Here is a 171,732-nt window from a genome sequence, read left to right on the forward strand (position 1 = left end):
CCTCCTCGCCTTGCTTGATCGCGCCCATGACCACGACATAGGCATCGGCGATGGGTTCGGGTGAGGAGACCGAAAACGTGAGCTCCATGACGTCGGCGCCTTCGCCTTCCTCCACGCCCTGCATCCGATCCAGCATCGTGGGGTCGGCGGTGCGGGAGGCGACGTCGAGCAGGGCATCGGCCATATCATCGGTGGCTTCAATCACATCGGCATTGGCTCCGCGGAGGTCGGCACCGACGTCGCTCATGAAGCCATCCGCCACCGGATTATTGAAGTCCATGCCGCCGCGGCCGCCGGCGACATAACCCGCGGGCGGAGCGCCTCCAAATGGACCACCATCGAGACCGGCTCGGGATACCTTGTCGTTCTCCTGATCCACATAGACTGCGCGGGCGATTTGTTGGGAAAACCGGGCTTCGCTGGCCTCCAGACGAGCGGCGTCGGCCTTCTCCTGCTGATAAATGGCCATGTTGTTCTGCGTCGACATGTAGTGCATCTTCTTGTCGTTGCGCAGGGTGTAGGCGCGGTGCTGCTCGAAGTCTGTGATCGTGATCGGCGCGCGGCTGATCTTGGTCAGGTGTTTCCAACTGAAACTGCCTGTGTCGCGCAGCGGAATGGCGGGGCGCCCGGGTTCGTCGATGATCGCTTGGTTGGATGTGATCGCATCGACGCGGCGATAGGTTTTCGCGTCGGAATCGTCCTTGAGCAGGAGGTCGACGCCAACAAAGAGTCGGTAGGGTTTCGCTTCCTGGGCGCAAAGCAGGGCGGCCGAGGCCCCGAAGGCGGAGAGAATCAGGCGGAGAAAAGCAAGCATGGTGCAGAGTTCCGGACGGCCGTGCCGGAAGGTCGAAGACCGGAGTTGCTTGGTTGGTTTTCAGTAAGTGGCGCCCCGACCGGAAACGGGGCCTCCTTGGCGAACGCTTGGTCGGGGAAACAGACTGCGGGTGGTTTCGACGCGGAGATGGTTGGGGGCAATTGGCCGGACCGGGCAGGGAGGGGACCCAGCGAGATCAAGTTCAGCAGGGAAAGCAGGATCTTCATGGGGACAGGGGACGGCAGGTAAGGACCCCGGGCGGCGAATAATCCCTTCACCGCGAACTCGTGCAACCGGACATGGCGACGGCGGGCCACTCGTTCCTGGCCGAAGCCTTCGACAACATGGGGCGCAGCGGCCGCATGGGCTAAATCATTGGCGGTCCGACCCTACCTTAAACTTCAACTTCCAACTTAACCTCGGCCGCGGCTACGGCAGGGGCAAAAAACCGAGGTCGTTGGTCAGGGCGCCGTCGACCCCGCCATCTTGCCAAACCGGATCGGGGCCGGCGGAAAGGTCGGTGAAGACGATGCCCTCCTCGAAGGTGCCGGTCCAGAGGCGACCGGGTTTTGCGGGATCGAAGGCGAGGGTGAGGACATTGGGACTGGGCAAACTGCGGTCGAGCTGGGACCAAGTCACGCCGCCGTCGCGCGAGACCCAAACGCCGACGTCCCAACCGCCGACGGCGAGGGTGCGCGCGTCGGCCGGATCGACCGCCACCGCATAGGTGTTGGCCGTCGCGATGGCGGGTGCGGTTTGGGTCCAGGTGCGACCGTCATCGGTGGAGAGCCACGCCCCGTCACCCTCGGTGCCGACCAACCAGACGCCGCTGCCGGGGGCGCCGTGCCGCACGCGCAGGATGTTGCGGTCGGGCACCGCGGGGACGCGTTGCCAGGAATCCGCGCCATCGGTCGAAACAAAGAGACCGGCGGCGTTGCCGAGGAAAAGGCGCGATGGATCTTGCGGATCGAGCGCGAAGGACCGGGTGAAGTGTTCGGGCAGGCCGGCGTCAACAAAGGTCCAGGTTTCGCCGCCGTCGATGGAGCGCCACGGACCCCAACCGGTGGCGGCGTAGACGCGTTCGGGCGCGGTGGGATCGATGGCGATCTCGTAGACGTCGCTGATGCGCCAGCCGGTGACCATGCGCCAGGTCTGGCCGCGGTCGAGCGAGCGCACGATGCCGTTGCCGCAAGCGAGGAAGATGCGCGCCGGGTTGGTGGGATCGACGGTCGCGCTGTTGACGGCCTGGATCTTGGGACCGAAGGACGACCACACCCCGGCCTCATCCCGCACGAAGATGCCGGCGTCGGTGGGGATGGAGGAATTCTGCTGAGCCTTCGTAAAGGCGGCCGCGGTGAAGAGCTTGGTGGCGGGCGCGGCGGCCAAGCTGAGGTCGGCGCAGACGGAGCCGAAGACCAGCGCGAAACGGGCGAAGGTGGAGAATTTCATGGGGCCGACGGGACGATGCGGGTGGTGGTGGCGGAGGCCTCGAAATCGAGTTCGCGGCGCTCGGCGCCGAATCGCATTTCGAGCTGATGGCTTTCACGGGCGGCTTGGGCGAAGGGACCTTCAAAGAGCGGCCAGTCTTCGTAGGGCAGGGGGGCGCCGTTAATGGTCGGGCGCTGGCCGTAGGTGCCGGAGAGCACGGTGCCGTCGAGGCTGGTGAAGGTCGCGGACGGCGGACCGTCGACCGAGAAGGTCAGCGGCAGGGCTTTGACCGCGGCCTGGAAGGCGGCGTAGGACGGGAAATCGGCCGCGGCGGCGACCTGCACGACGTAACCATTGCGCGGATACTCACTCACCCGCACGCGGTGGCCGGCGCCCCATTCGTCGTGATTGGAGCTGATCCAGGCCCCGGCGCCGCCGGCCAGCAGACCGGTCCAGTCGGATGGACGCCATTCGCCGGGTTGGAAGGGGCGGTAGGCGAGGTAGCTGGGTCCGCCGATGGCGAAGATCCAACCCGACTCGTCCTCGACCACGTTCTTCAGGTCGCGGGAGAAGAAGGTGTTGATGTGTTGGAAAGGCGCGTCGGGCGCGATGTCGTAGAGGCCGATGAGGGCGGACTTGGATTGAAAGACCTGCTCGTAGGGCGAGCCGCTCATGAGTTTGTCGGGCGAGGTGTAGTCGACTTTGGAACGCGCGATGAGGTCGACCACGTCGTCCCATTCGGCCCCGAAATACATCGTGCCTTCGCGCGCCGAGTAGTGCGGGTGGAGGGCGAAGAAGGTGTTGGAGATGCCGAGGGGTTTCGCTTCGAACCAGTTGAGGCTCCACGTCTGCTGTTGGATGGGCTGGAGCAGGCCGCCTTGGCTGGAGCCGAGCAGGTAGTCGGCGGTGACGTAGCTGGTCTTGTAGACCGGAACGGTCATGTGGTCCCCGACTTCGAAGGCGTCGGATCCGGCGTGACGCATGCGCCAGCGGGTGCGTTTCAGTTCGCGGTGTTCGTAGGGCACATCGCGGTAGGTGGCGATGCGTTGCAGGATGGGGGGAGGGGTCCACCCGCTGAGCGCGACGATGAGGGCGGCGCTGTTGAGGGTGGGCTCGTGTTGGCCCCACAGCAGCCAGGCCAACGCACTGGAGGCGCCGAGGGCGGGTTGCATGGCGTGTTTCGGATAGATGCGACTGTGGGCGCCACCGTAGACGCCACCGAGGTCTTCGACGGCAAAGTCGAGCAACTCATATTCGAGCATCATCGTGGCCTGTTGCCGGAGCTCGGGCTCCTCGCACCAGCCAGCGAGCAGGCCGAGGGCGGACACGTAGGGATCGATGTAGTTGGGCGAGTCGTATTCGCCGCGACCGTAGGCGGTGGTGATGCGGATCCAGTCGAGGATGTAGGCCTTGGCCTCGGCGCGGTTCTCGGCGGAAGACTTGCCGTTATACCAAGCCGAGGGCGGCAGGTTCGGCCAGGTTTCGGCGGCGAGGTAGAGGCTGGCGTAATACATCAGCCAATGGTTCTCGGTGTCGCCGCGGAACGGGAAGTAGGTGCGCCAGGCTTCGCGGATGACGGCCCAGTCCGCGGAGTTGAGGTGAGGTTCACCGGCCTTCATCACCAGCACCATGGGATACATCCAGAACATCGCGCCGGTGGGTTGCTTGGTGAGTTCGCGCAGGCGATGCCGCGCCCAGTCGAGGTTCGTGCCTTGGGCGAAGTTCACCGCGATCCAAGGCAAGCTGCCCCACTCGGGGTTGTCGGCCTGTGTGCGTTCGAGGTAGCGCCCGATGAGCTCGGTCCGGCGCGCTTGGAACGCGGCGGAAATTTCACCGTCGCTGGGCGACGTGGGGGGCGTGGCCCGGGCGATGGCGCCGCTGAGCACGGCGAAGGTCAGTGCGAGCGCGAGACCGATCCGGGGGACGTGGGGCTTTCCGGTCATGGTGCGGGCAACTTGAAATCTTCCGGCGACCGGGGGAAGTGAAAGGGGAATGAAAGTTTCCGGCGCTTCGGTGGCGACGCACTGGTGGGGTCGATTGACCAGCGCGCCAGGCCAGCTATGGTCCATCCATGCCGAAAGCCAAAGCTCCCGCGAAGGTTAAAGTGCGTCGTGCCACGCTGCGCGACATCCCCGCCCTCATTAAACTCAACATTGCCGCTTACCCGGTGCTCGCCGACGACAATATCGTCTGGGGCGCGTCCCACCTGAGCAATCACCTGCGCGTCTTCCCGCAGGGGCAGTTTGTGGCCGAGGTGAAGGGCAAGATTGTGGGCGCGGCCTCCACCTTGGTCGTCAACCTTGGCCCCGACCCACTGCGTGATCACACGTGGTCGGGCATCACGGACAGCGGTTACTTCAACAACCATGATCTCAACGGCGACACGCTTTACGGCGCCGATGTCTATGTGCACCCGAAGGCGCGCGGCCTCGGAGTCGGCGCCGCGCTATACGATGCGCGCCGGAAGCTCTGCCGGAAACTCAACAAACGCCGCATCCTCGCGGGCGGCCGGCTTTGGAACTACAAGGACCACGCCGACAAATTCTCGCCGCAGGAATACGCCGAGCGGGTCGTGGCCGGTGAGTTCCGGGACCTCGTGCTCAGTTTCCAACTTCGGGAGGGATTCCAACTGCGCGGCGTCATGCCGAACTACCTCAAGGACCCCAACAGCCACAACCACGCCAGCCTGATCGAGTGGTTGAACCCCGATTACCGTCCGACCAAGACCGGCGCGCGAAAGGTGCGGGTCGCGTGCGTGCAGTATCAGATGCGCAAGATCACGTCCTTCGCCGACTTTGCGCGCCAAGTGACCTACTTCACCGACGTCGCGGCCGACAGCGATGCCGACTACGTGCTCTTCCCCGAGCTGTTCACCGTCGAACTGCTTTCCACCACGCACACCAAGTCGCCGCAGGAAGGCATGAAGCGCTTGTCGAAACTCACACCCAAGGTGGTCGGCTTGTTGCAGAGCCTCGCGGTCAAATACGGTGTCACGATCATCGGCGGCAGTCATCCGACCAAGGTCGGCAAGGAGCTGCAGAACATCTGCACGGTGTGCCTGCCCGACGGCAGCATCCATGAACAGCCGAAGCTCCACATCACCCCGAACGAGCGGCACTGGTGGGGCATCAACGGCGGCAACTCGCTGCAAGTCATCGAAACGCCCGGCGCGAAGATCGGCGTGCTCATTTGCTACGACTCTGAGTTTCCCGAAGCGGCGCGTCATCTCGCTGATCACGGCGTGGAGATTATCTTTGTGCCGTTCTGCACCAACGACCGCAAAGGCTACCTGCGGGTGCGCTATTGCTGCCAGGCGCGGGCGGTCGAGAACCAGGTCTACGTCGCCCTGGCGGGCAATGTGGGCAACCTGCCGGATGTGGAGAACATGGACGTGAACTACGCGCAGGCCGCCGTCTTCACGCCGTCCGACTACGCCTTCGCGCGTGACGGCATCGCGGCCGAAGCGGACTCCAACGAAGAGACCGTGTTGATCTGTGACCTCGATCTCGACGACCTGCATGAAGCGCGCGAACTCGGCACCGTCACGCCGCGACTCGATCGCCGCGAGGATCTCTTCAAAATGACGTCGCACGTTACGCCGCCGGCGGCGCGCGTGATCGATCCGGTCGGGCCGCTCGGCACCCAGCGCGACTGGAGCCGCGAAGCGAATCCGGAAGGCGGTTGAGCGAAGCCGACCACCGGTGGTGCCGGCCCGATTCTGCGGCATTGCCAAAAGCGGTCCGGCGCTTTCGGTTGGTGCGCTATGGTCAAAGGTCAACGCGTCGTCTGCATCAACGACACCTTCTCCGATATGATTCGGGCGCTTTACAAGCAGCTCCCGACGAAGGGGGAGACCTACACCATTCGCGAGGTGTTTCTGGGGCGGGAAAAGGTCGTGAAGGGTGGCGACTCCGCGACCGTGGGTCTGCTGCTGGAAGAGCTGCACAACCCCTCAGATCCCTTCCATGCCGAGCAACAGGAACTGGGATTTACCTCGGAACGATTCGCTCCCTTGGAAGAGTTGCCACCGGAGGAAGCCTACGGTGTCGGCGAAGAAGAGTTTGAGCTCGTGGGACCGGGCAATGGCGCGGGTGGTTCGCCGGACAAGGCGCCGCTCAAGTGGGATCTGAACTGAGCGCAGGCGGGGTGGGGTTTCGCGGCTCGTGATGCAAGGGCTGGAAGCCTCTGCCACGGTGGCCGCGACTTCCAGCCACGCTACGCATCGAGGTCAACGACCTCGGCTACAGCTATCGTTCCGTGTTTTCGTTTCGTGGCCGCTGGTGACGCAGCGTGCACAAAAAAGCAGCCGCCCGTTTCCGGGCGGCTGCTTAGGATGTTTAGTCTGGTGAAGCAGCTTACTTCTTCTTGGCGGCGGCCTTCTTGGCCGGAGCCTTCTTCGCAGCAGCCTTCTTGGCCGGGGCCTTCTTGGCAGCAGCTTTCTTAGCCGGGGCCTTCTTCTTGGCCGGGGCCTTCTTAGCAGCGGCCTTCTTGGCCGGAGCTTTCTTAGCGGCGGCCTTCTTGGCCGGGGCCTTCTTAGCCGGCGCTTTCTTAGCAGCGGCCTTCTTCACCGTCTTTTTGGCTTTAGCCATAGCAGTCTCCTTTTGGGGATCGTTGTGTTGGTTCTGATCATTTGTTCCGCCGACGTTTTGGTCGTTGGAACACTTGGCGCACCATGCGCCGCGTGGCCTGAGCATCAAACACTTGGAATCAATTGCAAGTATCCAGTGATACTTGCTTGCAGAATTCTTGCTGGTCGTTCAGGCGCCCCAAAACCGCGTTTATCCAAAATATGGATACGGCTTGACCAGCATGGTGCAGGCTTGCGCCGGCGCTTGGATTTGTCATCAGCAAGAGACATGAATCTGAGCGACGCCCGCACCCTCATCACCCGTTGTGCCGAAAGAATGGATACCCTCGGGGGCGGAGTGGTCTTCGACGAATGGGCCGTCATCACCCTCGGTGGCGGTGGAGCCAGACTCGCCGCTTATCAGGGGCCGCGGGTCGAGTCGTTCCGCCAGCGCTTCAACGCCGACATTCGTCCTCTGCAGACGGAACTCGAGGGGCGCCGTCTCGAGGTCGGTGAGTTTGCCTTTGTCGCCGACGCTCCCGGCACCGCCTACGATGCCTGCGTGCGGGCGGGTCCGGCGGTCTACCTTTGGTGGAACAACACCAAGGCGACCTTGGAGGATATTCGCGCGCGGGGCTCCTGGTTGCCGGCGCAAAAAGTTTTCGCCGATTTGTGCGAAGTGTTTCGACGCGATCCGGTCGAGGCTTGAGGGGCCCGGTTGCTACGCGATCAAACCCGCGTAGACGAACCACGCGTAGGCGCCGACGAGCACCCCGGCGATCGGGCGGGGCAGGCGACCGATGCTCAGCAGACACGCGGCGTGCACGATCACGGCGCCGGCGAGGATGAACATGGCGGTCTGAAAAAACGCCGGCAGCGGCACCGGCCGCAGCACCGCGAAAAGTCCTAGGCAAAGCGGAATGCAGATGTGCCCGTCGCCGACCTGCGAGGTGTAGACGATGTCCGCGCGCCGCCGCCACGCGTAGTAGAAGGCGAGCAGGGCGTTGGGCAGGACGAGCAGCCAGCCGGTGATCCATCCCAGGCGCTCGGCGGAAAAGAAACCCTCCTCGGCCGCCGTGAGGTAGGCGACGAGTCCGTCGAGACTCTCGTAGATCACCCAGCCGCCGAGCGCGATGAGCAGGAGATCCAAATAGAAGAGCACACCGAAGCGCAGGTCCCGGCGCACGTTGTCCTTGAGCACGTCGTAGACCTGAAAACATTGCCAAAACAGGAACACACCGATGAGCGCGAAGCCGTCCCCCCGATCCAGTTGACCGTCGCGCCCGAGTGCCCAGGTCAGTCCGGTGAAGAACAACACGGCGGCGAGGGTGAGAAGCAGGGCCAGTCGGCTGAGGCGTTGTTCGCGCTGTTGGTTCTTGGCGGCCCCGCGGCCGCGGGACGCGACGATGTGCAAGGGCCAGATGAGGGCGGGCAGGCCGAGCAGCAACGTGAGGTTGGTCGTGTTGTTGACGAGGCTGTTGACCATGATCTCCACCGGTGCGCCGTTGTCGCGCCACAACAGGAATACAAAAACCAGGTTGCCGAGGCCGGAGCAGTAAGGAACCACGAGGGTGCCGAGCGCGGTGCCGGCCAGCCCGTGGTTGAGCATGGCTTCGAGCCGCCAAATCATCAGCCACGACGCCAACAGAAAGAGCGTCGTGAAGGTCACCGGGTGAGCGATGTCGAGCTGGACGATGAGATCGTGAAGCGGATGCACGCGGGGTTGGCTTTACAGCAGGAAACGAAGGGAGCGAAGGACCGGGAGGCAGGTGCCTTGTTTTACAGGAGGAAGCAGAGGAAAACAGAGAAAGGCGGCTTTTCGTAGGAGTGGGGTCGTGGCACCACGACGGCGGATCGAGCGAAGGCGCGTGAGCTCATGCAGCCCTCCGTTGCTCCTTTGTTTCCTCGGTGTAAAACCGCGGTGGAGTGGTGCATTCGCGTCGCCCTCAACGTCGCTCGATCCATTCAGGGGTGGTGTAGGATTCAGCGAGATCGTCGAGCACGTCGTCCCACGTTTCCGGCCAAGGGGTTTCGCTGATTGGCAGGGCCAGCAACTCGGCGAGCGCGCGGGTGAAATCGGCATGGAACCGCTCCCAATCGATCGCCCCACAAGGGCCGCGGGCGATGGAGCCTTGGAACAACAGACCGTGCTTCGATCGCTTTTGCGCCGCGCCGGCGAGCTTGGCGCCGGTGCTGGTGTGGATGACGTCGTGCAACTCCGGTTTGGTGAAACACACCCCGGGGCCGCGCGCTTCGTCGTCGCCGCAGGGTTCGCAAACGTCTTTGAGCGCGGCGGGCGTGTCCTGTTGCTGCAGGCAGTTGGCCACCGCGCGGTGGATGGTTTCGTAGGCGACCGTGGCGCGGGCGTCGCCGAGATCGTGGCCCCGTGGGATGACCAGCGCATACGTCCAGTCGCCCCGATGGTCGACGATGCCGCCGCCGGTGGGTCGACGACAGAGATCGAAGTTCACCGCGTCGTTGTCGGCGGGCAGGTGCTCGCGCACCCAGGCGATTTTCTGACTCGTGCCGAAGGTCACCGCGGGTCGGCGCCATTCATAGTGGCGAAAACGAGCGTGGTCGCGGCGCGGGTAGTGCTGCAGCAGCAACAGGTCGGCCGCCATGTTGGCGGCGGCGGTGTCGGTGCGGTCGGAGAGAAGGTCGAGGGCCATGGGGGGGAGCGGGCGGGCGACGCTGGAGAAACGAGCCGGTTTCAAAACAGGGTAGCAATTCGCGCATGGCGTCAGGCCTTTTTCGCGGCGGCACATCCTGCAAGCCGTGCAGTTTGCAGTTGGCGTGGGCAGTGAAATTTCGATGTTCTTGCGGACGTGCCGTCTGTTACCCCGCCTGACAGTGATGACCCCAAGGCATTTGCCGGTAGCTTGGCTTTGGTCACGGCCTTGTTGGCGGCGGCGTTTGGGTCCGCCGCGCTGATCGCCGCGAACAGCGCTTCCGTCGCGGCGACGTGGGCGACGATGCTGACGGGTGCGGTCGTCGTGGGGGTCGTGGCCTATCGCTTTGCCTTGGGCCGGGCGCAGTCGGATCGTCGCCACCAACAGCGCTTGCACAGTGAATGGGAGCTGCAGCAGATCGCGGTCGAAAAGGCCCTGAGCGAACTCGACGCGGCGCGGGCCGAATTGAAGCAGGTCGAGGCCTTGCGGGAAACGGCTCGGGAGATCGAACAACGGTGTGTGGACCTGCAGTCGCAGGCCGCGCTCGGGCGCATGGCGGGCGGCGTCGCGCACAGTTTCAACAACATGCTCGTCGGCATCATGGGCTACGCCAGCGCGGTCGAGGAGATCAACCACCTCACCCCCGCCGAGATGCGCCAGTATCTCTCGCAGATCAACGCCGCGAGCCAGCGCGCCTCGGGGCTGTGCAACCAACTCATGGTCGCGGCGGGCCGGCGCACGGCGGAACGCGAGGTGGTTTTCCTGCGGCGCTTCCGCACCGAGATCGAGCCGCTGCTCGCCGCCTGCGTGGGGCGTGGTGCGACGCTCACGCTCGAGCTGGCGCCGCACTTGCCGCGGGTGCGCGCCGATCTGGGCGGCCTGCAGGTCGCGCTGGCTAATCTCACCTTCAACGCGCTCGACGCGATCGCCGGTGGGGGCAACCACCTCACACTCACAATCACGCCGGAGACGATCGAGGCTGCGCAAATCGGAATCACCCCGGAGATGTCCATGATCGAACCTGGTCCTCATGTGCTCTTTGCGTTGGAGGACGACGGGTCGGGCATGAGCGATGAGACGCGGGCGCGGGCCTTCGAACCCTTCTTCACCACCAAACCGGGTCGCATGGGACTGGGCCTCGCGGCGATCGCACGATGGGTGCGGCGGCGGCATGGTGGCATGCTCTTGAAACCGGCTCCGGCGGGTGGCACCCGCGTCGAACTGTTCCTGCCGGCGTTGCCGGGCACGGATGATCCCGACGACAACACCCGACCGATCTTCGAGACCTTGTCCGCGGTGCCGGCGGCGTCCGCGGACGCCTCGAGCGCCGCCAAACCGACGGTGCCGCGTCGCGTCTTGTTCATCGATGATGACCAAACGGTGCGCGATCTCGGTTCGATGTTGATCACCCAACTTGGCCTGGAGGTCGTGTGCGCGGCGGATGGTGAAGCCGGCGAAATCGCCGCGCGGGATCAGGGTCCGTTCGGCCTGGCGCTGGTCGACTACTCGATGCCTGGCCGCGACGGCATCGAAACGATCAAGTCGCTGCGCCAACACCAGCCGGACCTGCGCATCGTGCTCATCTCCGGTTCAATCAAGTCGGACATCGAGGGCCTCGAACAAGTCGAACCGCTCGATGGCTTTTTGCAGAAGCCGTTCAACTATTCCGCGGCGAAGACCCTGCTGGAACAGCTCTTTGGCGCGAGCTAGGGCGGCGGTTGCCGATTCCCGCTTAGATCTCGTGGATCAGACCCGGCGGGATGTGCCAGTCGACGCGCCAGCGCGGGCGATCGCTCGCGCCGTGGGTTTTGTCGGAACGGCGCAGGCAAAGCACGGTGGCCTTTTTGAAATGAAAGAGCGTCGGCGAAGCGCGGTTGCTCACGAGGAGACTTGCGAGGGTGCCGAGATGCGGTTCGTGGCCGACGATGGCCAGGTCGTGCACCGGTGGGTAGGCGGCGAGGCGGTCGGCCATGAACTTCGGGTCATCGAACGGGCTGAGACCGTCGGTTTCGACCAGCGGCGCGTCGAGGTCGAGGCCGGTGGCGAGGCCGGCGGCGGTTTCGTAGGCGCGCAGCAAGGGGCTGTGCCAGATCTGGGCGGCGCGCAGGTGACCGTTGGTGCGAAAAAAGGAGGCGACATGTGCGGTCTGCTGGCGGCCGCGTTCGCTCAAGGGGCGCTGGGCATCATCATCCGCGGCGAGCGCGTGAGCGTGGCGGATGAGGAAGAGGCGCATGGCGGCGAGGCTGAAACGAAAAGGCGCCGGAGGCGAGCGCGCTCATTCCTCCGAATCCAGCAAACGGCGCACGTCGTGGAGCAGCGTGCTGAGCGCAAAAGGTTTGGGCAGGGTGAGCACGCGGCGTTTGTGGATGAAGTCGATCGGCGGTGACTCGCGATGCGGCGTGCACAGCACGCGCAAACCGGTCTGCGCATGATGGAGGGAGCGAATCATGTCGATCGTGTCCGTGGACGGATCGGAGGTGTCGGCGATGACGAGGTGGACGGCCTTGGCGAGGCGCTTGATCTCCACGAGCGCGGCGGCCGGCGAGGCGGTGGCGATGACGTCGTATCCGTCGGCGGTGAGAATGCCCTCGACCATCTTGCGCACGACATTGTCCTCCTCGACCACGAGGAGGGACTCGCGGCCGCGCGTGACGGGCAGGGGTGCGAGGGTGCCGATCGCGGGCGAGGCGTCCTCCTCCACCTCGGGCAGAAAGATTTCAAAGGTGGTGCCGACTTCCGGCGAACTGCGCACGACGATGTGACCGCTGCTTTGCTGCACCACGCCGTAGACGAGCGCGAGGCCGAGGCCGGTGCCCATACCCTCGTCCTTGGTGGTGAAGAACGGTTCGAACAACACGGCCTGCGTCGACTCGTCCATGCCGCAGCCGTTGTCGCTCACCGCGAGGGTGACGTAGGAGCCCGGTTGGAGGTCGGTGATGCGGCGGTTGAGTCCGGCGGTGACCCGGCGGCGATCGGTCGCGATCACGACGCGTCCACCTGGGCCGGTCGCATCGCGGGCGTTGAGCACGAGGTTGAGCAACACCTGTTGGAGCTGCGTGGGGTCGACGCGGATGTTGCCGATGTGATCGGCGAGCGCGAGTTCGAGGGAGCGCTCCGGACCGAGCAGGCGGCTGAGGATGTCGATGTTCTCGCGCACCAGGCGATTCGGGTCGATGACGCGCGGGTCGAGCGCCTGGCGGCGGCCGAACGCGAGCAACTGGCGCACGAGGCCGGAGGCGCGTTGGCCGGCCTGGTGGATCTCCTCGACCTCCTTGCGGGCCTTGTTGTTGTCGCCGATCGAGTGCTGCAGGATTTCGCAGTAGCCGTTGATGACGGAGAGGAGGTTGTTGAAATCGTGGGCCACGCCGCCGGCGAGGCGGCCGACCGCATCCAGTCGCTGCGAGTGCACCAGCGCTTCCTGCAGGTGGCGATGCGAGGTCATGTCGCGGTAGGTGCCGATCACGTGGGTGAGTTGGCCAGCGTCGTCGGTGAGGCCGCGCAGGGACCAGGAGGCGTAGAGGGTGCGGCCGTCCTTGGTCTTGATGTAACCCTCGGAGGCGTAGGGTTCGGACTCGAGGATGTGCTGGAACCAACGCCGCTGGGCCTGCACGTCGGGTCGCGACGGATGCAGACGGGTGTGCCCGCGCCCGATCAGTTCCGCGGCGCTGTATCCAGTGATCTGGCACAGTGTCGGGTTGACGTGCCGCAGGGTGAGGCCGCCGCGCTTGAACTCGCAGTCGGCGATGAAGACGCCCTCGGCGAGGTTGTTGAACACCGCCGCCAGCAGCGACGACGGCGGCGACGGAATCGGGGAGGGCTGGGGTTTGGCGGAACGTGAGGGCACCGGAGGGGAGGGCGCGGGGGTTCAGGGCGCCAGGCGTTCGATGATCCAGCCATCGCCGTGGCGGCGGTAGCGCAGGCGATCGTGCAAGCGGCTGGGACGGCCTTGCCAAAACTCGATGGTCGTGGGGGCGACGCGATAACCGCCCCAATGCGGCGGCGGCGGGATCGCCTGCCCGGCAAAGCGTTCCTCGGCGATGCGCCGGGCGGCTTCCAGTGCGGCGCGATCGGGCACGACCTCGCTTTGCGGCGAGGCCCAGGCGCCGAGTTGGCTGCCGAGCGGACGCGTTTCAAAATAGGCGGCGGTCTCGTCGCGGGAGACGCGGGCGACGGTGCCGCCGATCTTCACTTGGCGTTCAAGCGCGAGCCAGGGGAAGACGAGGCAGGCGCGCGCGTTGGCGGCGAGCTCCTGGCCCTTGCGACTTTCGTAGTTGGTGAAGAACACGAACCCCTGCTCATCGAAGCCCTTCAGCAGAACGGTGCGGGCCGACGGCGCGCCGTCGGGCGTCGCGGTGGCGAGCGTCATCGCGTTGGGCTCAATGACCTCGGCGTCCCGAGCTTCCTGAAACCAACGTTCGAATTGTTGGAAGGGGCTCGGGGCAAGGTCCTGCTCGTTGAGTCCGGCGAGCGTGTAGTCTTTGCGCAGCGAGGCGAGATCGGCCATGTTTGTGGCGACCGTGATTAGGGCGTTTCCCTCTGTCAAAACGCATCTATTGGCGAAAAATCGGATTTGTGACCGCGCGCGGTTCACGCAGGCTGCAGTTCTTCGCCATGAGCACCTCCGCCCCCGCCGCCATCCTCGATTCCAGTGCGCCGCGTCTGACCGCCCTGTTGGGTGAGCTGGTGGGCATCGACACCACCAATCCGCCCGGGCGCGACTACGATGTCATGACGCGCCTGTTGGTGACGAAGTTGCAGGAGACCGGGTTGAGCGCCCGTCGGCTCAACGTGCCGCGCGCCGCGCAGAAGGCCGCGCTGCCACCGGCGCAGTGGGACTTCCCGCGCTACAACGTGCTGGGCAAATGGAAGGTGCCCGGCGCCAAGCGCACGCTGCATTTTAACGCCCACTACGATGTGGTGCCGGTATCCGGAAAATGGCGACACAAGGACCCCTTCAGCGGCGTGGTGGACCGGGACTGGATTTACGGACGCGGCACGGCCGACATGAAGGGTTCGATCGCGGCGCTGCTGCTGGCGCTGCGGGCGCTGCGCGAAGCCGGCGTCGCGCCCCGGCTCAACGTCGAAGTCTCCTTCACCGCCGATGAGGAAACCGATTCCGTGCTCGGCGCCGAGTGGTTGGTGAACCACGCGCCCATTTCGCCCGACTACGCGATCGTGATGGAGGGCGGCGAGGGCGATCACGTCTGCTGCGGCCACAACGGTGTCACCTGGCTCGAGGTCGTGGTGCACGGTAAGGCGGCGCACGGTTCCCAACCGGAGCTCGGCGTGAACGCACTGGAAAAGATGTCCGCGCTCGTCCTCGGACTCGAGGACTACAAAAGACGCCTCGCGGCCAGCACCTTCACCGCGCCCGACGGCAAGGTGATGCGGCCCACAATCAACCTCGGCGGTGTGTTCGCGCAGGGGCCGGGCGGCAAGATCAACACCGTGCCGGCGGAAGGCCGTTTCAGCATCGACCGGCGGGTGATCGCGATCGAGACCGCCGCCGCGGCGGAAAAGGACCTGCGGGCCGAACTCAGGCGCGTCGCGGCCACCATCCCGGGCTGTCGCATCAGCATCGAAAAGGTGTCCGAGAACCACCCGTGTTTTAACGCCCCCGAAGGCCCGTTCTTCAGCCGCGTCGCCGAATGTGTCAGCCAGGTGCGCCGCCGCCCGGCGGTGTTCAGCGTATCGTCGGGCTTCAACGACATGCACTTCTTCTCCGCCAAATGCGGCATCCCGACACTCGGTTACGGTCCGGGCGGCAAGGACATCCACGCCATCGACGAACGCGCCCGGGTGAAGGACCTGATCAACACCGCGAAGATATACGCGCAGTTGCTGACGACGTTTGAGGGCTGAGGGCCCTACCCGCGCCGGCTCTTTCTCTTTCTTCCTTAGCTTTCTCTTTATCCCCACTGGCCGTGCGGCGTGCGGATTCCGGGCAACGCGGAGAAAGAGAACGATAAAGAGGAAAGAATAAAGATTGGTGGGCTGCGCCCTTAACCCCACACCCCGGCTTGCGCCCTGGGCCGGGCTCCTGCTTGTTAGCCGGTCTTGTCCACGCCGCTGTTATACGAGTCCCATTGCCACACTCCCTTGTGCAATCATGCCGAGGGTGAGCCCAACGAATACGCCGAGGCCGCGATTCGCGCCGGGCTGAAGGGCATCATTTTCACCTGCCACTGTCCGTTGCCGGATCGCATGAGCGCCTCCGTGCGCATGAATCCGCTGCAATACGAGCTCTACCACCGTATGATCGCCGAAACACGCGAGTGCTACGCCGATCGCGTCGACGTGCGGGTGGGGTTGGAGAGTGACTACATTCCCGGCCTCGAGCCGTGGCTGGAAAACCTGCACGCCCGCCACCCCTTGCATCACGTGCTCGGCTCGATCCACGCGCAGTTGCCGGAGTTTCGCGAGCGCTTCTACACGGGCGACGCCTTGAGTTTTCAACAGGCCTACTTCGACCAACTCGCGCAGGCCGCCGAGACCGGTCTTTTTGATACGCTCGCACATCCCGACCTGGTCAAGAACATGCCGCCGCAGGCGTGGGACTGGGCCCGCATCCGGCCCGACGTCGAACGCGCGCTCGACCGCATCGCCGCGACGGGCGTTGCGATGGAGTTGAACACCAGCGGACTGCTCAAGGCGCTTCCGGAAATGAACCCGGGCCGCGACATGCTCGCGCTCATGCAGGTGCGCGGCATTCCGGTCGTCATCGGCGCCGATGCGCACGTGCCTCACCGGGTGGGGGATCGCTACCGCGAGGCTTTGGCAACGCTCCGCGGCGTGGGCTACACCGAGGTGAGTTATTTCCTCGAGCGGCAGCGCCAGTCGGTCCCGATCGACGACGCGCTGGCTTCGGCGCTGGTGTAGCGAAACGCGCCGACAATCGCGACCGGGGTCACCGACCCCGGCTACAGCCCGGGCTGAAGTTGGCATTTTAGCCGGGCTCGGTGAGCCCGGTGCGTTGCCTCTCGGCGTTCCCAGAATCGTTCGGGGTTCCCCTTATCTGGGACATTATCCGCGGTTCAAATTGCGCGCCGCCGCGCTGCGGAGCTTCTGCGGCAATGGAATCCGTTTAGGATCGGGCCATGAGACGTGTCCGCCGGTTTGTCTCGGTGGTGGCACTGGCGTCGATCGCGCTGGCGTCGGCGGGACGTTTGACGGCCGACGACGCCGATTGCCTGCGTTGCCATGCGGATCCCGAAGTCGCGCAACGCGATGCGCCGGATCTGGCGACGTTTCTGGTGGACGCGCAACACGTGGCCGATTCGGTGCATGGCTCGTGGGAGTGCTTCGACTGTCACGATGCGATCGACCTCGAAGCGAGTCCCCATCGCGCGGTGGATGAGCGCGCACCGGTCGATTGTTTCAGTTGTCACGATCCGGTGGGGGAGTCGCACCGTTTTCATCCGCGCCTCGCGCTGGAGGAGGTGCCGGAGGGGGAGGACACGCGTTGCACGGCCTGCCACGGCTCGCACGACACGGTGTCGCCGAGCGACGATGCTTTCGCCTTCAACCGCGCGACCCAGGTCGTGGCCTGTGGCGTCTGTCACGAGGAGGAGTCGGCGCACTTTACGCATTCGGCGCACGGGCGCGAATTGTTGGCCGGCACGATCGAGGCGCCGGACTGCCTGAGCTGCCACCGCGAACCGGAAGGCTGGCGCAACGGCGACCACCTCGCGGCGCGCAAGCTGGCGGAGGTGCGCAACTGCGAGGCCTGCCATGTGCAGGACGAGGCGGTGGCGGGCCGCACGGTGCTCGGTTCGCGCTTTGTCGCCACGTTTGCGGAGAGCGTGCACGGCGCGCTGTTGCTGACAGGCCGCGAGGACAGCGCGAGTTGCGTCGATTGTCACGGCGCGCACGAGATGAACCGCGCGACGGTGGCCGACGCGCAGACGGCCAAGGTTCACGTCGCGGCAACCTGCGCGGCGTGCCATGAGGAAATCGGCGCAGCCTTCGGGGAGAGCGTGCACGCCGCCGGACTGGCGCGGGGCAACCTCGATTCGCCGACTTGCACCGACTGCCACGGCGAGCACAACATCACGCCGCACACCGATCCCTTGTCGCCGGTGCACGAGCGCAACGTCGCGCAGCAGGTGTGCGCGAGTTGCCACGACTCACTGCGCCTCACGGCCCGATACGGCCTGGCTTCCAACACCTTCAAGACCTTCTCCGACAGTTATCACGGACTGGCCATGCGGGGCGGCGCGGTCGAGGTGGTGAACTGTGCGAGTTGCCACTCGGTGCACGACATCAAATCGCACCTCGACCCGACCTCGACCGTGCACCGCGACAATCTGTTGCTCACCTGTGGTGAGTGTCACCCCGGCGCCAACGCCCGCTTTACCCAGGGGCGGGTGCATGTGCAGGCCGATGCCGCAGCGGAGGCGGGTGACGGCGGACTGGTCCTCTACTGGGTGTCGACCGTCTACACCTTCCTCATCGTCATCGTGGTCGGCGGCATGCTGCTGCACAACGGTCTCGATTTCACCAAGAAGATCCGCCGCAAGCTCGCCATGCAAAAGGGCCTCGTGGCCGAGCCGGTGGTGGCGCATCGCCTGTATCTGCGCATGACGGTGCACGAGCGGCTGCAGCACGGTGTGCTGGTAGTGAGTTTCATGTTGCTGGTGGTCACCGGCTTCATGCTGCGCTTCCCGGAGGCGTGGTGGGTGGTGGCGATCCGCGGGCTGAGTGAAAATGCCTTTGAGTGGCGCAGTCTGCTGCACCGGGTTTCCGGCGTGGTCCTGATCGCGGCGGGGCTGTGGCACGCGGTTTACCTGGGCGGCACCAAACCCGGCCGCGCGCTGCTGCGCGACCTGTGGCCGCGTTGGCGGGATGTGACGGACCCGTGGAAAGTGTTGCGCTACAACCTCGGTCTTGCGCGCGAGAAGCCGGCGTTTGGTCGCTTCAGTTACATCGAGAAGACCGAATATTGGGCCATGGTTTGGGGCACCCTGCTCATGGCGCTGACCGGTGTCGTGCTGTGGTTCGAGAACACCACCATGGGGCTGTTCACCAAACTGGGTTACGACATCGCGCGCACGGTGCACTTTTATGAGGCGATCCTGGCGACACTCGCGATCGTGGTGTGGCACTTTTACTTCGTGATCTTCAACCCCGATGTCTACCCGATGAACCTGGCGTGGCTGACGGGCCGGATGTCGGAACGCGAGATGTTGGAGGAACATCCGGCCCAACTGGAGCAGCTGCGCCGGGAGCCGCCCGAAGAGCCACCGCGGGACGAGTAAACTTTGGCGTGACGTGGTCCGGCGGACTGTGGCCTAGTGCCGTTTGTGACCGCCGCTGCCAACGCCTCTGCCAAACTGCACCTCCTCGGCCTGACCCGGACCGAGTTGGGGGCGTTGGTGGAGCAATGGGGCTTCAAGCCGGTGCATGCGGGCAAGATCTGGCGGCACCTTTACCTGCATGGCCGCACCGATTGGGAGGCGATCTACGGCCTGCCGGTCGCCTTGCGCGAGCGCTTGGATGCGGAGACAACAGCGGAACTGTTGCCAATTGCGCGCGAAACGCACTCGAGCGACGGCTTCACCCGCAAATACCTGCTGCAACTCCGCGACGGGCACAAAGTCGAGACCGTGCTCATGCGCTACTCGGGCCGCGTGACGGCCTGCATCAGTTCGCAGGTGGGCTGTGCGATGGGCTGCGTGTTCTGTGCGACCGGCCAAATGGGCTATACCCGCCACCTCACCACCGCCGAAATCGTCGCGCAGGCGCTGCATGTCGACCGCGTCCTGCGTGAGACGGCCCCGGACACACCGGCCTTGGCGGAGTCCGACCACGAGTCGCCCCACCACCGTCATGAACGCCTGCGCAACATCGTGCTCATGGGCATGGGCGAACCGCTGCACAACTACGACGCGGTCATCAAAGCCACCCAGATCCTGCGCGAACCGGGCGGTCTGGCGCTGGGCGCGAAGAAGATCACGCTCAGCACCGTCGGTGTCGTGCCGGGCATCCTGCGCCTGGCGAGGGAGCGGCAGCCGATCTACTTGGCGGTGTCCCTGCACGCGGCGACTCAGGAAAAACGCGCGGCCATCGTGCCCGCGGCGCGCAAGTGGCAGCTCGATGCGTTGATGGATGCCTGCCGCACCTACGCGGAGACCATGCAGCGCCGCATCTTCTTTGAGTGGACCCTGATCGAAGGGGAAAACGATCGCCCCGAGGACGCGCACGCGGTGGGGCAGCTCCTGCAGACCGTGCCCGGCCAGGTGAATCTCATCCCCTTGAATCCAACATCCGGATACGGCGGCGCCCCCAGCGACAACGCGGCGGCGAAACGCTTCCAGGAGATCCTCGCCACCTACGGCCTGCCCAGCACGATCCGCCAGCGCCGCGGCATCGACATCGCCGCCGGCTGCGGGCAGCTGGCCTCGGCGGAAGGTTGAGGCGACGGATCGCTCAGCGTTCCTCGATCTCGATTCTGCGGAAGCAGAGCAGGCCCTTTTCGCCTTGGATGCCGATGTGGCCGGTGGGGCGGGAAAGACCTTGGGCGTAGAGGATGAGGGTGCCGTTGAGGTGCGTGGTGACGCGGTCACCTTCGCAGGTGATTTCGAGCGTGTTCCACTCGCCGGCCGGTTTGAGCGCGCCGGCGATGGTGGCGTGATTGAAGAGTTCCTCGAAGGGACCGGCGCCGTATTCAATCAGCGCGCCGATGGGGTTTTCGCCTTCGGCGGTGTCCATGCACTGAACCTGGAAGCCGTTGTCGGGCCAGCCGTTCTCGTCGGCATGGCTGGTCGGCGCGGTGCGGATGAAGATGCCACTGTTGGCGCGGGCTTCGTCGAAGCGAACTTCGAGGGTGAGCGTGAAATCGCCGTAGGTTTTGTCGGAACGCAGCCAGCCGGTGCCGCGATTCACGTGGAGCAGGCCGTCCTGCACGGAGAACTGGCCGTGGTTTTGAATGGACCAGTTGCTCAGGTCTTTGCCGTTGAAGAGCGCGGTGGCTTGGTGGTGGTCGGCCCGGGCACCGGGCAGGGCGGAGAGCGTGAAGAGGGCGAGCAGGACGAGGGGGTAACGGGGGTTCATCGGCTTGGATCGTAGGCGGCAACGGGTCGGCTCGGAAGTGCATTGTCGTTGTCCCGTTCACCGGAGTGGCTTCGTTTTGAGCGGATGATCCCCACGCGTCGACGGCTCGAATATGCCTCCGGTTATCTCGCGCTCGGGATGGCGAAGGAGGCGGCGGCGGAGTTGCGGGCGATCGAGCGGGCTGATGCCAACACGCCGGACGTGCAGTTGCTGTGGATCGCGTTGTTTCATGAGACCAAGCAGTGGTCGCGTTTGGCGACGGTGGCCAAAAAGGCGGCGCGGCTGAATCCGGGGGCGGAGCAAGGCTGGATCTCGTGGGCCTACGCGTTGCGCGAGTTGGAGCGGATCGAGGAAGCGCAGGCCGTGTTGCGGGAGGCGGAGCCGCAACTCGCGGAGCCCTGCGCGGTGCTGCACTACAACCTGGCGTGTTATGCCTGTCTCCTGGGGGACAAGCCGGAAGCGCGGCGGCGCCTGGCGCGCGCGATCGAACTGGATGCCGACTACCGCGACAGCGCGCGGACGGACCCGGACTTCATCGCAATGCGCGATGAGTTGGGCTAGCTGCGATTACTCCGGGGAGATGGATACGGACTAGGCCTGACGCCGGGCCTGCACGGCTGAGGCAAGTTGGCTTAGGACCGGCAGGGTTTGTTCCCAACTGAGGCAGGCGTCGGTGATGCTTTGGCCGTAGGTGAGGGGCGAGGCATCGATCGATTGGGCGCCGCCGATGAGGTGACTTTCGAGCATGACTGAGGCGATGGCGCGGTCACCGGCGGCAATGCGCGCGGCCAAGGCGGCGGCGACTTCGGGTTGGCGGGCCGGATCCTTCCCGCTGTTGGCGTGACTGCAGTCGACCATGACGTGCGGCGGCAGCTGGTGTTTGGCCAGCAGGGTGGTGGCTTCGCGCACGTGGTCGGCGCTGAAATTGGGTCCGGCGGTGCCGCCGCGCAGAACGAGGTGCGTGTCGGTGTTGCCGGAGGTGCCCATGATGGCAGGGGCACCCTCGCGGGTGAGGCTGGAAAACCAGTGGGGTTGGGCGGCGGAGCGGATGGCGTCGACGGCGACCTGGAGGTTGCCGTCGGTGCGGTTTTTGAATCCGACCGGCATGGAGAGGCCGGAGGCGAGCTCGCGGTGGATTTGGCTTTCGACCGTGCGGGCGCCGATGCAGGCCCAGCTGACGGCATCGGCGTAGTATTGGCCGAGAGTGGTATCGAGGAATTCGGTGGCGATGGGCAGGCCGATCGCGCTGATGTCGATGAGCAGTTGGCGGGCGAGGCGCAGGCCTTGGTTGATGCGGTAGGAGCCGTCGCGGTCGGGGTCATTGATGAGCCCCTTCCAGCCGACGACCGTGCGGGGTTTCTCAAAATAAACGCGCATGGCGACGAGCAAGGTGTCGGCATGGCGGTCGGCGGCGGCGCGAAGGTTCTGGGCGTAGTCGAGGGCGGCGGCGGGGTCGTGGATGGAGCAGGGGCCCGTGATGACGAGCAGGCGGTCGTCCTCCCCGCGCATGATGGCCGCGATGTCACGTCGAGCGCGGTTGATTTGGCCGGCGGTGACTTCCGGCAGCGGCATGTCTTCGGCGAGCACGCCGGGGGCGATGAGGGGCTTGGAGGCGCGGATGCGCAGGTCTGCGGTCTGAGGCATGGGAGGGCGCCTATTTCGACCGCCGTCCGTCGGAATGGAAACGCTGAATTGCGCGGACTTTTGGGTGTGTCTGGGAAAGACGAAGGGTCAGCGTGAGTGGGAAAAGCGCCTCGTGCCAGGCAAGACGGAGCCGGCGGCAGGCGGCGTTGTCACCGGACCACTGTGCCCACGGGCACAGTCAGCCCGGTTCCGTCTTGCCTGCCACCGGCTGCGTTTCCAGCGATGGCCCCTCGTCTTTCCCAGACACACCCTAGCCTTCCGAGGATGAGCCGCGGCGCGACTTGCGGTGACGGCGGCGAGCCCGCTCGCGCTCCTTTTCACTGGGCCATCGCAGTTCAGGCGGATATTGGATGCGGCGGATGCGCCAGACGGTGATGATCATGGCGACAACGATGGCCAAGGCGATCACCCCGATTGTGAGCAGCAGGTCGTTCACTTAGCGGAGAAAGGTATGAGGGAAGATTGAAGGGTGCCGGCCAGCGCGGCGGTGTTGAGGCAATTTGCATGCAATTACAACTATTTTGGCAATCAAAATGGGGTGTATACCCTATTAAACAAGGGTGCGAGTTGGTGGGTTAAGCGACGCATCGGCTGTGTCGATGGGAGAAGGCTAATGGCTTCCCAAGATCTCGGCTCGATGACAGCCGGCGCAGCGACTGCTTCGCCGGAGGCTTCCGCTTCTGCGCTGGGAAGTCTGGCGCCGGGGAAGGTTTGGCAGGGGCGATATCTGGTTGAGCAAGAGCTGCCGGCCTCGGGGGGAGGCCGGGTGTTTGCCGGGGTGCGGCAGCAGGACGGGGTGCCGGTGCGTTTGCGGCGGTTGGCGGAATCGGCCGATTCGGAGACGCGGCGCGAGGTATGGGCGGCGTTGAGCGATCCGCCGCTGCCGGGCGGCCCGGTTTTACTCGAATCGGTCATCGAGGACGATGGTCGGGTGGAGGTGTGGCAACCGGTCGAGGGGCCGACCTTGGAGGAACGGCTTTCGACGGCGAAGCTGGTCACCGATGACGTGGCGGAGTTGGTGCGGCCGCTGGCCAAGGCGCTGGCGGCGCTGCACGAGCGCGATTTGGTTTACCTGCAATTGAGCGCCGAGCGCGTGGTGCTCTCCGATTCCGCGATGGGCGATGCCCGGCTTACGCGGGTGGAGTTGTCCACCAAGGTGGCGGCGGATGGGAATCTTGTGCCGGTGCCGACGGATGTGACCCGGGTGCCGCCGGAAGGCTTGGGCCTTTACCGCATGAAAGCGGACGACGGGCTGAAAGCCTGGGATTGGTGGACACTGGGTCGGCTCATCCAGGAACTGTGGTTGGGCCACACCGTGATGGCGCACGCGCTGGGGCGGGACCTGCCGCGGAGCAACGACTATGTGCGGCGGCACGCCGAGCAGATGCTCAAGGAGGAGAACGCCAAAGATCCGCGGGCGGGCGGGGTGGAGCACATGACCGATCTGCCGGTGCAAGTGCGGGTGTTGCTGCGAGGCTTGTTGACCTCGGTGCGGGACGCGCGCTGGGGCGCCAAGGAAGTGATGGCGTGGCTCGAAGGGGACGCGCCGTTTGAGCGCTACGACCTGCCGCGGTCCACGGTCTTGATCAAATTTCACGGTGAGCAGCTCACGGTCGCGGACACCGCGCGGCGCTTGCTGACGCCGGAGCATTGGCGGGAGGGGGTGGCGATGTGGGTGGCGGAAAAGCCCCCGGCGGGCTCCTTGCTGGAGGTGTTGGGCAAGACGCGTTCCGCCCTCCACCATGAGCGCGATTGGCTCGAAGAGGTGCAGGCGCTCGAGACCGCCAACGGCTTCAAGTCACTGCCCGCCGAGTATCGCGATGAGATCCTGAGTGCCTTGGCTTGGACTGGCATCGCGGGTAAAGGCACGCGCTACCGGTGGCGGGGGCAGATCGTGGATGCCGATTTGGCCGCTGCCGTGCTGGCCGAAGACGATGGCGTCGAGCGGCTGGCGGCTCTGCTGGACCGGGCGACGATTGCCGCGGTGAAGCGGGTCGACGCCAACACCTCGTGGCAGCTCGACACCTGGGCGCGCCAGATCGAGGAGGTGAAGGCGCTGGCGACAAAACATGAATGGTTGAAGGACACCCCGGAGACGCGGGCGCGGTTGATCGGACTCGCTCTCACGGACGTCGCGGAGCTGGACCGCCGCTTTGCCGAGGCGCGGATCAAATACAAGATCGCCACCGAAGAGGCGGTGCAGGCGATGTTTGGATCGGTGAATCCGTCCAACGCCATGCTGGCCTTGCTGGCCCTGAGTTTTGAGCACGCGGAGGCCTGCGGCTACCTCACGCATGAGGAGTGGCGGGCGCACGAGTTGGCGCGCTTGCGGGCGCGGGGAGAACGCTTGGCGGAGGCGCTGTTGCTGGTCGACGTGCTGCGTTGGCTGCGAATCGGTCAGCCAGTCTTTGGCCCGCGCTGGGTGTGGGCGTTTTCGTTCGGGCTCGTGCTGGGCGCGACCGCTCTCTTCTGGCCTGGGTGGGAGGGTCTGGAGACGATCGCCGCGCTGGGTGCCGGGCTGCTCGTGCTGCGGCGTTTGTTGCGCGGGGTGGTGCGGGAGAACTGCCGCATGGACCCGGAGGAAGCATGGTCCTGGGACGCGGCTTTTGCGGCCTGCAGCAAACACGCGCGGCTGGCGCTCGATGGCGGTTCCTTGGACAAGGCGCAGCGGCTCCGCAAACGTTTGGCTGGCGTGAATCGTGAGATGTTGAAGCTCGGTGGCGAGCCGGCGCCGGAACTGGTGCAAGAGCAGTCGATGGACGAGCGGATTCGCATGGCCGCGATTGGCAGTTGGGTGCTGGTGATCCTACTGATGACCGGTATTTCCTGGCAGACCACGCGACCCGAATGGAGCGTGAGCTGGGCCGGCGGCGAGTGGGAGCGCGAGATCACGGTGCTGCTGGTGAAGTTTGGCCTGATGGAGGAGCCGGAGCCTGAGATCGAAGTCATTCAAATCGCGTGGCCGCACGGGCAAGCCGATGCGGAAGCTCGCGGAGTGACCTACGAGGAACGCGACGTGCCGACGCCGTCGCAAGTGGCCAAGGCGGAGGCCTTCCTTGCCGAAGTGCAGCGGCTCTACTTGCCGGAGACCTTGTCAGGTATCGTTGCGATCGACGTGTCGGAGGAAGGGGTGGGCGGCGCCGAGTTGATTCTCATCGATGTCGTCGCGGGCAAACTTTTCAACGGACTCATTTACGAGATGAACTACGTCCCGTTGCGCGGCACATGGATGAAGATGGCGAATCGCGACGTGCTGTTCCTCGACCGCCCGTGAGGACGGTCGCCGCCGTTCGGGTCAAAATCCCAGGTGGGCGCGGGCGGCGCTTACGAGCTCGTCGTCGGGCAGGTCGTCCAGCGCCGGAGCCTCCGCGCCGGTGCGGGACGCACGGTCGGCGAGCGTGAGGTGGGCGATGGCGGCGGCGGTGCTGGTAGCGGGCGGCGCGAGTTCGGCGGGGAGGGGCGTGAGCTGCGAGGCGGGCAGCACGGTCTTGTCGGCCAGGAAATGCGACAGGGAGGCACCGAGGGTGTGGACCCAGGCGCTTGGCGCGGCGGGCGGGGCGTAGGGCAGGCCGGAGGTTTCCTGCCATTCGAAGAAATAGCGGATCTGCTCGTGGAGCTTGGCCAGCTCGGCGTCGGCCGTGGCGGGCGTCCAGGAGGCTTCGAAGGTCTTGCGCTCGCGGAAGGATTTGACCTCCCAAAGACGGAGCTGGAGCTGGAAATCACCATCGTGTTCGCGGAGCCCGCCGGTGACCACGTAATCGAGCGGGGAGCCATTGGTGTCGATGAGCTGGCGGAGGTTCGCGGCGGTCCATTCCCCGGGGAAGAGCGCGTAGTGGGCCTGGGTCTTCACGCCCACGGCGGCGATGGCGGTGTATTGGCGGGAAAAATACAGGGTTTCGGCCAGCCAGAGCGGGAAGCCGCGCGAAAAGCGACCGAGCGCGTCTTCGGGTTGCTGTTCTTTTTCCTCGAAGTCCTTGAGGCCGACGAGCGCGAGCTGGGCGAAGGCGACCCGTTTGAGCGCGCCCTCCTTGGGCGGCAGCAGACCGGGCAGGTCTTCGACGCCGTAGGCCCAGATTGGTTTGCTGATGGAGACGAGGTTGATTTCGGTCGCGGCCCCGCCGGCGGGACCGCTGGCGCCGCGGCGGCGGGCGTCCATGAGTTCGCCGATGGCGTTGGAGAAGCCCCAGAGGCGTTCCTCAAGCGCGGGATCCTGCAGGGCGAAAAGCAGATCGAGCACGTGTTGGGCGGACTCGGGATCGCGCTGGGCGAGGTAGGCTTGGAGGAGGTTGATGCCCGTGGCCGGGCCATGGCGCTCGGCGTCGTAGCGCGGGGCGATGAGCTCGATGATGGTGGGGATGTTCCCGGTGGAGCCGAGGTCGCCGGAGATGCGCACAAGCACGTCGGGCCTATCACCGGCGGGGGAGGCGAGGATCTCTTCGTAAATCGCCTTGGCGCCATCGAGGTTGCGCACCTCGAGCTGTTCGAGGGCGGCGGCGAGCTTTGGGGCGACGGGGCCGGGGTCGGCGGCCGGAGCGGGCGCGGAGGCAGGCTCCGGAGCGGCTTGGGCGGGAGCCGGAGCGGAGCCATTGACGGCGGGGCGGGACGGTTTGGCGGATTTGCCGAGCAGGCGGTCGAAAAAACCCATGGCTTGGTTTGAAAGGCGACGAGCGTTCGTGGCGACAGGAAATATCGATATTCCAGATACGTTCACTGCCCCAGGGGTGTGTTGGTAACAGACAGGCCCGCGGGGGAATCTCCCGCGTTGATTGCCGATTTTCCCGCCCTAACAGGGATCGATTCGCGTAAGGTTTTCGCAACGGAGCCAGAGGTTCGGCGTTAGCAAGTCGCTAATTGCGATGTTTTTGGAGCAACTTGTGCTACACTCGCACCCCGTCGTCTCGCTGGCCCCCGTGAGCACTTCTGTTTTTTTACCCCCTCCCGACGCAGCCCCAACCCCCATTGAACGATGGCCAAGCAGTTTCCCCAGCATCTTCCGACGGCTCCCCTCTACATTGATAATTCCAAGGCGGAGGAGCTGCTATCAATTTGGCGGAACCAAAAGAGTCTCAATCCCGGGCGAAGCTTGCCGCCGTCCGATCTGTTGAATCCGGACAGCGAGGCGGCTGTGTTTATGCAAGCTGTGCAGGGCAATGTCCTCCGGCCGCATGGGCGCAACTACGTGCGCTTGGTCTTCATTCGCTTTCACGGTGATGCAGTGGGATGGCGAGCGTATTTAAAGGAGGCGTCCGGTTTGGTGACCACGGCCCACCAACAGTGGGTGGACGCTCGGAAGCGCCACGGTGTTGATGGAGACCCGAATCGCCGTTTTGCGGTGCTGCATGTTTCAAAGGCTGGGGTCGATTTGGCCGGCGAGGGAGGCGATCCCAATAAAGTGATGCACCGTCCGTGGTCGCGGCTTCGCGCCTTTCGCGACGGGATGTGGGCGCAGCGCGGGGCGCTGGGCGACGTCGACGCTCAACACCAGGATCTCGAGTGGGAGGACGAACTGTTTAACCCCGAGCGCTCGACCTTTCATGCAGTTTGGTTGCTGGCGCGACACTCCCTGACTGAGACGGATGTGGGAAAGAAAAACGGGCTGGAGAACCTCGACACGGATATTGCCGCCTTGGGCGGTGGCATGGCGGAAGTGGTGCGTCGGGAAGACGGTTTGCTGCCGCATCGAGCCGGCACGAAGGATCCGGTCGAGCCCTTTGGGTTTAAAGACGGCATTAGCATGCCGACCTTCTTTCAGGGACCCGATGTCAGGGGCGCGCTCGTGAATCGAAACTTGGCCGATGTGATGATCGGTGAACCCGCGCGACACGTGGGCGGGTCGTTCATGGTATTGCGCAAATTGCGGCAGCACGTGCAGGCGTTCCGCGATTTCGAAGAAAAACTTCGGCCACATTTGGACAATCCCACCGATCCAGGTCGATTGGTGATCGGGCGTTTTCGCGACGGACGGCCGCTCAATGCTCCGGGCGGCGACCATGAGCCGAACGACGCAGCGACGACCAACGCCTTCGATTTTTCGCAGGACGAGGCCGGGGCACGCTGCCCTTTTCACGCGCATATCCGGCGGTCCAATCCACGAATTCCCGCGCTCGACAAGGTCCAGATCGTGCGCCGTTCCGCGGTTTACGGACTGCCTTCACTCGACTGGCGGCCGGAGCACTCGAAGCTGGGGGATGTGGGTCTGCTGTTTATGGCCTACATGCAGGATATCGGGTCCCAGTTCGTGAAGATGCAGTCCAGTTGGTATTCCGATCGGCGATTTGGTGAGGCTCCAGATTTTGGCGACAGTGATCGGCTGCGAGAGACCCTGACGTGGCCGCCGGAGAACAATGATGAGTGGCGATGGAAGCTTGGTTTGGGGGCCGCGTCGGTGGGCCCACCGGCCTTCCAGCGCTTTGTGACCGCTCTTGGCGGCGTCTACCTTTACATGCCGCCTCTGGCTTGGCTGCGCAACCCACGGGGCTGACCCGCGCCGTTTGACCTGTTGTCCCGTGGATGTCGTTCTGCAGTTTGCTCAAGGAGTCTCCGCTCGGCAGGACTTTTTTTGGTTCCTGGTGGTGTTGGTGGCGGCGATCAACCTGTCGCTGTGGTGGCGGAGTCCCTCTCGTTCGAATCTGGTCCCGGCGGCGGCTGGCGCGGCCATGGTGCTGTTGGTGGGGCTTTCGGCGTGGCTGGCCTTCCTGACGCCGGCGCGCATGCAGCACATGCTGGATGTGCCGCATCGCTGGGCGGATTTCGTGGCCGGGGGGGCGCTTGCGGCGCTACCGGTGGTCTGGGCTTGGCCGGCTCATGGTGCTCGCTGGTGGCGGGCGCTGCTGGTCGTGGCCGGGAGCGGGTTGATCCTGTCGCGGTGGTGGCTGCCCGAGGCGAGTGCGCTCGTTGTGGCAATTGGCATGTTGCCGGCGATGGCGGTGGTCCTGCGGCAAAATCGCGCGGTGCCAGGCGCGGAGGTCTTTTGGCTGGTGGTGGCCGCATGGGGGGCGCCACCGAGTATTGTGGGCTGGTGGCTGCGGGAGCCGTTTCGATCGATTGACCTCGGCCGCTTTGCGCCCGCCAGTGCGGCCTTGATGCTGGTGGCGGTCGCGTGGGGCGCTGTCCGGCTCGGGCGGGATGAATGGCGAGGTTGGCCGCCGGCCCGGAAATCGTGGTTGGCGCGTCGCTCCCGACAGTTTGCGTATGCTTTGGCCGGCTGGTTGACGCTGGGTATTGTGGCGGCCGGATTCGCCGGGCGGTCCGCCCGGCGTTCGTTTGAAGCCTCGGCCTTGTCGCGTATTCGGGCGTATGCCGAGACGTTCCCGACGGGGGAACTCGCCGCCGTGATGAGGTCCGACTGGGTTCCGGAAGAGCTGGAATCGTTTGAGCAACAGACTGGGGTGATCACGCGCTACGCGTTTGTGGACGCCCTGAAAACGACGGCGCAAACGACCGCGCAATTGATTCGGCTGCGGGAGAGTAACCCGGATTTTTCGATGGTGGAGGTTTCCACTTTGGCCGACGGAATGGAATGGATCGTCGCCATGCCCGGGACGGCGCCCGGCTACGAAGGGGTGGTGATGGTCACCCGGACCGAAACGCCCCTCGCGCGCGAGCATTGGGAGCGCCGCGACCCGTGGCAGGAGGGGCCGGTGCAGCTGAGCGTGGGTGAAGCCTTGATGTTTCGCGCTCCCTTGTTGAGTGACGGCGGCGCGATGCTCGGTTGGTTGCAGGCCAGCGTGCCGGTGGGGGAGTGGGCAGGGATGCAGGCGCAAACCCGGCTGATGGCTTTCGGCTTGCTGACAGCGGGCGCGTTGGTGGGCGTCCTGCTTTTCCTGCGACGCGTGCGGGAAGAGGAGGCGGAGGATGCACTGCGGGAGGCGGATCGCGAGCGAACCGCCAATCAGCTGAAGTCGGCCTTTTTGGCCAACGTGAGTCACGAGCTGCGCACCCCGGTGCAGAGTTTCACCGGTTATACGGAGCTGCTGCTGCATGATGAGTTGAGTGAAATCGCGCGTTCGCGGGTCGAAGCGTTGCAGCGGAACGGAGAATTGATGGCCCGCTTGATCAACGACCTGATCGATATCGGTGCGCTGGATTCCGGCGCGTTCAGGCTGGTGGAAAAGCCGGTGCAGCCGGCGGTGCTCATCAGCCAGACCGTCGAAAGCCTGCGCCCTCGAGCCGAGCAAAAGGGGTTGGAGCTGCGTTGCTCTTTGCCGCGCAACCTGCCGGCGTGGGTGCGATGGGACCCTGAACGATGTCGCCAGATCGTGCTCAACCTGTTGGGCAATGCGGTCAAATACACCGCAAAGGGGGAAGTGGATGTGACCGTGAACGCAGCTGCGATGGAGCCCGGCCATTGGCTGCTTGAAGTCGTGGTCAGCGACACTGGTCCGGGCATTCCGTCCGACCAGCTGACGCAAATCTTCAATCCCTTTTCCCGTCTTGATCGCACCGCCACGGTTGAAGGGGTGGGCTTGGGGCTCGCGCTTTCACAACGGTTGGCCCGACGCATGGGCGGAGACATTCGCGTGCAGAGCGAGCTGGGCAAAGGGGCCGCGTTCACGGTGGAGTTGCCGGCCGAAACGGCTGCGCCCCCAGCGCCGGTGGCGCGACCCGGAGCGGGCCTGCATGGCCAGCGGATCTTGGTGGTGGATGACAACCAACTCGTCCGCGACTTGTTTGTGCAGGGACTGCGGCGATACGGGGCAGTGTGCAGTGAGGAGGGGGATGGACTCGCCGCGCTGCAACGGCTCGAAAACGAGCGCTTTGACGGCATGGTGGTCGACCTGGCCATGCCGGGCTGCGACGGGTGTGAAGTCGTCCGCCGGCTACGGCAAGCGGGCAAGTTGCTGAAGGTCGTTGGAGTGAGCGCACATGCCGGACAGGTGGAGCGGGAGCAGGCGCTGAAGGCGGGGATGGATGCCTTTCTCACCAAGCCGGTCGACCTCGCCCAGCTCGCCCACGCCTTTTCGCAGGGCCCGGCTGTGGTGGAGCCGGACGAGGCCTGGCAACGGCTCGTGGTCTCGTGGCAACAGACTTTTCGCGAGGAACTGCCGGCCCGACTGAGCGATCTCGAAACCGCTCTGGAGGCGTCGGAGTGGGAGTCACTTTTCCGGGCCGCCCACCGGCTGAGCAATAGCGCGATGGTCGTAAGGGATCATGACCTCTATGGCGCCTGCGGCGACTTGCAGGAGGCCTCCCGTATGGCTGACCAAACCATGGCGGCCGCCGCGTGGGAGCGTTGTCGCAGCGCGAGCCAACGTTGGCTCGACCCCTCGACAGAGTCCCCGGCCCAGACCTTCCCGTCGTGATCACGACGGGTTACTCACCGAAACCATAACCTACCCTTCGTTTGCCATGAGCACCCACTATGAATTCGCCGCCAAAGCTGAACGCATCCTGATGGTCGAGGTCTCCTACCAAGGAGCGATTCGACCGATGCATATCACCGATCCCTCGAATCAGACGGACGACCTCAATCTCGATCCCATCGAACTCAAAACGGGAGAGCCGGTTGAGTTTTCTATCGCCGCCAAGACCGATCTCAAAGCGGATTCCTGCGGTCTGCTGGCCATCGAGTTTTGGGGTTGGCGCGTCGGGCAGAACTACCGTCCCGTCGTCCTCCAAACCGTGCTCAACAAGAGCTGGGTGTTTGGGCCGCAGGCCCAACCCGAGTATGAACCGCCGGCGGTTGCTCCTGGTGCGAAGCCGAACACCGTCATGCATTATCGATTTGAGCGCACCGCCGACATGAAGGCGGAACTCTCTTGGTGGAACGAAGTGGATGGTTCGGTCGAACGCGGTTCCGTCGAACTCTCCGCCGAAAACGAATTCGCAAACATCGGGCTTAGGCTGGTGGGCGATAACGAAGGCCAACTGAGTTTCGACGAACTCAAATTTGGTGAGTCATCTGCGTCCAAGTTCACCAGCCCGGCACCGAACGTGGATTGAGTTGGTGTCTCTCCTCCTTCCCGACGACCTGCCCGTGCGGCAGGTCGTCGGACGGGAAACCCTCGCGGAGCGAAACGCAACTTGCAGGACATTTTCCCGCTGCGCTTTCGTTCCCTCCTGTGATTATGCAGATGTAATGCAGTAAGTTTTCTCCATGTCAGACCGCGCCCGCATTGTTTTAATCGAGGATCACACGATGGTTCGCCAAATGTTGGCGCAGCTAGTGGTCGATGTCCTGCAACTTGAATTGGTCGCGGACTGCACGACCGTGGTGGAAGGGACGGACGCGGTGCTGAAGCACAAGCCCGACCTGGTTGTGGTCGACTGGATGCTGCCGGATGGACGCGGGTTCGAAGTCCTGCGTGCCGCTGGAACGAAACTCGCCCGCACCCGTTGGTTGTTCGTCTCCTCCAACGAACAGGGCCACCTCGTGCGCGAAGCGGTGCGCTTGGGGGTGCAGGGTTTTGTGATGAAGCGTTCCGATCTTTCGACCTTGCGCACGGCTATCACCCGCGTGCTGGCAGGAGAGACCTTTTATTGCCCGACCGCCTCGGCTCTGTTGGTCGGCAACATGGTCGGTGAGGGGCAGGCCTCCGCCGCCAATCTTTCACCTCGCGAACAAGTCGTGCTGCGAGGCTTTGCGGTCGGCGAGAATCCCAAGGCGATGGCGGATCGCATCGGGGTCAGCGCCAAGACGGTGCAGAACGTGCTCTCCACCATCAAAGACAAGTTGGGGCTCTACGAACCGGCGCAGTTGGTGCACTACGCCATCAAACACGGTTACATCGAGGCACCCTGAGGGGCGCGGCTGACCGCGCGTCGCCGCCACACCGCAACCGCAAGAACGGCGAAGCCGAACACGGTCGCATAGGTGCTCGGCTCCGGCACCGCGGAGAGGGTGGCGGAGAATGAGGTCACATCACCTGAGATGATCCACAGCTTGTTGTTGTCGCGATCGAAGTCGGTGCGGAAGAAGAGCTCGCCGTCGGTGAAGTTGCCGAAGTTCAGCGCGGTCGGCAGGCCGGTGCCGGAAAACACTTGGCGCGAGCTGTCTTCCAGGGTGACGCGGAACAACTGGTCCCCACTCACCGCGAAGGGTGAAGAGACGCCGGAGGTGAAATCGAAATCGATCCGGTCGTCGAAGCTGCTGCTGTCGTTCCGCATCACAACGGTGGTATCAATGGAGGAAAAGGTGTGGGTCCCGTCGATGGTGACGCTGATGCTCGCGGGGCGGTAAGCCGCGATCAGATTGCCGCCGTCCTGGGTCTTGGTTGCGTCCGGCTCGTAGCTGATCGTGCCGGTAAAGGTGGAGACGTTGCCCACGATGCCGGAGCCGGCGAGGGGTGTTTCGTCGGTGGTATCGGTCACGGCACGCACGGTGCCGGCGAAGGTGCCGATGACGGTCTGGGCGGCGGCGGGCAGGGTCAGCAAGCCGGCGCAGAGCGCCAGGCGGAGGCGAGGAATGATCGAAGTATTCATATTAGTGATACGTTTGAACTCCCGTTAGTATAAGGTGCGCGGCGTCCCCGTGGGTGGGAGCATGGTGTCAGGGGAGCGGGAACTCTTCCCGTGTCTTCACCGAATGTTCCCGGCCGGGAGTCCCGCAGGTCGGCTAGGATGGCAGCCGTGAAAACCACCCCAGCTCAGATCCTCTTCGTCGCGATCGCCGTCCTGCTGGGCGGCGGTTGCGGTGGGGTGCAAACCGCCTCCACCGGCGACCTGCGGCCGGCCGCCGCGCCTGTGGCGACGCCGCCAATTGCGCGGGGGGCTATCGCGATCGCCCCGGTGCGCAACCTCACCGATGACGAGGCGGTCGACGACCTGGGGCACTACCTGCACCTCAAGGCCGCCGAGTGGCTGGAGGAGGCGGGTTACGAGGTGATCAGCGACGATCTGTTGGCCGATGCCGACCTTCCCTTTCTCGCGGACTTGCTGCCGGCGACGACCGCGGACACGCCGACCCTGGAGATCGCGGTGAGCGCGTTTGCCGAGCGGGCCGGCGCGACCGTGTCGCTTGGCTTGTTCTCCAAGCAGTCGCAGCACGCCGAGGCACGCGTGCGGGTGCAGTGGCGCGGCACCGCCGGTCCGGTGATCGAGCGCGAGGGGCGCAACCGCAAGGGCGCCTGGGGCGCGATCGCCAAGGTGAACCGTGAGGCCCTCACCCAAGGCGAGGGCTTCTGGGCTTTTGACCAGAGTCTCGCCGGCGGCGCGGCCGGTGAGGCACTCCGAAACGCTTTGGCCGCGTTGGTGGCCGACGACTCTGCCGGGCAGTGATTGCACGGCGAACCCAACCAGAAACCTAACTGAAATGAAAAACCTACCCTCCCTGCGCGCTCGTATGCGCGCCTGTCTGTTCGCCGTCCTGCTCTTTGCCGGGATCGGCTCGATGGCCTCGGCCCAAGTCGTTCCCGGTTCCTTCCCGCTCAATGAGCAGCGCGGTAGTTTCCTGGCCCTGCAGGAAGTCTGGCGCGCCGATGTTTTCAGTGCCGCGACCGGCTGGACGGCACCCCTGTTGGTCGAGTTCTACCAACGCGCCGGGTTCACCATCAGCCAGCAGGATGCGCAAACCATCATTGATTTCGAAACCGCCGGAGACTTCGACGCCTCCCGGGCCTTTTCCGAAGCTCTGTTTTCAGATGTGATCGCCAGCGGCAGCCACAGTGCGGACTCGGCGGATGCGGCCCAAGTGTCCTTTAACCTCATCCAAAACTCGATCTTCGAAAAGGTCGCTCCACTGGCGGCCAAGAAGAAGAAGGCCGAGGAGGGCGCTCCGGCCGGTCCCAATCAACCGCTCTTCGGTGCCGACATTTTCTACGGGGTGACTGACTACGATTTGTTCGGCGAGGTGGAGACCTACGGCGCCAACCTCTCCCTGGCCTGGGGCGGCGAGACTCAGTTCAAGGCGACCTTGCCGGTTTACCAGTCCGACTTCGGCGGCGGCGACATCACGACCTACGGTCTGGACCTGAACGTGCGGCAACGTCTGGCCAACGGTGCGGCGATCGGCGCGCACGCCAATCTCCTGTCGTCTGATGGCGGCGCGGGCAGTTCCGAGTCGTGGACAGCCGGAGTCTACGGTGCCTACGTCATGCGTCTGAAGGACGACACGGTCTTTTCGCTCGGCGCGCTTTTTGACTACTCCACGCCCGATGCGGGTGACGGCATGCTCATCGGGGCGGTGGCCGCCAACCTCGGTTTCGTGGTCGGGGACAACGTTTCGTTGAATCCCTTTGCGATTTACTACCGCAACTTCGAAACCGACGCGGACTGGATCGATCTCGGCGCCGAGTTGCAGTTCAATGTATCCGAAACCTGGGGACTGAATGTCGGCGCGAAGACCACCCTCGAGGCGGCCGGCGTGGATACGGCCTACCAGGTCTACCTCGGCACCCTGTTCCAATTCTGAGGACCCGATCATGACGAATCCAAGTCTACGGTCGACAGTCCTGGCCGGATTGCTGCTCGCTGCCAGTGCGGCGGCCCAGCCGGCGATCTCCGGCCAGGAGCGTGCCATGATGATCGAAGCCGCGCGCACCGATCTGTATGCGCAGCTAGCCCGCCAAGTGAAGGGGCTGCAGATCGACGACCAAACGTTTGTGGCCAACAACGCTCTCGAAGCCAGCGATCGTGCGGCGCAGACCGCCGCGTGGCTGCGCGGCGTCGAAGTCGGCGAGCCGCAGTTCGACGAAGATATCTGCTTCGTCCCCGGTTCCATCACGCTGGACCAGGTCGTTGAGAACCTGAAATCGTGGCGTCGCACCGACGCTTCCGGTCGCGAGATCTCCTACGAGAACATCAAACGTCGCACGGAATACGTCACCCTGAGCGCGGTCGGCACCGGCTCGCGTGCGACGCCACCCCCGACCACCGAGTCGGCGGGCGCCGGGGCCGGGCCGGTCATGCCCAACGATGGTCTGCGCGAAGCGCTGGCCGCGATGTCGGGTCCCGGTCAGCAAAAACTCGGGGCGCTCGAAGCCGCGCGCATCGACGCGCTCGCCAACCTCGCGCGCCAGATCAAAGGGGTGCAGCTCAACGACGAATCGTTCGTGCAAAACATGGCCCTCGACGCGCGTTGGACCGACACCGCGACCAGCGCGCTCGTCAAAGGCGCCCGGGTCGTGCGCTACAAGGCGATGGGGCCGGATCTGGTTTCCTGTGTGATGGAGATCGATCTGGTGCAGGTCGTCGAGAACGTGCAGCGCTCCGCGACGGAGTTTGCCAGCGGACGCGTCGTCGAACGCGAGCGCATCGAACGCTACAATCCCGGCCTCACCACCATCCGCGCCACCGGCTTCGGGGCCATCGGCGATGGGCGGGCCACCTCGGGCGTGCCGATGGGTCGCGTGATCGGAGAAATCCAATGAATACGGAGAACCCACTCATGCCTCGATCCACGGCTCGTCCGCGCCTCGCACTGGGAGTTCTGCTCTCGATCACGTTGCTGGCGCTCAGCGCCTGTCAAAGTCCGGTCGTGCGAGAATACTCCGAAGATACCACGCGGGTGATTTCATCCGAGCAGGCCGTCGGCGGTGCGCCCGCCCCGTCCTCTCGCTGACCTTTTCGGGCGATGGGTTTTTGTCGTTCGTTACCCTCGTCACCGGAGTCGGAAAACCATGCCCGCCCGTCCTTGCGACGGGCGGGTCTGCGACCGCGACTTTGGCTGGGCTTGCTTTGGCTCCTGGGTGGACTGGCATCGCTGGCCGCGCAGGACGCGGCCACGACGGTCATGGTGGATGGCGCGGCGGCGGAAGGGGTGCCCAATGTCGAGGCGGCCTTGCGCACCGATGCGATGCGGCAGGCGCTCACGCAGGTGGCCGGCACGCAGGTCAACCGCTACGCCATCACGGCGTCGCAACAACTTTTGGCCGACTACACCTTTGCCCAGGTCGATGGTTTCGTGGAGGCGGCCGAGGCGATGGGCACGCCGCGATTGGCCGATGGAGTGTGGACGCAGCGCTTTCGCGTGCGAGTGCGGGCAGGGGACCTGAACCGTGAATTGGTGAGCCGCGAAATCGATGTGCAGTTCCTCTACGAAACGGTCGCGCGACCGCGTATCGCGATCGCGGTAACGGAGTCGTGGCAACCCGAGGTGGACGGCGCGTGGGTGGAGCGACCGGGCCAGTTTTCGGTCGCGCGCATCGGCGAATATTTCAAGAGCCGTCATCCCGATTTTGATCTGCGCGACCTCGACCTGCTGCGGGTGAATCAAGGCCAGGAGGTCGACTACGTGCGCGAGGCGCGAGCGAATCAGTTTGATTACCTGGTGGTGGGGGAAACGCGGCTGAGCCGGCGGGCGATGCCGGCGGCGGGCGACAACCCGTGGACGGCGCGCGCGGGCGATCCGGCGGCGGGAGCGGCCCGGCATGCCTTTGCGGCCGCATTGGAATGGCGCGTCGTGGAGGTGGCGACGGCGCGCACGGTGTTCACCTTGCAGGACAAGGTGGAACCCGATGCGACGGCATTGCGCGGCGTCGCGAGCCGCGAGGCCGCGGCGGATTGGGCGCGCACGACGGCGGTCGATGCGCAGACGCCGGTGTTGTTTCGTCGCCTGTTGGCGCAGTGGAATCGGGAGGCGTTCAATCGCTCCTGGGAAATCGTGCTGCGGGGTGCCGAACTGGACCTGCTGGAACTTGGGTCGCGGTTGCGCGAGCGCTCGGGGTTGGAGGCCAGCAGCGTGACCCTGCGTGGGGCGGCGCGGGGCGAGGCGGTGTTTGCGGCGCGCACGAGTCTGGGCAACGACGAGCAAGTGGCGGCGGTTGGCACGGCGCTGGGCAAGGGCTTTCGCCTGGCGGACCTGCGCACGGGCCGGATGGTGTTTGAACAAGTTGGCGTTGCTGGCGGCGCGGCGACAGCTGGCGTGAGGGTGCGCCTCGAACAGGTGCGGTTTGCCGATGCCCGGGCCATCGCGACTGCGTTGGAGGGGGTGCGTGGGGTCGTGGCGGTGGAGCGAGGCCGCATGAGTGGCGGCGTGAGCGAGTTGCTGGTGCGCGGCACGGCGGAGGCGGAGGAGTTGGCGATCGCCGCGGAGGAAGTCGCCCCCGAGCGCGTGCGCGTCATCGAGCTCGGTGAGGATTTGATCGTGCTGAGTGCGGAGGATTCGAAATGAAGGTGCGGCGCGGATTGATGATGGCGCTAGGCCTGCTCGGCGTCCTGCTGGCTCGGGCCGAGTTGCTCAAGGTGCACGTGTTGCCGTTGGCGTTCAGCGCCGAGTCGCGGCGCAACTACGGCGAATGGATCGAACGCCTGGAGGCGGAGGGCTACGGGCAGGCGGTGTGGCAGGAGTTGGAGGAAATTCTTTACGACGAGCCGCAGATCGAGCTGATCCAAAGCCCGCTCTCGGAGCGCGAGTTCACCGACCTGGTGCGGGCCCACGCCGAACGGGACTTGGCCGAAGGCGAGGCCTTGTTTGAGCTGCCGGAGCAGGTGATCTCGATCAACGCCAACGTGTTTCAGCGGGCCCAGGAGTCCTTGTCGCTCATGCGGTCAAGCAAGACGACGGAGTATGAGGTGACGCTTTACCTGCGGTTCTATGACCTGAAGGGAGGGCGACTCAATCGCGCTGTGCCGGCGCGGGGCTCGGGCGTGGCAACCAGTCCAGTGGAAGCGGCACGGATCGCGGTCCGCGCGGCGGCGGCGACCTTGTTGCAGCGATTGCGGTCCCGCGGTGTGTTGGCAGCGGAACCGGATTGATAACATGGCGGGCGTGCCCCGTTGAACGGGTGCGCGAGGAGAAAGCGTGAGGCCAGCACGCTGGGGTTGCGGGAAAGGGAGTCGAAGGGAATCCCGCAAGGCCGAGGTTCTGCGAACCAGACCTAGGACGGCAGGGGCCGCCCCGTGGTTGTCGCGAGGCGGCGGGTGCGCCGATGCCGCGTCATGCGCGGACGATGCTCGTCGGCGAAGATGACTTCGCGGGCGGCGGACTCGGAGCAGAGGCACCTCACGGATAACCAAAAGGTTTGTATCAGATTTCTCATGATGTCGGGCCCATAGACTGCATGGAGCCTGCCAAGTTCGATGAATTTTGGCTGACGGGACATTTCCTGGCGGTGCGGCCAAATTTCCCGGGTGGTTTCTGATAGTATTTTGGGAGGTTGGGTGCGTTTGACCGGGCTTGCGCAGGGTCCGGCGTCTCGCAGGCTGGGTCGAAGCGATGCGAGAATCCGTCCTGAATGACGTCGTGCCCGAATGGCTGCAAAAGGCGGCGGTGCACCAGGACTACGCCTGGTTTCTGGGACTGGTGGTGTGGGGCTTGTTGTGGCTGGCTTGGTGGCGGCATCCGCAGCGCGGGGAGCGATGGGGGTGGATTCCGTCGGTCGGGGCGGTGGCGGTGGGCACGGTGGCGGTGCAGTTTGTGATTTTTGATCCGACCTTTGACTGGTTTCAGGATCGTTTGGTGCCGGGGACGACCAATGTCTACGCGCCGGCCGTGATCGCGGTGGAATGGCTGGGCGACTACCTGCTCACGGCGGGTTGGGCGGCGGTCGCGGCCTGGTGGTGGTGGCGCGGGGCGACGGCGCGAGCCGTGCGGGGTTGGCGTTGGCTGGGCCTGCCGCTCGCGGCCGGGGCGGCGGGGTGGGAATATGCTTCGCCGGCCGGTGGCACCGTGGCCCTGGCTTTGGTGGTGGCGGGCGGCGCGGCGTGGTGGTGGACGAGTTTCCCGCAAGGGCGGAGCCGGTGGGGTTTGGCGGGCGGGGTGGCGTTGATGGTTGGTTCGACGGTGGGGCCGGTTGCGGCCATGGTGGGAGGCCTGCAACGGGTGGCGGCGGCGACGCCGTGGGGTTTGTTTGCGGCGCTGCTGCAGGTGGCCTTGGGCGCTTTTTTGCTGGTGGTGGTGGGCCGCGAGACACTTTCGGCCGGCCCGGTCGACGCGGAGGAGCGGGAGCGGCGGCGTCGCGAGTGGCGGAAGCTGGCGTTCATCGCGAGCGTTTGGGCGGTGCTGGGCGTCGGCTTTGCGCACCGGGTCGGTTTGGATAACCGCAATGAATTGCAGCGTAACCGGCTGCGCTCGGTCGCGGCCGAGGCGATGGTGTTTCGGACCGAACTGCTGGAGCCGCTGGTGGGGGAGCAGTTGCGCCTCGAGCGGGCGGAGTTGAGTCCGACCGAGCGGGAGCCGCGGGTGTTGCGGGCGGAGGTGCTGGCGTCGCCGGCGGCACATGCGCTGCGGCGGGAGTTGTCGCGGATCGTGATGGAAACTCCGTTTCTGGACAGTGCGCGCATCCTGGTGGATCGGGACGGTCTGCTGATCGCCTTGGCCAGCAGCCGGTTGCCGGAGGTGCCGGACCGGGTCGAGGTGGTGCGCGAGATGACTGCGGCGGATGAAGCGGCGTTTGCGGCGGCGGCGCCCTACATCGAGCGCGACATCGTGGGGGAGATCGATGATCACTATTTTTGTCGGGCGCCGATTGTGACGCGGGATGGTCGGGTGCTCGGGTGGTTGGACTACGTGCGGCGGGAGTTTTTCCAGAGTCTCGAGCGCAAGTGGCGGGTGGGGCCGTTAGCGGTGGTGGCCTTGGGTTTGATCGGTGGGTTCATGGTGGTTTTGCAGCGCCGCAGTGTGCGCGCGCAGGAACGGGCGTGGCGCAAGGCGGCGGCGGAGTCGGAGGCGAATCGGCTCAAGTCGACCTTCATTGCGAAGGTGAGCCACGAGTTGCGCACGCCGCTGCAATCTTTGTTGGGCTACAGCGAGTTGCTGGAGCGGGGGGCGGTTGATGCGGCGCAGCGCGAGCGTTTGGGTCGGTTGCGGGAGCACGGCGACCTGTTGCTGCGTATCGTGAATGACCTGCTGGATCTCACCGCGATGGAGGCCGGTCGCCTGCAGTTGATGCCCGCTCCGGTGGAACTGGACCGCTTGGTCGAGGGGGTGGTGGAGGGCCTGCGCCCGGGGGCCGAGGCCAAGGGTCTTGCGGTCGCCTGCGAGGTGGCGGCCGACCTACGGGGAGAGTGGTTCGAGACCGATGCGGCCCGGGTGCGCCAACTGGTCTACAACCTCGTCGGCAACGCCGTGAAATACACCGTGCGGGGGCGCGTGCAGGTGCGGTTGCGACGAATCGACAAGGGCGGCGGCAACGAGGCGCGCCTGCGGCTGGAGGTGTTGGACACGGGTCCGGGCGTGAAGCCAGCGGAGCGGGACGTTTTGTTCGCGCCGTTTTCGCGTTTGGAGGAAACGGCGGGGCAGGAGGGGACGGGATTGGGGCTGGCGATGGTCGCGGCCTTGGCCCGACTGATGGAAGGCGGTGCCGGGGCGGAGAGCGACGGCCTGAGTGGCTCGACGTTCTGGGTGGAATGGCGCTCCCGGGCGGTGGCGGCGCCGGCTTACGAGCGCGAAAAGGCCGGCGCGGGCCTGACTGCCTCCTTGGCGGGGCGGCGGGTATTGGTCGCGGAGGACAACGCCTTGGTGCGCGAGTTGTTTTTGTCGGTTCTGAGCGAGCAGGGTGCGACTTGTGAGAGCGTGGCGGATGGTGAATCCGCGCTGCAGACGGCGCTCGCCCGCCGCTTCGATGCGATGGTCCTCGACGTGGGTTTGCCCGGCATCAGCGGAATTGAGGTGGCGCGGCGCTTGCGGTCGCCGGGGGTCGCGCCGGGGCGGCTGCGGATGGTGGGCGTGAGCGCGCATGCGGGCCAACAGGATGCCGCCCAGGCGCTCGCGGCGGGCATGGACGTGTTTCTGAGCAAGCCGGTTTCGCTGGCGGCTTTGTGCGCGGCGCTGGCTGGGGAAGCGGACCCGCCGCGAGATTCCGGGACGCCGTTTGCTCCGTCGGGCACGCGCAGCCAGCAGCGTTTGGTGGAGCTGTTCCGCGCGGACGCCGAAAACCAGTGGCAGGCGGTGCACGAGGCGGTGCAGTCGGGCGATGCGGTGCGCATCAAACGGACCACCCACTTCCTGGCCAACAGCGCCATTGTGGTGGACGACCTCGAGTTGATGGAGAGGTGCCGGGAGCTCGAACGAGCGGCGTCGGCGCCGGTGTTGGACTCGCCGGTGATCCGTCAGGCGTGGGCAAAGGTGGACCAAGCGATGCGCGCCTGGCGCAACCACGGTGAATAGCGTGCTAGGCTTTGCCCGGACCGAGGGTCCAGTGGGCGGCGCGAGCGATGAGTTGGGCCGCGTTGGTGATGCCGAGGCGCAGCTTGATATGCTCCTTGTGGGCATCGACGGTCTTGGGACTGATCCCGAGCGCGGCCGAAATTTCCTTGGTGGTGCGACCCAGACCGATGAGGCGAAACACCTGCAGCTCGCGATCCGACAAGCGATTGACCGCCGCTTCGGCAGGCTCGGCGTTGGCGGCATCGGCCTCCAGTGCTTCGCGTGAAACGTGGCGGCTGCCGCGCAGGGCGGCGATGGTCGTTTCAATGCCGTCGGTTTTGTGCACAAAGTCGTCGGCGCCGGCGGCCAGGGCGCGACCTCGATAGGTCTCGGGCTCCAGCATGCTGAGCACCACGATACGCAGCTTGGGCGCGAGTTTGCGCAGTTCGCGAATGAGGGTGAGCCCGTCTTCGTCCCCCAACATCAAATCGAGGGCCACGATGTCGGGTTGCAGACTGACCACCGCCTTTTTCGCCTGGCTGGCGGTGGAGGCTTCGCCGCAGACCACCAAGTCGCCACAAGCCGCGAGCTGGGCGGATATGCCGGCCCGCACCAGCGGATGATCGTCAACAAGCAGGATTCGCGCGACAGACATGGGCAAGCGGCAATCGTATCAACGGACTCCGGAATGCAAGTCGAGTGGCGCGCGAGTGCGTAGTTTACTTTTTCTTTGCCAATTAATTGCGGAATTTACCGGCCTATCCATGAGGGGAGCAGGCCTATTCGGATGTGGTTATTAAGGCTAGGAATTTCCCTTATTTTTACAGCTGATTGAAAAATGCCATAGCGGGTCGATTCATTAACCGGTTCGATGGCAACATGAACCTGTCGTCGACTCTATCGTCGGGAAATCATCTCCCGAGCACGTTTCGTTACGTCCAGAAACCTCGATCCGTATGGTCGGCCCGCTTGCGGCAGGTGGCGGGGGTGCTGGCGCTCGGAGCGGCGACGCTCGCACATGCGACGGATCGCTGGGTGCCGGAAAACTGGTTCACCTCGCCGGTGTTTGAGCGGGCAGTTGTCGCCGATCGGGTGACCGAGGCGCCGAACGGGCAGCTCTATGTGTCGTTCTCAAACGGTGCGGCGATCGACGCGGTCCGCGGGGTAGGGCAGTTCGGCGCGCTCATGCGGCTCAACTCCAACGGTGCGCTGGACGATAGTTTCAGCATTGGCTCCGTGCTGACCGACGTGTGGGCGGTGGCCTTCCAGGACAACGGGCAGATCATCGCGGGTGGTCTTGCCGGAGCTGAAAGCCACCAGACCGGCTTGCCGCTCTACCGCGTTTTCCGTTTCAACACCGACGGCTCGCTGGACGACAGCTTCCAATCGCCGGTTTTCCGCGACATCCCGCGCTTCATTACCGTGCTCGGTGACGACTCCATGCTCGTCGTGCCCTCGAGCGGCAACAGCGGCAATGGCGGCATTGCGATCCTCGCGCACCTCAATGCCGACGGTTCGCCGCGCGATGGGTTCACCGAACCCAACCTTGGTGGTGGCGTCATTTTTGCGCCGCCCGTGGTCGATGGCAGTGGCAAGATTTACATCGGCGGCATCTTCGGCGAGGTGAACGGCCAGGCCCGCCCCGGCGTGGCCCGCCTCAACGGTGACGGTTCGCTCGACACCACCTTTGTCCCGGCCGGTTTCAACCCCGACGGTCCGCCGCAACAGGTCCGCGGCATCGGTCTGCAGACGCAGGGCGCCAATGCCGGCAAGGTGATCATCGCCGGCGGCACGATGGTGGTGCCGTCGTCCAGCGACCCGAGCGCCAACCGCCCGCTCATTCGCCTCAACAACAACGGGTCGCTCGACTCCACCTTCAACCTCACCACGCAGGCCGACGCCGGCATGTATGTCCGCCCCCGTCTCCTCGAGGTGCTGTCCGATGACAGTCTGGTGATCGTCGGCGGCGGCGTGGCCCGCTTCTCGGCCGACGGCGTGCAGTTCGCCCCCGAAGTTTACGCGCGCCCCTACTTTAACCAGGAGTTCTTCTGGATGGAGGCGCTGGCCGACGGCAGCGTGATCGTGGCCTCGCAGTTGAACTCGACCATCAACGATGAGGGTTGGCCTTCGCTGGCCAAGTTCCTGCCCTCGGGCGAGATCGATCCGGATTTTGTGCTGACCGAGTTCACCCAGCGCGTTTACCCCGGCGACTTCCACACTTACGACGACGGCAGTTTCCTCGTCTGGGGCAACTTCGACACCGTGAACGGTGAGGAGCGCGCCGGCATTGTGCGTTTCGACAACGCGGGCAACATCGACACCGGCTTCACCGTCGCCGACCTTGCGGCGCCGAACTACGTGACCAGCGCGGGCGTGTCCGACTCGGGCCGCGTGCTGGCGACCACCTACAACCCCTTCAGCTTCGAATCTTCCGTCCGGGTCCTCGATGGCAGCGGCGCGGATGACACCGGCTTCACCCTCGACGCCGGCTTGGGCGACAACCTCGGTGGCATCGACGCCCACCTCTATCGCGACGACTCGATGCTGCTGATGGGGCTCAATCCGCAGCGACTCATCGACGACGCCCTGCTGCTGGAACGGCTGACCCCCACCGGCGCGCTCAGCGACACCTTTGACTCCTCCAGTCTGGCGACGCCGGGTGCGGTGTATCGGAATCCCGATGACACGGTCGAAACCATCACCATCGGGCACTTCAACGTCCTCGCCGAGGACGACCAGGGACGTCTGATCGTGGCCACCACGACGGGCAGCTACGGCCAGCGCGCATCGACCCTCGATACCACCCTGATCCGGCTCAACGGCAACGGCACGATCGACAACACCTTTGTTGCGCCGGTGCTGGCTTGGACCACCTCCACAGGCTTCCCCTTTGTTTACGACGCAGCGGTCGATGCCGTGCGTCAGATTGAGTCGACCGCGGTCGGCTCGCCCTTCCAAGGCGTCGAGATTCAGGATGACGGCAAACTGCTGATCTACGGTCTCTTCACCGAACTCGCCGGCCAATTCAGTCCGGGGCTCGCCCGCCTCAATGCGGACGGCAGCTTCGATTCCAGCTTCAGTGTCGGGAGCGGCGCCGCTTACAACGCCGTGCCGGATCGCGTCGGCCAAGTGACCGGCGTGCACCGCGGCGGGGACGGTCGCATTTGGGTGGCCGGTTACTTCGATACCTTCAACGGCGTCGCGGCGAGCGGACTTATCCAGCTCGAAGCCGACGGCAGCCCGGTGAACGGGTTCTCCGCCGAGCTGGAGCTGCGCCCCTACAACGGCGGCAACATCGATGTGCAAGATCTCGAATGGGACACCAACGTGCTGGTGGGCGGCACCTTTGCCCGCGGACCGTGGCAGGTCTTCCCCGATGCCTTCCAGCGTCTGGCGCAGGTTCCGTTGGTGAATGTCTATGCGCCGCCGCTCAACACCACCTTGGCAGCCGGAGTCCCCGGGGTGCTGCGCGTGGGTTACACCGATCCGCAGGATGCGGTGACCCTGCAATGGTTCCGCAATGGCGAGGCCATCCTCGGCGCCAACAGTCCCGAGCTTCATTTGGCGGGCGACGCCGAATCGGAGGGCACCTATCAACTGCTCATTTCCGGCAGCAGCGAAACCCAGTGGACCAATGCGGTGGAAGTCCGCCTCGGCCCGGGTGGTTCGACTTGGTATGCCGACCCCGCCTTCACCTCGCCGGGCTTCTTCAGTGATCGCCAGGCCGGTCGCGTCACCGTCGATCCCAATGGCGGTTACTACGGCACCTGGGTCAACGGCAGCTTCCTCTCCGGCGCCGACGGCGTCACCACCGGTCCGATCGTCAAAGTCGACGACAACGGTGCGGTGGTTTCGACCTTCAACACCGGCGATGCCTTGAACGAGGCCTGGGCGGTGGTGCCGCTCGACGACGGCAGCCTCTTGGTGGGCGGCGTGGCTTCGACCGAGAGTTCGCTCAGCGGTCAGAAGCTTTACCGCGTCTTCAAGTTCAGCGCGACCGGCGAGCTCGACCCGTCCTACCGTTCCCCGGTCTTCGGCGGCCTGCCCCGGTTCATGACGCTGCAGCCCGATGGCAAACTCATCGTGGTGCCGACGGGCAACAACGGTGCCAACGGCGGCATCCGTTGGATCGCTCGCCTCAACGCTGACGGTTCCCTCGACAACAGCTTCCACCAGGTGTGGCTCAACCAGGTCATCTTCGCTCCGCCGGTCGTCGATCCGGATACGGGTCAGATCTACATCGGCGGCTCTTTCTGGGAAGTCGACGGGGTATGGCGTCCGGGCATCGCCCGCCTCAACGACGACGGCACCCACGACACGGATTGGGCACCGTCCGGCTACACGCCATCGCCCAACGGCCAGCAGATCCGCGGCCTCGCGTTGCAGACGCAAGGCGCCAACGCCGGCAAACTCCTCGTCGCCGGTGGTCCCTTGCCGGTGCCCGACGGGCAGGGTGGGGAGATCGATACGCCGGTCATGCGCCTCAACGCCGACGGCAGTCTCGACACCTCGTTCACCTACGTGAGCCAAGCCACTGCGGGCATGAACCCCCGCCCGCGCCTGCTGCACCTGCTCGCGAACGATCAGTTCCTTGTGGTCGGCGCGACGGTCACCCGCTTCCTCGCCGATGGCGGGGTCGACCCCGACTACACGCAACCGCCCTTTGACGCCGAAGCCTTCTGGTTCGCGGTGGAAGCCGACGGCACGGTCATCGTTCCGCCCGAGCCCTACACCAACCTCGACGGCAACCCCGTTTGGCGGTGGGTGCGCCTCAACCCCAACGGCACGCACGATACTGGGTTCTCCGGGCCGCAGTTCGAGCTGATCAATTTCCCCTTCCGTTTCCTGCCCTTGGCTGATGGCGACATCCTCACCTTCGGCGGTTTCACCAAGGTCGATGGCAACTACCTGCCTGGCATCGTGCGGATGAACTCCGACGGTTCGGTCGACCCCGGCTTCTCCACCCCGAGCATCACCTTGCCCAACGCGGTGGTCTTCGCCGAACTCACGCCCGACGGCGGCATCCTGGCGACCACCAGCAATAGCGCCACCGGCGAACGCGACACGGTCAAACTCTTCGCCGACGGCACGCTCGACACCTCCTTCACCGTCGATTCCGCCATCGGTCCCGGCAGCTACGAAACCAAGGTGCTCAGCGACAACTCCGTCCTCGTCTGGGGGGTCGACGCCCAGCGCGTGATCGACGGCAGTGACGGCTTCGGCCACCTGACCTCGACCGGTGTGCTCGACGAAAGCTTTGGTCCGGAAGGCAACCGGCCCCCGCTCGGCGCCGTCTACCGCAACGGTGACGGTTCGATCAGCTCGGTCACCGTGGGCAACTTCCGCGTGCTCGCGGTCGACAGTGTCGGTCGCTACCTCGCCCGCAGCACCGTGGGCGAGCACTACCAGGGCACCCAATACCTGCCCAACACCATCATCCGTTACCTGGCGGATGGCACCGTTGATCCCACGTTCAACGCCCCGCTCCTGTGGTGGTCCACCTTCCGGAGCTACCCGACCGTGGTCGACGCTCAGACCAACAATGGCGCCCCCGGTCAGGTGGAAGCGAACATCGCTTACACGCCGTTTGCGGGCGCCGTGCCGCAGGCGGACGGCAAGGTGATCGTCTACGGTTACTTCCAGTTCATCGACGGGATCTACACCCCGGGCATCGCCCGTTTGAATGCGGATGGTTCGCTGGACACCTCCTTCAACGTCGGTTTCGGCGCGACCTTCCTCGCCGAACCGGGCCGCGCGGGTTCCGTCACAGCGGTGAATCCCGCCGGCAACGGCCAGTTCTGGGTCACCGGTTTCTTCGACAGCTTCAACGGTCACGCCAGCCCCGGCATCGCCTTGCTCAATGGTGATGGTTCCGTGGATACACGCTTCGCGACCGACATCGAGTTCCGCCCCTTCTTTGCCAGCGGCATGAACGCGCAGACCGTGGCCGATGGCTCCCTCGTGGTCGCCGGCTCCTACGGGGCCTACGGCGCGGCCACCCAGGCCTTCCACCGCCTGCTGCCGCCGGTCGGCTTCGCGGCCAACCTGCCGCCGGTCACCGAATTTGCCGGCAACACCACGGTGACGCTCGATGGCACGGTGGCGGGCGCCGATGGCGTCACCTACCAGTGGAGCAAGGATGGCGTCGAACTCAACGGCGCCACCGATCCCGTGCTCACTCTCTCCGGCCTGACTGCGGCCGACGCCGGCGTCTACAGCCTGATCGCCAGCTTCGACGGGCAGAGCCTCTTCACGTCCACCACCCTCGCCATGATCGGCGGCGACACCGGGCCCGGCCCGATCCACAACGTCGGCGATCTCGCCGGCGGTGACATCAGCGCGCAGGTCCGTGACGCCGTGCTCATCGACGGGGTGATCCATGCGGTCGGCACGTCCGTCGCGCGGATCCCGGCCGGCTTCGATGCGATTGGTGATACCGGCATCTACTGGCGCTCCGACGAGGGCCTGTATGCCTTGCCCAATATCGAACCCGCTTCGGAGGGCTTCCAATTTGTGGTGGCCAGCGCCATGACGCCCGACGCGGCTTACATCTCCACTCGCAGCCGCGCCGATCTCGGCGAGTTGCGCGTGCCGACCCGCGTCAGCACGGCCGACTTCGGCATCGACGAGCTCTCCCGCGCCACCGACTTCGGTGACTACGGTTCGGGCACATCGATCTCCGACGACGGCAACGTCGTGACCGGTTTCTACCGCAACGACCAAGGCAACTTCCGCGGCTTCTATACCTATGTGGACACCGGCGAAGTCGTGACCATCGAACCGACCAATCCGGCCTTCGACGAAACGATCGCCGCCGGCGGGCGCGGCATCTCGGCCGACGGTTCGGTCATCGTCGGATTTATGACCGACTACGATGGCAACGCCGGCCAACGGGGTTTCCGCTACGTCGTCGGCGTAGGCCTCACCGAACTGCCGCTCCTCCCGGGCGGCACCTGGGCGCAGGCGGTCGGCGTTTCGGCCGATGGCGTGACCACGGTGCTGCGCGGTGACTCCGCCGAATATCCCAATGGTGAGATCTACCTGCATCACGCCGACACCGGCGCGGTGGAATCGCTCGGGTCGCCGGGCGTGAACATGTATACGCTCAACATCTTCAGCCCCGCCGCGGATCTCTCGGTCATCTCGCTGGCCTTCCGCGACGTGGACACCAACCAGGGCGAGGTCTACATCCGCAACGCCAACGGCTGGTTCCCGCTCCGCGAGGCGGTCGAAAGTCTCAATGAGCCACTCGACGGTTGGGAGTTCTGGACCGGCTTCGGCGTGTCGCGTGACGCGCGTCTGGTCTTCGGCAACGGCGCGCAGCACGGCACCCGCGCCGGCTTCGTGGTCGAGTTTCCGGCGGGCTACCTGGCGGACTTCGCCGGGGTCGACGCCGCGCCCAACTTTGCCTGGCGCAACCCGCTGCCGCGCGGCGGCACCCTGCTCAGTGTCATCCACGACGGCACCCAGTTCGTGGCCGGCGGCACCGGCTCCCGCATCACGGAGTCGGCCGATGGTATCAACTGGATTGATACGGCTATCCTGCCGGAAGAGCAGGTCAACGCGCTCGCCTTCAACGGCTCGACCTACGTGGCCGTGGGTGGTGGCGGCGCCATCTACACCTCCACCGATCGCAGCAACTGGACGCTCGCCGCGCGCGACGCCAACTATCGCTGGCTGTTCGGCGTGGCCTTCGGCGGTGACCGCTTTGTCACCGTGGGTGACAGCGGCAGCGCCTATGTTTCCACCGACGGTGGCGCCAATTGGCAAGCCACCTCGACCGGCACGAGCCAGCAACTGCGCTCGATCAGCAGCGACGGCGGCGTGTTTGTCGCCGTGGGCAACGGACTCATTCTGCGCTCCACCGACGGCTTCGCCTGGAGCCCGGTCGCGGTTCCGTCCGGTCTCGAGTTCGAGGCCTTCAACTCGGTCAAATACCTCCAGGGTCAGTTCGTGATCGTGGGCGGCTCCGGCGTGGTGCTCACCTCCAGCGACGGCACGACCTGGACCGAGCACCGCGTGCCGAACTACGATTGGTTGACCGGAGTCACCGTAGTGGACGGTGACATCCTGGTGGTCACTGGCTCGGCTCAGGCCCAACGCACGAGCGACTTCAGCAGCTGGATGCGCTTCGAGACGACCTACTCCAGCCCGATGACCAACTTCAACGACGTGACCAGCGCCGGGGGCGTGACGGTTGCGGTCGGTTCCGGTGGCGTGATCCGCCGCTCGATTGACGGTGGCGCGACCTGGTCCGACACCGGCGCGATCAACACGATCAACGAGTTCAACGACATCGCCTGGATCGATGGTCAGTTCCTGGCTGCCGGTTCCAGCGGCGTGATCTTCGCCTCCGCCGACGGGCGCGATTGGTGGCAGGTCAACAGCAACTCCGCCAGCTGGCTGCAGGCTATCGGCCACGGCAACGGTCGCACGGTCATCGCCGCCGGTTGGGGTCACGTGCTCACCACCGACGAAGCCGGCAACTGGTTTGAAACCAACCTCGATGACGGCATCGATAACCGCGACGTCGTCTTCCACGAAGGCACCTTCTACATGGTCGGCCACAACGGCACCTGGCGCGAGTCGACCGATGGCGTGAACTGGTCCACCAGCCAGATCCCCGGCATCGGCCAAAACCTCGTGTCCGTCGCCTTCGGCGGTGGTGCCGCAGTCGTGGTCGGTGACGGTGGCCTCATCCTGCGCTCGACCGACGGCGTGAACTGGAGCGACGTTTCGACCGGTCAAGGTTGGAACCTCCTCAAGGTGCGCTGGATCGACGGCCAGTTCGTCGCCACCGGCGACAACCGCTCGGTGCTTCTCTCCGCCGACGGCGTGGAATGGCGCCAGGCTCCGGTGCCGAACGATTACTTCAACTTCGGCTGGTCTTATCAGGACGTCGCCAAGGGCAGTGACGCTTACTACGTCGTCAGCAGCCAGGGTCGCGTGCTGCGCACCACCAACTGGACCGATTGGACCCAATACGGCGCGTTCCCGGTGAAGCCCAACCTGAAGGGCCTCGCCTTCGGCGCCGGCCGTATGGTGGTCGTGGGCGAGGGGGGTGCCATCCTCACCACCACCTCCGCACCGACCGCGCCGGAACTCGCCTTCCCGCAGGGCGGCCTGCCGGGTCAAATCGATTTCGCCAACGGCGGTCGCGCCTCGTTGGCCATCTTCGTCACGGGCGAAGGCCCGCTCAGCTTCAGCTGGCAAAAGGACGGGGAAACCATTCCGGGCGCCACCACCTCGGTGCTCAATCTTTCGGATCTCTCGGGGGCCGACGCCGGCGTTTACACCGTCATCGTGACGGGTCCGGGCGGCGCCACGATCGAGAGCTCGACGACCCTCGCGGTGGCCGGTCTCGGTTCCGGCAACGGTCCGATCTTTGCGGTCGGCGATGTGCCGGGTGGTTCCTTCTACTCGCAGATTCGCGACGCGGCACTGGTTGACGGTGTGCTCCACGCGGTCGGCACCTCGTCCGGAGTGGCCGTCGATGCGGGCGACACCAACATCTACTGGCGCTCCGACCTGGGCCTCACGGTGGTGCCGAACCTCGAACCAGCCTCCACCGGCTCGGCCTTTGTGACCGGCAGCGCGCTCTCCGCCGACGCCGCTTACATCGCCACCCGCACGCGGGCCAACCTCGGCAACTACCGCCTCGCTGCCCGCGTCGCGACGGCCGACTTCGCCATCGATGTGTTGCCCGACGGTGACAATTTCGGTGGCTACAGCGCCGCGGTCGCTATCTCGGACGACGGTGGCATCGTGGCCGGCTTCTTCTTCACGGCGACCGGCGGCTACAACACGTTCTATACCGACGTCGCCGCCGGCTCGACCACCACGATCGGTCCGATCAGCGGCGACTTCGACCGAGCCTTTGTGGCTGGCGGCCGCGGTCTCTCGGCCGACGGTTCGGTGTTGGTCGGCGACATGGTCGACACGAGCGGCACGGTGCCGGAGCGCGCCTACCGCCACGTGGTGGGTGAGGGTTCCACGCTCATTCCGCTGCCCACGGGCGGCACTTGGAACTCCGGCATCGCAGTCAGTGGGGATGGCCTCACCACCCTGGTGGCCGGCGACTCCGCGAGTGCGCCGCTCGGCGAGGTTTACCTCCATCACGCCACGACCGATTCACTCGAATCGCTCGGCACGCCGGACGACACGAGGGTGCCCAACAGTATCTTCGGCATGTCCGCCGACGCCGCGGTGGTCGTGGTCGCGTTCTATGACGAAAACTTTGCCGATGGCCGCACTTGGGTGCGCAACCAGCACGGCTGGTTCCCGCTCGATGAGGCGATCGTGGCCCTTTCCGGCAGCCTGGACGGCTGGCACTTCGACAATGGCATGGGCGTGTCCCGCGACGGGACGCTCGTCTTCGGCAGCGGTCTGCGCAACGGCGTCCGTGAGGGCTTCGTGGTGCAGTTCCCGATCGGCTATCTCGCCAGCTTCGCCGGCAACGTGGGTCCGATCTACGGCATCGGCGATCTGTCCGGCGGGGATGTGCTCTCCGAGGTGCGCGACGCGACCTTGGTCGACGGCGTCATCCACGCGGTGGGCACCTCGATTGCCGGCGCTGAACCGGGCTCTGGTTCGGTGGGCGACACGGGCGTTTACTGGAACTCGGTCACGGGTCTGGAAGCGTTCCCCGAACTCTCGCCAGACCATTCGGGTCTCACGTTTGTGACGGCCAGTGCGATCACGCCGGATGCCGCGTTTGTCGCCACCCGCAGTCGCACGCAGTTCTTTAATCAGCGCGTGGCCACGCGCATCGCGACGGCCGACTTCGCGATCGATCGACTGCCGGATGGTGCCGACTTCGGTGGCTACAGTGCGGCGACTTCGATCAGTGACGATGGCAACATTCTGGGCGGATTCTATTACACCTCCGGCCAGAGCTTCCGCGGCTTCGTGACCGATCTCAGCGGTCCGGGCACCTCCAGCATCGAGCCGGTGAGTGCCGACTTTGAGGACGTGTTTGTGGCCGGTGGCCGCGGTCTCTCGGCCGATGGTTCGGTGGTCGTTGGCCAGATGGTCGACTACGACGTCGAGCGCGGTGCGCGCGCCTTCCGCCATGTGGTCGGCGGCAGCACCGAGCTGTTGCCGCTCACGCCGGGTGGCGTCTGGAACGACGCCGTCGCCGTCTCGGCCGATGGTCTCACCACCTTGGTGCGCGGTGACTCCACTGCCTTCCCCTCGGGTGAGCTTTACCTGCACCATGCCGGCACCGGCACCATCGAGTCGCTCGGCTCGCCGGATCCCGACATGTATCCGCTCAACCTCATCGGTATGACCGGCGATGCGTCGGTGGTTGTGGCCTCGTTCTACCAGAACGGCACCAACATCGGCGGCACCTTCGTGCACAACTCGAACGGTTGGTTCTCCCTGCAGGAGGCCGTGCTGGGCCTCGGCGCCGGCCTCGGCGGCTGGAGCTTCGATGGCGGCCTCGGCATCTCGCGTGATGGTCGCGTCGTCTTCGGCGGCGGCACCCGCTTCGGCGGTCCGGAACAAGGCTTCGTGGTCGAGTTCCCGGCTGGCTACCTCGCCGCCTTTGAGCCGCAACCGCCGCTCGAAGGACCGGAAGACGACGACGCCATTGTGGGCGCCTGGACCACCGGTGCGGGCAACGAGGACTTCGTTATCGTCTTCGATCGTGACGGTGGCTACGTCCACATCGAAGTGGTTCCGCAGGGCACCGTCGGCGCTCAGTCTGGCTACGAACGTGGTCACTACGCCTGGGCGGCCGATGGCGGCTTTCGCGTCGCGACCGACGTCGACACCAACGGTGACGTTGGCGTGGCGGACCTCACGGGTCGTCAGGATCTCACGATCGCGGTGGTGGGTGACACCCTCACCTTCACGATCCCGGGCGACGAAGTCGTCGTGCTTCAACGTGTGACCGATGAGACGAATCCGATCGTCGGTGCCTGGAACCTCAACCAGAGCCCCGAGAGCGGCGTCGACGGCGACGCGGTGCTGGTGCTCATGGCCGACGGCAAGTTCCTCTTTGCCGAGGAAAACGAAGCCGACGAAGACGGCCAATCCGGCATCGAGCGCGGTTCCTTCACCTGGAACGGCGAGACCGCCGCGTTCAGCGCGTTCAACTTCGACACGGACACCAACGGCACCTGGGGCCTCTCCCACCCGGATGGTCAGACCTTCGTGAGCATCATCGATTACGGTTGGACGCTGAACTACTCCGATGACTTCGGCGGCGGCACCTTCAACCGCATCGCGCCGGAGCCGGTCGACATCCAAACCGGTCCCACGGGCGGCATCTACACCGCCGGGGACGGTCTCACGCTGAGCGTGCAGGCCGGTGGCGACGGCCCCTTCACCTACCAATGGCGCAAGGACGGCGTGGAGATTGCCGGCGCGACCAGCAGCAGCTTCAGCATCGCTGAACTCACGGAAGATGACGCCGGCGTCTATGACGTCGCGATCACTGGTCCGGACGGCACCAGCCTGAGCGATCCCGCTGTGGTTTCAGTCGACCCAGCCGCGCCGCCCGCACGGGTGCTGAGCTCCGCCAGTGCTAACTTCATCCTCAACGACGGTGAGATGGCGGCCCTGCCATTCCGCATCGAGGGCAACGGTGACAAGCAACTCCTGTTGCGGGTCGTCGGCCCGAGCCTGGGTTCCTTCGGCATCTCCGGCGCCCATCCCGACCCGCGCCTGCGTCTGGTCGATGAGCTCGGCTTCGAGGTCATGGCCAACGACGATTGGGACGCCGCCGGCGGTTCCGCGGTCAGCACCGCGGGCACCGCGGTCGGCGCGCTGCCGCTCGGCACCGGATCGGCTGATGCCGCGGTGGTCGCGCTCCTGCCGCCAGGCAGCTACACCCTGCTCATCGACGGCGTCGGCAGTGGCACGGTGTTTGGCGAGATCTTCGATGTCGACGGACCGGCTGCGACCTCGCGCTTGGTCTATCTCGGCGCGGCGACGCACATGGGTGCGGGTGCCGGGCTGCAGCTGGGCTTCCCGGTCAATGGCACGGATCCGACGGACCTGCTCCTGCGCGTGCTCGGTCCAAGTCTCGGTTTTGCCGCGGCGGTGGCGGATCCCTCGCTGGCGGTGGATCAAGGCGGCACGCCGGTGTTCTCCAATGACAATTGGGGCGGCACCACCGATCTCACCGCCGCCTTCGACGCGGCGGGCGCGACCATGCTCGATCCTGCGTCGTTGGACGCCGCCGTGCTCGAGTCCTTCGCGCCGGGGGTCTATTCCGTGACGGCTGCGGGTGGCTCCGGCCTGCAGTTGACCGAGATCTTCGACGTCAACCGTCGTGAGCCAATCGGTGAACCGGTGCTCCTGCTGCCGCCGCAATCGCAGACGGTGGGCGAGGGTGGCACCGCTCGAATCGAGGCCTACGCGACCAGCTCTTCGACCCTGGCCTACCAGTGGTTCAAGGGTGCGATCGAGTTGACCGGCGAAACCAGCCCGGTGCTGGAGATCACGGGCGTGAGCCCGAGCGATGCCGGCGATTACATCCTTAAGCTCACTGACAGCAGTGGCACCGTCTCCGCCGCGCCGGCCACGCTCACGGTGTTGAGCGGTCCGGCGATCACGACCGGACCGGCTGATACCACGGTCGAGTCGGGTGCGACCGCGACCCTCAGCGTGGTGGCGACCAGCTCTGCCGGCGGTGCGATCAGCTACCAATGGTATACTGGCACCAGCGGCGACACCTCTTCGCCGGTGGCCGACGCGACGGCGGCCAGCTTCACCACGGCGGCCTTGTCCACGACCACCAGCTACTGGGTGCGCGTAACCGACGACATCGGCTCGGCCAACTCCGCGACCGCCACGGTTACGGTGTTGGCGGCGTCGGATGTGGTCGCGTCGCACAACCTCATCGGGTCCGGCTTCCAGCCGGGTGGCACGGTCACGATTGAAACCCACGTGAGCTTCACCGGTCCGGCCTCGACCTACGGTTGGCGCGTGCAGCTGCCGGAAGGTTGGAGTTATGCCTCCACCTCCGGAGAGTTCCGCCCCGACGTTCGTCCGAGCATCGGTGCCACCGGTGAGATCGGTTGGGCCTACACGGAGCTCCCGCCCAGCCCGGTCACGTTCACCTATACCTTGAACGTGCCGGAAAGTGCGAGTGAACCGGTGGCCCTCACTGCCGTGGTGCTCTTCCGCGACGGCATCAATCCCGAGCAGCAAATCGTGGTGACACCCAGCCCGCTCATCATCGAGCAGGCAGCACCGTTCCACTCGGCCGACTCCAATCAGGATGGTGCCTTCGATCTCTCCGAACTCTTGCGGGTGATCGAGCTCTACAACACCCGCAACGGCACCACCCGCACGGGTCACTACAAGGTCCAGGCCGGCACCGAGGACGGCTTCGCCTCCAACCCGGATCTCACCAACAACGAATCCGGCAATCTGTCGGTCTTCCACTCGGCCGACTACGACCAGAATGGACAGCTCGACCTCTCGGAATTGTTGCGCGTGATTGAGCTGTATAACTACCGTTCGGGCACGACCCGCACCGGCGAATACCATCCGGCTTCCGGCACGGAAGACGGTTATGCCCCGGGACCGGAGCCCACCTCCTAACTGGCCCTGAACCTCAGAAACCTGCCTCCTCATGAATCGTATCCGTTCCTTGGTCGCTACGGCCTGTCTCGCCTTGTGTTGCGGTGTGCTGGCCCGCGCCGAATCCGTCATCGCGGTCCCCACGCCCGGCCAACTGGCGCCGTCGGGAGGCGAACTCACCCTCGCGGTTTCGATTGACTACGGCACAACGCCGGGGGCGCTCGGCTTGTCGATCGATCTGCCGGAGGGCTGGAGCTTTGCTGGCGTCGTGCCGAGCGAGTCCGCCCCCGGCATTGTCTCCGGCAAGGGGGCCACCGGTAAGGCCGAGATGGCTTGGACCACCGCCCCGGCCGGCGGCGCCGAGTTTGAGCTCAAGTTGAACTATCCCGCGGGCGCGTCCGCGGAGCCGCTCACCGGCACCGCGCAATTGCGCCGCGCTGGCAAGCGCCTCGACCTCGCGCTCACGGTGCCGCTCGGAGAATAGCCCGGATTCACCGCGCCGTGTGTAAGCCCCGCCGTGCCCGTCGCTTGGGTGCGCGCGGGGCTTTCCCGTTTGACCCCATCGCGTCGCCCTCTAGGCAAACCCGTTCCCGCGTATGAACCGCGTCTTTATCAAAACCTACGGCTGCCAGATGAACGAGCGCGACAGTGAGGCTGTCGCGGCGATGTTGCGCGGTCGGGGCTATCGCATCGTGGGGGCCGAGGACGACTGCGACATCATGCTGCTCAACACCTGCAGCGTGCGCGACGCGGCCGAGCAAAAGGCCCTCGGCAAGGCCACCTACCTGTCGCACCGCAAGAAAAAGAACCCCGACTTCGTGCTCGGGATCCTCGGCTGCATGGCGCAAAACCGCGGCGCCTCGATTCTGGAGCAGTTGCCCGACGTCGACCTCATCGTCGGCACGCAGAAATTTCACCAGGTCCCGGACTACCTCGACAACCTGCGCGCGGCGCGCGAGGCCGGCGTGCCGATCGGCAAATCCATCGTCGACATCGATGAGGAGGCCGGTTCGCAGAACACCATCCGCGACCATTTGGAGCTGGAGGAAGAAAAGAAGGTCAGCGCCTTCGTCTCGATCCAGCAGGGCTGCAACATGTCCTGCCACTTCTGCATCGTCCCCAAAACCCGCGGCGACGAGCGCTCCCGGCCAATGGAGGACATCGTGGCCGAGTGCCGTCAGTTGGCCGCCCGCGGCATCAAGGAAATCACGCTGCTTGGCCAGATCGTGACCAGCTACGGCCGCCGCGACTACACGCACACCGACGGCATTTCGCCCTTTGTTCAGCTCATCGAGAAGGTGCACGCCATCGAGGGCATCGAACGCATTCGCTTCACCTCACCGCACCCGCGCGGTTTCAAGCAGGATCTGGTCGAGGCCTACGGCCGCCTGCCGAAGCTCATGCCCTACGTGCACCTGCCGATGCAGAGCGGCAGCGACCGCATCCTCAAGGCGATGAACCGCCCGTATTCGGCATCCCGTTACAAGGAAATCGTCGACGCGCTGCGCGCCGTGACCCCCGACATGTATTTTTCGACCGACATCATCGTCGGCTTCCCGGGTGAGACCGAGGAGGATTTCCAGGAAACCAAGGCCCTCTTCGAGGCCTGCAACTTCGACATGGCCTACATCTTCAAATACTCCATCCGCACTGGCACGGTGGCGGAAGAGTTGGAAGACCAATTGAGCGACGAGGTGAAGGAACGCCGCAACCAGGAGCTGCTCGACGTGCTGCGCGCCAACTCCGGCCGCCGCAACCAGTCACTCGTCGGCACCACGCAGGACGTGCTCCTGGAGGGGCCCGACAAAACCGGCGCCCACTTCACGGGTCGCACCCCGGGTAACCGCGTCGTCATCGTCGACGCCGACCCCCGCCTCGTGGGCGAAGTGGTGCAGGTGAAGATCAACCGTGCGACGGTGAGCACGCTGTATGGCGACCTGGTGCTGGAAGGGGTGGAGGCGTAAGCGCCCCAAGCCACCCTCTTTCTCCTTATTCTTTATCTTTATCTTTCTCCCCGCTGACCGGAATCCTTCCATCTTCCTCCCCGTCTGTCATGCGCCGCCACTTCGATCACGAGAACCTCAAGGTCTACCAAAACGCCGTGGCGTTTTGTGCCTGGGTTACACCGATCATGGAAGCGCTCCCCAGCCGCTTGGCCGCGCGTGACCAACTTGATCGGGCTTCCACCAGCATCGTGCTCAACCTCGCCGAAGGGAACGGCAAGCGATCCTTCCCGGACCGTTGTCGCTATTTCGACATCGCGCGAGGCTCCGCCGTGGAATGTGCCGCTGCGCTTGATGTGCTGGTGGCGCGTGGAGTGATGGATCTCACCGTGGCGGAGGAAGGAAAGGACCAGCTGATCGAAATCGTTTCGATGCTCGGCGGTTTGCTGGCGCGCTTCTCCGGTGAGGGCCGAGTTGCGGAAGAAGCGCAGTCCTACGGTGGGGATAAAGATAAAGAGAAAGAATAAAGAGAAAGATTTCCCTCCCATGTCGCTCACCGTCGCCACCCTGATCACTGGTTTCCTCCTCCTCGCCCTGGGCGTCGTGTTTCTGTTGCCGGCGCCGGCGGTGGTGTCGTCGCTCAAGCGCTTTCCGCGGTCGCGCTCGATGGCCTTCGTCCTCTTCGGACTCGGCGCGGCGTGGTTTCTCTACCGCATCTGGCACCTGTCGGAGGCCGACTTCGGGCAGTTCCGCAAGCAGCTCTTTGTGTTCTTCACCCTCGTTGCGGTCGGCGCCTTCATTTGGGTGCCGGACTTCCTCGCGGTGCGCGGCGCCTGCGTGCTTGTGCTGCTCGGCGCGACCAACCTGCTCGATCCCGGTTACATGAACTGGAACTACGGCGAACTCACCGATGGCGGGCGCATCTATCTCTACAAGATCGCCGTTTTCGTCGCGGCGGGTTTGGCGGTTTATCTCGGCGCGTCGCCTTTCCGGGCGCGGGATTTTCTCAACTGGCTGTATCGCAAACCTGGCCGCGCGCAGCTCGTCGGCGGGTTGATCGCCGCCTACGGCGCGGCCGTCACGGTCGTGGGCCTGACTTACTGATCGCCATGGCCGTCCCCGTTCTCCTCGTTCTCGCCGGTCCGGCCGGCTCCGGCAAAACCACGCTGTGTGAGCGCATGGTCGCGCAGGCTGAGGGCTTCTCCCGCGTCGTGACGACGACCACGCGCGAGCCGCGTCCCGGTGAAGTCAACGGCGTGCACTACCACTTTTTTTCGGCCGAGGAGTTTGACCAGCGCGTGGCCGAAGGGGCCTTCCTCGAGTGGGCTTGGGTGCACCGGAAGAACCGTTACGGCACCCTCGCGTCCTCGGTGCTCGATCCGCTCGCGCAAGGCCAGAACCTCATCATCAACGTCGACGTGCAGGGGGTGGACAACTTCCGCCGCGCCGCGGCGGCGAATCCGCTGCTCGCTCGCCACATGGGCACGGTCTACATCGATGTGCCGATCAACGAACTGCGCGCCCGCCTCGAAGGTCGCGGCGAAAGCGTCGAGGAGATTGATCGCCGGATGATCACCGCCGAGCGCGAGCAGCAGGAGCGCGAAAAGTTCGACTACGTGATCACGAGCGCCTCCAAGGAGGCCGATTTCACGGCGTTGCTCGATATTTGGCAGCGCCTGCAGGATCGCGTGCGAGCGGCGGGCTGAGGGGGAGGCATGGACCCACCGAGGCGGGAAGCCTCGGACACGCCGGCAGCGGCTTCGAGCCGCGGTGGACACGTTACACCCGGTCGCGTGGATTGTGCTCAAATGCGCCGAAACAAAAATTGCGCAGCAATCGGGTTTGCATTTCAGGACCCCAATATGTTGGGGTGGACGTTGCCGCTCGACACAACCTGTGGGAGCGGGCGGCACTCGTCCTACCCCGTTCAGCTTTACCGTGGAGTCCTGTCGTCATGAATCTTGATCCGTCCTTGTCCGTGCCCTCTTCCTCGTCCGAAACCGCCTCCGATAGAGGGCGATCGCCGGCGCCGGTGCGGCACGACTTGAACGGTTTGCAGGACTACATCGCGGTGTCCCGCTATGCGCGCTACGACGAAACCAAGCGTCGGCGCGAGACCTGGACCGAGGCGGTGGAGCGCGTGCGCAACATGCACCTGGGCCATTACGCCGATCGTTCGCTGCTGGAGGTCGCGGCGGAGGCGCTGCGCAACAACGAGGTCGATGCGCGCTCGCTGGCGCGACTGGGCAACCTCAACTCCTTGCACGACGCGATCACCGATGCATTCGCGGCGGTGGCCGAGAAGCGCGTGCTGCCCTCCATGCGCAGCCTCCAGTTTGGCGGCGAGGCCATCCTCAAGAAGCACACGCGCATCTACAATTGCGCCTTCATGCACATCGATCGCCTGGAGGCCTTTCGCGAAAGCCTCTACCTGTTGCTCTGCGGCTGCGGGGTGGGCTTTTCGGTGCAGCAGCAACACGTTGCCCGCCTGCCCGCGCTGGCCCCGCGGCCCGCGACCGATGCCGGCGCGACGACTTGGGTCGTCGGTGACACCATCGAGGGCTGGGCCGACGCGCTGCATGAACTGGTGACCTCCTATGTCGAAGGTCGTCGGGTGGTCTTTGACTACTCCGACATCCGGCCGGCCGGCGCGCCGCTGCGCACCTCGGGGGGCAAGGCCCCCGGCCCTGAGCCGCTCATGCATGCCTTGCGCAAGATCGAGTCGGTCCTGCAGGGCGCGGCCGGTCGCCAGCTCAAGCCGATCGAGGCCTACGACTGCCTCATGTGGGGCGCCAAGGCGGTGCTCTCCGGCGGTATCCGCCGTTCGGCTACCATCTGTCTTTTTTCGGCTGATGACGCCGAAATGTGCGCGGCCAAGACGGGCAACTGGTTCGACGTGAATCCGCAGCGTTCGGCCTCCAACAACTCCGCCGTGATCGTGCGGTCCGAGGCGACCCGCGAGCAGTTCAACAGGCTCTTCGAAGCGCAGAAGCAGTTTGGTGAGCCGGGCTTCTACTTCGTGGAAGACGCCGACCATGGCGCCAATCCCTGCGTCGAAATCGGGCTGAATCCGAAGCTCACCGTCACGCCCGAGGTGGCGGACCGCTTGCGCGAGCTCGGCTACGAGGGTGAGCTCAACAACGGCGACACGCTGACCGGCGTGCAGTTCTGCAACCTCACCACGCTCTCCTCGGCCGCGGCCGATTCGCCGGCGCGTTTCTATGAGCTCTGTGCGCAGGCCGCGCTCATCGGCACGCTGCAGGCCGGCTACACCGACTTTCACTACCTCTCCCCGGTTTCCCGGCTCATCACCGAACGCGAGGCGCTGCTCGGCGTGTCGATCTGTGGCGTGCTCGACCGCCCCGACGTCCTGCTCGATGCCGAGGTGCTGCGCCAAGGCGCCGAGGTGGTGAAGACAGTCAACCTCATCGTCGCCCGCGCACTGGGCATTCATCCGGCAGCGCGCACGACCTGCGTGAAACCGGAGGGCACCGCCAGCCTGCTGCTCGGCACCTCCAGCGGGGTGCACCCGCATCACGCGGTGCGCTATTTCCGCCGCGTGCAGTCCAACAAGCTCTGCCCGGTCTTCCAGCATTTCAAAAAGCACAATCCCCACATGGTGGAGGAGAGTGTTTACGATCCGCACGGTCGCACCGAGGTCATCACCTTCCCGGTCGAGGGGCCCGAGTTTGGCATCTACCGCGAGGACCTCGACGCCCTTACGCACCTCGACTACATCCGCCACGTGCAGCGCAACTGGGTGCAGGCCGGCCGCCGCCACGAGGAACACTCCAAGGGGCTGCATCACAACGTGTCCTGCACCGTGACGGTGAAGCCGGACGAATGGGATGCGGTGGCCGACGCGATCTGGAATCACCGCGACTCCTTCACCGGCGTGGCCCTGCTGCAGGACTGCGGCGACAAGGCCTACGCCCAGGCACCGCGTGAGGCGGTGATTTCGGCCGCGGACGTCGATCGTTGGAATCGCCTGCAGTATCGAGAAGTTCGTTACACCGAGCTTTGCGAGGACGAGGACATCACCGAGCTCAAGCAGGTGATCGCCTGTGCCGGCGGCGCCTGCGAATTGGCCTGAGACCACGCTGGTTATTGTCGGGCTTTGCGCCCGGCCTGCTCATGTCTCGAGCTGTTTCAGCGCATCCGCCAGTGAGTTCAGGGTGAACGGCTTGGACAGGAAGCTGGTGTGCGCGTCGATCTCAATCAGCTCTTGCACCGACTCCGCCGAGAAACCGGTGGTCAGCACGATGGGCAGCTTGGGCCAGACCTCGCGCAGACGGCGCTGCACCTCGATGCCCGACATCTGGGGCATGGTGAGATCGAGGAAAACGGCCTGCACATCTTCGAGCGCGTTCACTTGCGCGACGATCTCTTGCGGATTGTTGAACACGCGGCAGAGGTAACCGTAGCGTTCGAGCATGTTGCTCAGAGTGCGACTCACCGGCTGCTCATCGTCGACGATGAGCACCTTGCCGGGCTGGCGGGGGCGCCAGTCCGACGAGGCAGAAGGCATGCTTGGGGCCACGCTAACCCCGGTCGGAACCGGCAGATAGATTTCGAAACGCGTGCCGACGTCGGGTGCGGAGATGACTGCGATACCGCCGTTGTGGAGGCGGACCACGTTGTAGACGATGGAGAGGCCCAGGCCGCGACCGGCGAACTTGGTGCTAAAGAATGGATCGAAGATGCGGTCGAGCGTCGCGTTGGTGATGCCGTGCCCTTGGTCTTCGACCGCGATCAACAACCACGCGGTGTCGGCACTGATCTGGTCGGGCGACACCCGCAGGTTGTCCGGCAGCTTTTCGACCTGGCGCCCGATCACTTCAATGGTGCCAGAGCGATCGCCCATGGCTTCGGCGCCGTTGAGCACGAGGTTGGTGAACAGTTGCTGGAGGCGACCGGTGTGACCGAGCACCGGCGGCAGCTCGGGCGGCAGATCCAACCTTACCTCGATGCGATCGGTGAAGGAACGCGGAGCCAGTTTGGCCGAGGTTTGCAGGAGGTCGCTCAGGTTGACGGGCTTGAGTTCGAACTGACCGTTCTCCGCGTAGGTGAGCATCTGCTCGCAAAGGGTGGCCGCGCGCTGACTCGCTCCCCGGATTTCGCGGAGGCAGGTTCGGTCTTCTTCCCGCAAGTGGTCCTGTCCCATCATGAGCTCGGCGTTGCCCATGACAATGGCCAGCAGGTTGTTGAAATCATGGGCGATGCCGGCGGCCAGCACCCCAAGGCTTTCAAGTTTTTGGGCCTCCTGCATGCGTCGTTCCGCCTTTTGCCGGAACTGCTCCAGTTCCCATTTTTCCGAAGCGTCGCGAAAGATGATGATGGCCCCGTTGATGACGCCGTTTTCGTCCCGGATCGGGGCGATGGAGTCGTCGATGCGTCGCCGGTCGCCATCCTTGGTGTCGATTTTGAAAGCGTTGTCGAAGTGCAGGGACTCACCCTGTTGCAGGACGGGGTCGATCGGATCCGACACCCGTTGGTTGTTTTCGTCCCGCAGAACGAACACCTGCTGATACGGCTGGCCCAAGGCGCTTTGGCGGGACCAGCCGGTGATACGTTCGGCGATCGGATTGATGAAGGTGACACGGCCGGCGAGGTCGACGGTGATGACCCCGTCGCCGATGCTGTGCAGGGTGGTGCGCAGCCAGCGCTCCATGCGCCGCAACTGCGAGTCCGACTTGTGCCGATAGATCGCCGTTTCGATCGAGGCGCGCAGCTCCTGGTCTTCGAACGGTTTCACCAGATACCCGTAGGGACTCGTGCGTTTGGCGCGGTCCAGCGTGGCCGGGTCGCTGTGCGCGGTGAGAAAGATCACCGGCAGGTCAACCTCCTCTCGGAGGCGGGCGGCGACTTGGATGCCGTCGTCGCCACCGGCCAGGTGAATATCCATCATCACCAAGTCGGGCTGTTCACTGGCGACTTGCGCGAGGGCATCGGCGGCGTTGTCCACCGTGCCGACCACACGGTAGGCCTGACGCTGGAGGGATTCGCGAATGTCTTCGGCGAGGATAGCCTCGTCTTCGACGACCAAAATACGGACGGGAGAGGTCGTGGGCATAGGAGGAGTCGTGGACATGGAAGGGTGGGTTAGGCCTGGCGGTCGATGCGGCGCGGTTCGTCCCTGACGTCGTAGGCGAATTCCAAGCGATAGTGTGCGGGTTCGCCAGGTTTGGGCGACGTCAAATCGCCGCGGATCTGTTTGCTGAGCAACGAGATCAAACGGTTTCCCAGGGAAGTTGACTGGGTCGGATCGTGATCGGGAGGAATGCCGGGGCCGTTGTCGGCCAAGGTGAGCACGAGGTGACCGCGACCGACCTCGGTGAGCGTAAGCTGAACGCGAAGCTCGTGGCCCGGGCGCGCGCCGTGCTTGTGCGCGTTGGTGAGCATCTCGTTGACGATCAAGCCGAGCGGAATCGACTGGTCGGGGGTCAAAGAAACCGGAGCGAGGTTCAAATCGAGTGCCACCTTGATGTCCTGCGACTGGAAGCTGCGGGTCACGCCCTGCGCCAGTTGGGTGAGGTAGACATCGATCTGGACCCGGGCGAGGGACGTATGCGCGTAGAGCATCTCGTGCACCATCGCCATCGTGCGGACCCGGCGCTGACTTTCCTGGAATTGCTCCAGGGCCAACGGGTCATTGATGCCGGCGGCCTGGAGTTTCAGCAGGCTCACCACCAGTTGCAGGTTGTTCTTCACCCGGTGGTGCACCTCGCGCAGCAACACCTCCTTTTCGGTGAGCGATGCGGCCATGCGTTCGACCGATGCGCGACGCTCGGTGATATCTTCGAGCACCCCGACAAAGCCGACGACATGGTGGTCGCGCCGAATGGGAGTGGCGGAGGAGTGCACCCAACGCACCGCGCCGTCGCGGTGTTGAAACCGGAACTCCAGTTCGAAGTCGCTCAACTGCGCCATCGATTCGCTCCAGGTATCAAAGACGTTTTGACGGTCGTCGGGGTGCAGGGTTTGCCCCCATTCGTCGCCCACGGCTTCCTCGGCGCTCAGCCCGGCAATGCGTTGCCAGGAGGAGTTGGTGTAGGTGCAGCGACCATCGGCGCCGGTTTCGAACACTCCCACGGGGAGCGCGGCGGTGAGCGTGCGGAAACGTTGTTCGCTCGTGACCAGGGCGAGTTGGGCGCGCTTGGTTTCGTCGACATCCTGGAAGGTGCCGAGCAAGCGAAACGGTTTGCTGTTCTGGAACTCGGCCTCCCCGACGGCGCGCACCCACCGTTCCTGGCTGGTGCCGGTGATGATCCGCAGGGTCTCGTCCCAGCCCACCCCGTCGGCGATGGCTCGGTTCACGCAGGTGGAGATGCGCTCGCGGTCGTCGGGGTGATAAAAGTTGATGGCCTCGGAAACCGCGACCGGTGTCCCGGGTTCCACTTCGTGAATGCGGTAAGTCTGCTCACTCCACGTGAGGGTGTTGGTGACCAGGTCCAGTTCCCAGCCGCCGATGGCGGCGATGCGCTGGGTCTTTTCCAGCAGTTCGCTGACGTGTTTGCGGTCGGTGATATCGAGGTTGCCGCCGACATAGCCGACGACCTTGCCGTCCCGGCGTGCGGCGGTGCCGATGGAGTGAACCCAGCGGATTTTGCCGCTCTTGGTTTTGAAGCGGAAGTCGTGGGAAAACAGGGTGTCGGTCGCGACGGCCTGCTCCCAAGCCGCGAACAGGCCTTCGCGATCCTCCGGATGGACCGCTTCGGCGTAGCCGCGTCCCAGACTTTCCTCGAGCGTCATCTCGGCGGTGTCCTGCCAGGCTTGATTGGTGTAGAGGCAATAACCTTCGGCATCGACCTCCCAAAGCCCGACCGGTAGCGTAGACGCCAGCGTGCGGAAGCGAGCCTCCGAGGCAGCCAAGGCGAGTTGGTTGTGTTTGATCTCATCGATGTCCTGCACCGAGCCACTGACCCGATAGATGCCCGAATCGGTCACTTCCCCCCGCCCTGTCACCCGCAGCCAGCGCGTGGGCTCGCCGTCGCCATGCTTGGTCCGTAACTCGAGATCAAAGGAGGAGCCGTCGGCCACGACGCGGTCCAGGTGCTCACGCAGGCGCGCGGCGTCCTCGCTGCGGTAGAAGGCGAGTTTTTGTTCGATCGTGGCGGAGAGGGTGTGGGTCGCCCGATGAATGCGGGCGGCCTCCTGCGTCCACGTTACCCGACCCAGCGGAACGATGTATTCCCAACCGCCGACCCGGGCCAGGTGTTGCGATTCGTTCAGCAGCTCGGTGCTGCGCTTTTGGGCGGTGATGTCGGTGCGAATGGAGATGTAGCGCTGGGGCTTCTGCTCCGGATCGAGCACCGGCACGATGGTCGTCTCGACCCAGTAATAGGTGCCGTCCTTGGCCCGGTTGCGGATCTCGCCGTGCCAGACCCTGCCGCCGGCGATGGTGCGCCAGAGGTTTTGGAAAAACTCCCGGTCATGGGTGCGGGAGTTGATCATCCGGTGGTTCTGGCCGATCAGTTCGCTCCGGCTGTAACCGGAGATGTCGCAGAACTTTTGGTTCACCTCGGTGATGGTGCCTTGGACATCGGTGATCGCCACGATGGCATGGTCGTCGAGCGCGCGGTTGAGGGAACGGACCTCGGCCAAGGTGTCGTTGAGGCGGGTGCGTGCGGCGTGCAGTTCGCTGTTGTCCGTGGCCACCCCGAGGTAGCTCAGGATCGCGCCGTCGGCATCCCGGATCGCCGTGACCGACAGCAGGACGGGGACCGCGGAGCCGTCCTTGCGCACATAGCGCCACTCGTGGGTGTTGGGGAGCCCGAGGTCGGTCTTGGCCACAAACACGCGGAATCCGGGTTCGAGCGTGGCGCCGAGCTCGAGCGAAAATTGCGCGGCGCGCTCGACGACTTCCTCCGGATCGTGGAACACGGCCGGGGTGGCTTTGCCCACCAGTTCGCTGGCGCGATAGCCGAGCAGTGATTCCGCGGCTGGATTGAAGACTTGGATCGTTCCAGAGAGGTCGGTGACAATGATCGCGGCCCCGGAGCTTGCGACCACGGCATCGTGGACCTGCGCAGCCGTGGCCAACTCGGAGGTGGCCGCATCCGCCCGCGCCGCCTGGGACCGATAGTGAGAACCGAGCGTGGCGATGATGATGAAAAGCAGGGTGTCGATGACGACGCCGGTGCCGGCGATGAGGGCGGGCTGTTGGGTCGAGGTGGCGTCGTCAAAGCGGGAGTTGGTGGTGAATTCCAGTGTCCAGGGGTGACCGGAGATCTCGACGCGACGTTGCTCGCGGTAGGTGGGCTCCGTCGCGGGGTCGGTGCCGTCGACGCCGTTGCCGGTGGTGTCGTGCAAAAAGGCATCGGGCCCGGTGTTCGCGCCATCGTAGACCCGCACGTCGACCTCCCGGCGCGTGTGATCGAGGATGCCACGCATAAGATCGCTCATGCGAAAGGGGGCGTAAACGTAACCGAGCAGAGCGGCTCGCCGTTGGGTGACATTGTTGAGCGCGGCGCCGGTCCGATAGAGCGGCAGGTAGGTCAGCACGCCGGGTTGCACGTCCGAATCGATTTCCTGCAGCAGGATGACCTTGGCCGACATCGCGGCCTCGCCGGTGTCGCGGGCGCGCTCCATGGCCGCGCGGCGCACCGGATGAGAGAACATGTCGTAGCCGAAGGCCCGACGATTGCGGGTGTCGAAGGGTTCCAGAAACTCGATCGAGGTGTAGACCTCGCGTTCACCCGCCGGGGTGACCGCGAAGTCCGGGAAACCGTCGGCGCGCACCCGCGCTTCGAAACCGGGCACCTCGTCGGGCTCGAGGACGCGAGCGAAGCCGATGCCTTGGATGCCGGGAAAGTAGTCCTGGACCCGCAGTTGCTCGACGTAGAGGCGCCAGTCGTCGCGGGTCACGCGGTCCGAACTCGCCATCAGACCCACGCCACCACGGAGCACTTGCTCATACTCCAGCATGCGTTTGCGGATGAGGGTCTCGGCCTCCTCGGCCGCGAAATCAAATCGTTCCTTCGCCCGCCGTTCCGCATAGCCGCTCGACACGCGCCAGCCTAGGAAGGTCACGCCGAGAGACGTGAGCAGGATGATCCACGCCGTCGCGCTGTGGTGGAGAATCTTTCGCATGAGTGCGTGGAGGGGGAAGGGGGCGAAAGTGAAGGAGGGATTACGCCTTTAAGGCAAGCGACTTGAATTTGAGGAGAAACGCGCGGAAATCAAAGCGCTTGAGTAGGTTAAACCCTCCTCCATCGGACGCCCGCGGGAACACTTGAGGGCGAGGGCGGGCAAGCCGGTCGGGGGGCGCGGGCCCGGTTTTCTCCGAGGGATGCAAGTCCTGTCCCGCGCGGGCGAATTGCAGGGCGGTCGGCGGCGGTCTTCGTTGGGAGGATGCCGATTACCCCGCTCGCTCGCTTCCGCCCTTGGTTCGCTCTCCTCCTGCTGCTTGGCGGTGGGATGGCGCCGTGGCTGCGGGCGGAGTCCGCGCCGCTGGTCGTGCCGCGTTTCACCCACCCGGGCGCGGGTCAGACCTATTATTTCGTGCTCGCCGACCGTTTCGCCAATGGCGACCCGACCAACGACTCCGGCGGCCTTGAGGGCGGACCCGATGTCACGGGTTTCGATCCGACGCGCATCTCCCATTACCACGGCGGCGACTTCGCCGGGCTCACCGCCCACCTCGATTACCTGCAGGAGCTGGGCGTGACGTCGGTTTGGGTGACGCCGCCGTTCAAGAACAAGCCCATGCAACAGGGCACCGCCGGTTACCACGGTTATTGGATTACTGATTTCCATTCGATCGATCCGCACCTCGGCAGCAACGACGAGTTTCGCGCTTTTGTGGCCGCCGCCCATGCCCGCGGGATGCGCGTCACCATGGACATCATCGTCAACCACACGGCCGACGTCATCCAGCTCGCGGGCGATCATGCGTATCGGGAAATCAAGGACGCGCCCTATCGCGATGCGGCGGGCGAGGTTTTTATGTCTCGGGCGGTGGCGTTCAACGGCCTCAACGATGCCGCCGCCTTTCCGGCGCTCGCGGCCGATGTGAGCTTCCCCTACCGGCCGTGGGTTCCCGCTGGCGAGGAGACCGTGAAGCACCCGGCCTGGCTGAACAATCTCACGCTTTACCACAACCGCGGCAATACGACCTTCGTGGGGGAAAACTCCACCCACGGTGACTTCGCGGGCTTGGATGATCTTTTCACCGAACACCCGCAGGTCGTGCGCGGCTTCATCGACATCTTCACCTGGTGGCAGCGCGAGTTCGGCGTGGACGCCTTTCGCATCGATACGGTGCGGCATGTGAACACCGCCTTTTGGCAGGCCTTTGCGCCGGCGATTCGCGAGCTGGCGCGGCAGCTCGGCCGGCCCGACTTCGTGCAGTTCGCCGAGGTCTACAACGATGCCGGCGACCCCGCGGTGCTGAGTGAGTTTTCCACCAACAGCATGCCGATCGACACCACGCTCGACTTCGGTTTCTTCGTCGCGGCGCGCAAGTTTGTGGCCGAGGGCGGCACGGCCGCAGCGCTGGCGGACTTCTTTGCGCGCGACGATTATTACGTCGACCACGACAGCAACGTGCACACCACCACCACGTTCCTGGGCAACCACGATGCGGGGCGTTTCGCCTACTTCCTCGCCGAGGCCAACCCGGGCGCGTCCCGTGAGCAATTGGCCGACCTGGTGAAACTCGGGCACGGTCTGCTCTACTTTGCCCGCGGCCAGCCCGTCATTTACTACGGTGATGAACAGGGCCTCATCGGCCGCGGCGGCCACGACATGCGCGCCCGCGAAACCCTCTTCGCGGCCCAGGCCCCGCTGTTTCGCGACGCCGACCTGCTCGGCACCGAGCGCACCGGCGCCGACGACAAATACGATCGCAGCCACCCCTTCTACCGCCTCTTCGCCGAGCTCGGCCGCCTGCGCGCCGAGCACGTCGCCCTGCGCACCGGGGCGCTTCTGCCGCGCCTCGGAGATGAACCGGGCCTGGCCGCCTTCTCGCGCCTGGAGCGCGGCGAACGCATCGAATACCTCGCCGCCTTCAACAACTCCCGCAGCGTGACCTTGCGGTCGTCCCTGCCCACCAGCCAGCCTGCCGGGGCCGGTCTCGATCCGCTCTTCGCCAGCGATGGCTCGGCGACGACGTTGGTGACCGATGATGGCGGCCGTGTGACGGTGGAGCTGGCGCCGCTGCAATTCGCGCTGTGGCGGGCGTCACAGCCGCTGCCCGCATCGACCGAGCCGCTGCGCATCGCTTTGGCCAAACCGGCGGGAGCCGCGAAGCTCAAATTCAGCGTGCGGGAGGTTGATGGCTTGTTGTTTCCGAGTCGGCAGGAAATCGCGGCGGAAGTGAGTGGCGACGACGGCTACGCCGAAGTCACCTTTGCGCTCCAGCGCGCGTCGCGTCCCGGCCAAACAGAAATCCTCGGCGTCGACGACACTGCGCCCTACCGCGTCTTTTGGAGTCGGCCGGCCGATCTTGCTCCGGCCGACGAGCTCACGTTCATCGCCACTGTATCCGATTTGCGGGGACGCATGGCGACGTCCAGCGTCGCCGGTCTGCGTGTGGAGGCCTCCGATATCGCGTTCGGTGTCCCGGGATCGTCGGTCCCCACGATAAGCGATTTGACGGATCCGGTCTGGGATACGGCGAAGTGGGACGGCGCGCGCTTGTATGTCGATGCGCAGGGCACGCCGCCGTTGGAATACCAGTGGTTGCGCGACGGGGAGTTGATTCCCGGAGCAGATCGCGATCGCGTGGTCACGTCCTTGCCTGGCACCTACCGGGTATTGGTAAGGAACGTGGCCGGCACCGTCATCAGCGCGCCGATCGAGGTGCGCTGATGGGGATCGCAGATCGGATTTATCTGCCCGGTGGTCGGGTGTGTGCGTCCTCCAATTGCGACAATAGCAGGCCGAGGGCGCCGCCCGAGACCATGATCTCGCGGAGCGAAAGCGCCAGGGAGACGGTCATGAGCATCACGCTGATCACGAAGATGCCGGAGCCGACCGACCCCAGATCGAAGAACAGGCACACCATGGCCAGGGTGCAACCGATGAGGCTGGCGACGCCGCAGATCTGCATCCAGCGAATGAGGGCGAGGCGGCGATGGATGAGCAGAATCTGCTCGCGGGCCAGCGGGTCGCCGCCCGCGCGGAAGTCGGAGTGCAGTTTCCGAATGAGCGCGGCCAGGTGTAGAAAACGGTTCGTGTAAGCGAGGAACAGCAGGCTGATCGCGGGAAAGAGCAGGGCGGGGGTCGAGAGCGAGAGGTCCATGACAACGGGCAACCGGCAGCATGGGCGCTCACCCCACAAAGTCACGCCGTCAGGCCGGCGTGAGCGGCTCGTCCCACCCGAGGTGCGCGCGGCCCGCGGGGCTGAGCATGTCCGCCGTCCAAACCGGATCCCAGACGAGCGTCACCCGGGCCTCGGTGATGCCGGGCACGGTTTCGGCCGCCGCCTTGACCCCGGCCAGGATGATGTCGCCGGCCGGGCAATACATCGATGTGAGTGTCATGACGATTTTAGCGGTGCCGTCAGTCACGCTCAGGTCGTAGATCAGTCCGAGGTCGGCGACGCTGAGGCCGAACTCGGGATCCGGCACCCGGGCTACGGCGGCGTGAACGCGGTCAATGAGTTCGGGCGAGGTCATGTCGGGGGAGGACGGGGGCATGGGTCGGAGCGCCGGCCACCGGTCGCCAGAGGTGGCGGAGCAGGTGGGCGGTATTGAAGAGATAAATACCGAGGGCGGCAGTGAGCAGCAGAGTGGCCGCGCCGATCAGCGCCGGTGTATCGGTCAGCACGCCCGCCGCCAGCAGCGCGATGGCCGCGGTGTGGCCAAGACCCCAGACCGCTTCGCGCGCGGGGCGACCGAGCTGATGGGTTTGGGGCACGGGTTGCCGACCAACTTTCGGGCCGTAGGCTTTCATCCAGATGAGGAAAGGCAGGATCTTGCCGAGCATGCCAAGGATGGTCAGCGGCAGCACGCCACCGACCACCACGATGCCGTAGGCCAACGCGGCGCGCAGACGGAGTTCGTCCGATTCGGTGGCGAAGATCAGAACGAGGCCGCCGCCGGTGGCGATCGCACCCAGTGTGAGACCGCCGAGGAAGTTGAGCACCGGGTATTCCCAGCGACGCCGACGACGGGAGGTGAGGGTGGAGCGCAGGGCCGCGGCGCTTAGGAGGAACGCGATCGCCAGGACGACGGCTCCGCCTTGGGCAACGTGGGAACCGGCCCCGGCGAGGCCTGCGATGAGCACCGTCAGGCCGACTTGCGCCGTCAGCAGGCCGGCCAGGGCGAGGCGCGGGCGGCGCACCTCGGCCAGGGTGAACATGGGCACCAGTTGGAAGGTCACGCCCTGCAGCAGTCCGCCGAAGAAACCGACCACGCCGGCGTGCGCATGCGCGCGCAGCAGTCCGAGCACATCGGCCGGCAGAAAGGGCGTGTGGCGGTTCCAGGCCAGCACAGCGCCGGAGCAGGCGGTCAGCGCGAGCCAGCCGGTGGCGATCGGCAGGGACCACGCCGCGGCGTCGCGGCGACGTGAGCGGCAAAAGGTGCGGGCGACGGTGCCGTGGAGCAACGCGGTGCCGAGCGCGACCGCGCTGCCTGCCATCGCCGCGGCCGCGTAGGCGCCGTGGAAGAACGCGGTGACCAAGGCGGGCAGGCCGAGGCTGTGCAGGCCGAGATGCCACCACACCGCGCCACGCCGCGCGCGCAGCGGCGTGCCGAGGATGACCGGCGCCATTTGGTAACAGGCGCCGATGCAGATGGCGCCGAGACCGCCGGGCAGCCACAAGTGGGCCACCGCCACCAGACTCGGGTGAAAATGCGGCAGCCGCAGCCACGACGGATGCCAAGCCAGCGCGAGCGCGCCGGCCGCCAAGCTGAGCAGCCCGAGGGCGAAGAATGCCAACGGCAACCAACCGCCGCCGACCAGCGGCATCGCGGTTGAGTTAGCGCCGGGAGATCTCGGTGCGCCAGCTGCCATCGGGCAATTCCGAGCTTTGGTGCTCCAATCCGCGCCGATCGAGTTCGGGCAGCAGGTGGAGTGGATTGCGGTCGGTGCGGGCGAGGAGGGTGGCGCCGGGCGCGAGTTCCTCGGCGATCTCCAGAATGGCGATCATTGGCTGCGGCGGTTCGAGTCCGCGCAGGTCCAGTTCCTCGTCTCGGATTTCGACGCGCACGGTGTTGCCGGACGGCGTGTGTCGACGGTGGTGGTGCCCGCCGCAGGAGCCGGGCAACGGATGTGAGGCGGCAGGATCGGTTTCGCGGAGGCGCTCGATGCGCACGCGGAACAGGTCCGGTCCCTGTTGTTCATAGGACCAGTCAAAAGCGTCCGGATAGAGCGCGGCAAATTGGTAGTAGAGCGGCACCGGATCGTGGTCGTTGATGAGAACAACGCACTCGCCGACGGCGAGGTCGTGCCACTGTTTGAAGATGGTGGCGTGCTTGTCGCGGCAAGAGATGCTGCGGACATCGAGGAGGTTTGGGTTGGATGGATTCATGGTTGGGAAGAAGTGGGTTCGGCGGAGAGCGTGAGCAGCAGGGTGAAGGCGCCGTGGCTGGCCCGCACCGCGTGCGGCTGGTTGGGCGGCAGATGCATGAGTTCACCGGCGGCGAGTCGCGCCCATTGGTCGTCGACGCAAAAGTCGCACGCGCCGACCACCACCTGCACGAGTGCGCGGCGATTGCTGGTGTGCGTGGTGAGCTCTTCGCCGTCGGCAAAGTGCATGGTGACGACGCGCACGTCGGGCGTGCTGAGCAGGGTGCGGCTGAGGATGCCGACCGACGGAGCATCGGATCCGGTCGGCAGGGTGAGCGCTGTGCTGCCGGCGCGGGCGGGAGAAAGGGGGACGGGTTTGGACATGGGATTGGGGTCAGGAGTCGGCGAGTTGTGTGCGGATGGCGGCGAGCAGTTCGGCGGACTTCCAATGGTTGCCGCGCCAGACCTCGACGATGCGACCGTCAGGTCCGACGAGCGCGGTGCACAGCGTGTGGTTGAGGGTCACGCCGTCGCGTTCGTTGAAGACGGCGAAGGCGCGGGTGAGGAGGTCGATCTGGATCGATTTGCCGGTGGCGAAGCGCCAGGTGTCGCGATCCGCCCCGAGCGCCGCGCCGTAGGCGGCGAGGATTGCCGGGGAGTCGAAGTCGGGATCGAGTGTGATGCTGAGCAGGCCAACCTTTGGCTTCAGAGCCGCGTCGGCCTGGATGGCGGCCTGCAACTCACCGTAGCGCAGGGCCATGGCGGGGCAAAACTCCGGCACGGGGCAGCGCGTGAAGATGAAGGTGATGACCGAGTAGCGGCCTGGCCACGCGCCCGGCGTGATGGGTTCACCTTGTTCGTCGATCAGCGCGACGGCGGGCACGAGATCGCCTTCACGCAGGCGGGAGGAGCGCGGGCGGACGACGGCGGTCGGGGAGGGGCGAGCGGAGCTGCGGTCGAGCACCTGAAAGGCGGAGGCCCGTGACTGTGTGTCGCTCACTTCAAACTGGAATTGCACGCGGTCGCCCACCTGTAGGTCCGCGGTGGCGGTGCGATCGGCAATCTCGAACGCCATGGTCATGGCCGGCATGAAGCCGGGCACCGGATCATGCGCCACGACCGGGCGACCGTCATCGAGCAGCGCTTCAACCGTGCCGGTGATGGTGTAGTTGCGGGCCTGGGCACAGAGCGCCGCGGTGGCGGCGAGAACCCAGGTGAACAGGAGCAGGGGACGTCGGTGCGAGTGCATGCCGCCATCATCGTCGCAGACGGCCCCGGGCGCCTTGATGTGGGTCAAGGCGCGGTGGTTTTGGCGCGATTTCAGGAAATGTCCGCGGAAGTGCCGGGGGCTTGATGCACATCAAGGCCGGCGGGGGGGCGAGTGACGTAGAGTGGGGCATCGCCATGAAAACCACACCGACTCTTATCCTCGCCGCCGCCTCCCTGGCGGTGCTCCTTGGCACCGGCTGCGGCCGGTCCGATTCCTCCTCCGCCTCTACGGCGGCGACCCAGCCCACCGCTGCGGCGCCCGCCGCCAAGGTGAATGCGCCCGCCGAAGGTCGTGCCATCGCCGTTACGGCGAATGACGCCATGAAATTCGACGTAACCGAGATCACCGCCCATCCGGGCGAGGCCCTCGCCGTCACGCTCACGAACAACGGCACCATGCCCAAGTTCTCCATGGGCCACAACTGGGTGTTGCTCGCGGCCAACGTGGACGTGAACGCCTTCGCCATGGACGCCGCCCAGGCGGTGAAGACCGACTACGTGCCGGCCGCCGCGACCGGCCAGGTGCTCGCCGCCACCAGACTGCTGGGGCCGAAGGAGAGCGACACCGTGCTCTTCTACGCGCCGAAGCAGCCCGGCCGCTACGTCTTCCTCTGCACCTTTCCCGGCCACTTCCAGGTCGGGATGAAGGGCATCCTCGTTGTCCAGTGACCCCCGCTCTCCCCGAACCACATCCCCCCCCCGATATCATCATGAAAGCTCACCCACGCTTCTTCCTTCCCGCGGTGCTCGCGGGTCTGCTCGCCGGCCTCACCGGTTGCGCCCCGGCCGGTGACTCCGGCTCGGCCGGCACCGCCGTTGCCGCCGGCGGCGACTCGCCGGCCGAACGCACCTACGTCGCGCCCGGCGAAAAGGACGAATACTACCTGTTCTATTCCGGTGGCCACAGCGGCCAGGTCTTCGTGGCCGGCATGCCGTCGATGCGCCATCTCTCCACCATTCCGGTGTTTTCTCCGTATTCAGGAACCGGCTACGGGTTCGACGAGGAGTCCAAGGCCATGCTGGGCGACTACACCTGGGGCGACGTCCACCACCCGGGCCTCTCCAAGACCGATGGCAACTACGACGGGCGCTGGCTCTTCGTGAACGACAACGCCAACAACCGCATCGCCCGCGTGAGTCTGCGTGATTTCAAGACCCACCAGATCCTCGGTCCCATTCCCAACTCCAGCGGCAACCACGGCTCGTCCTTCGTGACCGACAATTCCGAATACGTGCTCGTGGCCACCCGCTTCTCCGTGCCTCTGCCCAAGGGCCGCTACGCCGAGCTCGACAACTACGCCGACGAATTCAACGGCATCGTGAGCGGCATCAAGGTCGACCCGACCTCCGGCGAGATGAGCGTGGGCTGGCAGGTGCTGACTCCACCCTTCAACTGGGACCTCGGTTCCACCGGCAAGGGCCCGAGCGCCGGCTGGGCGTTCTGGACGTCCTACAACACCGAGATGGCGCACGGCGTGATGGAGGCCAACTCCACCCAGCTCGATCGCGACTACGCCGCGGTGGTCAATTGGAAGGCGGTCGAACAGGCCGTGCGCGACGGCAAGACCATCGATCTCGATGGGGTGCCCGTCATCGATCCGGCGAAGGTGCCCGGTTTGATCTACTTCCTGCCGGTGCCGAAGTCCCCGCACGGCATCGACACCGATCCGTCCGGACGCTGGATCGTGGCCTCGGGCAAACTCCAACCGGTGGTGTCGGTCTTCGATTTCGAAAAAATCCAGGCCGCCATCGCCGCCCAGGATTTTGAGACCACTTTCCGCGGCATCCCGGTCATCCGCTACGAAGCCGCCCTCGAGGGCGAGGTGCCGGTCGGCCTCGGTCCGCTGCACACGCAGTATGACGGCAAGGGCAACGCCTACACCTCGCTCTACATCGAGTCGGTCGTGGCCAAGTGGACCATGCCGCCCTGGAGCGCCGAGCAGAAGGCCGACCTCAACGCCGTCGTGACCGACAAGATCGATGTGCACTACAACATCGGTCACCTCGTCATCGGCGGCAGCGACACCCGCCAGCCCTACGGCGATTATCTGGTCGCGATGAACAAGCTCTCCAAGGGGCGCCACCTTTCCGTCGGTCCGGCGCAGCCCGAGTCGAGTCAGTTGATCGACATCACGGGCCAGAAGATGCAGATGCTCTACGAGGCCTTCACCGAGCCCGAGCCGCACTTTGCGCAGGTCATCAAGGCCGACTTGGTCAAGCCGATCGAAGTCTACCCGAGGGCGGAGAACACCGATCCGAACGCGATCTGGAGTGCCGAGGAAACCGGCGTCAGTCGCAACGGCAACATCGTCGAGGTGAAGATGATGGCCATCCGCAGCCGCTTTGTGCCGGACCACATCGAGGTCAACGAAGGCGACGAGGTGGTGCTCCACGTCACCAACGTCGAGCAGACCCCCGACATGATTCATGGTCTCGCGATCGCGGAGCAGAACGTGAACATCATCTTCGATCCGGGGGAGACCAAGACCGTGCGCTTCCAGGCCACCAAGACCGGCGTGTTCCCGTTCTACTGCACCAACTTCTGCTCGGCCCTCCACCAGGAGATGCAGGGCTACATCTCGGTGAAGCCGAAGAACGACTGACCCCCTGTAGGGCCGGCGCTTGCGCCGCGCCACCCGTGCCGCCCCACCGCGTCACGCCGACCAGGCGCCGGCCCTACACCTTTCAAACCGCGGCACGTCGCAAGCGACGGCCCTACCTCAAACGAACCTCCCCGCCATGACCTCCCTCTTTCGCCGCGAATACCTCTTCCTGCGCCGCCCGCTCAACTTGGGATCGCGCCTGTTGCTGCTGCTCGCCGCCGGGGCGATCGTGGCGGCCATTTTCCTGCCGCTCTGGCAGATCCACCTCGTGGCCCCGCAATACCGCGAGGGCCTCGCGCTGAACATCTTCGCGCACAAACTCGTCGGGGGCAACGGCGGCCAGGACCTCGCCGAGATCAACATGCTCAATCACTACATCGGCATGAAGCCGCTGGTGCAGGCCGACTTTGTCGAGATGCAGTGGCTGCCCTTTGCCTTCGGCATCTTCGCCCTGTTTGCCCTGCGTGCCGCCGTGTTGGGGCGCATGGTGAGCCTGGTCGACCTGCTTGCGCTCTTCCTCTACTTCACCGCGTTCTCGCTCGGGAGCTTCTACTTTCGGCTCTACAGTTACGGCCACGCGCTCGATCCGCATGCCCCCATGACCATCGAGCCCTTCACGCCGGTGATGATCGGCAGTCAGCAAATCGCCAACTTCGTGCAGACCAGTCTGCCACAGTCGGGGGCGCTCGCCATGGGCCTTTTCCCCATTCTCGTGCTCGCCGCCATGTGGCTCTCGCGAAAGGAGGAGGTGTGAACCTGCGCCTGGGCATCGCGCTCGTCGCGCTTGGCCTGGCGGTAGCCGGCCTCGTTGAGGCCGGACCGGGGTCAACGACCCCGGCTACAGCAGCCGGCGACCTGCTGCGCGACCGCCTCGCCGCGGCGCCGAACGGTGCCGTGCTCACGGTCGCTCCCGGAGTCTATGCCGGCCCCTTCGTGCTCGACCGGCCGGTCAAACTCCGCGGCGAGCCCGGCGCGGTGCTCGATGGCGGAGCGACGGGTCATGTCGTCGCCATCACCGCGCCGGATGTCGAGGTATCCGGATTTACCCTACGCAACTCCGGCCGCGACCTCGGCGCCGACCACGCCGCGGTTCATGTCGCGGCCGACCGCGCGATCGTGCGCGGCAACCGCATCGTCGACTCCCTGCACGGCATCTATGTCCGGCGCGCCGCGGACGGGGTGTTCGCCGACAATGTCATCCTCGGCGACGGCGCCGCGGTGGTGGCGGTGTCCGATCCGCTCGTGCGCGGGCTGGTGCCCGGCCAGGATGAGTTGTGCGGCATCCCGACCGCGCAGGATCGTCGCGGCAACGGCATTCACCTGTGGAACTCCGCCGGCCACCTCATCAGCGGCAACGTCATCACCGGCACGCGCGACGGCGTGTATTTCTCCTTCACCGATCGCACGCGGGTCGAGGGCAACACCATCACCGGCGTGCGCTACGGCCTGCACTACATGTATTCCGACGAAAACGTCTTTGTGGGAAACACCTTCCGCGAAAGCGCGGCCGGCGCGGCGCTCATGTATTCCAAGCACCTCGAGCTGCGCGACAACCGCTTCTTCGCCAACCGCAGTCAGCGCGCCTACGGGCTGCTGCTCCAGTCGGTCGACGACACTGTGATCGCCGGCAACCGGATCGAGGGCAACACGCTCGGCCTATACCTCGAGAACGCCAACGCCAACCACGTGCGCGACAACCTGGTCGCCGCCAACTACGTCGGGGTGCGGGTGAGCGACAGCTCGGCCGCCAATGTCTTTGCCGGCAACCGCTTCACCCAGAACCTGCATCCGGTCGAAACCTCCGGCGCCAACGCCGCCAACGTCTGGTCGGATTCGGGCCGCGGCAATCACTGGGAGGGCGCGCTCACCCTCGACCTCGACCGCAACGGGGTGGCCGACGTGCCGCACCACGAGGTCGATCTCTTCGGTCGGCTGCGCCGCGATTTTCCCGCCATCGGCCTGCTCTCGGCCAGTCCCGGCGAGCGCCTGCTGCGTTTCATCCAGGGCCGCATCGGCCTTCGTCACCGCGCCCGCGTGACCGACCCGGCGCCGCTCGTTTCCCAGCCCTAAACCCGCCTGACTTGTCATGATCTCCATCCGTCACCTGCAAAAGTCCTTCGGTCGGCGCGCTGTCCTGCGGGACCTGAACCTGAGCTTCGCGCCCGGTCGCGTCAGCTTGCTGCTTGGCGACAACGGCGCCGGCAAGACGACCTGCCTGCAGCTGCTGGCCGGCCTGCAGCGGCCCGATGGCGGGGAGTTGATCCTCGCCGGCTGCGACCTGCGGCGCCAACGCCGCGAGGCCCTCGCGCGCACCGCCTACCTGCCGCAGGTGCCGCGCTTCCACCCGCGTCTGACGCCTGAGCACATCACGGCGTTTCACGCGCGCCTGCGCGGACGCTCCGCGGCCGATGCCGCGGCGGCGCTCAGACAGTGGGGCCTCGACGACCATCGGCGGGTGCCCTCGGCCAAGCTCTCGGGCGGACTGCGCCAACGCCTCGCGCTGGCGGTGTTTTCCCTCGCGCCGGTGTCGGTCCGCCTGCTCGACGAGCCAGGCATGAGCCTCGACCCGGTGTGGCGCGAACGTCTGCGCGACTACCTCGCCGCCGAGGCCCGCGAGCGCGGGGTCACCGTGGTGATCGCCACCCACCTGCTGGCGGAATGGAACGGTTACGCCGATGCTTGCCATGTGCTCGCCGCCGATTCCTCCGTGCGCGAAGTTGCGCCCGATACCCTTGTTCCCGTGTTCGCCAGCGCATGAGGCGAACGCACTGCACCACAACTTTCAGACACGGATCACACGAATATTCAAGGATACCAAAACCACGCAGGGGACGAGAGTGACGGTTCTGTCCGTGCTCATCCGTGTGATCCGTGGCTAACGCCTCCCTGCCTCTCCGCTTCGGTCTCTTCGTTGCCGCCTGTAAAAACCTGTTCGTTCCGCCCGTCATGAAAACATCCGCATCATTGCTTTCGTATCCATCCCGTTGGGGCGTCGTGATGGCTTCTGCCAATCGCGAATGGCTTGGTCATCGGCTCAATCGTTTCCTGCACGCCCACCTCGCGCTCGTTGCGGTCGTGGGTCTGCTGCCGCTGCTCACGCCCGGCGAGGCGTTGGTGCGGGGCGCGACGTGGTGGCTCATGCACGCGGTGCTGTATGCGGTCTCCCTGTCGGCGCTGCTGCTCGGCCTGAGCTCGGCGCACGCCGAGGCGGATGAACGCGAATGGCTGCTGGTCCAGCCGGCCGGGATCGCGCCGTGGCTGGCGGGCAAGGCGTTGATGCTGGTCGGTCTGGTGACCGTCGCCGCGGGACTGCTGGTGCTGCCGACGTGGCTGGCGGGCGGCGGGTCCGCCGGACTCGGACTGATGGCCGGAGCGGCGGCCGCGGTGAGCGCGGTGTTTGTCCTGCTCGGTTTCGCGGTGGGCTGCTGGGTCAAGGATGGCGTGACCGGGTTGATCGCGGCGGTGGCGGCGTGGTTTGCGCTGCTCTACGGCACCGACCTGCTGTTGTTGGGCTTTGCCGGCGCGCCCTGGTTGCAGGCCAACCCCGACGTGTTTGTCGGCGTGTTGATGGTGAACCCGCTGGATGTGTTTCGGGTCGGCGTGCTCTTCGCGGTCGAGCGGGCGGCCTTCAGCGGTCTGGCGGCGGGGCCGTTGGCCGGCTGGTGGCACGCGCATCCGACCCTGTGGCTTGGCGTGCTGAGCGCGCTCTGGTCAACCGTCCTCGGTTTTATCGCCTGGCTCGGAGCCCGCCGCCCGCTGGCGTGAGGACGAGGCGGAGGGGCAACGCGGTTTCTTACCACGGATAAACCCCGATAAACACGGCCCGGTTCCGTTGCGGTGCGGACCCATGGATACCGCGCGTCGCCGGTAGGCGAAGCCATCCGTGTCCATCTGTGGTTAACAACCGTTTCAGTGCTTGGCCCGTCGTCAGGCGGTGCCGTTGAGGTAGGCTTGGAGGCCGGGGCCATGGAGAATGGTGACGCGGGGTCCGTCGACCTTGATGAGTTGTTCGTCGCGGAAGCGGGCGAGGGTGCGCGAGAGGGTTTCGCTGGTGACCCCGAGTTGGCCGGCGAGGATTTTTTTGGTGACCGGCAGCTCAAAGACGGCCGGACAGCCGAGCCGGGCGGCCGGGCTTTGGTCGAGCAGCCAGTTGGCCAGGCGGGCCTCGATCTGGCGTCCCTTCAGGTCCTGCAGCAGCTGGACGAGGTGTTTCAGGTGCAGGCTCATGGAGCTGAGCATCTGCAGGGAGAGTTTGGGTTTTTGACCGATCAGGCGGATGAACGGCGCCTTGCGCACGAGGATGACCTGAGTGTGTTCGAGCGCGGTGGCATTGGCCGGATAGGTTTCGGCGGTGGCGAGCGTGACCTCGGCAAAACTCTCCGGCGGATGGAAGAGGCAGATGATCTGCTCGCGGCCGTCCGGCGTGAGGCGCGAGATACTGATCCGTCCGGCGTGCATCACGTAAAAGCCTTCGGCGGTTTCGCCCTCGCGAAAGAGCAGTTCGCCCTTGTCCAAGGTCTTGAGCGTGCAGCATTCGGCCACGTCGGCCAGATCCGCGGTGGGCAGGTCGGCAAACAGGGGGCAGCGCCGCAACGTGGCGGTGAGGGCGGCGCCGCGGAGATCGTCGATGCGGATGGTGGTCGGCAAGGCAGCGGGGACTATCGCGCTGGCGATTGAGGTGGATCAAGGACGGATGCGGGGCGGTGTGCTAGGATGCGCGCATGACGACCCCGCCGCTTGAAGTTGATGTGCGCCCTCTGTTTGAGGCCGATCGTTCACCATTGCCCGTCATTCTCGCGGCGGTGGATCGCCTTGCCCCCGGTCAGGCCCTGCGCCTGCTCGCCCCTTTCGAACCGCGACCGCTCTACGCCCGCCTGGCCGCCCGCGGCTACATGGCGGAACCGATCATGCACGCCGACCACTGGGAGATCCTGTTCCGGCCGGAAGGCTGAGGGAGGAGTTTACCGATTCGCTTCAAATGCCGTCGGGGCGTTCGTGGGGCGTGACGCCTTGGATGCCCTGGACCGGGGCGGTGACGGCGGGGGCGGCGGGGGCGCGCAGCATGATGGCGAGGGCCTGGGCCTGGCGGCTGTAATCGATCGACTCGGCGAGGATGCGGGCGGCTTCCTGGTCGGCGTGGAAGCCAGCGGAGTTTTCGCTGCTGATGAAGTCGAGGCGCCAGGTGGCTTTGTTCTGGAGTTCGTGCAGGCCTTTGAGGTCGTTCTCGGCGATGCCGACGGCCTGGGCCTCGCGAATGGCGTCGAGCATGTCGGTCACGGCGGCGGCGGCCCGGTCGATCAGGGCGCGGGTGCGGCCCTGAATGGTGGCGACCTTGTCGCGGAGTTCGTCGGCGTCGACGTTGTGGCAGGTCTGGCAGGAGTTGTTGAGGGTGAGCATGGGACTGCGCACCCAGTGGCTGCTCACCTTCATGGCGCCCTGGCGTTCATAGGGCATGTGGCAGTCGGTGCAGCTCACGCCGCTGCGGGCGTGCACGCCCTGGCTCCAGAGTTCGAACTCGGGGTGCTGGGCCTTGTAGGTGGGCGCGCCGGTTTCGCCGTGTTTGTAGTCCATGAAGGCGCTGCCGTCGGGGAAAGTGTGGTTGTCGTAGGTGCGCTCGATCTGTTCGATCTTGAGGCCGTTTTCCCAGGGGAAGAAGAGGGTCTCCTTGGAGGCGCAGTAATACTCCACGTGGCATTGGCCGCAGACGAAGCTGCGCATCTCGCGGCGGCTGGCGTCGAGGTTGGGATCGTAATCCTTGGCGCGGTTACCGAGGCGCCAACGTTCGACACTCGGCAGGTGGGGCACCGGGTCGTCGCTGCGGGCGAGAGCGGCGATGCCGTTGACGAAACCGGGGCGGGTGACGCGCAACTGCATGGTGTCGGGGGCATGGCAGTCGATGCAGCTGACGGGGTGGGCTTCGGAAAGCTGGTGCGGATCGGAGGGGTCGGCGGCACCGCCGGGCATGAGGGTTTCGGTTTCGCCGGGGGTGCCGTCAGGGGTTTTCAGCAGTTCGGCATGGGCGTCGCTGTAGTTGAGCGTGCTGGCGACGCGGAAGCCCTCCATGACGGCGGGCCAGTTGAAATCGGCGGCGAGGGCATCGGCGGAGGCGTCCTGGCCGAAAGACTCCAAGCCCAGGCGGCGGTAGGTTGGGATGATGGAGGCGTGGCAGTGCAGGCAGGCGCCGCTCTGGGTGCGTTTGGTGACGCGCTCAGTGACCTCCTGATCGTGCAGCATGTAGGCGTGGCCGCGCAGTTCGCGGTAATCGATGCTGAAGGCGTAGCCGGCGTAGAGGCGCTTTAGCCAGGGGTGCTCCTCGAGCTTGCTCTGCGGCATCGCGGAGGAGCCGCCGAACTCGGTGTGCGAGCTGTCGACGGTGCGTTTGTAGGTGTCGAACTGATACGGCCAGTTCATGCCCCAGGGCACGGGGTCGGTGGAGATTTCCGTGACCTCGGCGACGCGGACGAACGGAATGCGGGCTTCCTGCCGGTGTTCGAAGATGGTCACGAGCAGCGCGGTGATGCCGAAGGTGACGACGGCGGTGCCGACCATGACCATGAGCGGCAGGGTGAGGCGGCTGCGGCGTGAGGGGGATGGAGGGGGGGAATCGGTCATGGCGCGGGGGTGGGGAAGGGTTCAGCGGTGGGCGTGGCCGACGTCGCTGTGGCAGTGGACGCAGGTGAGCATTTCCTGAGCGGGAGTGGGGGGGGGCATCTGGTGCACGACCTCGGCGTGACATGACATGCAGGCGGCCTGGGTGACGCGGCGATTGCGCGGTTTGATCTGGATGGGCTCCGCGAAGTTGCCGGTGGTGAAGGCGAGGGAATGGAAGAAGCCGTTGTCGGCCTTGGTGATCCACTTGCCGATGGGGTGGTGGGAGAGGTGGCAGTCGTTGCAGACCGCGACATGGTGGTGGCTCGAGTTCTGCCAAGTGTCGTAATAAGGCTCCATCACGTGGCAGTTCACGCAGGTGGTGGGGTTGTTGCTCAGATAACTGGCCCCCTGACCGTAGCCGAAGGTGAACGCGCCCAGACCGCCCGCCAGTCCGAACGACAGGGCGAAGAGCACATAAAGTCCGCCGGCCAGAGCGAGCGGATGGACTTTGCGCTTGGGCTTTTTCATGGGAACCGACTGGCGGGGAGGCCAGTGGGGGGCGGTTCAGGCAGCAACTACGGGGGTTCTTCCTTTGGTAACCGCATGGGCCCCGCGCATTCAAGGCAGGGATGCCCCCATCTATGAAAACTTTTCACCGGTGGTGGCCTTTACGTGTCGGCGGAGGGGCGCTAACACTGCGCTTGGGTCGGCGCACCCCTTCGCCCCCCGCAACCCCGTAACCCCATGTTTCTGCTTCCCCGCATATCCCGGCGGCTCGGCGTGTTTTTGTCCGTGCTGCTGGCCGCCAGCGCGACCGGTGTGGCGTCGACTGTGTCCAGCCCGCGGGGGCGTGACTGGCTGCAGCAGTATTACCAAAACCCCACGCCGGAGCGCTTTGTGCCGTCGATCTATGAAATGACGCGGACGCGGTATTTTGCGCTGCCGGGTCAGGCGATGGTGGGGATCGGCTTCATGGCGAGCCTGTTTCAGGCGAACCCGGGCCGGGTGGACGAGTGGCTGTTGTATTGCCGTCGCTTGCCGGAGGAGGAGTGCCGCATGGTCGTCGCGGCGCTGTGGTATGCCGGTTATCCGAAGGGCGAGGAGTATCTGCAGATGCACGCCGAGTTGGCGCGGGATGAAAACCTGCGGGCCTTGCTCGACCGGATCCTGGCAACCTCTCCCTCGCTGGCGGAACTCCCCATCGACTCGAAGTCGGCGCTCTATCTGTGCTGGGGCCGGTTCCTGGCCACGGGTGATGAGGCGATACTGAGGCGGATCTTCACGGCGATCCCACGGTTGGAGAAACTGACCGTGCGGGACCAGTGGTGGCTGGCGTGCGCCATGGCGCGACATGAGATGGCGGTGAACTGGTGTCGGCGTGAGCTGGCGCAGGAGCCGGCGGACATGCGGGCTTCGCTTGAACTGGTCCTGGCGGCAGCCGATGCGCGGTTGGTGGCGTCCAAATAAAGACCGCGCTCCCTGACGGGATGCGCGGTTCGAGGGGCTGGGGTTGCGGCCAGGTCGGCGTCAGTTCGTCGGCAGGGACTGCAGGTAGGCGATCACCGCCTGCGCTTCCGGCTCCGACAGCCGAAAGGCCGGCATCGGTGGCAGCGGCAGGGAGCCGTCCGGGCGACTGGCGTGGGTCAACAGGTGTTGCACCGCCGCCGGATCCCGACCGCCCAGCTGGGCAATGGACGGGGCGACCGGCGACCAGGGCATTTCCACCAGTGGTTTGAAGCCGAGCACGCTGCCTTGCAGCGTTTTGGTGGGGTCGAGCTGGCCGGTGGGCAGTCGCGGCGTGTGGCAATCGCCGCAGAGTGCCACGTCTTCGACGAGATGTCGTCCGCGTTCGATGAGCGTGGACGAGGCGCTTGGGTTCACCGCGGAAGCGGCGGACAGGGGAACGCAGACGGCGGCCAACAGGGCGCCCGCGGAGATCAGGATGGGATGGGTTTTCATGGTTGGTTGATCCGCCGGCGGGTCACGTGACCGGTCGGCGGGAGAGCCGGCCTGCTTCGCAGCCGGCGTGCCAAGGAAAGCCAGTTGGTGTTAGTTGATATCCATCAAACGGATACAATGAAGCGCAGCGTGATCCCCGCCGATGCCGCTGTGTTTGGTTTGGGAAACGGGCGTTCCAAATTCGGAACGATTCCGGAACCCGCCATGAAAAAGCCGCGCTTCGCGGAGAAGCGCGGCGGAAATGCCGAAGGGGTGCCGGGGGGGGACTCAGGTGCCGGGCTCGGGGCCGGTGGCGAACCCATCGGTGGTGAGCGCGTTGCGGTGATATTCGCCGGTGCGGGTGGTGCCGCTGCGATAGTTGTAAAGCTCGATCACGCGCAGGAGCTCGGAGAGTGAGATCGCGGCATCGCGGTCGGAGTCGGCGGAGTGAAAGCGAGCGAGGTTGGCGGGCTCGCCGGGCACCGTGTCAGGGTCCGGACCGTAGCCATCGGCGGTGGCGGCGTTGACCAGGTAACGGCCGGTGCGGGTGGTGCCGTTGCGGGTGTTGTAGAGTTCGATGAGGCGCAGCAGTTCCGAGAGGTTGAAGAAATGGTCCCGGTCGTAGTCGGCGTCGTGGAAACCGGCATTGGCAGCGATCGCCAGCACCTCGTCGAAGCTCACGGCGAAGGCGGCGTCGCCGTCCAGTTGGCCGCCGGACACGCGGACGATCTCCACCGCGGAGGAGTCGAAGGCGCGGTCGGGGATCCAGGTGGCGACGGCCGGCAGTGATGCGATTTCGAAAGTGGCGAAGGCGGAGCCGCCCGCGGTGTCGAAGAGCCGCACTTCGATCGAGGTGGCGGTGTTTGCGGCCAGCGCGGTGGCGGTGAGCGAGATCGCGTCGGAATCGCTGAGGTCGAGGGGGGCGGCGGAGCTGTGCACCTCGAGGTAGGACTCGGCATCGTTGGTCACGCCGGTGCCGGTGACCTCGAGCACCCCGTCGCCTTGCACGAACGCGGCGGCAGGGGAGGTATCGCCGGTGGCGGAGCCATTGCCGGCCCAGGTGCCGACGTAAAAGGTGTAGCCACCCATCAACGCCGAAAAATCGTGGAGCGTGCGCTCGGCCAACACCGGTGATCCTGCCAAGGCGGCACTGCAAAAAATCGTGATCAGCCGGGGGCGTTGCATGGCGCTCAAAGGGTGTAGGGGAGGGGGAGGACCAGCGGGGTGTCGCCCGCAGCACCGCTTTGCCGAATGATGCGGATCGGGGTGCCCGCTTGAATCACGACGTTGTCGCGATTGGTGGTGTCACCCGGGGTGCGTTGCCAGTGGGTGCCGTTGTGGAAGTAGGTCACCCAAGAGGCGCCGGCGGCGACCTGTAGGAAGTCCACCGCGAGGAGGTTGGTGTCGGCGACCCAGCCGGCGAGGTGATCCTGCAACGCAAGGTCGCCGAGGGAAATGGTCACCGGAAAGCCGGTGTGCGTGTAGGTGTTGCCCGTGTTGGCCACGGGGGTGTTGGTAGGAGTCACCGGGACGGCCCCGACGAGGGTCATGGCGAAGCTGCCCGATTTGCGCACGACGGCGATCATGCCGTTGGGCGGGAGACGGGTGTTGCCGGCGTTGGTGGTGGAGCCGTCGGTCGATTGCCATTGGCTGTTCGCGGTGCTGTAGAAGTAGCTGACGCGCGCCTGTTCGCCGATGGCGATCACATCGGCGGAGGCGGGGTCCTCGCCGCCTTGGAATGTGTCGCTGCCAAACAGGGTGTCGAGCGTGTCGACCGGGAGCAGTTGGTAGGCATCGCCAGCGCTGACGCCGAGGGCGGCGAGGTCGCGTCCGGTGACGGTGACGGTGTCGGCGGTGTTGGCCGTCACGGCAAGTCGGGCGCCGCTGCCGCTGCCGGAGACCAGCAGCATGTCGTAGGGAAACTCGGGCTGGGCGAGTGCGGAGTCGGTCCAACCGGCGCCGCTTACCGTCAAGGTGCTGCCATCGACCGCCGCGATGGTTCCGCTGGTTTGTCCACTTGCTGCCGGACGATCGCTCAGAGTGAGGGCGAGCGGCGTGGTGACCGGCGCCGATGCCGTGCCCCCGTCGATCGTAATCACTTCCACTCCGATGGGCGGGGTGTAGGCCACCTCGCCCCGGGCAGCCACGGCAGAAATCGCGGCGGTGATGAGTAGACGAATACGAGAAAAAGTCATCACGAACGGAGTCGGGCTAGTGGGGTCGAGATCCTGATTCGATGCGTGATTCGGGCAAGCATAGAAAGACCGCTGAATTTGGAGCAATTTTCGTAAAAATAGAATTATCAATAAAATATGATGATATCAATTTGCGATTCAGCTCAAAAAGAAGCCGCGCTCCGGGTGGGAGCGCGGCTGAATTGTGAAAGCGATTAATCGTGGAGGACGAACCGCTGGGCTTAGGCCTCGAGTTGCGGGCGGTTCTTCTCCGGCCAGTCGACGTGGTAGAACTTACCGCGGGGTTGGTCCACGCGCTCGTAGGTGTGGGCGCCGAAGTAGTCGCGCTGGGCTTGGAGCAGGTTGGCCGGGAGGCGGGCGCTGCGGTAGCCGTCGTAGTAGGCCAGGGAGGAGGCAAAGGTCGGGGCAGGGATGCCGTGGGTGGCGGCGAGGGCGACGACCTTGCGCCAGTTTTCCTGGGCGGCTTGGATGGTCTTGTTGAAGTAGGGATCGAGAAGCAGGTTGGCCAACTTCTTGTCGCGGGCGAAGGCCTCGGTGATCTTCTGCAGGAAGCCGGCGCGGATGATGCAGCCGCCGCGCCAGATCTGGGCGATCTGACCGAAGTTGAGCTTCCAGTCATACTCCTTCTGGGCTTCGCGCATGAGCTGGAAGCCCTGGGCGTAGGAGCAGATCTTGGAGCAGTAGAGGGCGTCGCGGATGGCTTCGATGAGGGCCTTCTTGGAGCCCTTGTATTTGGCCTTCGGGCCCTTGAGCTTCTTGGACGCGGCGACGCGCTCTTCCTTGATGGCGGAGAGGCAGCGCGAGAAGACGGACTCGGCGATGGTCGGGGCGGCGACACCCATGTCGAGGGCGTTGACGCTGGTCCACTTGCCCGTGCCTTTCTGGCCGGCGGTGTCGAGCACGACGTCGACGAAGGCCTTGCGGGAGGCCGGGTCTTTCTGGCCGAGGATGTCGGCGGTGATCTCGATGAGGAAGGAGTCGAGGTTGCCGCGGTTCCACTCGGCGAAGATCTCGCCCATTTCCTTGGCCTTGAGGCCGAGCAGGCCCTGCATGAGGTCGTAGGCCTCACAGATCATCTGCATGTCGCCATACTCGATGCCGTTGTGGACCATCTTCACGTAGTGGCCGGCGCCGTTCTCGCCGATGTAGGCGGTGCAGGGCACACCGCCCTTGACGGGCTTGCCGGGGGCGGCGCCTTCGAGGGGCTTGCCGGTGGTCTTGTCGACCTTGGCGGCGATGGCTTTCCAAATGGGGGCGAGTTCCTTGAACGCCGCCTTGTCGCCGCCCGGCATGAGAGATGGGCCGAAGCGGGCGCCTTCTTCACCGCCGGATACACCGGAGCCGATGAAGCGCAGGCTCTTGGCTTTGAGGTCCTTTTCGCGGCGGATGGTGTCGGTCCACAGCGCGTTGCCGCCGTCGATGATGATGTCGTTCTTGTCGAGCAGCGGGATGAGTCCATCGATCACGGCGTCGGTCGCACGACCGGCCTGCACGAGGATGATGATCTTGCGCGGCTTGGCCAAGGAGGCGACGAAGGCCTCCAAGGTCTCGGTGCCGACGAGGCCGCCGGGCGTGTCCGGGTTGGCGGCGACGAACGCTTCGGTTTTCGAGGCCGTCCGATTGTAGACGGAGATCTGGAAACCGTGGTCGGCGATGTTGAGGGCGAGATTCTGACCCATCACGGCGAGGCCGATGAGTCCGATGTCAGAGTGTTCTTTGGGCATACGCGAAGGGCCAACGTGCAATATTTCGCGGGGTGTGGCTATCGCGAAATCCGCACCGCGATTGATAAAACGCGCAAGCAGCAGGGCGCCTCATCATAACCATGAATCGCCCGCCGCCTGCGACCGCTGCGCAGGGCTAGCGGCTGTTGGCGTATTGGTTTTTGGTCGGCAGGAACTGCGCGAGGATCTCGACAAACGGCGTGAGCACGCGGGGCTCATTCCTCTCGTAGATCCATTGAAAGCCGACCGTGCTCACGAAGAGAAACACCAGCAGGCTGAGCACGTAGCGGTTCATCTGCGCGGCGTGGCGCACCAGCACGAGCGCCAGGATACCCCCCAGAATGATCAACAGCACGTTGATCCAAAAACGCTGCGGCACATCCTGCAGCTTTTCGAGAGTGGTCATGGCCAGCAAGAGCATGGGTAGGTTTTTATAGGGAATAGACCTCCGCCTGAACAGGGCAATGGAGCGTTTAGGGAAAGTTTGACCAATTATTTGCTGATCGGTTCGGGCATTGCGCGCGGTCGGCTGCGAAACCAAGGTGGCGGTCTCATGCAAGACGAGCGCCCGCAGATGAAGAAACCGAGTTTTCCGGTGTCGGATCGATTGCGGGACTATCTGCGCAACTACCGGCGCGAGCGCAAGCTGCCGGTGAGTTACGAGCGGCTGCTGGCTTTTGAGGAGTCCTGCCCTCTGCCGGACTCCCGGGGCGAGCCGACCCTATGGGACAGCGTGATCTACAGCCGCCTGGAGATGGGGCCGCTGCACGATGACTTGAAACGGGTTTACGCGCTGCTGCGCACCGACGGCGACATGTCGGTGATGCAGCACCTTTATGTGGATCGCATCGATTACTGTTCTTTCGGCAACTCGGCGCCGTTTCGCATCCGCATTGTCAATGCCTTCAACGACAACGCCGACTACTTTTACATCAAACGTGGAGACGCCTCGCGGGTTTACGGTCTCGAGCTTGAGCATCTGCTCTCGCCGAATCGCATGAACTATTTCACCAGCGGCGGCACCTTGGTGGAGGAGCACGTGGCGGGGGTGCCTGGGGACGTGTTTACGACCAAGTGGCTGGTCGGCCGCGACCTCAAGCCGGTGCGCGTGGCGAAGGAGTTGGTGAAGTTCAACGAGCGCTGCTTTGTGCGTTTGCTCGGCGATATGCGCGCCTACAACTGGGTGGCGGTGGTGACGCCGGACTTCGAGAGCTCGCAGTTGCGCATCCGCGCGATGGATTTCGATCAGCAGAGCTACGAAGGGCGCATGAACTTCTACCGTCCGCAGTTTTTTAAGGAGAACCGCGAGCTCGCCATGTTTTGCATGAAGCACCTGCGGGTGGAGACGGCGCAGCAATACCAGCGGGAGGAACACGTCGCCATCCTGCACCGCGCCGCCATCACCGAGGCGAAGTTGGGTGAGTTGCTCGCCGCCATGATGTCGGATCGCATCGCGCCGGACGACCACGTGAAGGAGTTGCGCGAGGGCCTGGCCGATTATTTCAAGCGCGACGCCTACCTGAGCTGTGTGTGCATGGGCGAGCTTGTGCGCGAGAATCTGGAATCGATCCGCCTCGAGGTCAGCGCGCCGACGCCATTGGTGCGGTCGCCATAGCGCGGGTGCTCAACCGGCGGGGTCGAACTTAAGTGGGCGCTTGAGCCACCCCCGGACCTTCTCGCCGTTCTTTTTGGCCGGGCGAAAACGCGCTCGATTGAAGCGCGTCGATGGGAAGGCTCGGTGCGGGCGTGTTTGGACTTTGGATACAAAAATCGCGGCCACCGCAAAGGGGCCGCGATCGACAGGAGAGAGTGGGGCGGCGCCCCGATCGACGCTCAACTGGCCGGGGAGAACTTCACCGGCAGGCGCAGCCGGGTCGTGACCGGCTGACCGGATATCTTGCCCGGGCGGAACCGCCAGGCCTTGACGGCGGCGAGGGTCGGCGCCTCGAAGTCGGCCAGCGTGGATTTCACCACGATCACATCGTCGACGGCACCTTGGTCGTTGATGACGACGTCGAGCAGCACCATGCCGCTGACGTTGTCCTGCTTCAGCTGGACCGGGTATTCGGGCGGCGGCGTGCGCAGCGGTTGCGGGTTTTCATCCACCTTGGTGTGGATCGTCGGCTCCGCCGTGAGGACGGTGCCGAGACTGAACAAGGCGATGGTGAGGAGATTTCGACAGAACGATTGCATGTCGTGGCCGAAATTCGGCCGGTTGGGACGGGGCTTGAGGCGATCGCGCGCCCGGTCATGGTCTAACAAAGGACCGGGTGATGTTTCCGGGCCACCTGGGTAGTGCCCTCCCGGATACCCGGGAAAAAAGCCGGATCAGGCTGGGGGGGCGCCGTCGGCGAAGTCGCCGCGGGTGGCGCAGTTGATCCAGGCGGTGGCGCCGCTGGAGTAGTGTTCCTTTTTCCAGATCGGCACGCGGGCTTTCAGTTCATCGATGATGAAACGGCAGGCGTCGAAGGCCGGGCCACGGTGGGCGGCGGCGACGCCAACCCAGACGGCGATGTCGCCGATCTGCAGGTGGCCGACACGGTGCACGGCGTCGATGGCGAGCAAAGGGAAGCGCTCCCGGGCCTCGGCGAGGACGCGTTCGCCCTCGCGTTCGGCGAGTTCGGCGAAGGCCTCGTATTCGAGCGAGTCGACGGGTTGGCCCTCGTTGTGATTGCGCACGCGGCCCTCAAAGATCGCGCAGGCGCCGGCCTGCGGGTGGTCCACCCCGGCGGCGAGCGCGGCGGGATCGATCGGGGTGTCGCTGATCTTGAACGGCATGGGTGCAGACCGTGGCGCAGGTTGAGCGCTTTGTCTACTCGCCCGCACCCGGCGCGAAGCCATCGGCGGTGGTGGCGTCGGGGTGGTAGGCGCCGGTGCGGGTGGTGCCGCTGCGGGTGTTGTAGAGCTCGATGACGCGGAGCAGTTCGGAGAGGTCGATGCGGCCGTCTCCCGATGTATCGGAGGAGTGGAGACGGTGGGGGCGTGCGGTGGCTTCGGGCGCGGCGAGGAAGCGATCCTGGGCGTCGATCGCGTAGCGACCGGTGCGCTGCGAGCCGGTGCGGGTGTTGTAGAGTTCGATGAGTCCGAGTAATTCGCTGAGGTCGATCTGGCCGTCGCCGTCGGTGTCGGCCGAGTGTTGGGCGCGGCGTTGGCGAATGATCAGCGGGTCGGGCGTGGCGAGGGTGTCGGTGCTGGCGGTTTCGGTGGTGATCAAGGAGACCATGCTGGTGAATTCGAGCCAGGAGCTGAGTTCGGTCGAGGTATCGAGCGTGGTGGTGAAGGAGAAGGGGCTCGGTGGCACCTGGGTCCACGTCCATTGGGCGAGGTCGGTGGCGCCAATGGCGGTGGCCTCGGCCCCGGCGGTTTCGCGGGCGGCGAGCGTGGTGCCGGCGGGGAGGAGGGTGTCCCAGGTGAGCGCCGAGAGTTCGCCGACGTAAGCGACGGTGTTGAGGATCGTCACGGGTTCGCCGGGCGTGAAAGCGTGGCCGATGGCGTGTTGGGTGAAGCGCAGGGTTTGTCCGGCGGGCAGGATGATGAGCGGCGCAGGGTTGGTGCGCAGCGTGGTCGACATGATTTGGGCGGCGAAATGGTAGTCGCCGGCATCGGCGCTTGTGACGTTCTCCAGGATAAGCGTTTCGCTGTTGGCCCCGGGGATGGGCACGCCGTCCCGATACCATTGTAGCGTGTAGAAGGGACTGCGGCCTTCGAACTTGGCGGTGAAGGTGGCGGTGGTGCCGGCTGCCGCCGTGATCGGTTGCGGCACGAGGGAGAAGAAGTAGTCGCGATCGGTTTCAACGATGAGCTCCGCCGCGCGGGTGCGGATTCCGCCCAGCTCATTGGACACGATCACGCTGTAGGCGGGGGAGTTGCCCAGCCCGACATCGGTGAGGGTGAGAGTGGGGGAGTCCGCGCCGACGGTGACCCCGAGTCCGTCCAGCCAACGGTAGCTGAGCGGGAACGGACTGGTGGCCTCGACGGTAAAGGTGACCGTGCCGCCGACGGGAGCGGATTGGTCCTCCGGCTCGCGCGTGATCTCGATTTGAAGATCGATGCCGATCTCAAGCACGGCAGGCTTGGAGTGCACGGTGCCGGTGTCCGAGATGGCGTCGACCCAGTAGACGCCACGTTGGGCGAAGCCGACCGAGGGGATCGTCAGACTGGTGGTGGTCTCACCGGCGATGGGGCTGCCCTGGTGATACCACTGGTAGCTTACGGGGGAGCCATTGGGGGAGGCCGCGGCGGTGAAGGTCGCGCTCTCGCCGGCGGCGACCAGCTGCCGCCGTTGCGGGTGTGCGGTGAAGATGGGCTGGCCGGGCACGTTGCGAATCTCGAGCGTGGTCGGGCGGCCCACCGTCACGCCGCCGCCGTGGGTGAGCTCGACGTGGTAGGTGCCGGCGTCGATGCCGTGGAGGGCGGTGAGGTAGAGCCGCTCACTGTCGGCGTTGGCGATGGGTTCGCCGTCCTTGAACCATTGATACGTCGCGTCGGTGTAGTTGCGGTGCAGCAGGTAAATTTGCAGGGAGGCGCTGTTGGTGCCGGCGGGCAGGGAGAGGTCGTTGGCTTCGCGGCTGATGATGACGGGCAGGATCGCCGTGCTGTAACTTACGGGCGGGCTCTCGGTGCTGCCCCAGCGATTGGTGGCGAGGAGGGTGATCACGTCACTGTCGTTTCGCTCGCGGCGACGCAGGTTGGTGCGGGATATGGGTTCGCCGTTGAGGAGCCACTGGTAGGAGATCGGCTTTTCACCCTGCGCGCCGAGGTCAGCGTTGTTGATCGCGATGGTGGAGGATGCGATCGAGTCCTCGATGAAATAAGGAATTTCGCCGGCGGCGGCAAGGTCGACGCGGATGGGGGCGCTGGTTTCCGTCGCCCATGGGGTGCTGACGCGCACGGTGTAGTGCCCGAGCTGCGAGCGGTCGAAGTCGGGCACGTGCAACTCGGCCTGGGTGGCGCCGGCGAGCAACTGGCCTTCGTGGAACCATTGGAAAGTGCGTTGCGGGTAGGGCGGGGTGTTGACCTGCAGGGTGAACGAACCGGTGCTGGAGACGGTCTGGCTTGGGCTCGTGCTGAGGATGAGCGGTGGGACGGGGGCCGCGTCGTCAATGACCTCAACCCGGCAGGTGCCGCTGAGGGCGGTGCCGGCTTCGTTGGTGAATTGGATTTGGTAGACGCCGGCGTCGTCGGCCGTGATGGCCCGGTAGGCGAGGTTGTGCTCCCAGATCGGACCTTCCTGCGCGACGCCGTCCTTGATGATCGCGGTGGTGCCGGGGCGGTTGGCCTCCACCATGCCGACCACGCCAGCAAAGGACTCGCCGACGCGGAGTTTGATTTGCGCGGGAGGATGAGTGGAAAAGTAGGGTGGCCGCGCCGGGGCCAGGCGGATCTCGGCGGGCGCGGAGGTGGCGGTGGCGGTGCCGTTGGTGACCTCGAAGTGGTAGGTGCCGAGGTCAGACTCGTCGTCGATGCGGAGGTAGAGGTCGGTGACGCGTGAAGCGTCTCTGATGAGCTCGCCGTTGCGATACCACGTGTAGTAGAGCAGGGCCCCTCCGGCGGCGCCGCCGCGCAGGGAGAAGGTGTCGCCGTAGTCAACCTGTCGGCCGGTCGGTTGGGTGATGATTTCCACCGTGTCGGCCTCCAGGACGATGCCGGCGGCGGTGTGCGACGTGGCGGTGCCATCGGCGTTCGTGACCACAACGTGGTAGCTGCCGGAGTCGCCCGGGGTGACGGCAGAGAGGCTGAGGCTGCGGTTGGTTTGACCTGGCAAGGATTCGTTGTCCTTGAACCATTGATACGTCGCGCCGGTGTAGTGCTCCAAGCTGACGGAATTGGAGATGTTCTGTCCCGCGTAGGCCCGCCAGAAGTGCGGGTGCAAGGTGATGACCGGAACCTCAGCCGAAGCGACGACCGCTCCGAATAAGGTGAAGGCAAAGGCGAGCCGACACGATGAAAGCGGCGTGCTCATGTTCACGAAACACCCGGGGTGAAGCCCTTGGCACACCTGTTCCGCCGCCCTTTGCGAATAGCGTGACCCCGCTCAAACCAAGTGGTCAAAGTCGGGATCATCCTGAGGGCCAGTCGGATGATGAACGGGCCGGGGGGTAGCATTTAGGAGCCCAAAGGATTTCACATTTTGGGGCGCTTCGGCAAGAGCGCGATTGGCGGGCAGGTGCGTTTCATTGCCCGCTAGTGAGGACTGCTGGCCAACCCGGATTCGTGTTTTTCACCCGCCGGCCACTGGCGGAATGAAGACCACTTCGTCGCCGTCGTTCAGCGGAGCGGGCCAGGGGGCGAAGTCGCCGTTGAGGGCGGCGCGGAGGCGGTCGACGGGGAGGGTGAAGGCGTGCGCCGCCGCGAGTTCGGTGTAGAGCGTGGCGGCGTCAGGGGCGGCGGTCTGTAGGGTTTCCTCGGATACGCCGCGCTGTTCGCGCAGGATGGCGAAGTAGCGCACTTTGATCGTTTTCATTCTTCGTATTCCGCCGGAGGTTCTTCCGTTCCGGCAGCTTGGTAGTGGCTTTTGCCGCCGGTCTTTTCGATGAGTTTGGTTTCGCCGATCACGATGTCGTGCGTCACGGCTTTGCCCATGTCGTAGAGGGTGAGCGCGGCGACGGTCGCGCCGGTCAGGGCTTCCATTTCGACGCCGGTCTTGGCCGTGACCGAAACGCGGCAGTGGATCTCCACTTCGATCGAACCATCGGGGGCCGGGGCGCGGGGGTGCAGCTCAACCGAGCAGTTGTCGAGCGGCAGCGGATGGCAGAGCGGGATCAACTCGCTGGTGCGCTTCGCCCCCATCACGCCGGCGAGGCTGGCGGTCTGGAAGACCGGACCCTTTTTGCCCGTGATCTCCTTGTCGCGGATGAGTGCGGCGAGGGCGGCGGGCAGGCGCACGATGGCGAGCGCGTGCGCCGTGCGCAGGGTGGGGGACTTGGCGCCCACATCCACCATGCGGGGCCGGTTCTGTTCGTCCAAATGCGAGAGCATGGTTGTGAGCTTATCGCGGCGGCGGATCAGGTCCAGCGCCAGAAATCAAATGCGGCGCCGGCCGCGAAACTTTCCTGGTCGGCGGGCAGCTCGACGAAGCCGTCGGTGCCGAGCAGTCCGCCGAGATCGCCGGAGGTGTTGAAGGGCGCGGGCCGGGCCAGCGTGCGGCCGTCGTCACTGGTTTGGAGTAACACCGGCAGCATGAAGGCGAGGGGCTTGGTGAAGCGGAATGGTTCCGCCAGGACGACGCGCTCGGTCGCGGTGGGCATGGCGCCCAGCATGTGGCGAAGCGCGGGCAGCACGTAGCGGTGCAGGCAGGTGATGGTCGACACCGGGTTGCCCGGCAGCGCGAACACCGGTGTGCGTCGCGGGCTCGTGCCAAACCACATCGGTTTGCCCGGTCGTTGAGCAATGCCGTGCAGGTGGGCGGTGACTTTGAGTTCCGCGAGGGCGTTCGGGATATGGTCGAGTTTGCCTTTGGACACCCCGCCGGTCAGGAGCACGACGTCGAACTCGGCCAGAACCCGCCGGAGGGTGGCGTCGATCTCCGGCCGGTGATCGCGGAGGTGGAAACGTTCCACGCGACCCACCAGACCGCTTTGCAGCAGCGTGGCGCGCAGGGCGTGGTCGTTGGATCGGCGAATCTGGTGGGCGCCGAGGTTGGGGGCGTCGACTTCCACCAACTCGTCGCCGGTGGCGAGCACGGCTACGGCGGGGCGCGTGGCCACGCGGACTTGGGCGGCGCCGACCGTCGCGGCGATGGCGATCTCCCGGCCCGTGAGGCGGGTGCCGGCGGCGATGAGCTCCGTGCCCGGGCTGAAGTCGCTGCCGCGGGCGTGGATGTTTTGGCCGGCGACGCAGGTCACGCCGGCCGCGAAGATCACGGTGTCGCCATCGCGGGTGGTTTCCTCGTAGGGCACGATGGCGTCGGCCCCTTTGGGCAACACCGCGCCGGTGGCGACTTCGATGGCGAGTCCGGCGGCGTCGATCGACTTCGCGACCATGCCGGCGGCTTGGAAACCGACGCACCGCAAACGGCGTTCCCCCGAGGCATCCGCGAGGTCGGCGCTGCGCACCGCAAAGCCATCCATCGTGATGCGGTCAAAGGGCGGCAGCGGACGATCGGCCGCCACGGCGGTGCGCAGGATGCGGCCGTGGGCGGAGGCCAGCGGGCAGTCCTCGGTGGGCAGGCGCGGCAGGTGTTGCTGGATGATGCGGGCGGCTTCGGCGGGGGAGGGCGGCATGGGCGGGGCGGAAGGCTCAGGTAGTCGCCGGGGGAGCTTGGGTGCAACCCCCGGGATGTGTGCGCGGGGTTGTGTCCGCCGCAAATGCCGTCTTGGTGTGCATCCTCATGTCCGCTGCTCCGACCCTCGACACCCAAGGCCGTCCGGTCCACGACCTGCGCATCTCGGTCACGGATCGCTGCAACTTCCGGTGTCCGTATTGCATGCCCAAGGAGGTGTTCGGGCCGGGTTATCCGTTTCTGCGCGATCCGCAGCTGATGACCGCCGACGAGATTGTGCGCATCGCGGGCGCTTTCGTGGAACTGGGCGTGGAGAAGATCCGGTTGACCGGCGGCGAGCCGCTGCTGCGCGCCGATTTGCCGGAGCTGATCGCACGTTTCAAAACCGAACTGGGGGTGCCGGACGTGGCGCTCACGACCAACGGCTGGCTCTTGGAAAAGCGGCTGCCCGACCTGCAGCGGGCGGGATTGGACCGAGTCAATGTGTCGGTCGACTCGCTGCGCGCCGAGGTCGCGGGCCGGTTGAATGGCCGGGGCCTCGACTCCGGTCGCGTCTTGGCGGCCATCGATGCGGCGGTGGCGGCGGGCCTGCGCGTAAAGATCAACACCGTCGTGCAGCGCGGGGTGAATGACGACGAGATCGAGGCGATGGCCGGCTACTTTCGCGATCGCACGCTGCCCCTGCGCTTCATCGAGTTCATGGATGTGGGCAACACCAACCACTGGAGCGGCGCGCAGGTGGTGTCGGCGCAGGAGATCGTTGATCGTATCGGCGCCCGCTGGCCACTGGAGCCGATCGGGCCTACCTATCGTGGGGAGGTGGCGCGGCGCTACCGCTATGCCGATGGCCAGGGTGAGATCGGCATCATTGCCTCCATCACTGAACCTTTTTGCCGAGATTGCCACCGCGCCCGCTTGTCGGCCGACGGCAAACTCTACACCTGCCTCTTCACCGCACTCGGTTGGGATGTCCTCGGCTGTCTGCGTGCCGGTGTCGATGCCGAGCACCTAAAGCGTTACATTCAAAGAATTTGGAGTGGGCGTCGGGACCGCTATTCCGATGAGCGAGCGGAGCTGATCGAGCGGGGTGAACTACGGCCGAAGGCCGAGATGAGCTACCTCGGTGGCTAGAAGCGCAAATATGGCTGCCGGGCCCGCGTGGGGGCGGTTGGGCCGTTGGTCCCCAGATCCCTTTTTTGACTAGGGTGACTACCTCTTTGTCGTCCTTAAAATAGGTATATTTACACCTAATTTTCCGATTGGCGAGCTAGGGTGTATACCTCAAAACATATGGTATGTTCCGGCGACTGCCTCGTTTCCTCACCCTCTCGACCGCTTTCTTGGCGGGCTCGATGGGTCTGTCGCGCGCTCAGGTTTTGACCGAGAGCTTCACCGGAACGACCGCCAGCGGCTGGGTCTTTGATGGCTCTGGCTTCACCCCGGTTCTGACGGCTTCGCAGGGAATCGACACCGCGGGTGACGGTTGGCTGCGTCTCACCTCCAACGGCGGCAATCAGGCCACGAGTGCTTATTTCGACACGGCCTTCAACTCGGCCGGTGCGACCGTGTATGCGTCCTTCGAATACGCCACTTGGGGTGGCTCCGGCGCGGACGGTATCACCTTCTTCCTGTTCGACGGCAGCACGACGTTCAACGTCGGCGCCAACGGTGGCTCGCTCGGTTACGCGCAGAAGGTGGGCCAGGGTGCCAGCGACGACCCGGGTCTCGCCGGCGGTTACATCGGCGTGGCGATCGACGAGTTTGGCAATTTCTCCAACGCGACCGAGGGACGCATCGGTGGTATCGGTCAAACTCCGGACTCCATCGCGGTGCGCGGCTCGGAAGCTTCAGGTTATGCTTACCTCGGTGGCAGCGGCACCCTGCCGACTTCCATCGACACCCCGGGGGTCAGCACGCGTCCGACGGTCGTGAATCAGGTCCAGATCCTCCTCAACGCGACCAACCAACTTACGGTCACCCTCCAGCAGGGTGGCACCTCTCCGCAGACCATCCTGCAGATGGACCTGTCCGCTTACGAGCGTCCCGAAACGCTCAAGCTCGGTTTTACCTCCGGCACCGGCGGGGCCAACAACTACCACGAGGTGCGCAATGTCGAAGCCTCCACCATCGGCGCCAGCCTTTGGTCCAATTCGCTCGGCACCAGCACCTGGGCATCCAACAACAATTGGAACCCGACCGTCACCCCGGGCAACGGCGAAGACATCCTCTTCGACAACACCTACGTTTCGACCAACCAGACCATCGACACCGCCGCCGACCGTTCCGTCCGCTCGATCACCTTCGACGCGCCCTTCGATTACACGCTCAACAACAACACGATCACCTTCGACAACGGCGGCGTCGCGGGCTTCTCCGGCATCGCTGCCACCCAGACTCACGGCAGCGGCGATCACACGATCAATTCGGACCTCGCCGCCGAGAACGACATCTATGTTCGCAACACCAACAGCGGCGAACTGAACCTCAACGGCGACCTCGCCACCAACGGCAACACCGTCACCTTCGACGGCACCGGTCCGACCACCGCCACCGGCTCCATCACGGGCAGTGGCGACATCATCAAGAATGATCCCGGCACGCTGACTCTCTCGGGCGCCAGCACCTACACCGGCGGCACCACTGTCAACAACGGCACCCTTTACGCCGATTCCTCCACCGCGCTGGGCACCGGCACGCTCACCCTCGCCGGTGGCACCGTGGGTTCCACCAACGACTCCACCGTCGCCAACAACGTTACTCTGACCGGCAGCGCCGGCATGGACGGATTCGCGACCACCGGCACCCTGACGCAGAACGGCGGCAACTACACCCTCGGCCTTACCGACAGCACCCTCGCCAACGTCAACCTTTCCGACAACAACACCGCTCGCACCCTCACCACCGACGTTTCCGGCACCAGCACCATCACGGGCACCATCGCCAACGGCGGCACCGGCGCCGGCAACCTCACCAAGACCGGCTCCGGCGAACTCATTCTTTCCGGCAGCAACACCTACACCGGCACCACCACGATCAGCGAGGGGACCATCACTCTTGGCGGCAACGATCGCCTGCACAACTCGAGCGACCTCGTCCTCGGGGCCGGTGCCAGCCTCAACCTCAACGGCTACTCCGAGCGCATCGACAACCTTACCGGTGGCGACGGCGCCTCGATCAACTACGGTCCCACTGGCACCGCCAACACTTTCCTGTTCGACAACTACACCGCTCCCACCAGCGGTGTGCTGGTCATCAATAATTGGGAGCAGGGCACCGACGCTCTCGCCACCACCGTCAATAGCCAGAACGTCAGCACCATCTACCTGTCCGGTTACGGCGTCGCCACCTACACCGGCTCCACCACCACCTATGATGGCTCCGGCACGGGTTACCTGCTCGGTGCCGCGGTGGTCACGGAGAAGGAGTGGGACGGCAGCTCGAGCAGCACTTGGACCAGCAACTTCAACTGGACCTCTCCCACGGAGCCTTCGTCCACCCAGATCGCTCTTTTTGATGACCTCGGTTTGGGTCGGACCTCGGTCAACCTCGACTCCTCCCAAACCATCGCCGGCATCAAGTTCGGTGAGAACGCGACGTCCACCTACAACATCTCCAGCTCGACGTCGGACATCACCCTCACCGGCACCGTCCCCTACATCCAGCAGCAGAGCGATGTCACTCAGGAGCTCTATTTCGACGACCTGTTCATGGCCAACAACACCGTCGTCGACATCACCGGCGCGGGCGACCTGGTCATCAACGCCGACATCAAGGAGACCGGTGGTTCCTACGCCCTGATCAAGGATGGCATCGGTGACGGCAAGCTGATCATCAACAGCAATTTCAGCCAGTATTCGGGCGGTCTCTACATCAACAACGGCATCGTTCAGTCCCAGTTCAGCGGTGCCCTCGGTTCCGGCACGGGCCAGATCGCTGATGGCGGTGCGTTGGAGCTCTCCAACGTCGGCACCACCACCAATAACATCAACCTCGCCGGCACCGGCGTGGATAACGGCGGCGCCATCCACAACGTCGCTGGCACCAACACCCTCTCCGGCACCCTCACCCAAACCTCCGCCACCCGTTATGCGGCCGATGCCGGCACCACCCTGAATCTCACTGGCAACCTCACCGGCAGCGGCACCAACACCACCTTCGCCGGCGCGGGCACCATCAACGTTTCCCAGGTCACCACCGGCTCGGGTAAGGTCACCGTTGAGTCCGGCACCGTCACCTACACCGGTGGCAACGCCAACACCTACACGGGGTCCACCACGGTTTCCTCCGGTGCCGATCTTAACCTCAACAAAACCGCCGGCACGAACGCGATCGGCAGCGGCGGCCTCGTGGTCAACAGCGGCACCGTCACCCTGCAACAGAGCAACCAGATCGCCAACAGTGCCACCGTCGCCCTCAACGGCACCGGCACCCTCAATCTGAACAACCAGGCCGAGACCATCGCCCGCCTCGACACGACGACCAACAGCACGGTGGCCCTCGGCACCAGCGGCGCCCTCACGCTCAGCGCCGGCTCGGTGACCAACTCCACCCTCAACGGCAACCTCACCGGCGGCGCCTCTTCCGTCCTCAACGTCGCCGGCCTGAGCAACGTCTACGTCAACCAGGACAACACCGGCTTCACCGGCACCACCAACGTCCAGTCTGGCACCCTCAACATCTCGACCAACGAAGCGGTCGGCTCCGGCGCGATCAACGTCGCGTCCGGCGGCAACTTCCAGATTCAGGGCGGCCTCAACATCGACAACACCGTCACCCTCAACGGCACCGGCACCGGCGGCAACGGCGCCCTGCAAAACTTCACCGGGTCCAACACGCTTTCCGGTTCCGTGGTGCTCGGCTCCGACGCCCGCGTCGAAACCAACACCGGCACCCTCACCCTGTCCGGCACCGTCACCGGCACGGGCAACACCCTTACCGTCGGCGGCACCGCCAACACCGTGATCTCCGGCACCCTCGCCAATGGCACCGGCGGCCTCATCAAGGACGAGTCCGGCACCCTCACGCTTTCCGGTGCGAACACCTACACCGGCGCCACCACCGTTTCCGGTGGCACCCTCATTGCCGCCAACGACGCCGCCCTCGGCACCAGCGCCACCGGCACCACCGTCAACAGCGGAGCCACCCTGGCGCTCACCAACGACATCACCATTGCCGGTGAGGCCCTCACCAACAACGGCCTGCTCGACAACCGCTCCGGCACCAACACCTACGCCGGCGTCATCTCCGGCACCGGTGACGTCGAGGTCAACGCCGGCCAGCTCACGCTTTCGGGCGCCAACACTTTCTCCGGCGACATCACCGTCACCAGCGGCACGACCCTGGTCGCCGCCTCCGACGATGCTCTCGGTTCCGGCGGTGGCACCACCACGGTCCTGAGTGGTGGCACGCTCGAGCTCACCGGCGGCATCACCTCCGACACCGAAGCCGGCATCACCCTCGCGGGCACCGGCAACGGGGGCGTCGGCGCCGTGCTCAGTTCCTCCGGCAACAACGTTCTCGACTCCACCTTCACCCTCAGCGGCAACACCACCATCGCCGCTACCGCCGATACGCTCACGCTCGGCTCCGACGCCAACTCCTACGAGTTTAACCTCAACGGCCACGACCTCACCCTGAACACCGACGGCGGCAACATCACCGTTGAATCCGACCTCACGGGTGCCGGTGACATCATCAAGAACGGCTCCGGCACCTTGCTGCTCAACCACGGTGAAGCCCTCCCGCTGGTGCTCTCGCCCGACACCGATTTCTACCTCAACGACGGCCTCACCATCCTCAACACCTACAACAACGACAACGGCGGCATGCAGGGCGAGGTCTTTGTGGGTGATGGCGTGGGCGCCGCGGGTTCCGCGGTGCTGCAGCAGGGCCTCTACGAGAGCGGTGTCGACATCTCGTCCAACCTCATTTCCGACACCTCCAACATCACCATCAACTCTGATGGTTACTGGGACCTGCAGGGTCACAAGGAGGTCATCAACAACCTCACGATGAACGGCGGCACGGTGGAGGCCAAGAACAGCTCCGGCACGGGGGACCGCCTCGACCTCGTCGGCACGCTCACCGCCTCCAATAACGCCACGTCCACCATCGACGGTCGCCTCGGTTTCAACAACGACACCGCCAAGTCCGTCGTCGTCGACTCCGGCTCCACGCTCCAAATCGACGCCGTCCTCTCCAATGGTGGCTTCAACAAGACCGGCGACGGCACCATGGTCCTCTCCGGCGCCAATACCTTCACCGGCACCGCCAAGGTCTCCGACGGCATCCTGCGCATCGACAACAACTCCAGCCTCGGCGGCACCGCCGGTGGCACCCAGATCCTGTCCGGCGCCCAGCTCCAGCTCGACGGCGTCACCATCGGCAACGAGGCCCTGCAGCTTGCCGGCACCGGCCACAACTCCGATGGCACCGGCGCCCTCCGTGCCCTCAGCGGCACCACCAACTCCTGGTCCGGCGCGGTCACCCTCACCGCCAACGCCGAGATCCAGACCGACTCCGGCGCTTCCCTCACCGTCGGCGGCAACATCACCGGGTCTGGCAAGACTCTCACCGTCGACTCCGTGGGCAACACCACCTTCAACGGCGTCAACACCTTCAACACGCTCAACAAGACCGGCACCGGCACCCTCACGGTCACCAACACCAACACCTACGCCACCGCCAACGTGAACGCCGGCACCTTCGCGCTCGGTAACTCCAACATCCTCTCCAACTCGATGGATGTGAACCTCGGCGCTGCCGGCACCTTCCAGGTCGGTTCCTTCACCGAGGTCATCGACGACCTCACTGGCTCCGGCACCCTTACGATCGCTTCCGGTGGCAATCTGACCATCGACAAGATCGGCGGCTCCCTCTCCAGTGGCGAACCGAGCGGCGCGTTCACCGGCGTGCTCGACATCGACGGCATCATGACCCTCAACGGCGGCAACATCGGCGCGGCCGACGGCACCGGCTCGACCGGCACCATGATCCTCACCGCCAACAACACGCTCAACATCGTCGACGACTTCACCTTCGGCGGCACCCTCGAGCTCGCCGACAACACGACCCTCAATCTGGTCAACAACGGCACCACCTTCAACGTCGACACCCTGCGCGTCACGGGTGACTCCGTGATCGATTTCGCCGGCGCCGACATCGGCACCCTCAACATCGGCACCCTCGAGATCGACCTCGGCGGCACCATCCTGGCCACCAGCTGGAACAGCTTCTACGACCTCTGGACCGCGACCAACTTCTCCGGTGCGACCCTCGACGAGCGTGACAGCACCACCGCGCAGATCACCTTCCAGGGCTTCACCGCCGCCGACACCATCTGGCTCACCTACGACTACGGGGCCAACGAGATCACCGTGCCCGAGCCGTCCACCTACGGTGCCATCTTCATGGGCACCGCCCTCGCCGGTTTCCTCTGGCGCAAGCGCCGCCGGAAGCAGGCGGGCGCGACGGTCGAAGCATAAACTCAAAAAGGGCTGCCCGAGGCAGCCCTGCTTTGTTGGCGAACCGGCTTGCCGCCAGCCGCTACGCCTTCGGCCGCTTGCAAGTGCTGAGCCCAAACGGCAGGTAAGCCGGGCACCAGCCGATCGCGGCGGTCAGCAACGGCACGAGCCCGACGAGGCCCCAGTAGCTTTTGAAATAGGCCCCGGCGCCGAGCACGGCGAGGCCAAGAATGATGCGAACGATGCGGTCGGCGGATCCAACGTTGGAAGTCATGATGTTTGGGAGGGTTGAGCGTTTCGATTGATGGGAACGCGCCCATCCTAGCCCAACCGCCCGCCGGCTTCCGTGACTTAGTCACACAAGCGCTGAAAAACTTCCGGATTCGCCACCGTGACACGACCACGCCCAAGTTGCACGCGCCCCTCCGTCGACCAACCCGACAGCGTGCGGCTCACCACCTCGCGGGCCGTGCCGAGCTCGTCCGCCAGCTGTTGGTGCGTCGCGCTCACCACGCCTTCGTCATCGGCCAAGCGCAACAGCAGCTCCGCCAACCGGGCGTCGATCCGCCGAAACGACACGGCCTCGAGTTTAACCAGCACGGCCGCCAGGCGTTCGCCGAACAGGCCAAAAACATAGCTTCGCCACCACGCGCTCTCATCGATCCACCGCCGAAAGGTGGCCGCGGAAACCGCCCAGCCCTGCGCGTCGCTTTCGACCACCGCCTGGGCCGGAAAAGGCACGTCGCCGAGGATGCACGAGGCCGTGAGCAGGCAGCTCTCGCTCTCGCCGATGCGATACAGCGTCAATTCGCGACCCTCCTCACTGAGCTGATAGATTCGGACCGACCCCGTGGCCACGAACACGATCTGCCCGCAACGATCACCGGGCCAGAACACCTGCGCGCCCGCCGGCAATTTCACCGGTTGCGCCGCCGCCGCAAAAGCCGCGCGTTCCGCCGGCGGAGCACCGGCCAGGATGCGGGCGTCGATGGGCGTCATGCGATCCCTCCGATTTCGCGCACGATCTGCAGCAGGGCCGTCCGTAACGGTTCGCCGCGCGCGCTGAAGCCGCGCTGCAGGCGCTCGTATTCCGCGCGACCGGCGGCGGTTTCGATTGCGATCGGCGCGTAGCCGAGATGGCGCAAATCGTAGGGACTCGCCCGCATGTCGACTTCGCGGATGTCCCGCGCGAGTTCGAAACAGTCCGCGACCAATTCCGACGGCGTGAGCGGCGCCAGTTTGTAGGCCCACTTGTAGAGGTCCATGTTCGCGTGCAGGCAGCCCCGCTGATCCAACTCGACCGCCGAATCCCGCGTGGGCTGATGCCGGTTGAGCGGCCGCGCCGGAGCCGTGAAAAATCGAAACGCGTCGAAGTGCGTGCAGCAACCGGGCCCGTCCTCGACGATGCGCGCCAATTCCTCCGGCGGAAAGCGCAGCGGATGCGCGTTGTGCCGCACCTCCTCGGGCGATTGCCGGTAGACCATCGCCCACTCGTGCCAGCCAAAGCAGCCAAAAAAGGCCGGCCGTGCCGCGGTCGCGGCGAGAAAGGTTTCCAACCACGCCGCAAACGCCCGCCGTTTCTCCGGCAGGGCCTCGAGGGCCAGGCGGACTCCGTCACCACATTCCTGATACTCCGGCCAGCGCAGGTAATCGCGGGCCGACTCGCCGGCCAGCACCGCCCCCGGCCCCGGATGCCAGCGCCGCAGCCAGGCCGGGCGAAAGGAATAGTAGCTGAACAGAAAATCCTCCACCGGATGCTTCTGGCCGCGCGCCGCGCGTTCGCGATGACCGCCGACCAGCGCATCCACCCGCGCCTCGTGCGCACGCCGCCGCGCCTGCCAGGCAGGTTCGTCGAGCACGGTCAGGTTTGCGGCGGTCAACACGCCCGCAGCAAACGCCGTTCAGCCCGGGACGGTCAACGCGTTCCCGCGTCGGGCGAGGCCGAGGGCCTTCAGTCGCGAAGCGAGGGTGGTGGGTTTCATCCCCAGCAGCGCGGCGGCGCCGCCCGGCCCGCGCACGCGGCCACCCGCAGCCTTCAGCGCACGAGTGAGGTGGGTGCGCTCCAGCGCGCGCAGCTCGGCCATGGTGAGCAGGGGTGCGTTCGTCGCGGCGTCGGCCGCGGTCGGGCTCGGGGCGGAGGATCCTCCGAGCAACCCAGCAAAATGCATCTCGCCCCCGCGGGCCAGGATGGCGGCCCGTTCGATCACGTTCTGCAGTTCGCGCACGTTGCCCGGCCAGTCGAAGTGCTGCAGACGCTCGATCTCGACGGGCGACAAGCGCGCGGTCGGCAAGTTGAGTCGTTTCATGGCGGCCGCGGCAAAGTGCGCGGCGAGCAACGGGATGTCGGCGCGCCGCGCGCGCAGCGGGGGCAGGGTGACGGGAAAGACGCGCAACCGGTAAAAGAGATCGGCGCGGAACCGGCCGGCGGCGACCTCGGCCTCCAGATCGCGGTGCGTCGCCGCCACGATGCGCACGTCGACCTTGTGGGTGCGGTCGTCGCCGACGCGTTCGATTTCCCGTTCCTGCAACACGCGCAGCAGCTTGGCTTGGGCGGCGAGCGGCATGTCACCGATCTCGTCGAGAAAAAGGGTGCCGCCGTCGGCCAGTTCAAAACGTCCCACCCGGTCCCGGACCGCGCCCGAGAACGCACCCTTCACGTGGCCGAACATTTCGCTTTCGAACAGCGTCTCCGGAATGGCACTGCAGTTGACCTTGATCAGCGGTCGCGCCCGGCGCGGGCTGCGGTCGTGGATGACGCGGGCGACCAGTTCCTTACCGGTGCCGCTTTCGCCCAGCACCAGCACGGTCGCGGGGGTGGGGGCGACGACCGCGATCTGTTCCAGCACGCCGCGCAGGGCGGGTGAGTCGCCCACGATTTCGCCAAAGGGCAGGCTGCGCCGCATTTCGTCCTGCAGGTAGTCGTTCTCCTCCTCGCTGCGCCGGCGCAGTCGTTCGATCTCGGCAAAGGCGCGGGCGTTGGAGATGGTCACGGCCACGTGGTCGGCGAAGATGCGCAGCCATTTGAAATGCGGTTCGCCGTGCAGATGGCGGTCAAACATCTCGAGCACGCCCAGCACTTCGCCGCGAAAGATGAGCGGCTGCGCGGCGTAGGTGCGCACCTTTTCCCGCCGCGCCCAGGCTTGGTCGATGATCCACGCTTCGCGACCGTTCAGCCCCAGTTCGCGAAAGGGTTTTCCCTTCACCGCCACCCGACCGAGTTGGGGCAGGTTGAGGGGAAATCGATTGAAGCCGTCCTCATCGCCGGCGATGTCGGTGTCGGGGCTGAGGGCGTTGCCATCGCCGGCGACGAGGTGCAGGCAGGTGCTGCGATCCCGACAGCGATCGGCCCACCGACAGGTGGCGCAACGGTCGCCAGGACCGGGCCACCAGATGCGCACCAGCGCCACCGCATCGCACCGGGCCAGGCCCTGCGCGACCGCTTTCGGCACGTCGGCCGGATCCCGCGTCGCGGCGATCTCCAACATCAGGGCAGGCAGGGTTTCCAGGTTCATGGTCAGGCAACGTAGAGCCGTCGGAAAACGACGACATTTCGTAGAGCGACGAGATCCCGTCGGTATTCCGTCAAACCCGGTAATTACGGTAGTCGTTGTTATATAATGAAATAGGGAAATTTCCACGAACTGGCATGCCGGGTGTTAAAGGGTTGGCACACCTACGCCGGTTGCGTGGGTGCCTTAACCACAATCCATCCAAATCAATGAACTCTCGTTTATTCTCCCTCCTCGCTGCGGCGGTCCTTTTCGCCAGCTCGGTCTTCGGTGCGTCCGCCGTCAATGTCTCCGGCGCCAGCAACATCGCGTTGAGCGGCTACGATCCCGTGGCCTTCTTCACCCAGTCGCAGCCGGTGCACGGTTCGCCGTCGCTCACCGCCGAATACGAAGGTGCGACCTACCTGTTCTCGTCGGCCGAACACCAGAAGCTGTTCAAGGCCAACCCGGCCAAATACGCGCCCCAGTGCGGTGGCTTCTGCGCCTACGGCGTTTCGGTCGGCGCGCTGTTCCCGGTCGATGTGAGCACTTGGTCGATCGTCGACGGCAAGCTCTACCTCAACCTCAACCCGGAGATCGCCAAGGCCTTCAATGCCGACCTTAAAGGCAACATCAAGAAGGCGGAGCAGAACTGGCCCAAGGTCGCCCGCAACGCCAAATAAACCCGTATTCAACCAACAAGGACACGCGTGGACGCTTTGCTCGCCGAGATCAGCCGTTGTGCCACCTGTGCCGGGGTCCTCCCGCATGCGCCCCGGCCGGTGGTCTCGGCGCACCCGGCGTCCCGCGTGCTCATCATCGGCCAGGCCCCCGGGAGGCTCGTGTATGCCTCCGGGGTGCCGTGGCAGGATCGTAGTGGCGACCGGCTGCGCGACTGGCTGGGCGTGGATGCCGCCACCTTTTACGACGTGCGGAACTTCGCCCTCATGCCGATGGGATTCTGTTATCCCGGCGCGGGCCGCAGCGGTGACCTGCCGCCGCGGCCCGAGTGCGCGCCGCTGTGGCACGACCGGCTCTTGGCCGCGATGCCGGAGGTGCGCCTGACTTTGTTCATCGGTCGTTTCGCCCAGGCGCGCTACCTCGATCTCCAGCCGGGCGAGACCCTCACCGCGACCGTGGGTCGCCATGCGGAGCAGCTCGCCCAAGGGAAGCTGGCACTGCCGCATCCCTCGCCGCGCAATCGCGGTTGGTGGCGGAAAAACCCGTGGTTTGAAGCCGAGGTGCTGCCGCAACTCCGCTCGCGGGTCTCAATGATCCTCGCGTAACAACAGCCGCTGCACGCCCTCGATCGGCGCGGCGGTGAGCGGGGTGAGGGGCAACGGTGAGCGCGGGGACAAAGCCGCCAACACCGCCGGGTGGGTGAGGATCGGGCCGCTGAGCCCGGCCGGCACGGCGTCGAGCGGCGTGGCCACAAAGAGGCGCGTCGCGACCTGCACCGCGAGGTCGAGCAGACCCTTCGCGGAATCCAACACCAGTTGGCGTGCGGTTTCGTCGCCTTCCGACGCGAGGTGCAGCACGGCCGGCGCGAGGGCGACGATGGTTTTGTTGGGTTGGTGACCCTGGTAAAAATGCCGCGTCAGCGCGCCCACTTCAGCTGCTTCACCCAGCGCGGCGTGGTTGCGCACGATGGGCCCGAGCCGCGTTGCCGGCGCCCAGCCCTGCAGTTCCAGCAGCGCGCGGGAAATGGCCCGACAGCCGAGATCGTAGCCGCTGCCAGGGTCGCCGAAGCGCCAGCCGAGCCCACCGGCGTAGTGCACCGAACCATCGGGCGCGCGGGCGGCGACAAAAGAACCCGTGCCGCCGTGCAGCACGAGACCGGGTCGACCTTGGGTGGCGAGTTCGAGCACCGGCAGCGAGTCATTGTGGGTCCGGACCTGCCCAAAATCCTCCGGGTTGAGGCTGGCGGCGAACTCCTGCCAGAACGCCGGGGCGCCGGCCATGTAGAGCCGGGTGTGGGTGATGGTGCCGCGGTGGATCTGGCCTAGCGCCGTGAGCAACACCGCCCGCGCCTGCTCGGGGCCGACCGTGTTGGGATTGCAGCCCGGCGCGAGGTGCCGTTCGACGACCGCGCCCGCCTCATCCACCAGGATGAGCTCGGTCTTGGATCCCCCGCCGTCGACGCCGATGCGATACGTGTTGGTGTTGCTGCCCACGGAACACACGGAATACCCGGACCTTGCCCAACGCAGGCCAAAAATTCGAGCCGGGTAAGTGCCGCTTGGTTGGACCTTATCGACGATCAATAAAGTCTGTAGCGGTTACCACGGACGAAGGAATCCTCGGTCAAAAACGAAGACTTGCCACAGCTTAGTTATTGTAAGAAATATACCCCTGTTTTTCTTACAAAAAACGCATTCCTGAAATCATGCAAAGTGTTGAAAAATCAGTAACTAGCCGGATTTATGGTCGCGGTAGGGGGTCAGTGTTTAGCCCGAATGAGTTTTTGGATTTGGGAAGTCGTCGGGCAGTGGACTTGGCCCTGCATCGATTAACTGGGGTAGGGACGATTAAGCGATTGGCGCGTGGGCTCTATTATTTTCCGAAAACGCATCCGGTGCTAGGGGAGCTGCACCCGACGGTGGAGGCGGTCACCAAAGCGATCATGGCGCGGGATCATGTAAAGCTGCAGCCGTTCGGAGCCTACGCGGCGAACCTGTTGGGATTGTCCGAGCAGGTGCCGGCTAAGGTGGTGTTTCTAACCGATGGAGCCGCCCGAAAAATTAAACTGGGAAAGATGGTGGTTGAGCTGCGACCATCGACGTCGCGCCAGATGGCAACGGCCGGTCGCACGAGTGGGTTGGTGATTTCAGCCCTGCGCTACTTGGGGAAGGATCATCTGACGCCTGAGCGCATCAAGCAACTGCGCCAAGTGTTGTCGACCGAGGATCGAAAGCGGTTGCTGCGCGATTTGGCCTATGCGCCAGCGTGGATGCACGGAACTCTCAGGGCAGTGGCCGCGGACTGATCCCACTATGACAGAACTTGCCAGACTACCGAGGGAGGAGCGTCGGACCTACTTTCAGGAGTTGCAGCTTCGTCACGGAGTGGAAGCGGTCATCATCGAGAAGGATTTCTGGGTCGTGTGGTTGCTGGAGCGCATCTTCGGAGTGCCGGAGTTGTGCAACACGGCGGTGTTCAAGGGTGGCACCTCGCTGTCGAAGGTATTCGGGGCGATTGCGCGGTTTTCGGAGGATATCGACCTTGGCATTTGTCCCGCGTCTTTGGGCTGGAACGAACAGGATTTGCTCGAGTCGTCCCAGAACAAGTGGATCAAGAAACAGCGGCCGAGCTTGGAGGCGGCGTGCGCGGAGCAGGTCGAAACGGTTTGGTTGCCGAAGTTGGAAGCGGCGGTGGTGGATCGCCTCGGGCCGGCTCCGGATGGACGAAACTGGCTGCGTTACGAATTGGAGGAGAAGAGTCATTCGCCGGTGATTCACTTCGACTACCCAGGAGCTTTGCCCAGTGGTGTGAGTTACATTCTTCGTTCGGTGAAGATGGAGTTTGGTTCGTTGGCAGACCAGCGGCCTACCGGGCGGCACACGATTCGGGCGATGGTGGATGATTTTGTGCCTGGCGCGTTCAGTGACATCGGAGCTGAGGTCGTGGCGTTGGAGATCGAACGGACGTTTTGGGAGAAGGCGACGATCCTGCACGCGGAGTATCATCGACCGGCGGACAAACCGCAGCCGGATCGATACTCCCGGCACTATGCCGACTTTGCTGCCTTGTGGCGGCATGATGCCGGGCATGAGTCGGCCCGGCGGCTCGATCTGCTGGAGCGGGTGCGGACGCACAAGGCGAAGTTCTTTGCGTCGGGTTGGGCGCACTACGACACAGCGGTGCCGGGCTCGCTGCGGTTGGTGCCGCCGAAATCGCGAGTCGATGAGCTGCGGCGTGACTACGCGGCAATGTTGCCCATGTTTCTGGACGATCCGCGGTCGTTTAACGAAGTGCTCGCGATTCTGCGTGAGGCGGAAGTGGCGATCAATGGGTTGTGAGCCTCATTGACCGTTCTTCGCTTACTTTGGAGGCCGCGGCGACGATGGGCTCACGGGGACTCGGTGTTGCGGGCCGCGAGCCAGTCGGCGCAGCGGGCGGTCCAGCCTTGGAGGCGGCCTTGGCCGACGGCGAGGCCGAAGCCGTGCTCACCATACGGATACAGGTGCATTTCGGCCGGGACGCCGGCGGCAATGAGCGCGCGGTAGAAGCGCAGGCTGTTTTCCACCGGCACCGCGCCGTCGTCGCCGCTGTGCAGCAGAAAGGTGGGCGGAGTTTCGGCCGTGATCTGCAGCTCGTTGGAGTATTCCGCGATGAGCTCGGCGGACGGGTTCTCGCCGATGAGGTTGTTGCGGCTGCCGGGGTGGGTGATGGCGGCGTCCATGCTGATCACCGGATAGATCAGGATGGCGAAATCCGGACGGCTGCTGAGGCGGTCGATCGGGTCGGTCGCGTCGGGGTCGCCGGCGTCGAAATGCGTGGCCGCGGTCGAGGCGAGGTGACCGCCGGCAGAGAAGCCCATGATGCCAACCTTGGCCGGATCGATGCCCCATTCCTCGGCGTGGGCGCGGGTGAAGCGGATGGCGCGTTGGGCGTCGAGTAGCGGCGACAGCCACGGCGTGACGTTGCTGGCGTCTTCGGGCGTGCGGTATTTGAGCACGATCGCGGTGACGCCGACGCTGTTCAACCACGCGGCGGTGTCGGTGCCTTCCCAGTCGTAGGCGAGGCCCCAGTATCCACCGCCCGGGCACACCACGACGGCCTGGCCGGTCGCGGCGCCCTTGGAGGGGTGGAAGACCTCCACGGCGGGCGTCTGGGTTTGGTAATACCAATAAATGTTGCCGCGTTGCTCGGCCTGCTCGGTGAGCTCGGAGTCCTGGTGGTTAGGCGGCGTGCCTTCCCACAGCGGGAGGAAGGTGGAGCCAGGGTTGGCGATGGCAGTGAGGGTCGCGACCAACGAGAGGGCGAGGAGGGGGCGGAGTGACATGGAGCGGTTGGGGTTAGCCGATGAGCTTGGAGAGACGGGTGCGGTATTTTTTGGCGAGCGCGATGTTGGCTTCCATGCCGCCGGGCAAGTTTTGGCTGCGCACGACGGGGAGTTCATGGCCGTGATCACGCAGCCAAGTCATGGTTGCGAGCGCGAGGAGGTTGAGCAGGGTGGCACCGATCAGCGTGGAGGTGGGTCCGGCCATCTGGCCGTCGACGACCTCGACGATGGCGTCGCCGGAAACGCCGTGGTTGTCGAGCACGTGATCGGCGATGGCGTGGAGGTTCTGGCCGCCCGGGTGCACCGTGGCGGCCTTGGAGCTCATCGCCACCGAAGTGAGGCCGATCACGGTGAGGCCACGTTGTTTGGCGTAGAGGGCGACCTCGATCGGCGAGGCGTTTTTGCCGGAGTTGGAGATGACGATGATGACTTCGCCGGCGTGCAGGCCGTGGGTGTTGTGGTAGCGCTCGGCGAGGCGGGTGCCGTAGCCGACGACGTTTTCGGAAAAGCCCATGCCGGGATCGAAGATGCCCGAGACCGGCATAAGGCCGCCGGCACGGCCGATGATCTCGCGGCCGATGATTTCACTGTGACCGCTGCCGAAGGTGTGGAGCACGCCGCCGTCGGCGATCGACTGACCGATGAGCGCGGCGCAGGTCTGGATGGTGGCGGCGTTGGTTTCGCGGGCGCGCTGCAGCAGCGCCCTCGCGGTGTCGAAATAGGTGTCAGCGGGATTGGCCATGGCAGGTCGGAAATATACCGCGAAGGGCGCGAAGAAACGCGAAGGGTTTTTACCGTCGATCTGGCAGAAAGCGATGCGGAGGAGTGGCTTCGCGATTCTTCGCGCCCTTCGCGGTTGAAGCCCCTAGGAGGCCCAGCGGCCGTAGACGCCGCAGGGGAGGATCTTGCCGTCGGCCTCGATGGGCAGGCCCACCTCGCCGCAGGTGATGGTGCCGCCGTGGCCGAGCTGGTGCATGAGCTCGTCGAGCAGGTTGCCAACCACGGTCGGCGAGAGGCGGGCGGTGTAGGCGTTGATGAGGAAGAACACCGGATCGCGGGACAGCAGCTTGCCGCACTCCTCGAGCAGCTCCCACAGGTTGGTCTCAAGCTTCCACATCTCGCCGCCGCTGCCGCGCCCGTAGGTGGGCGGATCCATGATGATCGCGTCGTAGGTGCGGCCGCGGCGGATTTCGCGACGCACAAACTTTAGGCAGTCGTCCACGATGTAGCGGATGGGGGCGTCGCCGAGTCCGCTGAGGGTGGCGTTTTCCCGGCACCACTTCACCATGCCGTCGGCGGCATCGACGTGGCAGACGGACGCGCCGGCTTTGGCGGCGGCGCAGGTGGCCCCGCCGGTGTAGCCGAAGAGGTTGAGCACCGACACCTCACGGCCGCGGGCGGTGGCGCTTTTGATCCGTTGGGTGAACCATTCCCAGTTCACCGCCTGTTCGGGAAACAGACCGGTGTGTTTGAAGGAGGTTGGCGAGATGCGAAAGCGCAGACCCAGCGACGCGTAATCGATCTGCCAGGAATCGGGTAATTTGTTGTGAAACTCCCACTTGCCGCCGCCCTTGTCGCTGCGGTGGTAGTAGCCGTCCCAACCGGTCCACTTCGGACCAGCCCGCCGCGGCCAAATGACCTGTGGGTCGGGCCTTACGAGGGTGACCTTGCCCCAACGCTCCATTTTCATGCCGTTGCCGGCGTCCAGCAGGCGGTAGTCTTGCCACTGGTTCGCGATTGCTATCGTAGGGGCGGGCTGCACGTTGCTCATCGGTTCGGGCAATTTGACAAGCGAGACCGGTCTGTAAACGAATCTTGCGACGTGACCTTTGCTCGGACGAGTCACTTCCCGGTTGACTCCGAATATAGGGTGAATCCCCTACTGTCTTCTCAAGCTATGAAATCCAAATTCTTCGCAAAATCGGTGATCAGCCTCTTGGTCGCCTCGTTCCTGAGTTCCGTCGTGTGGGCGGACGTCGTGGTGACGAAAGACGGTGCCCGACTCGTGGGCACCGTGAAAAAGGTCGATGGCGGCAAGGTCACCCTCGGAACCTCCTATGCCGGTGACATCCAGATCAATCAAGGTGAGGTCGAGAGCATCACCATGGAAGATCCGCTCGTGATCCGCCTGCAGGGTGGCACGACCATGGAAGGCACGGTTACGACCAATGCGAGCGGCCAGGTGTCCATCGCGGGTCAAGACGGCACGATCAACACCACGGTCGACAAGATTGCGACCACGTGGTCGCCCGGCGGCACCGATCCCGCCGTGGCCGCGCTCCAGCGCAAGTGGGCCTACGAGGCCGCGCTCGATATCACCGGCAAGAACGGCAACAAGGAGCAGCTCGGCACCGCCGTCGCGATGCGCGCCACCCTTTCCGGCGCCAAGGACAAACTGGTTTTTTACACCGGCTACAATCGCCAGGAGACCGACAACCTGAAGTCGGCCGACCAGTTCAAGGCCGGCGTCGATTACTCCAACAACTTCAAGGGCCACATGTCCTGGTATATGCGCAACGAGGGCGGCTTCGATCGTATCAAGGACATCGAACTCTACAACGTGACCGCCGCGGGTCTGGGCTACGACTTCATCAAGAACAAGCAGCAGACCCTGACCGGTCGCGCCGGTCTTTCCTTCCGTTACGAAGGCTACAAGAACCCGCTCACCGAAGATGTGAAGAGCGCCGGTTTGGACTTCGGCCTCAACCACAGCTACCAGTGGGACACCATGAAGATGACCAACGCGCTCACCTTTGTGCCCTCCTTTGAAGACTTTGCCAACTACCGCGCCATCCACGACTCCTACTTCGAGATGCCGCTCAAGGCCGGCTTCTGGAAGCTCCGCGTCGGTCTGTCCAACGACTACACCAGCGAGCCCGCCCCCGGCGTGAAGAGCCTGGATACCACCTACTACACCCGCCTGGTGCTCAACTGGGACTGATCTCCGCGTCTCCGGAATAGTTCTTTTCCGAGCGGCCTCCTACTGCGGTATGAGGCCGCTTTTGTTTTTACTGTTCGCGCCGGTCGCTGTGTTCGCGACCGAGCCCCGCACCTTCCGCAGCGGACCCAATCCGGTGCCTCTCATGGAGCTGTTCACCAGCGAAGGCTGCTCCAGTTGTCCGCCCGCTGAAGCTTGGCTGGGCGAGCTGCGCCACGATCCCGGGCTGTGGCGCGACTTCGTGCCCGTGGCCTGGCACGTCAACTACTGGGACCGGCTCGGCTGGCCGGACCGCCTTGCGGACCCAGCGTATACAGATCGTCAATACGCCTACGCCCGCGCCTGGCGGAGTCGCCGGGTCTACACCCCGGAGACGATCCGTGGTGGGGTGGAATGGTCGTGGCGCGACGGGCGCCCGATCGGGTCCACGACGCCCGACCGCGCTGGCGGGGAACTCGTCGCCACCGTGGCTGATGGGGTGGTGAGGGTAAACTACGCGACCGCGGGGAAACCACCATCCGACCTGCGCGTGCACGTCGCCCGACTCGGCGGCGGCATCGTAAGCGACGTGAAACGAGGCGAAAATCGTGGTCGCCGCCTCAACCACGAGTTCGTGGTGCTGGGGTGGAAATCGGCCGATTTGTCCGCGAGCGAAATGACTCTGCGCCTGCCCGAAGCGTCCGTCGACCTGGCAGCCACTCGGACTGCCGTCGCCGTTTGGATCAGTCGCGGCGAGAACCCGGCGCCTTTGCAAGCGACGGGCGGTTGGTTGGAGTAAGTTTTGCTTGGGTTACCCCTGCACGTGATATCCTGCAGTAGCGGTGTGCTTGTCCGTGGGCCCCCGATTCGTCGCAGTGATGATACTTATCGATGCCAAAAAGATGCTCGATCCAACTAGCACCAAGCAGATGTGATAACCATATGTTCGGTTCTTAATCGTGTCCTTTAGCTCTCGGACGTTGTCAGACCATTTGATTGAGATCAGCGAGAGTGACATGATTACTGCCACGAGCATCAGGATTGTGGCTAATCCGATACATCCAGGATCCAAGTTAACCTCGGAGAACTCGCTAGGGTTCGAGAATACCGAGATCTTGAGCGCGCCTAAAACAGTCAGACCAAAACTGGCGACTCTGAGCATTAAACCACATTTGTTGTCTATACGATCAAGGTCCTCGTAGCAGGATTTTTTGTGGTTGGTTTCTAAGCATACACTGTGGCCATTTGGGAATTCTTTCATGACGGCAATAGCTTGGTCTATCGCTGTCTCGAGCGCGAACCTTACCCCAGCGGATACGGGAACTCCCTTGTGATCGCGTCGATGCGGGCGAGCACGTCGTCGCTGAGCTTCAGGTCGACCGCGCCGAGGTTTTCTTCGAGTTGCGCCATGGTGGTGGCGCCGAAGATGGTGGAGGCGACGAAGTCGTGCTGCTTGCTCCACGCGAGGCACATGGCGACGAGGTTGAGGTCGGCATCGTCGGCGAGCTTTTGCAGCGCGGCCACCGTGCCGAGGCTGCGTTCGTTGACGAAGCGGTGGCTCATCTTCTTCTGCCGCTCGCCGTCGCCCTTGAGGTATTCGGTGAAGCGGGCCGGCTCGGGCAGGGCGCCGTCGTTGTATTTGCCGGAGCATACGCCCCCGCCGAGCGGGGAGTAGGGCAGGCAACTGATTTTCTCGCGACGGCAGATCTCGGCCAGCGCGTCCTCGAAGCGGCGGTTGATGATGGAGAAGTTGTTCTGGATCGTCTCGTAGCGGGCGAGGCCGTGGGCCTGGGCCGTGGCCTCGGCCTTCATCGTGCCCCAGGCGGATTCGTTGCTCGAACCGACGATGCGCACGATGCCCTCGTCCTTCAGTTCAGTGAGCGCGCCGAGGACTTCCTCATAGGGCAGGTCCGGGTCGGGCCAGTGGGTCTGGTAAAGGTCGATGTAGTCGGTCTGCAGGCGACGAAGGCTGCCCTCGACGGCGATGCGGATGTGGTGGCGGTCGAGGGCGGCGGTGCCGTTGCGCACCGGCGGCACGAACCAGCCGTGGGCGGGGCCCACGACCTTGGTCGCGAGGATGACGCTGTCGCGCGGTTTGGTCTGCAGCCAGCGGCCCACGATCTCCTCGGTGCGGTGCACCCACTCGGCCTGGGGTGGGACGGGGTAGATCTCGGCCGTGTCGTAGAAATTGATGCCGGCGTCGTAAGCACGATCGAGCAGGGCGAAGGCCTCCTCCTCGGTGTTGCGCGCTCCGAAGGTCATCGTGCCGAAGCACAAATCCGTCACCACAATGCCACTGCGTCCAAGTCGGCGTTTTTCCATGGCGTTGACCCAACACTCGGTCGGACAGCGCGGCAAGAAATGCGCAGCAATTGCGATTAAGACCGTTAAGTCCCGCGTCGATTGGAGGAAGAGCGTTCCTGTATTCCCATGGCCCGACCCACCATTCTTCCGACCGGGGAGGAGGTGACCTTTTCGCCCGATGAGGTCATCGTCTCCAAAACCGATCCCCGCGGCGTGATCACCTACGCCAACGCGGTGTTTCAACGCGTCTCCGGTTACACTGAGGCGGAGTTGCTCGGCCAACCACACAACCTCATCCGCCATCCCGACATGCCGGCCTGCGTGTTCAAGCTGCTGTGGGACACGCTTAAGGCCGGCCAGGAGATCTTCGCCTACGTCAACAACCTCGCCAAGGACGGGCGCAACTACTGGGTCTTCGCCCACGTCACGCCCAGCTTCGACGCCCGGGGCAACATCATCGCCTACCACTCCAACCGCCGCGTGCCGCACGCCGATGCGCTCGCCAAGGTGCAGCCGCTCTACCGCACCCTGCGTGAGGCCGAACGCGCCGCCGGCGACGGCTCGGCCGGTATGGCCGCCTCGATCGCGCTGGTCGAGCGCACCCTCGCCGAAGCCGGTCTCAGCTACGGCGAGTTTGTCTTCAGCCTGTCCGCCGAAACCGCGCTCGCCGCCGCCCTCTGATTTCCGCCATGAGTGACTCCGCTTCCATCCTGCGCGAACTCACCGCGATCTGTGAACGGGCCGCCGCCGGCGACCTCGAAGCCCGCGTGTCGCCCGCGCCCGACTCGGTCGAATTCGCCGCCCTCGGCGGCGCCATCAACCACCTGCTCGACATCTGCGACGCCTACGTGCGCGAGTCCGCCGCCGCGCTGGATCACTGCGCGCGGGGTGAGTTTCACCGGCCGATTCTGTTACGCGGCCTGCACGGCTCCTACCGTCATGCCGCCGTCACCATCAACCGCGCCGCGCACAAGATGTCCGAAGACGCTGCCAAGATCGCGCGCTTCGAAACCGAACGCAAAGCCGTGGCCCGTCGCGTCGCCGAGACCACTGATTCCGTGACGTCCTCGGCCGGTGACTTGCGGGCCAACGCGACTTCCATTCAGGAACACGTGGCCGACAGCCGACGTCTGGCTGAAGATGTGGCGCAGGCCACCGACCTTGCCGCCCAAAACACCAATGCCGTGGCGGCCGCCTGCCAGGAGCTAAGCATCTGCACGAGCGAGATCACCCGTCGCACTCAGGAATCCGCCGGTCTCACCCAGTCCGCCGTGGCCGAGGCCACGCGGGCCGGTTCGGCTGTCACGCAGCTCGGCGACGCCGCCCGCCAGATCGGCACCGTCGTCGACGTCATCGACAAGATCGCCCGCCAGACGAACCTGCTCGCGCTCAACGCCACCATCGAAGCCGCGCGCGCCGGCGAGCACGGCCGCAGTTTTGCGGTGGTCGCGGGCGAGGTGAAATCGCTGTCCCGTGAGACCGCTGAGGCGACCAAGAAGATCGCCGGCCAGATCGACGCCATGCAGCAGGCCACGGCCAAGGTCGGCCAAGTGATCGGCGGCGTGGGCGAATCCATTCACCACATCGACGCCAGCGCGACCGCCATCTCCACCTCGGTGGCCGAGCAGGCCCGCGCGGTCGAAGAGATCGCCGAACGCATCGCGCAGGTGTCGACCTCGACCGAGTCGATTTCAACGCGCATGGCCGATGTCGCCATTGCGACCGAAAACCTCGACGCCATCACGCGCGACCTGAAGTCGTCGGCCGATCAACTCGCCACCGACGCCGAGGGCCTGCAGCGCGAAACGTGGGCCTTGGATGCCGGCGAGGGAAACTCAACTTCACGCCCGGTCCGCCGGGCCGCATAGCCCAGATTTGCTGTCGAGCTGCGGGTGCCGGGTCTATCGGTGATTAGGAACTCGGATATAAAAGGCACCCGCGGCTCACAGCTTGCCTTCACTCGTGTGCTTCGATGATGGCGCGCACGACGCGTGAGGCGATTTGCGAGACGCCCAGCTCGTTGTCATCGATTGGGTTCTTGCCGTGCTGACCGCCGGCGAGATCGCTCAAGCCCCGCACCACCAGAATCGGTTTTTGGTTGGTCCACGCGACGTGCGCGAGCGCGGTCGATTCCATGTCGAGGCAGCGCGCGTTCCACACGCGGAAAATCCATTTGCGATACTCGGCGTTGTCCAAAAACACCGTGCCGGCCACGCCGTTGCCGCCGACCGATAGGTGGACCGTGCGACCGCCTTTTTGCATCGGAGGCAGCGTCGGCAACACCGCGCGGGCGACGTCGAGCAGCTCCGGATCGGCCGGGAAAAACGGCATCTCCCGCGGTCCCAGGCCGTCGTCGCGAGTCACGTAGACCGAGTCGGGAAAGATCATGCCGAAGTTCTCAATCTTCGGCTGCAGGTAGTCCGGCACGAGGTATTGGCCGGGGTTGGCGGGGTCCTCGTTCAGGTAGGCGGCTTCATCGTGGTAGGCCCATTGCTCGGGGATCACGATGTCGCCAACATCGAGCGACGGATCGGTGCCACCAGCCACACCGCCGAACAGGATGTGCGTGATCGGAAAGCGTTCGAGCGCGAGCTGGAGCCGGTAGGTCGCGTTCACCGTGCTCACCCCGGTGCTGAAGATGATGACTTTTTTGCCCGCCACCTCGCCCCGCCAATATTCTACGCCGAGGTGCGACACGCTTTCCCAGCCCGCCGCCGGATCGACCTCGAAGACCTCGTGCAGCGCCTCCATCTCGGGGCGATACGCGCCCAGCACGGCGTAGAGATTTTCCGCCCGAGCGAAGGAGGCGAGGACGCAGACGAGCAACAAGCAGGGGAGAATCCGAAAACGAGCCATGCGCCGCAGCCAAGCAGGTGAAATGCCGATCGCAGCTCAATTCGCCGCCTGGCTTGAGGCCTGCGGGCGAATTTTTTGGCGGAAACCGTCTGCTGCTTCGTTAAGTTAAAACGATGTTGCTCCCTCGCCCTGTCGTTTTCTGCGCCTTGCTGTTCGCGGCAATTCAACTGACGGCGACCGCGACTCCCCGCGAACGACTTTCGCTCAACGACAGTTGGCGTTTCCACAAATACGACTCCGCCGATCAGGCCGATCCGCTCATCTACGACGTGCGTCCCGATGACTCCGAGGCACGCGACGATCGACCGGCTGACGAGCGGCCGACCGAGGCGGTTGACGTCGAAGCGCACCAACTCGTGCTCAAGCCGTGGATTCTCCCCAGTGGCAACGCCTTCATCAAGGACCCGGCCAAGCGCCACACCCGGCCTGAGGGCGATCCGGGCAGCGACTTCCCCTTTGTGCAGGACGACTTTGATGACTCCGCCTGGGAAGTGGTCACCCTGCCGCATGACTGGGCAGTCAACGGACCGTTCTACGCTGGCGACCCCGCACCGGTCGGCGGAGGCATGGGGCGACTGCCGAGTCCCGGGGTGGCGTGGTATCGGCGCGACCTGGATATTCCGGCGTCAGACGCGGGCCGCACCATCACGCTGGAGGTCGACGGTGCCATGTCCTACGCCATGGTCTGGCTCAATGGCCACCTCGTGGGCGGCTGGCCCTTCGGTTACGCTTCCTTCCAGCTCGACCTCACCCCCTACGTGAATTTCGGCGGTGCCAACCAGCTCGCCATCCGCCTGGACAACCCGCCCAATTCCTCACGCTGGTATCCCGGCGGCGGCCTTTATCGCAACGTCTGGCTCACCAAGACCAACCCCGTGCAGGTCGCGCAGTGGGGCACCTTCATCACCACCCGCGACGTGTCGACCGAGTCGGCGACGATCGATTTGGAGCTGTTTATCCAAAACCAAGGTGATGCGGAGGCGACGGTCACGGCCGAGACGACGATCGAATTTGAGGGCAGCGTCGTGGCGCGGTTCGCCGACCGCGAGACCAAGGTCGGTCCGGGCGCAAAACAGCGCATCGCCACGACCGTGACCCTGGAGAATCCGCGGCTCTGGGGCCCGCCGCCGAACCAAACGCCCAACCTCTACCGCGCCGTCACCACCCTGCGCCAGGGCGACAAGATCGTCGACCACTACAAGACCCGCTTCGGTATCCGCACCCTCGAGTTTCACGCCACCAAGGGGCTCTTCGTGAATGGCGAGCACATCACCTTCCAGGGCGTCAACCAGCACCACGATCTTGGCGCGCTGGGGGCGGCCTTTAACGTGCGCGCCGCCGAGCGCCAGCTCGAGGTCCTGCGCGAGGCCGGCGTGAACGCGATCCGCATGGCCCACAACCCGCCGGCGCCCGAGCTGCTCGAACTCACCGATCGCGTGGGCTTCCTCGTCATCAACGAAAGTTTCGATGCCTGGGAGCGCAAAAAGCCGCCGCTCGACTTTCACCTCATCTTCCCCGACTGGAGCGAGCCCGACATGCGCGCGCTCGTGCGGCGCGACCGCAACAGCCCGTCGGTCATCATGTGGAGCACGGGCAACGAGGTCGGCGAACAATACACCGGGGAAGCCGGCGCCGCCGTGGCGCAGCGCCTGCACGACATCACCAAGGACGAGGACCCGACGCGCCCCACGGCGGCGTCATTCAACTTTGCCAAACCGCACATGCCGATCGTCGGCGTCATGGACACCATCACGCTCAATTACCAGGGCGAGGGCATCCGCAATGCGCCGGCCTACGCGCACCTGCAGGGCATCAACACCCCGCCGCTGTATCCGGCTTTTCACGACGCCTTTCCGGCCAAGATGATCATCAGCAGCGAAAACGCCGCCGCCGTCAGCAGCCGCGGTGAATACCTCTTCCCGGTTACCGACGGCATCAGCGCCCCGGTCGAGACTGGCAAGGGCGGTGATCCGGTGACCCAACACGTGAGTGCCTACGAGCTCTACACCGCCCCCTTCGGCTCCTCGGCCGACAAGGTGCTCGGTTCGCTCGCCCGCCACCCTTACGTCGCTGGCGGCTTCGTGTGGAGCGGTTGGGACTACCTCGGTGAACCCACGCCCTACTACGGCGCGCGTAGTTCCTACTTCGGCATCATCGACCTCGCCGGTTTCCCCAAGGATCGCTTCTACCTCTACCAGGCCGCCTGGCGTCCGCAGTTGCCCATGGTGCACGTGCTGCCGCACTGGAACTGGCCCGACCGCGTCGGCCAGGTCACGCCGGTGCACGCCTTCACCTCCGGTGACGAAGCGGAGCTCTTCCTTAACGGTCGCTCACTCGGTCGCAAACAGAAGGGCGAGTTCGAATATCGATTGCGCTGGGACGACGTCGTCTACGAACCCGGCGAGATCAAGGTCGTCGCCTACAAGCACGGTCAATGGTGGGCCGAGCAGACGGTAAAGACCACCGGTCCGGCGGCGAAGCTCAGCGCCGAAGCCGACCGTGCGACCATCGCCGCCGACGGTAAGGATCTCAGCTTCATCACCGTGCGCGTGCTCGATGCCAACGATGAGTTCATCCGCAACGCCAAGCCCACTCTGAGGTTTTCCATCAGCGGCCCGGGCGAAATCGTCGCCACGGACAACGGCGATCCAACCGACCTGACGGCGTTTCCGTCGCTCGAACGCAAGGCTTTCAATGGCCTCGCACTGGCGATCGTGCGCGCGAAGACGGATGAACCCGGCGAGATCACGGTGACCGTGGAAGGGGAAGGTTTGGCATTCGGAACGACTGTGCTAACAAGTGAGATAGAGGTCGTCGTAATGGGTGCAGTTTATCAACCGGGGAGAATAGGTTTAGAGAAATCTGTTCTGACGGAGGCTATCATTCGGGCAGGCGGAATGACTGATTTGGCGAGGAGTCGTAGGGTAACGATTACTCGTGCTCATCCGGGAGGCGAAAAGGAAGTAATCCGCGTCAACCTACGGGACATCATTGCTGGCGGGACAGATTTCGATCTCAAAGCAGGGGATTTGGTATACGTTCCGGAAATGCAGGATTAAACGTGAGATTTGCTGTCCGGAAAAGCTGTAGGGCCGGCGCTTGTCGCCGTGCCGCCCCTGCCTCTCGGTCGTTTGTTTCTGTCCTGCAGGATTGCCGCAGACCCATCCCACCACGGCGCGCCGCGAGCGGCGGCCCTACAGCTGGCTTTGCTTGCAGGTTGCAGCGCGGCAGTGACTAGATGCTGAGTGCTGTAGCCGGGGTCGGTTTCAACGCCGCTTTGAATGCCCTCCCATCTCGGCCTGCGGGGAGAAAGAGTTCCGAGCAAAGCGACACTCTGCCAAGATAAAGAGGAACGAGAAAGATCGGGGCGTTGCCCCGTGGCTCACACCCGGTAACACGCTTCCCAACCGCTGCGCGGCGGCGGGCCGCTGAGCAACGCGTTGGCGATGGGGCGGTCGACGAAGCGGCGTCGGGCGCGGTCGAAATTCAACGCCTCGTGCCGTGGAACCTTCCTACCGCTTCTTGGTCGCCTCGATGCGGGCCTTGGTGAGTTGGGCCCGGGTGATCTCCGCCTGCCTTTTGGCGTTCAGGTGGTCGGTTCTGGTCTGCTTCTGGTCGGCCAGTTTGCGTTTGGATTTGGGGGACTTGTCGCCCATGGGGTGCTTTCGCTGAGGTTGCCTGCTCGCGAAAAAAGAGATCCTCCGCGCCACAACGCAGCCTCGCGCGACGGCTGGCCGAAGTAAACCGCGGGGCGGTGGTTAGTAGCCTGGCTTCAGGGAATGGTGGATTGCGGTTCGCTATTTCCCGGCAGGTGCGCGACGATGCCGCTTCCGCCGCGCTGATTGAATTGCCGCCGTCGAAGATGATTTCGATCGGCCGGACCCGCGGCTCCGTCCCTCGAGTTGAGGCGATGTCCTGTCCCACCCCTGCTGGCGCCACCGCCATCACCGCGCCGAGTGCGCCCTTCTTTGCCTATTTATGAAACCGTTTTTTCTCCTCCGCTCCCTGCTGTTCGTTTCCTTGGTGTTGCCGGCCTCCTTGGTTTCCGCCGCCGGCGCTGGCGATGTCGAGAGGGACATCAAATCATCCTTCAACTACCGCATGGTGCTGCGCAGTCATGTCGATGTGCGGGTGAGCGGCGAGGTGGCGACCTTGACCGGCCGGGCCGAGGACGAGACCACCAGGACCCTGGCCGAAGAAACCGCGCTTTCCCATCCCGGCGTCAATCGGGTGGTCAACCGGATCGAGGTGAAGCCATGGTTGAACGAGTTCTCCGATGGCTGGATGGCGCGTCACATCGAATTGCTGTTGATGGTAAAGGCCGACGTGAATCCGGAGACCACGCAGGTCGTGGTGCGCGAGGGCGTGGCAACGCTCACCGGGACCGCGGAGACTGCGGAGCAGAAAGCGCTCACGGTCCGTTACGCCGCGCAGATCAGCGGCGTGAAGGCGGTCGTTGATCAGATCAAGGTGTCCGACGCCCCGGTGGCGCGCCGGTTCTGGGACGGGCCGATCGACGACGCGTCGATCACCAGCCAGCTCCGCCACGCCATCCGCCAGACCCCCGCCGTCCAGCCGCAGTCGATCGCGCTTTCCACCCTGGATGGCGCGGTGCTCATCACCGGCCTGGCGCGCAGCGAGGCGGAAAAGGAACACATCACCCAACTGGCGCGGGAGGTTCGTGGCGTGGTCACGGTGACGAATTGGTTGTCGGTGCCGCAAACGGCCGAGGGCCAGGTCGCGCCCGTGCCCATCCCGGTGGATCGACAGGGTGATTCCCGTCTTGAGGGTTGATCCGAATCAGGCTGTTGCGGCCTCGATGCGACGCACGTGGACGGTGGTCGTGAACGTGGCGGTGGTTTGCGCATCGCTGCCGACCGCGCCTTGCACGGGGGTGACACTTTCGGCCACCACCGCGTGCGCGACCGGCACGTAGGTCGCGTCGCAAAAGACGCCATGTGTGGGGTCGAGTCCGCGCCAGCCGGCGCCCGGTAAAAAGACCTCCACCCAAGCGTGCATGTCGCCGTGGCTTTCCGGATCGGCGGAGCTGTCGAACTGGTAGCCGCTCACGAAGCGGGCGGCGATGCCCACGGTGCGCGCGCAGTCGATCAGCAGGACGGCGTAGTCGCGACACGTGCCGCGGCCGAGGTCGAGGGTTTCCGACGCGGTCTGGATGCCGGGAGCCTCGCGGCGGGCGTAGTGCAACTGGGCGGGGATGACGCGGTTCACTTCCGCCAGCCACGCGACCGTTTCGGTGGGCGAATCCGGCAAGTGTTGGGCGAGCCAATGGCGCAACCGGTGCCGCAGCGGCGCGGCCGGCGGAGTGAGGTAGATCGACAGGTTGAAGCGATGCAGCGGCTCGTATTCAAACGGGAATGACACCGCGTAGTCGCGCAGCAGGAAGTCGAAGGGGGGCAGGTCTGCGGTCGTCACGGTGCAGTGCGATTCGATTTCGAGCTGGCGTCCGGTGCCGCCAAAGCGGAGGGAGGCCGGCAGGTTGTCGAAGTCATCGCGCATCCAGCTGACCGTGGCCGCGGGCGAGAGGCGGAAGTCAAATCCGGCGACATGCAGCAGCGGATTCTCCCGCGGCCGCAGATACACGAGGTGAGGCATGAAGCTCACGTCGCGGTCGTAGTCGTAGCGGATGAGGTGGGTGATCGAGAGTCTCATGAGCGGAAGGGCGGGGACGGTGGGTTGCGGGTCATCGGCTGGCCACCGGTCCGTCGGCCGGGATTTCCGCCAGTAGGCCGGCGGTGGTGAGCAGCAGGCTGGCGATGGAGGCGGCGTTTTGCAGCGCCACCCGGGTGACTTTGGCCGGGTCGATGATACCGGCGGCGAAAAGGTCCTCGAATCGGCCGGTCGCCACGTTGAAGCCGTGACCGCCGGTGGCCTTCGCCACCTGATGGACGATCGGGCCTGGCTCCAGCCCGGCGTTTGCGCACAGCACGCGAAGCGGCGCCGAGAGCGCCTGGCTCACGATGCTCGCACCGATGGCCTCCGCGGCGCAAAGATCCAGTTCGGCGATCGCGGCCCGGCAGCGCAGCAAGGCTACGCCGCCCCCGGCCACGACGCCCTCGAGGGCGGCCGCGCGGGTGGCCTGCAGGGCGTCTTCGGCGCGGGTCATGGTTTCGTGTTGTTCGAGTTCGGTGGCCGCGCCGATGCGCAATACGGCGACGCCGCCGACCAGTCGGGCGAGGCGCAGACGCAGGTGGGCGAGGTCGGTGCCGGCCGCCGCGGCGTCGATCTGCCGGTGCAGGTCCCGGGCCCGGGACCGGACGGCTTCGCCGGCACCGGCGCCTTCGCGGATGAGGGTGGTCTCCGCGCCCACGGTGACGTGCCGAGCCTGCCCGAGATCCGCGAGGGTGAGGTCCTCGAGTCGGGCGCCGGTCTCGGTAGTCACCGGCTGGCAACCGCAGAGGATGGCGACATCGGCGAGTTGCTCGCGCCGTTGTTCGCCGTAGCCCGGTGCCATCACGGCGCAGACTAGCAGGGTGCGCCGGCGTAGGTTGGCCAACAACGTCGAGAGGGCTTCGCCGACGACGTCCGGAGCGATGATGAGCAGCGGTCTGCCGGCGACGACCACCGCCTGCAGCAGTGGCAGCAGGTGGTGCAGGTGCGACAGCTGTTGCTCCAGGACCAGCACGTAGGCGTCCTCCAGGCGGGCCTCGAGGGTGGCGGCCGAGGTGGCAAAGTAGCTGGAAACATAACCGCGGTCGAACTGCATGCCGTCGACGACGTCGAGGACGGAGCTCATGCCGCGGCCGGCCTCGATGGTCACGGCCCCGTCGCGACCGACGCGATCGAGGGCAGTGGCGATCAAGTCGCCGAGAACCGGGTCGCCGTTGGCCGAGACGGTGGCGATGTGTTGAAAATCCGCGCGGTGGAGGAGCGGTCGCGCGATCAGCGCGAGCACCGCCACCGCTGCTGTCACCGCTTTTTCGATACCACGCTTGAGGGGGATGGGATCGCAGCCGGCGGTCACGTGGCGCAACCCGTGCTGGAAGATCGCCTCGGCCAGCACGATGGCGGTGGTGGTGCCGTCGCCGGCCTCGCGGGAGGTGGCTGCGGCGGCCTGTTTCACCAGCTGCAGGGCGAGGTTTTCGAACGGATCGGGCAGTTCGATTTCGGCGGCCACGGAGACGCCGTCCTTGGTAAGGATCGGCGGGCGGTGACGCCGGTCGATTGCGACGTTGCGGCCGGCGGGTCCGTAGGTGGCCTTGACCGCCTGCGCCAGTTGGCGGACTCCGCGCAGCGCTTTGTGGCGGGCGTTGGCGTCGAAGAGAATTTGTTTGGCGGGCATGGGGAGGGCGGTGACTGCCGACGCGGGCGGTCGTTGCGCCGGCCGCCGTCTCGCAGGGAATCCTGCGCGGACGGAGACGTCATCGCCACGGGCGTGGGCCCATGGAGGAGATCCCGCTCGACGGCGGAGGAAGACATAACGCCGCCGCGCGAGGTGCTCGACACTAATCGCCGGTTTAGAGGCGAGGCACGGTCAAGCCGTTCCCCGGTGAACCGTTTGCGATGAATATAGTTTGGCCACGGCGCCGGTGCGGGTGGGCGCCGTCCGCTCAGATGCGGTAGCACGCTTCCCAACCGCGCCGGGGCGGCGGACCGCTGAGCAGGGCGTTGGCGATGGGGTGATCGACGAAGCGGCGTTGGGCGCGGTCGAAGTAAGCTTCGGGAACGGTTATATGTTCAGTTTGAAGACTTTTTCAATAATTGGGACGACTCCGGCATATTCACCCGAAACCATATCTTCGATTTTGAAGATAGAAGTTTCATACTTCAATGGAGCCTGTGTCACTGAATTGTTGGTGAATTTTGTTTCGTTATTTGGGTAAAACTCCTTGATGATTTTGTAGAAACTTCCACCTTCGGGATCTTCAATCTGCGTGATTTTTAGGGACTTTCGGTATGAGCCAAAGTCGTCAAACAGTTCATTCGAGGCATCGCCGATTCTTTTGACCACGGATTCTGAGGCCACGCCAGCGAGCGTATCAGCAACTCGACGCTCGAACATTTCCCTAATATTGCCTGCTTCAGGGTAAGTGGGAATATCGATTTCAAGAGTGCCGGATTCGAACTTATAGCTTTTGATTAATCCTGCTTCATACTGGGACTTTATTTCCAGCAGTTCCTGGATACTTTGTATAAGCCTGACTCGAGTAGAGTTGGGTAGTTCTGTTGCGTCCAAGCCGACTACCGATAGCACACGGGCTGCAATCTGCTTTTCTTCAATTGTTCGACCCAGCGAATCAATATTATTTGAAGAAGGACTGTCGGATAAATCTCGCGATTGAACTCGATTTGTTGAATTCACGGCGTGAATGGAAACTTCAGTTCTGTTGCTTAGGGCAACATCACTGCTTTCGTCAGTCGTGAGTTCTGTTTCGGCCAACTTAGCGTGATCCGTATTCAACGAGAGAGCGCGTTGGGAATCCAAGTTCAGACGGTTCCACACTGCTAATCCCACAATTAAGGCGATAAGAGCCGCAAGTATTGAAATTGCGCCGATTTTCATGGAAGTGCCTCCATTTGATTGAAGTCTAGCTGGAACCTTCTCGGTCCTGTAGTTCAGTATCGTCCTCTTCGGGCTCCACCGGCAAATTTATCGAATTTCCACCGCTAGAATCGTTTTCGCCATCTGAGGCTTTCATCTCTCCAGGGAACGTCGTGTTGCCGGCGGAATCAGGCGAGATCGGCCCGGAAATAGTAAACGGAATCGTTGTCGGTTGACCGGTTGGGGGGATGTCCACAACTCCCGGGTTAGATGTATCAGGGACATTGGGGCCCTGAATCTGGCCAAGCTCAACAGTTCCGGGAACAGTTCCTTGATTCGGAGGCTGAAACTCCCCGGTGATTGTTACAGTTACCCAGTCCGATGTATTGTTGGTATACGTAACAGTCCCTGGCATGCGTAGGATGAATGTTTCACCGACTTGAGCGTCCCCTTCAATGGACATATTTCCCAGCGAAATCGTGGTTTGTTGTGCGTGTAGAACAATAGCGCTAAATGCAAAGGTGGCGAGAAAGGCGACTTTTGTAAATATAGCCCTTCGGGAATATGGGTATTTCTGGTTCATTGAATTATGTCTGTTCGAGGTTAATCGGCCAGTTGGATTCATCATTGGACCAGAGTCGATTGTCCGGTGATGCCTTACGGTTCGAGATATGCACCAACCAAACTCTTCAACGCAAGGGTAGTGTTCGAATTTATAATTCTATTTGTTGTAATCAAGGAAGAGCCCTTAGTTTGTTGTTATTGAAATTTTGCTACTCGATAGACTGATGTCAGGGTTTTTGCATGGTCGGTCACACCCGATAGCATGCTTCCCAACCGCGGCGCGGCGGCGGGCCGCTCAGCAGGGCGTTGGCGATGGGGTGGTCGACGAAGCGGCGTTGGGCGCGGTCGAACTTCAGCGTGCCGCCGAGGCGTTGGGCGATGCAGCCAAGGATGAAGACCTGCGACAGCGGGCCCGAGATGTGGAACGGCGAGCGCGTCTCCTCTTGGCCCATACACGCCAGCGCGAAGTTGGCGAAGTGGTCGCTGTTCTTCTGCGAGAACTTGGGCAGGCTGGGTCCGAGCTCGCGCATTTTTTCGGCGGGGATGATGCGCAGCGTCGCGCTGTGGGTGCCGCCGCGGAAGACGGTGCCGTTGGCCGAGTAGAGGTATTTGCCGTTGCGCGCACGCTCGGCACCCACGGTTTCCTCGGGCGGCAGGTCGGGCAGGTTCTCCACTCCGTCATACCAGAACACGTCGCAGGCCGGGTGCGCCGCGCGCGCCGGAAAACCAAAGCGAATCGTGGTCGCCTGCGGGAAGATGAAGTCGTTGGGACCGTCGCGTTTCACCGCCTCGATGGTCTCGGGCAGGCCGAGATCGAGGAAGCGGTGCGCCGTGTCCAGAATGTGGGGTGCCCAATCGCCGAAGGCGCCGTCACCGTATTCGAACCAACTGCGCCAGTTGCCGGGATGCAGGCGTTCGCTGAAGGCCTGCACCGGGCGGCCGACATGCCAGAGGTCCCAATCGAGGCCGGCGGGGATCGGTTGATGGTCGTAGCCGTCGACCGTCCAACCGTGCCAACGGCGCGGCGAGTTCATGAAGGCGTCGATGCGGGTGATGTCCTTGATGACGCCGGCCTCGGACCAGGCCTTGAACTGAAAATAGTTGGGGCCGGAGTGCCCTTGGTTGCCCATCTGCGTGACCACGCCGGTGCGTTCGGCTTGCTCAATGAGCAGATCAACTTCGGCAAAAGTCTGGGCGAGGGGCTTCTCCACGTAGACGTGTTTGCCGGCGGCCATCGCCGCCATGGCGACGGGGAAGTGGGAGAAGTCGGGCGTGGCGATGACGACGCCGTCGATGTTGCCGGCTTGCTCGGCGAGCATCTCGCGGAAATCGGCGTAATACGGGATGTCGCCAAGGATCTGCTTGGGCTCAATGCAGTGTGGTCCGTCGAGGTGGACGTCGCAGGCGGTGGTGAAGGTGACGAGGCCGGTGTCATTGAAGGCCTCGATGACCTGTTGGCCGCGATTGCCGATGCCGACGATGGCGAGCCGCACGCGATCGGCGGAGTTGGTGGAGGCCGCGCTGGCGCTTGCGTTGGTGGCGGGTGAGCCGGTCCGGGTTTGGCAACCGGCCCACAACAAGGAGGAGGCAAGGGCGCCGGAGCGCAGGAAATCGCGACGACTGGGGTGGGGCATGGGCGGAAGCTAGGCGCTTCGCCCGCCGTGGCCAAGTCGATGTGACGAAAAGCTGACGCACCGGGGTGGTGGGCGATGTGCCGCGGCGGAGAGGCAACGCAGCGCCCGCTATCGGCGGACGGCCAAAACGACGTCCGGAGGCCGACGTCCGCCGTCGAGCGGCAGCAGGGTGGACGCGGTCGTCCCCGACCGCGTGCGTCCACTGTCTCGCGCTTCGGCCAATGGTTTTACCCCGTCCTAGACCAAATGTGGCCGCGCCAGCAGGTAGGCGGCGATGTGGTTGCCCTGGTTGAACTCGCCGTGGGCGATGGCCTCGTCGACCTCGGCGACGGTCAGGGTGTGGATTTCGATCTGCTCGCTTTCGTCGAGCTTTTGCTCGCCGATCCGGGTCACGCCGCGCGCGAGGAAGGCATGGAACTGGTTGTTCTGGCGGGCCGGGTTGGGGAAGAAGGTTTTGAGGTGCCGCCAGTCCGTCCCGCGAGCGCCGCACTCTTCGAGCAGCTCGCGCCGCGCGCCTGCTTCGGGCGTTTCACCGGCGTCGAGCAGGCCGCCCGGTAGTTCGAGCGAGAAGGTGCTGCCGCCGTGGCGCCATTGGCGCACGAGCAGCAGGCGGCCGTCCTCCAGCACCGGCAGCACGTGCACGAAGTCGGGTTTCTCCAACACGTAGAAGGGGTCGATGATCAACCCGTCGTGGCGCCGGCAGGTGTCGGCGCGGAGGTGGATCCAGCGGTCGCGATGGATGATGCGGGAGGCGGTGGTTGCCCAGGGATGCAGCATGCGCCGGAGCCCAACCGATGCTCGCCGACCCGTCGAGCCCGCGCTCGACCGGGTTGGCGGAGGCTCCGGCCACTTGCCAACGGATCCTAGCGCCAGGCGCCGGCTTCGTTCTCAAGCACCACGTCGGAGACGACCGTGCTGTCGTAGGTGAGCGGCTGGTGGGAGCAGAAACCGATGCCGACGTAGAACGGGCCGTCGAAGGCGAGTTCGAAGGGTTCGCCGAGCTGGTGCATCGGCTCGCCGTCGAAGCTGGCCCACAGGGTGAACTGCGTGCCCGCTTTTTGGATACCGAGGCGCAGGCGGGAGTAGTCGGTCTCGATGTGCTCGGCCTCGGCCATGTTGGCGCCCTTTTCGGCGCGGTAGGCGAGGTGGACGAGGCCGCCGCCATGGAGGGCGCTCATGATCTGTTTGCTGTCGTCGTCGAGATCCTGGCGGATGACGAGCACGGCCTTGCGGTCGAAGTAGCCTTCGCCTTTGGGGAAACGCACGTCGGCGGCGAGGGTCACGTCGCCGTCCATTTGTTTCCACAGGTAGCGGAACTCGTCGCGGAAATACCAGATGTTGGAGCTGGCCGAAGTGATCGAGTAGCTGTCGAGGGCGTCGTCGTAGCTGGCGCGGCCGGGCAGGAAGGGGCCGCCAATATCGGCCTGACCCTCGAAGACGCCGAGCGGTTGATCGAGCACGACGCTGGGGCGGGTGAAGCCCTCGGGTGGCGGCACCTGTTGATGGATGGCGGAGCCGGCGAGGGTCCAGTCGGGCACGAAGATCACCGACGGATCCGTCTGGAACTCGTAGCGCGCGCGATGATCGTCGAAAGTGACGCTGAGCTCGGGCGCGAGGTGCATGACGGGGTGGTCGTTGGCCGCGGTGTAGGCGGGCCAGGCGGGCAGGCCGTCGCCGTTGGGGTCGCCGTGTTTGGCGAAGTTGGCCCAGTAGGTGGACATCTGGTCGGCGAGAGCGCGGTCGACCTCGGTCCAGGGGGCGTTCTTCGAGTCGAGCACGTTGAAGACGTATTCGATGTCCCAGGAGTGGGCGGCGCTGGGCTGCTGGCCGGGACGGGAAAGATCGGGATTCAAGGGCACGAGACGATCGAAGCGGTAGCGGTAGACCGGTTGCTCCGTGGTGCGGCCGTGTTCCTCCAACCACTTCCAGGTGCTGGTGGCGATGAAGCGGTCGCCCCCGTAGTCGGCGGCGGCGCGGGCGGCCTCGGCGTCATTGGATGCTGAATACGCGGCGAGGAAGCGCTCGGCGAAGATGCCGAAGCGTTCGGCGGCGGCGAGGTGGAGGTTGGCGAGGGTGGGTTCGGCGCGGCCCAGCAGGGTCCACGGGCCGCCTTCGTCGAGGTTCCAGCCGGCGAGCAAGGGCACGGGGGCCTGTTCGCCGCGGGCAAAGACGACCGCGGGTTGGGCGGTGAAAAACAGGCCGTCGAGGTTGGGACGGAAGCGGCCATGCTCCATGGCCTTGTCGAGGAGCTCGTCGGCGGGCATCGCGCGCAGGGCCGCGAGGTCGGCGGCGCCGATGGCGGTGGCAAAGTCGGCGCCGGCGGCGGCGGAATCGGTCAGCGAAGGCAGGGCGCCGCCGAGCGCGCTGCCACTTTGACCGATGGCCCGGTGGAAGAGGCCGCGGGCCTCGGGCGAGGCCATGAGGGCGCTCACCGCCATGGAGCCGGCGGATTCGCCGAAGATCGTGACCTTCGCGGGATCACCGCCGAAGCCAGCGATGTTGGCCTGCACCCATTTGAGCGCGGCGACCATGTCGAGCAGACCGTAGTTGCCGGCGGCGCCGGCCGGGGACTCGGCGGCGAGCTCAGGGTGAGCCATAAAACCGAAGACGCCCATGCGGTAGTTGAGCGAAACAACGATCACGCCCTCCTGCGCGAGTTGGCTGCCCTCCTGGCGCGGCTCACTGCTGCCACCGGCGATGAAGCCGCCGCCGTGAATCCAGAACATGACGGGAAGCGGTTTGTCGCCCGCGTCGGTCGGCACCCAGACGTTGAGGTAGAGGCAGTCCTCGCTGGGGCCTTCGTCGAAGAAGAACATATCGGGCCAGATCTGCTTCTGCATGGCGCGCGGCGCGAAGTCATGGGCGGGGCGAACGCCCTCCCACGAGGCCGGCGGCTGCGGGGGTTGCCAGCGCAGGTCGCCCACGGGCGGGGCGGCGTAGGGGATGCCTTTGAAGAGCTGCACCTTGCCGTCGGCGCTGAGCAGGCCCTCGACGGTGCCTTGGGCGGTCGGACGTTGGACGGGTTGCAGGTCTTGGGCGAAAAGCGGCGCCGCCAAGGTGGCGAGCGCCAGCAACAGGCGGGGGATGGGCGGGATCGTCATGGGGACCGGGACGTTGCGGGAAACGCGCCTCTGCGGCAATCGAGGTCTTGGGCAACGTTAGGCAACGATCACTCCAGGCTTGGCGCGGCGCTGTCGGTCACCCCATACCATCCGCGACCGATGAGCGACGAAGCGCGACAAGAGAAACGAAACCGCGGAATCGATTGGACGCCGTGGTGGGTGTGTTTGGCGCTGAGCCTGACGGCCTTGGTTCTGATTCCAACCGAAGTGTTTCTGGGGAACCGTTCCGATCTGCTCCTCTATCTTGGCGAAGCCCTCCTGTGGCCGCTGGGGCCGGCGGTCGGGGTGAGCCTGCTGGGCGCGGCGCTGCTGTGGTGCCTGCGCGGACCTTGGCGCGAGCGCGCGGTGGCGCTGGTGCTGGTGGGCACCTTACTGCTGTGGGTGCACGCCCACCTGCTGGTTTGGCGACACGAAGTGATGGACGGGAGCGAGATTGATTGGGCGGCCTACCGCGGGCGTGACCTCATCGACGCGGCCCTGTGGTTGGTCGGGCTGGGCCTGGCCTGGTGGCAGGCGCCGCGGCTGCATCGTCACGCGGGCACGGCGGCGGCGGCGCTGGTGGCGATGCAGGGAATGTCGCTGCTCGTCGCGGCCAACCAAGCGCGCGGCACGGAGTTGGATTTCTTCAAGGGTTACTACGTCGAGAAGGAGGACCGCTTTCAGTTTTCGCCCGAGCGCAACGTGGTGGTGTTGCTCGTCGACGAATACCAGACCGACATCTTCGCCGAGGCGGTTGCGCCGAAGCCGGAGTATGCCGAAGCCTTCGACGGGTTCCGCTACTACCCGAACACCCTGGCCGGGTTCAACTTCACCGAATTTGCGGTGCCGGCGATCCTGACCGGGCGCATCTACGACAACCAGCAGACGCGGGCCGCCTTCCTGCGCGAGGCTTACCTGGAGGAGTCGTTGCCGGTGCTCATGCAGCAGGCGGGCTACCGGGCCGAGGTGTATCCATGGCGCGGATTCGCCAACGAGGCCGTCTACTATCGCGAGGAGGTGGCGAGCAACTTCAAGCAACGTCCGGTGCCGCGCCTGGTGAAGCTGCAGGAACTCGCGCGGGTGCTGGATCTCGCGTGGTTTCGCTGCCTGCCGCACTTTGCCAAACGCTGGGCGCACGACGGCTCGGAGGGTCGCCTGAGCCGGGCGGTGCGCAGCGACGACCAGACCGATGAGAACAGCGCCTCCGCCGAGCTTGGCGCCAATGACACGATCGACTGGCACCTCATCGAGTTCACCCGCAATCCCGGCAGCGAGCGGCACTTCATGCGGCAGGACGCGCCGCAGCCGACCTTCAAGTTCTTTCACCTCACCGGCATCCACGTGCCGGTGAAATTCGACCGCAACCTGGTGCGCGGCCAGTATCCCTACACCCGCGAGGCGTTCAGCGGACACGCCGAAGCCTACGCGAAGATGATGTTGTCCTTCATCAAGGTGCTGAAGTCGCGCGACCTCTACGACCAGACCATGATCGTGATCGTCGGCGATCATGGCAGCGGGCGGAAGCCGGAGCTGTTTCTCAATCCCGGCTCGGGCGAAGCGAGCCGGCAGCTCGATGCCGTGTCGTCGCGCGGCAGCTTCCAACGCGACAAGGCGCGCGGGGCACCGTTGCTGTTGATCAAACCCTTCGGGGCGCACGGACCCTTGCAACGCGTTGACACCCCGGCGTCGGCGATTGATGTGCCGGCCACCGTGCTGGCCGCGGTGGGCGCGGAGCCCTCCCGGCGGCCGGCGATGAACGCGCATCCAGAGTTCACCGGCGTGCCCCTGCTGGAGGCCGAAACGGAGCCAGCCGTCGACCCTTCCCGTCCTCGCTACTACGGTGCCATGCGTTGGTCCAAGGAGCAGAGCGACTATGTCAGCCCAATCTCGCTCTGGCGGGTTGCAGGCGACGTCTGGGACGATCGCGATTGGTCGTTCGTGGAGAAGCTCGCCCCGCCAGCGAAGAAGTGATGATCACGCGGAACACCGTGATGTATATTCCGTGGAATCGCCCCTTATGAAGGTCCTGGGCATGGGCTTGTTGGCCCTCCTCTTTGCATGGGTGCGGGCAGAAGAGCCTGAGCGACCTGAGGTTCCGTCGGGTCTCCTCACGCTTGCGGAAATCCGAGCGCTGCCCCCAAACACAACAATCAAGGATATCGAATCCAGGGTGGGTTACGTTGCGCGCTCAGCGATCGCTCTCCCCATGATCGCGTTCGATGTCGAGGTGGAGACCGCAGAGCAATGTGTGATGTTGTTCGATCCGCGCTCGGGTCGGCTGCTTTATGCGTGGCTCGTCCGGGACGGAAATCAGAATCCCAGCGACGTCGTGGTGCTGTGGCCCAAGGAGATGGCCGGAAAAACACAGGCCGAGATGGAGATAGAACTGGAGGCGAAACGTGGAGCCAGGTGACGCGTGTCGCCCAACCCAAACAGACCGGAGTGACCTCGCTCGCCAGACCCCCGAAGGCCGACATGGGCTACCAGAAGCACCTGCTCCAAACGTTCGTGCTTTTGGCGGTGGGCTTCGCCGCAGTGTTCTTTTACCCGCGCGTGGTGCTGGCGATCCAAGCGGAGGAAGCGGTGACCCGCGAAGCGCTCGAGCAATCGCCGTATTTGGAGGAGGACTTCACGTGGGTTCGAAGCATTGAGCCGCTGACCAATAACCTTCGTAGCCGAAGGGGTGTGAATACAGAGATTCCCATGTGGTCGACGGACGAGAACGACGGCTATTTCACTTATCAGGTTCGAGGTCGCTCCGCTCGGCACAAGCAGACTCCAAATTGGACCGAAACGTATCGCGTCTATTACAACCGGGATGGGCACGACGAGCTACAGGTCTATCACATCGACCGAAACCCGCCTCGCTATCACTGACGTCGATCGCGAAGACGCGAATTGATTTCGACGCAACTGTAGCCGGGGTCGCTGACCCCGGGAATTCGGTGGGAGGGTAACGCACCGGGGTCACCGACCCCGGCTACAGGGGATCAGTTTTGCGCCCGTGCGCGGGCGAGCAACAGGGTGCGGTCGGAGCCGGCGACAGGTTCTTCGGCGAGGAGGTCGAAGTGCGGCTCCAGCGCGGCCTTCATCCCGGCAAGGTGATAGTCCGGAAAGATGTCGGGGCGCGAGGCGAGGAGGTGGCGGACCTGGGAGTCGGTCTTCGGCACGAACTCAATGAGCAGGTGGCGGCCGAGTTCGGCCAGCGTTTGGGCGATCAGGCGCAGGGGGACGTTGTTGGAGATCGCCAGATGGTGCACCAGCGCGAGCGCCATCACGAGGTCGACCGGTCCGCGTTGGGCAAGGGAACGGCGTTCGCGGTTGGCCCAGCCGAGCGCGGGTGAGGGGTTCGTCAGGTCGAGCACGAGCGGCAGCAGGCGCGCCTCCTTTTTCGCGCGCACGCGGCGGTAGTTTTTCTCCACCGCCGCCGGGTCGATGTCGAAGGCCACGGTTTGAGCGCCGGCCTCGGCGGCGAGGCGGCTGAAGACGCCTTCGTTGGCGCCGAGGTCCCACACGGTCTGCGGTTGCACGCGGGCGATGAGCGCGGCGACGGCGTCGCGTTTGGCGGTGAAGGCGGTGTCGCTGTAGTTGGTGTGGTCGTAATAGTCGGCCCACTCCGTGCCGGCCGGTTGCCAGGTGAGTTTGGTGATGGTCGAGCGCAGGCTGTCGAGGATGCCGCGCAGGCCGAGTTCGCTCACGCGGGGCGGCTTCGTGCCAGCGGATGTATTCATGCCGTGGCGGCGCTGTTGGCGTGCGTGCAGCCGGATGTGGGTGAGCAGGCCGAGGTTGAAGCGGGTGGACCAGGGCAGGAGTTCGGCGGCGACCTCCAAGGGCACGCCGTCGATGTGGTCCCGACTCAGGCTGCCGAGGGCGATGTGGCGTTTGGCCATGAGCGCGAGCGGCGCGAGGAAATGTTGGCAGAACTGCCGGTAGGCGACCCACGGCGTGCCCTTGGCGTAGGCATCGAAGGACAGGGTGTCGATGAGCACGGGGCGGCCATCGACGAACTGGATGTTGTAGGCGGTCGCGTCCTTGAGCGTCATGCCGTGGTCGAGGGCGAGCTCCTGAATGCGCAGGGTGGCGAGCGCGGCATCCTTGAGCGCGGAGAAGGACCATTCGTAAGGGTAGGAAACGAAGGGCACGCGTGCCGGGGCGATCACGGTGGTGAACCCGTCGGGCAGGTCGGCGGGCGCCGGGACCTCGCGGTGGGCAATCAGGAGACCGGCTTCATGGAGCGCGGCCTGCAGGCCGGATTCGGTGAGTTGGCGCAGGGTCGGCAGGTAGTCGGCGTGCACCGCGCGAAGCAGCTCGCCATCCCGCGTGAAGACGAAGCCGCTGGGGTCGCGGAAGGAGGAGGGTTCGCGCGTGAACGCCATCGGTGCGGCGCGGGCCTCAGTCCTCGGACGGCTCGCCCTTGTTGTCCGAGCGCGAGAAGACCGAGCGGAAGCCCGCCTTGATCTTGGCCCAGCCCAACTTGACGACGAAGAGCGCCCCCATGAAACCGGCAATGACGGCCTGGAGGATGACGCTTCCGGTTCCGGGGTCCAAGTAGGCGAGCAGCATGACGGCTTTGGGGCTAGGGCCCGTCCGGGTCAGGTCAAGTGTCGATTGGGTGACGGCGGGGTGACGGTTGCTTCACAAGGGATTGCCCTAGCCGCGGAATTTCCTTCCCGCGACGGAAGGGACTGCGCACATTCTCGCGCCGTGGACGACGCCCAACTCGCAGCGCTGTTCGAACGAATTGAGGCCGGGGACGCCGATGCCGCGGGCGAACTGTTGCCGCTGGTCTACGACGAATTGCGTCGGGTCGCCGCCGGCAAACTGTCGCGCGAGATGGCCGCGCGCACCTTTCAACCCACCGCCCTCGTGCACGAGGCGTGGTTGCGGCTGGGGGGCGATGCGCAACCGCAGTGGAAGGGGCGCGGGCACTTTTTCTCCGCCGCGGCCGAGGCGATGCGCCGCATCCTCATCGATCATGCCCGGCGCAAACAGGCGGCGCGGCGGGGCGGCGGGGCGGAGCATGTCTCGCTCGACAAGACCGGGCTCGATCTGGGGGTGGGGCAAACGGACGACGAGGAACTGTTGCGCCTCAACGACGCCCTGGACGCCTTGGCGGAGAAGGACCCGCGCCGCGCCGATTTGGTGAAGCAACGCTACTTCGTGGGCCTCACTTTCGAAGAAGCGGCCGACGCCATGGGGGTGTCGCTGCGCACGGTGAAGCGGGACTGGACCTACGCCCGGGCCTGGCTGCTGGACAAGATGAAGGAGCTGCGGGAGGACGCCAAATAGGGCCGGATAGCCCGGCGACCGTGGCATCATCGGTCGCCGCTTCGCGCATGCTGATCTGACCCGCCCCTTTAACGATTGAAGAACGAAGACACGATTTTCCTGCGCGCCCTCGACCTGCCCCATGCGGCGCGGGCGGCCTTTCTCGATGAGGCCTGCGGGGAAGATGCGGCGTTGCGCGCGCGGGTGGAGCGATTGTTGGCGGCGCGCGAGGCCACCCAGCCGGATCGTTGGAACACCTTCGACACCCGCGCGCGCATCGGCGCCACCTTCTCGGCCCACGCGCAACTGGCCGCGGCCGAGCCGTGGTTGATTTCCAGATACGAGGGCATGGTCGCTCGCGGTGATCCGGATGACCGCATCCGACCCGAGCGGGTGGACCAGGTGCTGGACTGGCTGATCGAGCTCTACACGCGCTGGGAGAAACCGACGGAGGCCGCCCGGTGGACGGACCTGCGTGAGGCCCGTCGCCCCGAACCCACCCCGAACTGATCACGGCTATGCTTGGTGAAGATGACATTTTCCTCAAAGCGCTGGACCTGCCGGCGTCCGAACGCGCCGCCTACCTGGCGCAGGCCTGTGGTGACGACACCGCCTTGCGCCAACGCGTCGAGCGCCTGATCGCGGTGAGCGAAGGCACGGCGGGCATCATCGATCAGTCGCCGGTCGACCGGTCGGCGGCAGAAGAGCAACCCGGCGAAGTGTTGGACCGCTACACGCTGATCCGCCGCATTGGCGAAGGCGGTTGTGGCGTGGTGTGGCTGGCCGAACAAACCGAGCCGGTGCGACGCACCGTGGCGCTCAAGATCATCAAACTGGGCATGAACTCGGCGGAGGTGATTCGACGTTTCGAAGCCGAGCGGCAGGCCCTGGCGATGATGGACCATCCCGACATCGCGCGGGTGTTTGATGCCGGCACCACCGACAACGGCCGCCCCTTTTTCGTGATGGAGTTCGTCGATGGCGTGCCGATCACGACGTATTGTGACGAGCATCAACTTGGGGTGACCGATCGCCTGCGCCTCTTCACCCGTGTTTGCGAAGCGATTCAACACGCGCACCAGAAGGGCATCATTCACCGTGACGTGAAACCATCCAACGTCCTGGTGGCGCCAGCCGACGGTGTGCCCACGCTCAAGGTGATCGATTTCGGCATCGCCAAGGCCACCGAGCAGCGCCTGACCGACGCGACGCTCGTCACGCAGCTGGGGCAGTTTTTGGGCACCCCGGCCTACATGAGTCCGGAACAGTCACAACTGGTTGGCGGCGACATCGACACCCGCACCGACGTCTACAGCCTCGGCGTGCTGCTCTACGAACTGTTGGCGGGCGCGCCGCCCTTTGAGCCCAAGGCGCTCGTGGCGGCCGGGCTTGAGGCGATGTGGCAACAGATCCGCGAGGTCGATCCGCCGCGCCCTTCGAACCGTCTGCAAACGCTGTCGCCCGACCTGTTGCGCACCACGGCGTCGCGCCGTTTGGTCGACCCGCCGAAGCTCATCCATCGCATTGCCGGCGACCTCGATTGGATCGTGATGCGTTGCTTGGAAAAAGACCGCACGCGCCGTTACGCCACCGCCACCGGTCTGGCCAAGGACATTGCGCGGCATCTGGCCAACGAGCCGATCGAGGCGCGGCCCGCCGGCGCGGGCTACCGGTTCGCCAAGCTCGTGCGGCGCAATCGGCTCGCTTTCGCGGCGGGCACGGCGGTGGTGCTGGCGCTGGTGGCGGGCACGGTGGTGAGCACCTGGCAGGCGGTGCGGGCCAATCGCGCCGAACGCGTGGCGCGCGCCGTGGCCGACTTCCTGCAGGACGACCTGCTCAGCCAAGCCAACAGCTTCACGCAGGCCGAAGCTTTCACCGACGCAGAGCCCGATCCCGACCTCAAGGTGCGCACCGCGTTGGAGCGGGCGGCGGCGGCCGTGGGGGAGCGCTTTGCCAACGATCCGCTGGTCGAGGCGGAGGTGCGGCAGGTGATTGGCGAGGCCTTCAAGGGTATCGGTTTGGCCGAGTCGGGCGTCGCGCAATTGCAGCGGGCCCACGCGTTGCAGATCGACCTGCGCGGTGCGTCGGCACCTCAAACCCTGCGGGTCGCCTTCTCGCTGGCGGTGTGTCTGTTGGACGCCGGTCGGATGGAGGATGCCGCCGACCTCGCCGCGACGGTCCTGGCGGCGAGACGCCAGCGCGGAGACGATGAAAACGCGTTGATCGAGGCCATCGGCCTGTTGGCCGACCTGCGCAACCAGCAGGGCCGTGCCGAGGAGGCGGAGCAGCTCATGCGCGAAGCCCTGGCCCGCCGCGACGCGCAGACCGGCGAGGCCCCGCGTCGGCGAATCGACACCCTCAAGGTGCTGGGCAATGTGTTGTATTCGGCCGGCAAATACGAAGAGGCGGCGACCGGCATGCGCGAGGTGCTGGCCTTCCGGCGGGAGACGCTGGGGCCGGACCACCCCGACACCTTCATCGCCATCAATGATCTGGCGGCCACCGAGCGCGCCCTGGGCCACTTTGAGCAGTCGCTGGCCCTGCAGCGCGAGGGTTATGAAATCGCTCGCCGGGTGCTCGGCCCGGAGCATCTCTATACCCAGCAGACGCAGATCAACCTGGCGGCGGGCTACGGTCAGGCGCAGCAACACGATCAGGCCATTGCGTTGCTGGAGGACTTGCTCGTGACGCTGCGCACTGAACTTGGGCTGGCCCACCAAACGACACTCACGGTGATGAACAACCTTGCGGCTAACTACGACAGTGTGGGGCGCAATGCCGACTCCCTGACCCTGCGCGAAGAGATGCAGCAGGGTATGGTCGATGTGTTCGGCGCCGCACACCCCTACACCTACATCAGCCTGTCGGGTTTGGGCTCTTCGCTGGTGAAACAGGGACGGATCGACGAAGGCCTGCCGCGCGTGGAGGAAGCGTGGGCGGGTTTGCAACAAACGCTCGGCCCCGAGCACCCGCAGACCTTGGCGGTCATGGGCCTGGTGGCACGGGCTTACACCTCCACTGGCCGGTTGGACGAGGCTCTGGCGCTGTGGCGCGAGCGGCTCGAGTTGCAGACCAAGGTGCAGGGCGCGAAACATCCGCTCACGATCGGCAACTTCGAAACCATCGGACAGACCCTGGAGCAGCTGGGGCGCTTGGAGGAGGCGATCGCCAGCTATCGCCGGTTTCTGGCCTTGGTCGAGGAGGTGCACGGCCCCGACCACGCGTGGGCGAATCGCGCGCGTGAGTGGCTCGCCGCCCATCCTGATGCGGGCGGGGTCGCGGCGGAAGAGGCCGACGCCGGCGAGGATCCGGCGTCGCTCTAGGGTGTGTCTGGGAAAGCCGAGGGGCCCTAGCTGTCCCCGGCGACGGCGGCCTGCACGAGCTCGCCAATCGCCGGCGGGAAATCGAGCGTGAGCGCGGCGGCGCGGCCACGCTCGCTGAGCTTGGCCCAGGACTTTTGGAGAATGCGGATCCACTTTTCGCGCGTGTAGTCGGCGTGCTGCGCGGCGAAGTCGGCGATGTGGTTTTCCAAAAAGACAAGGATGGCGGCGTCCTCGAGCAGTTGCGCGGTCGCGTCGCTACGCAGGTTTTCCTTGGCCACCCACGAGCGCACCGCATCCGCCTCGGCCGCGTCGACGCCGGCCTCGAGCAACAACTGCTGGGCGCGAGCGCCTTGTTTGGTGTAGAGGCTGGTGCGCCACTGGTAGTAGCCGGCGCGACCCTCGGGAAAAGTGCTGCGCGGCGTGAGGAAGCGCTCGAGGTGCTGGCAACGCAGCGCCAGCCGCGCGAGTGGCGAAAGCTCCGGATCGAGTCGGTCGCCCCACGCCTCCATACGATCCGCGTATACCAGCTCCGCCGGCCGCCCATCCGCCTCCACCTGCGGATCCGCCGCATGCGCGGCATCGATCAAGTGGCGGGCATGGTCGTAAGGAGAACGTGGTGCGGACATGGCGATGGAGGTGGTTCAAAAACGTCGGTCGGTTGGGCGCAAGCTTGGCGCGTCGCTGAAGGAAGGGCGTTGTGTTCGCGTGAGGGGGCGATTGGCTGGCGGGCGATGCGTGGTCCGGTGACATTGTTGCTAGTCGGTTTGGCTCTGGGTGGCCCGGGCGGGACCTGGGCGCGGGCCGATGCGGTGGTGGCGGCGGAGCAACTTGAGGCGGTGCGGGCGCACTACCAGGCCGATGAGCTTAAGGCCATGGCGGGGGCGGCGATGGCCGGCCTGGAGGCTTTGGGCGAGGGCGACCACGAACCGAAACTGCGCGGGTCGCTGTGGTATTGGGCGGCCGTTTCGCAGCAGATGCTCGGCGACTATCCGACCGCACTCGCTCACTACGAGCGGGCCTTGGCGGTGCATGAAAACGCCGGCAATCGGCGCGAGGTCGCCGCCACCCTCAATTCCTACGCGGGCGTGCTGGGCATGTCGGGACGCCAGACCGAGCGCCTTGCCGCGCTTGTGAAAGCACACGACATTTTTGAAGCCCTCGGCGAATCCCAAGGTCGGGCCGCCGTCGCCCAGTCGATCGGCAATTACTATGCCGAGCTGGAGGACTTCACCGCCGCTCAGCCCTACTACGAACAGAGCGTCGCGATTCGCCGCGGCATGGAGAACCCGGGCTACCTCGCGGACGGCCTGATGGGACTTGGCGTCAACCTGCGGCTGCTCGAGCGCGGGGACGAGGGCCGGGCTGCGCTCGAGGAGGCGCTCGCCATCTTCCGCGAATCGGGCGACGAGGGTGGGCTGGCCGGGGTGCTCACCAACCTGGGCAACCTCGAACGGGTGGAGCGTCGCTTCGATGCCGCGCTCGCCGCCTACCGTGAAGCGCTGGGCTACGACGAGGGCGCCGGCTACAAATACGGCGTCGCCATCCTGAAGCATAACCTCGCGCTCACGTTTCTGGAGATGGACGAACTGGATCGCGCGGGCGAATGGGCCGACCAGGCCGTTGCCGCCGCCGCCGAGTTGGGCGATGCGGAACGCACAGAGACCGCCTACCGCCTGCGCGCCCAGGTGCGCGAGGCCCGCGGCGAGTTTGCCGGGGCGATGGCGGATCTGCGGTCGTTGATGGAGGTTCAGGCGCAGCGCAGTGCGGCTGCGCGCGAGGAGGCCTTGCTCGATCTGCAGACGCGCTTTGAAACCGCCCAAAAGGAGCGTGCGATCGAGCAGCTCGAACGGGCCGCCGTGGAGCGTGAACTCGAACTCACGCGCGAAGCCGCCGCCCGCGAGGCCGCCGAACAGGCGCAGGAGATTGAACAAGCGCGGAGCCGCACCGCACTGGTGCTGGCGATCAGCGCCGTGGTGGCAGCGCTTATTCTGGCGGGTTTGGTGCGGGTGAATCGGCGGGCCGCCCATCGTCTCGCCCGCCAGCGCGAGGAGATCGAGCACGCGGTGGCGGGCTTGCGGGAGGCGCACACCGAGCTCAAGAAACTCTACGACCAGAAGAGCAAGTTCCTCAGCTTCGCCGCGCACGATTTGCGCAGTCCGCTCTATGCCATCGACGCCGTGTGCGGTGAGATCGAGGGCGGCTTGCTCGATTCGCCGGTGGCGGGGGTGGGCGAGATCCGCGGCGCCGCGCGCCACATGCGCGAGGAACTCGACGCGTGGCTCGATGCCGAGCGCCGCGAGCAGACCGAGGTGACGGTGCACCCTGTATCCAGTGATCTGGGACAACTCGCGACCGAGGTTGTCGCGCTCAACCAGCCCGCCGCCCGCGCCAAGGGCGTCACCCTCGAACTTTTGGCGCCGGAGCCCGGACCGGTGCGGGTGGATCCGTGGCGGATGCGCGAGGTCATCGACAACTTTGTGTCCAATGCGATTAAATACACTCCGCGCGACAGCCGCGTGACCGTGACGACGGGCGTGCGCGAGGGCCGGGCCTACGTGCGGGTGGCCGATCAGGGACCCGGCCTGTCGCCCGAAGACCGCGAACGCCTCTTTGGCGCCTACGCCCGACTGTCGGCGCAGCCGACCGGAGGCGAGACCTCGACCGGGCTCGGCCTGCACCTGTGCAAGCGCATCGTCGATGCGCACGCCGGCGGCGCCATCACGGTCGAAGACGCGCCCGGGGGCGGGGCGATTTTTGAAGTGTCGGTTCCGGTCGCGGCCGCGTAGATCACTGTCGTGCCTGAGTCCGATACCGCCTCACTCGACCGCATGCGGGTTGCCATCGTCGAAGACGACGCGATGTTGCGCTCGCTCATGGAGCGGGCCCTGCAGCGCGAGCCCGACGTGGAGTGGGTGGGGTCGGCGGAAACGATCGACGCGGCGCGAGAACTGTTCGCCCGCGAGCATCCGGAACTCGTGTTGCTCGATCTGCGCCTGGGGCAAGGTTCCGCCGCCGTGATCACCTGGGATTTGGTGGAGGGCTGGCCGGCGGAGCGCGCACCCGCGCCGCGTTGGATCGTGGTGACCGGTCAACCGGAGGCGGCCCATTTGCGCAAGGCCCTTGACCTCGGACTCGCGGGTTACGTGACCAAAAGTGAACCCTTCGACATGCTGCTGGCGGCGGTGCGCGAAGTTCGCGAAGGGCGGCAGTATTATTCGGTCGGCGCCCTGAAATTGTTGATGGAGCAGCCGGCGACTGCGCCCGGTCTCGAGCAACTCACGGTGCGCGAGCGCGAAGTGCTGGCGGCGGCGGGCGAGGGTCTGAGCGTGCGCCAGACCGCCGCGCGTTTTGGGCTTTCGGAAAGCACCGTGAAGACCCATCGCCAAAGTGTCATGCGCAAGCTCGACCTGCACGACAGCGTCGCGCTGGCCCGCTATGCCCTCAGCGCCGGCCTGGCGGTGTGAGGTGGGCCGGCGGCGCCGGGCTCAACCCGAGGGCTGAGCGCGTTCTCATCCCGGCGGACGATACCCCGTGCAGGCGTTTGGCGATAGAGTGTGGTCGTTCTTCAACCCGCACCCTCACTCCCCGTCTTGCCATGACTCCTCGACCTTTCCGTCTGGCGGCGACTGCGCTCGCCGCGATGTTGGCGCTCGCGCCTGACCTCGCCGCGCAGACCGCCACTCAGATTCTATTGACCCAGCCCGGCACCGGCGACGGCACGCCGTTCTCGGTCGATTCGACCGGGCGCCAGGTGGGCGTGCATGACCTGAGTCGTTCCACGACGTTCAACGGCAACACGGCGGAGGCGACGAACCAAACGACGTGGGATCTGAATCCCGAAGCTGGCCGCTTCTCCGTCTCGAGCACGAGCGACTACAGTGGCTGGCAGGGCAGTGGGGTGACGCTCGACACGCGCTACTTCTTCGGTGTGTTCGACACCTTCACGATCAACGCCGGCGACAGCGGGTTCAGCAACGGCGACAACGTGCAGCTTAACCTCTCGCTTTCGTTCGATGTCACCGCCCGCACTGACGGCGAAAAGTTTCAAACCGCGAGCAACTGGCTGAACTTTACGGTGCAGCAGCGCGACCCGGTGGTGGGCGCGTTTGGATCCTACGACAGTGACGAGCTGTTCCGCCTGGAATATGAGGTGACGGTGTATGAGTTCATCGAGAAGGCGGTGATCAACGGGGTCACGCAGTTCGACAACACCGTCACCTACGTGAACGGGCAGGGCAATGAGGCCGATCTCTACAGCTTCGATATCACGCTCAACGCCGTGGTCGGGGAAACGCTCGAGCTCGGCATGATGCTCGGTGATTTCAACCCGGTCGATTACGACTACAGCCTGGCCAACCTCGTGAGCGGGACGCGGCAGGATATTGGCAATTCACAGACCGACTACGGCAATCACTTCGCGGCGACGTTCAGTTGGGACATCGAGCACGTCGAGGGTTTCGATGGACTGGACGTCGCCGCCGCCAGCGGCTTCGTGACCAGCGCGTCGGTGCTCAGTGCCGTGCCCGAGCCCTCGACCTACGCGGCCCTGCTCGGCGCTGGGGCGCTGGGCCTCGCGGTGCATCGCCGCCGTCGCCACGCCGTGCGCGCGTCTCCCCTTTGCTCCTAGTCCTCACCGGGAAGCCGGCGCCGCGCTGGGCGTGGCGTCGGTCTTCCGCGGGATGACCCTTTCGCGTCAAATTTTCCGCAGGATCTGTCGTGCCCCCCGAATCGGACAAAGAAGCTACAGGTGAGCCACGCTGGATGCGCTGGTTGGTGTTGAGCGGCGCCTTCCTCACCGGCGCGTTGCTCGCCGCGGTGGGGTATGCGAGCTTCGCGACCCCGGCGACCGACGTGCAGCCGATGTCGGCCCCCGTGCAGCTTCAAGCGACCTACGCGCTCGGCGATGTGGCCGGACCGATGGACAAAAACCCACGTCCCTCCCCAACGCCCTAAATGAATCCTCTCCCGCCCAATGTTCGTATTACGAACATTGGGCTCAGTCGCGTTGGGGGTTTGGGGCGGGCATACGATCAGCGAGCCAAATGAGCAGGCGCAGCGCGCGTTCGGCGTCGGGCATGGCCGATTGATCATCGAAAAACTCGCCCATGCGTGCGCGGTGCAGGTCGAGTTCGCGGGCGAGGACCGCCCGAGCGCCACGGTGGCTGAGGTGAGGTTTGGTCAGGGCGACGAGGGCGTTCCAGAGAGGTGTGTCGTCTCCCGGGCGGAGGGTTGAACCACGGCTCAACTTGGGGCGGTTGGCTTGCTGGTGTTGGCGGGCGCGCCGGGCGATCTCGCGGGCGAGAATCTCAAGGCCCTCGGCCAAGCCCAACATTGCAGCCGTTCTCGGGTGAAGGGGCAGCGGCATGGATTGTTCGTATTCCGAACAAGTTTAAGCGGCAAGCCGCGAGCGTCGGCCGGGTTCGTGCGTGGTGATTTCGGCCAATGTTCGTATTACGAACATTGGGGGAGTCGTGATTCGTAAGGGGGGAGGTTGGCTTGGCGGGGTGCTGGGCTGGTTGTGCAAGATGTTTGACCTAGGGTGAGCTGGGGGTGGGGCGGTTCCGGGGATAGCTTGCAGGTGCTTTCCCTCCCTACCTCGACTCATGTTAAACCCTGTTGGCCGCTGGGCTGTGCTGGTGTGCTCCGTGGGCTTCTCGCTCTACGGACTCGTCGCTTACTTTTTCTTTGAACCGGGGACCAATGTGCATCCGGAGATGCGCATGGCCTACGCCGCGAATCCGGTGCGGATCCTCTTGCACATTGGCTTCGGGGCGCTGGCGTTGGTGCTCGGGCCGCTCCAGTTTTTTCCGGAGCTGCGTCGGCGGTGGCCGCGGCTGCATCGCTCCCTCGGCTACCTCTATTTTCTGGCGGTGGGGGTGAGCGGCCTGGCAGGCCTGCTCACGGCGGCGATCGCGTTCGGCGGGCTGGTCGCGGTGACCGGTTTTGGGTCCTTGTCGATGATCTGGCTGGCCACCGCCGGCTTCGCTTTGGCGGCGGCGTGGCGTCGGGATTGGGTCACGCACGAGCGTTGGGCGCTGCGTTGCTTTGCGCTCACCTTTGCGGCGGTGACGCTGCGCGTGCACCTGGGCGCGTTCGTGGCGATCGGCGAGGCGTTCGAGAACTTTTATCCGGTGCTGGCGTGGGCCTGCTGGGTGCCCAACCTCCTGTTCGTCGAGTGGGTCCTGTTGGCGCCGGGCCGGCAGACTCAGGCGCAGGTGATGTTGCTGGAGGCCGAAGCCGAAGCGCAGGCGCGGTCGCGACTGGTTGACCGCTCGCGGCGCATCCTGCCGACGAGTCTTTGATCGCGCTGGGCGCTGTGAGCAGGGTGGCTTGCCGCGGCATTGCCGAGCTGCAGAGCCGAGTTACCGGGGTTGTGGGGAATTCGGATCGCGGTTGGAGCGCGTTTGGTCTGGGATCGCGGACATGACGTCCGAGGAAACCGCTGGCGAAACCTGGGCCAACAGTCTCACCCATGGGGTGGGGGTGCCGCTGAGCGTGGCGGGGCTGGTTTTGTTGTTGTTGGAAGCGTCCGGTGCCGGCGATGCATGGCGGGTGGTGAGCACCGCGATCTTTGGCACGACTCTCATTCTGCTCTACACGGCTTCGACCTTGTATCATGCGCTGCGCGGCGAGGCTTTGCGGCGGCGACTGCGCAAGTTCGACCACGCGGCGATCTTCCTGCTCATCGCGGGCACCTACACACCGTTCCTGTTGGTGACGCTGCGCGGGCCGTGGGGGTGGAGTTTGTTTGGCGTGATCTGGGGCCTGGCGGTCGCGGGTGTGGTGCTGAAGTTCTGGTTCGCGGGCCGGTTCAAGGTCGCGTCCACCTTGGTCTATCTGGTGATGGGCTGGTTGGTGGTGCTGGCGCTCAAACCCTTGGTCGCAGCCTTGCCCAGCGGCGGCCTGACTTGGCTGATCGCCGGCGGGGCCTGCTACACGCTGGGCACGGTGTTCTACCTTTGGCGCCGCCTCGCCTACCACCACGCCGTGTGGCACCTGTGGGTGCTCGGCGGCAGTGTGTGCCACTGGGTGGCGATCTACGGCTGGGTGGCGCAGCCGGCGTAGGTGTGTGATGGCCGCGGGTGGCTCGACGTCCCGCGGCCACGAGGTCGAGCCCTATCAGTTAGCTGCGACCAATCCCTGCAAATGGCTTGGTGTTTCCGGTCAATTTGGCCGAGTGGCGGCGTTGCTGCGTCGCCTTTCGAGCTCTTGCGCTATCTCTGCATCACGCTTGGCAGCTTCTGCTTGAAGCATTTGGCGGCGTTGTTCGAGCGAGAGTGGAGGTTTGCTGAATTCAACCGTGAGCAGTTCGAGTTCTTGGCGGATGACCGCCATTGGATCGGTGAAATCGGCGTGGCCGGCGCAGCGCGCGGCACCGGTGGTCGCATTGACAAGAATAGTGGGGCCAGGCGAGCCGTGCGCGCCATGCCCAAACTCGATCCGCCAGTCGTCCCCGGCTCGGGTAGGCAGGAAGCACATGCCGCAGCCGCCGTATTCGCGGACCCGGTAGATGGTCGCGATATACCACGCCTCAAAGTCGTCGACTCCGTCAGCGATCGAAAACGTTTCAAGTTTGTGCAGGATCTTTTTTCCGCAAGTCCGGTAGGCAAAGGTCGCAAGTTGCTTGTCTGAATCAGAAAGATTGTCTGCCGCCATGGCGTTGGCGTAGTCGTCATCACAGTTTGGATACCGATGCTCGGGTTCCTGACCAATCAGGGTCGCGGCGAACGCGACGTGAAGAAGGAGTATCCAGCGAGGCCGGGCCGGGTTCATATCAGTTCTTTACAACAGCAACGGGTCCGGCGGCAACCCCGGCTACAAATCAGTTCCGCCCCGGCAGGAGTTTGCGGCCGAGGGCTTTGACGTCTTCGAGCACCATGATGAGGGAGGGCACGAGGATGAGGATGATGGGCGTCGCGAAGATGATGCCGGTGGCGAGGGAGACGACCATGGGAATGAGGAAGCGCGCCTGCACGCTGGTTTCCAGCATCATGGGCAAGAGACCGAGGCAGGTGGACAAGCTCGTGAGCAGGATGGGACGGAAGCGGCGGGAGATGCCGGCCAACGCGGCCTCGGTCGGGCTTTGGCCGCGGGCGCGACAGACGTTCATGTAGTCGAGCAGGACCACCGAGTCGTTCACCACCACACCGGTGAGGGCGACGATGCCGAAGAGCGAGATGAAGGTGAGGTCGTAACCGAGCAGGAAGTGGCCGAGGATCGCACCGATCACGCCGAAGGGAATCGCTGACATGATCACGAAGGGCTGCAGGTAACTGCGGAGCTGCGCGCCGAGGATGATGTAGATCAACATGAGCGCGATCATCATGTTGCGGGCGAGGCTTTGCAGGTCCTGCGCCTGGTCGCGGGTCTCGCCTTCGAAACTGGCGTTGAGGCTGGTGTAGCGCGCCTTGAGCTCGGGCAGGGTGTTGGCGTTGAGAAAGGCAATCACGTCGTTGGGCGTGGTGACGGCGGCGTCGACATCGGCGGTGACACTCACGATGCGGCGACCGTTGACGGTGTTGATCTGCGAATAACCCACCTGTTCCTCAATGGTGGCCACGGTGTTGAGCGGCACCTCGCGGCCGTCGCGCAGGCGGATGCGGGTGTCGCGCAGGGTGCCGAGGCTTTCGCGGTCGGCCTTGGGGTAGCGCACATAGACGATCACCTCGGAGCTGCCGCGTTGGATGCGTTGCACTTCCTGGCCGAAGAAGGCAGTCCGCAACTGGCGACCGAGATCGGCCGGCGTGAGGCCGACGGCGAGGCCTTCGGGGGTGAGGTGGAAGAGGTATTCGGTTTTGCCGCGTTGGTAGCTGTTGGCGACGTTGAGGGTGCCGTCGATTTCCTCGAGCGCGGTCTTCAGGCGGTCGGCGGCCTCGTTGAGGCGTTCCTCAAGCGGGTGGCTGAGTTCGATCTCAATGTCGGCGCCGCCGCCGATGAGGGAACTTTGGAACTCGAGCGATTCGATGCCGGGCAGGTTGCGCACACGCTCGCGGATCTTGGCCTCGATTTGGGAGGAGGTGTAGGAACGGTAGTCCGACGGCAGGAGCTGGATGTTGACCTGGCCGAGGTGCGCGCCCGAGCCGCCACCACCACCGCCGCCGGGGCCTCCGCTCTGCGCGGCGATCGAACCAATGCTTACGGAGACGCTTTCAAAAGCGGCGTGGCCAGCCTCGGTTTCGATCTCGTTGCGCACGGCGTAGACGGCGTCCTCGATGGTTTGAATCGTGCCTTCGGTGACCGCGAACGGCGTGCCTTGCGGCATGGTGAGGCTGATGCTGATGCGGTCGCCCTCGATCTGGGGGAAGAAAATGAAGCGCACCAAACCGCCGCGCACCATGCCGATGGTGACGATGGCGATGGCCACAAACGCCGCGAAGGTGGCGTAGCGGTGCCGGATGGCGAAGTCGGCAAAGGGCACCACGCGGCCGTTGACGAATTTGCCCAACAGGGTGGTCACGCCGTCGCGCATGCGGGCCATGATGCCACGGCTCCAACGCGTGGGGTTGGACAAATGTGACGGCAGGATGAAGTAGGCTTCCAGCAGGGAAATGAAGAGGATGACGATGACCACCGCGGGCACGACCTGGATGATCTGGCCGAGGGTGCCGGTGCTGAAGAGCAGTGGGGCAAAGGCGGCCATGGTGGTGAGCACACCGACACTGACCGGGGCGATGATGGCGCGCACCCCGCGCAGCACGGCGTATTTTTCGCCCTTAAACTCCTCCTGCGCCTCAAAGATACTTTCGCCGGTCACGATGCCGTCGTCGACCACGATGCCGAGCACCACGATGAGCGCGAAGAGCGAAACCATGTTGATGCTGACGCCAAACGCGTGGAGCAGCATGAGGCCGCCGAGAAACGAGATAGGGATAGCGGCGCTGGTCCAGACTGCGAGTTTGAGGTCGAGGAACAGGGTGAGGATGAGGAAGACCAACACGAAACCGAGCAGGCCGTTGCGCACCATGAGGCTGATGCGGTCCTTCAACACGGTGGTGTCGTCCTGCTGCAGACTCAGGTTCACCCCGGCCGGCAGCGAAAGCGTCTCGAGGTAGGCCTTCACCGCGGTGGCGACGGCGAGGGTGTCCTCCGTCTCGCTGCGTTTCACATCGATGAAGGCGGCGCGTTGGCCGTTGAATTTGCTGGTGAGGTTGGAGTCCTCGAGGCCGTCGATCACCGTGGCGATGTCGCCGAGGCGCAGCACCGAACCGTCGGGCAGCGAGCGGATGGCAATGGATTCAAACTCGGGGCCGGTATAGCGCTTTTCCTGCACGCGCAGGAGGATGTCGCCCTGGGCGGACTCGACGGTGCCGGCGGGAATGTCGGCGGAAAAGGCCGAGACGGCCTCGGAGACGGCAGCGAGGCTCAGGCCGTAGTCGCGTAGTTTTTCTTCGGATACCTCGATGGAGATCTGGTAGTCGCGGATGCCGCGCAGGGCGGTGAGGGCGACGCCGGGGAGTTGCTTGAGCTCGTCCTCGATGGTGTCGGCCCAGAAGCGCAGGGTCTTCTCCGGGGCGTCGCCGTAGATGGCGAGGGTGAGCACGTTGGGCGTGGGGCGGGCCTTGACCACGATGGGCCGTTCGGCGTCGGCCGGCGGGAAGGCGGTGAGGCCGCTCACGGCGGTGTCGACCTCGTTGTAAACGTCGTCGGCGTCGGCGAAATCCTTGAGCTCGATGCTCACCACGCCGCGACCCTCGGAGGCGGTGGCGGTGACGCGTTTGACGCCCTCGATGCCCTGCACGGCTTCCTCGATGCGGCTGGTGATGGAGTCGGCCACCTCGTAGGGCGTGGCGCCCGGGTAGGGCACGGTGACCGTGATGACGCGCGGGTCGATCGACGGGAAGGTCTCGGTGCGCATGTTGAGCGTGCTCACGAGTCCGCCGATGACGAGGAACGCCATCAGGATGTTGGCCGCGACGTGGTTGTCATTGAACCACGCGATGAGCCCGGTGGGCCGGGGTTCGGGATGCGGGTCGGGCGAGGCCATCAGAGCGAGGGGGCGGAGGTGGCGTTGGCGGAGGCGGGTTGCGGAGCCGCATCGCTGCGGCTGACGGCGGCGCCCTCCGCGGCGCCGGCGAGACGGTTGGTCACAACGACCGCACCGGCGGGCAGGTTGCGCAGCGCGAGCGTGTCACCGTCGGCGTAAAGGATGTCGGGCTGGTGGGCCTGCAGGGTGTCGTCGGATGCGACGAGCCAGATGACGCCGTTCTGCTGCAGGGCGCTGGCCGGGACCTGACTGATGGCGTCGAGTCGCGGGCCGTGAATGGTCACGCGGGTGAAGACGCCCGGCACGAGGTTGCCGGGGTCGTCGTTGAAGCCGAAACGCACGGTGGCGAAGCGGGTGTTGGGGTCGAGTTGGGCGGCGCTGCGGCGCAGGGTGCCGGCGTAGGTGCGGCTTTCGCCGAGGTGGTTGGCGGTGATTTCGATGGTGGCGTTGGCGGTGCCGAGCAACCACTCGAGGCGGCGGCCCTCGAGCGAGGAGACGACCTCGAGCGAGGCGAGGTCAAAGGCGCTGCCGTAGCTCTGGCCGGCCTGCACAAACTGACCGGGCGCGATGCGACTGGTGAGCACTCGACCGGCGAAGGGCAGGGTGTAGCGCGCGCGTTCGAGGGCGAGCTGGGCGGTGCCGAGCGCGGCCTCGGCGGCCTGCAGGTTGGCCTCGGCCTCGGCGAGCTGCGGCCGCCGGGCGACGAGATCGGGCGCGGCCTGACCGGGGTTGAGCTGAGCCCATTCGGCGACGGAGGCCTCGGCCTCGGCTTGGGCGAGCTGCAGCGCGGTGCGGGCGCGGGCGACCTCGGCGGCGCGGCTCTGAGCGGTGAGCTCGTAGTCGCGCGGGTCGATCTCAAAGAGCGTGGTGCCAGCGGTGAACGCGCCGCCCTCGTAGAAGGCTGGATGAACCGCCTGCACCCGGCCGCTCACCTGCGGCACGAGGTTGATCTCAGTGCGGGCGCTGACGGTGCCGGTGGTGGTGAAGACGAGCTGGTAGGGCGCGGGGTCGACCGTGATCGTATCCACAAACAGGGCACGCGCGCCGCCGCCATTGCGGCCGGCGGGTTCGTAGCGCGTCTGCATGAGACGGTTGATCATGAAGGCGACCACGACGAAGACGATGACGGCAACGAGTTGGATGAGGCCGGTGCGTTTGGAGGAGGGCATGGGAAAGTGGGAGCTGGGTGCTGGTGGGCTGGTGGGCTGGTGGGCTGGTGGCTGGGTTCTGGGGACCGGGGTCACCCATCTTCGCCAAGGCTACGACGGGCGGGGACGACCCCGGCTACAGCGTGGGCAGGCATCTGTGTTTATCTGTGTAATCTGTGGTCAAAAAAGGCGTGGAATCGGCGCGTTGGCTCTCAGGATTCGGCCTCGAGCCAGGTGCCGCCGAGGGCGAGGTAGAGGGCGATGCGGGCGTTCCAGCGGGCCTGTTGGGTGCGCAGCCAGCCTTGCTCCGTGAGGTAGCGGCGCTGCTGGGTGTCGAGGAAGGAACGCAGGGTCACGATGCCGTTGCGGTAGCGTTCCTCGGTGAGGCGTTCGGCGGCGCGCAGGGCTTCGAGCGAGCGGGTCTGGGCGTCGAGCTGGCGGGCGAGCTCGCGGTCGGTCTGCAGGGCGCTTTCGACCTCGCGCAGGGCACCGAGCACGGTGTTGGCGTAGCGGGCGGCGAGTTCGCGGGCGGCGGCTTCCTGCAGGCGGAGGTTGGCCTGAAGGGCGCCGCCGGCAAAGAGGCGCTGGGTGAGGCTGGCGAGGACGGAACCGGCGAGCTGGTCGGTGGAGAAGAGTTGGTCGAAGTCGGTGCCGCCGACGCCGAGCGCACCGCCGAGGGTGAGTTTCGGATAAAGATCGGCCACGGCCACGCCGACCTGGGCAGTGGCTGCGCGGGCGCGGAGCTCGGCGGCGCGGAGATCGGGGCGACGGTCAAGCAAGGCGGCCGGCACGGCCGGCGCGGGGGCGGCGGGCGGCGCCAGCAACGGAAAGCTTTGGGCCGCGATCGAGGTGGTGCCGGGCGTGCGACCGAGCAGCACATCGAGGCGGTAGAGTTCGTCGGTGAGCTGGCGTTGGTAGAGCGGGACGTCGGCCTGGACGCTGGCGAGGTTGTCGCGGGCGAGGTAGACGTCGGCGGCGGTGGCGCCGTTGGTGCCGAGCTCGTAGCGACGTTGCACGAGGTCGGCGATGAGCTGGCGGTTGGCGGCGTTGTCGTGGGCGAGCTCGAGGAGGCGCTGGTTGACCGCGATGGCGACGCGACGGTTGAGGAGCTCGGCGATGAGGGTGTGGGAGAGGGCTTCCTGTTCGGCGGCAGCGGACAGGTAGCTCGCGGTGCTGGCCTCGATGCCGCGCCGGCGGGAGCCGAACAGGTCGAGGGTCCAGGAGACGTTGAGGTCGGCGCCGTAGGCTTCGTTGTAAACGCGGTCGCCGTTGGCGGTGGTGGTGAACGCGCGGCGAGCGTCGGCGCTGAGCGAGGCGGCGGGGAGATTGCCGCCGGTGGTGATGTTCAGGCGCTCCTCGGCTTGGGTGACGCGCTCGGTGGCTTCCTGCAGGGACAGGTTGGCGGCGAGCAGGGTATCGACCATCGCGGCGAAAGCCGGGTCATCGATCTGCGTCCACCAGCGGGTCATGCCGGGGGCGGCGAGCGCGGGCTCAGCGGGGGCGTTGACGAACTGCTCGGGCGGCGGGGCCGACAGTTCGGGGCGGGCGGGCGTCGGGCCGACGGCGCAGCCGGCGAGAAGCGAAACGGTCACCACGCTGGCGCCAAGTTGAAGAAGGCGGGAACTCATGAGCGGGAAGCGGCGGAGAAAGGCGGGAGGTTGAGGCAGGCGTCGGCGTGGGCCTGGAGGACCTGGCGGATGAGGGCGACGTGGTCGGCGGTGAGGGCCTTGGTGCCGAGGCTGCGCAGCAAGCTCTCGCGGCTGACGGCGAAACCGAGCATCTGCCCGAACAAGGCATGGACGCGGATACGGGCTTCGTTGCTGGCGGGATCGACGCCGGTGGCGGCGCCCAGCAACAGGAGGAGCTTGGACTGCACCCGGTCGAAGCAGTTGTCGTAGATGTGATCGAAGGCCGGGGTTGGCCGGGACTGCTCCCGCACGATGATGCGGGACCAGAGGCGGATCTCGTCGGACTGCACCATGGTGTCGGCCATTGTGTCGATGAGACGCAGGAAAGCGCTCCGGGCTACGGCGGGGTTGAATTTTGTGGCGGTGACTTCGGCGACCAGCGCTTCGGCGGTGGGCCGGACGGCCGCCTGCAGGCGACCGACGATGTAGTCGATCACGGCGAGGTAGAGGCCGTCCTTGTGACCGAAATGGTAGTTGATTGCGGCCACGTTGGCGCCGGAGGCCTCGCAGAGCATGCGGGTGGTGGTGCCCTTGAGGCCGTATTCACCAAAAAGTTCGAGCCCGGCTTCAACCAAGGCCTGACGCGTGCGGCAGCCGCGCTGTTCACGGCGGTCGGTGGGCAGGGTTTCGAGCGTGGCCGAGGTCGGCATGACGCGGAAAGTGTTCAAACAAATGTTTGAAAACAAGTCCGCAGTGCAGAAATCAGTCAGGTTGACGGGCGGTCGCGAAGGCGTGGGCGATTATTTCGGTCCGAAGAACGGGGTGGCGTCGAAGCGCACGGGGATCATGACCGCGTAGTCGATCGGGTTGCCGTCATCGTCGTGCTTAATCGGAAAAATCCAGCGGCTGATGGTGCTGACGGCGGCTTCCTGAATGTCGGCTTCGGTGTTGGTCATGGCGATGGCGACATCGGCGACCAGGCCCTCGCGATTGACCAGCACGCCGAGCAGGACGAGGCCCCCGCGGCCTTCCTTCTTCGCCTTGCGTGGCAGGCGGGGTTTCGGGTCGTGGTCGGGTTCCACCTCCTGCGGGTATTCGAAGACAGGATACCACTGGCCGCCGACCTCGATATGATTGCGCTCGGCCAGCGGGACGGGCGGCCGACCGTCATCCTTGTCCTTGGCCGCCAGGGGCGCGGCCAGCAGCGCGCCGCCCAAGCAAAGGCTCAGCGCGATACGATGGTGGAATGGAAGCAGGCGAAACATGGGACGAAGAGGACCCTCGGGCACGGGGGGGCGAGCGTGCAACGACAGCGGCAGCCATCCTTCCGTTCCGCCGGTTTGGGCACAATCAAAAGCCGCCCGCGGAGAGCGGCCGATCATGTTGCCGGGCTGCGCTCTGCCGTGGGCCTCGACCCTGACGGGGGCCACCCTGCCGGCGGCGTTTCGAGCGCCGACCTCCCGGGTTTCCTCAACGCAGGCTAAACCGGAGCCTTGAAGAAGCGGCGCGCCAGCAGGCCGGCGGGTAAGAGGAGCGTGATGCCCAGGCAGAATTGGTTCCAGTCGAAGCCCGGCGCGAGCAGACTGTCGGACGGATCCACCGGGTTGTAGGACACGATCATGGTCGAGCCGACCGGATGGGCCGCGATGTAGTCGTGGGCGTAACGCGGGTCGGAATCGCCGCTATACCCAAAGTTGATGCGGTCGTTTTCGTAGGCCTGACCGCCCACGTCGTAGCCGTAGCGCAGTTTGGCCTCGTGCATGATCACCGTGGTCCGGGCATGCGTATCCGAGTTGTAGCGCTCTGATTCGCGCTGTTCGACGGTGGCGCTGAGGATGGTCGCGGAGGTCGTCGGCCAGTCGGCGGCCTCGGCGCCGCGGAAAGCGCGGTGAAAGAAGAATCCGGCGAGCAAGAGCACCACCATCATCGCGAACCCGATCGCCAAGCGGGCGACGGTGAAACGGCGAGGTGGAGGTGGGCGGTCGAGGGGCAAAACGCGATCGGCGGGGGGAGCAGCCCAGCTCTGCTCAGGTCTGCGGGGGATCGTCCGACGGACGCGAGACGACCTGGTTGGACAGCTCGTTCACATCGTCGGATTGGTGGGGGAACTCCTGGCCGAGCAGCTTGCCGGCGCGGCTGATGCCCTCGACGAGCGCGGTGGTCGGATCGCCGGCGCGGAAGTGGCTTTGCATGGCCTGGGCAACCTCGGTCCAGAAATGTGGCGGGCATTTTTGGTGAATGCCCTCGTCACCGAAGACCGCAAATTTGCGGGCCTCGGGGGCGACGAAAAAGAGCACGGCGTTACGCTCCGCGGTTTGGTGCATCCCGAGTTTGGCGAACTCCTTCGCCGCCGCGGCAGTGGGATCGTCGACCTCGCCGGCTTTGAGCACGACGCGGATTTCGCCCGACGTGCACTTCTCGGCGGCCGCGATGGCGGCCTCGATGCGCCCGTGGTCGAGCTGTTCTTCAAAAACGTTCAGTTCACTCATGTTACCAGCTTCCTCCTGCTCCGCCGCCGCCGAAACTACCGCCGCCGCCGGAGAATCCACCTCCCCCGCCAAAACCGCCGCCTCCACCGAAGCCACCGCCGCCGCCCCCGATCCACCAGCCCGAGTCGCGGTGGATGCCGCGGCGGCCGTAGACGACCCGGCGACGCATGGACGCCATGCGCAGGCCGACCAGGATGAGGACAAAGATGAACCCGCCCACGCCGATGCCGCGCTGCTGGCGGGCGTCGCGGCGATGTGAGCCCACGGTGCGGCCGGTGCCGACGTATTCGCCTTTGGTGGCGGCGATCATGGCGTCGACCGCGGCGGTCAGACCACCGTCGTAGTCGCCCTGCCGGAAGCGTGGCGCGATCTCATCGGCGATGATGCGTTTGGCGAGGGCGTCGGGCAGGGCGCCTTCGAGGCCGTATCCGACCTGGAGATACATTTGCCGGTCCTGCAGAAAGATGAAGAGCACCGCGCCGTTGTTGCGGTCGCCCTGACCGACCTTCCAGCTCTGGGCAACGCGCCGGGTGTAGTCGAAGACCGAGGATTTCGAATCCATCCGGTTATAGATCGCGACCAGCAGCTGGTTGGACGACTCGCGCTCGTAGGCCTCGAGCTTCTGGTCGAGCTGGCGCGCGACGCCGGCCGAGATCGTGCCCGTCGTGTCGTTGAAGTAAGCGCGCGGCGCCGGCGGAATGGTCTCCGCCACGACGACGGTGGCGAAACCACCGATGGCGGTGAGGAGCAGGAGTAGGCGGAGAGGCAGGGACTTGTTTTTAACCACGGATGGACACGGATAAACACAGATGGTGGACGCAGGCACGGGCATGGAATCCGTGTTAATCTGTGTTCATCCGTGGTAGAAAAATTCGTTGGGTTCAGCCGCCGAAGTCGACCTTGGGGGCTTCGCGGGCGGCGGGGTCGGCGGAGAAGTAGGGTTTGGCTTCGTGGCCAAAAAGGCCGGCGAGCATGACGGCGGGGAAGCGTTTGATGGCGGTGTTGTAGGTCTGCACCGCGCGGTTGAAGTTGCCGCGTTCGACGGAAATGCGGTTTTCGGTGCCTTCAAGCTGGGCCTGCAGGTCGCGGAAGTTGGCGGTGGCGGTGAGCTGTGGGTAGCGCTCGACCGTCACGAGCAGGCGGGAGAGGGCGGAGCCGAGCTGGGCCTGGGCCTGCTCAAACTGGGCGAAGGCGGCGGCGTCCGTCGGGGCGCCGGTGGCGGGCAACTGCGCGCGCCCGACGGAGGCGCGGGCGTTGGTGACTTCGGTGAGGGTGGACTTCTCAAAGTCGGCGGCGCCCGACACGGTGGCGACGAGGTTGGGCACGAGATCGGCGCGGCGTTGGTAGACGTTTTCAACCTGAGCCCAGGCGCCGTCGACGGCCTGTTCCTTGGTGATGAGGCCGTTGTAGGTGCCGATGGCCATCAGGAGCAGGATGCCAAAAAAGACGGCGGGAATACCGAGGATGAGCAGAAGTTTCTTCATGGTCGTGAGCCGCGGACCCTGCCGCAGATCGCGCGGGGATGCAAGGGACGCGTCGTTACAGGATCACGCGGGGTTTGGAGAGCACGTCGCCGCGCGGGTTGGCGGCGGGAGTATAAAAACGCCCGCAGTCGAAGTGACCGCGGGCGCGTCGTGTTGCGAGGGTGGTCCTCGCCGAGGTGGTTGGATCAGGCCGGTTGAAGCATGCCCGCGATGCGGCGCTCCAGCGTCTTTTGACCGGCTTCGTAGGGCTCGGCGTAGCCGCGGGCAAAGTCGTCGGTGAAGACCTCCTCGGCGCCGCTCTCGATGCCGTCGAGGATGGTCGCCGCAACGTCGGCCGGCGTCGCCTTGGGCATTTCAATGGACTTGGCCATGTCGGTGTCGACGGGGCCGGGGTATACGCCGATGAGGCGGATGCCGCTGCCGCCGAGCAGGAGGCGGGCGCCGGAGGTGAGCGAGTGCACGGCGGCCTTGGAATCGCTGTAGGTCGCGAAGGCCGGGAAGTTGGAGAGGCCGGCGACGCTCGACACGTTGACGAAGACGCCGTGACCCCGGGCCTTGAAGACGGGCGTGAAGGCTCGGATCACTTGGAGCGGGCCCCAATAGTTGACCTCGAACTCCTGGCGGGCGCCATCGAGGGACTCGCCAAACAGATCCGGGTTGGCGACGGCGCCGGCGTTGTTGATGACGATGGTCGCGTCGGCTGCGGTGCGAGCGGCGGTGGCGATTTGATCCGGTTGGGTCACGTCGAGCGCGAGCGGGACGACGCGGCCGGGATGGGCCTCGACGAGGTCGGCGAGGGCGTCGACGTTGCGGGCGGCGGCGTAGATCTTGGTCACGCCGCGGTCGAGCAGACCGTTGACAAGGGCGCGGCCAATGCCGCGGTTGGCGCCGGTCACGAGGGCGACGGAGGAAGAGAGGGAGGTGCTCATGTTGTTGGGAAGGACTGGGTAAGGGTGAATTATTGAGTGAACGCTCAAGAACAGGATGTGGTTTGGCGGCACGTCAATTCATTCTTGAATAAATATTCAATAACCTTTCCCTTGTCCTCTGATCCGATGGCCCGGCCCGCTCAATACAACTGCAACGAAGTCCTCTGGAAGGCGACGCTCCTGTTCTGGGAGAAGGGCTATCGTGCGGTCTCGATCTCCGACTTGGTTCAGGCGACCGGGCTGCAGCCGGGCAGTTTGTATGGCCGTTTCGGCAGCAAGGAGGGGCTTTTCCTGGAGTGCATCGATCACTACCAGACGATGGCCGATCGGATTCGCGATCAGCACCTCGAAGCGCCGTCGCCACTGGCGCGACTGCGGTCCTTTTACGACGCGATGGTGGATCAGGCTGCCAGTGAGGATGGCGAGCGGGGTTGTTTCATCGTCAACGCCTCCTTGGAGTGCGAAGCCAGTGAAACCGCGATTCGGACCAAGGTGCAGGATTGCATGGTGCGCGGCGAGGCGTGGATCCGGCAGCAACTCGACGACGCGGTCGCGGAAGGCGAATTGCAGGGCACGACCGATACGGCGTTGTTGGCCGGATGCCTCTCCAGTTCCTTCTACGGTTTTCGGGTGATCTCCCGCGCCGGCGACGGCCGGGAACGCCTGCCGCATATCGCGGCGACGACCTTTGAGAGCCTCATCGGACCGTGGCGCACCGAATTGGTGTCGGCCTGAGCAGCCGCGCCCGCCCGCGGCGATCCGGGGAGACCGGGGTCACCGACCCCGGCACCAGCCTCTGATTCATCTGCGTCCCTCGGCGTGATCTGCGGTTGGTCACCGCCATTGTTTAGCTCAGCACCGCGCGCAGGTTGTCGAGGTCCATGACCTGGGCGAGGTTGTCCTCGTTGATGACGGCGGCGGCGAGGTTGGCTTTTTCGCGCTGCAGGACGCGGATCTTTTGTTCGATGGTGCGATCGGACAACAGGCGGTAGGCGATGACGGGACGCGTTTGGCCGATGCGGTGAATGCGGTCGATGGCCTGCGCCTCGGCGGCGGGGTTCCACCACGGGTCGTAAAGCACGGCGTAACTCGCGGCGGTGAGGTTGAGACCGAAGCCGGCGGCTTTGAGCGACAGGAGGAAGACGGTCTTCGACGGATCGTTTTGAAACTGCTCGACGAGTTCGCCGCGGTTTTCGGTCGCGCCGGTGAGGATGAGGTGGCCGATGCTCTCGGCGGCAAGGCGGCGTTGGATGATCTCCAACATGCCGACAAACTGACTGAAGACGAGGACCTGGTGGCCTTCCTCGGCGAGCTCGCTGACCAGCTCGACCAGGGCCTCGAGTTTTGCGCTGGGCAACTTGGCGTGGGCCGGATCAATGAGCCCGGGATGACAGCAGATCTGCCGCAGGCGCAGCAGGCTCGCGAGCACATGGAAGCGCACCTGGTCGAGCTCCTTGGGCGACTCGACCCCGAGGAGCGTGGCGCGGGCACGCTTGAGCTCGGCGTCGTAAAGGGCACGTTGTTCGCCCTCGAGTTCGATCACGAGGTCGTCCTCCGTGCGTGGTGGCAGGTCGGGCGCGGCCTGGGCCTTGGTGCGGCGGAGCAGGAAGGGACGCACGCGGCGCCGCAGCAGTTCGAGCGCGCCGGGGTCGACGTCGCTGTATTGGCGGCGGAAGCCGGCGTGATCGCCGAGCAGGCCGGGCTGGGCGAAGGCGAACAGGCTCCACAGATCGGAGAGTCGGTTTTCGATCGGCGTGCCGGTGAGCACCACGCGGCGCTTCGCGCGCAACGAACGGGCGGCGACGGCGACCTGGCTGCGCGGGTTCTTGATGAACTGGCCTTCGTCGAGCACCACCGCGTCCCACTCCGCCTCGCGGAAAGTCTGCGCGTGCAGGCGCAGTTGGGTGTAGTTGGCGACGAGGATGCGCGGCCCGGTGTCGGCCACGGCGGCGCGGCGTTGCATCGGGTCGAAGGGCGCGATGGCGAAGTCGGGCGCGAAGCGGGTGGTCTCGGTTTGCCAGCCGTGCATCACGCTCTTGGGGCAGACAACCAGGGCGCGGAAGGGACGCTTCGGATTTTGGATTTTGGATTCTGGATTTTCGATTTTGGCGTCCGCTAGATGCAAAAGCCACGCGAGGGTCTGCACGGTTTTACCGAGGCCCATGTCGTCGGCGAGGATGCCGCCGAGGTGGTTGGCGGAAAGGTGGCACAGGAAGTGGAAACCCTCGATCTGGTAAGGCCGCAGGGTGGCGCCGAGACCGGCGGGCACCGGTGGCGGCGGCAGGGCGCGGAGCTTGGCGGCGCGATCCTGTAACAGGTGCACGAATACACTGTCGCGATCGGCGAGGGCCTCCGCCTCCAGCGCCATGTCCAGCAGGTGCACCTCGTGTTTGAGCGGGCGGCCGTGGTTGAGCACGTCGCTGAAGCCGAGTCCGAGCCGCTCGAGGGCGGCGGCGATTAGCGGGTCGCAGTTGATGTCCTTGCTCAGGCGGCGCCAGCCGCCCTGACGCGGCAGATGGACCCAGCGCCCCTGGGCCTTGGCGAGCAGCGCAACTTCCTCGGCGGTGAGTTTGGTGTCCTCGACCTTGAGGTCGACGCTGAGGCCGAACCAATCCTGATCGGCGGTGGCGTTGCGGGCCAGGGAAGTGGATACACTGGCCTTGAGCGGTGCGCCCAGCAGGCTGGCCAGTTCGGGCGAGACATCGAGCGCGACTTCCCGGTGCTGGCGGGCGTGCCAGTCGATGAAGTCCTCGGCGAAGTCGTCGTGGACCGGCCGCATCCACGACTCGGCCCAGCCGTCCCAGGTAAGGCGGAAGCCGCCGAAGCGCGCGCTGGCGGCCTCGGCGTCGGACAGGTCGAAGTCGAGCGCGGTTACGCCCGCGACACGCGGCGGTGGCATGGCCTTGGGGTTCCACTTCCAACCGATGGCTTCGCCGGTGAAGATCTGCTCGCAAAACGGATCCTCGCTGCGGGCGGTGAGTTGGGCGTGGAAGTCGCGTTCCTGACCGTCGATGGCAGGCGAGAGCCAGCACTTGAGGCGCGGTTTGAGGCGGATGACGCGCAACTCGGCGGAGTGGCCGTCAGGCAGGCGCAACTTGAGGGCGCGCAAACGCGGCAGCAGGCGGGCATCGCTCAACGCGGCGACGGGCAGGGACTCGGCGGGCGTGGGCGGCGGACCGCGCCAGAGGTCGCCCTCGAAAAGGTAGAGGGGCTGTGGCTCGGCGGCGACGAGTTTGGCGGTGTCGGCCGGGCGACCGTCGGGCGCGACCAAGTGCAGGTCGAAGCGGTCGGGGTCGTCGGCGTTGACGGTGGCTTGGGGCGCGAGGGGCTCGGGCTCGATGGTGAACGGGCGGCCGTCGTGCAGGCAGAGGGCGGAACGGGCGGCGGTGTTGCGCAACAGGCCGGAGACCGCGGTGGGCTCGAGGGGTTGGCGCGGATTGAAGCCGTTGGGCAGGAGGCGAAACTCGGCACCGAGCGCGGCGGCGAGGGCGCTGAGGGCGGGCGGCAGGAATTCGAAGTCGGACGGACGCAGGCGGGCGAGTTCGGCGAGCCAGGCCTTCGAGGGCGCCTTCCACGGTTTGTCGGGGGCGGTGCGGTGTTCGACCAACCAGTTGCCGAGCAAGTCGAGGCGGACACGCAGGTCGTGCACGTTGGCAAAGGCGGCGCGACCGGCGGCGGCGGGATCGGATTCGGTCGAATTGGGCTCGGGCAGGGCGCGCAGCCAGCGGCCGAGCTCGGCTTCGAGCGCGCGGTCACCGGCGGGGGGCAGGGTGGCGGCGCGGCGGGCGGCGGCGGTGGGTTCGATCTGGTTGGGATCGCGGCCGTCGGGCTGGCCGGATTCCACCGCGGCGAGCCAGGCTTGGCCGGCGGCGTAGGCGTGGGCGCAGTCACTGTGGGCGCGGCAGGTGCAACGGGTGGTCCAGTCGCCGCGGGTGAGGAACAGGGTGACGGTGAGCGGCTTGGGCGTGGCGCCGATGACGGTGGCGCTCACGAGGTGGTCGGCGACCGAGGAGACCTCGGTGACCGCGCCCTGTTTGAAAAGTTGGAAGCCGTTGCGTCGCGGCAAATCGCCGAACGCATCCAAGCGCAACTGCAGCGCGGAGAGCGCTTCGCGAGTGCGCACGGCACGAACGGTGGGGGGGTAGCGGCGAGGCATGAGGGGCCGGCAATACACGAAGGTCGCCGCGATTGCAAAGCCGGGTCACCGTCGAGGCGGTCGTTCAGGTGAAGCGATGTGCCGGTCTTCTGGCGCAAGAACCTATCTCTGGATCAAACCACTGCCGCTCGCGCAACCCGATCCAAGCTGGACCACGAGCGTCGAACCCCAAACCCCAAGGCCTGACCCTTTTCCGGCTTTTGAATTTCGACCAGACGGACTCGGGAATCGCGCTGGGGCCTCATTGACCCCTTTTCCCTCTCTCTTTTCGGCCCCTTGTCGCGTCCGTCAGTCGGTGATGTTGAATTGAATCGCGGCCTGCATCCGGGTGTTCACCGCGCGGTCGTCTTTCTTGCCGGGACGGAACCTCCACTTGGAAACGGCTTGGATGGCGGGTTTTTCGAACTCGCGGTGGGACGAGCGGAACGCGTAGGCCTGCACCACCTTGCCCTTGTTATCGACGATGAAGGCCACGTGGACCTCACCGGTGATGCCGGCGCGCCGCATTTCGAACGGATAAACCGGCTTGGACTGGAAACGCGGGGTGGGCTGCTGGTCGAGGTTGGCGATGTCGAACAGGTCCGTCATGCGCTGGCCGATGGCGCGGCTGCTGCTGGTCTTGGCAATGGCCATGACGCCGTAGGCGCGGTCCTGCCGAAGGGAGTCCTTGAGCGGCTGAATGGAGCCGGTGTGGTTTAATTGCTCGAGCAGCACCTGGACCTTGGCCTGGTTGAGGACCGCCACGTCGTAGCTTTCGGGATTGGCCTGGGCGATCAACTGGTCGATCAGGGCGAGGGCCTCGTCGTAGCGGTTGGATTCCGGGGCAGTCAGTTCCTGCAGTTTGCCCAGAGCTTCCGAAACTTCGTCGGAAATTTCATTCTTGGGGGCTTCGCGGATCTGGGCGTGAAGCGATACCGGAACCAGAAGGCCGGCAACAACGACGGCGACACAGGTGCGGGTAAAGCGAGAGAATGGGGAGAAGACTGCCATGATGAGATCGTCAGTCAGTGATGTTGAATGGAATGGGAACCTGCATCCGGGTGTTCACCGCGCGGCCACCCTTCTTGCCGGGGCGGAATTTCCAACTGATAGGAAATTACTTTTCAGCGGCGTGCTGGGGGTGGGAGGGAAGGGGGAGGGGTAAACGCTCGCGGAGTGAAAATCGCGCCTCGCGGAGGAGGCCGATTGGCGTTGGGTGAGACAACGGAGTTAGTTGAGCGATTTTCGTGCCTTGGGCGAGTCCGGAATCCCGAATGGGGCCGAAAAAGGGGGCCGGAAAAGGGGTCAATGCTATAGGGGGCTGTTGCCCAAATCGGCTGGGTGATTAGCGTGCGGTAGGCTTCGCTTGGCGGTGCGATGATGATGCACCCCGCGCGATTGCAAAGCCGCGTCGGATCGCGACGATCGTGGCCATGACAATATCCGGTGTTCGGCGCGTCGTGGTCGGGTTGGCAGTTCTGGGTCTGACTTGGGCAAACGGGGCGGAGTCGAAGGCAGAGGCGGATGTCTGGGTGGTGTCGCGGGCGCACTACGCCGAACAGTTGGCCGGTTTCTGGTTGGGGTCGTGCGTGGCCAACTGGACCGGACTCACCACCGAGATGGACCGGGTGGCGGCGCCGTTCTACACCGATGCGGACTGGGGTCAGCCGGATCAGCCGAACATGTGGGGCGGGGCGGGCCCCTCGCCGGTGATCGATTTTTTCCTGGTTCGCGGCGCGGAACCGTGGGGCGCGGATGACGACACGGACATCGAATACCTCTACCAATCGCTGTTGGAAGCGGCGGAAGATCCGGTGCTCACGCCGGCGCAGATTCGCGACGGTTGGTTGGCGCACCTCTGGTCGGACAATTTTAATCAGGACGGCGAAAACTACCTCTGGGTCTCCAACGAGCGCGCCTACGAGCTCATGCGCACGGGGATGCTGCCGCCGGCGACGAGCGACCCGGCGAACAATCCCGACAGCGAGATGATCGACGCGCAGCTGACGACCGAGTTCTTCGGCTTCTTCGCGCCGGGAAATCCGGCGGTGGCGCGGCGGCTCGCGCACCTACCGATTCGCACGACCGCGAGCGGCGAAGCAGCGGCGGTGGCGGAGTTTTACGTGACGATGTATGCACTGGCGGCGCGGTTCGATGCGGCGCAGCCGCTGGGCCCCCAACTCGTGGCGGCGGCGCAGGTGGCGCGGGCCGAGCTCCCCGCGGAATCGGTGGCGGCGCACATGTATGATTTTGTCGCCGCGGCGTATCAGGAAAACCCTGACAAGACCGACTGGGAGTCCACCCGGGACGAACTCTACCAACGCTATCAAGTCGGCGGCGAGGCGGGTTACGTTTATCAGCAGCCCTTTGACGCCCTGATCAATTTCGGAGCGAGCCTGGTGAGCCTGTTCTACGGTGAGGGTGACTTCCGGCGCACGATTCGGATCGGCTGTCTGGCGGGCTGGGATGCGGACAACCCGACGGCGACCTGGGGCGGCTTGCTGGGTTTCGTCCTCGGCCGCGAAGGCGTGGCGCGTGCGCTGGGCGAGAGCGATCTATCGGACGCCTATCGGATCAGCCGCACGCGGCGCGCATTCCCGGATCACACGCCAAACGCGGATGGCGAGGACACGTTTACCCTAATGGCGCATCGTGCACTGCCGGTGATCGACCGAGTGGTGGAGCGATACCTCGGAGGGGAAGTCGACGAGGTGGCCAACGTGTGGCGGATTCCCCCGCGGTGAAACACAGTTGCCGACCTCGCCGGCGGCAAAAATACCCAACGATCATTTCCCGAAAAGAGGCCAACGAATGCATCTTTTTGGGAAATGATCGTTGGCTTGAAGACCACCAATCCCGTGTGCAATCTCCTGGCTATGAACGCGAAATATGGCGGTGGTGATCATTTTGCCACGGCTTTGCATTCCGTTATTACTGCATCAGGTGCGGGCTAATAACACTGATGGGCAAACGCAGGTCACATTATCCGTCTCCTTGGCTCACATTGGGCATCTGGCTTTTGTTTCTTTTTGCGGGGGCAATGTTCGCGATAAACGTCGTTCTTGCCGCCATCGGTCGAGAGTTCTGGGGTGCCGGAGCATTTGCGTTGGCGACTGCGCTTTTCCTCTTTCTCGCGAAAAAGACTAGGCAAGAAATTCGATTCTAATTGAGGACGGAAAAAAGAAATAGGCCCATCCATCCACCGCAGCCAACGTCGGGCTTCGCCCGCCGCGGCTGAGTTCAATCGTTAGCCGGAGATGAATGAATACTTGGTAGAGCCCACCATTGGTATCGGGCCGGTTCGTTTCGGAATGGGGCGCGAGGAAGTTCGTGAGCTTCTCGGATCGCCAAACTACGTCGAAGCGGCCCATGAAAAGTGGGGGATTCAGTTTCCCGCGAAGGATTGCTTTTTCGATAGCTGCATTCAGATCCGATACGATCTCGATGAGAAGGTAGAGGACATCCAGTATTCCGCACATCCCTCATTCTCGGTGGTTTTCGATTCGATTCCTGTCCACGACTCCGACGTCGATACGATCGCCAAGGCGATCGAACGCAGTGCCAAGTTAAATCGGGGCGAGCGTGAGTTTCCCCACGTCTATTCGTTTCCAGACATCGGCCTCAGCCTCTGGCGGGAGCACCTCGGAAAGTCCAAGTTCGACACCATCAATCTTCGACGCCCCGAGTCGGAGTCGGAAAAGAAAGAGGCTAACCAACTCCTGAGGCCAACTGAGCAAGTAAAATCAGGCGGCGGCGAGTTGGGTGGCCAAGGGTGAGTGCCGCTGTTGAAGGGCGGCCAGGTAGCGGGTTTCGTCGTAGGGCACGCGGTCGTGCCAGCAGCGCCAGAGGATGCGGATCCATTTAAAAGCCAGCGCACGCAGGATGGTTTGGTGGTTC

Annotated in this window: 138 protein-coding genes; 65 read left to right on the top strand and 73 right to left on the bottom strand. The window is 65.2% G+C overall.

All coding sequences use genetic code 11. The features are described 5' to 3' along the window. The 3 genes from AC0MRV_RS19695 to AC0MRV_RS19705 all read right to left on the bottom strand — a co-directional run. On the bottom strand, positions 1–814 hold an 814-nt coding region (locus AC0MRV_RS19695), incomplete at its 3' end, for a hypothetical protein (RefSeq protein ID WP_472766228.1). 429 nt (positions 815–1,243) lie between these two features. After that, entirely contained in the window at positions 1,244–2,263 is a 1,020-nt protein-coding gene (locus tag AC0MRV_RS19700; RefSeq protein WP_472766229.1) for a WD40/YVTN/BNR-like repeat-containing protein, read from the bottom strand. Continuing rightward, entirely contained in the window at positions 2,260–4,185 is a 1,926-nt protein-coding gene (locus AC0MRV_RS19705; protein ID WP_472766230.1) for a hypothetical protein, read from the bottom strand. The genes AC0MRV_RS19700 and AC0MRV_RS19705 overlap by 4 nt, the downstream gene beginning before the upstream one ends. Positions 4,186–4,313: 128 nt before the next feature. Between AC0MRV_RS19705 and AC0MRV_RS19710 the strand changes: the two genes are divergently transcribed. Both AC0MRV_RS19710 and AC0MRV_RS19715 read left to right on the top strand, forming a co-directional pair. Beyond that, on the top strand, positions 4,314–5,927 hold the full coding sequence (locus AC0MRV_RS19710) for a GNAT family N-acetyltransferase (protein WP_472766231.1): 1,614 nt from the start codon (positions 4,314–4,316) through the stop codon (positions 5,925–5,927). Between the two features lie 78 nt (positions 5,928–6,005). Continuing rightward, entirely contained in the window at positions 6,006–6,377 is a 372-nt protein-coding gene (locus tag AC0MRV_RS19715) for a hypothetical protein (RefSeq protein WP_472766232.1), read from the top strand. A 220-nt stretch (positions 6,378–6,597) separates the two neighbouring features. Here the strand turns inward: AC0MRV_RS19715 and AC0MRV_RS19720 are convergent, their stop codons facing one another. Beyond that, the gene (locus tag AC0MRV_RS19720) at positions 6,598–6,831 is read right to left on the bottom strand and encodes a hypothetical protein (RefSeq protein ID WP_472766233.1); all 234 of its coding nucleotides are present in this window, start codon (positions 6,829–6,831) and stop codon (positions 6,598–6,600) included. A gap of 267 nt (positions 6,832–7,098) precedes the next feature. On the opposite strand from AC0MRV_RS19720, the gene AC0MRV_RS19725 reads away from it, so the two are divergent. After that, positions 7,099–7,518 carry a hypothetical protein gene (locus AC0MRV_RS19725; RefSeq protein ID WP_472766234.1) on the top strand — a complete coding sequence of 140 codons (420 nt, stop codon included), beginning with the start codon at positions 7,099–7,101 and terminating at the stop codon, positions 7,516–7,518. A gap of 12 nt (positions 7,519–7,530) precedes the next feature. Here the strand turns inward: AC0MRV_RS19725 and AC0MRV_RS19730 are convergent, their stop codons facing one another. Next, entirely contained in the window at positions 7,531–8,526 is a 996-nt protein-coding gene (locus AC0MRV_RS19730; RefSeq protein WP_472766235.1) for a hypothetical protein, read from the bottom strand. A 229-nt stretch (positions 8,527–8,755) separates the two neighbouring features. Continuing rightward, a complete protein-coding gene (locus AC0MRV_RS19735) occupies positions 8,756–9,478 on the bottom strand; it encodes a lipoyl protein ligase domain-containing protein (RefSeq protein ID WP_472766236.1) in 723 nt (240 codons plus the stop codon). A gap of 156 nt (positions 9,479–9,634) precedes the next feature. Here AC0MRV_RS19735 and AC0MRV_RS19740 point away from each other — a divergent pair, with 156 nt between their 5' ends. Continuing rightward, the gene (locus AC0MRV_RS19740; RefSeq protein ID WP_472766237.1) at positions 9,635–11,188 is read left to right on the top strand and encodes a hybrid sensor histidine kinase/response regulator; all 1,554 of its coding nucleotides are present in this window, start codon (positions 9,635–9,637) and stop codon (positions 11,186–11,188) included. Positions 11,189–11,210: 22 nt separating this feature from the next. Here the strand turns inward: AC0MRV_RS19740 and sixA are convergent, their stop codons facing one another. From sixA to pdxH, 3 genes are read right to left on the bottom strand one after another with little or no spacing between them, the layout of a single operon-like run. Then, positions 11,211–11,711, bottom strand: a complete 501-nt coding sequence (sixA, locus tag AC0MRV_RS19745) for a phosphohistidine phosphatase SixA (RefSeq protein WP_472766238.1) — start codon at positions 11,709–11,711, stop codon at positions 11,211–11,213. 42 nt (positions 11,712–11,753) lie between these two features. Further along, positions 11,754–13,322: an ATP-binding protein gene (locus tag AC0MRV_RS19750; RefSeq protein ID WP_472766239.1), complete on the bottom strand. Its 1,569-nt coding sequence runs from the start codon at positions 13,320–13,322 to the stop codon at positions 11,754–11,756. A gap of 21 nt (positions 13,323–13,343) precedes the next feature. Continuing rightward, entirely contained in the window at positions 13,344–13,982 is a 639-nt protein-coding gene (gene pdxH / locus AC0MRV_RS19755; protein WP_472766240.1) for a pyridoxamine 5'-phosphate oxidase, read from the bottom strand. 107 nt (positions 13,983–14,089) lie between these two features. Here pdxH and AC0MRV_RS19760 point away from each other — a divergent pair, with 107 nt between their 5' ends. The 4 genes from AC0MRV_RS19760 to rlmN all read left to right on the top strand — a co-directional run bounded on the left by AC0MRV_RS19760 (position 14,090) and on the right by rlmN (position 19,893). Then, positions 14,090–15,340: a M20 family metallopeptidase gene (locus AC0MRV_RS19760; protein WP_472766241.1), complete on the top strand. Its 1,251-nt coding sequence runs from the start codon at positions 14,090–14,092 to the stop codon at positions 15,338–15,340. A gap of 195 nt (positions 15,341–15,535) precedes the next feature. Next, positions 15,536–16,357, top strand: coding sequence for a histidinol-phosphatase (locus AC0MRV_RS19765; RefSeq protein ID WP_472766242.1), 822 nt, complete (start codon positions 15,536–15,538; stop codon positions 16,355–16,357). A gap of 218 nt (positions 16,358–16,575) precedes the next feature. Next, positions 16,576–18,735 (top strand): cytochrome b/b6 domain-containing protein, encoded by a 2,160-nt coding sequence (locus tag AC0MRV_RS19770; protein ID WP_472766243.1) that lies wholly within the window; start codon positions 16,576–16,578, stop codon positions 18,733–18,735. 45 nt (positions 18,736–18,780) lie between these two features. After that, positions 18,781–19,893, top strand: a complete 1,113-nt coding sequence (gene rlmN / locus AC0MRV_RS19775) for a dual-specificity RNA methyltransferase RlmN (protein ID WP_472766244.1) — start codon at positions 18,781–18,783, stop codon at positions 19,891–19,893. 13 nt (positions 19,894–19,906) lie between these two features. Here rlmN and AC0MRV_RS19780 read toward each other — a convergent pair whose 3' ends face one another. Next, positions 19,907–20,530 carry a 3-keto-disaccharide hydrolase gene (locus tag AC0MRV_RS19780; RefSeq protein WP_472766245.1) on the bottom strand — a complete coding sequence of 208 codons (624 nt, stop codon included), beginning with the start codon at positions 20,528–20,530 and terminating at the stop codon, positions 19,907–19,909. 84 nt (positions 20,531–20,614) lie between these two features. Between AC0MRV_RS19780 and AC0MRV_RS19785 the strand changes: the two genes are divergently transcribed. Further along, on the top strand, positions 20,615–21,091 hold the full coding sequence (locus AC0MRV_RS19785; protein ID WP_472766246.1) for a TPR end-of-group domain-containing protein: 477 nt from the start codon (positions 20,615–20,617) through the stop codon (positions 21,089–21,091). A 30-nt stretch (positions 21,092–21,121) separates the two neighbouring features. On the opposite strand, the gene AC0MRV_RS19790 is transcribed toward AC0MRV_RS19785, so the two are convergent. Together AC0MRV_RS19790 and AC0MRV_RS19795 are read right to left on the bottom strand one after the other, a co-directional pair. Then, positions 21,122–22,174 (bottom strand): 3-deoxy-7-phosphoheptulonate synthase, encoded by a 1,053-nt coding sequence (locus AC0MRV_RS19790; protein ID WP_472766247.1) that lies wholly within the window; start codon positions 22,172–22,174, stop codon positions 21,122–21,124. A 250-nt stretch (positions 22,175–22,424) separates the two neighbouring features. Beyond that, positions 22,425–22,610 carry a hypothetical protein gene (locus AC0MRV_RS19795; RefSeq protein WP_472766248.1) on the bottom strand — a complete coding sequence of 62 codons (186 nt, stop codon included), beginning with the start codon at positions 22,608–22,610 and terminating at the stop codon, positions 22,425–22,427. A 177-nt stretch (positions 22,611–22,787) separates the two neighbouring features. Here AC0MRV_RS19795 and AC0MRV_RS19800 point away from each other — a divergent pair, with 177 nt between their 5' ends. Next, entirely contained in the window at positions 22,788–25,448 is a 2,661-nt protein-coding gene (locus tag AC0MRV_RS19800) for a protein kinase family protein (protein ID WP_472766249.1), read from the top strand. A gap of 21 nt (positions 25,449–25,469) precedes the next feature. Here the strand turns inward: AC0MRV_RS19800 and AC0MRV_RS19805 are convergent, their stop codons facing one another. Further along, a complete protein-coding gene (locus tag AC0MRV_RS19805) occupies positions 25,470–26,819 on the bottom strand; it encodes a hypothetical protein (protein ID WP_472766250.1) in 1,350 nt (449 codons plus the stop codon). A gap of 321 nt (positions 26,820–27,140) precedes the next feature. On the opposite strand from AC0MRV_RS19805, the gene AC0MRV_RS19810 reads away from it, so the two are divergent. From AC0MRV_RS19810 to AC0MRV_RS19825, 4 genes are all read left to right on the top strand, one after another. Beyond that, positions 27,141–28,655, top strand: a complete 1,515-nt coding sequence (locus AC0MRV_RS19810) for a Dyp-type peroxidase (protein WP_472766251.1) — start codon at positions 27,141–27,143, stop codon at positions 28,653–28,655. A gap of 25 nt (positions 28,656–28,680) precedes the next feature. Beyond that, positions 28,681–31,476, top strand: coding sequence for an ATP-binding protein (locus AC0MRV_RS19815; protein WP_472766252.1), 2,796 nt, complete (start codon positions 28,681–28,683; stop codon positions 31,474–31,476). A 46-nt stretch (positions 31,477–31,522) separates the two neighbouring features. Then, positions 31,523–32,116, top strand: coding sequence for a hypothetical protein (locus tag AC0MRV_RS19820; RefSeq protein WP_472766253.1), 594 nt, complete (start codon positions 31,523–31,525; stop codon positions 32,114–32,116). Positions 32,117–32,270: 154 nt separating this feature from the next. Further along, positions 32,271–32,915, top strand: a complete 645-nt coding sequence (locus AC0MRV_RS19825; protein ID WP_472766254.1) for a response regulator — start codon at positions 32,271–32,273, stop codon at positions 32,913–32,915. On the opposite strand, the gene AC0MRV_RS19830 is transcribed toward AC0MRV_RS19825, so the two are convergent. Further along, positions 32,897–33,595, bottom strand: coding sequence for a PEP-CTERM sorting domain-containing protein (locus AC0MRV_RS19830; RefSeq protein WP_472766255.1), 699 nt, complete (start codon positions 33,593–33,595; stop codon positions 32,897–32,899). The genes AC0MRV_RS19825 and AC0MRV_RS19830 overlap by 19 nt on opposite strands. 147 nt (positions 33,596–33,742) lie before the next feature. On the opposite strand from AC0MRV_RS19830, the gene AC0MRV_RS19835 reads away from it, so the two are divergent. From AC0MRV_RS19835 to AC0MRV_RS19860, 6 genes are all read left to right on the top strand, one after another. Beyond that, complete coding sequence (locus tag AC0MRV_RS19835) at positions 33,743–34,390, top strand: hypothetical protein (protein ID WP_472766256.1); 648 nt, start codon at positions 33,743–33,745, stop codon at positions 34,388–34,390. 34 nt (positions 34,391–34,424) lie between these two features. Further along, the gene (locus tag AC0MRV_RS19840; RefSeq protein ID WP_472766257.1) at positions 34,425–35,522 is read left to right on the top strand and encodes a hypothetical protein; all 1,098 of its coding nucleotides are present in this window, start codon (positions 34,425–34,427) and stop codon (positions 35,520–35,522) included. A 10-nt stretch (positions 35,523–35,532) separates the two neighbouring features. Beyond that, the gene (locus AC0MRV_RS19845) at positions 35,533–36,480 is read left to right on the top strand and encodes a hypothetical protein (protein ID WP_472766258.1); all 948 of its coding nucleotides are present in this window, start codon (positions 35,533–35,535) and stop codon (positions 36,478–36,480) included. A gap of 17 nt (positions 36,481–36,497) precedes the next feature. Next, positions 36,498–36,671, top strand: coding sequence for a hypothetical protein (locus AC0MRV_RS19850; RefSeq protein WP_472766259.1), 174 nt, complete (start codon positions 36,498–36,500; stop codon positions 36,669–36,671). A 111-nt stretch (positions 36,672–36,782) separates the two neighbouring features. After that, positions 36,783–38,222, top strand: a complete 1,440-nt coding sequence (locus tag AC0MRV_RS19855) for a hypothetical protein (RefSeq protein WP_472766260.1) — start codon at positions 36,783–36,785, stop codon at positions 38,220–38,222. Further along, entirely contained in the window at positions 38,219–38,806 is a 588-nt protein-coding gene (locus AC0MRV_RS19860) for a hypothetical protein (protein WP_472766261.1), read from the top strand. Before AC0MRV_RS19855 ends, AC0MRV_RS19860 begins: the two co-directional genes overlap by 4 nt. 122 nt (positions 38,807–38,928) lie before the next feature. On the opposite strand, the gene AC0MRV_RS19865 is transcribed toward AC0MRV_RS19860, so the two are convergent. Further along, complete coding sequence (locus tag AC0MRV_RS19865; protein WP_472766262.1) at positions 38,929–39,057, bottom strand: hypothetical protein; 129 nt, start codon at positions 39,055–39,057, stop codon at positions 38,929–38,931. A gap of 209 nt (positions 39,058–39,266) precedes the next feature. Between AC0MRV_RS19865 and AC0MRV_RS19870 the strand changes: the two genes are divergently transcribed. Next, positions 39,267–42,158 carry a hybrid sensor histidine kinase/response regulator gene (locus AC0MRV_RS19870; RefSeq protein WP_472766263.1) on the top strand — a complete coding sequence of 964 codons (2,892 nt, stop codon included), beginning with the start codon at positions 39,267–39,269 and terminating at the stop codon, positions 42,156–42,158. Positions 42,159–42,162: 4 nt separating this feature from the next. On the opposite strand, the gene AC0MRV_RS19875 is transcribed toward AC0MRV_RS19870, so the two are convergent. Beyond that, a complete protein-coding gene (locus tag AC0MRV_RS19875) occupies positions 42,163–42,792 on the bottom strand; it encodes a response regulator transcription factor (protein ID WP_472766264.1) in 630 nt (209 codons plus the stop codon). Positions 42,793–43,016: 224 nt separating this feature from the next. On the opposite strand from AC0MRV_RS19875, the gene AC0MRV_RS19880 reads away from it, so the two are divergent. The 7 genes from AC0MRV_RS19880 (at position 43,017) to AC0MRV_RS19910 (ending at position 62,711) form a co-directional block, all read left to right on the top strand. Continuing rightward, positions 43,017–56,696: a hypothetical protein gene (locus AC0MRV_RS19880; protein ID WP_472766265.1), complete on the top strand. Its 13,680-nt coding sequence runs from the start codon at positions 43,017–43,019 to the stop codon at positions 56,694–56,696. A gap of 31 nt (positions 56,697–56,727) precedes the next feature. Beyond that, positions 56,728–57,159, top strand: coding sequence for a hypothetical protein (locus AC0MRV_RS19885; protein WP_472766266.1), 432 nt, complete (start codon positions 56,728–56,730; stop codon positions 57,157–57,159). Between the two features lie 112 nt (positions 57,160–57,271). Beyond that, positions 57,272–58,639 carry a tRNA (N6-isopentenyl adenosine(37)-C2)-methylthiotransferase MiaB gene (miaB, locus tag AC0MRV_RS19890; protein WP_472766267.1) on the top strand — a complete coding sequence of 456 codons (1,368 nt, stop codon included), beginning with the start codon at positions 57,272–57,274 and terminating at the stop codon, positions 58,637–58,639. Positions 58,640–58,728: 89 nt separating this feature from the next. Then, a complete protein-coding gene (locus tag AC0MRV_RS19895; protein WP_472766268.1) occupies positions 58,729–59,145 on the top strand; it encodes a four helix bundle protein in 417 nt (138 codons plus the stop codon). A gap of 19 nt (positions 59,146–59,164) precedes the next feature. After that, a complete protein-coding gene (locus tag AC0MRV_RS19900) occupies positions 59,165–59,722 on the top strand; it encodes a hypothetical protein (protein ID WP_472766269.1) in 558 nt (185 codons plus the stop codon). Between the two features lie 5 nt (positions 59,723–59,727). Further along, complete coding sequence (locus AC0MRV_RS19905; protein ID WP_472766270.1) at positions 59,728–60,324, top strand: guanylate kinase; 597 nt, start codon at positions 59,728–59,730, stop codon at positions 60,322–60,324. Between the two features lie 272 nt (positions 60,325–60,596). Next, the gene (locus AC0MRV_RS19910) at positions 60,597–62,711 is read left to right on the top strand and encodes a glycyl radical enzyme family protein (RefSeq protein ID WP_472766271.1); all 2,115 of its coding nucleotides are present in this window, start codon (positions 60,597–60,599) and stop codon (positions 62,709–62,711) included. A gap of 39 nt (positions 62,712–62,750) precedes the next feature. Here AC0MRV_RS19910 and AC0MRV_RS19915 read toward each other — a convergent pair whose 3' ends face one another. Then, positions 62,751–64,691, bottom strand: a complete 1,941-nt coding sequence (locus tag AC0MRV_RS19915; protein WP_472766272.1) for an ATP-binding response regulator — start codon at positions 64,689–64,691, stop codon at positions 62,751–62,753. A 29-nt stretch (positions 64,692–64,720) separates the two neighbouring features. Next, positions 64,721–68,710, bottom strand: coding sequence for a PAS domain S-box protein (locus AC0MRV_RS19920; protein ID WP_472766273.1), 3,990 nt, complete (start codon positions 68,708–68,710; stop codon positions 64,721–64,723). A 261-nt stretch (positions 68,711–68,971) separates the two neighbouring features. On the opposite strand from AC0MRV_RS19920, the gene AC0MRV_RS19925 reads away from it, so the two are divergent. Then, on the top strand, positions 68,972–71,431 hold the full coding sequence (locus AC0MRV_RS19925) for an alpha-amylase family glycosyl hydrolase (protein ID WP_472766274.1): 2,460 nt from the start codon (positions 68,972–68,974) through the stop codon (positions 71,429–71,431). A 19-nt stretch (positions 71,432–71,450) separates the two neighbouring features. On the opposite strand, the gene AC0MRV_RS19930 is transcribed toward AC0MRV_RS19925, so the two are convergent. Genes AC0MRV_RS19930 through AC0MRV_RS19955 form a run of 6 tightly spaced genes read right to left on the bottom strand, consistent with a single transcriptional unit; the run spans position 71,451 to position 75,371 of the window. Further along, the gene (locus AC0MRV_RS19930) at positions 71,451–71,864 is read right to left on the bottom strand and encodes a DUF2721 domain-containing protein (RefSeq protein ID WP_472766275.1); all 414 of its coding nucleotides are present in this window, start codon (positions 71,862–71,864) and stop codon (positions 71,451–71,453) included. Positions 71,865–71,913: 49 nt separating this feature from the next. Further along, positions 71,914–72,240 (bottom strand): metal-sulfur cluster assembly factor, encoded by a 327-nt coding sequence (locus tag AC0MRV_RS19935; RefSeq protein WP_472766276.1) that lies wholly within the window; start codon positions 72,238–72,240, stop codon positions 71,914–71,916. After that, positions 72,218–73,534 carry a hypothetical protein gene (locus AC0MRV_RS19940; protein ID WP_472766277.1) on the bottom strand — a complete coding sequence of 439 codons (1,317 nt, stop codon included), beginning with the start codon at positions 73,532–73,534 and terminating at the stop codon, positions 72,218–72,220. The genes AC0MRV_RS19935 and AC0MRV_RS19940 overlap by 23 nt, the downstream gene beginning before the upstream one ends. Positions 73,535–73,544: 10 nt before the next feature. Beyond that, positions 73,545–74,096, bottom strand: coding sequence for a DUF2249 domain-containing protein (locus AC0MRV_RS19945; RefSeq protein WP_472766278.1), 552 nt, complete (start codon positions 74,094–74,096; stop codon positions 73,545–73,547). After that, positions 74,093–74,458: a cupin domain-containing protein gene (locus AC0MRV_RS19950; RefSeq protein WP_472766279.1), complete on the bottom strand. Its 366-nt coding sequence runs from the start codon at positions 74,456–74,458 to the stop codon at positions 74,093–74,095. Before AC0MRV_RS19950 ends, AC0MRV_RS19945 begins: the two co-directional genes overlap by 4 nt. Positions 74,459–74,468: 10 nt before the next feature. Next, positions 74,469–75,371 (bottom strand): SCO family protein, encoded by a 903-nt coding sequence (locus AC0MRV_RS19955; protein WP_472766280.1) that lies wholly within the window; start codon positions 75,369–75,371, stop codon positions 74,469–74,471. A 107-nt stretch (positions 75,372–75,478) separates the two neighbouring features. Here AC0MRV_RS19955 and AC0MRV_RS19960 point away from each other — a divergent pair, with 107 nt between their 5' ends. The 6 genes from AC0MRV_RS19960 to AC0MRV_RS19985 all read left to right on the top strand — a co-directional run bounded on the left by AC0MRV_RS19960 (position 75,479) and on the right by AC0MRV_RS19985 (position 81,711). After that, positions 75,479–76,012, top strand: coding sequence for a plastocyanin/azurin family copper-binding protein (locus tag AC0MRV_RS19960; protein ID WP_472766281.1), 534 nt, complete (start codon positions 75,479–75,481; stop codon positions 76,010–76,012). Between the two features lie 41 nt (positions 76,013–76,053). Beyond that, entirely contained in the window at positions 76,054–77,946 is a 1,893-nt protein-coding gene (gene nosZ, locus AC0MRV_RS19965) for a Sec-dependent nitrous-oxide reductase (RefSeq protein ID WP_472766282.1), read from the top strand. 136 nt (positions 77,947–78,082) lie between these two features. Next, positions 78,083–78,700 (top strand): hypothetical protein, encoded by a 618-nt coding sequence (locus AC0MRV_RS19970; RefSeq protein ID WP_472766283.1) that lies wholly within the window; start codon positions 78,083–78,085, stop codon positions 78,698–78,700. Beyond that, entirely contained in the window at positions 78,697–80,016 is a 1,320-nt protein-coding gene (locus tag AC0MRV_RS19975; RefSeq protein ID WP_472766284.1) for a NosD domain-containing protein, read from the top strand. Before AC0MRV_RS19970 ends, AC0MRV_RS19975 begins: the two co-directional genes overlap by 4 nt. A 16-nt stretch (positions 80,017–80,032) precedes the next feature. Continuing rightward, positions 80,033–80,704 (top strand): ABC transporter ATP-binding protein, encoded by a 672-nt coding sequence (locus AC0MRV_RS19980; RefSeq protein WP_472766285.1) that lies wholly within the window; start codon positions 80,033–80,035, stop codon positions 80,702–80,704. Between the two features lie 188 nt (positions 80,705–80,892). Beyond that, complete coding sequence (locus AC0MRV_RS19985; protein ID WP_472766286.1) at positions 80,893–81,711, top strand: hypothetical protein; 819 nt, start codon at positions 80,893–80,895, stop codon at positions 81,709–81,711. A gap of 162 nt (positions 81,712–81,873) precedes the next feature. On the opposite strand, the gene AC0MRV_RS19990 is transcribed toward AC0MRV_RS19985, so the two are convergent. Further along, a complete protein-coding gene (locus tag AC0MRV_RS19990; protein WP_472766287.1) occupies positions 81,874–82,593 on the bottom strand; it encodes a Crp/Fnr family transcriptional regulator in 720 nt (239 codons plus the stop codon). A 74-nt stretch (positions 82,594–82,667) separates the two neighbouring features. On the opposite strand from AC0MRV_RS19990, the gene AC0MRV_RS19995 reads away from it, so the two are divergent. After that, on the top strand, positions 82,668–82,898 hold the full coding sequence (locus tag AC0MRV_RS19995) for a DUF2249 domain-containing protein (RefSeq protein WP_472766288.1): 231 nt from the start codon (positions 82,668–82,670) through the stop codon (positions 82,896–82,898). A 22-nt stretch (positions 82,899–82,920) separates the two neighbouring features. On the opposite strand, the gene AC0MRV_RS20000 is transcribed toward AC0MRV_RS19995, so the two are convergent. Together AC0MRV_RS20000 and nrfH are read right to left on the bottom strand one after the other, a co-directional pair. Continuing rightward, positions 82,921–84,558: an ammonia-forming cytochrome c nitrite reductase subunit c552 gene (locus AC0MRV_RS20000; protein WP_472766289.1), complete on the bottom strand. Its 1,638-nt coding sequence runs from the start codon at positions 84,556–84,558 to the stop codon at positions 82,921–82,923. Between the two features lie 21 nt (positions 84,559–84,579). Then, complete coding sequence (gene nrfH / locus AC0MRV_RS20005; RefSeq protein ID WP_472766290.1) at positions 84,580–85,065, bottom strand: cytochrome c nitrite reductase small subunit; 486 nt, start codon at positions 85,063–85,065, stop codon at positions 84,580–84,582. A gap of 216 nt (positions 85,066–85,281) precedes the next feature. Here nrfH and AC0MRV_RS20010 point away from each other — a divergent pair, with 216 nt between their 5' ends. Beyond that, positions 85,282–86,004: a hypothetical protein gene (locus AC0MRV_RS20010; RefSeq protein ID WP_472766291.1), complete on the top strand. Its 723-nt coding sequence runs from the start codon at positions 85,282–85,284 to the stop codon at positions 86,002–86,004. Positions 86,005–86,064: 60 nt separating this feature from the next. Here AC0MRV_RS20010 and AC0MRV_RS20015 read toward each other — a convergent pair whose 3' ends face one another. The 5 genes from AC0MRV_RS20015 to AC0MRV_RS20035 form a co-directional block, all read right to left on the bottom strand. Next, the gene (locus tag AC0MRV_RS20015) at positions 86,065–86,496 is read right to left on the bottom strand and encodes a c-type cytochrome (protein WP_472766292.1); all 432 of its coding nucleotides are present in this window, start codon (positions 86,494–86,496) and stop codon (positions 86,065–86,067) included. Positions 86,497–86,763: 267 nt separating this feature from the next. Beyond that, positions 86,764–87,660: a hypothetical protein gene (locus AC0MRV_RS20020; protein ID WP_472766293.1), complete on the bottom strand. Its 897-nt coding sequence runs from the start codon at positions 87,658–87,660 to the stop codon at positions 86,764–86,766. 5 nt (positions 87,661–87,665) lie between these two features. Then, positions 87,666–88,673, bottom strand: coding sequence for a hypothetical protein (locus AC0MRV_RS20025; RefSeq protein WP_472766294.1), 1,008 nt, complete (start codon positions 88,671–88,673; stop codon positions 87,666–87,668). A 218-nt stretch (positions 88,674–88,891) separates the two neighbouring features. Then, on the bottom strand, positions 88,892–90,394 hold the full coding sequence (gene gndA, locus AC0MRV_RS20030) for an NADP-dependent phosphogluconate dehydrogenase (protein WP_472766295.1): 1,503 nt from the start codon (positions 90,392–90,394) through the stop codon (positions 88,892–88,894). A 136-nt stretch (positions 90,395–90,530) separates the two neighbouring features. After that, positions 90,531–90,800: a hypothetical protein gene (locus AC0MRV_RS20035; RefSeq protein WP_472766296.1), complete on the bottom strand. Its 270-nt coding sequence runs from the start codon at positions 90,798–90,800 to the stop codon at positions 90,531–90,533. Between the two features lie 147 nt (positions 90,801–90,947). Between AC0MRV_RS20035 and AC0MRV_RS20040 the strand changes: the two genes are divergently transcribed. Then, positions 90,948–92,009, top strand: a complete 1,062-nt coding sequence (locus tag AC0MRV_RS20040) for a hypothetical protein (protein ID WP_472766297.1) — start codon at positions 90,948–90,950, stop codon at positions 92,007–92,009. 218 nt (positions 92,010–92,227) lie between these two features. Here the strand turns inward: AC0MRV_RS20040 and AC0MRV_RS20045 are convergent, their stop codons facing one another. The 6 genes from AC0MRV_RS20045 to AC0MRV_RS20070 form a co-directional block, all read right to left on the bottom strand. Then, positions 92,228–92,587, bottom strand: coding sequence for an energy transducer TonB (locus AC0MRV_RS20045; protein ID WP_472766298.1), 360 nt, complete (start codon positions 92,585–92,587; stop codon positions 92,228–92,230). Positions 92,588–92,722: 135 nt separating this feature from the next. After that, on the bottom strand, positions 92,723–93,172 hold the full coding sequence (locus AC0MRV_RS20050; protein ID WP_472766299.1) for a molybdenum cofactor biosynthesis protein MoaE: 450 nt from the start codon (positions 93,170–93,172) through the stop codon (positions 92,723–92,725). Between the two features lie 34 nt (positions 93,173–93,206). Further along, on the bottom strand, positions 93,207–96,356 hold the full coding sequence (locus AC0MRV_RS20055) for an immunoglobulin domain-containing protein (RefSeq protein ID WP_472766300.1): 3,150 nt from the start codon (positions 96,354–96,356) through the stop codon (positions 93,207–93,209). A 258-nt stretch (positions 96,357–96,614) separates the two neighbouring features. After that, positions 96,615–96,857, bottom strand: coding sequence for a MoaD/ThiS family protein (locus AC0MRV_RS20060; RefSeq protein ID WP_472766301.1), 243 nt, complete (start codon positions 96,855–96,857; stop codon positions 96,615–96,617). Continuing rightward, on the bottom strand, positions 96,854–97,372 hold the full coding sequence (moaC, locus tag AC0MRV_RS20065) for a cyclic pyranopterin monophosphate synthase MoaC (protein ID WP_472766302.1): 519 nt from the start codon (positions 97,370–97,372) through the stop codon (positions 96,854–96,856). Before moaC ends, AC0MRV_RS20060 begins: the two co-directional genes overlap by 4 nt. A 26-nt stretch (positions 97,373–97,398) precedes the next feature. After that, the gene (locus AC0MRV_RS20070) at positions 97,399–98,616 is read right to left on the bottom strand and encodes a molybdopterin molybdotransferase MoeA (protein WP_472766303.1); all 1,218 of its coding nucleotides are present in this window, start codon (positions 98,614–98,616) and stop codon (positions 97,399–97,401) included. 107 nt (positions 98,617–98,723) lie between these two features. On the opposite strand from AC0MRV_RS20070, the gene moaA reads away from it, so the two are divergent. Together moaA and AC0MRV_RS20080 are read left to right on the top strand one after the other, a co-directional pair. Further along, a complete protein-coding gene (gene moaA / locus AC0MRV_RS20075; RefSeq protein WP_472766304.1) occupies positions 98,724–99,746 on the top strand; it encodes a GTP 3',8-cyclase MoaA in 1,023 nt (340 codons plus the stop codon). Between the two features lie 164 nt (positions 99,747–99,910). Then, positions 99,911–106,099, top strand: coding sequence for an autotransporter-associated beta strand repeat-containing protein (locus tag AC0MRV_RS20080; RefSeq protein ID WP_472766305.1), 6,189 nt, complete (start codon positions 99,911–99,913; stop codon positions 106,097–106,099). Between the two features lie 61 nt (positions 106,100–106,160). On the opposite strand, the gene AC0MRV_RS20085 is transcribed toward AC0MRV_RS20080, so the two are convergent. The 4 genes from AC0MRV_RS20085 to AC0MRV_RS20100 form a co-directional block, all read right to left on the bottom strand. Beyond that, on the bottom strand, positions 106,161–106,352 hold the full coding sequence (locus AC0MRV_RS20085; protein ID WP_472766306.1) for a YgaP family membrane protein: 192 nt from the start codon (positions 106,350–106,352) through the stop codon (positions 106,161–106,163). A 77-nt stretch (positions 106,353–106,429) separates the two neighbouring features. Continuing rightward, a complete protein-coding gene (locus tag AC0MRV_RS20090) occupies positions 106,430–107,077 on the bottom strand; it encodes a Crp/Fnr family transcriptional regulator (protein WP_472766307.1) in 648 nt (215 codons plus the stop codon). Continuing rightward, positions 107,074–107,961, bottom strand: a complete 888-nt coding sequence (locus AC0MRV_RS20095; protein WP_472766308.1) for a hypothetical protein — start codon at positions 107,959–107,961, stop codon at positions 107,074–107,076. Before AC0MRV_RS20095 ends, AC0MRV_RS20090 begins: the two co-directional genes overlap by 4 nt. Positions 107,962–107,979: 18 nt before the next feature. Beyond that, positions 107,980–109,590 carry a sigma 54-interacting transcriptional regulator gene (locus AC0MRV_RS20100; RefSeq protein ID WP_472766309.1) on the bottom strand — a complete coding sequence of 537 codons (1,611 nt, stop codon included), beginning with the start codon at positions 109,588–109,590 and terminating at the stop codon, positions 107,980–107,982. A gap of 206 nt (positions 109,591–109,796) precedes the next feature. Between AC0MRV_RS20100 and AC0MRV_RS20105 the strand changes: the two genes are divergently transcribed. Both AC0MRV_RS20105 and AC0MRV_RS20110 read left to right on the top strand, forming a co-directional pair. Continuing rightward, on the top strand, positions 109,797–110,249 hold the full coding sequence (locus AC0MRV_RS20105; RefSeq protein ID WP_472766310.1) for a YHS domain-containing (seleno)protein: 453 nt from the start codon (positions 109,797–109,799) through the stop codon (positions 110,247–110,249). 27 nt (positions 110,250–110,276) lie between these two features. Further along, a complete protein-coding gene (locus AC0MRV_RS20110) occupies positions 110,277–110,852 on the top strand; it encodes a uracil-DNA glycosylase family protein (RefSeq protein ID WP_472766311.1) in 576 nt (191 codons plus the stop codon). Here the strand turns inward: AC0MRV_RS20110 and AC0MRV_RS20115 are convergent. Continuing rightward, on the bottom strand, positions 110,835–111,740 hold the full coding sequence (locus AC0MRV_RS20115) for an N-acetylglucosamine kinase (protein WP_472766312.1): 906 nt from the start codon (positions 111,738–111,740) through the stop codon (positions 110,835–110,837). The two genes, AC0MRV_RS20110 and AC0MRV_RS20115, sit on opposite strands and share 18 nt — an antisense overlap. A 212-nt stretch (positions 111,741–111,952) precedes the next feature. On the opposite strand from AC0MRV_RS20115, the gene AC0MRV_RS20120 reads away from it, so the two are divergent. Both AC0MRV_RS20120 and AC0MRV_RS20125 read left to right on the top strand, forming a co-directional pair. Next, on the top strand, positions 111,953–112,552 hold the full coding sequence (locus tag AC0MRV_RS20120) for a DUF6088 family protein (RefSeq protein WP_472766313.1): 600 nt from the start codon (positions 111,953–111,955) through the stop codon (positions 112,550–112,552). A gap of 7 nt (positions 112,553–112,559) precedes the next feature. After that, complete coding sequence (locus AC0MRV_RS20125) at positions 112,560–113,585, top strand: nucleotidyl transferase AbiEii/AbiGii toxin family protein (RefSeq protein ID WP_472766314.1); 1,026 nt, start codon at positions 112,560–112,562, stop codon at positions 113,583–113,585. 50 nt (positions 113,586–113,635) lie between these two features. Here the strand turns inward: AC0MRV_RS20125 and AC0MRV_RS20130 are convergent, their stop codons facing one another. The 3 genes from AC0MRV_RS20130 to AC0MRV_RS20140 form a co-directional block, all read right to left on the bottom strand. Beyond that, positions 113,636–114,571: an alpha/beta hydrolase gene (locus tag AC0MRV_RS20130; protein WP_472766315.1), complete on the bottom strand. Its 936-nt coding sequence runs from the start codon at positions 114,569–114,571 to the stop codon at positions 113,636–113,638. 13 nt (positions 114,572–114,584) lie between these two features. Continuing rightward, complete coding sequence (locus AC0MRV_RS20135; RefSeq protein WP_472766316.1) at positions 114,585–115,313, bottom strand: sugar isomerase domain-containing protein; 729 nt, start codon at positions 115,311–115,313, stop codon at positions 114,585–114,587. 123 nt (positions 115,314–115,436) lie between these two features. After that, entirely contained in the window at positions 115,437–116,333 is an 897-nt protein-coding gene (locus tag AC0MRV_RS20140) for a class I SAM-dependent methyltransferase (protein ID WP_472766317.1), read from the bottom strand. A 135-nt stretch (positions 116,334–116,468) separates the two neighbouring features. Between AC0MRV_RS20140 and AC0MRV_RS20145 the strand changes: the two genes are divergently transcribed. Continuing rightward, on the top strand, positions 116,469–117,512 hold the full coding sequence (locus tag AC0MRV_RS20145; RefSeq protein WP_472766318.1) for a DUF481 domain-containing protein: 1,044 nt from the start codon (positions 116,469–116,471) through the stop codon (positions 117,510–117,512). 61 nt (positions 117,513–117,573) lie between these two features. After that, entirely contained in the window at positions 117,574–118,287 is a 714-nt protein-coding gene (locus AC0MRV_RS20150; RefSeq protein WP_472766319.1) for a DUF1223 domain-containing protein, read from the top strand. Between the two features lie 503 nt (positions 118,288–118,790). On the opposite strand, the gene AC0MRV_RS20155 is transcribed toward AC0MRV_RS20150, so the two are convergent. Then, positions 118,791–119,810 carry an aldo/keto reductase gene (locus tag AC0MRV_RS20155; protein ID WP_472766320.1) on the bottom strand — a complete coding sequence of 340 codons (1,020 nt, stop codon included), beginning with the start codon at positions 119,808–119,810 and terminating at the stop codon, positions 118,791–118,793. 108 nt (positions 119,811–119,918) lie between these two features. Here AC0MRV_RS20155 and AC0MRV_RS20160 point away from each other — a divergent pair, with 108 nt between their 5' ends. Together AC0MRV_RS20160 and AC0MRV_RS20165 are read left to right on the top strand one after the other, a co-directional pair. After that, a complete protein-coding gene (locus tag AC0MRV_RS20160; protein ID WP_472766321.1) occupies positions 119,919–120,473 on the top strand; it encodes a PAS domain-containing protein in 555 nt (184 codons plus the stop codon). 8 nt (positions 120,474–120,481) lie between these two features. Continuing rightward, entirely contained in the window at positions 120,482–121,660 is a 1,179-nt protein-coding gene (locus tag AC0MRV_RS20165; RefSeq protein WP_472766322.1) for a methyl-accepting chemotaxis protein, read from the top strand. Positions 121,661–121,748: 88 nt separating this feature from the next. Here the strand turns inward: AC0MRV_RS20165 and AC0MRV_RS20170 are convergent, their stop codons facing one another. Next, complete coding sequence (locus AC0MRV_RS20170; RefSeq protein ID WP_472766323.1) at positions 121,749–122,648, bottom strand: 5'-methylthioadenosine/S-adenosylhomocysteine nucleosidase; 900 nt, start codon at positions 122,646–122,648, stop codon at positions 121,749–121,751. 113 nt (positions 122,649–122,761) lie between these two features. Between AC0MRV_RS20170 and galB the strand changes: the two genes are divergently transcribed. Then, positions 122,762–125,707 (top strand): beta-galactosidase GalB, encoded by a 2,946-nt coding sequence (gene galB / locus AC0MRV_RS20175; RefSeq protein ID WP_472766324.1) that lies wholly within the window; start codon positions 122,762–122,764, stop codon positions 125,705–125,707. Between the two features lie 453 nt (positions 125,708–126,160). On the opposite strand, the gene AC0MRV_RS20180 is transcribed toward galB, so the two are convergent. After that, a complete protein-coding gene (locus AC0MRV_RS20180; protein ID WP_472766325.1) occupies positions 126,161–126,304 on the bottom strand; it encodes a hypothetical protein in 144 nt (47 codons plus the stop codon). Positions 126,305–126,626: 322 nt separating this feature from the next. Between AC0MRV_RS20180 and AC0MRV_RS20185 the strand changes: the two genes are divergently transcribed. Continuing rightward, positions 126,627–127,442, top strand: a complete 816-nt coding sequence (locus tag AC0MRV_RS20185; RefSeq protein WP_472766326.1) for a BON domain-containing protein — start codon at positions 126,627–126,629, stop codon at positions 127,440–127,442. A 6-nt stretch (positions 127,443–127,448) separates the two neighbouring features. Here the strand turns inward: AC0MRV_RS20185 and AC0MRV_RS20190 are convergent, their stop codons facing one another. The 7 genes from AC0MRV_RS20190 to AC0MRV_RS20220 form a co-directional block, all read right to left on the bottom strand. After that, the gene (locus tag AC0MRV_RS20190) at positions 127,449–128,318 is read right to left on the bottom strand and encodes a transglutaminase family protein (RefSeq protein WP_472766327.1); all 870 of its coding nucleotides are present in this window, start codon (positions 128,316–128,318) and stop codon (positions 127,449–127,451) included. Positions 128,319–128,349: 31 nt separating this feature from the next. Further along, positions 128,350–129,948 carry a chaperonin GroEL gene (gene groL, locus AC0MRV_RS20195; RefSeq protein WP_472766328.1) on the bottom strand — a complete coding sequence of 533 codons (1,599 nt, stop codon included), beginning with the start codon at positions 129,946–129,948 and terminating at the stop codon, positions 128,350–128,352. Between the two features lie 387 nt (positions 129,949–130,335). Then, positions 130,336–131,169, bottom strand: coding sequence for a hypothetical protein (locus tag AC0MRV_RS20200; RefSeq protein WP_472766329.1), 834 nt, complete (start codon positions 131,167–131,169; stop codon positions 130,336–130,338). 25 nt (positions 131,170–131,194) lie between these two features. Beyond that, positions 131,195–131,731: a hypothetical protein gene (locus tag AC0MRV_RS20205; protein WP_472766330.1), complete on the bottom strand. Its 537-nt coding sequence runs from the start codon at positions 131,729–131,731 to the stop codon at positions 131,195–131,197. A gap of 229 nt (positions 131,732–131,960) precedes the next feature. Next, positions 131,961–133,346, bottom strand: a complete 1,386-nt coding sequence (locus AC0MRV_RS20210; RefSeq protein ID WP_472766331.1) for a Gfo/Idh/MocA family oxidoreductase — start codon at positions 133,344–133,346, stop codon at positions 131,961–131,963. A gap of 237 nt (positions 133,347–133,583) precedes the next feature. After that, positions 133,584–134,123: an NUDIX hydrolase gene (locus tag AC0MRV_RS20215; RefSeq protein WP_472766332.1), complete on the bottom strand. Its 540-nt coding sequence runs from the start codon at positions 134,121–134,123 to the stop codon at positions 133,584–133,586. Positions 134,124–134,209: 86 nt separating this feature from the next. Beyond that, entirely contained in the window at positions 134,210–136,447 is a 2,238-nt protein-coding gene (locus AC0MRV_RS20220) for a carboxylesterase/lipase family protein (protein ID WP_472766333.1), read from the bottom strand. A gap of 120 nt (positions 136,448–136,567) precedes the next feature. Here AC0MRV_RS20220 and AC0MRV_RS20225 point away from each other — a divergent pair, with 120 nt between their 5' ends. Genes AC0MRV_RS20225 through AC0MRV_RS20235 form a run of 3 tightly spaced genes read left to right on the top strand, consistent with a single transcriptional unit; the run spans position 136,568 to position 139,324 of the window. Continuing rightward, entirely contained in the window at positions 136,568–138,418 is a 1,851-nt protein-coding gene (locus tag AC0MRV_RS20225) for a sulfatase-like hydrolase/transferase (protein ID WP_472766334.1), read from the top strand. 46 nt (positions 138,419–138,464) lie between these two features. Then, the gene (locus tag AC0MRV_RS20230; RefSeq protein WP_472766335.1) at positions 138,465–138,860 is read left to right on the top strand and encodes a hypothetical protein; all 396 of its coding nucleotides are present in this window, start codon (positions 138,465–138,467) and stop codon (positions 138,858–138,860) included. 29 nt (positions 138,861–138,889) lie between these two features. Beyond that, a complete protein-coding gene (locus AC0MRV_RS20235) occupies positions 138,890–139,324 on the top strand; it encodes a hypothetical protein (RefSeq protein ID WP_472766336.1) in 435 nt (144 codons plus the stop codon). A 113-nt stretch (positions 139,325–139,437) separates the two neighbouring features. On the opposite strand, the gene AC0MRV_RS20240 is transcribed toward AC0MRV_RS20235, so the two are convergent. Together AC0MRV_RS20240 and AC0MRV_RS20245 are read right to left on the bottom strand one after the other, a co-directional pair. Continuing rightward, positions 139,438–140,823, bottom strand: coding sequence for a class I SAM-dependent methyltransferase (locus AC0MRV_RS20240; RefSeq protein ID WP_472766337.1), 1,386 nt, complete (start codon positions 140,821–140,823; stop codon positions 139,438–139,440). A gap of 16 nt (positions 140,824–140,839) precedes the next feature. Next, positions 140,840–141,010 carry a hypothetical protein gene (locus AC0MRV_RS20245; RefSeq protein WP_472766338.1) on the bottom strand — a complete coding sequence of 57 codons (171 nt, stop codon included), beginning with the start codon at positions 141,008–141,010 and terminating at the stop codon, positions 140,840–140,842. A 141-nt stretch (positions 141,011–141,151) separates the two neighbouring features. On the opposite strand from AC0MRV_RS20245, the gene AC0MRV_RS20250 reads away from it, so the two are divergent. The 3 genes from AC0MRV_RS20250 (at position 141,152) to AC0MRV_RS20260 (ending at position 145,038) form a co-directional block, all read left to right on the top strand. Further along, complete coding sequence (locus AC0MRV_RS20250) at positions 141,152–141,736, top strand: sigma-70 family RNA polymerase sigma factor (RefSeq protein WP_472766339.1); 585 nt, start codon at positions 141,152–141,154, stop codon at positions 141,734–141,736. A gap of 75 nt (positions 141,737–141,811) precedes the next feature. Next, positions 141,812–142,225: a hypothetical protein gene (locus AC0MRV_RS20255; protein WP_472766340.1), complete on the top strand. Its 414-nt coding sequence runs from the start codon at positions 141,812–141,814 to the stop codon at positions 142,223–142,225. 8 nt (positions 142,226–142,233) lie between these two features. Continuing rightward, positions 142,234–145,038 carry a tetratricopeptide repeat protein gene (locus tag AC0MRV_RS20260; RefSeq protein WP_472766341.1) on the top strand — a complete coding sequence of 935 codons (2,805 nt, stop codon included), beginning with the start codon at positions 142,234–142,236 and terminating at the stop codon, positions 145,036–145,038. A gap of 26 nt (positions 145,039–145,064) precedes the next feature. Here AC0MRV_RS20260 and AC0MRV_RS20265 read toward each other — a convergent pair whose 3' ends face one another. Further along, complete coding sequence (locus AC0MRV_RS20265; protein ID WP_472766342.1) at positions 145,065–145,664, bottom strand: DUF4202 domain-containing protein; 600 nt, start codon at positions 145,662–145,664, stop codon at positions 145,065–145,067. A 117-nt stretch (positions 145,665–145,781) separates the two neighbouring features. On the opposite strand from AC0MRV_RS20265, the gene AC0MRV_RS20270 reads away from it, so the two are divergent. The 4 genes from AC0MRV_RS20270 (at position 145,782) to AC0MRV_RS20285 (ending at position 149,991) form a co-directional block, all read left to right on the top strand. Next, positions 145,782–147,824, top strand: a complete 2,043-nt coding sequence (locus tag AC0MRV_RS20270; RefSeq protein WP_472766343.1) for a sensor histidine kinase — start codon at positions 145,782–145,784, stop codon at positions 147,822–147,824. A 9-nt stretch (positions 147,825–147,833) separates the two neighbouring features. Further along, on the top strand, positions 147,834–148,502 hold the full coding sequence (locus tag AC0MRV_RS20275) for a response regulator transcription factor (protein WP_472766344.1): 669 nt from the start codon (positions 147,834–147,836) through the stop codon (positions 148,500–148,502). Between the two features lie 131 nt (positions 148,503–148,633). After that, positions 148,634–149,665 carry a PEP-CTERM sorting domain-containing protein gene (locus AC0MRV_RS20280; RefSeq protein ID WP_472766345.1) on the top strand — a complete coding sequence of 344 codons (1,032 nt, stop codon included), beginning with the start codon at positions 148,634–148,636 and terminating at the stop codon, positions 149,663–149,665. Between the two features lie 89 nt (positions 149,666–149,754). Next, positions 149,755–149,991, top strand: coding sequence for a hypothetical protein (locus AC0MRV_RS20285; RefSeq protein ID WP_472766346.1), 237 nt, complete (start codon positions 149,755–149,757; stop codon positions 149,989–149,991). A gap of 43 nt (positions 149,992–150,034) precedes the next feature. Here AC0MRV_RS20285 and AC0MRV_RS20290 read toward each other — a convergent pair whose 3' ends face one another. Continuing rightward, on the bottom strand, positions 150,035–150,403 hold the full coding sequence (locus tag AC0MRV_RS20290) for a hypothetical protein (RefSeq protein ID WP_472766347.1): 369 nt from the start codon (positions 150,401–150,403) through the stop codon (positions 150,035–150,037). 238 nt (positions 150,404–150,641) lie between these two features. On the opposite strand from AC0MRV_RS20290, the gene AC0MRV_RS20295 reads away from it, so the two are divergent. Continuing rightward, positions 150,642–151,340, top strand: coding sequence for a DUF2306 domain-containing protein (locus AC0MRV_RS20295; protein WP_472766348.1), 699 nt, complete (start codon positions 150,642–150,644; stop codon positions 151,338–151,340). A gap of 121 nt (positions 151,341–151,461) precedes the next feature. Beyond that, positions 151,462–152,103, top strand: coding sequence for a PAQR family membrane homeostasis protein TrhA (trhA, locus tag AC0MRV_RS20300; RefSeq protein WP_472766349.1), 642 nt, complete (start codon positions 151,462–151,464; stop codon positions 152,101–152,103). A 99-nt stretch (positions 152,104–152,202) separates the two neighbouring features. Here trhA and AC0MRV_RS20305 read toward each other — a convergent pair whose 3' ends face one another. From AC0MRV_RS20305 to AC0MRV_RS20355, 11 genes are all read right to left on the bottom strand, one after another. Further along, positions 152,203–152,811 carry a hypothetical protein gene (locus AC0MRV_RS20305; protein WP_472766350.1) on the bottom strand — a complete coding sequence of 203 codons (609 nt, stop codon included), beginning with the start codon at positions 152,809–152,811 and terminating at the stop codon, positions 152,203–152,205. Positions 152,812–152,860: 49 nt separating this feature from the next. Continuing rightward, the gene (locus tag AC0MRV_RS20310; RefSeq protein WP_472766351.1) at positions 152,861–156,022 is read right to left on the bottom strand and encodes an efflux RND transporter permease subunit; all 3,162 of its coding nucleotides are present in this window, start codon (positions 156,020–156,022) and stop codon (positions 152,861–152,863) included. Beyond that, the gene (locus tag AC0MRV_RS20315; RefSeq protein ID WP_472766352.1) at positions 156,022–157,191 is read right to left on the bottom strand and encodes an efflux RND transporter periplasmic adaptor subunit; all 1,170 of its coding nucleotides are present in this window, start codon (positions 157,189–157,191) and stop codon (positions 156,022–156,024) included. The genes AC0MRV_RS20310 and AC0MRV_RS20315 overlap by 1 nt, the downstream gene beginning before the upstream one ends. A gap of 191 nt (positions 157,192–157,382) precedes the next feature. Next, positions 157,383–158,798, bottom strand: coding sequence for an efflux transporter outer membrane subunit (locus tag AC0MRV_RS20320; protein ID WP_472766353.1), 1,416 nt, complete (start codon positions 158,796–158,798; stop codon positions 157,383–157,385). Then, positions 158,795–159,508 carry a CerR family C-terminal domain-containing protein gene (locus AC0MRV_RS20325; RefSeq protein ID WP_472766354.1) on the bottom strand — a complete coding sequence of 238 codons (714 nt, stop codon included), beginning with the start codon at positions 159,506–159,508 and terminating at the stop codon, positions 158,795–158,797. The genes AC0MRV_RS20320 and AC0MRV_RS20325 overlap by 4 nt, the downstream gene beginning before the upstream one ends. A 90-nt stretch (positions 159,509–159,598) precedes the next feature. Next, positions 159,599–160,063, bottom strand: coding sequence for a TonB family protein (locus AC0MRV_RS20330; protein WP_472766355.1), 465 nt, complete (start codon positions 160,061–160,063; stop codon positions 159,599–159,601). Positions 160,064–160,278: 215 nt separating this feature from the next. Continuing rightward, on the bottom strand, positions 160,279–160,791 hold the full coding sequence (locus AC0MRV_RS20335; RefSeq protein WP_472766356.1) for a DUF3592 domain-containing protein: 513 nt from the start codon (positions 160,789–160,791) through the stop codon (positions 160,279–160,281). 34 nt (positions 160,792–160,825) lie between these two features. Next, complete coding sequence (locus tag AC0MRV_RS20340; RefSeq protein WP_472766357.1) at positions 160,826–161,287, bottom strand: TPM domain-containing protein; 462 nt, start codon at positions 161,285–161,287, stop codon at positions 160,826–160,828. Between the two features lies 1 nt (position 161,288). Next, entirely contained in the window at positions 161,289–162,074 is a 786-nt protein-coding gene (locus AC0MRV_RS20345) for a TPM domain-containing protein (protein ID WP_472766358.1), read from the bottom strand. Between the two features lie 94 nt (positions 162,075–162,168). Continuing rightward, a complete protein-coding gene (locus AC0MRV_RS20350) occupies positions 162,169–162,771 on the bottom strand; it encodes a LemA family protein (protein WP_472766359.1) in 603 nt (200 codons plus the stop codon). 185 nt (positions 162,772–162,956) lie between these two features. After that, positions 162,957–163,700, bottom strand: coding sequence for an SDR family oxidoreductase (locus AC0MRV_RS20355; RefSeq protein WP_472766360.1), 744 nt, complete (start codon positions 163,698–163,700; stop codon positions 162,957–162,959). Between the two features lie 126 nt (positions 163,701–163,826). Between AC0MRV_RS20355 and AC0MRV_RS20360 the strand changes: the two genes are divergently transcribed. Continuing rightward, complete coding sequence (locus AC0MRV_RS20360; RefSeq protein ID WP_472766361.1) at positions 163,827–164,435, top strand: TetR/AcrR family transcriptional regulator; 609 nt, start codon at positions 163,827–163,829, stop codon at positions 164,433–164,435. Between the two features lie 112 nt (positions 164,436–164,547). On the opposite strand, the gene AC0MRV_RS20365 is transcribed toward AC0MRV_RS20360, so the two are convergent. Both AC0MRV_RS20365 and AC0MRV_RS20370 read right to left on the bottom strand, forming a co-directional pair. Then, the gene (locus AC0MRV_RS20365; protein WP_472766362.1) at positions 164,548–167,823 is read right to left on the bottom strand and encodes a DEAD/DEAH box helicase; all 3,276 of its coding nucleotides are present in this window, start codon (positions 167,821–167,823) and stop codon (positions 164,548–164,550) included. Positions 167,824–168,144: 321 nt separating this feature from the next. Further along, the gene (locus AC0MRV_RS20370) at positions 168,145–168,846 is read right to left on the bottom strand and encodes an energy transducer TonB (protein ID WP_472766363.1); all 702 of its coding nucleotides are present in this window, start codon (positions 168,844–168,846) and stop codon (positions 168,145–168,147) included. Positions 168,847–169,268: 422 nt separating this feature from the next. On the opposite strand from AC0MRV_RS20370, the gene AC0MRV_RS20375 reads away from it, so the two are divergent. Together AC0MRV_RS20375 and AC0MRV_RS20380 are read left to right on the top strand one after the other, a co-directional pair. Then, on the top strand, positions 169,269–170,579 hold the full coding sequence (locus AC0MRV_RS20375) for an ADP-ribosylglycohydrolase family protein (RefSeq protein ID WP_472766364.1): 1,311 nt from the start codon (positions 169,269–169,271) through the stop codon (positions 170,577–170,579). Between the two features lie 513 nt (positions 170,580–171,092). Beyond that, on the top strand, positions 171,093–171,611 hold the full coding sequence (locus AC0MRV_RS20380) for a hypothetical protein (RefSeq protein WP_472766365.1): 519 nt from the start codon (positions 171,093–171,095) through the stop codon (positions 171,609–171,611). Positions 171,612–171,732 lie beyond the last annotated feature (121 nt).

Origin of the sequence: Actomonas spartinae (assembly GCF_051209155.1) — a bacterium.
Lineage (GTDB): Bacteria > Verrucomicrobiota > Verrucomicrobiia > Opitutales > Opitutaceae > Actomonas.

Bases quoted from the DNA above. Each gene is read 5' to 3' on its own strand.
- AC0MRV_RS19700 (WP_472766229.1), bottom strand. From the start codon at position 2,263: ATGAAATTCTCCACCTTCGCCCGTTTCGCGCTGGTCTTCGGCTCCGTC.
- AC0MRV_RS19705 (WP_472766230.1), bottom strand. From the start codon at position 4,185: ATGACCGGAAAGCCCCACGTCCCCCGGATCGGTCTCGCGCTCGCACTG.
- AC0MRV_RS19710 (WP_472766231.1), top strand. From the start codon at position 4,314: ATGCCGAAAGCCAAAGCTCCCGCGAAGGTTAAAGTGCGTCGTGCCACG.
- AC0MRV_RS19715 (WP_472766232.1), top strand. From the start codon at position 6,006: ATGGTCAAAGGTCAACGCGTCGTCTGCATCAACGACACCTTCTCCGAT.
- AC0MRV_RS19720 (WP_472766233.1), bottom strand. From the start codon at position 6,831: ATGGCTAAAGCCAAAAAGACGGTGAAGAAGGCCGCTGCTAAGAAAGCG.
- AC0MRV_RS19725 (WP_472766234.1), top strand. From the start codon at position 7,099: ATGAATCTGAGCGACGCCCGCACCCTCATCACCCGTTGTGCCGAAAGA.
- AC0MRV_RS19735 (WP_472766236.1), bottom strand. From the start codon at position 9,478: ATGGCCCTCGACCTTCTCTCCGACCGCACCGACACCGCCGCCGCCAAC.
- sixA (WP_472766238.1), bottom strand. From the start codon at position 11,711: ATGCGCCTCTTCCTCATCCGCCACGCTCACGCGCTCGCCGCGGATGAT.
- pdxH (WP_472766240.1), bottom strand. From the start codon at position 13,982: ATGGCCGATCTCGCCTCGCTGCGCAAAGACTACACGCTCGCCGGACTC.
- AC0MRV_RS19760 (WP_472766241.1), top strand. From the start codon at position 14,090: ATGAGCACCTCCGCCCCCGCCGCCATCCTCGATTCCAGTGCGCCGCGT.
- AC0MRV_RS19770 (WP_472766243.1), top strand. From the start codon at position 16,576: ATGAGACGTGTCCGCCGGTTTGTCTCGGTGGTGGCACTGGCGTCGATC.
- AC0MRV_RS19780 (WP_472766245.1), bottom strand. From the start codon at position 20,530: ATGAACCCCCGTTACCCCCTCGTCCTGCTCGCCCTCTTCACGCTCTCC.
- AC0MRV_RS19785 (WP_472766246.1), top strand. From the start codon at position 20,615: ATGATCCCCACGCGTCGACGGCTCGAATATGCCTCCGGTTATCTCGCG.
- AC0MRV_RS19790 (WP_472766247.1), bottom strand. From the start codon at position 22,174: ATGCCTCAGACCGCAGACCTGCGCATCCGCGCCTCCAAGCCCCTCATC.
- AC0MRV_RS19800 (WP_472766249.1), top strand. From the start codon at position 22,788: ATGGCTTCCCAAGATCTCGGCTCGATGACAGCCGGCGCAGCGACTGCT.
- AC0MRV_RS19805 (WP_472766250.1), bottom strand. From the start codon at position 26,819: ATGGGTTTTTTCGACCGCCTGCTCGGCAAATCCGCCAAACCGTCCCGC.
- AC0MRV_RS19810 (WP_472766251.1), top strand. From the start codon at position 27,141: ATGGCCAAGCAGTTTCCCCAGCATCTTCCGACGGCTCCCCTCTACATT.
- AC0MRV_RS19820 (WP_472766253.1), top strand. From the start codon at position 31,523: ATGAGCACCCACTATGAATTCGCCGCCAAAGCTGAACGCATCCTGATG.
- AC0MRV_RS19825 (WP_472766254.1), top strand. From the start codon at position 32,271: ATGTCAGACCGCGCCCGCATTGTTTTAATCGAGGATCACACGATGGTT.
- AC0MRV_RS19830 (WP_472766255.1), bottom strand. From the start codon at position 33,595: ATGAATACTTCGATCATTCCTCGCCTCCGCCTGGCGCTCTGCGCCGGC.
- AC0MRV_RS19840 (WP_472766257.1), top strand. From the start codon at position 34,425: ATGAAAAACCTACCCTCCCTGCGCGCTCGTATGCGCGCCTGTCTGTTC.
- AC0MRV_RS19845 (WP_472766258.1), top strand. From the start codon at position 35,533: ATGACGAATCCAAGTCTACGGTCGACAGTCCTGGCCGGATTGCTGCTC.
- AC0MRV_RS19850 (WP_472766259.1), top strand. From the start codon at position 36,498: ATGCCTCGATCCACGGCTCGTCCGCGCCTCGCACTGGGAGTTCTGCTC.
- AC0MRV_RS19860 (WP_472766261.1), top strand. From the start codon at position 38,219: ATGAAGGTGCGGCGCGGATTGATGATGGCGCTAGGCCTGCTCGGCGTC.
- AC0MRV_RS19870 (WP_472766263.1), top strand. From the start codon at position 39,267: ATGCGAGAATCCGTCCTGAATGACGTCGTGCCCGAATGGCTGCAAAAG.
- AC0MRV_RS19875 (WP_472766264.1), bottom strand. From the start codon at position 42,792: ATGTCTGTCGCGCGAATCCTGCTTGTTGACGATCATCCGCTGGTGCGG.
- AC0MRV_RS19880 (WP_472766265.1), top strand. From the start codon at position 43,017: ATGAACCTGTCGTCGACTCTATCGTCGGGAAATCATCTCCCGAGCACG.
- AC0MRV_RS19885 (WP_472766266.1), top strand. From the start codon at position 56,728: ATGAATCGTATCCGTTCCTTGGTCGCTACGGCCTGTCTCGCCTTGTGT.
- miaB (WP_472766267.1), top strand. From the start codon at position 57,272: ATGAACCGCGTCTTTATCAAAACCTACGGCTGCCAGATGAACGAGCGC.
- AC0MRV_RS19895 (WP_472766268.1), top strand. From the start codon at position 58,729: ATGCGCCGCCACTTCGATCACGAGAACCTCAAGGTCTACCAAAACGCC.
- AC0MRV_RS19900 (WP_472766269.1), top strand. From the start codon at position 59,165: ATGTCGCTCACCGTCGCCACCCTGATCACTGGTTTCCTCCTCCTCGCC.
- AC0MRV_RS19905 (WP_472766270.1), top strand. From the start codon at position 59,728: ATGGCCGTCCCCGTTCTCCTCGTTCTCGCCGGTCCGGCCGGCTCCGGC.
- AC0MRV_RS19915 (WP_472766272.1), bottom strand. From the start codon at position 64,691: ATGCCCACGACCTCTCCCGTCCGTATTTTGGTCGTCGAAGACGAGGCT.
- AC0MRV_RS19920 (WP_472766273.1), bottom strand. From the start codon at position 68,710: ATGCGAAAGATTCTCCACCACAGCGCGACGGCGTGGATCATCCTGCTC.
- AC0MRV_RS19925 (WP_472766274.1), top strand. From the start codon at position 68,972: ATGCCGATTACCCCGCTCGCTCGCTTCCGCCCTTGGTTCGCTCTCCTC.
- AC0MRV_RS19930 (WP_472766275.1), bottom strand. From the start codon at position 71,864: ATGGACCTCTCGCTCTCGACCCCCGCCCTGCTCTTTCCCGCGATCAGC.
- AC0MRV_RS19935 (WP_472766276.1), bottom strand. From the start codon at position 72,240: ATGACCTCGCCCGAACTCATTGACCGCGTTCACGCCGCCGTAGCCCGG.
- AC0MRV_RS19940 (WP_472766277.1), bottom strand. From the start codon at position 73,534: ATGCCGCTGGTCGGCGGCGGTTGGTTGCCGTTGGCATTCTTCGCCCTC.
- AC0MRV_RS19945 (WP_472766278.1), bottom strand. From the start codon at position 74,096: ATGAATCCATCCAACCCAAACCTCCTCGATGTCCGCAGCATCTCTTGC.
- AC0MRV_RS19950 (WP_472766279.1), bottom strand. From the start codon at position 74,458: ATGTCCAAACCCGTCCCCCTTTCTCCCGCCCGCGCCGGCAGCACAGCG.
- AC0MRV_RS19960 (WP_472766281.1), top strand. From the start codon at position 75,479: ATGAAAACCACACCGACTCTTATCCTCGCCGCCGCCTCCCTGGCGGTG.
- nosZ (WP_472766282.1), top strand. From the start codon at position 76,054: ATGAAAGCTCACCCACGCTTCTTCCTTCCCGCGGTGCTCGCGGGTCTG.
- AC0MRV_RS19970 (WP_472766283.1), top strand. From the start codon at position 78,083: ATGACCTCCCTCTTTCGCCGCGAATACCTCTTCCTGCGCCGCCCGCTC.
- AC0MRV_RS19980 (WP_472766285.1), top strand. From the start codon at position 80,033: ATGATCTCCATCCGTCACCTGCAAAAGTCCTTCGGTCGGCGCGCTGTC.
- AC0MRV_RS19985 (WP_472766286.1), top strand. From the start codon at position 80,893: ATGAAAACATCCGCATCATTGCTTTCGTATCCATCCCGTTGGGGCGTC.
- AC0MRV_RS19995 (WP_472766288.1), top strand. From the start codon at position 82,668: ATGACGACCCCGCCGCTTGAAGTTGATGTGCGCCCTCTGTTTGAGGCC.
- AC0MRV_RS20000 (WP_472766289.1), bottom strand. From the start codon at position 84,558: ATGACCGATTCCCCCCCTCCATCCCCCTCACGCCGCAGCCGCCTCACC.
- nrfH (WP_472766290.1), bottom strand. From the start codon at position 85,065: ATGAAAAAGCCCAAGCGCAAAGTCCATCCGCTCGCTCTGGCCGGCGGA.
- AC0MRV_RS20010 (WP_472766291.1), top strand. From the start codon at position 85,282: ATGTTTCTGCTTCCCCGCATATCCCGGCGGCTCGGCGTGTTTTTGTCC.
- AC0MRV_RS20015 (WP_472766292.1), bottom strand. From the start codon at position 86,496: ATGAAAACCCATCCCATCCTGATCTCCGCGGGCGCCCTGTTGGCCGCC.
- AC0MRV_RS20020 (WP_472766293.1), bottom strand. From the start codon at position 87,660: ATGCAACGCCCCCGGCTGATCACGATTTTTTGCAGTGCCGCCTTGGCA.
- gndA (WP_472766295.1), bottom strand. From the start codon at position 90,394: ATGCCCAAAGAACACTCTGACATCGGACTCATCGGCCTCGCCGTGATG.
- AC0MRV_RS20035 (WP_472766296.1), bottom strand. From the start codon at position 90,800: ATGACCACTCTCGAAAAGCTGCAGGATGTGCCGCAGCGTTTTTGGATC.
- AC0MRV_RS20040 (WP_472766297.1), top strand. From the start codon at position 90,948: ATGCAAGACGAGCGCCCGCAGATGAAGAAACCGAGTTTTCCGGTGTCG.
- AC0MRV_RS20045 (WP_472766298.1), bottom strand. From the start codon at position 92,587: ATGCAATCGTTCTGTCGAAATCTCCTCACCATCGCCTTGTTCAGTCTC.
- AC0MRV_RS20050 (WP_472766299.1), bottom strand. From the start codon at position 93,172: ATGCCGTTCAAGATCAGCGACACCCCGATCGATCCCGCCGCGCTCGCC.
- AC0MRV_RS20055 (WP_472766300.1), bottom strand. From the start codon at position 96,356: ATGAGCACGCCGCTTTCATCGTGTCGGCTCGCCTTTGCCTTCACCTTA.
- AC0MRV_RS20060 (WP_472766301.1), bottom strand. From the start codon at position 96,857: ATGAAAACGATCAAAGTGCGCTACTTCGCCATCCTGCGCGAACAGCGC.
- moaC (WP_472766302.1), bottom strand. From the start codon at position 97,372: ATGCTCTCGCATTTGGACGAACAGAACCGGCCCCGCATGGTGGATGTG.
- AC0MRV_RS20070 (WP_472766303.1), bottom strand. From the start codon at position 98,616: ATGCCGCCCTCCCCCGCCGAAGCCGCCCGCATCATCCAGCAACACCTG.
- moaA (WP_472766304.1), top strand. From the start codon at position 98,724: ATGTCCGCTGCTCCGACCCTCGACACCCAAGGCCGTCCGGTCCACGAC.
- AC0MRV_RS20080 (WP_472766305.1), top strand. From the start codon at position 99,911: ATGTTCCGGCGACTGCCTCGTTTCCTCACCCTCTCGACCGCTTTCTTG.
- AC0MRV_RS20085 (WP_472766306.1), bottom strand. From the start codon at position 106,352: ATGACTTCCAACGTTGGATCCGCCGACCGCATCGTTCGCATCATTCTT.
- AC0MRV_RS20090 (WP_472766307.1), bottom strand. From the start codon at position 107,077: ATGACGCCCATCGACGCCCGCATCCTGGCCGGTGCTCCGCCGGCGGAA.
- AC0MRV_RS20100 (WP_472766309.1), bottom strand. From the start codon at position 109,590: ATGAACCTGGAAACCCTGCCTGCCCTGATGTTGGAGATCGCCGCGACG.
- AC0MRV_RS20105 (WP_472766310.1), top strand. From the start codon at position 109,797: ATGAACTCTCGTTTATTCTCCCTCCTCGCTGCGGCGGTCCTTTTCGCC.
- AC0MRV_RS20120 (WP_472766313.1), top strand. From the start codon at position 111,953: ATGCAAAGTGTTGAAAAATCAGTAACTAGCCGGATTTATGGTCGCGGT.
- AC0MRV_RS20125 (WP_472766314.1), top strand. From the start codon at position 112,560: ATGACAGAACTTGCCAGACTACCGAGGGAGGAGCGTCGGACCTACTTT.
- AC0MRV_RS20130 (WP_472766315.1), bottom strand. From the start codon at position 114,571: ATGTCACTCCGCCCCCTCCTCGCCCTCTCGTTGGTCGCGACCCTCACT.
- AC0MRV_RS20135 (WP_472766316.1), bottom strand. From the start codon at position 115,313: ATGGCCAATCCCGCTGACACCTATTTCGACACCGCGAGGGCGCTGCTG.
- AC0MRV_RS20145 (WP_472766318.1), top strand. From the start codon at position 116,469: ATGAAATCCAAATTCTTCGCAAAATCGGTGATCAGCCTCTTGGTCGCC.
- AC0MRV_RS20155 (WP_472766320.1), bottom strand. From the start codon at position 119,810: ATGGAAAAACGCCGACTTGGACGCAGTGGCATTGTGGTGACGGATTTG.
- AC0MRV_RS20160 (WP_472766321.1), top strand. From the start codon at position 119,919: ATGGCCCGACCCACCATTCTTCCGACCGGGGAGGAGGTGACCTTTTCG.
- AC0MRV_RS20165 (WP_472766322.1), top strand. From the start codon at position 120,482: ATGAGTGACTCCGCTTCCATCCTGCGCGAACTCACCGCGATCTGTGAA.
- AC0MRV_RS20170 (WP_472766323.1), bottom strand. From the start codon at position 122,648: ATGGCTCGTTTTCGGATTCTCCCCTGCTTGTTGCTCGTCTGCGTCCTC.
- galB (WP_472766324.1), top strand. From the start codon at position 122,762: ATGTTGCTCCCTCGCCCTGTCGTTTTCTGCGCCTTGCTGTTCGCGGCA.
- AC0MRV_RS20180 (WP_472766325.1), bottom strand. From the start codon at position 126,304: ATGGGCGACAAGTCCCCCAAATCCAAACGCAAACTGGCCGACCAGAAG.
- AC0MRV_RS20185 (WP_472766326.1), top strand. From the start codon at position 126,627: ATGAAACCGTTTTTTCTCCTCCGCTCCCTGCTGTTCGTTTCCTTGGTG.
- AC0MRV_RS20190 (WP_472766327.1), bottom strand. From the start codon at position 128,318: ATGAGACTCTCGATCACCCACCTCATCCGCTACGACTACGACCGCGAC.
- groL (WP_472766328.1), bottom strand. From the start codon at position 129,948: ATGCCCGCCAAACAAATTCTCTTCGACGCCAACGCCCGCCACAAAGCG.
- AC0MRV_RS20200 (WP_472766329.1), bottom strand. From the start codon at position 131,169: ATGAAAATCGGCGCAATTTCAATACTTGCGGCTCTTATCGCCTTAATT.
- AC0MRV_RS20205 (WP_472766330.1), bottom strand. From the start codon at position 131,731: ATGAACCAGAAATACCCATATTCCCGAAGGGCTATATTTACAAAAGTC.
- AC0MRV_RS20210 (WP_472766331.1), bottom strand. From the start codon at position 133,346: ATGCCCCACCCCAGTCGTCGCGATTTCCTGCGCTCCGGCGCCCTTGCC.
- AC0MRV_RS20215 (WP_472766332.1), bottom strand. From the start codon at position 134,123: ATGCTGCATCCCTGGGCAACCACCGCCTCCCGCATCATCCATCGCGAC.
- AC0MRV_RS20220 (WP_472766333.1), bottom strand. From the start codon at position 136,447: ATGACGATCCCGCCCATCCCCCGCCTGTTGCTGGCGCTCGCCACCTTG.
- AC0MRV_RS20225 (WP_472766334.1), top strand. From the start codon at position 136,568: ATGAGCGACGAAGCGCGACAAGAGAAACGAAACCGCGGAATCGATTGG.
- AC0MRV_RS20230 (WP_472766335.1), top strand. From the start codon at position 138,465: ATGAAGGTCCTGGGCATGGGCTTGTTGGCCCTCCTCTTTGCATGGGTG.
- AC0MRV_RS20240 (WP_472766337.1), bottom strand. From the start codon at position 140,823: ATGGCGTTCACGCGCGAACCCTCCTCCTTCCGCGACCCCAGCGGCTTC.
- AC0MRV_RS20245 (WP_472766338.1), bottom strand. From the start codon at position 141,010: ATGCTGCTCGCCTACTTGGACCCCGGAACCGGAAGCGTCATCCTCCAG.
- AC0MRV_RS20260 (WP_472766341.1), top strand. From the start codon at position 142,234: ATGCTTGGTGAAGATGACATTTTCCTCAAAGCGCTGGACCTGCCGGCG.
- AC0MRV_RS20265 (WP_472766342.1), bottom strand. From the start codon at position 145,664: ATGTCCGCACCACGTTCTCCTTACGACCATGCCCGCCACTTGATCGAT.
- AC0MRV_RS20280 (WP_472766345.1), top strand. From the start codon at position 148,634: ATGACTCCTCGACCTTTCCGTCTGGCGGCGACTGCGCTCGCCGCGATG.
- AC0MRV_RS20290 (WP_472766347.1), bottom strand. From the start codon at position 150,403: ATGCCGCTGCCCCTTCACCCGAGAACGGCTGCAATGTTGGGCTTGGCC.
- AC0MRV_RS20295 (WP_472766348.1), top strand. From the start codon at position 150,642: ATGTTAAACCCTGTTGGCCGCTGGGCTGTGCTGGTGTGCTCCGTGGGC.
- trhA (WP_472766349.1), top strand. From the start codon at position 151,462: ATGACGTCCGAGGAAACCGCTGGCGAAACCTGGGCCAACAGTCTCACC.
- AC0MRV_RS20305 (WP_472766350.1), bottom strand. From the start codon at position 152,811: ATGAACCCGGCCCGGCCTCGCTGGATACTCCTTCTTCACGTCGCGTTC.
- AC0MRV_RS20310 (WP_472766351.1), bottom strand. From the start codon at position 156,022: ATGGCCTCGCCCGACCCGCATCCCGAACCCCGGCCCACCGGGCTCATC.
- AC0MRV_RS20315 (WP_472766352.1), bottom strand. From the start codon at position 157,191: ATGCCCTCCTCCAAACGCACCGGCCTCATCCAACTCGTTGCCGTCATC.
- AC0MRV_RS20320 (WP_472766353.1), bottom strand. From the start codon at position 158,798: ATGAGTTCCCGCCTTCTTCAACTTGGCGCCAGCGTGGTGACCGTTTCG.
- AC0MRV_RS20325 (WP_472766354.1), bottom strand. From the start codon at position 159,508: ATGCCGACCTCGGCCACGCTCGAAACCCTGCCCACCGACCGCCGTGAA.
- AC0MRV_RS20330 (WP_472766355.1), bottom strand. From the start codon at position 160,063: ATGTTTCGCCTGCTTCCATTCCACCATCGTATCGCGCTGAGCCTTTGC.
- AC0MRV_RS20340 (WP_472766357.1), bottom strand. From the start codon at position 161,287: ATGAGTGAACTGAACGTTTTTGAAGAACAGCTCGACCACGGGCGCATC.
- AC0MRV_RS20350 (WP_472766359.1), bottom strand. From the start codon at position 162,771: ATGAAGAAACTTCTGCTCATCCTCGGTATTCCCGCCGTCTTTTTTGGC.
- AC0MRV_RS20355 (WP_472766360.1), bottom strand. From the start codon at position 163,700: ATGAGCACCTCCCTCTCTTCCTCCGTCGCCCTCGTGACCGGCGCCAAC.
- AC0MRV_RS20360 (WP_472766361.1), top strand. From the start codon at position 163,827: ATGGCCCGGCCCGCTCAATACAACTGCAACGAAGTCCTCTGGAAGGCG.
- AC0MRV_RS20370 (WP_472766363.1), bottom strand. From the start codon at position 168,846: ATGGCAGTCTTCTCCCCATTCTCTCGCTTTACCCGCACCTGTGTCGCC.
- AC0MRV_RS20375 (WP_472766364.1), top strand. From the start codon at position 169,269: ATGACAATATCCGGTGTTCGGCGCGTCGTGGTCGGGTTGGCAGTTCTG.
- AC0MRV_RS20380 (WP_472766365.1), top strand. From the start codon at position 171,093: ATGAATGAATACTTGGTAGAGCCCACCATTGGTATCGGGCCGGTTCGT.